This is a genomic window from Methylocystis bryophila, from assembly GCF_027925445.1.
Taxonomy (GTDB): domain Bacteria; phylum Pseudomonadota; class Alphaproteobacteria; order Rhizobiales; family Beijerinckiaceae; genus Methylocystis; species Methylocystis bryophila.
The window spans coordinates 2,492,501-2,720,061 of record NZ_AP027149.1; the positions used below are offsets into that span (position 1 = coordinate 2,492,501).

200 protein-coding genes, 2 tRNA genes, 1 other RNA gene and 3 riboswitches (1 of these 206 cut by a window edge) are annotated in these 227,561 nt (G+C 63.6%); of the genes, 103 read left to right on the forward strand and 100 right to left on the reverse strand.

Going from position 1 to position 227,561, the window contains the following annotated elements; translation table 11 throughout:
• Positions 1 to 963: the 3' portion of a bifunctional metallophosphatase/5'-nucleotidase gene (locus tag QMG80_RS11645; RefSeq protein ID WP_085772965.1), read on the forward strand. Its footprint begins 711 nt before the window's first position; 963 of the gene's 1,674 nt are visible here — the last part of the coding sequence; the start codon falls outside the window, past its left edge; it ends in the stop codon at positions 961 to 963.
• A 69-nt stretch (positions 964 to 1,032) separates the two neighbouring features.
• On the opposite strand, the gene QMG80_RS11650 is transcribed toward QMG80_RS11645, so the two are convergent.
• The 15 genes from QMG80_RS11650 to QMG80_RS11715 all read right to left on the reverse strand — a co-directional run bounded on the left by QMG80_RS11650 (position 1,033) and on the right by QMG80_RS11715 (position 17,990).
• Positions 1,033 to 1,719 carry a response regulator gene (locus QMG80_RS11650; protein WP_085772966.1) on the reverse strand — a complete coding sequence of 229 codons (687 nt, stop codon included), beginning with the start codon at positions 1,717 to 1,719 and terminating at the stop codon, positions 1,033 to 1,035.
• Entirely contained in the window at positions 1,716 to 4,412 is a 2,697-nt protein-coding gene (locus tag QMG80_RS11655) for a sensor histidine kinase (protein ID WP_085772967.1), read from the reverse strand. Before QMG80_RS11655 ends, QMG80_RS11650 begins: the two co-directional genes overlap by 4 nt.
• 24 nt (positions 4,413 to 4,436) lie before the next feature.
• Positions 4,437 to 5,039 carry a potassium-transporting ATPase subunit KdpC gene (kdpC, locus tag QMG80_RS11660; protein WP_085772968.1) on the reverse strand — a complete coding sequence of 201 codons (603 nt, stop codon included), beginning with the start codon at positions 5,037 to 5,039 and terminating at the stop codon, positions 4,437 to 4,439.
• A gap of 10 nt (positions 5,040 to 5,049) precedes the next feature.
• On the reverse strand, positions 5,050 to 7,191 hold the full coding sequence (gene kdpB / locus QMG80_RS11665; RefSeq protein ID WP_085772969.1) for a potassium-transporting ATPase subunit KdpB: 2,142 nt from the start codon (positions 7,189 to 7,191) through the stop codon (positions 5,050 to 5,052).
• A gap of 14 nt (positions 7,192 to 7,205) precedes the next feature.
• Complete coding sequence (gene kdpA / locus QMG80_RS11670) at positions 7,206 to 8,918, reverse strand: potassium-transporting ATPase subunit KdpA (RefSeq protein ID WP_085773838.1); 1,713 nt, start codon at positions 8,916 to 8,918, stop codon at positions 7,206 to 7,208.
• A gap of 32 nt (positions 8,919 to 8,950) precedes the next feature.
• On the reverse strand, positions 8,951 to 9,037 hold the full coding sequence (locus tag QMG80_RS21725; RefSeq protein ID WP_085772970.1) for a potassium-transporting ATPase subunit F: 87 nt from the start codon (positions 9,035 to 9,037) through the stop codon (positions 8,951 to 8,953).
• A gap of 233 nt (positions 9,038 to 9,270) precedes the next feature.
• Positions 9,271 to 9,747 carry a peroxiredoxin gene (locus QMG80_RS11675; RefSeq protein WP_085772971.1) on the reverse strand — a complete coding sequence of 159 codons (477 nt, stop codon included), beginning with the start codon at positions 9,745 to 9,747 and terminating at the stop codon, positions 9,271 to 9,273.
• Positions 9,748 to 9,961: 214 nt separating this feature from the next.
• Positions 9,962 to 11,533, reverse strand: a complete 1,572-nt coding sequence (locus QMG80_RS11680; RefSeq protein ID WP_085773839.1) for a phosphoenolpyruvate carboxykinase — start codon at positions 11,531 to 11,533, stop codon at positions 9,962 to 9,964.
• A 296-nt stretch (positions 11,534 to 11,829) separates the two neighbouring features.
• Positions 11,830 to 13,440 carry a sulfate adenylyltransferase subunit CysN gene (gene cysN / locus QMG80_RS11685; RefSeq protein WP_085772972.1) on the reverse strand — a complete coding sequence of 537 codons (1,611 nt, stop codon included), beginning with the start codon at positions 13,438 to 13,440 and terminating at the stop codon, positions 11,830 to 11,832.
• Position 13,441: 1 nt separating this feature from the next.
• Positions 13,442 to 14,359 carry a sulfate adenylyltransferase subunit CysD gene (gene cysD / locus QMG80_RS11690; protein ID WP_085772973.1) on the reverse strand — a complete coding sequence of 306 codons (918 nt, stop codon included), beginning with the start codon at positions 14,357 to 14,359 and terminating at the stop codon, positions 13,442 to 13,444.
• Entirely contained in the window at positions 14,356 to 15,108 is a 753-nt protein-coding gene (locus QMG80_RS11695) for a phosphoadenylyl-sulfate reductase (protein WP_085772974.1), read from the reverse strand. The genes cysD and QMG80_RS11695 overlap by 4 nt, the downstream gene beginning before the upstream one ends.
• On the reverse strand, positions 15,105 to 15,608 hold the full coding sequence (locus tag QMG80_RS11700) for a DUF934 domain-containing protein (protein ID WP_085772975.1): 504 nt from the start codon (positions 15,606 to 15,608) through the stop codon (positions 15,105 to 15,107). Before QMG80_RS11700 ends, QMG80_RS11695 begins: the two co-directional genes overlap by 4 nt.
• Positions 15,592 to 17,316, reverse strand: coding sequence for a nitrite/sulfite reductase (locus tag QMG80_RS11705; protein WP_085772976.1), 1,725 nt, complete (start codon positions 17,314 to 17,316; stop codon positions 15,592 to 15,594). Before QMG80_RS11705 ends, QMG80_RS11700 begins: the two co-directional genes overlap by 17 nt.
• A 3-nt stretch (positions 17,317 to 17,319) precedes the next feature.
• Positions 17,320 to 17,643 carry a DUF2849 domain-containing protein gene (locus tag QMG80_RS11710; RefSeq protein ID WP_085772977.1) on the reverse strand — a complete coding sequence of 108 codons (324 nt, stop codon included), beginning with the start codon at positions 17,641 to 17,643 and terminating at the stop codon, positions 17,320 to 17,322.
• Positions 17,643 to 17,990, reverse strand: coding sequence for a 2Fe-2S iron-sulfur cluster-binding family protein (locus tag QMG80_RS11715; RefSeq protein WP_085772978.1), 348 nt, complete (start codon positions 17,988 to 17,990; stop codon positions 17,643 to 17,645). The genes QMG80_RS11710 and QMG80_RS11715 overlap by 1 nt, the downstream gene beginning before the upstream one ends.
• 374 nt (positions 17,991 to 18,364) lie before the next feature.
• On the opposite strand from QMG80_RS11715, the gene QMG80_RS11720 reads away from it, so the two are divergent.
• Complete coding sequence (locus QMG80_RS11720) at positions 18,365 to 19,117, forward strand: P-loop NTPase family protein (protein WP_085773840.1); 753 nt, start codon at positions 18,365 to 18,367, stop codon at positions 19,115 to 19,117.
• Positions 19,118 to 19,284: 167 nt separating this feature from the next.
• Here QMG80_RS11720 and QMG80_RS11725 read toward each other — a convergent pair whose 3' ends face one another.
• Positions 19,285 to 20,043, reverse strand: coding sequence for a YqgE/AlgH family protein (locus tag QMG80_RS11725; protein ID WP_085772979.1), 759 nt, complete (start codon positions 20,041 to 20,043; stop codon positions 19,285 to 19,287).
• A gap of 176 nt (positions 20,044 to 20,219) precedes the next feature.
• On the opposite strand from QMG80_RS11725, the gene QMG80_RS11730 reads away from it, so the two are divergent.
• The 9 genes from QMG80_RS11730 to QMG80_RS11770 all read left to right on the forward strand — a co-directional run bounded on the left by QMG80_RS11730 (position 20,220) and on the right by QMG80_RS11770 (position 25,165).
• Positions 20,220 to 21,029, forward strand: coding sequence for a protein-disulfide reductase DsbD domain-containing protein (locus QMG80_RS11730; RefSeq protein WP_245299982.1), 810 nt, complete (start codon positions 20,220 to 20,222; stop codon positions 21,027 to 21,029).
• An 84-nt stretch (positions 21,030 to 21,113) separates the two neighbouring features.
• Complete coding sequence (locus QMG80_RS11735; protein ID WP_085772980.1) at positions 21,114 to 22,046, forward strand: metallophosphoesterase family protein; 933 nt, start codon at positions 21,114 to 21,116, stop codon at positions 22,044 to 22,046.
• Positions 22,047 to 22,061: 15 nt separating this feature from the next.
• A complete protein-coding gene (locus QMG80_RS11740; RefSeq protein ID WP_085772981.1) occupies positions 22,062 to 22,388 on the forward strand; it encodes a cupredoxin domain-containing protein in 327 nt (108 codons plus the stop codon).
• Between the two features lie 19 nt (positions 22,389 to 22,407).
• Positions 22,408 to 22,941: a sigma-70 family RNA polymerase sigma factor gene (locus QMG80_RS11745; protein WP_085772982.1), complete on the forward strand. Its 534-nt coding sequence runs from the start codon at positions 22,408 to 22,410 to the stop codon at positions 22,939 to 22,941.
• The gene (locus QMG80_RS11750; RefSeq protein WP_085772983.1) at positions 22,938 to 23,720 is read left to right on the forward strand and encodes an anti-sigma factor family protein; all 783 of its coding nucleotides are present in this window, start codon (positions 22,938 to 22,940) and stop codon (positions 23,718 to 23,720) included. The genes QMG80_RS11745 and QMG80_RS11750 overlap by 4 nt, the downstream gene beginning before the upstream one ends.
• Before the next feature lie 49 nt (positions 23,721 to 23,769).
• Positions 23,770 to 24,054 (forward strand): type II toxin-antitoxin system RelE/ParE family toxin, encoded by a 285-nt coding sequence (locus tag QMG80_RS11755; RefSeq protein WP_085772984.1) that lies wholly within the window; start codon positions 23,770 to 23,772, stop codon positions 24,052 to 24,054.
• A complete protein-coding gene (locus QMG80_RS11760) occupies positions 24,026 to 24,340 on the forward strand; it encodes a HigA family addiction module antitoxin (protein ID WP_085772985.1) in 315 nt (104 codons plus the stop codon). Before QMG80_RS11755 ends, QMG80_RS11760 begins: the two co-directional genes overlap by 29 nt.
• Before the next feature lie 179 nt (positions 24,341 to 24,519).
• Positions 24,520 to 24,765, forward strand: coding sequence for a type II toxin-antitoxin system Phd/YefM family antitoxin (locus tag QMG80_RS11765; protein WP_085772986.1), 246 nt, complete (start codon positions 24,520 to 24,522; stop codon positions 24,763 to 24,765).
• Entirely contained in the window at positions 24,758 to 25,165 is a 408-nt protein-coding gene (locus tag QMG80_RS11770; protein ID WP_085772987.1) for a hypothetical protein, read from the forward strand. The genes QMG80_RS11765 and QMG80_RS11770 overlap by 8 nt, the downstream gene beginning before the upstream one ends.
• A 4-nt stretch (positions 25,166 to 25,169) precedes the next feature.
• Here the strand turns inward: QMG80_RS11770 and polA are convergent, their stop codons facing one another.
• From polA to QMG80_RS11795, 5 genes are all read right to left on the reverse strand, one after another.
• Positions 25,170 to 28,160 carry a DNA polymerase I gene (gene polA / locus QMG80_RS11775; RefSeq protein WP_085772988.1) on the reverse strand — a complete coding sequence of 997 codons (2,991 nt, stop codon included), beginning with the start codon at positions 28,158 to 28,160 and terminating at the stop codon, positions 25,170 to 25,172.
• Entirely contained in the window at positions 28,161 to 29,303 is a 1,143-nt protein-coding gene (gene zapE / locus QMG80_RS11780) for a cell division protein ZapE (protein WP_245299983.1), read from the reverse strand.
• Positions 29,304 to 29,328: 25 nt separating this feature from the next.
• The gene (locus QMG80_RS11785; RefSeq protein WP_085773842.1) at positions 29,329 to 29,823 is read right to left on the reverse strand and encodes a GNAT family N-acetyltransferase; all 495 of its coding nucleotides are present in this window, start codon (positions 29,821 to 29,823) and stop codon (positions 29,329 to 29,331) included.
• A gap of 175 nt (positions 29,824 to 29,998) precedes the next feature.
• On the reverse strand, positions 29,999 to 30,667 hold the full coding sequence (locus tag QMG80_RS11790) for a hypothetical protein (protein ID WP_158658862.1): 669 nt from the start codon (positions 30,665 to 30,667) through the stop codon (positions 29,999 to 30,001).
• 300 nt (positions 30,668 to 30,967) lie between these two features.
• Positions 30,968 to 31,444 (reverse strand): NUDIX domain-containing protein, encoded by a 477-nt coding sequence (locus QMG80_RS11795; protein WP_199768991.1) that lies wholly within the window; start codon positions 31,442 to 31,444, stop codon positions 30,968 to 30,970.
• A 435-nt stretch (positions 31,445 to 31,879) separates the two neighbouring features.
• Between QMG80_RS11795 and mbfA the strand changes: the two genes are divergently transcribed.
• Both mbfA and QMG80_RS11805 read left to right on the forward strand, forming a co-directional pair.
• Positions 31,880 to 32,851 carry an iron exporter MbfA gene (mbfA, locus tag QMG80_RS11800; protein ID WP_085772990.1) on the forward strand — a complete coding sequence of 324 codons (972 nt, stop codon included), beginning with the start codon at positions 31,880 to 31,882 and terminating at the stop codon, positions 32,849 to 32,851.
• Between the two features lie 13 nt (positions 32,852 to 32,864).
• Positions 32,865 to 33,761, forward strand: a complete 897-nt coding sequence (locus tag QMG80_RS11805; RefSeq protein WP_085772991.1) for a metallophosphoesterase family protein — start codon at positions 32,865 to 32,867, stop codon at positions 33,759 to 33,761.
• A gap of 23 nt (positions 33,762 to 33,784) precedes the next feature.
• Here the strand turns inward: QMG80_RS11805 and QMG80_RS11810 are convergent, their stop codons facing one another.
• A complete protein-coding gene (locus tag QMG80_RS11810; RefSeq protein ID WP_085772992.1) occupies positions 33,785 to 34,480 on the reverse strand; it encodes a hypothetical protein in 696 nt (231 codons plus the stop codon).
• Positions 34,481 to 34,797: 317 nt separating this feature from the next.
• Here QMG80_RS11810 and QMG80_RS11815 point away from each other — a divergent pair, with 317 nt between their 5' ends.
• Positions 34,798 to 40,281: a GH36-type glycosyl hydrolase domain-containing protein gene (locus QMG80_RS11815; RefSeq protein WP_085773845.1), complete on the forward strand. Its 5,484-nt coding sequence runs from the start codon at positions 34,798 to 34,800 to the stop codon at positions 40,279 to 40,281.
• A 301-nt stretch (positions 40,282 to 40,582) separates the two neighbouring features.
• On the opposite strand, the gene QMG80_RS11820 is transcribed toward QMG80_RS11815, so the two are convergent.
• Together QMG80_RS11820 and QMG80_RS11825 are read right to left on the reverse strand one after the other, a co-directional pair.
• Positions 40,583 to 42,460, reverse strand: coding sequence for a potassium transporter Kup (locus QMG80_RS11820; protein WP_085772993.1), 1,878 nt, complete (start codon positions 42,458 to 42,460; stop codon positions 40,583 to 40,585).
• Positions 42,461 to 42,512: 52 nt separating this feature from the next.
• Positions 42,513 to 42,659 carry a hypothetical protein gene (locus tag QMG80_RS11825; protein WP_158658863.1) on the reverse strand — a complete coding sequence of 49 codons (147 nt, stop codon included), beginning with the start codon at positions 42,657 to 42,659 and terminating at the stop codon, positions 42,513 to 42,515.
• Between the two features lie 319 nt (positions 42,660 to 42,978).
• Between QMG80_RS11825 and QMG80_RS11830 the strand changes: the two genes are divergently transcribed.
• Positions 42,979 to 43,332: a copper resistance CopC family protein gene (locus QMG80_RS11830; RefSeq protein ID WP_085772995.1), complete on the forward strand. Its 354-nt coding sequence runs from the start codon at positions 42,979 to 42,981 to the stop codon at positions 43,330 to 43,332.
• A 3-nt stretch (positions 43,333 to 43,335) separates the two neighbouring features.
• Complete coding sequence (locus tag QMG80_RS11835; protein ID WP_085772996.1) at positions 43,336 to 44,937, forward strand: copper resistance D family protein; 1,602 nt, start codon at positions 43,336 to 43,338, stop codon at positions 44,935 to 44,937.
• 667 nt (positions 44,938 to 45,604) lie between these two features.
• On the opposite strand, the gene QMG80_RS11840 is transcribed toward QMG80_RS11835, so the two are convergent.
• From QMG80_RS11840 to QMG80_RS11855, 4 genes are all read right to left on the reverse strand, one after another.
• The gene (locus QMG80_RS11840; RefSeq protein WP_158658864.1) at positions 45,605 to 46,366 is read right to left on the reverse strand and encodes a CDP-alcohol phosphatidyltransferase family protein; all 762 of its coding nucleotides are present in this window, start codon (positions 46,364 to 46,366) and stop codon (positions 45,605 to 45,607) included.
• A gap of 302 nt (positions 46,367 to 46,668) precedes the next feature.
• Positions 46,669 to 47,841, reverse strand: coding sequence for a polysaccharide biosynthesis/export family protein (locus QMG80_RS11845; protein WP_102938130.1), 1,173 nt, complete (start codon positions 47,839 to 47,841; stop codon positions 46,669 to 46,671).
• A gap of 267 nt (positions 47,842 to 48,108) precedes the next feature.
• A complete protein-coding gene (locus QMG80_RS11850; protein WP_085772999.1) occupies positions 48,109 to 48,789 on the reverse strand; it encodes a hypothetical protein in 681 nt (226 codons plus the stop codon).
• A gap of 320 nt (positions 48,790 to 49,109) precedes the next feature.
• Positions 49,110 to 49,186 (reverse strand) — tRNA-Arg (locus QMG80_RS11855).
• A gap of 311 nt (positions 49,187 to 49,497) precedes the next feature.
• Between QMG80_RS11855 and QMG80_RS11860 the strand changes: the two genes are divergently transcribed.
• Positions 49,498 to 50,292 (forward strand): hypothetical protein, encoded by a 795-nt coding sequence (locus QMG80_RS11860; RefSeq protein ID WP_102938131.1) that lies wholly within the window; start codon positions 49,498 to 49,500, stop codon positions 50,290 to 50,292.
• Between the two features lie 52 nt (positions 50,293 to 50,344).
• Here the strand turns inward: QMG80_RS11860 and QMG80_RS11865 are convergent, their stop codons facing one another.
• Positions 50,345 to 51,307 carry an alpha/beta fold hydrolase gene (locus tag QMG80_RS11865; protein WP_085773000.1) on the reverse strand — a complete coding sequence of 321 codons (963 nt, stop codon included), beginning with the start codon at positions 51,305 to 51,307 and terminating at the stop codon, positions 50,345 to 50,347.
• A gap of 220 nt (positions 51,308 to 51,527) precedes the next feature.
• On the opposite strand from QMG80_RS11865, the gene QMG80_RS11870 reads away from it, so the two are divergent.
• Complete coding sequence (locus QMG80_RS11870) at positions 51,528 to 51,998, forward strand: Hsp20 family protein (protein ID WP_085773001.1); 471 nt, start codon at positions 51,528 to 51,530, stop codon at positions 51,996 to 51,998.
• Between the two features lie 198 nt (positions 51,999 to 52,196).
• Here QMG80_RS11870 and QMG80_RS11875 read toward each other — a convergent pair whose 3' ends face one another.
• Both QMG80_RS11875 and QMG80_RS11880 read right to left on the reverse strand, forming a co-directional pair.
• Positions 52,197 to 53,555 (reverse strand): TAXI family TRAP transporter solute-binding subunit, encoded by a 1,359-nt coding sequence (locus tag QMG80_RS11875; RefSeq protein WP_085773002.1) that lies wholly within the window; start codon positions 53,553 to 53,555, stop codon positions 52,197 to 52,199.
• Between the two features lie 146 nt (positions 53,556 to 53,701).
• Positions 53,702 to 54,961 carry an argininosuccinate synthase gene (locus QMG80_RS11880; protein ID WP_085773848.1) on the reverse strand — a complete coding sequence of 420 codons (1,260 nt, stop codon included), beginning with the start codon at positions 54,959 to 54,961 and terminating at the stop codon, positions 53,702 to 53,704.
• A gap of 95 nt (positions 54,962 to 55,056) precedes the next feature.
• On the opposite strand from QMG80_RS11880, the gene QMG80_RS11885 reads away from it, so the two are divergent.
• The 3 genes from QMG80_RS11885 (at position 55,057) to QMG80_RS11895 (ending at position 57,341) form a co-directional block, all read left to right on the forward strand.
• A complete protein-coding gene (locus QMG80_RS11885; RefSeq protein ID WP_210190833.1) occupies positions 55,057 to 55,440 on the forward strand; it encodes a hypothetical protein in 384 nt (127 codons plus the stop codon).
• Between the two features lie 429 nt (positions 55,441 to 55,869).
• The gene (locus QMG80_RS11890) at positions 55,870 to 56,898 is read left to right on the forward strand and encodes an ANTAR domain-containing protein (protein ID WP_085773003.1); all 1,029 of its coding nucleotides are present in this window, start codon (positions 55,870 to 55,872) and stop codon (positions 56,896 to 56,898) included.
• A 296-nt stretch (positions 56,899 to 57,194) separates the two neighbouring features.
• Complete coding sequence (locus QMG80_RS11895; protein WP_158658865.1) at positions 57,195 to 57,341, forward strand: hypothetical protein; 147 nt, start codon at positions 57,195 to 57,197, stop codon at positions 57,339 to 57,341.
• A gap of 32 nt (positions 57,342 to 57,373) precedes the next feature.
• On the opposite strand, the gene QMG80_RS11900 is transcribed toward QMG80_RS11895, so the two are convergent.
• Positions 57,374 to 57,459: transfer RNA gene (locus QMG80_RS11900), tRNA-Leu, on the reverse strand.
• A gap of 413 nt (positions 57,460 to 57,872) precedes the next feature.
• On the opposite strand from QMG80_RS11900, the gene glmM reads away from it, so the two are divergent.
• From glmM to QMG80_RS11920, 4 genes are all read left to right on the forward strand, one after another.
• Entirely contained in the window at positions 57,873 to 59,225 is a 1,353-nt protein-coding gene (gene glmM / locus QMG80_RS11905) for a phosphoglucosamine mutase (RefSeq protein WP_199768993.1), read from the forward strand.
• 119 nt (positions 59,226 to 59,344) lie between these two features.
• Entirely contained in the window at positions 59,345 to 60,910 is a 1,566-nt protein-coding gene (xseA, locus tag QMG80_RS11910; protein WP_085773004.1) for an exodeoxyribonuclease VII large subunit, read from the forward strand.
• A 166-nt stretch (positions 60,911 to 61,076) separates the two neighbouring features.
• Positions 61,077 to 61,658 (forward strand): hypothetical protein, encoded by a 582-nt coding sequence (locus QMG80_RS11915; protein ID WP_085773005.1) that lies wholly within the window; start codon positions 61,077 to 61,079, stop codon positions 61,656 to 61,658.
• A 251-nt stretch (positions 61,659 to 61,909) separates the two neighbouring features.
• The gene (locus QMG80_RS11920) at positions 61,910 to 62,644 is read left to right on the forward strand and encodes a methyltransferase domain-containing protein (protein WP_085773006.1); all 735 of its coding nucleotides are present in this window, start codon (positions 61,910 to 61,912) and stop codon (positions 62,642 to 62,644) included.
• A gap of 128 nt (positions 62,645 to 62,772) precedes the next feature.
• On the opposite strand, the gene QMG80_RS11925 is transcribed toward QMG80_RS11920, so the two are convergent.
• The 3 genes from QMG80_RS11925 to QMG80_RS11935 all read right to left on the reverse strand — a co-directional run bounded on the left by QMG80_RS11925 (position 62,773) and on the right by QMG80_RS11935 (position 65,342).
• On the reverse strand, positions 62,773 to 63,480 hold the full coding sequence (locus QMG80_RS11925) for an alpha/beta hydrolase (protein WP_085773007.1): 708 nt from the start codon (positions 63,478 to 63,480) through the stop codon (positions 62,773 to 62,775).
• 140 nt (positions 63,481 to 63,620) lie between these two features.
• Positions 63,621 to 64,091, reverse strand: a complete 471-nt coding sequence (locus tag QMG80_RS11930) for a DUF2269 family protein (protein WP_085773008.1) — start codon at positions 64,089 to 64,091, stop codon at positions 63,621 to 63,623.
• Positions 64,092 to 65,342, reverse strand: a complete 1,251-nt coding sequence (locus QMG80_RS11935; RefSeq protein ID WP_085773009.1) for an SDR family oxidoreductase — start codon at positions 65,340 to 65,342, stop codon at positions 64,092 to 64,094.
• A gap of 168 nt (positions 65,343 to 65,510) precedes the next feature.
• Between QMG80_RS11935 and QMG80_RS11940 the strand changes: the two genes are divergently transcribed.
• The 3 genes from QMG80_RS11940 to QMG80_RS11950 all read left to right on the forward strand — a co-directional run bounded on the left by QMG80_RS11940 (position 65,511) and on the right by QMG80_RS11950 (position 69,789).
• Positions 65,511 to 67,235 (forward strand): sensor histidine kinase, encoded by a 1,725-nt coding sequence (locus QMG80_RS11940; RefSeq protein ID WP_085773010.1) that lies wholly within the window; start codon positions 65,511 to 65,513, stop codon positions 67,233 to 67,235.
• Entirely contained in the window at positions 67,208 to 68,572 is a 1,365-nt protein-coding gene (locus QMG80_RS11945) for a sigma-54-dependent transcriptional regulator (RefSeq protein WP_245299984.1), read from the forward strand. The genes QMG80_RS11940 and QMG80_RS11945 overlap by 28 nt, the downstream gene beginning before the upstream one ends.
• A 209-nt stretch (positions 68,573 to 68,781) precedes the next feature.
• Positions 68,782 to 69,789, forward strand: a complete 1,008-nt coding sequence (locus QMG80_RS11950) for a hypothetical protein (RefSeq protein ID WP_158658866.1) — start codon at positions 68,782 to 68,784, stop codon at positions 69,787 to 69,789.
• 121 nt (positions 69,790 to 69,910) lie between these two features.
• Here QMG80_RS11950 and QMG80_RS11955 read toward each other — a convergent pair whose 3' ends face one another.
• The 3 genes from QMG80_RS11955 to QMG80_RS11965 are packed head-to-tail and all read right to left on the reverse strand — an operon-like array spanning position 69,911 to position 75,759.
• Positions 69,911 to 71,317 carry a TolC family outer membrane protein gene (locus QMG80_RS11955; protein ID WP_085773012.1) on the reverse strand — a complete coding sequence of 469 codons (1,407 nt, stop codon included), beginning with the start codon at positions 71,315 to 71,317 and terminating at the stop codon, positions 69,911 to 69,913.
• Positions 71,314 to 74,547: an efflux RND transporter permease subunit gene (locus tag QMG80_RS11960; RefSeq protein ID WP_085773013.1), complete on the reverse strand. Its 3,234-nt coding sequence runs from the start codon at positions 74,545 to 74,547 to the stop codon at positions 71,314 to 71,316. Before QMG80_RS11960 ends, QMG80_RS11955 begins: the two co-directional genes overlap by 4 nt.
• 9 nt (positions 74,548 to 74,556) lie before the next feature.
• Entirely contained in the window at positions 74,557 to 75,759 is a 1,203-nt protein-coding gene (locus tag QMG80_RS11965) for an efflux RND transporter periplasmic adaptor subunit (protein WP_085773014.1), read from the reverse strand.
• A gap of 228 nt (positions 75,760 to 75,987) precedes the next feature.
• Here QMG80_RS11965 and QMG80_RS11970 point away from each other — a divergent pair, with 228 nt between their 5' ends.
• Together QMG80_RS11970 and QMG80_RS11975 are read left to right on the forward strand one after the other, a co-directional pair.
• Positions 75,988 to 76,608: a cyclic nucleotide-binding domain-containing protein gene (locus tag QMG80_RS11970; RefSeq protein WP_085773015.1), complete on the forward strand. Its 621-nt coding sequence runs from the start codon at positions 75,988 to 75,990 to the stop codon at positions 76,606 to 76,608.
• Between the two features lie 485 nt (positions 76,609 to 77,093).
• On the forward strand, positions 77,094 to 77,261 hold the full coding sequence (locus QMG80_RS11975; RefSeq protein ID WP_199768994.1) for a hypothetical protein: 168 nt from the start codon (positions 77,094 to 77,096) through the stop codon (positions 77,259 to 77,261).
• A 105-nt stretch (positions 77,262 to 77,366) separates the two neighbouring features.
• Here QMG80_RS11975 and QMG80_RS11980 read toward each other — a convergent pair whose 3' ends face one another.
• The 4 genes from QMG80_RS11980 to QMG80_RS11995 all read right to left on the reverse strand — a co-directional run bounded on the left by QMG80_RS11980 (position 77,367) and on the right by QMG80_RS11995 (position 82,029).
• On the reverse strand, positions 77,367 to 78,995 hold the full coding sequence (locus tag QMG80_RS11980) for an acyl-CoA synthetase (protein WP_085773850.1): 1,629 nt from the start codon (positions 78,993 to 78,995) through the stop codon (positions 77,367 to 77,369).
• 178 nt (positions 78,996 to 79,173) lie between these two features.
• Positions 79,174 to 79,896 (reverse strand): DUF1013 domain-containing protein, encoded by a 723-nt coding sequence (locus QMG80_RS11985; RefSeq protein ID WP_085773016.1) that lies wholly within the window; start codon positions 79,894 to 79,896, stop codon positions 79,174 to 79,176.
• A 311-nt stretch (positions 79,897 to 80,207) separates the two neighbouring features.
• Positions 80,208 to 81,047 (reverse strand): outer membrane protein, encoded by an 840-nt coding sequence (locus tag QMG80_RS11990; protein ID WP_085773017.1) that lies wholly within the window; start codon positions 81,045 to 81,047, stop codon positions 80,208 to 80,210.
• Between the two features lie 196 nt (positions 81,048 to 81,243).
• Positions 81,244 to 82,029 (reverse strand): SGNH/GDSL hydrolase family protein, encoded by a 786-nt coding sequence (locus QMG80_RS11995; protein WP_085773018.1) that lies wholly within the window; start codon positions 82,027 to 82,029, stop codon positions 81,244 to 81,246.
• Positions 82,030 to 82,298: 269 nt separating this feature from the next.
• On the opposite strand from QMG80_RS11995, the gene purM reads away from it, so the two are divergent.
• Together purM and purN are read left to right on the forward strand one after the other, a co-directional pair.
• Positions 82,299 to 83,363 carry a phosphoribosylformylglycinamidine cyclo-ligase gene (gene purM / locus QMG80_RS12000; RefSeq protein ID WP_085773019.1) on the forward strand — a complete coding sequence of 355 codons (1,065 nt, stop codon included), beginning with the start codon at positions 82,299 to 82,301 and terminating at the stop codon, positions 83,361 to 83,363.
• 40 nt (positions 83,364 to 83,403) lie between these two features.
• Positions 83,404 to 84,057, forward strand: a complete 654-nt coding sequence (gene purN / locus QMG80_RS12005) for a phosphoribosylglycinamide formyltransferase (protein ID WP_085773020.1) — start codon at positions 83,404 to 83,406, stop codon at positions 84,055 to 84,057.
• 136 nt (positions 84,058 to 84,193) lie between these two features.
• Here purN and QMG80_RS12010 read toward each other — a convergent pair whose 3' ends face one another.
• Together QMG80_RS12010 and QMG80_RS12015 are read right to left on the reverse strand one after the other, a co-directional pair.
• Positions 84,194 to 85,327: a tetratricopeptide repeat protein gene (locus QMG80_RS12010; protein WP_085773021.1), complete on the reverse strand. Its 1,134-nt coding sequence runs from the start codon at positions 85,325 to 85,327 to the stop codon at positions 84,194 to 84,196.
• 191 nt (positions 85,328 to 85,518) lie between these two features.
• Positions 85,519 to 86,865, reverse strand: a complete 1,347-nt coding sequence (locus QMG80_RS12015) for an MFS transporter (RefSeq protein ID WP_085773851.1) — start codon at positions 86,863 to 86,865, stop codon at positions 85,519 to 85,521.
• Positions 86,866 to 87,332: 467 nt separating this feature from the next.
• Between QMG80_RS12015 and QMG80_RS12020 the strand changes: the two genes are divergently transcribed.
• Together QMG80_RS12020 and QMG80_RS12025 are read left to right on the forward strand one after the other, a co-directional pair.
• On the forward strand, positions 87,333 to 87,707 hold the full coding sequence (locus QMG80_RS12020) for a c-type cytochrome (protein WP_085773022.1): 375 nt from the start codon (positions 87,333 to 87,335) through the stop codon (positions 87,705 to 87,707).
• A 41-nt stretch (positions 87,708 to 87,748) separates the two neighbouring features.
• Positions 87,749 to 88,483, forward strand: coding sequence for a hypothetical protein (locus QMG80_RS12025; RefSeq protein ID WP_158658867.1), 735 nt, complete (start codon positions 87,749 to 87,751; stop codon positions 88,481 to 88,483).
• A gap of 42 nt (positions 88,484 to 88,525) precedes the next feature.
• Here QMG80_RS12025 and QMG80_RS12030 read toward each other — a convergent pair whose 3' ends face one another.
• The gene (locus QMG80_RS12030) at positions 88,526 to 89,305 is read right to left on the reverse strand and encodes a DUF4339 domain-containing protein (protein ID WP_085773023.1); all 780 of its coding nucleotides are present in this window, start codon (positions 89,303 to 89,305) and stop codon (positions 88,526 to 88,528) included.
• Between the two features lie 287 nt (positions 89,306 to 89,592).
• Between QMG80_RS12030 and QMG80_RS12035 the strand changes: the two genes are divergently transcribed.
• From QMG80_RS12035 to QMG80_RS12055, 5 genes are all read left to right on the forward strand, one after another.
• A complete protein-coding gene (locus tag QMG80_RS12035) occupies positions 89,593 to 91,437 on the forward strand; it encodes an NADH-ubiquinone oxidoreductase-F iron-sulfur binding region domain-containing protein (RefSeq protein WP_085773024.1) in 1,845 nt (614 codons plus the stop codon).
• Positions 91,434 to 92,147: a 2Fe-2S iron-sulfur cluster-binding protein gene (locus QMG80_RS12040; protein WP_085773025.1), complete on the forward strand. Its 714-nt coding sequence runs from the start codon at positions 91,434 to 91,436 to the stop codon at positions 92,145 to 92,147. The genes QMG80_RS12035 and QMG80_RS12040 overlap by 4 nt, the downstream gene beginning before the upstream one ends.
• Positions 92,147 to 92,698 (forward strand): NADH-quinone oxidoreductase subunit B family protein, encoded by a 552-nt coding sequence (locus tag QMG80_RS12045; protein WP_085773026.1) that lies wholly within the window; start codon positions 92,147 to 92,149, stop codon positions 92,696 to 92,698. Before QMG80_RS12040 ends, QMG80_RS12045 begins: the two co-directional genes overlap by 1 nt.
• 9 nt (positions 92,699 to 92,707) lie before the next feature.
• Positions 92,708 to 94,171 carry a Ni/Fe hydrogenase subunit alpha gene (locus QMG80_RS12050; RefSeq protein WP_085773027.1) on the forward strand — a complete coding sequence of 488 codons (1,464 nt, stop codon included), beginning with the start codon at positions 92,708 to 92,710 and terminating at the stop codon, positions 94,169 to 94,171.
• A gap of 117 nt (positions 94,172 to 94,288) precedes the next feature.
• The gene (locus tag QMG80_RS12055; protein WP_085773028.1) at positions 94,289 to 95,152 is read left to right on the forward strand and encodes a 3-hydroxybutyryl-CoA dehydrogenase; all 864 of its coding nucleotides are present in this window, start codon (positions 94,289 to 94,291) and stop codon (positions 95,150 to 95,152) included.
• Between the two features lie 35 nt (positions 95,153 to 95,187).
• Here QMG80_RS12055 and QMG80_RS12060 read toward each other — a convergent pair whose 3' ends face one another.
• Together QMG80_RS12060 and QMG80_RS12065 are read right to left on the reverse strand one after the other, a co-directional pair.
• Positions 95,188 to 95,679, reverse strand: coding sequence for a hydrogenase maturation protease (locus tag QMG80_RS12060; protein ID WP_199768995.1), 492 nt, complete (start codon positions 95,677 to 95,679; stop codon positions 95,188 to 95,190).
• Between the two features lie 104 nt (positions 95,680 to 95,783).
• Positions 95,784 to 97,250, reverse strand: coding sequence for a glycoside hydrolase family 15 protein (locus QMG80_RS12065; RefSeq protein WP_085773029.1), 1,467 nt, complete (start codon positions 97,248 to 97,250; stop codon positions 95,784 to 95,786).
• Positions 97,251 to 97,358: 108 nt separating this feature from the next.
• Here QMG80_RS12065 and QMG80_RS12070 point away from each other — a divergent pair, with 108 nt between their 5' ends.
• On the forward strand, positions 97,359 to 98,045 hold the full coding sequence (locus QMG80_RS12070) for an invasion associated locus B family protein (protein ID WP_158658868.1): 687 nt from the start codon (positions 97,359 to 97,361) through the stop codon (positions 98,043 to 98,045).
• A 19-nt stretch (positions 98,046 to 98,064) separates the two neighbouring features.
• Here the strand turns inward: QMG80_RS12070 and QMG80_RS12075 are convergent, their stop codons facing one another.
• Positions 98,065 to 98,613 (reverse strand): sigma-70 family RNA polymerase sigma factor, encoded by a 549-nt coding sequence (locus QMG80_RS12075; protein WP_085773030.1) that lies wholly within the window; start codon positions 98,611 to 98,613, stop codon positions 98,065 to 98,067.
• A 41-nt stretch (positions 98,614 to 98,654) separates the two neighbouring features.
• Entirely contained in the window at positions 98,655 to 98,807 is a 153-nt protein-coding gene (locus QMG80_RS12080; RefSeq protein ID WP_245299985.1) for a NepR family anti-sigma factor, read from the reverse strand.
• A gap of 398 nt (positions 98,808 to 99,205) precedes the next feature.
• On the opposite strand from QMG80_RS12080, the gene QMG80_RS12085 reads away from it, so the two are divergent.
• Together QMG80_RS12085 and QMG80_RS12090 are read left to right on the forward strand one after the other, a co-directional pair.
• Positions 99,206 to 100,027: a response regulator gene (locus QMG80_RS12085; protein ID WP_085773031.1), complete on the forward strand. Its 822-nt coding sequence runs from the start codon at positions 99,206 to 99,208 to the stop codon at positions 100,025 to 100,027.
• 378 nt (positions 100,028 to 100,405) lie between these two features.
• Positions 100,406 to 100,693, forward strand: a complete 288-nt coding sequence (locus QMG80_RS12090) for a con-10 family general stress protein (protein ID WP_085773032.1) — start codon at positions 100,406 to 100,408, stop codon at positions 100,691 to 100,693.
• A 217-nt stretch (positions 100,694 to 100,910) separates the two neighbouring features.
• Here the strand turns inward: QMG80_RS12090 and QMG80_RS12095 are convergent, their stop codons facing one another.
• The 3 genes from QMG80_RS12095 to rpoN form a co-directional block, all read right to left on the reverse strand.
• Positions 100,911 to 101,375 (reverse strand): PTS sugar transporter subunit IIA, encoded by a 465-nt coding sequence (locus QMG80_RS12095; RefSeq protein ID WP_085773033.1) that lies wholly within the window; start codon positions 101,373 to 101,375, stop codon positions 100,911 to 100,913.
• A 156-nt stretch (positions 101,376 to 101,531) separates the two neighbouring features.
• Positions 101,532 to 102,098 (reverse strand): ribosome hibernation-promoting factor, HPF/YfiA family, encoded by a 567-nt coding sequence (hpf, locus tag QMG80_RS12100; RefSeq protein ID WP_085773034.1) that lies wholly within the window; start codon positions 102,096 to 102,098, stop codon positions 101,532 to 101,534.
• Between the two features lie 239 nt (positions 102,099 to 102,337).
• The gene (gene rpoN, locus QMG80_RS12105; protein WP_085773035.1) at positions 102,338 to 103,900 is read right to left on the reverse strand and encodes an RNA polymerase factor sigma-54; all 1,563 of its coding nucleotides are present in this window, start codon (positions 103,898 to 103,900) and stop codon (positions 102,338 to 102,340) included.
• 987 nt (positions 103,901 to 104,887) lie between these two features.
• Positions 104,888 to 105,082: riboswitch (cobalamin riboswitch) on the forward strand.
• 106 nt (positions 105,083 to 105,188) lie between these two features.
• Between rpoN and cobW the strand changes: the two genes are divergently transcribed.
• From cobW to cobM, 9 genes are read left to right on the forward strand one after another with little or no spacing between them, the layout of a single operon-like run.
• Positions 105,189 to 106,217, forward strand: a complete 1,029-nt coding sequence (gene cobW / locus QMG80_RS12110; protein WP_085773037.1) for a cobalamin biosynthesis protein CobW — start codon at positions 105,189 to 105,191, stop codon at positions 106,215 to 106,217.
• A gap of 4 nt (positions 106,218 to 106,221) precedes the next feature.
• A complete protein-coding gene (cobN, locus tag QMG80_RS12115; RefSeq protein WP_085773038.1) occupies positions 106,222 to 109,515 on the forward strand; it encodes a cobaltochelatase subunit CobN in 3,294 nt (1,097 codons plus the stop codon).
• Positions 109,499 to 110,785, forward strand: coding sequence for a precorrin-3B synthase (gene cobG / locus QMG80_RS12120; RefSeq protein WP_158658870.1), 1,287 nt, complete (start codon positions 109,499 to 109,501; stop codon positions 110,783 to 110,785). Before cobN ends, cobG begins: the two co-directional genes overlap by 17 nt.
• Positions 110,782 to 111,414 (forward strand): precorrin-8X methylmutase, encoded by a 633-nt coding sequence (locus tag QMG80_RS12125; RefSeq protein WP_085773040.1) that lies wholly within the window; start codon positions 110,782 to 110,784, stop codon positions 111,412 to 111,414. Before cobG ends, QMG80_RS12125 begins: the two co-directional genes overlap by 4 nt.
• The gene (locus QMG80_RS12130; protein WP_085773041.1) at positions 111,411 to 112,142 is read left to right on the forward strand and encodes a precorrin-2 C(20)-methyltransferase; all 732 of its coding nucleotides are present in this window, start codon (positions 111,411 to 111,413) and stop codon (positions 112,140 to 112,142) included. The genes QMG80_RS12125 and QMG80_RS12130 overlap by 4 nt, the downstream gene beginning before the upstream one ends.
• Positions 112,139 to 112,900: a precorrin-3B C(17)-methyltransferase gene (gene cobJ, locus QMG80_RS12135; protein ID WP_085773042.1), complete on the forward strand. Its 762-nt coding sequence runs from the start codon at positions 112,139 to 112,141 to the stop codon at positions 112,898 to 112,900. Before QMG80_RS12130 ends, cobJ begins: the two co-directional genes overlap by 4 nt.
• On the forward strand, positions 112,897 to 114,093 hold the full coding sequence (gene cbiE, locus QMG80_RS12140) for a precorrin-6y C5,15-methyltransferase (decarboxylating) subunit CbiE (RefSeq protein WP_085773043.1): 1,197 nt from the start codon (positions 112,897 to 112,899) through the stop codon (positions 114,091 to 114,093). The genes cobJ and cbiE overlap by 4 nt, the downstream gene beginning before the upstream one ends.
• On the forward strand, positions 114,090 to 114,476 hold the full coding sequence (locus QMG80_RS12145) for a cobalamin biosynthesis protein (protein ID WP_245299986.1): 387 nt from the start codon (positions 114,090 to 114,092) through the stop codon (positions 114,474 to 114,476). The genes cbiE and QMG80_RS12145 overlap by 4 nt, the downstream gene beginning before the upstream one ends.
• Positions 114,473 to 115,237, forward strand: a complete 765-nt coding sequence (cobM, locus tag QMG80_RS12150; RefSeq protein WP_085773045.1) for a precorrin-4 C(11)-methyltransferase — start codon at positions 114,473 to 114,475, stop codon at positions 115,235 to 115,237. Before QMG80_RS12145 ends, cobM begins: the two co-directional genes overlap by 4 nt.
• Positions 115,238 to 115,262: 25 nt before the next feature.
• On the opposite strand, the gene QMG80_RS12155 is transcribed toward cobM, so the two are convergent.
• From QMG80_RS12155 to QMG80_RS12165, 3 genes are all read right to left on the reverse strand, one after another.
• Positions 115,263 to 116,609, reverse strand: a complete 1,347-nt coding sequence (locus QMG80_RS12155) for a tetratricopeptide repeat-containing protein (RefSeq protein ID WP_085773046.1) — start codon at positions 116,607 to 116,609, stop codon at positions 115,263 to 115,265.
• Between the two features lie 79 nt (positions 116,610 to 116,688).
• Entirely contained in the window at positions 116,689 to 117,306 is a 618-nt protein-coding gene (locus tag QMG80_RS12160; RefSeq protein WP_085773855.1) for a hypothetical protein, read from the reverse strand.
• 26 nt (positions 117,307 to 117,332) lie between these two features.
• Positions 117,333 to 118,508: a patatin-like phospholipase family protein gene (locus QMG80_RS12165; RefSeq protein ID WP_085773047.1), complete on the reverse strand. Its 1,176-nt coding sequence runs from the start codon at positions 118,506 to 118,508 to the stop codon at positions 117,333 to 117,335.
• 243 nt (positions 118,509 to 118,751) lie between these two features.
• Between QMG80_RS12165 and QMG80_RS12170 the strand changes: the two genes are divergently transcribed.
• Together QMG80_RS12170 and QMG80_RS12175 are read left to right on the forward strand one after the other, a co-directional pair.
• Complete coding sequence (locus tag QMG80_RS12170; RefSeq protein ID WP_085773856.1) at positions 118,752 to 119,894, forward strand: pyridoxal phosphate-dependent aminotransferase; 1,143 nt, start codon at positions 118,752 to 118,754, stop codon at positions 119,892 to 119,894.
• A 140-nt stretch (positions 119,895 to 120,034) separates the two neighbouring features.
• The gene (locus QMG80_RS12175; RefSeq protein WP_085773048.1) at positions 120,035 to 121,642 is read left to right on the forward strand and encodes an adenylate/guanylate cyclase domain-containing protein; all 1,608 of its coding nucleotides are present in this window, start codon (positions 120,035 to 120,037) and stop codon (positions 121,640 to 121,642) included.
• 63 nt (positions 121,643 to 121,705) lie between these two features.
• On the opposite strand, the gene QMG80_RS12180 is transcribed toward QMG80_RS12175, so the two are convergent.
• Positions 121,706 to 124,711: an Rne/Rng family ribonuclease gene (locus QMG80_RS12180; protein WP_085773049.1), complete on the reverse strand. Its 3,006-nt coding sequence runs from the start codon at positions 124,709 to 124,711 to the stop codon at positions 121,706 to 121,708.
• A gap of 736 nt (positions 124,712 to 125,447) precedes the next feature.
• On the opposite strand from QMG80_RS12180, the gene QMG80_RS12185 reads away from it, so the two are divergent.
• From QMG80_RS12185 to QMG80_RS12210, 6 genes are all read left to right on the forward strand, one after another.
• Positions 125,448 to 126,770, forward strand: a complete 1,323-nt coding sequence (locus tag QMG80_RS12185) for an N-acetylmuramoyl-L-alanine amidase (RefSeq protein WP_245299987.1) — start codon at positions 125,448 to 125,450, stop codon at positions 126,768 to 126,770.
• 143 nt (positions 126,771 to 126,913) lie between these two features.
• Positions 126,914 to 129,301 (forward strand): penicillin-binding protein 1A, encoded by a 2,388-nt coding sequence (locus QMG80_RS12190; RefSeq protein ID WP_085773050.1) that lies wholly within the window; start codon positions 126,914 to 126,916, stop codon positions 129,299 to 129,301.
• A 130-nt stretch (positions 129,302 to 129,431) separates the two neighbouring features.
• Positions 129,432 to 130,331, forward strand: coding sequence for a KPN_02809 family neutral zinc metallopeptidase (gene ypfJ, locus QMG80_RS12195; RefSeq protein ID WP_085773051.1), 900 nt, complete (start codon positions 129,432 to 129,434; stop codon positions 130,329 to 130,331).
• A 126-nt stretch (positions 130,332 to 130,457) separates the two neighbouring features.
• The gene (locus QMG80_RS12200; protein ID WP_085773052.1) at positions 130,458 to 132,653 is read left to right on the forward strand and encodes a multicopper oxidase family protein; all 2,196 of its coding nucleotides are present in this window, start codon (positions 130,458 to 130,460) and stop codon (positions 132,651 to 132,653) included.
• 183 nt (positions 132,654 to 132,836) lie between these two features.
• Positions 132,837 to 134,921, forward strand: coding sequence for a hypothetical protein (locus QMG80_RS12205; protein ID WP_085773858.1), 2,085 nt, complete (start codon positions 132,837 to 132,839; stop codon positions 134,919 to 134,921).
• Between the two features lie 234 nt (positions 134,922 to 135,155).
• The gene (locus QMG80_RS12210; protein ID WP_085773859.1) at positions 135,156 to 136,655 is read left to right on the forward strand and encodes a replicative DNA helicase; all 1,500 of its coding nucleotides are present in this window, start codon (positions 135,156 to 135,158) and stop codon (positions 136,653 to 136,655) included.
• A gap of 85 nt (positions 136,656 to 136,740) precedes the next feature.
• Here the strand turns inward: QMG80_RS12210 and QMG80_RS12215 are convergent, their stop codons facing one another.
• The 4 genes from QMG80_RS12215 to crcB all read right to left on the reverse strand — a co-directional run bounded on the left by QMG80_RS12215 (position 136,741) and on the right by crcB (position 138,921).
• The gene (locus QMG80_RS12215) at positions 136,741 to 137,136 is read right to left on the reverse strand and encodes a hypothetical protein (RefSeq protein WP_085773053.1); all 396 of its coding nucleotides are present in this window, start codon (positions 137,134 to 137,136) and stop codon (positions 136,741 to 136,743) included.
• Positions 137,137 to 137,552: 416 nt separating this feature from the next.
• Entirely contained in the window at positions 137,553 to 137,999 is a 447-nt protein-coding gene (locus QMG80_RS12220; RefSeq protein WP_085773054.1) for a hypothetical protein, read from the reverse strand.
• Positions 138,000 to 138,036: 37 nt separating this feature from the next.
• A riboswitch (Fluoride riboswitch) is annotated at positions 138,037 to 138,098 on the reverse strand.
• Positions 138,099 to 138,157: 59 nt separating this feature from the next.
• Positions 138,158 to 138,508: a DUF190 domain-containing protein gene (locus QMG80_RS12225; protein WP_085773055.1), complete on the reverse strand. Its 351-nt coding sequence runs from the start codon at positions 138,506 to 138,508 to the stop codon at positions 138,158 to 138,160.
• Between the two features lie 2 nt (positions 138,509 to 138,510).
• Complete coding sequence (crcB, locus tag QMG80_RS12230; protein ID WP_085773056.1) at positions 138,511 to 138,921, reverse strand: fluoride efflux transporter CrcB; 411 nt, start codon at positions 138,919 to 138,921, stop codon at positions 138,511 to 138,513.
• Between the two features lie 75 nt (positions 138,922 to 138,996).
• A riboswitch (Fluoride riboswitch) is annotated at positions 138,997 to 139,057 on the reverse strand.
• A gap of 137 nt (positions 139,058 to 139,194) precedes the next feature.
• On the opposite strand from crcB, the gene QMG80_RS12235 reads away from it, so the two are divergent.
• Positions 139,195 to 140,619: a DUF1254 domain-containing protein gene (locus QMG80_RS12235; protein ID WP_085773057.1), complete on the forward strand. Its 1,425-nt coding sequence runs from the start codon at positions 139,195 to 139,197 to the stop codon at positions 140,617 to 140,619.
• 109 nt (positions 140,620 to 140,728) lie between these two features.
• Here the strand turns inward: QMG80_RS12235 and QMG80_RS12240 are convergent, their stop codons facing one another.
• Both QMG80_RS12240 and QMG80_RS12245 read right to left on the reverse strand, forming a co-directional pair.
• The gene (locus tag QMG80_RS12240) at positions 140,729 to 141,592 is read right to left on the reverse strand and encodes an outer membrane protein (protein WP_085773058.1); all 864 of its coding nucleotides are present in this window, start codon (positions 141,590 to 141,592) and stop codon (positions 140,729 to 140,731) included.
• Positions 141,593 to 141,812: 220 nt separating this feature from the next.
• Positions 141,813 to 143,108, reverse strand: a complete 1,296-nt coding sequence (locus QMG80_RS12245; RefSeq protein WP_085773059.1) for an RsmB/NOP family class I SAM-dependent RNA methyltransferase — start codon at positions 143,106 to 143,108, stop codon at positions 141,813 to 141,815.
• 210 nt (positions 143,109 to 143,318) lie between these two features.
• Between QMG80_RS12245 and QMG80_RS12250 the strand changes: the two genes are divergently transcribed.
• From QMG80_RS12250 to rpoH, 4 genes are all read left to right on the forward strand, one after another.
• Positions 143,319 to 143,954 (forward strand): hypothetical protein, encoded by a 636-nt coding sequence (locus tag QMG80_RS12250; RefSeq protein ID WP_245299988.1) that lies wholly within the window; start codon positions 143,319 to 143,321, stop codon positions 143,952 to 143,954.
• A complete protein-coding gene (locus QMG80_RS12255; RefSeq protein WP_102938133.1) occupies positions 143,954 to 144,646 on the forward strand; it encodes an ATP-binding protein in 693 nt (230 codons plus the stop codon). The genes QMG80_RS12250 and QMG80_RS12255 overlap by 1 nt, the downstream gene beginning before the upstream one ends.
• Positions 144,647 to 144,709: 63 nt before the next feature.
• Positions 144,710 to 145,156, forward strand: a complete 447-nt coding sequence (locus QMG80_RS12260; RefSeq protein WP_281926446.1) for a response regulator — start codon at positions 144,710 to 144,712, stop codon at positions 145,154 to 145,156.
• Positions 145,157 to 145,420: 264 nt separating this feature from the next.
• The gene (gene rpoH, locus QMG80_RS12265) at positions 145,421 to 146,320 is read left to right on the forward strand and encodes an RNA polymerase sigma factor RpoH (protein ID WP_085773061.1); all 900 of its coding nucleotides are present in this window, start codon (positions 145,421 to 145,423) and stop codon (positions 146,318 to 146,320) included.
• A gap of 149 nt (positions 146,321 to 146,469) precedes the next feature.
• Here rpoH and QMG80_RS12270 read toward each other — a convergent pair whose 3' ends face one another.
• Positions 146,470 to 147,651, reverse strand: coding sequence for a deoxyguanosinetriphosphate triphosphohydrolase (locus QMG80_RS12270; protein ID WP_085773062.1), 1,182 nt, complete (start codon positions 147,649 to 147,651; stop codon positions 146,470 to 146,472).
• A 130-nt stretch (positions 147,652 to 147,781) separates the two neighbouring features.
• On the opposite strand from QMG80_RS12270, the gene QMG80_RS12275 reads away from it, so the two are divergent.
• Positions 147,782 to 148,120 carry a HesB/IscA family protein gene (locus tag QMG80_RS12275; RefSeq protein ID WP_199768997.1) on the forward strand — a complete coding sequence of 113 codons (339 nt, stop codon included), beginning with the start codon at positions 147,782 to 147,784 and terminating at the stop codon, positions 148,118 to 148,120.
• A gap of 245 nt (positions 148,121 to 148,365) precedes the next feature.
• The gene (locus QMG80_RS12280) at positions 148,366 to 151,032 is read left to right on the forward strand and encodes an ATP-binding protein (protein ID WP_085773063.1); all 2,667 of its coding nucleotides are present in this window, start codon (positions 148,366 to 148,368) and stop codon (positions 151,030 to 151,032) included.
• A gap of 165 nt (positions 151,033 to 151,197) precedes the next feature.
• On the opposite strand, the gene QMG80_RS12285 is transcribed toward QMG80_RS12280, so the two are convergent.
• Entirely contained in the window at positions 151,198 to 152,208 is a 1,011-nt protein-coding gene (locus QMG80_RS12285; protein ID WP_085773064.1) for a DUF4331 family protein, read from the reverse strand.
• Positions 152,209 to 152,394: 186 nt separating this feature from the next.
• Positions 152,395 to 152,889, reverse strand: coding sequence for a type II toxin-antitoxin system RatA family toxin (locus tag QMG80_RS12290; protein ID WP_085773065.1), 495 nt, complete (start codon positions 152,887 to 152,889; stop codon positions 152,395 to 152,397).
• Between the two features lie 274 nt (positions 152,890 to 153,163).
• Between QMG80_RS12290 and QMG80_RS21730 the strand changes: the two genes are divergently transcribed.
• From QMG80_RS21730 to QMG80_RS12310, 4 genes are all read left to right on the forward strand, one after another.
• Positions 153,164 to 153,799, forward strand: coding sequence for a DUF2778 domain-containing protein (locus QMG80_RS21730; RefSeq protein ID WP_085773066.1), 636 nt, complete (start codon positions 153,164 to 153,166; stop codon positions 153,797 to 153,799).
• A gap of 116 nt (positions 153,800 to 153,915) precedes the next feature.
• A complete protein-coding gene (locus tag QMG80_RS12300) occupies positions 153,916 to 154,245 on the forward strand; it encodes an SMR family transporter (protein ID WP_085773862.1) in 330 nt (109 codons plus the stop codon).
• 150 nt (positions 154,246 to 154,395) lie between these two features.
• Positions 154,396 to 156,111: a thiamine pyrophosphate-binding protein gene (locus tag QMG80_RS12305; RefSeq protein ID WP_085773067.1), complete on the forward strand. Its 1,716-nt coding sequence runs from the start codon at positions 154,396 to 154,398 to the stop codon at positions 156,109 to 156,111.
• A gap of 11 nt (positions 156,112 to 156,122) precedes the next feature.
• Positions 156,123 to 156,680: a carboxymuconolactone decarboxylase family protein gene (locus QMG80_RS12310; RefSeq protein WP_085773068.1), complete on the forward strand. Its 558-nt coding sequence runs from the start codon at positions 156,123 to 156,125 to the stop codon at positions 156,678 to 156,680.
• Positions 156,681 to 157,345: 665 nt separating this feature from the next.
• Here QMG80_RS12310 and QMG80_RS12315 read toward each other — a convergent pair.
• Together QMG80_RS12315 and efp are read right to left on the reverse strand one after the other, a co-directional pair.
• Positions 157,346 to 157,999 carry a glutathione S-transferase family protein gene (locus QMG80_RS12315; RefSeq protein ID WP_085773070.1) on the reverse strand — a complete coding sequence of 218 codons (654 nt, stop codon included), beginning with the start codon at positions 157,997 to 157,999 and terminating at the stop codon, positions 157,346 to 157,348.
• Positions 158,000 to 158,080: 81 nt separating this feature from the next.
• A complete protein-coding gene (gene efp / locus QMG80_RS12320; protein WP_085773071.1) occupies positions 158,081 to 158,650 on the reverse strand; it encodes an elongation factor P in 570 nt (189 codons plus the stop codon).
• A 253-nt stretch (positions 158,651 to 158,903) separates the two neighbouring features.
• Between efp and epmA the strand changes: the two genes are divergently transcribed.
• Positions 158,904 to 159,944 carry an EF-P lysine aminoacylase EpmA gene (gene epmA, locus QMG80_RS12325; RefSeq protein ID WP_085773072.1) on the forward strand — a complete coding sequence of 347 codons (1,041 nt, stop codon included), beginning with the start codon at positions 158,904 to 158,906 and terminating at the stop codon, positions 159,942 to 159,944.
• A 549-nt stretch (positions 159,945 to 160,493) separates the two neighbouring features.
• Positions 160,494 to 162,758: a VCBS repeat-containing protein gene (locus QMG80_RS12330; RefSeq protein WP_085773073.1), complete on the forward strand. Its 2,265-nt coding sequence runs from the start codon at positions 160,494 to 160,496 to the stop codon at positions 162,756 to 162,758.
• Between the two features lie 97 nt (positions 162,759 to 162,855).
• Here QMG80_RS12330 and QMG80_RS12335 read toward each other — a convergent pair whose 3' ends face one another.
• The gene (locus tag QMG80_RS12335) at positions 162,856 to 163,893 is read right to left on the reverse strand and encodes a helix-turn-helix transcriptional regulator (RefSeq protein ID WP_245299989.1); all 1,038 of its coding nucleotides are present in this window, start codon (positions 163,891 to 163,893) and stop codon (positions 162,856 to 162,858) included.
• Positions 163,894 to 164,625: 732 nt separating this feature from the next.
• Between QMG80_RS12335 and QMG80_RS12340 the strand changes: the two genes are divergently transcribed.
• Positions 164,626 to 165,552 carry a hypothetical protein gene (locus QMG80_RS12340; RefSeq protein ID WP_158658872.1) on the forward strand — a complete coding sequence of 309 codons (927 nt, stop codon included), beginning with the start codon at positions 164,626 to 164,628 and terminating at the stop codon, positions 165,550 to 165,552.
• Positions 165,553 to 165,730: 178 nt separating this feature from the next.
• On the opposite strand, the gene QMG80_RS12345 is transcribed toward QMG80_RS12340, so the two are convergent.
• On the reverse strand, positions 165,731 to 166,819 hold the full coding sequence (locus tag QMG80_RS12345; RefSeq protein WP_085773075.1) for a YeiH family protein: 1,089 nt from the start codon (positions 166,817 to 166,819) through the stop codon (positions 165,731 to 165,733).
• A 149-nt stretch (positions 166,820 to 166,968) separates the two neighbouring features.
• Between QMG80_RS12345 and QMG80_RS12350 the strand changes: the two genes are divergently transcribed.
• Positions 166,969 to 168,036, forward strand: coding sequence for a lysine-2,3-aminomutase-like protein (locus tag QMG80_RS12350; protein ID WP_085773076.1), 1,068 nt, complete (start codon positions 166,969 to 166,971; stop codon positions 168,034 to 168,036).
• Between the two features lie 81 nt (positions 168,037 to 168,117).
• On the opposite strand, the gene QMG80_RS12355 is transcribed toward QMG80_RS12350, so the two are convergent.
• On the reverse strand, positions 168,118 to 168,936 hold the full coding sequence (locus QMG80_RS12355; RefSeq protein WP_085773077.1) for a hypothetical protein: 819 nt from the start codon (positions 168,934 to 168,936) through the stop codon (positions 168,118 to 168,120).
• A gap of 504 nt (positions 168,937 to 169,440) precedes the next feature.
• Between QMG80_RS12355 and QMG80_RS12360 the strand changes: the two genes are divergently transcribed.
• Positions 169,441 to 169,650, forward strand: a complete 210-nt coding sequence (locus QMG80_RS12360) for a cold-shock protein (RefSeq protein WP_085773078.1) — start codon at positions 169,441 to 169,443, stop codon at positions 169,648 to 169,650.
• Positions 169,651 to 169,890: 240 nt separating this feature from the next.
• Positions 169,891 to 170,280: a hypothetical protein gene (locus QMG80_RS12365; RefSeq protein ID WP_085773079.1), complete on the forward strand. Its 390-nt coding sequence runs from the start codon at positions 169,891 to 169,893 to the stop codon at positions 170,278 to 170,280.
• Between the two features lie 119 nt (positions 170,281 to 170,399).
• Here QMG80_RS12365 and QMG80_RS12370 read toward each other — a convergent pair whose 3' ends face one another.
• The 3 genes from QMG80_RS12370 to QMG80_RS12380 are packed head-to-tail and all read right to left on the reverse strand — an operon-like array spanning position 170,400 to position 172,627.
• Positions 170,400 to 171,002 carry a riboflavin synthase gene (locus tag QMG80_RS12370; protein WP_085773080.1) on the reverse strand — a complete coding sequence of 201 codons (603 nt, stop codon included), beginning with the start codon at positions 171,000 to 171,002 and terminating at the stop codon, positions 170,400 to 170,402.
• The gene (ribD, locus tag QMG80_RS12375; protein ID WP_085773081.1) at positions 171,003 to 172,118 is read right to left on the reverse strand and encodes a bifunctional diaminohydroxyphosphoribosylaminopyrimidine deaminase/5-amino-6-(5-phosphoribosylamino)uracil reductase RibD; all 1,116 of its coding nucleotides are present in this window, start codon (positions 172,116 to 172,118) and stop codon (positions 171,003 to 171,005) included.
• A complete protein-coding gene (locus QMG80_RS12380) occupies positions 172,115 to 172,627 on the reverse strand; it encodes a CinA family protein (protein ID WP_085773082.1) in 513 nt (170 codons plus the stop codon). Before QMG80_RS12380 ends, ribD begins: the two co-directional genes overlap by 4 nt.
• Positions 172,628 to 172,898: 271 nt before the next feature.
• Between QMG80_RS12380 and QMG80_RS12385 the strand changes: the two genes are divergently transcribed.
• Positions 172,899 to 173,630 carry a TetR family transcriptional regulator gene (locus QMG80_RS12385; protein ID WP_085773083.1) on the forward strand — a complete coding sequence of 244 codons (732 nt, stop codon included), beginning with the start codon at positions 172,899 to 172,901 and terminating at the stop codon, positions 173,628 to 173,630.
• A 232-nt stretch (positions 173,631 to 173,862) separates the two neighbouring features.
• Positions 173,863 to 174,471, forward strand: a complete 609-nt coding sequence (locus QMG80_RS12390) for a hypothetical protein (RefSeq protein ID WP_158658873.1) — start codon at positions 173,863 to 173,865, stop codon at positions 174,469 to 174,471.
• Positions 174,472 to 174,575: 104 nt separating this feature from the next.
• Here QMG80_RS12390 and QMG80_RS12395 read toward each other — a convergent pair whose 3' ends face one another.
• Entirely contained in the window at positions 174,576 to 175,940 is a 1,365-nt protein-coding gene (locus tag QMG80_RS12395) for an ATP-binding protein (RefSeq protein ID WP_085773085.1), read from the reverse strand.
• Complete coding sequence (locus tag QMG80_RS12400) at positions 175,937 to 176,686, reverse strand: response regulator (protein ID WP_245299990.1); 750 nt, start codon at positions 176,684 to 176,686, stop codon at positions 175,937 to 175,939. Before QMG80_RS12400 ends, QMG80_RS12395 begins: the two co-directional genes overlap by 4 nt.
• 180 nt (positions 176,687 to 176,866) lie before the next feature.
• On the opposite strand from QMG80_RS12400, the gene QMG80_RS12405 reads away from it, so the two are divergent.
• Positions 176,867 to 177,751, forward strand: coding sequence for a branched-chain amino acid aminotransferase (locus tag QMG80_RS12405; RefSeq protein ID WP_085773086.1), 885 nt, complete (start codon positions 176,867 to 176,869; stop codon positions 177,749 to 177,751).
• Positions 177,752 to 178,103: 352 nt separating this feature from the next.
• Here the strand turns inward: QMG80_RS12405 and QMG80_RS12410 are convergent, their stop codons facing one another.
• Positions 178,104 to 179,546, reverse strand: coding sequence for an aspartate aminotransferase family protein (locus QMG80_RS12410; RefSeq protein ID WP_085773088.1), 1,443 nt, complete (start codon positions 179,544 to 179,546; stop codon positions 178,104 to 178,106).
• Positions 179,547 to 179,864: 318 nt separating this feature from the next.
• On the opposite strand from QMG80_RS12410, the gene QMG80_RS12415 reads away from it, so the two are divergent.
• Complete coding sequence (locus QMG80_RS12415; protein WP_085773089.1) at positions 179,865 to 180,452, forward strand: cold-shock protein; 588 nt, start codon at positions 179,865 to 179,867, stop codon at positions 180,450 to 180,452.
• 65 nt (positions 180,453 to 180,517) lie between these two features.
• Complete coding sequence (locus QMG80_RS12420; protein WP_085773090.1) at positions 180,518 to 181,015, forward strand: DUF192 domain-containing protein; 498 nt, start codon at positions 180,518 to 180,520, stop codon at positions 181,013 to 181,015.
• Between the two features lie 171 nt (positions 181,016 to 181,186).
• Here QMG80_RS12420 and metC read toward each other — a convergent pair whose 3' ends face one another.
• Positions 181,187 to 182,383: a cystathionine beta-lyase gene (gene metC / locus QMG80_RS12425; RefSeq protein WP_085773091.1), complete on the reverse strand. Its 1,197-nt coding sequence runs from the start codon at positions 182,381 to 182,383 to the stop codon at positions 181,187 to 181,189.
• A gap of 67 nt (positions 182,384 to 182,450) precedes the next feature.
• Between metC and QMG80_RS12430 the strand changes: the two genes are divergently transcribed.
• The 3 genes from QMG80_RS12430 to QMG80_RS12440 all read left to right on the forward strand — a co-directional run bounded on the left by QMG80_RS12430 (position 182,451) and on the right by QMG80_RS12440 (position 185,077).
• Positions 182,451 to 183,503: an amino acid ABC transporter substrate-binding protein gene (locus QMG80_RS12430; RefSeq protein WP_245299991.1), complete on the forward strand. Its 1,053-nt coding sequence runs from the start codon at positions 182,451 to 182,453 to the stop codon at positions 183,501 to 183,503.
• 412 nt (positions 183,504 to 183,915) lie between these two features.
• On the forward strand, positions 183,916 to 184,293 hold the full coding sequence (locus QMG80_RS12435; protein ID WP_085773092.1) for a hypothetical protein: 378 nt from the start codon (positions 183,916 to 183,918) through the stop codon (positions 184,291 to 184,293).
• Between the two features lie 388 nt (positions 184,294 to 184,681).
• Complete coding sequence (locus tag QMG80_RS12440; protein ID WP_158658874.1) at positions 184,682 to 185,077, forward strand: helix-turn-helix domain-containing protein; 396 nt, start codon at positions 184,682 to 184,684, stop codon at positions 185,075 to 185,077.
• Between the two features lie 12 nt (positions 185,078 to 185,089).
• Here the strand turns inward: QMG80_RS12440 and QMG80_RS12445 are convergent, their stop codons facing one another.
• Positions 185,090 to 185,674 (reverse strand): DUF2478 domain-containing protein, encoded by a 585-nt coding sequence (locus QMG80_RS12445; protein WP_085773094.1) that lies wholly within the window; start codon positions 185,672 to 185,674, stop codon positions 185,090 to 185,092.
• Between the two features lie 257 nt (positions 185,675 to 185,931).
• Here QMG80_RS12445 and QMG80_RS12450 point away from each other — a divergent pair, with 257 nt between their 5' ends.
• Positions 185,932 to 186,639 carry a DnaJ domain-containing protein gene (locus tag QMG80_RS12450; protein ID WP_085773096.1) on the forward strand — a complete coding sequence of 236 codons (708 nt, stop codon included), beginning with the start codon at positions 185,932 to 185,934 and terminating at the stop codon, positions 186,637 to 186,639.
• Between the two features lie 89 nt (positions 186,640 to 186,728).
• On the opposite strand, the gene QMG80_RS12455 is transcribed toward QMG80_RS12450, so the two are convergent.
• Entirely contained in the window at positions 186,729 to 188,366 is a 1,638-nt protein-coding gene (locus tag QMG80_RS12455) for a D-alanyl-D-alanine carboxypeptidase (protein ID WP_245299992.1), read from the reverse strand.
• Between the two features lie 300 nt (positions 188,367 to 188,666).
• Between QMG80_RS12455 and QMG80_RS12460 the strand changes: the two genes are divergently transcribed.
• Both QMG80_RS12460 and dnaE read left to right on the forward strand, forming a co-directional pair.
• Positions 188,667 to 189,038 (forward strand): phasin family protein, encoded by a 372-nt coding sequence (locus QMG80_RS12460; RefSeq protein WP_085773097.1) that lies wholly within the window; start codon positions 188,667 to 188,669, stop codon positions 189,036 to 189,038.
• Positions 189,039 to 189,228: 190 nt separating this feature from the next.
• Positions 189,229 to 192,702: a DNA polymerase III subunit alpha gene (dnaE, locus tag QMG80_RS12465; protein ID WP_085773098.1), complete on the forward strand. Its 3,474-nt coding sequence runs from the start codon at positions 189,229 to 189,231 to the stop codon at positions 192,700 to 192,702.
• A gap of 123 nt (positions 192,703 to 192,825) precedes the next feature.
• Here dnaE and QMG80_RS12470 read toward each other — a convergent pair whose 3' ends face one another.
• Genes QMG80_RS12470 through QMG80_RS12485 form a run of 4 tightly spaced genes read right to left on the reverse strand, consistent with a single transcriptional unit; the run spans position 192,826 to position 195,447 of the window.
• Positions 192,826 to 194,199: an ATP-binding protein gene (locus tag QMG80_RS12470; RefSeq protein WP_085773099.1), complete on the reverse strand. Its 1,374-nt coding sequence runs from the start codon at positions 194,197 to 194,199 to the stop codon at positions 192,826 to 192,828.
• A complete protein-coding gene (locus QMG80_RS12475) occupies positions 194,196 to 194,630 on the reverse strand; it encodes a hypothetical protein (RefSeq protein WP_085773100.1) in 435 nt (144 codons plus the stop codon). The genes QMG80_RS12470 and QMG80_RS12475 overlap by 4 nt, the downstream gene beginning before the upstream one ends.
• A complete protein-coding gene (locus QMG80_RS12480) occupies positions 194,627 to 195,289 on the reverse strand; it encodes a response regulator transcription factor (protein ID WP_085773101.1) in 663 nt (220 codons plus the stop codon). Before QMG80_RS12480 ends, QMG80_RS12475 begins: the two co-directional genes overlap by 4 nt.
• Entirely contained in the window at positions 195,289 to 195,447 is a 159-nt protein-coding gene (locus QMG80_RS12485; protein ID WP_281926136.1) for a hypothetical protein, read from the reverse strand. Before QMG80_RS12485 ends, QMG80_RS12480 begins: the two co-directional genes overlap by 1 nt.
• 297 nt (positions 195,448 to 195,744) lie before the next feature.
• On the opposite strand from QMG80_RS12485, the gene QMG80_RS12490 reads away from it, so the two are divergent.
• The 4 genes from QMG80_RS12490 (at position 195,745) to lipA (ending at position 202,589) form a co-directional block, all read left to right on the forward strand.
• Positions 195,745 to 196,866: an efflux RND transporter periplasmic adaptor subunit gene (locus tag QMG80_RS12490; RefSeq protein ID WP_085773102.1), complete on the forward strand. Its 1,122-nt coding sequence runs from the start codon at positions 195,745 to 195,747 to the stop codon at positions 196,864 to 196,866.
• A gap of 9 nt (positions 196,867 to 196,875) precedes the next feature.
• Positions 196,876 to 200,010, forward strand: a complete 3,135-nt coding sequence (locus tag QMG80_RS12495) for an efflux RND transporter permease subunit (protein ID WP_085773103.1) — start codon at positions 196,876 to 196,878, stop codon at positions 200,008 to 200,010.
• Positions 200,007 to 201,275, forward strand: a complete 1,269-nt coding sequence (locus QMG80_RS12500) for a TolC family protein (protein WP_085773104.1) — start codon at positions 200,007 to 200,009, stop codon at positions 201,273 to 201,275. The genes QMG80_RS12495 and QMG80_RS12500 overlap by 4 nt, the downstream gene beginning before the upstream one ends.
• 333 nt (positions 201,276 to 201,608) lie before the next feature.
• The gene (lipA, locus tag QMG80_RS12505; protein WP_085773105.1) at positions 201,609 to 202,589 is read left to right on the forward strand and encodes a lipoyl synthase; all 981 of its coding nucleotides are present in this window, start codon (positions 201,609 to 201,611) and stop codon (positions 202,587 to 202,589) included.
• Positions 202,590 to 202,647: 58 nt separating this feature from the next.
• On the opposite strand, the gene aqpZ is transcribed toward lipA, so the two are convergent.
• From aqpZ to QMG80_RS12535, 6 genes are all read right to left on the reverse strand, one after another.
• Positions 202,648 to 203,385 carry an aquaporin Z gene (gene aqpZ / locus QMG80_RS12510; protein WP_085773106.1) on the reverse strand — a complete coding sequence of 246 codons (738 nt, stop codon included), beginning with the start codon at positions 203,383 to 203,385 and terminating at the stop codon, positions 202,648 to 202,650.
• Positions 203,386 to 203,523: 138 nt separating this feature from the next.
• A complete protein-coding gene (locus QMG80_RS12515; protein ID WP_342586555.1) occupies positions 203,524 to 203,793 on the reverse strand; it encodes a ribbon-helix-helix domain-containing protein in 270 nt (89 codons plus the stop codon).
• The gene (locus QMG80_RS21580; RefSeq protein ID WP_085773107.1) at positions 203,790 to 204,125 is read right to left on the reverse strand and encodes a DUF4169 family protein; all 336 of its coding nucleotides are present in this window, start codon (positions 204,123 to 204,125) and stop codon (positions 203,790 to 203,792) included. The genes QMG80_RS12515 and QMG80_RS21580 overlap by 4 nt, the downstream gene beginning before the upstream one ends.
• Positions 204,126 to 204,137: 12 nt before the next feature.
• On the reverse strand, positions 204,138 to 204,680 hold the full coding sequence (locus QMG80_RS12525; protein WP_085773108.1) for an SspB family protein: 543 nt from the start codon (positions 204,678 to 204,680) through the stop codon (positions 204,138 to 204,140).
• Between the two features lie 49 nt (positions 204,681 to 204,729).
• Positions 204,730 to 205,089: a transfer-messenger RNA gene (ssrA, locus tag QMG80_RS12530) on the reverse strand.
• A gap of 22 nt (positions 205,090 to 205,111) precedes the next feature.
• The gene (locus tag QMG80_RS12535; protein ID WP_102938134.1) at positions 205,112 to 206,185 is read right to left on the reverse strand and encodes a LysR family transcriptional regulator; all 1,074 of its coding nucleotides are present in this window, start codon (positions 206,183 to 206,185) and stop codon (positions 205,112 to 205,114) included.
• A gap of 69 nt (positions 206,186 to 206,254) precedes the next feature.
• Between QMG80_RS12535 and QMG80_RS12540 the strand changes: the two genes are divergently transcribed.
• Genes QMG80_RS12540 through QMG80_RS12550 form a run of 3 tightly spaced genes read left to right on the forward strand, consistent with a single transcriptional unit; the run spans position 206,255 to position 208,051 of the window.
• Positions 206,255 to 206,839 (forward strand): hypothetical protein, encoded by a 585-nt coding sequence (locus QMG80_RS12540; protein ID WP_158658876.1) that lies wholly within the window; start codon positions 206,255 to 206,257, stop codon positions 206,837 to 206,839.
• Positions 206,840 to 206,867: 28 nt separating this feature from the next.
• Positions 206,868 to 207,533 (forward strand): GNAT family N-acetyltransferase, encoded by a 666-nt coding sequence (locus QMG80_RS12545; protein ID WP_085773109.1) that lies wholly within the window; start codon positions 206,868 to 206,870, stop codon positions 207,531 to 207,533.
• Positions 207,530 to 208,051 carry a hypothetical protein gene (locus QMG80_RS12550; RefSeq protein ID WP_158658877.1) on the forward strand — a complete coding sequence of 174 codons (522 nt, stop codon included), beginning with the start codon at positions 207,530 to 207,532 and terminating at the stop codon, positions 208,049 to 208,051. Before QMG80_RS12545 ends, QMG80_RS12550 begins: the two co-directional genes overlap by 4 nt.
• Before the next feature lie 209 nt (positions 208,052 to 208,260).
• Here the strand turns inward: QMG80_RS12550 and QMG80_RS12555 are convergent, their stop codons facing one another.
• The 4 genes from QMG80_RS12555 to rlmN form a co-directional block, all read right to left on the reverse strand.
• Entirely contained in the window at positions 208,261 to 210,780 is a 2,520-nt protein-coding gene (locus QMG80_RS12555; RefSeq protein ID WP_158658878.1) for a TonB-dependent siderophore receptor, read from the reverse strand.
• Positions 210,781 to 210,893: 113 nt separating this feature from the next.
• Positions 210,894 to 211,499, reverse strand: a complete 606-nt coding sequence (pth, locus tag QMG80_RS12560) for an aminoacyl-tRNA hydrolase (protein WP_085773112.1) — start codon at positions 211,497 to 211,499, stop codon at positions 210,894 to 210,896.
• Positions 211,500 to 211,605: 106 nt separating this feature from the next.
• Positions 211,606 to 212,991: a tetratricopeptide repeat protein gene (locus tag QMG80_RS12565; RefSeq protein WP_085773113.1), complete on the reverse strand. Its 1,386-nt coding sequence runs from the start codon at positions 212,989 to 212,991 to the stop codon at positions 211,606 to 211,608.
• Positions 212,992 to 213,071: 80 nt separating this feature from the next.
• Complete coding sequence (gene rlmN / locus QMG80_RS12570) at positions 213,072 to 214,256, reverse strand: dual-specificity RNA methyltransferase RlmN (protein ID WP_085773114.1); 1,185 nt, start codon at positions 214,254 to 214,256, stop codon at positions 213,072 to 213,074.
• 350 nt (positions 214,257 to 214,606) lie between these two features.
• On the opposite strand from rlmN, the gene QMG80_RS12575 reads away from it, so the two are divergent.
• Positions 214,607 to 215,923, forward strand: coding sequence for a glycosyltransferase (locus tag QMG80_RS12575; protein ID WP_085773115.1), 1,317 nt, complete (start codon positions 214,607 to 214,609; stop codon positions 215,921 to 215,923).
• Between the two features lie 240 nt (positions 215,924 to 216,163).
• Here QMG80_RS12575 and mamC read toward each other — a convergent pair whose 3' ends face one another.
• Both mamC and QMG80_RS12585 read right to left on the reverse strand, forming a co-directional pair.
• Positions 216,164 to 216,562 (reverse strand): magnetosome protein MamC, encoded by a 399-nt coding sequence (mamC, locus tag QMG80_RS12580; protein ID WP_158658879.1) that lies wholly within the window; start codon positions 216,560 to 216,562, stop codon positions 216,164 to 216,166.
• A gap of 279 nt (positions 216,563 to 216,841) precedes the next feature.
• Positions 216,842 to 217,075: a hypothetical protein gene (locus QMG80_RS12585; RefSeq protein ID WP_158658880.1), complete on the reverse strand. Its 234-nt coding sequence runs from the start codon at positions 217,073 to 217,075 to the stop codon at positions 216,842 to 216,844.
• Positions 217,076 to 217,357: 282 nt separating this feature from the next.
• Between QMG80_RS12585 and QMG80_RS12590 the strand changes: the two genes are divergently transcribed.
• On the forward strand, positions 217,358 to 218,185 hold the full coding sequence (locus QMG80_RS12590) for a TIGR00282 family metallophosphoesterase (protein WP_085773868.1): 828 nt from the start codon (positions 217,358 to 217,360) through the stop codon (positions 218,183 to 218,185).
• 106 nt (positions 218,186 to 218,291) lie between these two features.
• Here the strand turns inward: QMG80_RS12590 and QMG80_RS12595 are convergent, their stop codons facing one another.
• The gene (locus QMG80_RS12595) at positions 218,292 to 218,480 is read right to left on the reverse strand and encodes a hypothetical protein (protein WP_085773869.1); all 189 of its coding nucleotides are present in this window, start codon (positions 218,478 to 218,480) and stop codon (positions 218,292 to 218,294) included.
• Positions 218,481 to 218,691: 211 nt separating this feature from the next.
• Complete coding sequence (locus tag QMG80_RS12600; protein WP_085773119.1) at positions 218,692 to 218,946, reverse strand: hypothetical protein; 255 nt, start codon at positions 218,944 to 218,946, stop codon at positions 218,692 to 218,694.
• A gap of 429 nt (positions 218,947 to 219,375) precedes the next feature.
• On the opposite strand from QMG80_RS12600, the gene QMG80_RS12605 reads away from it, so the two are divergent.
• The 7 genes from QMG80_RS12605 (at position 219,376) to QMG80_RS12635 (ending at position 225,281) form a co-directional block, all read left to right on the forward strand.
• Entirely contained in the window at positions 219,376 to 221,148 is a 1,773-nt protein-coding gene (locus tag QMG80_RS12605; RefSeq protein WP_085773120.1) for an acetolactate synthase 3 large subunit, read from the forward strand.
• Complete coding sequence (locus tag QMG80_RS12610; RefSeq protein WP_199768998.1) at positions 221,141 to 221,539, forward strand: nuclear transport factor 2 family protein; 399 nt, start codon at positions 221,141 to 221,143, stop codon at positions 221,537 to 221,539. Before QMG80_RS12605 ends, QMG80_RS12610 begins: the two co-directional genes overlap by 8 nt.
• 1 nt (position 221,540) lies before the next feature.
• Positions 221,541 to 222,092 (forward strand): acetolactate synthase small subunit, encoded by a 552-nt coding sequence (gene ilvN, locus QMG80_RS12615; RefSeq protein WP_085773122.1) that lies wholly within the window; start codon positions 221,541 to 221,543, stop codon positions 222,090 to 222,092.
• Between the two features lie 205 nt (positions 222,093 to 222,297).
• Positions 222,298 to 222,684: a hypothetical protein gene (locus QMG80_RS12620; RefSeq protein ID WP_085773123.1), complete on the forward strand. Its 387-nt coding sequence runs from the start codon at positions 222,298 to 222,300 to the stop codon at positions 222,682 to 222,684.
• 131 nt (positions 222,685 to 222,815) lie between these two features.
• A complete protein-coding gene (locus QMG80_RS12625; RefSeq protein ID WP_158658881.1) occupies positions 222,816 to 223,202 on the forward strand; it encodes a hypothetical protein in 387 nt (128 codons plus the stop codon).
• A 322-nt stretch (positions 223,203 to 223,524) separates the two neighbouring features.
• Positions 223,525 to 223,914: a response regulator gene (locus QMG80_RS12630; RefSeq protein WP_085773125.1), complete on the forward strand. Its 390-nt coding sequence runs from the start codon at positions 223,525 to 223,527 to the stop codon at positions 223,912 to 223,914.
• On the forward strand, positions 223,911 to 225,281 hold the full coding sequence (locus QMG80_RS12635) for a PleD family two-component system response regulator (protein ID WP_085773126.1): 1,371 nt from the start codon (positions 223,911 to 223,913) through the stop codon (positions 225,279 to 225,281). The genes QMG80_RS12630 and QMG80_RS12635 overlap by 4 nt, the downstream gene beginning before the upstream one ends.
• Positions 225,282 to 225,417: 136 nt before the next feature.
• On the opposite strand, the gene QMG80_RS12640 is transcribed toward QMG80_RS12635, so the two are convergent.
• The 3 genes from QMG80_RS12640 to QMG80_RS12650 all read right to left on the reverse strand — a co-directional run bounded on the left by QMG80_RS12640 (position 225,418) and on the right by QMG80_RS12650 (position 227,407).
• Positions 225,418 to 225,801: an SH3 domain-containing protein gene (locus QMG80_RS12640; RefSeq protein ID WP_085773127.1), complete on the reverse strand. Its 384-nt coding sequence runs from the start codon at positions 225,799 to 225,801 to the stop codon at positions 225,418 to 225,420.
• Positions 225,802 to 226,105: 304 nt separating this feature from the next.
• Positions 226,106 to 226,906: a TOBE domain-containing protein gene (locus QMG80_RS12645; protein WP_085773128.1), complete on the reverse strand. Its 801-nt coding sequence runs from the start codon at positions 226,904 to 226,906 to the stop codon at positions 226,106 to 226,108.
• A 297-nt stretch (positions 226,907 to 227,203) separates the two neighbouring features.
• Positions 227,204 to 227,407, reverse strand: coding sequence for a hypothetical protein (locus tag QMG80_RS12650; RefSeq protein ID WP_085773129.1), 204 nt, complete (start codon positions 227,405 to 227,407; stop codon positions 227,204 to 227,206).
• Positions 227,408 to 227,561: the final 154 nt, after the last annotated feature.

The following is a 227,561-nucleotide window of genomic DNA, read 5'->3' on the forward strand; positions in this document are numbered from 1 at the left end:
TCCCTTTCACGCCAGATCGCGCGCGAGACGCCCGAATTCGACGTCATCCTCTCGGGTCACACGCATGAGCGCACGGCGCGGCCTATTCTCGAAGGCAAGGTCATGATTGTCGAACCGGGCTGCTTCGCATCCTTTCTCGGGAGTTTGGACGTCTATATCGGCGACAACGGCGTCGCCCATCATGAATTTCGCCTCATTCCAATTCTGGAAGAGCGTTACGAGGAAGACCAGCATGTGAAAGCCTTGGTCGACAAGTCGCTGGCGCCGTACCGGGATCGAATGACCAAAAGGATCGCGGTCACTGAAACCCTCCTGATGCGCTATGATGTGCTCGAAACCACGGCCGATGATTTCATCACCGAGGCCATACGCAGCGCTGCAAAAGCCGACATTGGATTTTCCAACGGCTTCCGCTTTGGTCCCCCCGTGCCGCCAAAGACGATGACCGAGGGGGACTTGTGGAATTTCCTACCGATGGACGCGCGGATGAAGACGGGCTGGATCACAGGGAAAGAACTGCGCGCTTATCTGGAAAACGAACTAGAGCTGGTGTTTTCGAAGGACCCCTGGAAACTGAGCGGCGGCTGGGGTCCGCGGGCGTCGGGCATGGATGTCACTTTCAGAGCGCTCGCCGAGCGCGGCCACCGGCTTGTTTCCGTCAGGGTGGACGGGCGTGAAATCGAAGACGAACGCCGGTACGCAATCGCAGGCTGCGTGCGTGGCGGCGAGCCCGTCGACGTGATTTGCCGGCATTCCGGCACCCATGACGCGCACGAGCTTCCTCTGACGGTTCACGAGGCGATAAAAGATTATTTGCGGGCGGTTCCCATCATCGCTCCGCAGCGAAGCGGCCGAGAAAAAGCCCTGGACCTGCCGCCCGTTCTGTTCAGTCAGGACGCCGTTTTCTCGCCTGGCGGGATCGCGAGCGCGCCGACGACACCTGCAGGGCTCCCGCCGGGATAACCCCCGGCAGCAGCTCCGGGGATCGTTGCCTTTTGGTCGCCGGGGTGGGCTGCTGAAGTCATGCCCTCCTCACTCCTCCCCAATCAATCGGTATCCGATCCCCGGTTCCGTCTGGATCAGCTTCGGGGCTGAGGGATCCTCCTCGATCTTCCCGCGCAGCTGGCCCACGAAGACGCGCAGATATTGCATGTCCTCTTGATGCGCCGGCCCCCAGACCGTGCGCAGAATCTGGCGGTGGGTCACGACCCGGCCCGCGTGGCGAGCGAGAATGGCGAGCAGGTCATATTCCTTGGGCGTCAGGCGCACTGGCTCGCCATTGCGGGTGACGAGGCGCTTGTCGAGATCGATGACGACGAGCCCGCAGCGAACCGTCGCCGCATTGCCGCCGCCCGCCGCGTGGCGCATTGCGACGCGCAGTCTGGCCATAAGCTCGCCGATGCTGAAAGGCTTCTCGACATAGTCATTGGCGCCGGCGTCGAGCGCCAGGATCTTCTCTGCCTCGCGGTCGCGCGCCGAAAGGACGATGATCGGCGCGCGTGAGAAAGCCCGCGCTTCGCGCAGCACGTCCTTGCCGTCCATATCGGGAAGGCCGAGGTCGAGCACGACCACGTCGGGCGCGGCGGTGGCCAGCAGCCGTAGCGCTTCCATTCCGGTCTCGGCCGTGAGGACCTCATAGCCAGCGGCTGCCAATGCGGGCTTGAGAAAGCGCCTGATCTGAGGCTCGTCATCGACGATGAGGACTCGTCCAAGGGTCATTTCTGAGGCGCCGCGGCTGCTTGGCGTTCACAAGGGAAACGCAGGATCATGCGCGTGCCGCGCTTCTTGATCGCCGGGCTCTGCGCCTCAATCGTCCCGCCCATCGCCTCGACAAGGCCCTTGCAGATGGAAAGTCCGAGCCCGGTTCCGGCCTTGCGTCCGTCGGGGCGTCCCCCGCGATAAAACTTCTCGAAGACGCGCGTCAGATCCGTGGGCTTTATGCCCGGGCCCTCGTCTGTGACCGTGAGGACGAGCGTGCCGCCGTCACGTCGCGCATGGACAATCACATTGCCTTCCGCGCCGTATTTGTGCGCGTTGTCGAGCAGATTGAAAAGCACTTGGCCCAGAAGGTTGGCGTCGCCACGGATCGGGGGAAGGTCCGGTGAAAGGCTGGTCGTCGGGCGCCAGTTGGGGAAGACCTTCTTGCATCTCGCGATCGTGGCGCGGACCACTTCCGCAACGTCGACGAGATCCTTGCGCGGATGCAGCGCGCCCGATTCGATGCGGGACATTTCGAGGAGATTGCCGACGAAGCGCGCGAGCCTGCCAGCCTCTTCCTCAATCGATATCAAGAGATCCGCGCGATCCGCCTCCGCCATCTTGTCGCCGAGCTGCCTCAGACTCGTGACCGCGCCGGTGATCGCGGCGAGCGGCGTGCGCAGATCATGCGAAAGGGAAGCGAGAAGCGTCGTGCGTAATCTCTCGCTCTCCTCGAGCGCAGCGGTCCGCACCGATTCCTTGACGAGCAACGAGCGATCGATGGCGATGGCGGCCTGCTCGAGGATCGCTGTCAGCATGCGCTCCTGCTGTGCGTCGAAAGGTTCGTCCGTCAACTTCGGCTCGACGCCCGCGACCGCGACCACGCCGCGGCTCGTCGCGAGCGGCCGAAATTGAAAGCGCACATTGGGGAGTGTTCCCGTTCGCCATCCCGCCACCTCGTTTTTATCAAGGGCCCATCGCGCGGCGACGCTCTCGCCGGGGTCGAGCCGATCGATCGGGGGCCAGGCCGCGCGGATGGCGAGCTCGCGCTCCTCGGGAATGAGAAAGGCCACGCTCTTAATCCCCAAGGTCTTCTGGGCGTGGGTGGCCGCGCTCCACAGCACCTCGTCAAGCTCGCTCGCGCCCGCAACCTTTCGCGAGAATTCGAAAAGCGACTGAGCGGCCTCGGCGCGCTGGCGCATCGCGCTCGAATGATCTCGCAGCCGGCTCGCCAGCATGCCCGTGACGACCGCGACGACGAGCGAGACGATGAGCGTGATGAATTCATACGGTTCCGAGATCGTAAAAGTATAACGCGGGTCGATGAAGAAATAGTCCTCTGCAAGGAAGGAGAGGAGCGCGGCGACGATCGCCGGCCACAGGCCGAAGCGCGCCGCACAGATCAGCACCGGTAGTAGAAAGATCGTCACGAAATTGAGGGGCGGAAGCCAGCGCTCGAGCAGAACGCCGGCGCCAACCGTCACGGCGACGAGCAAAACGGCGGCGGCGACGCCGAAACGAAGGCTGGCCCCATCGATTTTTTTTCGTTGCGGGCGAGGCGGCTCGATTTCCTCGGCAATCTCCACGAGGACAGGGATGTTCGCTGAACGGCGCACCAATTCGCTGGCGAGTGAGGGTCGCCATAGACGCGCAGGGAAATTCGCGCGCGAGCGGCCAACAAGGATCTGCGTGATGTTTCCCTGGCGCGCGATCTTGAGCGCCTCGCCCACCATGTCCTCGGATATTCGCCTCTCGACCTCCGCGCCCAACATCTCGGCAAGGCGCAAGGTCTGGTCCACGTTTTTCACGTCTTCCGCGGATTGGCTTTCACCGATCGCCCGCTCGATGTAGAGCGCGATCCAGGAGGCGTTGAGGCCGCTCGCCAGCCGTGCGGCCGTGCGCACAAGGCGCTCGCCTGAGCTTCCAGGACCGACCAGCACCAAGAGTCGCTCCGAGGTGGCCCAGGGTCCTTCAATCGCGCTCTGGCGGAGCAGGTCGACCATTTCATCGTCGACGCGCTCGGCGGTGCGGCGAAGCGCGAGCTCGCGCAGCGCGATGAGATTTCTCGGGATGAAGAAGTTCTGTCGGGCGCGCGCCGCCATGTCGGTGACATAGACTTTGCCTTGCGAGAGTCGCTCCAGCAGCTCGTCGGGCGTGATGTCGACAAGAATTACGTCATGCGCATCCGCCAGCAGCCGGTCAGGAACAGTCTCGCGGACGGCGACGCCGGTGATCCGCGTGACCACGTCGGCCAGGCTTTCGAGATGCTGGATATTGAGCGTCGTCCAAACGTCGACGCCGGCGCTGAGCAGCTCGTTCACGTCGAGCCAGCGCTTTGGGTGGCGGCTGTCAGGAGCGTTGGTGTGGGCGAGCTCGTCGACGAGAATAGTCTGCGGCTTGCGGGCGAGGGCGGCGTCGATGTCGAACTCTTCGAGCGTGCGGCCGCGATAGTCGATGCTCCGTCGAGGCAAGACTTCCAGCCCCTCGACGAGCGCTTCAGTCTCGCTTCGCCCGTGCGTCTCGACGAGGCCGATCACGACGTCGCAGCCGCTGGCTTTGGCCGCGCGCGCGCGGGAGAGCATCGCGTAAGTCTTGCCGACCCCGGGCGCAGCGCCCAGAAAGACGCGCAGCCGACCTTTCCCTTCCTGGCCAACAAGCGCGAGCAGCGCGTCGGGATCCGGCCGACGTTCCAAATCCGTCTCGTGTCGCGCCACGCTGCTGCTCCCGTCAAAGGGGCGTCATTTTAGACCATCTAGCGCGAGATTGAGGAGCAAAACATTGACGCGCGGCTCGCCGATGACCCCGAACAGCCGCGGCTCGATCTGCTCTTCGACGAGGGCGCGCAGCTGCGACTCGTTCAGCCCGCGCGCCTTGGCGACGGCGGAAACCTGGATGAGCGCGTAGGCCGGGGAGATGTGCGGATCCAGGCCCGAGGCCGAGCTCGTGACGGAGTCTGCCGGAACGTCCCAAAGCCGCCCCGTGGCGACGCCGGCTTCGATTGCGGCCTCGACCCGATCGACGAGCTTCTTCGAGGTCGGGCCGAGGTTAGAGCCGGCGGAGTTCGCCGCGTTATAGGGCGCGTCCACGGTTTTCGTCGCGTCCGACGGATCGGGCGCGGTCGTCGCGGATGGGCGGGGGTGGAAATAACGCTCCGAGACGAAATTCTGGCCGATCAGCTCGGAGCCGAGAACCTTGCCGTCCGGCTCGACGATGAGCGAGCCATTCGCTTTGGCGGGGAGGGCCAGTTGCGCGAGCCCGGTGATCGCGAGCGGATAGAGGAGCCCGGTCAGGAGCGTAAACAGGATCACCATGACCAGGGATGCGCGGAGTTGAGAGAGCATGGCGGAGTCCTCAGGCGAGATGCAGCGCGGAGACGAGAAGGTCGATGAGCTTGATGCCGATGAAGGGGACGATGATTCCGCCGAGCCCGTAGATCAGCAGATTTCTGCGCAGCAGCGCTGCCGCGCCGACCGGCTTGTATTCCACGCCCGTCAGCGCCAAAGGAATGAGCGCGACGATGATCAAGGCGTTGAAGATCACGGCCGACAGGATCGCCGACTGTGGCGACGCCAGCTTCATGACGTTGATCGCTCCGAGCTCGGGGTAGGTCACGATGAACAGCGCCGGGATGATCGCGAAATATTTCGCGACGTCATTGGCGATGGAGAAGGTCGTGAGCGAGCCGCGCGTCATCAGCAGCTGCTTGCCGATGGCGACGATTTCTATGAGCTTCGTGGGATCGCTGTCGAGGTCGACCATGTTGCCGGCCTCGCGCGCGGCTTGGGTTCCCGTTTGCATCGCGACGCCGACATCGGCCTGCGCCAGCGCGGGCGCGTCATTGGTGCCGTCGCCGCACATGGCGATGAGGCGTCCGCCCTGCTGCTCCTTGCGGATGTAGGCGAGCTTGTCCTCGGGCTTCGCCTGAGCGATGAAGTCGTCGACGCCCGCCTCGCCGGCGATTGCAGCGGCGGTGGTGGGATTGTCGCCCGTCACCATGACCGTCTTGATGCCCATGGCGCGCAGCTCGGCGAAGCGCGCCTTGATGTCGGGCTTGATAATATCCTTGAGGTGAACGACGCCGAGCAGGCGCCCGTTTTCCGAGACCGCCAGCGGCGTGCCGCCGGCGCGTGAGATACGTTCGACGGCGCGCGTGAAGTCATCTGGGATGAGACTCTTGGCGACCGCCGCGCGCTCGAGAACGTCGGCGTCGAAAGCGGTCGCAGCCTGCTCGCGGTTGTTTTCGCGAGACGTGCGAAAATCCGCCTCGAGCTGCGCCAGAATGGCGTCCACGGCGCCCTTTCGCACAGAACGACCCGGGAGGTCGACGCCTGAGATCCGCGTATGGGCGGAGAAGGGGACGATCCTAGCTTCTGCCCCCAGAAGCGGCGCCGCCAATCCGTATCGGCTCATCGCCAGCGCGACGATCGAACGGCCTTCGGGCGTCTCATCGGCGAGGGAAGACAGCAGAACCGCTTCCGCCAACGCGTGTTCCGAGACGGCGCCGACCGCGACGAACTCATCAGCCATACGGTTGCCGAAGGTGATCGTCCCGGTCTTGTCGAGCAGCAGCGTGTCGACGTCGCCCGCCGCCTCAACGGCGCGGCCTGAGGTCGCGATCACATTGAAGCGGATCAGCCGATCCATGCCGGCGATGCCAATCGCCGACAAGAGACCGCCGATCGTCGTCGGGATCAGGCAGACGAGCAGCGCGATGAGCACGCTCAGCGAGAGCGTCGTTCCGGAATAATTGGCGAGCGGCCACAGCGTCACGCAGACAATGAGGAAGATGATCGTCAGGCCCGACAGCAGGATTGACAACGCCAATTCGTTCGGCGTCTTTTGACGTTGGGCTCCCTCGACGAGCGCGATCATGCGGTCGATGAAGGTCGAGCCCGCCGCCGCGGTGATACGCACTTTGATCCAGTCGGACAGGACGGTCGTGCCGCCGGTCACGGCAGAACGGTCGCCGCCCGCCTCGCGAATGACGGGGGCGGACTCGCCGGTGATGGCGGACTCGTTCACGGACGCGACGCCCTCGATGACCTCGCCGTCGCCGGGGATCAGATCACCGGCCTCAACGAGCACCACGTCGCCGATCCTAAGATCGAGCGCGGAGACGCCTTCGACGACGTCTTTCATGCCGCTCTTGTTCTCGGGATCGATGAGCCGCTTGGCGCGCGTGTCGCTGCGGGTCTTGCGCAGCGCGTCGGCCTGCGCCTTGCCTCGTCCTTCTGCGACGGCCTCGGCGAAATTGGCGAAGAGCACGGTGAACCAGAGCCAGGCCGCGATCTGCCCCGTGAACAAAGCCGCGCCGTTGTGGACGATGAGGTCACGCAGGAAGAGCAGCGTCACCAACGCCGAAACAACCTCGGTGACGAAGATCACGGGATTGCGGGCAAGGTGGCGCGGATCGAGCTTGCGGAAAGCGTCCACCGAAGCGCCTTTGATGATGGCCGGATCGAAAAGTCCGGGCGAAGCGACTTTCGAAGTCATGAGATGCTACTCCGTTAGAAGGTCTTTCCAGCCTGCAGCAGGAAGTGTTCGACCACGGGTCCGAGCGCGAGCGCCGGGAAATATTGCAGGAGGTAGAGGATCACGATCACGCCGATCAGCAGGCCGATGAAGAGCGGTCCATGCGTCGGGAACGTGCCCACCGAGGCGGGGGACTTCTTTTTGGCGGCGAAGGATCCCGCCAGCGCCAGCACCGGGATCACATAGGCGAAACGGCCTACGAACATCGCGATACCCAGCGTTGTGTTGAACCACAGCGTATTGCCGGAGAGACCGGCAAAGGCCGACCCATTGTTGGCGTTGGTGGAGGCGAAAGCGTAAAGGACTTCTGACAGCCCGTGGGGTCCCGAGTTGCCGAGGCTGTCGAGACCGGTCTTCAGCATGACCGACGCCGCGGAAAAGCCGAGCACGCTCAGCGGATAGATCAGCACCGCCAACATGGCGAGCTTCATCTCCCGCGATTCGATCTTCTTGCCGAGATATTCGGGCGTGCGTCCGACCATCAAACCTGCGACGAAGACGGCGATCACCGCGAGCACGAGGAAGCCGTAAAGACCGGCGCCCACGCCTCCCGGCGAGATGCAGCCGAGCAGGATATTGAAGAGCGGCACGAGCCCGCCGATCGGCGTGAAGGAATCATGCATCGAGTTGACGGACCCCGTGCTTGTTCCCGTAGTGGCTGTCGCATAGAGCGCGCTCATCGCGGTTCCGAAGCGCACTTCCTTGCCTTCCATGTTGCCGGGGGCCGCCTCTACGCCCAGCCTGTCGGTCAGGAGGGGATTGCCCGCAGCCTCAGCCCAGTAAGCGACCGAAATCCCCACCAGAAGCACGATGCCCATGGTGATGACGATGGCGCGACCCTGCCGAAAATCCAGCACGGTCCGGCCGAAGGCGAAGACGGTCGCGAAGGGAGTGACGAGCAGCGCCCAGATCTCCAACATGTTGGCGAGGGCGTTGGGGTTCTCGAACGGATGCGCGGCGTTGGCGTTGAAGAAGCCGCCGCCGTTGGTGCCGAGCTCCTTGATCGCCTCCTGGCTCGCCACTGGGCCGATGGAGATGAGCTGCTTCGCCCCTTCCAGAGTCGTTGCTTCGACGGAGCCGGCGAGCGTCTGCGGAACGCCGAGCGCGACGAGCGCGAGCGCGATCGGGACGGAGATCGGCAGGAGCACGTAAAGGGCGCCGCGCGTGAGATCGACCCAGAAGTTTCCAACCGTCGGCGATTCCGCGCGGGCGAAGCCGCGCACGAGCGCAAAGGCCATGGCGAGACCCGTCGCGGCCGACACGAAATTATGCACGGTGAGACCGAGCATCTGCGTGAGATGGCTCATCGTCGTCTCGCCAGAATAGTTCTGCCAGTTGGTGTTGGTGATGAAGGAGAGCGAGGTGTTGAAGGCGAGATCGGCCGGAACCGGATCGAAGCCTTGCGGATTGAGCGGAAGCACATTCTGCAGCCGCTGCAGAGCATAGAGCGATGCAAACCCCACCACGCTGAAGGCCAGCATCGCCATGGTGTAGACGAGCCAGCTTTGCTCGCGCGCTGGATCGACGCCCGAGAGCTTGTAGAAGATGCGTTCGACGGGCGCCAGGATCGGCGTCAGGAGGGTTCGCTCTCCCGCGAGCACTTTGGCGATGTAGCCGCCAAGAGGCAACGCCGCAGCGATCACCGCCGCGAGAATGAGCGCGATTTGCGCCCAGCCGATAATTGTCATGATGATCCTCTCGCGAAAGCCCGAGGCTCTCTTCAAAATTTCTCGGGATGAAGAAGCGTGTAGACGAGGTAAAGGCCGAGAAGCACGGCGGCGCTCAGGCCAATGATGGGCTCGATCATGGCGCCCCTCCCTCAGAGCTTGGCGCAGAAGCGCGCATAGGCCGCGGTGAGCGCGAAAAGGAGGAGGGCCGAGCCGATGAAGATGAAATCCAGCATGCGCTGTGCTCCGTCGTTAGGTCGAGCGCCCTGCTACGACCGACGGAGCAAAAATAGAGCTTGACGCATAAGGGCGCCATGCCGAAACCGCGGCCGGCGCATAAGGAGAACATAAAGGGCGCCAGGCCCCCCTTTGTTCACAAGGCCTTGGCGGCCGCGAGCACCTCCTCCGCGTGGCCGGGGACCTTCACTTTGCGCCAGACCTTGGCGATGCGACCATCCGGCCCGATCAGGAAGGTGGTGCGTTCGACGCCCATATATTTTCGTCCATACATGCTCTTCTCGACCCAAACGCCGTAGGCTGAGAGCATCGCCTTCGTCTCGTCGGAGGCCAGGGGAATTTTGAGCTCATGCTTGGCGCGGAACTTGTCGTGGCTCTTTGCGGAATCGGGCGAGACGCCAAGGATCGCAGTGCCCGCCTTGGCGAATTTGTCGCGCAGACCGTTGAAGTCGATTGCCTCCTTCGTGCAGCCGGAGGTGTCGTCTTTGGGGTAGAAATAGAGCGCGAGCTTCTTGCCCTTGTAGGAGGCTAGCCCCTGTGTTTCGCCCTCGGTCCCTGGCAGGGAGAAAGCTGGAGCCTCGTCTCCTTCTGCGGGTCGCTTCGCTTCGCTCATCTCATTCTCCTCTTCGGGCTGCGCGGATCCATCACGCCCTCGTCGGCTTCGATAAGCAAGAAGTTTTCCAGGCGAGGTCGACCGGCCTAGAGCCCTGTCCCGGAAAAGTGCGAAGCGGACTTCCGGTCAGGACATGCTCTAAGTTTCTGACTTGCGTTAGGGTCGGGTGGGGGGAGGGGGCCCGGATCTGCGCAGTGCGCAAAAATCGCGCGCTCTAGCTGGCGGCGCGTAGACCCCGGTTCCGCTCGAGCGCCAAAGTCTCGAAATTCTCGTTGAACATGCGAACGAGCTTTTTCGCCGTCGCTTCGTAATCTGCTGCCGACGACCAGCTCTTGACGGGATTCAAGAGACCCGTATCCACGCCTGCGACGGCAAGCGGGACCGACAGGCCAAAGTAAGGCTCGGTCTCAAAGCGCGCCTTTTCCAGCTCGCCCCCGAGCGCTGCGCCCAGCAGGCGTCGGGTCGCCGCAATCGGCATCCGCGCGCCGACGCCATAGCCGCCGCCGCTCCAGCCCGTGTTGACGAGCCAGCAATTCACGTCGTGACGCAGGATCAGATCGCGCAGAAGATCGCCATAGACCTGCGGTGGGCGCGGCATGAAAGGCGCGCCGAAACAGGTCGAGAAGGTCGCCTCGGGTTCTTTGACGCCCTTTTCCGTGCCGGCCACCTTCGCCGTATATCCGGAAAGAAAGTGATACATCGCTTGCTCTGCGCTGAGCCGCGCGATCGGCGGGAGCACGCCGAAGGCGTCGCAGGTCAGCATCACGATGTTCCGGGGATGTCCGCCCCGGCCTTCTTCCACCGCGCCTTGCATGAAGCGGAGCGGGTAGGCGATGCGCGTGTTCTCCGTCCGCGAGCTGTCGTCGAAATCGCAGACGCGCGAATGCGGATGGAACACGACGTTCTCCATCACGGCGCCGAAACGCTCGGTCATCGAGAAAATCTGCGGCTCGGCCTCGCGCGAGAGCTTGATCGCCTTGGCGTAGCAGCCACCCTCGAAATTGAAGACGCCCTCGGAGCTCCAACCGTGCTCGTCGTCGCCGATCAACCGGCGCTCTGGATCCGCCGAGAGAGTCGTCTTGCCGGTGCCGGAAAGCCCGAAGAAAACGGCCGCGTCGCCTTCGGCGCCGACATTGGCCGAGCAATGCATCGGCATGACGTCTTGCGCCGGCAGCATGAAGTTCAAGAAGGTGAAGACCGATTTCTTGATTTCGCCGGCGTAGCTCGTGCCGCCGATGAGCACGATCCTGCGCGACAAATCCATGGCGATGACGGTTTCGCTGCGGCAGCCGTGACGCTGCGGGTCAGCCTTGAAAGAGGGCAGGTCGATGATCGTCAGCTCTGGTGTGAACGAGGAAAGCTCGTCTGGCCCGGGGCGAATGAGAAGGTTCTGGATGAAGAGCGAATGCCAGGCGAACTCGGTGAAGACGCGAACCTTGACTCGATATGCGGGGTCGGCGCCCCCGTAAAGATCCTGCGCGAACAGCTCCTTTCCGTCGACATGGGCCAGAAAATCCGCAAGCAGGAGCTCAAACTTCGCCTTCTCCAGACGCTGGTTGTTCTCCCACCAGACTGAGCTTTGCGTCAGCGGGTCGGCGACAATGAACTTGTCCTTGGGAGAGCGGCCGGTGTGTGCGCCGGTCTCGGCGACGAGCGCGCCGCCGCGGACGATTGTGGCCTCTCCGCGCCGCAGGGCTTGCTCATAGAGATGCGGGACGTCGAGATTGTGGAGGAGACGCCCGCATTGCGGAGGCCCGAACGCCTCGACGAATCCCATGGTCCTCATCGCCTCGTCGGCGATTACCTGTCCTTGGGCGTTCATAGTCGGTTCCTCTTTGAGAGGCCTCGAGCGCTACAATAAACTCAGTGCGCGCCTGACGCTGCGCGTCCAAAAAGAGACAGGCCCTCTCGTCTTTGACGCAATGTCCGCCCCTTACCCTCTGTTCAGATAGGCGGCCCATTTCACCACATCAAGGAAGCCTTTGGCGACAACGATGAATTCTGCGTCAAAAAACCGTTAAACGACTGTTTTCGATCCCGAGAGCCAGCGTCACATTTGGGCTCGCTGGCCTTACGACGCCGTCACAAACCAGCATCATCGGGCGGCGGCGCGCCGTTTTCGGCCGCGGTCGCCCCCTTACGCGTCCAGGCGCGCTCATGCAGATAATAGAGGCCGACCTTCGCAACCGCCTCGGTCGCGGTGATGGCGAGCGAGAGCGCCAAGTCGCGGGTGAAGCCAAACACGATCGCGAAGGTCAGCAAGCTCCCGAGCGGTCGCCAGGAGAGCGACTTCAGGAAGCTCGTGCGTCGCGTTGGGACGGGCTCGACGGATGGCGGCGGCAGGCCCTCCATCGACGAATAGCTCGCCTCCAGGTAGGAGGCGCTCTTCGCCGCTTCCTCCGCCTCGGTCACGAGGCCGACCGCGACCGTCTCGTTCGTGACGCGGTCGATCAGAATGAAGCCGCCCGTCTCGCGGTTTTCGATGTAGCGGTCGCAGACGATCGGCTGGTCGAGCTCTATCTCCGCCTCGCCGATCGCGTTGAAAGCGAGCGTTTCGCCTTCTTCCGTGAGCGGCGCGGCAAGTCCCGTCTCGATTTCGACGCGCGCGGTCACCGACTTCACCGCGGCCGGGACAGTGCGCGCGGCGAGCTTCAAAAGATAGCTCTTGTTGCAGACGAGCGGTTCGCGCACGAGCCACAACAGCCGCGCTTTGAGCCTGTCGCCGACCTTGGCGGGCGAGGCCGGGGAGGCCAACATGTCGCCGCGCGAGACGTCGATCTCTTCGGCAAGCGTCAGTGTCACCGATTGGCCCGCAACGGCGCAGTCGAGATCACCCCCGCCGCCGACGACGCGCGCGATCGTCGTGTCGCGGCCGATGGGAAGAATGCGGACGATATCGCCCCGCCTAACGTTGCCGCCGCAAACGAAGCCGGAGAAGCCCCGAAAATCGTGGCTCGGTCGATTGACCCATTGCACCGGAAAACGGAAGGGCTGAACGAGCGCGCCCCGATCCACCTCGACGCTCTCCAGATAGGCGAGCAGCGGCAGGCCCTCCCGCCACGGCATATGCGCGCTTTGATGAACGAGATTGTCGCCGTCCTTGGCGACGAGAGGGAACGCCTCGATCGAGAGGAAGCGCAGGTGACGCGCGAAGTCGCGGAATTCAGCCTCGATGCGCCGGAAGGTCGCCTCGTCGTAGTCCACGAGATCCATCTTGTTGATCGCGAGCGCGACATGGCGCACCCCGAGCATCGAGACGATGACCGCATGGCGACGCGTCTGACTCAGCACGCCGCGGCGCGCGTCGATCAAGAGCACGGCAAGCTCGGCGGTGGAGGCGCCGGTGGCCATATTGCGCGTGTATTGCTCATGACCGGGCGTGTCGGCGACGATGAACTTCCGCTTCTCGGTCGCAAAATAGCGATAGGCGACGTCGATCGTGATGCCTTGCTCGCGCTCGGCGGCGAGCCCGTCGACGAGCAGCGCGAAATCGAGCGCCTCGCCCTGCGTGCCGTGCTTCTTGGAGTCTTTCTCGAGCGCCTCGATCAGATCGTCCGGGGCCAAGCCTGCGTCATAAAGCAGGCGGCCGATCAGCGTCGACTTGCCGTCGTCGACCGAGCCGCAAGTGATGAACCGCAAAAGCGGCTTCTCGGCGGCCCGGCCAACGGGCGCCTGCGCAGGAACGCCGTGCATCTTAGAAATAGCCTTCCTGCTTCTTCTGCTCCATGGACGCCGCGCCGTCATGGTCGATCAGACGCCCCTGCCGCTCCGAGGACCGGCTCGAGCGCATCTCGTCGATAATCGCCTCGAGCGTCTCGGCTTCGCTCTCGATCGCGCCGGTGAGGGGATAACAGCCGAGCGTGCGGAAGCGCACCTTCCTTCGCTCGATCACTTCGTCAGGAAGCAGTCTCATGCGATCGTCATCGACCATGATCAATGCGCCGTCGCGCCGCACGACGGGCCGTTCCTTGGCGAAGTAAAGCGGGACGACCGGGATGTCCTCGCGCGCGATGTAGTCCCAGACATCGGCTTCCGTCCAATTGGACAGCGGAAAGACGCGCAGGCTCTCGCCCTGCGCCTTGCGCGTGTTGTAGAGGCGCCAGAACTCAGGGCGCTGATTCTTGGGGTCCCAGCGATGCTGGGCGCTCCGGAAAGAGAGCACCCGCTCCTTGGCTCGCGACTTCTCCTCGTCGCGCCGCGCTCCGCCGAAAGCCGCGTCGAAGCGCCATTTGTCGAGCGCTTGCTTCAGCGCTTCGGTCTTCATGAGGTCGGTGTGGAGCTTCGAGCCGTGCACGAAGGGATTGACGCCCATCTCGATCCCTTTGGGATTGGTGTGGATGAGCAGCTCTACGCCGAGCTCCCTCGCGCGCCGGTCGCGAAATTCGATCATCTCGCGGAACTTCCAAGTCGTGTCGACATGGAGCAGGGGGAAGGGCGGCTTGCCAGGATAAAAGGCCTTCATCGCGACATGCAGCATCGCGGCCGAGTCCTTGCCGATCGAATACAGCATGACCGGCCGCTCGCATTCGGCGACGACCTCGCGCATGATGTGAATGCTTTCCGCCTCGAGCTTATCGAGATGGCCGAGACGATTAGGGCCGAGCGAGCTCATGGCGTCGTCGCCTGCGTCGTCGGCCGGCGCCGTGGCACACCGTCCTCGCCCACGTGCAGCCCGCACTCCTTCTTTTGGTCTTCCTCCCACCACCAGCGGCCCGCGCGCTCGTTTTCGCCGGGCTTCACCGCGCGGGTGCAGGGGGCGCAGCCAATCGACAAATAGCCTTTGGCGTGCAGCTCATTGACTGGAACGTCGAATTCCTCGGTCAAGGCGACGATGGCGTCACGGTTGTAATCGAGCAGGGGATTGAGCTTCACGAGTCGGTGCGTCTCATCATATTCGACCATCGCGACTTCACCGCGGGCCTGCGATTGATCGGCGCGCAGTCCGGTGACCCACCCCGACGCGCCTGCAAGCAAGCGAGAGAGCGGTTCGACCTTGCGGATGTGGCAACAGGCTTTTCGGTTCTCCACCGATCGATAAAAGCCGTTGACGCCATGCTCCTGCACGAAGGCTTCGAGCGGCGCCGGGTTCGGATAGACGGCGGCGATCCGTCTGGCGTAGCGCGCCTCGGTCTGCTCCCAGAGATCGTAAGTCTCCGGGAACATACGCCCGGTGTCGAGAGTCGCGATCTCGATATCGAGGCCGAGCGTGAGGATCGTATGGGCGATCCATTGATCCTCGATCCCAAAGCTCGTGGTGAAGACAAGCCTTCCGGGAATAAGCTCGCGCGCAAGCTTCAGACGATGCGCGAGATCGAGCGGGGCGAGACGCGGCTCGAGAAGGTCAACCAGCGAAGGCTTCATGCGCGCGCCTTTCGTCTCTGTTCAAGGATCGCCTCGCGATTCCCGTAGCCCTGCTGGTAGAAGGCGCCATAGGTTGAAGCCGCGACCGACCATTGCGCGGCGTCCTGCCGCGCGGCGATGTCGGATGCAATCTCGATCGTGTCGAAGCCGCAGCGAAGCGCATGCGTCGCCTGATCGGCGATAAGTCGCCCGCTCGCGCGCAACTCCCCCGCAAATCCCGCGCGGCGAATGAGCTGCGCCAGCGAAAAACCGCGACCGTCGCCGGTTGCCGGAAAGGCGATCGCAATGAGGGCCAAGCGCGAAAGATAGGGCGCGAGCTTTGCCGGGTCGGCCGTGTTGGCGAGGAACACGCCGAGCGGCGCGTCCGGGGGAAGCGCGCTCGCGGCTTCCGCGAGTCGCCCTTCGGAGACGATGCACTTTCCGCCCTGGGGCACGTTTTCCTCGTCGGCGAGGCGGCGCCAGGAATCCTCCACGAAACGCCCCTCAGATATCAGCGCCATCTTCGCCCTCCCGCGTCAGCGCCTCCTTGAAGCGCTCTCGTCCAAGGCGCCGCCAGGCGTCCAGAAACTGCTCGCCGTCGTGACGTTCGTGCAGATAGATTTCGATGAGGCTTTCGATGACGGTCGGGACGTTCTCGGCGGCGACGCCCGGGCCCAGAAGCTCGCCGATCGCGGCGGTAAGCGTCGGGTCGCCGCCGAGCGTGATCTGGTAGGACTCCTGGCCTCGCTTCTCGAGTCCGAGCACCCCGATCGCGCCGATGTGGTGATGGCCGCAGGCGTTGATGCAGCCGGAGATTTTTATCCCGAGCTCGCCGATGAGCCGCTGGCGCTCAAGATCTTTGAAGCGACTCGAGATTGCCTGCGCAATCGGGATCGACCGCGCTGTTGCGAGCGCGCAATAATCGAGGCCTGGGCAGCAGATGATGTCGGAGATGAGCCCGGCGTTGGGCGTTGCGAGCTCGGCGTCGTCGAGAAGCCGCCAGAGCGCGTGAAGCTCTTCCTGCTTCACATGCGGCAACACGATGTTCTGCGCGTGGGTCACGCGCAATTCCCCAAAGCCGAAACGCTCTGCGGCCTCCGCCAGCACCCGCATCTGCTCCGAGGTCGCGTCGCCGGGAATGCCGCCGATGGGCTTGAGCGAAATCGTCACGATCGCATAGCCGGGGCTCTTGTGCGCGGAGACGTTGGTCTTCGCAAAGGCGTCGAAAGCCGCGTCCTTGCGTCGCGCTTCCTCATAATCCTTCGACTGCTCTGGAAGCGTCTCATAGGGCGGTGTCGAAAAGAAGCCGCGGATGCGCTCGAATTCTTCCATGTCGAATGCGAAGGGCGCCCGATCCATGGCCGCAAATTCGGCTTCGATCTCGCGCGTCAATTGCTCGAGGCCGGTTTCATGCACGAGGATCTTGATGCGCGCTTTGTATTTGTTGTCGCGCCGGCCGAAGCGATTATAGACGCGCAAGATCGCCTCGAGATAGGCGAGAAGATCCGCGCGCGGAAGCCAGGCGCGGACGGTCTTGCCGATAAAGGGCGAACGGCCGAGCCCGCCGCCGACGATGACCTCGTAGCCCGCTTCTCCCTGCTCATTGGCGTGAAGCCGCAGGCCGATGTCGTGGAATTTAATCGCCGCGCGATCCGCCTCGGCGCCGCTCACCGCGATCTTGAACTTCCGCGGCAGGAAGCTGAACTCCGGGTGCAGGCTCGACCATTGCCGCAGGAACTCGGCGGTTGGCCTGGGGTCCTCGAACTCGTCCGTCGCCACGCCCGCGAACTGATCCGCCGTCACGTTGCGGATGCAGTTCCCGGAGGTCTGGATCGCATGCATCTCGACGTCGGCGAGCGCCTCGAGAATGTCCGGAACGTCGACGAGCCTCGGCCAGTTGTATTGCAGGTTCTGGCGCGTCGTGAAATGGCCGTAGCCTTTGTCCCATTTGTCGGCGATGTCGGCGAGCCGTCGCATTTGCCGCGAGGTCAGCGTCCCATAGGGAATCGCGACGCGCAGCATATAAGCGTGGAGCTGCAAGTAGAGGCCGTTCATCAGCCGTAGCGGCCGGAACTCGTCCTCCGTCAGCGCTCCGGAAAGGCGGCGGCGAACTTGCTCTCGGAACTCGGCGACGCGCGCCTGCACGAAAGCCTTGTCATAGGCGTCATACAAATAGCTCGTGGTCGGCGCGTTGGCGCGCGCCGCGTGCCGCTGGTCGTGCGCGTTCATTGGTTAGCTCCCGACTTTTCCCGCACGCGCCTGCTTGCCGAGGTCGCGCCGCACGCTGGGTCCGGCAAGTCGCGCCCGTTCGCGAAAATGCAACGGTCGCGGGCCGAGCGCAGCGTCAGGCTCGACCTCAGCGAGATAGACGTCGACAACTTTGTTGGCGACGACGTCGGCCTTGCCGCGCGCCTCGAGCGCGGCGGCCTCCGTAGCGTCTCGCGCGATCAATGCGTCGCGCGCGTCGCGCACCCAGCTCTCGGCGCCAAGAAACATGACCTCGCCGTCGAGGAGGTTGCTCGCCAGCAGAATCTGTGGATGCGTCGGCTTGGCCATCATGTCGCCTGAGCGACGGTCACTTTCATGCCGTCGTAGTCGTCTGTCCAGAGAATTTGGCAGGAGAGGCGGGAATTCTCGTGGATCAGAGGCAGTTCGTCGAGCTTATCCAGCTCCTCTTGCGAGGGCGCCGGCAGCCGACCCATCCACGCGGGATCGATCAGCACATGGCACTCCGCGCAGGCTAGAGACCCGCCGCAATTCGTGTCCATGCCGACGCCGTGATCCCTTAGAATTTCCATCAACCGCCAGCCCTCGAGCGTCTCGAGCTCATGGAGCTTGCCTTCCCGATCCTCGACGAGGACGACCGCATGCTGCTGAGGCGCCCGCGCTGCCGCATCCTGCATTCTCTGGCCTTCCTCCTCCGCTACGGACGCGCCGAAGCGCCCTCGTTCTCACTGTCTTAAATACCCATCCCCGAGCCAAGTCAATTCACCCACGCAGCGTGGCAAATAATATATTTTACATTATTTTTCTGTTGTTACTCCCCGCCGCGTGTCGCCAAACATTCGCTCTAAGGGTCTAGGCTGCTCCTGTTCCGTTTTGAAGTTTTCCACGAACCAACGGCGACTGCGCGGAGACGGCAAAGAGGGCGCCAATGCCACGAAATCCTTCTCGAACGAAAAGATCCGCCGCCCCGTCCAGCGCCCGAAACCCGAAGAGCCGAGGCTCTACCCAGACCGTTCCCGTGGCTCGGAGCGTCCCGCAAAAGGAGGAGAAGGTGAAACCTTCAGTCGTTCTCATCGGCGCAGACAAAGGAGGCGTGGGCAAAACAACAGTCGCCCGCGCGATGCTCGACTATCTTCTCGCCCGCAACACGCTCACCCGAGCCTTCGACACAGAGTTCCCCCGGGGCGCGCTTCAACGCTTCCATCCGAGAGAAACCGCCCTCGTCGATCTGACCGCGACGGCGGACCAGATGAAGATCGTCGACACGTTGGAGACCGCGGAGGTTAAAGTCTCGATCATCGATCTGCGCGCCGGCGGCTTCACCACAGCGCTGCAGGCGTTGAAGAACATGGGGTTCCTCGACGCGGTGACGAGCGGCGAGTTCAACTTCCTCGTCTTCCACGTGCTCGGCCCGTCTCTCTCCTCGCTCGACGAGATCGAGCAGATCGCGCCCTATGTGCAGAACGCCCATTATTATCTCGTCAAGAACCACGTGAACGACACGACCTTCTTCGAATGGGATCCGCAGGTGCATCGCAAATATTTCGAGAAGGTCAACACCGCCGGAGAGATCACGATCCCCAAGCTAGATGAAATGGCGTACGAGCAGGTCGAGCTCGCGGGCGAGCCTTTCTCCTCTTATGTCGCCAATCTGGACGCCGAGGGCGAGCCCGCCAACCACTCTTTCGTGTTGCGCGGCTATGTCCGCACCTGGATGAACAAGATCGCCGTGGAGTTCGATCGAGCGGAGCTTCTCGGCGCCGTGGCGCCGCGCCCGGTCAAAGCGGCGAGGTTCGGAAGGTAGGAGAGGGCGGACCGAGCAACAATCAGCTCCCGCTCATCCTGCGCGTGCGGAAGACGTCCGGCCCGACGCTGTGCGGCTTGCGATCGCGCTTGCCGCTTGCGCAGCTTCGTCGCCTCGGCGATCAGCGGCGCGTCAATAATTCACCCGGATCGACGGTTCGAGGGTCGTCATGCGTGTCCGGCGATCGGCGAGAGCTTCCCGAGATCGACGCCGATCAAGCGCAGCGCACGCACATATTTTGTGTCGAGGTCGTGATCGAAGAGGATTGCCGGGTCGGCCGGGCAATGCAGCCAGCCGTTGAGCTGAATCTCGTTTTCGAGCTGGCCAGCGTCCCAGCCGGCGCAGCCGAGCGCCAGAAGCGCTTGATCCGGCCCTTGCCCAGTGGCGATCGCGCGCAAAATGTCGATCGTCGCCGTCAGCGACACGGCGTCGTTGATTTTGAGCGTCGAATTGTCGATGAAGAAATCGCCTGTATGCAGCACGAAGCCGCGGTCGGTCTGCACGGGTCCGCCCGAGAGCACCTGCACGTCGCGCGCGGCCCGGGGCAGGCTGATCCGCTCGGCGGAGTCGATCACCCGCAATTGCTCGAGCAGCTCCGGAAAATTGCGCACGCTCGAAGGACGGTTCAACATGATGCCCATTGCGCCTTCCGCAGAATGCGCGCACATGTAGATCACCGCTCGCGCGAAGCGCTCATCCGACATGCCGGGCATGGCGACCAGCAATTGTCCGTCGAGGAAAGATCTCTGCGCGGTTTGGGAAAAGCGCCCCGAGGCAGCGCGGGCTTTTCTGGCGCCGCCCTTTTTGCGCGGGGGCGGGGCAGCCGCCTCCGGATCGACGCCGCTGTCGCGGTCTTCGTCGCTCTGCCGAGCCTCTTCTCGGCCATTGTCCCTTGACGCGGGTTGCTTGTCACGAGTCGGTTTCATAGACTAATGCTACGCCCGCCGCGCCCCGTCGACAAGGCGCGAAGTTGGCCCCTCGCCAAACAAGCGGAATTTTTGAGAGAACCGCCGACGGTTTTCACAGAGAGCGCCGCATGACGACGACCTGCCTTCGAGCAAGAGGCTCGACCGTCGCTACAACACCTCCGGAGCAAAGAAGAATGCACAAATTGCGGGCGACGCCGTTCCTCCTGCTTGCGGTCGTCTTTTCTTGCCTGCCGGCCGCCGCCGAGCCTTTCGCTTCCGACCCTTCGGTCGGACGATTGTCATCGGCGCGCCTTCTCGCCGGAGCCGCCGAGCCCGACGGCGTGCGGCTTGCCGCGGTGGAGATCGCTCTTGCTCCGAAGGCGGTGACCTATTGGCGAGCGCCCGGTCAAGCTGGCGTCGCGCCCACGCTCGATTTTTCGGCTTCCGAAAATCTGGCGAGCGTCGAGACGCTTTTTCCCGTCCCAAAACACATAAAGGAGGCCAGCGGCGTCGTCGCCGGCTATGAGTCCAGGGCGGTCTTCCCGCTGCGCGTGACCCCGCGCGACCCCAAGGCTCCAGTGAAGCTCGATTTGAAGCTCGATTACGCGGCCTGCGAGAAAATATGCTTGCCCGTCCGCGCGCATTTGAACCTGCTGCTCAGCCCCGGCGCGACCTCTCCTCATGCGGCGGAAATCGCCCGCGCGCTCGCGGAAAGCGTGCCCAAACGCCTCGAGGCGGCCGCAGCGCGCGACTTGCTGGCGCTGCGCCGCGAGGGCGAGCCGGGCGGCTGGCGTCTCGATTATCGCGGCAAGGGCGCGGTGCTGGACGTTTTTTGCGAGGTCGCAGACACTTTCACGCTCGAATCCGAGCGTTCGGGCGAGGGCTTTGCGCTGACGCTCTATTCGGCGACCGGCGCCCGGACCGCCCCAAAGGAGTCTTTGACCGCGACGCTGACAATCGTCACCGATCAAGGCGCATGGGAAGCGCCAATCGTGCTGCAATGATCGAAAGCTCATTTCTCGGGGAATAAAGCCGACCTCTCCCGAGTCTCCTCTCTGCCGGTCTCGATCCGGCGACAGGAGGAGATGATGAGCAGCAATCAGAAGGGCAATGGCGTCGACCGCCGGCACGCGCTTGAATGCATGGCCTGGGGCGGGACGGGGCTTGTGTGGACGCTCTCGGGCGGCGTTCCCGGAGCAAAGCTTGTCGGCGGCGCGCAAGCCGCCGCGGCCGGCTTTTCCTTCGTGCAGATTTCCGACAGCCATGTCGGCTTCGACAAGCCGGCCAACCCCAATGCGCTCGGCACGCTGGAGGAAGCCATCGCCAAGATCGGCGCGCTTCCGACGAAGCCAGCCTTCATGATCCATACGGGCGACATCACGCATCTTTCCAAGCCGCAGCAATTCGACGACGCGGAGCAGCGCATCGCGCGCGCCAAGCTCGACGTGCATTATGTGCCAGGCGAGCACGACATCATCGACGAGAACAACGGACAGGCCTTCCTCGACCGCTACGGCAAGGGCTCGAAGGGCAAAGGCTGGTTCTCGTTCGATCACGGCGGCGCGCATTTCGTCGGCCTCAACAACGTCTTCGACCTGAAGGCGGGCGGGATGGGGAATCTCGGAGCCGAGCAGCTCGCCTGGCTCGCCGACGATCTTCGCGGCAAACTCGCGTCGACGCCCGTCGTCGTCTTTGCACATGTTCCCCTGTGGACGATCGCGCCCGAGTGGGGCTGGGGAACGCAAGACGCGGCGGAAGCGCTGAAGCTCTTGGCGCGATTTGGGTCGGTCACGGTCCTCAACGGCCATATTCACCAGCTCATGCAGAAGGTTGAGGGCAATGTGACGTTTCACACGGCGCGTTCGACAGCCTTTCCGCAGCCTGCGCCAGGAACCGCGCCGTCGCCCGGCCCGAAGCTCGTCCCCGCCGGCGAGCTGCATAGCCTGCTCGGCGTCACCAATGTGGCGTTGAAGCGCGGGCAAGCGTCCCTCGCCATCGTCGATTCCTCGCTCGCCGGCTGAAGGGAGAACACCGTCATGACCCGCTTCGCGTTACAGCTCCTTTACCTCGTGAGCGCTCTGACCTTGCTTGCCGCGGGCGCGGCCAAGGCGGAAGAGACGACGATCGCCATCGACAATTTCGCTTTCACGCCCGCCGTGACGACGGTGAAGGCCGGGACGTCCGTGCGTTTCGTCAATCACGACGACATTCCGCACAATGTCGTGCTCGCAGACGGCAACGCTCGGTCGAGAGCGCTCGATACGGACGACAGCTACGTTCACCTCTTCGACAAGCCAGGCAAGTTCGTCTATTTTTGCGGCCTGCATCCACAGATGAAGGGCGAGATCCAGGTGACGCCCTGACCAGCCGTGATGGTGACACGTGACCAGCGAGGCGGCGCGGCGGCGCTTTACCCAGAACGTGCTGCCGCATCTCGACGACGCCTATTCGCTGGCGCGTTGGCTGACCGGCAGCGCGACTGACGCCGAAGACGTTGTGCAGGAAGCCTGCCTCCGCGCGCTGAAGGCTCTCGATGGCGCGCTGATCGAGAACCCGCGCGCCTGGGTGCTCGCGATCATTCGCAACACAGCCTTCACTTGGCTCGCCAAGAACCGGCCGCATGTTCTCGTTTTGTCAGGCGGCGAGGAGGAGGTGCGCGCGCAGCAGATTGACCTGCAGGAGCTGGGGGCGCCGACGCCAGAGGAAGCGCTCATCGCCAAAGCGGATCGCGAGGGCGTCGCGGCTGCGATCGACGCCTTGCCGCTCCTCTTCAAGGAGACCCTGGTCATGCGCGAGATTAACGGCCTCTCTTATCGCGAGATCGCGGAGGCGACCGGCGCGCCCATCGGCACGGTGATGTCGCGTCTGGCGCGGGCGCGTGCATTGCTGCTCGCGACATTGGGACCAAGGTCATGACCGAGGAACAGGACGCGCTGCTCATCAATGCGCTGGCCGACGGCGAGCTCGACGCGGCCAGCGCGCTCGCGCTGGAGAAGAGGCTCGCATGCGAGCCCGAGTTCGCGGCGCGCTATGCGGCGATCGTGGCGCTGCGTCGGACGCTGCGCGAGACGGTGGAGCTCGAGAGCGCGCCCGCTAGCCTTCGCGAGCGCATGGCGGCCTTGGCGGCGGACGTCCCTCGCGCGCCGGCGCCGCGGCGACGGGAAGCCGCCTGGTCGCGCCTTTTTGTCCCGGCGCTCGCTGCGGCGCTTGCGCTGGGCGTCGGACTCGATCGCCTGTGGATGTCTTCCAGCGAAACCAACCCTAGGCTCGAGTCGCTCGTCGCCGCCTATCGGCGCGGACAGATCGCCGATCAGCCGGTCGATGTGGCCGCCAGCGACAGGCACGTCGTGAAGCCCTGGCTCGCGCGCAAGCTTCCCGTTTCAACTGCCGTCGTCGACCTTGCGAGCGAGGGCTTTCCGCTTGTCGGCGCACGCGTCGACATCGTCGCCGGCGCTCCGGCGCCGACGCTCGTCTACAGCCGCCGCCAGCATGTTATCGCTTTGACCGAGCTTCCATTAGAGAGGCTTCCCAGTGGGCGGGAAGGGTTGCACGGCTATTCGTCGCAAGCCTGGAGCGACGCCGATCGCAGCTATGTCGCCGTCTCGGATCTCTCGCCCTCCGAGCTCGCGCTCTTCGCCGAGCTCTTCCGCAAGGCGACGGCGTCGGAGAAGAGCGGGGGGAAGGATTCGCGCTGAGGTTGCGCTGCCCACTTGATCCTCATAACGTTAGGCGTTATATCGACTCATGATCAGGAGCTTTGCCGACGCTGAGACGGAGTTGATCTGGTCGGGCCGCCGAAGTCGCCGGCTTCCGTCTGACATTCAATCTGGCGCGTTGCGCAAGCTTCGTCTTCTCAATCAGGCGCGCGTGCTCGATGATCTTCGCGTTCCACCCGGCAATCGGCTCGAACCGCTCAAAGGCGATCGTGCGGGAGAACATTCAATCAGGATCAACGCCCAGTGGCGTATCTGTTTCGTTTGGAGCGAGGGAGGAGCGTCTCGTGTCGCAATCGTCGACTACCATGACTGATCTTCTGGAGAACCCGACGCCCGGAGAAATCCTCGCCGAGGAATTTCTGAAGCCGATGGGGCTGAGCCAGAGCGCGCTCGCTCGGGCCTTGCATGTGCCCCCGCGCCGCATCAACGAGATCGTGCTCGGCAAGCGCGCGGTCACCGCCGACACGGATTTGCGCCTCGCCCGCTATTTCGGCCTTTCCGAGGGGTTCTTTCTCGGCCTACAGGCCGATTATGATCTGATGGAGCGACGCCGGCAGATCGGGCGCGAGCTCGAGGCGATCGAGCCGCGGGCCGCGTGACTCGGGCCAGAGCGTTTGGCGAACAAGGCGGACGGGGAAGTGGTGCATTGTCCCCTTCGCCCGCGACCTGCTCCATCGCCGCGACCGGCGCTTCGACATCGACCCAGCCCGCGCATTAGGCTTCCCTTGCTACGATTAGCTAAATTAGCTAAATACCCAAAAAACAGTGAGTCTACCGCATGCCCACTTACTCTCTGACCGATCTCAGCAACAAATCCGGCGAGGTCACCGAAGCCGCGTTCCGTGGTCCCGTTGACATCACCAGTCGCGGGAAGCGGAAATTCGTACTGCTTACCGCCGAGGACTACGACAGGATAAAAGGGCGAAGCGCACACCGTGTCGTGCATGTCGACGATCTATCGCCTGACGAAGCCAATCATTACATAGCAGCGCTCTCGGCCCCGATCGACGAAGTGAATGATTAAGCCCGTCTCCGGACTTGTCATTCGTTATAACTATCTTTGGGCGCGTGAGAGCGGTCGCGGTGAAGAGTCAGGACGCAAAAGCCGCCCTGTCTGCGTCCAAATCATTGTTGGGACAGGCGGAAAACAGCGGAAGTGCCTGCTGTTTCCGATTACAAGTCAGCCGCCTCGCCCTGAGACTTGCGCGCTGGAGATTCCGCAGACGGAAGCCCGGCGCGTAGGGTTGGCGTTGCCGGCGTGGATCGTCGTTGACGAATGGAATGAGGATGATCTCGAGACGACGGACTGCCTTGCGTCGGCCGAGCCTCTGGGCGCATTCGGCAGGACATTCGTGCAACGCATCCGCGAAGCGGCCGTCGAAGCCATAAAAGCGAGGCGGCATCGTGCAGTAAACCGGCGTTGATCCCTCAATGCGCCTCGTCCCAGTTGCGCGCCGCGCGCGCGTCGACCTTCAGCGGCGCGGCGAGAGCGACGGCGGGTAGAGGCGCCTCGACCATCACGCGCTTGACGACTTCGATCGTCTTCTCCGCTTCCGCTTCCGGCGCCTCGAACACCAATTCGTCATGCACCTGCAGCAGCATCTGCGCCGAAAGCCCTTCTGACAGCAGCGCCGCGTCCATGCGAACCATCGCGCGACGGATGATGTCGGCCGCAGCGCCCTGAATCGGCGCGTTGATCGCCTGGCGTTCGAAGAAGGCGCGCTCAGAGGCGTTGGCGGAGCCGATGCGCGGGAAATGGCATTTGCGCCCAAAAATCGTCGTGACCACGCCCTTCTCGCGCACGGTCTTCTTCATCGCGTCCATGTAGTCGCGAATACCGGGGAAACGTTCGAAATAGGTCCTGATGTAGAGCGCCGCCTCCTCGCGCGGAATGCCGAGCTGATTGGCGAGGCCAAAGGCGGAGATGCCGTAGATAATGCCGAAATTGATCGCCTTGGCGCGGCGCCGCACCTCGGACGGCATGCCTTCGATCGGCACGCCGAACATCTCAGAGGCCGTCATCGCGTGAATGTCGAGGCCATCCGCGAAGGCCTTTTTCAACTGCGGAATGTCGGCGACATGCGCGAGCAACCGCAGCTCGATCTGCGAGTAATCGGCGGAGATCAGCACGCGCTCCGGCGGCGCCACGAAGGCGGCGCGGATTTTCCGGCCGATCTCGTTTCTGACGGGGATGTTTTGCAAATTCGGGTCGGAGGAGGAGAGCCGCCCCGTGCTCGTGGCGGCGAGCGCGAAAGAGGTGTGCACGCGCCCCGTTGTCGCATTGACGAAACCCGGCAGCGAGTCGGCGTAAGTGGATTTGAGCTTGGCGAGCTGGCGCCACTCCAGGATCAATCGCGCAAAGCTGTTTCCGTCTTCGGCGAGATCTTCCAGCACCGAGGCCGAGGTCGACCATTGCCCGGTCGCGGTCTTTTTCGCGCCGGGCAGGCCCATCTTGCCAAATAAGATGTCCCCGAGCTGCTTGGGCGAGCCGAGATTGAAACGCTCGCCGGCGGCTTCATAAATTTCATCCTCGAGCCGCGCCATGGTCTGCGCGAACTCGCTCGACAGCCTTGCGAGAATCACGCGGTCGATCGAAACGCCGCGCGTTTCCATCGCGTGCAGCGTCGCGACCATCGGCCGTTCCAATGTCTCATAGACCGTCGTCGCGCCCTCGGCCGCAAGTCGAGGCTTTAAGACGCGCCACAATCTCAAACATACGTCGGCGTCCTCGGCCGCGTATTCTGTCGCCTTGTCGATCGCCACGCGCGCGAAGCCGACGAAACTCTTTCCTGTCCCGGCGACCTCGCCGAAAGCGATGTTCTTGTGCCCAAGATGCTTTTGCGCAAGCTCGTCGAGGCCGTGATTGTTGCGGCCGGAGTCCAGCGCATAGGAGATCAGCATCGTGTCTTCGATCGGCGCGACGGCGACGCCGCAGCCGCCGAGCACAGTGAGATCATATTTCATGTTTTGGGCGATCTTGAGCACGCCCGGGGCTTCGAGCAAGGGCTTCAGACGCGCGATCGCGTCATGCATGGAGATCTGGCCTGCGATGAGCTCGGCGCCGCCGAAGAGATCATCCGGCCCGGCGCGATGCCCGAGCGGAATGTAGCAGGCGCGTCCGCCCGGCAGCGCGAGCGAGACGCCGACGAGATGGCAGGTCATCGGATCGAGCGAGGTCGTCTCGGTGTCGAACGCGACGAGGCCGGCGTCATAGGCGTCGGCGATCCATTGGTCGAGCCGCTCGAGGCTTTGCACGGTCTCATAGCGGCTGCGGTCGATGGGCGCCGCCAGCGCGAGTTTCGCGCGCGCAGCCGCGAATGCCTGCGGCGTCAGCTCCGATGCCTCTCGCGGGCCGGGTAGGGGTGTCGGGGCAGGGGGCGGCGGCGCCAAGAGGGCGACCTCGCCGTTGCGTCCCCGCCAGCCGCTCGCGCCCAGGAACGCCGGGTCCGGATCAATCTTCGACGGGTCGACGCCGTAAAGCTCGCCGACGCGCCGCGTGATCGTCGTGAACTCCATCGCAAGCAGAAAGGCCACGAGTTTTTGCGGATCGGGATCGTGAACGCCAAGATCCTCGAGCGGGATTTCGATATCCACGTCGCGCACGAGCTCGACGAGCTTTTTCGAGATGCGGATCAACTCGACGTTGCGCGGCTCGGTCAGCGCCTCACGGCGCTTCGGCTGCTTGATCTCGCCCGCGCGCGCGAGCAGCGTGTCGAGATCGCCATATTCGCCGATGAGCTGCGCGGCGGTCTTCACGCCGATGCCCTTGGCGCCCGGGACATTATCCGTCGAGTCGCCGGCGAGCGCTTGCACGTCGACGACCTTATCCGGCGCGACGCCGAAATAGTCGCGCACCTCGCCCTCGCCGATGAATCGCTCCTCGCGCCCGCCGAACTTGCCGGCGACGCCAGAGGCCGGATCATACATGGAGACGCCTTCGCCGATGAGCTGCATCAGATCCTTGTCGGCGGAGACGATCAGCACTTGCGCGCCTTTCTCGCGCGCGAGTCGCGCATAAGTGGCGATGAGATCGTCAGCCTCGTAACGGTCCTGCTCGATGGGCTTGAGACCAAAGGCGCGCACGGCGTCGCGCATCAGCGGAAATTGCGGCACGAGATCCTCGGGCGGATCGGGCCGGTGCGCCTTGTATTCGGGATAGATTTCCTTGCGGAAGGAGTTTTCGGATTTGTCGAAGATGATGGCGAGATGCGTGGGGGTCTCGCCCGCCGCCCCGTCGCGCAGGAACTGCAGGATCTTGGCGCAGAAGAGCCGCACGGCGCCGGTCGGCAATCTATCGGAACGATAGTTGTATTTGGCGTCCTGCCGGATCGATTGAAAATAGGCGCGAAAGACGAAGGACGAGCCGTCGACGAGAAAGACGCGGGAATTCGGTCCGAGTTCTGCGTGGGAGAAGCTCATTTATGGCTCGCGATCGATTGTTGTCTCGGGCTCGTGACGGCGAGCCTCCCAGGCGTCGAGATAATCCTGGGAGCGCATCTCTGAGAGGCGGGACGCCGCGCGGCGAATGTCCCAGACCTCCGAGCCGTCTTCGGCGTCATAGAGCTTGGCGGGTTCGGCCTCGGCGCTCAGGAGGAGCTTCGCCTTGGCGTCGTAAAGAATGTCGACAAGCGTGATGAAGCGGCGCGCTTCGTTGCGGCGCTCATAGTTCATGCGCGGGACGTCGCTGACGATCACCGTGTCGAAGGCCGCGGCGATCGCGAGATAGTCCGCGGCGCCGAGCGGCCGTCCGCAAATTTCCCCGAAGTCGAATCGCGCCGTCTTGCCGTTGGCGCGCGCGATCTTCAGGCGCCTTGCGCCGACGGCGATCGCGGTCTTCTCATAGGGCGCGGCGTCGAAGGCCGCACGGGCTCGGGAGGCCTCTTCCGCGTCGTGAATGAGAAAGAAGACTTGCTCCGCTCGGAGCTTGCCGAGCCGAAAATCTTCCTGCGCATCGAGACGCACAATCTCCATGCGCCTTTCCACGAGGTCGATGAAGGGCAGGAAGAGATCGCGATTGCGTCCGCCCTCATAGAGCCGCTGCGGCTCCGCATTCGACGTCGCGACGATGACAACTCCGGCGGCGATGAGCGCCGCGAAGAGCCTCGCCAGGATCGTGGCGTCGGCGATGTCGAAGACCGCGAGTTCGTCGAAGCAAAGAAGCCTCGTCTCGCGGGCGAGCGCCGCGGCGACTCGCGACAAGGGATCGGGGCCGCTGTTTCCGGCCCGGCGGCTCGCATGGAGCCTCGCGTGGACTTCGGTCATGAAGGCGTGAAAATGCGTGCGGCGCTTGTGGTGTGTCGGCGCCGCTTCGAAGAAGAGGTCCATCAGCGTCGTCTTGCCGCGGCCGATGTCTCCCCAGAGGTAAAGGCCCCGTGGCGGATCATTGCGGGCAAGCCCCCAGGGCAGGCGAGGGCGGCGCTGCGCCTCGAGTTCGCCGAGCAGCCGGTCGAGCGCGCCGATCGCCTCGCACTGCGCTTCGTCGCGCACGATCCTGCCCTCGGCGACGAGCGCCTCGTAGCGCGCCGAGAGCAGCGGCGGGGCTTTCCGAAACAGGGAGGTCAAAGGCCCCTCTCACTCAAACGACACTTCACAGCCGGCGCATCCGTCCGCTTGTCGCAGCCAGAGCGCCCTCGCGCAATTCAAAATACAGAAGCCGTTTGGGGTCGACCGGGCCGGGCATTGTGATCTTCCCCAGGGGCGCCCGGGCGAAGCCGACGCGGGCGTAATATTCCTCGTCGCCGACGAGCAGCACGAGGCCTTGGCCCGAGGCGCGCGCAGCGTCGAGCGAGAGCTTCATCAGCGCCTCGCCGACCCCTTGCGAGCGGAAGGCGGGCTCGACGGTGAGCGGCCCGAGCAGCAGCGCCGGCGTCGAGCCGACGAGAATCGGCGTCATGCGGTTGGCGCCGACGAGCAGCGTGCCGACGCGAGCGACGAAGGAGAGCGCGTAGTCGGGGGCGACGTCCTCGCGCAGCCGATAGGCGGTGCGGGCGAAGCGCCCCGGTCCGAAGGCGCGCTCGTCGAGCTTTTCGACGGCGGCTTCGTCCTCGGGAACGAGCGGCGAGAAACGCAGGGCGAGGTCCATGCGGGCGAGGTAGCATGGGCGCGGCGGCGCCGAAAGCGGGCTCGAGATCGCCTGCGGGTCCGGACGGGGGGCTCCCTGGCCGAACAGGAGAGGGGGCAGGTGAGCGCGCCCTCCAGGCAACGCCGTGAAGAAAAACCGCAGCCCGGATGGGCGGCGGCTGTTAGTTTTTGGCCCGTTAGCCGCGAAGGGCGCGAGCGCGAGCATAGAGGAGAAGAGTCGCGAGACCGAGCAGGCCCGCTCCAGGCGCGGGGCCGGGGGCCGTCGCCGCTTCCGCTATGAACGCAAAATCGCCCGAGCCCTGATTGCCGGCCTCGAGCCACGTGCCGGTGATGACGTTGACGCCCGGTTGCAGGGCGAAGGCGCCCGAGCTCATGTTCGGGTCGCCCAGCGATACATTGATGTCCCCACCGTCGAAATTAACGTTCGGAGTCGGAATGGACGTGAAACCGCCTGGCAGGGCCGTCTGTCCCGGGTTCTGGCCGGCCGCGGTGAACGGGCTCGCCGCGACGTTCATCGCGACGCCATTGTCGAAGAGCTGGAACTGGTCGCCGGTCCGCTCGACGTCGGTCACGGTGAGAGTTCCGCCGCTGGTCGTGGTGATGGTCCAGCTGGTCCCCGCCGGCGCTGTGATCGCGTCGGCGAAGCCGCCAGGCAGCACCGGCCCGTTGATGAGCGAGCCGAAAGCCGGCCCGGGGCTCGTGAGAGCCGACGGCGCGGGGTCAAAGAACCCGGCAGCGTACCACTGATTGAAGACGATGTTGTCGGCGCGCGCTGGCCCCGCGCCAAAGGCGAGGCTAACCGCTCCGATTGCAGCGGCGATAGCCGCCAACTTACTAAGTCTCATGTTGTTTCTCCCGACTCGAAAGAGAGCTGCCCCTTGGACAAGCGACGGCCGCCACCGCCTGGATCGGCTAGAGCATCGCCGGGAAATAATCTTCCGCAGTACAAAGTATGTAAACCTGGCTATCGCCCGAGAGTAAAATATTGGCCATCTGTGGATTTGGCGCAACCGTACGCGCATATGCGTACGTAACTCAGAAACGTACGTATCTATTCTTAGAGACTCTACTCAGCTGGTCTGAGAAGCGTGCAAGCAAGAGGTTTCAGCTCATCGCGCCGAAGCCGCCGCTTGGGGTCGCTGCGCTTACCAATAGGCAGACATCGCGGCTCCCGTCAGCACCTCGGCGATGCGCGCCCGCGTCCCGAGCGTCGTCGTCGCTGGCAAGGCGTCGATGGAGAAGAAGCCGGCTTCGGCGATCTCGCGGTCCGGGACGTGCGGCCCGATCTGTCGGAAGTCGCGCGTCACATAGAGCGCGACATGGTCGCGCTTCGAGGCCGCACGGTTTAGGTAGATTCCATGCAGCGTCAGTGGCCCTTCGGCCTCGACGTTCGTCTCCTCGACGAGCTCGCGCCGCATGGCCGCCTCCATCGTCTCGCCGCCTTCGACGCCGCCCCCAGGCAGGAAGTAGCCTGGCACATAGGTGTGACGCACCAGCAGCACGCGCGTCTGATCGTCGACGACGAGCGCGCGCACGCCGAGCGTCATCGGCCGCGTCACGAGCGCGAGGCGGGTGAGAATTTGCGTGCTGAGATGCGCGCGTGGTCGGGGCGGTTTCGGCATGGCGTCTCTCGTCGCTTCGGGCGACCGTCAGCCTAGAGCGCGATGCGAAAAAGTGGAAACCGGTTTTTCACACAAATCGCGCTCTAAACTTTTAGAATCGATCACGTCCTCTGCGTTCAGGCGTTTCCGCCTGAACGCAGCGTGATCTAGAGCATGTTCCGGAAAAGCGCGAAGCGGTTTTCCAGTCAGGGTAGGCTCCAAGTTTTTGATTTGGAGCAGGGCGATCGCCGAAAACGTCCTGTCGACCCGCCGCGCTCGGCCACGTTCGAGTCTATGGCAAAAGCCGCCGCGAGGCTCTAGAACAGCCGTCACAGGCTCTTCCCTCGAACCGTCGCGTTCGGAATGCTCTGAAGTCGCATCAGACCCGGAGGTGGGAGCGAATTTCGATCGCGAAAGTCTGCCGGGCGCAAAAACGTTCTAGCGCGGAGAACCCTCTTGAAAGCTTTCTCGGAACTGACCGAACGCGAAATTCTGGCGCTCGCCATCACCTCCGAGGAGGAAGACGGGCGGATCTATATGAGCTTCGCCGAGGATCTGGCCGAACGCTACCCCGCCTCGGCCCGGGTATTCGAGCGCATGTCGGGCGAGGAAAGCAAGCATCGGCATCTTCTGCTCGAGCAATATGAAAAGCGCTTCGGTCCGCATCTGCCGCCGATCCGGCGCGAGGACGTAAAAGGTTTTTTGCGTCGCCGCCCTGTGTGGCTGACGAAGAATCTGCCGCTCGACACGATCCGAAAGCAGGCGGAGATCATGGAATATGAGAGCCGCCGCTTCTACGAGAAGGCGCGCGACCGCACGACCGACGTGGGAGCGAGAAAGCTCCTCGGCGATCTTGCGGCGATGGAGCAAGGCCATGAGGTCGTCGCCGAGCGAATCGCCGCCGCGACGCTGACCGAAGGCGCGCTCTCCGAGGAGGAGAGGACACGCAGCCGCGTCTTCGTGCTGCAATATGTTCAGCCGGGCCTGGCCGGCTTGATGGACGGCTCGGTCTCGACGCTCGCGCCGCTTTTCGCCGCGGCCTTCGCGACGCAGAACAATGAGAAGACCTTCCTCGTCGGCCTCGCCGCCGCGATCGGGGCGGGAATCAGCATGGGCTTCGCCGAGGCCCTTTCCGACGATGGGTCGCTTACCGGCCGGGGCTCGCCCTATCTGCGCGGCGCCGTCTGTGGCCTGATGACGGCGCTGGGCGGGCTTGGACACACCTTGCCCTATCTTGTCCCGGACACCGTCGAGGACCACTTCCGCATTGCGACGGGCATCTCGGCTTTCGTCGTGCTTCTCGAGCTCTGGGCGATCGCTTATGTACGAGCGCGCTACATGGACACGCCCTTCCTGCAGGCCGTCTTCCAGATCGTCTTCGGCGGGCTCATCGTGCTAGCCGCCGGCGTGCTGATCGGCGCCGCCTGAGGAGGAAAGCGCCTTGCTTCTCGCCCACCTCTCCGACGCCCACATCGGGCCGATTCCCCGGCCGAAGCTTCGCGAGCTCATGGGCAAACGCGCGACGGGCTACGCCAATTGGCTGCACAAGCGCTCGCGCCTTCACGACATGGGCCTGCTCGCGCGGCTCGTCGAAGACCTTCTCGCGCAGAGGCCGGACCACGTCGCAATGACGGGCGACGTCGTCAACATCGGCCTGCCCGCCGAGATTGCGGCGGCGCGCCAATGGCTCGCCGGACTCGGGAGCCCCAGCCACGTGAGCTTTTCGCCGGGCAATCACGACGCCTATGTCCCGGGCGCGATGCCCTTGCTCGAGGAGACCTTCGCGCCCTGGACGACCGGCGACGATGGCGTCTCGGGCTTTCCCTATCTGCGGCGCAGGTCCGGCGTGGCTTTGATCGGGCTGACCTCCGGCGTGCCGACGGCCCCCTTCGTCGCCTCCGGCCGGCTCGGCGCCGAGCAATGCGCGCGGCTCGAATCCCTCCTTGAGATGACGAAGCGCGAAGGCCTCGCGCGCGTCGTGATGATTCATCATCCGCCCCATTGCGGCGGCGCCCGGCCGTTGCGAGGGCTCGAGGACGCGGAAAGCTTCGAGGCGGCGATCGCCCGCCAGGGCGCGGAGCTTGTTCTGCATGGCCATAACCATGCCCAGAGCCTGCACTTCCTGCCGGGACCGCAAGGCCGGGCTCCCGTGGTCGGCGTCGCTTCCGCCTCGGCGCGTCAGGGCTCGCATTACCCTGCAGCCGCCTATCACCTCTATGAAATTGCGCGGGACGGCGATCGGATAAGCATCCAGGTCCGGACGAGGGGCATAAGCGAAACGGGCGAGGAGATCGTGGAGCTTGGCGGGCTGCAGGATTCCGCGCTCGTTTCGGCCTAGACGCTTAAGCGAAGCCCAAGTTCTCAGCCGTGCAATAAAAACCATCGGCCGAGCATTGCCAGCAGGCCGAAGGCGACGATCGCGCCGATCGCCTCCCAGAGGAAGAGATAGGTCCTCATGGCGCGGCCGCCCTGGGCCGCCTGGCCTTCGGCGTTCGGGGCTGGGGCTTCGGCCTCGGCGCCCATCGCTGCGGCGCGCGCGGCCTCCGCGGCGGTCGCGCCGCTCGCGAAATCACAGGCCAGCGCCTTTTCGCGCTCGATCAGGCGGTGCGCGATATAGGCGGTGACGGCTTCGACCATCACCTCCGCCTTCTCGCTCTCGCAGACCTGTATGCGGCCGTGACGCGTGTCCTGCAGAAAGCGGTAGACGCGCCGGTCGAGCCCAATCTCGACGAAGCCGAGCTGGTCGATGAAGAGGCGGGGACGTTCGGAAGGCGCGATCGCGACGTCGAAGAGATCGCAGTCGTCGGGGAGCTGATCCAACACGGGGCCGATCGCGTCGCGAAGGACCTCGAGCCTGACGATCTCGGCGCCCCTTATGTCCGAGAGCGCCTCCGAGCGGCTCGCGTTGTCGAGCCGCGCGCGGCGCAGCGCGGCCGAGAGGTTGGCGACACGCGGCTCCGCCGCGGGGCCTGCAGCCGATGTCGTGTTCGATGCTTCGCACCGCTTGGCTTCGGCTTGCGGCAGCGCGGTGTCGCCTGCGGCGTTCATGGGCGCCATGCTATGACGACTCCTCAAGCGGGCATTCGGTTCATCGCGACTATAAACCGTTCCACGGCTTGTGCGAAGGGGCGCCCGGGCGGCCGCATGAGCGCGCGCGCCCATCGCGCGGAATCGCGCGATCGAAAGGACTAAGCTCCATATCAAGAAGTTAGCGCATGTCCTGGTGGGAGGACGGCTTCGCATTTTTCCGTGAAAAGCCCTAAGCGACACGCCTCGACTTTTGCTCGGACATGCGGCAAGGAGGCCAATGGCCCGGCGGCGGGACTTCGGCGAAGATTCTTTCGCTGGGAGAACATCTGAGACAAAGGAAAGCGATGTCGGTATCGTCCGTCGAAACGAGAGCCAGACTTCGCAATTTCGAACGCGCCGCCATCGGCGCCGCCCTCGCGGCGACGGCGGCCTTCGAGGCTGCCCGGGGCGGCGGCCACGCTGCCCTCGCGGGCCTCGCGGCGGCCCTCGCCCTGCTGTTGCTTCGAGGCCGAGACCGCCCCATTTCCGTGAGGCTCGCCTATGCGGCGGTCGACTTCCTTGCCGTCGTCATCTTCTCGTCACTGATCGATCCCGCTCTCGCGCTGTGGAGCGCGCCGCAAAATCTCCCGAGCCTCTTCCATATGACGGCCGTGGGGGCGGGCGCATCGACATTTCTCTACGGCGCCGCGGTAGGAATTCTCGCGGGACGCGCGCCCTGGGCGATTCGCCTGGCGCTTTTCGCTTTGCCTTTCCTGTTCTGCCTGATTGTCGCGATCGGGTCGCCCGCGGAAGCGCAGATCGGATCGCTTTTCCTGCTGAAGCTCGACGTTCCGACGCCGTTCGCCGCTTTCGTCGGGCGAGTCTATATTCTCTTCCTTTTGAATGAGGCTGTGGTCGTGGGCGCGCCGCTGGCGCTCGGACGTTTCCTGCCGCGCGAATGGCGTCCTCATCTCGTCCTGTTCTTCTCGGCCGCGCTCGCAGCGCTCACGCCTTATGTGGCGAGCTCGGTGTCGCTCTTCATTGCCCCCAACCTGCCTTCGCCCCTCTCCGACGTCGGCGCGACGCTCGCCGCCGCGCTCGCGCAGGCGGGCCTTTGGGGCGAGACCTATCTCGTCACCCAGTCGCTCGCGGGACTCCTCGGCGGCACCCCGTCGCTCGCCGTGATCGTCTTCGGCGACTGGAAGAACGGCGCGATGAAGGGCTTCGTCTACGGCCTCGTTTTCATGGGGCTAGTGCTTGCGGCGCATCTCCTTCTGAGCCTGAAGCCGTTGGTTGCGCTCATTGTCGCCGCGCCGCCCATTTTTGGGGCTCTTCTTGGCGCGGCGCTTTTTCCGCTCGCGCGCGCAATCCTCGAAAGCACGGACTCGACGCCCCCATTTTTCGGCCGGCTGCTGCAGGCCTACCAGCGCCGCACCAATTTCGCGCGCGGCCTTGTTGCGGGCGCAGGGGCCGGCGTCGCGCTCGCCGTCGCGCTCCCGCAGGCGGCGGGCTCCGATCGTTTCGTCTTCGGTTGCGTCGTCGGCGCGCTGGCCTTCGCAGGAGTCGACGCCGCCTTCGACGCGCATGAGCTGTGGCGCGAGCGCCGTCAGCATTTGCGCAGCTGGCGAGTCTACACACTGGGCGCATTGCTCGGCGGGCTCGTTGCGGGGGCGATCGCCTGGTACCTCGATCAAGGTCAGATCGAGGTGATCCTCAACAAGTTCTACGCCTATGTCTCGCTCGACTACCCGGGCGACGGGCGTCCGGTGAATCCTTACATCATCCGGCCGCTCTTCTCGAAATGGGGCGCGACGGATCTGGGGCTTGCCGACGGGGGCGTGCGGGTCTTCTACGACGAGTCGCTTTCCGGCGTGATCCAATGGGTCTTCGCAGCGCCGCTTTTCTCGATCAATCTCTTCTTCCTGACCGCGCTGCTGCAGCGAAGCCTGCGGCCTCTGCGCCAGCTCGCCAGCCTCGAGGGGCTCGATCTGCTCGTCGAGAACGCCGTGCGCGTGCTGCGCTGGGGACTGTGGATGGCGCCGGTCATCTACTCCTTCCTGAAGGCTTCGGGCGATCCAACTTGGTACAATCAGGACGGGCTCGTGCGCACCTTCGTCGCGAGCTGGATGTCGGACTCCTTGCAGCCGAACGATTTCCGGCAATGGAGTCTCGACGTCTTCACGGCCCTCCTCGCCTTCGACGCGCTACGCGTGCTGATCTGGTTCGATCACATGGGGCTGCGCGTCGCGACGCTCGTCAATCTTTCCTTCGTCGGCGGCGACATCGCCGACGAGCAGGCGGCGCGTTTCCTCGGCAAAGCGCAGATCAGCCGCGCCATTCCGGAGGGCATCCGCCGCTTCGGCACCTGGGCGCCCTTGCTCCTGCCCTTCTACATCCCGCGCGGCGCCGAGTGGGACAAGGCCTGGAGCGCCGCGGAGCAGATGACCAATCTGCGTCCGCCGTCTTACCTCTATCTGCTGAGCGGCTATCTCATCTATGTCGGCGTTCTGGCGCTCGCATTGATCATCTTTCTGCTCGCGCAGCTCTCGCGCGCGGGAAAATTCGTCATCCCCGGCGTGACGGGTCCGGGCGGCGCGCCCGGATCGAGCCCGCTGCAGCTCACCAATGGGCTGATCACGAGCGAGTGGTTCGAGGACGGGCAGGGCTGCGCGCGCATCGAGGGCATAACGCGTGGCGGACCGCCCATCGACCTGACCCGTCGCCCTGACGACCACGCGCATCCACGCGGGCGCTTCCTCTTCCTCCGCGAGGAGAATTGCGTGCTCTGGTCCTTGGGCTCGGCGCCCACCTGTCGCGACGGCTCGACGGGCCCCGCCAAGGCCAATGTCACGCTCGAGCGCGAGGGCGAGAACGGCCTCGTGTTCAGGACGTTGCAGGAGGGGCTTGAAATCGAGGCGCGCGTATCGCTGTTCGCCAACGAGCCCGTCGAGTCGACGCGGCTGCGCATCGTCAACTGCGAGGCGCGGCCCCGCAAAATCTTGCTCTCCTCACTGCGCGAATGGGTGCTGAACGAGACGGGCGTCGAAATGCGCGACGCCGCCTATAATGCGCTCCATGTCGGCACCTGGTTCGTCAAATCGCTCAACGCCGTCTTCGCGCAGAACAGGCTGCTGAAGGGCGGCGCGCGCCGTCATGCCGATCGGCGCCTGTCGCCTGAGATCGGCTTTCACGCGATCAGCCCGGCGCCGGGCGCGCGCGTGAGGCTTCTCGGCTACGAGGACGTGAAGTCGCGCTTTTATGGATTTGGACCGACCGGCGCGCCCGACAGCCTCGTGGGACTTGGCCCGTCGCCGCGAGCCCCCGAGGACGAAGGCCTGCTCTATGGCTTCGAGCCGATCGCGAGCTTGAGCTTCGAGATCGAGCTGCCGGCGTCTGGCGCCGTCGAGTTCGTCATCCTCGACGGCTGGGCGAGGAACATGGGCGTGGCCACCGAGACAGTGGCGCGCCTTCTGGGCGTCGCCCCCGCCACGCCGGAACTCCTCGATCGCGCGCTGTCGCGCCGGCGCAATCTGTTGCCGCCGGAACCGCCCAAGGAGCCGCGTTTCGCCTTCGCAGCGGACGGCCGCAGCCTCACGGTTGCGCAAGACACGCCGCGGCCCTTCTCGCATGTGATCGCCAATGCGCTCGGCGTCGGCGCCGTGCTGACGAACGACGGCGAGATCTTCTCCTTCTGCGGCAACTCGCGCTTGAACAGCCTCACGCCCTATAGGATGGGCGAGGGGCGCATGGCGCCGGCGGGGCAGGCGATCTACGTCTTCGACCTGGCGCGCAAGGATCTTTTCACGCCGACCTTCACGCCGCTGCGCCGGCGCGACGCGCGCTACGAAGTGCGTTACGAACCGGGCGTCGCCATTTTTCGCTCGGAACGCGACGAATTGAGCCTGGAGCTGACGGTCTTCTGCGCGAAGTCGGCGCCAATCGAGTTCAAGCTCCTGCGCATCAAAAACGGCGCGGACCACGAGCGGCTCCTGCAGATCGCGCCGATGCTCGAGATCGTGCTTGGCGAAACGCCGAGCGAGACGCTGGGCAAGGTGGAGGCGTCGAGGGACGAGGATCTCAAAGCCCTTTACTTCCGCAATCCCCGAAACGATTTCGTGCAGGGGTGGGCCTTCGTCTCGACCTCACTCGACGCCGAATTCGCTGAGACCTCGCGGCGACGCTTCCTGGGCCATGAGGCCCGCAACCCAGCCTTGCCGTACATGGTCGAGCACGGCCATCCGGACGCCGGCGCGCCGGAGCATGAGCGCAAGGTCGCCTCCTTCGTCGGCACGATCGACCTCGCGGGAGGCGCGGAAGCGCTCATCGTCCTCGCTCACGGTCAGACCGGCTCTCGCGAGCAGGCCGCCGCGATCGCCAAGCTCGCGCGCGACCCGGAATTCGCGCGAAAATGTCTCGCCGAGACCCGGGCAGGCTGGCTCGAGACGACTTCGGTGCTGCGGGTCGAAACCAACCGACCCGAGTTCGATCGCCTCATCAACGATTGGCTGCCTTACCAATTGCTGGCGGCGCGTCTCTGGGGACGCACGGGGCCCGCGCAGCGCTCCGGCGCGACGGGCTACCGCGACCAGCTACAGGATGTGATCCCGCTGATCCTGCTCGCTCCCGAGCGCGCCAGGGAGCAGATCCTGCTGCATGCGCGCCATCAATATCTCGAGGGCGACGCGGCAAAATGGTGGCATCGGGCGCCGAACGGGGGCACCGGGCTCGCCGATCGCACCCACGCCTGCGACCCGCATTTGTGGCTGCCCTACGTCACGGCGCGCTACGTCAAGGGAAGCGGGGACTGGGCGATCCTCGACAGCGTCGAGCCTTTCCTCGAGGCGCCGCCCGTGCCGCCGACACAGGAAGGGGAGGCGACGGTCCCGCTCGCCTCGCGCGACAAGGATTCTCTTCTCAGCCATTGCGCTCGGGCCATCGATTACACATTGGACCGGTTCGGCGCCCATGGCCTTCCCCTCATGGGAACCGGCGACTGGGACGACGGCATGGACCGCGTCGGCGCCGGGGGGCGCGGCGAAAGCGTGTGGATGGGCTTCTTCCTGCACGGCATTCTCCTGGAGACGGGGCCCTTTTTCGAGGCGCGCGGCGATGCGAAGCGCGCCGCCCGTTATCGCGAGCGCGCCGAGAAGCTGCGCGAGGCGTTGGAAAACTGCTGGCGCGGCGACCGCTATGTGCGCGCTTTCGCCGACGATGGGCGGGAAATCACGCCGATGAGCGCGATGACCGCCTCCTGGCCAGTCCTTTCGGGCGCGGTGGAGACGGCGCGCGGCCGCGAATGCCTCGAACGCGCGCTCGAGGTTCTCGCGCGGCCCGATCGGATCCTACTCGTCAGCCCGGCCTATAGCGAGCACTCCAATCCCTATCCCGGGCGCAGCGCCGATTATCCCCCCGGCGTGCGCGAAAATGGCGGCCAGTATTCCCACGGGGTCTCCTGGTTTGTCGACGCCTTGGCGAAACTTGGCGCGCAAGCCAAGGAGCAGGGCGACGCGGCCGCCGCGCGCGCGCTCTTCGCTAAGGCCGCGCAAAGCTGGGTGGCGATCTCGCCGCTCTCGAAATTCGAGACGCTCGCCGCCGCGGACGTCTTCGGCCTCACGCCGCACCAGCAGCCTGCCGATGTCTATGAGGGCGAAGGCTATAACGGGCGCGGCGGTTGGTCCTGGTATACGGGCTCGGCTGCACGCATGATCTCGGCGGCTTGGGCGCTGCTCGGGATCGAGTTTACGAACGGCGAACTTACGCTGCGGCCCGACGCCTTTGAGTTAAAAGGCGATCTTCAGCTGAAAAGCGTGGTTTGGAACGGAAAGACCTTCGGCCCCGAGGGAGGGTGATAGAAAAAATTCGCGCGGCGACGCGCTGTCGCTGGATCGTCACGTGACAGGTCAAGACGTTGTTTTTGCGGATGAAGCCTGCGCGGCGCCTGAACGGGCGTCGACGCAGGCTCGAGTCTGGAGGCCATTTTTCTCGCAGCTGTTGCGCCTGGGCCACAGTCTTGCCTGCCTTCGCATGCTACCGTGATGACGTCGATTGATTCACTCTCGACATCCTCCCTCGACTCGGGCCGCCAATTGGCGGCCCCTTTTTCCTCGGCCGACGGGCCGGCGCTGAACGGGGTCCTTCTCGCGGGCTGCCCTAAATTTCGACCTGTCCTCCCAGCTCGACGACGCGCCCAGGCGGAATTTTGAAGAATTCAGTCGCGGGGAGCGCATTGCGGTGCAGAAGGCGAAAGACTTCGAATCTGAAGCGGCGCCATCGTGAGGTCGTCTTCGTGACGAGCGTGAAGCGGCCCGAAAAGAACGACGTGTCCTCCTCGTTGAATTCGATCGGGCAGCCGTAACACTCCCAAAGAAGAGCTCGCGGCACGTCGGGGCCCTCCATGAAGCCGTAATGGACGAGGAGGGTGTAGAATCCGTCGTCAAGGACCTCGGACTGGATGCGGCGCTCTGGCTCGACTCGCGGGACGTGTTCGGTGGCGACCTGCAGGAAGACGACCCGCTCATGCAGAACCTTGTTGTGCTTCAGATTGTGTAGCAAGGGCACGGGCGCGACGTCGCGCCTGCCGCAAAGATAGACGGCCGTCCCCGGAACCCTCTCCCTGTCTCGGAACTGCCTGATGCAGTCGGTCAGCGGAATGGTGCCGCGCTCCAAAGCGGCGCGGATGGCGGCATAGCCTTCGTTCCAGCAGCTCATGAGGAAGAAGAGAATGGTCGCGACGACGAGCGGAATCCATCCGCCTTCGAAAAACTTGACCATGTTGGCGGCAACATAGGCGCCGTCGACAGTCACGAACAATCCCGCGACGATCAGGCTGATGGGGAGGCTCCAGCGCCACACTTCTCTCATGGCGACGAACATCAGCGCGCTCGTCAAAAGCATCGTCAGCGAGACGGCGATGCCGAAGGCGGCGGCGAGCTTGTCCGACGATTGAAAGGCGACGGTGAGAATAAGGGTCAGCGTCATCAAGGCCCAATTGACGAAGCCGACGTAAATCTGGCCGTAGCTTTCCGCGGAAGTCTGCGAAATGCGGATTCGGGGCAGCAGCCCAAGCTGAATGGCCTGGCGCGTCATCGAGAAGGCGCCCGTGATGATCGACTGACTGGCGATGATGGTCGCCAGCGTCGCCAAGCCCACGAGCGCAAGCTGCAACTGTTCCGGGCAAAGGTCGAAGAAAGGGTTGGCGCCGAAAGCAAGGGGCGCGTCGACGATCAGGGCCGTTTGCCCGGCGTAATTGAGCAGCAGCGCAGGAAAGACCAGGCTGAACCAGGCCGCGCGGATCGGGTTGCGGCCGAAGTGCCCCATGTCGGCGTAAAGCGCTTCTGCCCCGGTGGCGCAGAGAAATACGGCGCCGAGCACCAGGAAGCCGGAAAGCCCCTTGCCCGTGAGATAAGCAAGCCCGACGCCGGGATCGAGCGCCCAAAGCACGCTCGGATGCTTGATCACGCCAAGGACGCCAAGGCCGCCGATCACGACGAACCAGAGCGTCATGACGGGGCCGAAGAGGCGAGAAATTGTCGCCGTCCCCTTTGATTGCAAGGTGAAGAGCCCGACGAGCACGACGACCGACAGCGGGACGATATAGGCGGCGATCGCCGGCGCCGGCGTCTTGAGGCCCTCCAATGCGCTCAGCACTGAAATTGCCGGGGTGATGGCGCCGTCTCCAAACAACAATGCGGCGCCGAGCATTCCGATGGCGATGATCAGCGGGCGGCGTCCATGCTTGACGCCGAGCAGGGACATGAGCGCGAGAATGCCGCCCTCGCCGTCGTTGTCGGCGCGCATGATGATCGCGACGTATTTGATCGAGGTAATGATCACGAGGGTCCAGACGATGAGCGAGAGGATGCCGAGCGCGTCCTCCGGCGACACCTCGCCTCCCGCCCAATCGATCGCGGTCTTGATCGTGTAGAGGGGACTTGTTCCGATGTCGCCAAAGACGACCCCGAGCGCGCCGAGCGCAAGCGCCCCGAGCCCTTTGCGCGGATATGCGCCGGCGTCCCGTGTGTCCGTCATCTTATTGGCCTCTCCGCAGATTGAACCGCGCCGGCGAATGCGAGAGCCGCAGTCAAGCCTGGCGGGTCTCCGGGGTGAACTCGTCGCCGAGGAATTTCCACAGCCTATTCAGCAGCCTGCGGGCAAGCTCGTCGCAATCCAGGCGTGCGGTGACATCCTCGACGGCGACGCCGCTGTCCGCACAATCGACCTTGTGCAATGCCTGCTCCCCGACGCCGCTTTCCGTAGGGAAAGCATAGCTCAAGCGTCGAGAGGATTGACCCCCCAAACTTTTCCGTCAAACCCTTCCGCCCAGCGCCAGTGCGACAGCAAGTAATTGATTTCAGGAGATTATATCCTCGTTAACAAATGATGCGAGGTTCGGCCGAATTCCCGGGGAAATGATAAGTCCCAAAAAGCTTCTCGAACGCTTTGCGAAATTTCTCAAAGACGATCCGATCATCACCGTGAAGCTTGCCACGCATTTTGAACGCCCGATCTAGTTTCTGGTGGAGCTGCGTTTGGGAGACTGGTCGGTGATGTGGAGACGTCTCGCCTATTCGATGATCTTGCTGATGTGCTTGAATTCACATGCACTCGCACATGCTTCTCTGCTCGAAGCCGTTCCCGCGCCCGGCGCCGTCGTCGCAGGCGACAACCTTTCGATCGAACTGCGTTTCGACAGCCGTCTCGATTCTCGGTTTTCCAGGTTGGAGCTCTTCAAAGCCGATGGCGGCGCAGCCGCGTTGACGCTGCTCGCGGCGGACACGCCGACCATCCTGAAAGCAAGAGCGACTGCGCTTGAGGAGGGAGCCTACGTTCTTCGTTGGCGCGTTCTGAGCGTCGATGGGCACGCCAATCAAGGCGAGATCAAATTCTACATCGGACGGTGAACCATGCAGGCGTTTCTTTCCATCTACACGATGATCGACTGGATTCTGCGCGGCGTTTCGGTGGCTGCGCAGACGCTAGCCGTCGGCGGGATCGCCTATTTCCTGTTCGCTTTGGCGCCAATGAAGTTGGGGGACGAGCGCGCGGTTCTCGAGAGGTTCTGCGCGCGGATGATATTCTGGGCGGCCTTGGCGGCCTGTGCGTCCCAACTGCTGGCGGCGGCTGCATTGATCGCGTTTCTTGTCGGTTCGACCGGAGCGGAGCTCAAGACCGCAATCAGCGCCGAGGCTGCGTCTTTTCACTTCCTCTCGGCCGGCGCAGCCTGCGCGCTCGCCCTTGCCGCCCGCAGGCGCGGCTTGTCGGCGGCTGTGGCTCCGATGCTCGTCGCATTGTCCTTGCTTCTTGTCGGGGCGCATCTGGGCGTATCCCACGCCGCGAGCAGGTCGGAGCCGTCCCCATTGCTGCTCACGGCCGAGACGCTTCATCTCTTGGCTCTGGCGACGTGGATTGGCGGCATCCCTTTCTTTATCGCCTCATTGCGCATGATCGGCGACGGCACGGAGCGCCGGGTCGTCTCTCGACGCTTTTCCGTGACATCGCTGATTTCGGTTGCGGTCCTGGCCGCAACGGGCGTCCTCATGGCGGTACCTTATACGGGGTCGCTCGCGGGGCTCTACCAAACGCAATACGGGCTCCTGCTCAGCTCCAAGGTCGTGCTGCTGATCATGCTGCTTTGTCTCGGCGCCAGCAATTTTTTGATCATTCGCACCCGACGCCGCGACGGTCTGAAGGACGTGCGCGTGTTCGCGGAAATCGAAGCCGGCGTCGGCCTCATCGCGATCTTGTGCGCCGTCGCGCTCGCATCGTCGCCTTTGGCCGCCACAACGGAAGCCGCGCGCCCTGGGACGGCCGAAATCGCAGCGCGTCTGCAGCCCGCGTGGCCGCGCCTGGAAAGCCCGGCGCTGGCTCAACTCTCGTCAGCGCAGGCCGATACGGCCATCGGGACGGATCTCGAATCCAATCGCAACGAAGCTGACGTCGCCTGGTCCGAATCGCATCATCACTATGCGGCGCTCGTCATCATCCTGGTGGGGCTCGTCGCGCTTCTGGCGCAAAGCCGTCGGTTCAAAATTGCTCGACACTGGCCGCTGCTCGTTCTTGGTCTTGCGGGCTATCTCGTCGTCACGGCCGACGAAGAAGTTTGGCCGCTCGGCAAGATCGGCTTTCTCGAAAGCCTGGCGACGCCTCAAATCGCGCAGCACAAGCTGATGATCGCGCTGATCGCGGGCTTCGCGGCCTGCGAGTGGGGCGTGCAGTCGAAGCGATTCCGCGCCGCCTGGCCCTCATACGTGTTTCCGGTGACGATCGCCGCGGCGGCGGCGTTTCTATTGACTCATTACGGCCATACCGGCCGCAAGGAGGAGGTGCTGATCGAAATCAGCCACACGCCCATTGCGCTGATCGGCGTGATCGTGGCCGGCGCGCGCTGGATGGAATTGCGCCTCGAGCCGACGCCCGTAAGCCGGATCGCGGGATTGGCGTGGCCGATCGCCATGATCAGCGCAGGAGCGTTCCTGCTGATGTATCGTGAGGCTGTGCCGACGTGAGGCGGCGGGAGCGCCGGCGAGCCAGCCAGAGCGGATTCTCGAATGCATATGTAGTTGAAATCTCTCACCGGAAAGGCGTGGGTCAGCTGCTGACCTTGCGGAGCTGGTCTCGCTGTTGACGTCCCTCACGGCAAAACGCTTGGGTTGAATTGAGTGGGTGCGGTCAGCTGGCGAGGAAGGAACAGGTCGCGAAAAGGCGCTGCCTATTGACGCTCCATGGGCTGCTTGCGTTTCAGCTTATCCAAAGTGTCGTTGGCTCTGCGGACTTGGCGCTCCGTCTCGACCTCGAGGCATTCGCGATAGCGGAACACGTTGGCAAGGTAAGCCCTGACACGGCGCTCGCAGTTCTCGTAATCCGATTTTGCGGGCGCGTCCACGCAGTCGGGCGGTTGGGCGGCCACACAAAGATTGAAGCCAGACGAAGGCTCGTTTGCGCCAGGCGGGGCGAATAGGTTCACAGCAACAAGAAGACCGGCGCCGAGCGCGCCCCGAGAGCATGTCCCGGAAAAGTGCAAAGCGGTTTTCCGGTCAGGACATGCTCTAAGTTTTTGATTTGGAGCGAGTCCTTTTCGATCGCGTGATTCCACGCGATCGGGACGCGCTCTAGAGCGCGATGCGAAGAACCCTCGTTGGTTTCCGTAGGGCGAACAAAACGGCGCGGACGGCGTCAGCGGGAAAGCCCTAAGCCAACTTTCAAGGCGTCGTTACTCGTTTTAGCTTCCTCGTGGGAAGACTCGATCAATATCGTTTTCGTCTCAGGGCCGTCGCCGGCCTGATTCAACTCGTCGTCGAACTTCGACAGGTCCTTGGCGACGATCCACAGGAAGCCGAAGAAGCTCATGAGCCAAAGGACGCCGATGACCGCGTCGAGCGCCCGATAGCCATGGAAAGGCGCACGGATGAACCCCGGACCGGCCCAGAGAGCGAACAGCGCCCAGCAAATGATCATCAGCCTCATTTCCGTGGCGCCCATGCCGCCGTAGGAGAGGTTGTGCCGGCGCAGGATGAAGACCTTCAGATAGGTGTAAGAACTCATGAGAAGATACATGGAGAGCACGAAGAGCGCCGAAGGCAGCGTGAAATAGGGGGACAGGCCCAGGCCGAGGAATGTCAAGGTCTGCGCGATGAGATCGCAAGAATGATCGACGAAATAGCCAAACCGCGGCCGCTCAATGTTACGATAGCGAGCGAGAGTGCCGTCGAGCGAGTCGCCGAACCAATTGAGCAACACGCCCAACAGGGCGGGAACAAGAAACCAGGGCGACCAGCGACAGGCGACAAATCCGACTAATGTCAACACACCGCCGATCAATCCGAGGATGGTCAGGTGATCGGGAGAAACGAAAGAAGGCGTTCTCGCCGCGAGCCAAAGCAAAACTTGGCGCTCTTTCTCGGCAAGAACACCACGATTTAATCGCTTATGTCCCATCATTCGATCCCGCGCGCAGTATGAACGCCTAATTTTCTACTAGAACAATCCGTAAGATTTTTGTCAATTCTAAGCCCGTTTGGGGCAATTTGCGGGGAGCCCATTGGCCGCTGCGGAGGATGATGCAGCCGACGCAGGGAATCACGCGACGGACTAAGCTCCCAATCAGAAGTTTGGAGAAGGTCGTGACCGGAAAACCGCTTCGCACTTTTCCGTGGCACGCTCTCGTCGCCGACGCGCCCGGCGCTCAGAAACTGCGCTTGGTGAGCCATTCTTGCGATGCGCGCCTCCACGCCCCTGCCTCACTTTACGGTGGCCGCGATGACGCCGGCCTGCATGCCGGGCTGCGCGACCATGAGGAACATCTGGAAGAACTTGCTGATCTCCGTCAGCGGCGCGTTGGAAACGAACAGAATGTCCTTGTCGCGCATCGCGAATCGCCGCGCCAGGAAGAGCGCTTTCGGATCGCGCATGTTCAGGTGATAGGCGATCGGCACACTGCCTCCATCGAGCAGTCGGGGCGACACCGACGGGTATTCCCGCGCGACGGCAACCGGTTCATAGCGCAGCACGAACACGCCGTCCGGATCCGCGCGCATGTCTTGGAGGCCGCCCGCCCTTGCGACAGCCTCCTCGAGAGTGACCCTGCGTTGCTGGAACGGAATCACGGCGTTGGCGCCGGTGGCTCCGACGACGGTGAAGGTGAGCGGAGCGCGCTCGACGGTCACCATGTCGCCCGGACGCGCAAAGATGTTCTCGCCTGGATTGTCGAGCAGGCTCTGAATGGGCGCACGGGCGGTGCGCCCGTCGCGAGTGAGGCTCACGAAGGTTTCGGGGAGGGGCGAATGAAAGCCGCCGGCCAAGGCGATCACGTCCATGATCCGCTCGCCGCGCTGGGTCAGCGGCACGAGCGCTCCGTTCGCCCCGTCGCCGGAAACTGTAACGGTGTTGCTGACGTTGCGCGTGACGTTGACCAAAACCTGAGGCTCGATCGCCTTGCCTCTGAGGCGATCGACGATCGTAGATTCGACCTCTTGCTGCGTTCGTCCCGCCACCTCGATGCGGCCCGCGTAGGGCACGCTCACTGAGCCGTCGCGACCGACGACTTGATCGGGAATCGCCGCGGAGCGCGATCCGGGGCTCAGACGGTCGACGACCGGGGTCGAGAAGAGTCCCCCCGCCGCCGCTTCCCAGATCGTAATCTGAAGCGTATCGCCGACGCCTATGGGTTGGCGCGCAGGAGGACGCCGATCCCCAAAATAGCCCCGAAGTCCGGGGGCAGGGCGGCGGGCCAGAATGTTGAGCGTGAAAGCGTCGACCTCGATGAAAGCGAAGGGCCTTTCGGTGTCCTCCGACTCCCAAGTTCCTGTCTGGGTGATGATCTCCCGAGAGGGGCCGCTCCCCGGGAGGACGGAACAGGCCTCAAGGCTTAAAGCCGCTATGAAGAACGAGGCTTTGCATATCCGCTTCAACATAAGCCATGTTTCCATTGCAGACGCTACGCGTCGTTTCACTCGAATCGACAGCAGGCTTTCGACCTTGCTCTTCGCGGCAAGGATAATATAGCCGATCGGGGCATTCAATTCGGTCGGAGTTAAAAAAAGCGGCCGTTGCAAATTTGCCACAGTCCAAGTTAAGGTTATTGCATTATTTCTCTCAGGGCTCGGAGGGCGAGGAGCTGCGCCACATTCGCGAAAGCCCTGATATTACTGGAGTTTATCGAAGAGCGCCTATGGGCGCGTTCAAATCTGTGACGAGGAAATCTTTCGTCCATCCAGAATTATATTAATGACGAGACTAATAATAGCGACGATCGAAAGCATGAGGATGGCGAAATCCATCCTTTCGAAGCCAGTCGCGCTGGAATGTTTCAAACCGAGCGCCACGGCGAGGAACGGCCAAGCTCCCGCGACAATGCGGAATTCCATGGCCCCTATGCCCAGCAAGGCCGTTTGCACCGCGCGCCCCGCCGCGGCCCGAAGGAAGCTATATGCCGAGAACAGCAGGAAGCACGCCATGATGAGGAGCGACGAGACTAAAGACAAGAAAGGGGAAAAGCCGTAGGCGACGATGACGATGAGCAGCGATACGAGGTCTGCGAGGTGCTCCATCCAACGCCGCTTGCTTCCTTGCTCGCCGCGATGGGCGCTGAGCGGTCCATCCACGGCTGCGCCAAACCAGTTCAGGGCGACGCCCAGCGGAACGAGCGCCACCGTCCAGGCGGAGAAGCGGCATCCCACGAGGCCCGAGGCGGCGAGCAAAGCCCCCGCCAGGCTCAGCTTGGTCAGGAGCTCGGCGGAAACGCGCTGAGGAAGGAGCGTGACGATCCGCTGCACCGCGCGAGCCTCCCAGCTCGCCAAAAAGCTTCCGCTCGGCGGGTCCTCGGGATCGAAGAGCCCAGTCAGGAGCTTGGCGAATTTCATTGAGACCCTATCCTACGCCGCGAAAAGAGAATTAACACGAAGATCGCAGCGGGCGCCAGCCTCCGCCCCGTTTCGATAGGCCCGACCCAAGAGCGCAGAGAGGCGCTTGACTGACGCTTCGGTGTTAAGCGCGAAGACCGCCAACGCCAAAGGCTGCAGCGGGGGGCCGACGTGCGCGTGGTGACTGTCTCGTTTTCAGACGCCAACTCGATCCTCGAGTCGCACTGCCTCAGCATGCAGGTTTGGAGGCGGCCTCCCAAGTTCGGAAACTCTTACCAAACAAAAAAGACTCACCCAATAATTCGTAATTCATTGATTTTTGGCGACCCCGGCAGGATTCGAACCTGCGACCTACTGCTTCGAAGGCAGTTGCTCTATCCAGCTGAGCTACGGAGTCGTTTTATTTTCAGTCAGTTGCGAAGGCGCGCGTTCGACGCTCGGCGCACGTTCGGCGCGCCACTATCGCTTCGGGCATGCCGGAAAACAAGTCCGCTCGCGTAACCTTCTTTGCGCGCTTTTCATATCGCATTGGCGCCGACGGCGCGAGAGAGGCGCCCTCCCGCGAGGTTGCGAGCAATCACGATCCGGAACACATCCGGGGTAGAAATAGAACAAAAATGAAAACTTAGCGAAACTGACATTGTTGCCGAAATGTAAACAAATTTGTCGCGCCCCGTGCCTCGGTCAAGCTTGCGCGTGAGTTTAGTCGTGGCCCGAGGCGCCATCCCATTATTCGGCATCGTTGCGGGGTTGTGCGTGGAGCCCGCCGCCGCCGGCGCTCTGCTGATGGACGAAGGCGCGGGCCAGATCATCGTCACGTCGACCTTCGCCGAAGCGAACAAAGCCTATGACCGGCGCGGCCACCTGATCCGAACCCCGTCCTACGGCAAGTTCGAGGCGGCCGGCTATGTCGAATATGGCGTCACGAATTGGCTCACCGTCATCGGGGAGGGCAGCGCCTTCGATTTCAACGGCTCCGCCTCCGCTTATTCTCTCGAGCCGGCTCCGCATTACGCCGGGGCGGGGCTCGGCGCGATCGGGGGTCGGATCCCCTTGGGCGAGCTTGCCGGCGTGCATTTTAGCGCGCAAGCGAGCCTTCGCGTGGCCTCACAGGCGGCGGGGCAGTTCCTCGACTTCAAAGTCCCGACCCAGGCCGACTTTCGCGTGCAAGCCCTGCGCGGTTTCGAGATTCTCGGTTGGCCTGGTTTCGTCGAGGCGCAACTCGGCTATCGGACGCGCGGGCAGGGCGGTGACGAGATCCGCGCCGATCTCACGCTCGGCTTGCGCCCGGAGCCCGAGCTGTTGCTCATGGCGCAGAGCTTCTCGGCCTTCACGCCGGGCGCGAGCGCCTTTGGCGGCTACGCCGCGCAGAAGTTCGAGCTCTCCGGCGTCTATGACTTCAACCCGGATTGGTCCTTGCAACTCGGCGCTTTGGCGGCGCCGACCGGGGTGAACTCACCGGCCGAGAAAGGCCTCCTCACCGCAGTGTGGCGGCGGTTCTAGGTCACGCTGAGCTCAAGCTGAGTCCCCGGGAGCAGAACATGCTCCCCCCAAGTCACTCGGCGGCGCGCGCGCCGCCAACTTGCGCTCCGCCAGGAATGAAAGCGTCAAAGGCGGCGAAGAACTGCTCCCGCTGCGGATCGCGCTCCATGAGGATCTCGTGTCGCGCGCCGGGGATGGAGATGAGCTGGGCGAGGTCCAGCCTCTGCGCGAAGCGCTCGGCCGCTCGGCTCGACACCAGGCGGTCGTCGCCGGAGACGACGATCAGCAGCGGCAAGCGCCAGCCATGGACGTAGTCGCGCTGAGTGAAACGCTGCATCTGTCTAAAGGCGCTATTGACCCAGCCGATCGTCGGGTCGCCGACGGCGAGCCCCGGCGCCTTGGCGATCACCGACAGATTGCGCGCGAGCCGGTGGCGGTCGGTGGTCAGGAGATTGCCCTCGAACTCCATCACCGAGGCGGGCTTGCCGCCGGGAATGAACATGGCGCCAAGGCCCAGCATGTCGAGACCATCGGCGAGCCACCGCGCGCCGCGCGGAAAGCGCAGGCCATAGACGTCGACGAGCGGAGCCGTCGCGACGAGCCGCTGGAAAGCGTCGCCGCCATTATGCGCATATTCGAAAAGAATCGACGCGCCTGTCGAATGAGCGAGCGCGAACCAGGGCTGCGGGCACTGGAGCTGAGTCATGCGAGCAATGAGCGCGGCGAGGTCGCGCTGATATTGCGCGAAGTCGTCGACGTGGCTCTTGCGCGGATCGGCGAGCTCGCGCGCCGACCCGCCCTGGCCGCGCCAGTCGAGCGTCGCGACCTCGAAGCCGCGCTCGAGGAGATCGCTGATCGTCTCGAAATATTTCTCGATGAACTCGGCCCGGCCCTGAAAAAGCGCGATCGTGCCGCGCGCCGGCTTTTCGGGCTTGAACACGGCCATGCGGAGCATCGCGCCGTCCGAGGCGCTGATCGCGTAAGTTTGGGCGTTCGGGGGTATTCGATTTTGCGGCGTATCGACGAGTTCGAGCATGACGTTCTTCAGGCTTTGACAGGGCGCTCGGCGCCGACAGGAACGCCTCCCCTTAGCACAATTTTTTGCACGCGACCGCGTTGCGCTACGCCCTTGCGAGCCTGGCGAGCCCTTCCCACATCAACGTCAGCGCGGGCCCCTGGACGCGCGCGCGGATCGCGCCGGATGACCCGGGCGTTCTGCGGTCCCCAATCATGTCGCTTCGACAGGAGGATGTGCAATGCGTGCTTTCGACTTTTCCCCCCTGTTCCGCCAGACCGTCGGTTTCGACCGGCTGTTCGACCATCTCGCCCAGAGCGGCGGGCTCGAGCCTGCGCCGAACTATCCCCCCTACAACATTGAGCGCACCGGCGAGAACGCCTATCGCGTGACGCTGGCCGTCGCCGGCTTCTCGAGGGATGACATCACGATCGAGACACGTGAGAACGCGCTCACGATCCGCGGCGCGCAGCAGAGCGCGCCCGAGGCTCAGAACCGTGAGTTCCTGCATCAAGGCATTGCCGCGCGGGCCTTTGAGCGTCGCTTCCAGCTCGCCGAGCATGTGGTCGCTACCGGCGCGAGCCTCGAGAACGGCTTGCTCTACATCGACCTCGTGCGCGAGATCCCCGAGGCGCAAAAGGCGCGCAGGATCGAAATCGGCGCTGCGCCGCGGCCGGTAGAGACGAAGCCGGTCGAAGTCAAGGCTGCGTAACAACGAGTCAGGCGGAGCGCCCGTGAAAGCGGGCGCCTCCCGCCGCTTAGAGCATGTCACGGAAAAGTGCGAAGCGGTTTTCCGGTCATGGCATGCTCCACCCTTTTGATTTGGCGCGATTCCTTATCGCTCGAACGATTCCGTTCGAGCGGGAAACGCGCGAGTGGCGTCCATCGTCCGCCGACGCGCTTATTTCAGTCAGCTGCCCGGCGACGCGTTCCTGGTAAGCGGGAACTCCACGATTTTTTCCACTCTTCCGTCCCGTTCCTCGCGCGCCAGCGCTTGCCGGCGTTCCTCTATGGTGCGGCGGGTTTGCGTCATGGCGAGCTCCACGAGATGGATGGCCGGCGCGTCGAGCCGTCGCAGATTGGGATCACCCAGCATCTGCGCCACCACGTTGTCGAGTTCTCGCTCGTTTGCGTTCAGGTCCTCGTGCGTTTGCGAATCGCGCGCGCCCTGGAGAATCGTCAGCAGCTTCTCCGTCAGCTTTTCGGCGTCTTCACGCGGGTCCTTGGCGAAGCGGCCCGCGAGCGTCGCGGCGGCGGAGCCCAGGAGCGACAGCAGCATCGCGCCGATGTAGAAGCCGTCGCTATATTTCTCAAAGAAGCTCTTTTCGTTGCCGTCGAGATAATCCACCGCCCCTTGATGTACGGGGATCGTTCCGCTCCGATCGGTCGAGGGCGCCTCGATCGAATTGGCGAGCGGCGCGACGCCCGCGATCGCCCCGCGCGAGGTGAGGAAGACCCGCGTCACCTCCGCTGCGGTGTCGTCTCGCATCGCCGGGCTCGCCATCAGCAGCACATCCACGCCGACCGTCTCGACGGTCTCGGGCGGGCGCGGCGGATCGCCGCCGAAAGCGCCGTGGGGGATCTCCGAGGTCTCGAGCGCGGGATCTCGCTTGGCGATCGGCCCGGCCTCATCGATCGGAATGAAGATCGGCGGCTTGCGCGCTGGACCCATGACGGCGGCGACGATGTCGGCGCCACCCTCATCAAGGGGGCCCGTCGCCGAAAAGATCGCATCGACCTTTTTCGCGGCGATGGCGGCGCCGACTTCTTCGGGCTGCAAAGAAACGAAAGTCACCGCCTCGTGCGGGATATCGTAATGCCGGAGCACCGCTTCCACCAGATGCGCGATCGCATGGGACTGCGGCAGCTGATGCACGACGCCAAGTTTCTTGCCGCGCAGATCGGCGATGCGGCGAAGCTTCGACCCCGCAGGAGCAAGGACGAGCATCGGGTTGCGGTGCAGTATCAGGAGCGTCTGCGCGGTCGCCTGCACGGCGGCGTCGCCGCGCAGCACGGCGAGATCGGCGTCGCCGGAATCGAGTTGCGCCGCGGCGGCGGCCCAGTCCGGTACGGGGAGAAGATGCAAGCGGATCGGCTTGTGTTGCCGCGTGAACACATGCGCGGCCGCCTGCATGACTCGCGTGTCGTCCCCAACCTGCGGAACAGCGACTGTAAGCTCAATGGGACGGTTAAAAAAATGCACGACGGCCACTGTGCCGCCGACTGCGAGCAGGGTCGCGGTGATCAGGGCAGGCAGCAGCTTGCGCATGGCGTCTGGTTTTCCATAACGCCTAGAAAAATTGCACTAGCTTACGGCGACTTCAAGGCGAAAGCCGGAATAATCCCGGCTTAGGCTGCGCCCCAAGCTGTCCGGAGTGAACCGGCGACAGGCGAAGGGGTGCGCGATGCGCACCCTCACCCGACCGCTCCGCCCGAGCGGGCCTTGCGCTTCGCCAGCGTGCGCAGACGGAGCGCGTTGAGCTTGATGAAGCCTTCCGCGTCGCGGTGGTCGTAAGCGACGGCGCCCTCTTCGAAGGTCACGAGCTCCTGATCGTAGAGAGAGTAGGGGCTCTCGCGCCCGACGAGGATCGCGGAGCCCTTATAGAGCTTCAGCCGCACGCGCCCGGTCACGAGCTCCTGGCTCTTGTCGATTGCGGCCTGCAGCATCTCGCGCTCGGGCGCGAACCAGAAGCCGTTGTATATGAGCTCCGCATAGCGCGGCATCAGCTCATCCTTCAGATGCGCGGCGCCGCGGTCGAGAGTGAGGCTCTCGATTCCGCGATGCGCAACGATCAGGATGGCGCCGCCCGGCGTCTCATACATGCCGCGCGATTTCATGCCGACGAAGCGATTCTCGACGAGATCGAGGCGGCCGATCCCATGCAGGCGGCCAAGCGCGTTGAGCTTCGTCAAAAGCGCCGCCGGCGTGAGCTTCTCGCCGTCCACGGCCACCGCGTCTCCGCGCTCGAAGTCGATCGTCACATATTGCGGCTGGTCTGGCGCCTGCTCCGGGTCGTTGGTGCGCGAGTAAACATAGTCGGGAACCTCCTGAGACGGGTCCTCGAGGACCTTTCCTTCGGAGGAGACGTGCAGCAGATTGGCGTCGGTCGAGAAGGGCGCGTCGCCGCGCTTGTCCTTGGCGATCGGGATCTGGTTTTTCTCGGCGAAGTCGATCAGGGCCGTGCGCGAGGCGAGATCCCACTCGCGCCAGGGAGCGATAACCGTAATATCGGGCTCGAGCGCGTAATAGCCGAGCTCAAAGCGCACCTGATCATTGCCTTTTCCAGTGGCGCCGTGACAGACGGCGTCGGCGCCGACCTTGCGCGCGATCTCGATTTGCTTCTTGGCGATGAGCGGGCGCGCGATGGAGGTGCCGAGCAGATAGAGCCCCTCATATTGGGCGTTGGCGCGAAACATCGGGAAGACGTAATCGCGCACGAATTCCTCGCGCAGGTCCTCGATGAAAATATGCTCGGGCTTGACGCCGAGAAGCGCCGCCTTGGCGCGCGCGGGCTCCAGCTCCTCACCCTGTCCGAGGTCCGCGGTGAAGGTGACGACTTCCGCGCCATATGCGGTCTGCAACCATTTCAGGATGATCGACGTGTCGAGTCCCCCCGAATAGGCGAGGACGACGCGCTTGATGTCTTTCTTGTGCTTTCCCGAACGCGACTGAATCTGCGACACGATTTCCCCCAGCTATGCCCATGCCATCGGCACGCGGCGCTCTAGATCACGCCGCGTTCAAGCGGAATCGCCTGAACGCGGAAAGCGTGATCGCTTCTAAAAGCTTAGAGCGCGATTTGTGCGAAAAACCGGTTTCCACTTTTTCGCATCGCACTCTAGATCACGCCGCGTTCAGGCGGGATCGCCTGAATGCGGAAAACGTGATCGTTTCTAAAAGCTTAGAGCGCGATTTGTGCGAAAAACCGGTTTCCACTTTTTCGCATCGCGCTCTAGATCACGCCGCGTTCAGGCGGGATCGCCTGAATGCGGAAAACGTGATCGTTTCTAAAAGCTTAGAGCGCGATTTGTGCGAAAAACCGGTTTCCACTTTTTCGCATCGCGCTCTAGAGCATGTCCCGGAAAGGCGCCAAGCGGTTTTCCGGTCAGGACAGGCTCCAAGTTTTGAGTTGGAGCTTAGCCCTTTTCGATAGCCTGATCGAAAAGGTCTCGCTCTAGTGCGATCTCTGCTCAAACGGATTCATTCGAGCGAAGAGAAACCGCGCCAAGTTAGACGCGGAACGAATGCGGGTCGTAAAGTCTCTGTCGCTTGCGGGCTCGCTCTAAGTTCCAGGCGGCGAAGATGGCGACCGCTCGACCTTTGTCAAGGACGGCTTAGTGGTCTGGGGCTGAGGAGTGATCTTGGGCGCGGCTATTTGCCCTGCGGGCCCTGAGTTATCCCCGCAAAAAACGAGAAGGGCAGTAGTGAATATAAAGGTATGAATTTAAAACATAAATCAAGTATTGCTGACTATGGCTGTTTCCTAGGGGACCGTTTCGGCAGGGCGGCGGGTTGACTTGATTCGGGCTGATGGGGTCATGTGATTCGTGAGCGTGGCGAAGCACAGCCCTGGGAGGCGGCGATGCAGGTTCGTTATGTTCAGGATGCGCAGGAGCGCGCCGCCGACCTGAAGAAAAAGCTTGGTCGCGACGCGGGCTTCAATCTGGGCGTCTGCAAGCGCTTTGAAGAACTGGAGACGGCGTCCGGCGCGCCGCTCGATGTGCTTCTGATCGACGCGTCCCGCGCCGACCGGATCGCGCTTGAAGACGACATTCGGACCGCCCGCAAATATACCGACGCGCCCATCGTCTTCGTAACGGGGGGTGAGAACGGCCAGATTCGGGCGCGCGCTCTCAAGGCCGGCGCCGAGGCTGTGCTGCCGCGCGAGTCGATCACTTCCTCTCTGATTCGAGAGGTTGTCGAGCGGGCCGCGACGCGCCGCCGAGCCGGCAAGACGAAGCGGCGCAGCGTTGCGAAGACGAAAGCTGGGTCTTCGGGATCGGGGGCCTGTGTCGACGCGCCGAACACCGCGCTGAAAGCTTCGCTGGCTTATGTAGAGCAGGGCCTGGCGCGGCTCGATCTCAACGGCGGGACGCCCCTGCCTTTGTCCTCGGATCCGCCCGCCGCGGATCTGTTGACGATCATCGGCTACGCTCGCAAACTCATAGGCCGCGAGCCTGGCTCTTCTCTCGAATGCGACGGCGCCGCGCTTCTTTCCGCCCTTCAAGACGATCTCATCGACGCTGCCGCCGAGGCGGGCGTGGCCCTGCTCATTGAAGCGCCGGCGCCTGCGAGGTTTTTCGTTGTGGGCGCGCCGGACAACGCGCGTCTCGGCCTCGAAGCGATCGTGATCGGCTTGCTGCGAGCCTGCGACAAGGGAAGCCGGTTGCGCATCGAACTGCGCACTGAGGGCGAGGAGACGCGCCTTCGCGCCAGGGCTGACGCGCCACTTGTGGGAAATCTTTGCGCTTTCTTCGCGCCCGAGGGCGAGGAGTCGGCATTCGATTATTCGACGAGCTCGCTTCGCTGTGGCGCGGCGCTTTTGGGCCTGCGCCCAGAGCAGATTGATCTTTCGGAGGAAGGTCGGGGCGTTATCCAGATCTATCTTTAGAGCGAATTCTCATCGCAAAAGTCCGGCGGCTTTTGCGATGAGAATTCGCTCCACGCTTTCGATTTGGCGCGATCCCCTATCGCTCGAGCGATAACCTTGATCCAGACCGCGAGCCTCAAGGCTTGCGCAAACGCTGAACCCGTTGAGCCGGGAGGCTCGCGCCGCGCAAGCCGGCGTTAGGCTTAACGGTGACATTTACGACGGCGCCCGTGAATAAGGTCGCTCGGGGGTGGGGCTTTTTCGCAATTCTTTACCGCCGAGGCCGTCTCATGCGCAAAAGCAGGAAGGCGGCGCGCATGACGGCCCGATCGGCACGGATAATCTTATGGCTCGAGCTGAAAGAGGTCTTTCGCCTCGTCACGCCTTTGGAGCTTTCGCTCGTTCTCTCGACGCTCGCTCTGGTCTTCCTTGTGGCCGCGGGGAACAACGGCGAGCTGATGTGAGCCGGCTCGGAGCGCGCTTTTTCTTCGGAGATTGGTGCGGGTGGAGGGACTCGAACCCCCATGCCTTGTGGGCAACGCATTTTGAGTGCGCCGCGTCTACCGGTTCCGCCACACCCGCATGAGCGACAGCAGATAGCCTTTGCGGCCGCCCTGTTCAATGCCCTTGTCGCGTCGCGTGATCCCCGGCGCGCTTGTCTGGCGCTCGACGGCCTATGCGGCGCGCTGAGTTTTCCTGAGGACCCGGCCGGTGCAGGACTCTCGGATCGCGAGGCGCGGCGGGTCGAACGGCGTGGTCCCACCTCTTGAGCAAAGAAGAGCAGCGGTGATTATGCGCGGCCGGGATCGGAAACTCTTTGGATCGGGCGATTCTCGATGTGATTTTCAAAGAGCTTTAACAATATTTCGAACGCAGCGCAGCGAACTTCTCGCGTGACGGCGCCGCAGAGCCCTAGCCGCTCGACAGCTCAGCGGAAAAATGCTTAAATTCCGCCGTTAGGACGGCGAACATAAAGTCGCTTCCAGGAGGATTAGATGGCGGTGGCTCGATCCTATTTCGGCACGGATGGCATTCGCGGCAAGGCTAATGAAAAGATCACGCCCGAACTCGCGCTAAAGGTCGGCCAGTCGGCAGGCTTGATTTTTCAGCGGGGCGAAGGGCGTCATCGCGTCGTGATCGGCAAGGACACCCGTCTTTCCGGCTATATGATTGAAAACGCCTTGGTCGCCGGATTCACCTCTGTCGGCATGGACACGCTGCTCCTAGGCCCGATGCCGACGCCGGCCGTGGCCATGCTGACGCGGTCGATGCGCGCCGACGTCGGCGTGATGATCTCGGCCTCGCACAACGCCTATGAGGATAACGGCATCAAGCTCTTCGGTCCGGACGGACATAAATTGTCCGACGAGATCGAGGCCGAGATCGAGAGCCTGATCGAGAGCGACCTGACCCGCCGACTCTCGCAACCGCAGGATCTCGGCCGCGCGCGGCGCATCGAGGACGTGCGCGCGCGCTACATCGAATTCGCCAAGCGCACGCTGCCGAGAAACATGAGCTTCGAAGGCCTGCGCATCGTGCTGGACTGCGCGAATGGCGCCGCCTATCGCGTCGCGCCGGAAGCGCTTTGGGAGCTTGGCGCGGAAGTCATCGCCATCGGCGTCGATCCGGACGGCTTCAATATCAACCGCGAGTGCGGCTCCACGTCGCCTCAAGCGTTGCGCCAGAAGGTGCGCGAGCTGCGCGCCGACGTGGGCATCGCGCTCGACGGCGACGCCGACCGGGTGATCATGATCGACGAGAACGGCCAGATCATCGATGGCGATCAGCTCATGGCGGTCGTCGCCGAGAGCTGGCGCGCGCAGAACCTCCTGACGCGGCCGGGCATCGTCGCGACCGTCATGTCCAACATCGGGCTCGAGCGCTATCTCGCCTCGCTCAATCTCACGCTGGAGCGCACCGCCGTCGGCGACCGCTATGTGCTGGAGCGGATGCGTGAGGGCGGCTTCAACGTGGGCGGCGAGCAGTCCGGCCATGTGATCTTGTCGGACTATTCGACGACGGGCGACGGTCTTGTCACCGCCATGCAGGTGCTCGCCGAGGTGCAGCGCAAGAATCAGCGCGTCAGCGAGGTCTGCCGGCGTTTCGAGCCCGCGCCGCAAGTGCTGCAAAATGTGCGCGCCGCGCGCGCGCAGCTTGAGAAGGACACTGTCGCGCGCATTATCGCGGCGGCCCATGAGCGTCTCGGCGCGACGGGCCGGCTGGTGATCCGTCCCTCCGGCACCGAGCCCGTCATCCGCGTCATGGGTGAAGGCGACAATCGCGAGCTCGTGGAGGAGATCGTCGCCGAGGTTTGCCACGCGCTGAAGGACGCGGCCATCGCCGCCTAGATCGCGCTGCGTTCGGGTGAACAAAGACTCAAGCTTGCGCAAGTCGGCAGGCTTCGTCAGATGATCGAAGCCGGGTCGTCTCGCTCGCCCGGGCGCGAGATTTCCTCCATAATGCGCCGATGCCTTCGGAGCGCGCGCCTCAGCTCGAGTCAAAGCCCAATCTGACCGGGAACATGCCCGAGCTCACCGTCTCGGAACTCGCCGGCGCGCTGAAGCGCACGGTGGAGGAACGATTCGGCCTCGTCCGAGTGCGCGGCGAAATCGGCTCCTGGCGCGGGCCGGCGGCTTCCGGCCACGCCTACTTCTCGCTGAAGGACGAGGGCGCCCGGCTCGACGCGGTCATCTGGAAAAGCGCGTTGGCGCGGCTGAAGACGAAGCCGGAGGAGGGGCTGCAGGTCATCGCGACCGGAAGGCTAACGACTTTCCCGGGCAAATCCTCCTATCAAATCATCATCGAGGCGCTGGAGCCCGCCGGGGTCGGCGCGCTGATGGCGCTGCTCGACGAGCGCCGCAGACGGCTCGCGGCGGAGGGGCTTTTCGATTCAGCGAGAAAGCGCGCGCCGCCCTTTCTGCCGCGCGTGATTGGCGTCGTGACCTCGCCGACGGGCGCGGTCATTCGCGATATCTTGCATCGTCTGCGCGAGCGCTTTCCACGGCGCGTGCTGGTTTGGCCTGCGCGCGTACAGGGCGAGAGCTGCGCGGCCGAGGTCGCCGCGGGGATCGAGGGCTTCAACGCGCTCGCGCCCGAAGGCGCCATCCCGCGGCCGGACGTCCTCATCGTGGCGCGCGGCGGCGGCTCCTTCGAGGATCTCTGGGGCTTCAACGAGGAGATCGTGGCGCGCGCCGCCGCTGCGAGCGCCATTCCGCTCATCAGCGCCATCGGACATGAGACCGACACGACGCTGATCGACCTCGCGGCGGATTTGCGCGCCCCGACGCCGACCGCAGCGGCAGAGAAGGCGGCGCCCGTCCGCGCCGAACTCGTCGAGCAGATTGCGGTGCTGGCGCGCCGGCTCCAAGCCGCCCAACGCCGGCTCCTGGACGACCGGCGTGCGCGGCTCACGGCGCTCGAGCGCCATCTCGCCTCGCCCGATCGCGCATTGGCCACGCCGCGGCAGCGGCGCGATCTCGTCCAGCAGAAGCTTGCCGCGGCCATGCGCGCCGGGCTCGACGCGCGCAGGCTGCGTCTCGCGCGGGCCTCGGGGCTTTTGGCGCGCCACTCGCCGCAAGCGGAATTCGCGCGCGCTTGCGAGCGGCTGCGCGGCCTCTCGGCGCGGCTCGCTCAAGCGATGCGGGCGCGTCTAGCGCTGGAGGCGGAGCGGGTCGCCTTCTCCCGCAGGAGGGCGGCGCAAGCGGGCGAACGGCTCCTGCGCGCCTTCCGGCATGGTCTGGAGGCGAGGCGAGGCGCTTTGGCGCGCATCGACGCGCTTTCGCGTTCGCTCGGGCCTGAGGCGGCGCTCCAGCGAGGCTTCGTGCTCGCGCGCGACAAATCGGGTCAGATCGTTCGAAGCGCCCATGCGCTCACCTTGGGCGATCAGCTCTCGCTCACCTTCTCGGATGGCGTGGCTCTGGTCCGGGTGCTCGGGGGCGAGGTCTCGGAGTCGACGAGAAAAGAAGAGGCGGCGCCGGCGAGACGGCGTCCCTCCGGCCGCGTCGCGAATAAGGATCAGGGCCAGCTTTTCTGAGAAGAAGCGCGCCCGGCGGCCTGTTTACCGATTGTTCGCCGTAATTTCGCCCGATAAACAGCGTGGAAAGGCGTTCGAGACGCGGGTCCGGCGCTTTCTGGCGATGGGATGCGACGCGCTCGGCCGGCGCCGGAGGCGGCGCTAGGACTCTTAAGGAGAGATCCCGATGCTTCGATTCATATTCAAGCTGTTCACGACGGCCTTTGTCGCCGCGGTCGGCTTCGGACTGGGCGTTCACTACGGCACCAATGAAAAGGTTGCGAAACTCGAGGGAGCCGTCGAGGAGCGCCTTGCTTCCGCGGTGTCGGCCCTCGAGACGAAAATGAAGTCCAGCAAGGCGGCGCCGTCGGATCAGGCCGCCGCGGAATCGGCGTCGCAGGCCGCCGCTGAGCCCGCTCAGGCTGCCGACGTTGCGGTCGCCGCCCCGGAACAGGACCAGAGGCCTGCCGAGCAGACCGCCTCAGCGGCTGAGCTTGCTGCCCCGGCCGCCGAGCAGACCGTGAGCGACGCTTCGCCCGCTCCCGCGGCCTCCGGCCAGCAGATCGCCGCGAACCAGACCGATTCCGTTGCGGCTCCGGTCGCCGACGACCACGCCGGCATGATGAAGACCGCGCAAGCCGCCGAGCCGGCTGCGCCTCCGGCCGAAGAGGCCAAGGCCAAGGGCGGCGAGAAGAAGAAGAAGAAGAAGGCCAAGGCCAAGGCTGCTAAGGCCGACGCCGGCGCCGACAAGCCCGCCGATCCGCAGTAAACTTCGCGCGACGCTTCGCCGCGCTCCTTACCGCCGCTCCCGAAAGCCGCGTCGCTTTCGGGAGCGTTTTCGTTGCGCAAGCGAAATTTTTTCTCCGCCAGATCACGCTGCGCTCAGCTGAAATCGCCTGAGCGCAGCGTGATCGATTCTTTTCGATCGACTCCACGCGATCGGGACGCGCTCTAACCGAAATTTTTCTGGCGCCGGGCGAAGCGGCTTGCCTCGACGCGGCGTTCGGCCAATGATCGGGCATGTCGCTCGATGTCGTGGATCTCAGAGCCTTTTATGATTCGCCGCTCGGCTTCGTCGCGCAGCGGCTCGTTTCTCGCGTGCTGCGCCTCCGCTGGGACTCTCGCTTCACCGGCTTGAGCCTGATGGGGCTCGGCTATGCGACGCCCTATCTGCCCGATTTCGCCAAGGAGGCGCAGCGCACGCTCGCCTTCATGCCGGCCGAGCAAGGCGTCGTGCATTGGCCGACGGATGGCCGTCCCGCCGCCGCGCTCGTCGATTTGACGATGATGCCGCTACCCGATGCGGCGATCGACCGAATTCTCGTCGTCCATGCGCTGGAGACCAGCGAGCATCCGCGCGATCTGATGGAGGAGATTTGGCGCGTGATGGCGCCGGGCGGTCGCGCCATCTTCGTCGTTCCGAGCCGCTCGGGCCTTTGGGCGCGGCTCGACACGACTCCTTTTGGCCAGGGCCATCCTTATTCGCGGCTGCAGCTGCGCCACCTGCTGCAAGAAACCCTGTTTCTGCCGATCTTCTGGGGCGAGGCGCTCTATGTGCCGCCCTTCGAGAGTCCCTGGCTCTTGCGCTCGGCTCCGGCCTTCGAGCGCATTGCGGGACGCTGGTCGCTGCCCGGCGGCGGCGTGCTCGTCGTCGAGGCGACGAAGCAGCTCTACAAGCCGATCAGCCTGCGCCGGGCGGTTCGGCGCGCGATCCCGCAGCTCGAACCGGCGCTGGAGCCCGTCGGCGCGGCTTGAACGCCCGAGACCCGCTAGCGCGTCTCCCGCTCGAACGGAATCGTTCGAGCGATAAGGAATCGCGCCAAATCAAAAGGTTGGAGCATGTCTTGACCGGAAAACCGCTTCGCACTTTTCCGTGACATGCTCTACCGCGCCGGCGCGGGGGGGCGCGTCTTGAACTCGACCGCGACGCCAAAGCTCTGGGCGAGAAATAGTCCGCCGTGCAAGAGGCCGGCGTTGTCGATGCCGTGACCGAGCCCCGGCGACATGTGCCACTGCGCCGAAAGACCCGCCTCGGCCAGGAGGTCGGTGGAAAGCAGCAGGGCGTCGATCGGAATCAGCTGATCTTCCTCGCCGTGGACGAGCAGGATCGCGGGCGGGGGCCGCTGGCCCGCCATATCGCCCGGAGGGGTTCCGTCCGGCGGCGTCACCAGCAGGCCCGAATAGCCGAGAATGGCGCGCGGAGCCTTTTTGCGCCGAAGCCCGACGTGAAGCGCGAGCATGGTGCCCTGGCTGAAGCCGACGAGCGCCAAGGCGCTCTCGTCGAGGCCAAGGTTCGCGAGCTCCGCGTCGAGAAAGGCGTCGATCGTGGGGCGCGCCGCCAGAACCCCGTCCCAGCGCTCATTGGGGTCGCGCATCGTCAAGGGGAACCACTGCCGCCCGCCCGGCGACATGGCGCAGCGCTCGGGCGCGTTGGGCGCGACGAACTCCGCGTCGGGCAGGATCTGCCGCCATTGCCGACCGATCTCGATCAAGTCGGCGCCGTCGGCGCCATAGCCGTGAAGGAAGACGACGAGCTGCTTGGCTACGCCGGATTTGGCTTTCACCCTGGGACCGTCGATGAGCGCCGTCATGAGCCTCGCCTTTGAAGTTCCGCCTTTCGGTTCGGTTTCGAGCCTTTGGCGCCAAAGGTCAAGCGCTTGGGAGGGCGATCCGGCGGCCGCAGAAGTTGACCCCATCAATCAAAGACGGGTCACCGCGGCGTCGAATCCGGCTAGAACTGCGGCTTCGCCACCATCAGCCAGAAGATCGCGATCATAGCGGTGAAGGCCGGCCAGCCGAGGGCGAACCACCAGCGAAAATACGTGCTGTAAACGGGCGGCAGCGGCGCGCCGCTCGCAAGACATTTTTCGGCGATGCGCGCCATTTTAATCTGCAGCCAGACGACGGGCAGCCAACATGCGCCGACGAAGAGATAGAGGCCGATCGAGGCGACGAGCCAAGGCGAGTCGAGCGGCCAGCCTTCGTCCTGCGCGAGCAGCACTCCGGTCACAGGCTGAATCAGCACGGCGGGAGTCGTGAACAGCCAATCGGCGAGCACGACGTTCTTGTCGCCGACGACGATCGCCTTGAGATCGCCGCGCAGATTGGCGGCGAGCCCGTGAAAGGCGGTGCCGAGGCCTGTGCCGAAGAGAACGGTCGATGAGAGGACATGCGCGGTTTTGAGAATCAGCGGATCAATCATTTAAGGCTCCATGGCGATCATGACGAGGAGCGCCGCGGCGAGCGGCAGATTCTTGAGCAGCGGCGCGAAAGGATGAAGCCAGTAGTCGGCGGGCAGGAACGCGGCGAAGCCGGAGAAGGCGACCATGGAGGCAAGCATCAGCCAACCCGTGAGTCGGCGTCGTGGAGCAAGGAGCAGCGCCAAGCCGAGCAACAGGTCCAGCGCCGCCCCGCCAAAAAGCGCGACTAGAGCCGGGAGCCCGCGGAGGCCGATCTCGCTGAGCAGCGCTTCGCTCTTCGCTTGCGAATAGAGGCCGAAGGAGAGGACGCCGGTTGCAATCCACAAGAGCCCAAGGCTCCATCGCAACGCCGGTCGCCATAGGAAGAGCCGCGCCGCCAGCCGGTCCGGCTCGCAGGCGGGCTCGAGCGCCAGCGCTGTCTCGAGAGCGCGTGGCGCGCGCCCGAGCGCCGCGGCCATCGGGCCGGGATCGGAAACATTGCCGCGCTCGAGAAGCGTCACGATCTCACGATTGAGCGGCCCGCTGGCGACGCGTCCCATGATCGAGGCCGCAAGAAGCAGCAGGCGATCTGGCACGTGGAAAAATTGCGTGGGCGCCAGACCCAACCATTCGCGCAAGCAGAGCAGCAACCCATCCATGTCCATCGGCGCGGGGCCAACGACGTCGAGTCGGCGCTGCGACGGCGCGCCTTCGGCAAGACGCGAGATAAGCTCGGCGACATCCGCGACGTGCACGGGTTGAAAACGCCAGCGGCCGTCGCCGAGGCGCGGTAGCATCGGCAGCGCGGCGGCGGCGCAAAGCCAGTTCGAGCTCGCCCCGCCGCGGCCGACGACGAGCGAAGGTCGCAGAATGCGCCAGTCGAGACGCTTACTAGTGGGATCGAGAGCAGCCAGAGCCTCCTCGGCGACGGCCTTCGTCTGCTGGTAGGCCGTCTCGCCGCAAGCTTCCACGCCGAGCGCCGACACGTGAATGAGTCGCTTCACATCCGCCGTCATCGCGGCGCGAAACAGCCGGCTCGCGCCCGCTGCGTGCACCTCGGCCATGCTGGATTCTCCGGCGTCGCGCACGAGGCCGGCACAATTGACGACGATCTCGAAGGTCTCGAGCTTGTCGCGCAGCAGCGCTTCGCCGTCGCGCGCAAGATCAATGGCTAGGCGCGACGACGCGACGACGTAATGGCCGCGCGCGCGCAAGGCCGCCGCCGCATGCCGGCCAATGAAGCCGGTCCCGCCGATAACGAGAATGCGCGCCATGCGTTCGTCTCCCGTGGAAGCGGCGAGAAGCCCTCGCCACGCCCACCGAAGCGCAACGACCATGCCGGAGACCATGTGATTGTTTTATAAAGATCGCTTTTCTCTTGCTGATAACGAAGGATACGAATCTGGCTGGCGTCTCTATAAACTTTGGATATACTCGCGCTCATGTCGGCGAGTCATCTCTTCCTCGCCTCGGCGATCCTCACCGCCTCGAGCAGCGTCGCGCTTGCGGCCTTTCTGCTGACGCGCGCCGGGGTGGCGCCGGGCGCGCGCTCGCTCGCGGCCTTCGTCCTCATCGTCGGGCTCTATGCGTTGGGGATCTCGGCGCCGGCGCCTTTGGGCCAAGGCTTGTTGGCGCTGGCGCCGCTCGGCTCGGCCGTCTCCGTCGATTTCATCATCGCGCTCACAGGCCGCGCCAAAGTGGCGCGCCCCTTCGTTTATATGATCGGCGTGGCTGCGACGCTCCTTGCGCTCTTCATGGGGGCTGGAGAATTTTTTGAAACGAGCGAGGGGTTGCGCGGCTTTCGTTACGAGGGGGCGGGGCTTCTCGCCGTCGCCGCGGCCATCGCGCTCGCGGCTTTCGGAAACGGGCTCCTCGTCGATGCGCTACGCGACGCTAAGGGCAAGCGGCGCCGCGAAATCGCGATCGTGCTCGCCTCCTCGCTCATCGGCCTTTCGACTGTCGTCTCCTTCGCCCCGCCGATCTTCGGACATTTCGTCGCGCCCTGGTCGATCCTCGCGCTGCCGATCTATCCGGCGATCCTCGTCTACGCGATCCTGCGCTATGAGCTGATGGCTGCGAATGTCTGGGCGCGACGCGCGGCGGGCTATGCGCTGCTCCTTCTCGCCGCTGCCGTCCTCGCGGGTCTGCTTGCGGCGGCGCCGCTGAGCCTTATTGCGCCGGCGACGGGGTTCTTCTCGTTGTGGCTCGTCGTCGCTAGCGCGATGACCTGCGCCTTTGCGTTAGGCTCGCCGATTCGGCGCCTCGCCGACCGGATCGTCTTTGCCGAAGCCGAGATTTCGGCCGAGACAATGGCCAATTGGCGGGCTGCCCTGCTGCAGGTCGATTCGCCGCAGGAAGCGATGAGCGTCGCGAGCCGCCATTTACGGAATGCGATGCGGCTTCCGGTCGAGGCGCGGCTCGGTACGAGCGGCCCGGAGCCGGCGCTTTGCTGCGAGAAGACCGCGCGAGGATGGGTTGCGCGAATTCAGGGCTTCGACGACGCTCCGCCGGGCGCGCGCCGCATCGCGATCGTCTATGGCGACCTCCTGGCGCAAGCGCTCGAAGAAGCGCAGCGTCGCCGTCGGCGCGCAGAGCAGGAGCGGCTCGCGGAGCTCGGCCTCCTCGCCTCGACCATCGCGCATGATCTGCGCAATCCGCTCAACATCGTCAATATGGCGGCGGCCGGCGCGCCGAAGGCCGTGCGGACCGAGATCTTAGAGCAGACGCGACGCATGAACCGGCTCGTCGCCGAGCTTCTCGACTACGCCAAGCCTTGGACGCTCGAGCCCGTCGCGATCGACCTCGCGCAGGCGCTCTCAGGCGTTGAGGCGCATATGGAAGCGGGAGCGACTCTAAATGCGGACCCGCTGCGCCTCGCCCAGGCGCTCGAAAATCTTCTCGCAAATGCGCGCGCGGCGGGCGCGCGGACGCAGGTCTTCGTCGAGCGTGCTGACGGCGCGACGCTGATCCATGTCTGCGACGACGGGCCGGGCGTTCCGGAGGATCTCAAGGATCGCCTCTTTCAGCCTTTCATCTCACGCTCCAACGAGGGCACTGGCCTGGGACTGGCTATCGTCGCGAAGATCATGACCGCGCATGGCGGAACGGCTGCGCTCGGCCGGCGGCCAGGCTTCTCGACATGCATTACGCTGAGGTTTCCGCCATGAGCGGCGAGACGATCCTCATCGTCGATGACGAGGCGGCGTTCCTGCGTGTTGCGGGCGCCTTTCTTTCTGGCGAGGGCTATCGCGTGGTCACGGCGATGGACGACGCCTCAGCACGCAGGGCCTTCGCTGAGGCGAAGCCCGATCTCGTGCTGCTCGATCTGGTCATGCCGCCGGCGCGCACGCCTGAGGCCGGCCTTTCGCTCGTCGCGCCCTTCGCCTCGGCGATCGTGATCGTGCTCACCGCGCATGGCGATCATGAGTTCGCATTGCGCGCCATCAGCGCCGGCGCCTGGGATTTTCTGGCGAAGCCCGTCGAGCCGGAGCTCCTGCGATTTGCTCTCTCGCGCGCGCTGGCGAAGCGTTCCTTGGAGCACGAGGTCGCGCGCCTCAAATCCGAGCGCAACCAGACAGGGGACGCGCTCATCGGCGCCTCGCCGGCGATGACGCGGCTGAAGGAAATGATCCGCCGCATTGGCGCGGCCGAAATCCCGGTGATCGTGCTGGGGCCGACGGGCTCCGGCAAGGAGCGCGTCGCCCAGGCGCTACATCGGGCGAGCGCAAGGCGCGACCGCCCGCTTGTGCCCATCCATTGCGGCGCCATTCCCGCCGAGCTCCTCGAGAGCGAGCTCTTTGGCCATTTGAGGGGGAGCTTCACCGGCGCTCACACGGATCGCGCCGGGCTCGTCGCGAGCGCGAACGGCGGAACGCTATTTCTCGACGAAATCGGCGAGATGCCGGTCGCGATGCAGGTGAAGCTTCTGCGCTTTCTCCAGGAAGGGATCTACATGCCCGTCGGCGCCCGCGAGCCGCGCCATGCCGACGCGCGCATCATCTGTGCGACGCATCGCGAGCTCGAGGCGATGATTGCCGCCGGAACCTTCCGTGAAGACCTCTATTATCGCCTGCGCGGCGTGATCCTGCGCGCGCCTCCCTTGGAGGCGCGGCGCGAGGACATTCCTGTCCTTGCCGCGCATTTCCTCGCGACGGCAGTGAAGAAGCGAAAACTTAAATTCTCGCCCGAGGCGCTCGCCTGGCTTTCGGCGCAGCCCTGGCCCGGCAATGTGCGTGAGCTGAAGGCGACGGTGGAATGCGCCGCGGCGCTCACCGATCCGTCGCATCCGGCGATCTCGATCGAGGACCTAAGCTTCGCTGGCCGCGGAAGGGCTTCGCCCGAGGCAAGCGACGAAACGCTCCCGGAGGCCACAGCGAAGCTCGAGCGGCGTATGATCGGCGCGGCGCTCGTCGCGACCGACAACAATCACAGCGCCGCCGCGCGGCGGCTTGGCGTTTCGCGCGTCGGACTGTTGAAGATGATGACGCGGCTCGGATTGCGATGAGACCGGCGCCCCGAAAAAAACGTCATGAGATTCAGCGAGCTTGGGGCTGGGATTTCGGAGCACATTAGAGCCGCAGCGAAACGCGGACCGCCTTCGGCTTGTCAAAGGCGGAGAATCCGGGGAAAACGGCTTACGATTGAGGGGAACCATCTGCCGATTCTGTGTCGCTAGAAACTCTCAACGGCGGCTCCATAACTGGAGAAAAAGTCATGGTCTATCGTAATAAGCTAACGTATCGTAATATGCGTTCGTTGTTCTTCCTATTTGCTGTAATATCTTTAGGTATTTGCTGCGAGAGAGAAGCTTACGCCTATCAGCAGACTTTCATTATCACAAACGCTTTTTCGAGGGAACCCATAATTGTCGCGCTAGAGTCAAATTCTGGCGGAGAAGGCCAAATACAAAAAATGACTCTTAGCGCCGGTCAAGCAAATTGCCGCCAACAGCCGGATGGGAGCTGGCTGATCACAGCTCAAGGCGGCTCCTGCACTCTACAATCCGTGAACAATATTAACGGCATGTGGCGCATGTGCGCCGACTATATACCAAGTTTTTATCAATGGGTACGGTTATCCCAACAGCAAACGAGCATAAACTGTTTTGACGGCAAACACACCCGAATAGAGGTTTCAGCATCTAGCCCGGGCACAAATCTCGATATCAGTGTTATTCCCGCCGGGGGCAATGCGGGGGTTTTCTGTAACGACCCACAATGGGGAAATTGTTCATACAACAACGCTGACAAGACTGTTTATGTAGCGAGCATGGGCGGAAATGTATGGTGTAGCCAATTGAATCCGAGTCAGCCAGAAGCATCCCAATGCACGGGCGGCGCCACGGTGAGTCAACAATATTGTGGTGGTTCTGGGTTGAAAGCGGCCTATAACATCGGTGTCACCGCATCATGCAATACTGTCACCAATGCCTACAACAGGACCATCACCTTAACGTGCAAAGGAACTCCTACGTTAGGGACGGCCGGATATCCTTCGAATTGCGGTTTCACGAGCCTGTCTAGCCCGCCGAGCGCAACTTGTATCGGCAATGGTGGGGTAAACTGCTATCAGGCGTTTTTTTCGCCAATGTCGGCCGGCGGGACCTACACTCAAAACGGGAAATATTACTGTGGCTTTACCGGCGCATTTGAGCAGCCAGACATAACCTGCTCAAGCCCGACGACACCGATAAGCATAACTTTTTCTGACCCAAGAAGCTGAGCATCGTCCAGTAAATCAAGAGACGAGCCTCCGCATGCGTGGGGGCTCGAGGGTGCAATTGTCTCTGGCTGGCGGCGAGGCCCTCGTGGCGCCGCATGACGCTTCGCTGTTTCTCCGCCCCTCAATTCCCCGTCGGCGTGCTCGGGAAGATCGGGCCGTCCTTCACCTGCTCGAAGTGCAGCGAGGGGTCGTAGATGTCGACGGCGAGCGCAAGGCGCTCGGCTGAAAGCGCCCCGACCGCGCCGAGCACGGCGTAAGAAGCGACAACCCGGTCTCGTTGTGCGGAAAGCAGCGCGAGCCTGGCGTTCAAAAGCTCGAGCTGCGCGTTGAGGATCTCGATCGTCGTGCGCTGGCCGGCCTTAGCCTCCTCGCGCACGCCATTGAGCGCTTTCTCGGCGGCCTTGATCTGCGTCTCCGCCGCGGACGCTTGCGTTTTGGCCGCCACCCACGCGCCCCAGTTGGCGCGGACCAGAGCCCGAACCTCGGCGCGCGCGGCGTCGGCGTCCCGTTGCTTCTGTCCGGCGACCTCCTTGGCCTGGCGCACGCGCGACGGCGTCAAGCCGCCATCGTAGAAGGGCACGGAGAGCTTGCCGACTACCGAAGCACCGAGGAGACGGTTGCCGCGAGCGATGAGATCTGTTTGTGTGAACAGATTGCCTACAACCGACAGCTTCGGCATGAAGTCGCCCTCGGCGACGTGGATGTTGAGATCGGCGGCGTCGGCGTCGTGCAGCGCCGCGACGACGACCGGATTCTCGACGAGCGCGATTTCTTCAGCTTCCTCGCGCGTCCTGGGCAAGAGCCCGTCGATGGATCGCGCCGGCACGAGCCGCTTGGGCTCGTCGCCGATCGTCTTACGGTATTGTCCAAGGCTTGCCTCCAGCACCGCACGAGCGGCGCTTTCCTGCGCGCGGCCGGCGGCGAGCCGCGACTCGGCCTGCGCGATGTCCGTCGGGGTGATTTGTCCATATTGGAAGCGTTCTCGGGTCTGCCGCAACTGCTCCGTCAGGATCTGGACGTTGTTTTGCTGCAATCGCACAGCGGCGCTCTCGCGCAGGACGTCCATGTAAGCCGTGACGGCCTCGAGCAACACGCGCTGCTCGAGAAGGCGCAACCTTTGACGTGCTGCGAGGACGCCGCTTTGCGCCGAGCGGGTCGCATTCTGTGTCTTGAACCCGTCAAACACCGGCTGCTCGACCGAGAGCAAGCCCGCGCGCGGATAGGCGCGGCCCGACTGCACCGAATGCTGCGTGCCAAGAGTCGTCGGATCGTTGTTTGTGGTCTCCATTGTGTCGGAGACGCTGCGGCTGTCGAGCACGCCGAGCTGCGCGTCGCCGCCCACCCGCGGGCGGAGCCCAGCGAGCGCCTGCGGCACGCTTTCGTCGATGGCGCGCACGCCGGCCCGTCCGGCCGCGAGGTTGGGATTGGCGGCATAGGCGCGCGCCAGCGCGCCATCGAGCGTTTCGGCGCGCGCGAAGGGCGCCGTCACGAGGCAGGCGAGAAGAACGGTGGCGCGCCAGGCGCTCACGCCCGGATCTCCTCGGCTTCCGCCAGTTCCGCCTCCGTCGCGTGAGGCTCGCCTCCACTCACCAGCGTGTAGAGGGCTGGGAGCACGAGGAGCGTGAGCAGCGTCGCGCTGATCAGCCCGCCGATGACGACGGTGGCGATGGGTCTTTGCACCTCGGCGCCGGTGCCCGTCGCGAGCGCCATCGGCAGGAAGCCGAGAGAGGCGACGAGCGCTGTCATCGCGACGGGGCGCAAGCGCGTCATGGCGCCCTTGAAGATCGCCACGCGGGGCGACAGGCCCCGGTCGATCAATTGCCGAATATAGGTGCGCATCACGAGGCCGTTGAGCACGGCGACGCCGGAGAGCGCGATGAACCCCACCGCTCCCGAGACCGACATTGGCATGCCGCGCAGCCAAAGCGCCGCGACGCCGCCCGAAAGCGCCAGCGGCACGGCGCTGAAGACGAGGACTGCGTCGAGCGCGCTGCCCAGCGCCGAATAGAGGAGCAGGAAGATCAAGGCGAAGCACGCCGGCACGACCACCGCGAGCCGTGCGCGCGCCGCCGCGAGATTCTCGAATTGTCCGCCCCAGGCCACCCAATAGCCGGAAGGCAGGGCGACCTTAGCAGCGACCTTCGCTTGCGCATCGGTGACGACGGAGGCGATATCGCGTCCGCGCACATTGGCGGTGACGACGACGCGGCGCCTGCCGTTCTCGCGCGAGATTTGGTTCTGCCCCTCGGCGACCGAGATCTTGGCGATCTGCTTGAGCAGGATCGACGACGGCGCGCCGCCGCCAGACGCGGGCAGGGGCACGGGTATGTTCTCGAGCGACTGGATTTCGGAGCGCTGCTGGTCGCCGAGGCGGATGGTGATTGGAAAGCGCCGGTCGCCCTCGAAGATGAGGCCGGCCACCTGTCCGCCGATCGCGGCGCCGATGACGTCTTGCACGGCCGCGAGGCTCAGTCCCAATCGCGAGACCGCGTCCTTGTCGATCTTGATGTCGAGGATGGGAAGGCCCGCGATCTGCTCGACCTTGACATCGGTCGCGCCGGGCACCCGTTGCAAGATCGCAGCGATTTGATTGGCGGCCTTCAACATCACGTCGAAATTCTCGCCGAAGACTTTCACGGCGATGTCGCCGCGCACGCCCGCGAGCAGCTCGTTGAAGCGCAATTGGATCGGCTGCGTGAACTCATAAAGATTGCCCGGAAGCTGACTGACGCGCGCGCGCAATTCGGCGATCAGCTCGTCCTTGGACATATGCGGGTCGGGCCACTGGTCTTGCGGCTTGAGCAAGATGAAGGTGTCGGTCAGGTTTGGCGGCATCGGGTCGGTCGCGACCTCCGCCGTGCCCGTCTTCGAGAACACATAAGCGACCTGCGGCGCGCCTTTGAGCATCCTCTCGACGTCCTTCTGCATGGCCTGCGACTGGGTCAAGGACGTGCTGGGAATGCGATTCGCCTGCATCGCAAGGTTTTTTTCGTCGAGCGTCGGGATGAATTCCTGGCCGAGCCGCGTGTAGAGCAGGGCGGCGAGAACGAAGACCGCGAAGCCGACGGCTACGGTGCGCAGCGGCGCATCCATGGCGCGCCGCAGCGCCGGCCCGTAAAGCTGCTTAAGCTTGCGGATGATCGCGTTTTCTTTCTCTTCGACGCGGCCGGTGATCAGCAGCGCGATCATCGCCGGGACGAAGGTCAGCGACAGCACGAATGCCGAAAGCAGCGCGATGATGACCGTCATCGACATCGGCTGGAACATCTTGCCTTCGACGCCGGTGAAGGTGAGCATCGGAACATAGACCAGCATGATGATTGCCTGCCCGTAGACGGTCGGCTTGATCATCTCGTCAGCCGAGACAATGATCGTCTCGATGCGCTCATCCTGTAGAAGCGGTCGGCCGAGCGCATGCTGGCGCTCGGCCAGGTGACGCAGGCAGTTTTCCGCGATGATGACGGCGCCGTCGGCGATGAGGCCGAAATCGAGAGCGCCGAGGCTCATCAGATTGGCGCTGATGTGCGCTTCGGTCATGCCGATCCCGAGGAACAACATCGTGATGGGAATGACGAGCGCGGTGATCAGCGCGGCGCGAACGTTCCCCAAAAGGGCAAAGAGCACGAAAACGACAAGCGCCGCGCCCTCTGTCAAATTCTTTGCGACAGTCTTGATCGTCGCATCGACGAGCACCGTGCGGTTGAGGATGCTCTTGATCTCGACGTCGGGCGGCAGTCTTTTGGCGATCTCGCCAATCTTCTCGTCGACCGCCGCCGAGACGGTTCGGCTGTTGCCGCCAATTAGCATCAGCGAGGTGCCGATGACGATCTCCTCGCCATTCATGCTGGCGCTGCCCGTGCGCAGCTCGCGGCCGATGCCGACCTTGGCGATGTCGCCGATGCGCACCGGCACGCCGTTCTTGGAGATGAGCACCACCTTACGGATGTCGTCGACGGTCTCCAGCCGGCCGCCGCTGCGAACGACCAGGCCGTCGCCATAGCGCTCGATATAGCCGGCGCCGCGCGACACATTGTTGCGTTCGATGGCGCTCGCGACATCGCCGAAGGATAGGCCCAGAGCAAGGAGCTTCGCCGGATCGGGCTCGACTTGGAACTGCTTGACGTAGCCGCCGAGCGAGTCGACGCTCGCCACTCCCGGCACGGTCCGGACCTGCGGGCGGACGACCCAATCCTGCAGCGTGCGCAGATAAGCGGCTTTCTCGATATCGTTGCGTAAAAGCTCGCCTTCGGGCGTGAGATAATCGCCGTTGCTCTGGAAGCCGGGCTCGCCGTCGGTTCGACGCGCGTCGGCGCCGGGCTTGTAGCGCAGCGACCACATGTAGATCTCGGAAAGACCCGTGGCGACCGGCCCCATTCGCACCTCGACGCCGGGCGGAAAATCCGCCTTTGCGTCATTGAGGCGTTCCGTCACCTGCTGGCGCGCGAAGTAGAGATCGACCTTGTCGCTGAAGATCGCCGTGACCTGCGCGAAGCCGCTGCGCGAAAGCGACCGCGTCGATTCGAGTCCCGGTATCCCCGCGAGCGCGTTTTCTATGGGAAAAGTGATCTGCTTCTCGATCTCCGTCGCCGAAAGGGCCGGCGCTCGCGCATTGATCTGAACCTGATTATTCGTGATATCGGGGACAGCGTCGATCGGCACGCTCATGAGCGAGAAGACGCCGACCGCGCCGGCGACGACGACGAGCAGCAGGACCAGCCATCGCCGATGGACGGAAAAGGCGATTATTTTCTGGATCATCTCGCGTCGTCACTCTTCGGGAATGTCGTTCTTGCCGAGCTCCGCCTTGAGCACGAAACTATTGTCCACCGCCACGATCTCTCCCGGCTTGACGCCGGCCTCGATCTGAATGTTCTCGTCGTCTCTCGCGCCGGTCTTCACGATGCGCTTGTCGAAGCCCTCCGGATTGCGCACGAAGAGGACGGGTTCATTGGCGACCGTCTGGATCGCCGCGCGCGGCGCCATCGCCCGGACCTTTTGCTCCTCGAGGACCACGCGCGCGGTCAGGAGACTCCCCGGGCGCAAGGCCTGATTTTGATTGGGGAAGGAGGCGATGACATGGCCGGTCCGCGTCTCGGGGGTCAGCATCGCATTGACGAAGATCACGCTTCCCGCAACCTCCCGACCTTCGGGCGTGAGGATCGTGACGCGCTGCTTTTCCTTGATGAATGGCATGTCGGCGACCGGGACCGCGAGGTCGGCCTCGACGGTTGAGACGTCGGTGACGATGTAGATTTCCTTGGACTGTCCTTCGCCGCCGACGGGTTGTCCGATGGCCACCAGTCGCTCAGACACCCGTCCGGCGACCGGCGAGCGGATCTCTTTCTCGCGCAGCGCGGATATCGGCTGATTCGGCAGCGCCGCGATCTCTGCGTCGGATAGATCGAGCGCGGCGAGCTTTTGTCGTGCGAGATCGAGACGAAGTTTGGCTTCGGTAAAGGCCGCGCGCGATTTCAAGAAGAGCTGCTCGGCGATGATCTGCTTGGCGTATAAGCCCTTGTCCCGCTGGAACAGCGTGTTTTGCAGATCGTAGTTTGTCGTCGCGGCGAGATATTCGCTTTTGGCGTCAGCCACCTCCCGCGAATCGAGAACAGCCACGACCTCGCCTTTGGCGATGGGGTCGCCGAGCCTCTTGCGCAATTGGGCGACTGTGCCCGCGACTTTTGCGGCGACATGCCCAACGAGCTCCGGATCGGGAGTGACGGAGGCCGGAATCGAAATTCGGCGCCGAATGACGCCAGGCTGGATCTCCGCGGTCGTGATTTTGGTGGCTTGGATTTGCGCCTCGCTGAGACGGATGAGATTGTCGTTCGTTCTGGCGGCGTTGCTCGTTGCGTCCTGCTGCTTCGAGTCCGGCTGAACGGGCTTGAGGGCGGTCATCAGGCGTGGGAGCTGGGCGCCGACGAGCGCCGCAAGCAGCAGCGCCAGAACGAGCTGAAGCCTTTTGGACATGGGGTCTCGGCAGAAACGTAGCCGGACGTCCGGCTTCTTCGTGCGGTATAGGATTTAAGAGTCTCGGCGCCAAGGGTCGCTCCGGTTCTCCCCGCCCGCTTTCTTTATAAGTCGACAGGAAAACGACAGCCTTCTCGACATGTAAACCCGCGGTCGTCTATGCTGTGGCTCGCGCCCTCTCGTTCGTGCGAGCGGAGCGGAGCTGCGCGGCAGTCGGAATCAACCGAGATGCATTGGACTCACGACTTCATTGAAGCGCTGGGCTATCTGGCGGCGGCGGCGAACGCTTACGCTTATGTCTCGAACACGATGATCCCGTTGCGCATCGCGGCGATTCTCGCCAATGCTCTGTTCGCCGGTTATTTCTTCCTCAAGGGCGTTTATCCGCTCTTCGCCTTCAACGCTTTGCTCCTGCCCTTGAACGTTTGGCGGCTCTTGCAGATGAAGCGCCTCATCACCGCCGTGCGGCTCGCCACGGAGGATGAGTTTCACTCCGATTGGCTGCGTCCCTACATGCGTCCAAAGAAGGTGCCGGAAGGCGTCACGCTCTATCGCAAGGACGCCGCCGCAGACGCCGCCTATGTGATCGTCAAGGGCAGGATCCGCGTTCCCGAGAAAGATGTGTCGCTTGGGCCGGGCGCGATGTTTGGCGAGCTTGGACTTTTTGCTGACGGTCAGAAGCGCACCGCCAGCGCCGTCGCCGAGACCGACGTCGAGCTGTTGTCGCTGCGATACTCGGACCTGATGCAGCTCGTGACGCAAAATCCGCAGTTCGGCTTCTACCTCATGCGCTTGATGGTGCGTCGCATGCAGCACAATGTTGCGCTCGCGGCCCTCGGCCGCGGCTAGAGCGCAATGCAAAAGCGAAATCCGATTTTCGCATAAATCGCGCTCCAAACTTCAAGAATCGCTCACGTTTTCTACATTCAGGGGATTGCGCCTGAAGGCAGCGTGATCTTGCCGGCGTCGAATCGCCCCTGGAAGATCGACGTCATCGGCCCCCCCCCGGCTCAAACGCCGCTCGGCGACCAATTTTGCTCGATAAATTGAGACGAAAAGGATTTCAGGACCGATATTGCAAAAAAAATTGGCAGTCGAGCTGCCCGCGAGAAGTGGTCTTTGCGCTGGGTTTGCTGCGGATATTGCAGGAACTTCCTGGATGGAGAGCGGGGTAGGGCTGCTCGCGCCACGCTTGGGCGCGCCCCTGGACAGCGCTCGCGTTTGTGCTAACCTGACGACGGTCGTCTCACGACCCACAAGGGGAAAGAGCTAACGCGTCGGCAAAGCACGATAACAAGGCGCGAAGCTCAGCCAAAGAAAGAAGGAGAGGAATAATGGCTTCCAAAGAACTCGAACTCACGCCGAACGTTTACATCTTCGCTGGCGTCGGCGCCCTCATTCTCGGCGGCCTCGCTTCTTTTGCCCTGGGCGGCCTCACGAACACCGTCGCTGCCGGCGTTGTCGGCGGTTTGGCGGGCGGCGCTCTCGGCCTGTTTATCTAATACGCGTCCTTATCGGACTGACACTGGCCGCGCCGGCAGCCGTCCTACGGTTGCTGGCGTAGCTTTTTGCGCCTTACTACTTCCTTCTATTCCTGACTACTTTGCTCAGAGTTTGCGCGCGCGATCTCTGAGTTCAAATTTCTTAATCTTGCCGGTCGACGTCCGCGGTAGTTCTCCAAAAACCACACGGCGGGGGCATTTGAAATGCGCCAAATTGTCGCGGGCGAAAGCGATGAGCTCCTCTGCAGTCGCGCTTGCTCCCTCCTTGAGCTCGACGAAGGCGCAAGGCGTCTCGCCCCACTTGTCGTCGGGCGCTGCGACGACCGCTGCCGCCCGAACCTTGGGATGCTTGAACAGCGCGTCCTCGACCTCGATCGATGAAATGTTTTCTCCGCCGGAGATGATGATGTCCTTCGAGCGGTCCTTGAGCTGAATGTAGCCGTCCGGGTGCATGACTCCGAGATCGCCGGAGTGGAACCAACCGCCTGCGAAGGCCGCCTCGGTCGCCCGCTTGTTCTTTAGATAGCCCTTCATGACGATGTTGCCGCGGAACATCACCTCGCCCATCGTCTCGCCGTCGCGCGGGGTCGGCTGCATGGAGTCGGGGTCGATGACCTCGAGCGCGTCGAGCACAACGTAGGACGCTCCTTGTCGCGCCATCTTCGCGGCGCGCGCCTCGGGCTCGAGCGCGTCCCACTCGCCCTTCCACTCATTGACGGCGGCGGGACCGTAGGTTTCCGTCAGGCCGTAAAGGTGAGTCACGTCGAAGCCTGCAGTCTTCATCGCCGCCAGCACGGCTTGCGGCGGCGGCGCGGCCGCTGTGAAGAAGCGGACCGTCGTCTTCAGCGGGCGCTTTTCCTTCTCCGACGCCCCGAGCAGAGTCGACATGACGATCGGCGCCCCGCAAAGATGCGTGACGCCATGCTCGGCCATGAGCTCGTACATGTGCTCGGCGCGCACCTGACGCAAGCAGACATGCACGCCAGCGACAACGGAGAGCGCCCAGGTGAAGCACCAGCCGTTGCAATGGAACATCGGCAGCGTCCAGAGATAAACCGGATGGCGGCCCATATCGCCCGTCAGCACATTGCCGAGCGCGAGAAGATAGGCGCCGCGATGGTGGTAGACGACGCCTTTGGGATCGCCGGTCGTTCCCGAAGTGTAGTTGAGCGATATCGCGTCCCATTCGTCGGCGGGGCCGGCGTAGGCGAACTCAGGGTCGCCGCTCGCGAGGAGCGCTTCGTAATCGATCTCCCCTAGCGCCTCGCCCTCACCCTCGAAGACCGGGTCGTCATAGTCGATGATGAGAGGCTTCGTCTGCGCGAGGCTCAGCGCGCGGCGGATCGCTCCCGAGAACTCGCGATCGACGATCAGCACCTTGGCTTCGGCGTGATCGAGCATGAAGGCGAGCACGGGCGGGTCGAGACGCGTGTTGAGCGTGTTCAACACCGCGCCGATCATCGGCACGCCATAATGGCATTCGAGCATGGCCGGCGTGTTGGCGAGCATCACCGAGACAGTGTCGCCGGGCTCCACGCCATGGCGTGCGAGCGCGCTCGCGAGCCTTCGGCTGCGCGCGTAAAATTCAGCGTAGCTTCGGCGCAGAGGCCCATGGATGATGGCTGTCTTCTCAGGGAAGACGGCCGCGGCGCGCGCGAGCAAAGTGATTGGCGTCAGCGGCTGGAAATTGGCCGCATTGCGGTCGAGATCGCAGTCATAAGCCGATGTTGTCAAAGCCAAAGCGGCGCCCCCAAAATTTGCCGGTCACGCGGCGCTTGTTCGGACGGAACAGCTTGAACGCATAGAACACGATCGCATGAATGCGTCAGAGCGCGCTCCTCAGGGATGCTTCCCTCGAGCGCGCCGCGTTTTCGTCTTGCGCAAGCCGGCCGCGGTAGCGGAAAGCCGGTCCTCAGTGATCCAGATCGATGTCCTTCAGGCGGCCGAAGACGCGTTCGGCGTCGAAATGATCCTCATCCTCCGCCGGCGCGGCGGGGACCACACGCTTGCCGAAGACTTCCTCCTCCGTGTGGTCGGGCTCGTAATAAGGTTGCACGGTCTCCTCCGGCGGGGCCAGCATCGGGCCGTGGTCCACGACCTGCTGAGGCCTTTCTTTGGCCGCGCGCTGAACCTCGAAATCGAGATCGATCTGCGAGCACAGGCCGAGCGTCACCGGATCCATCGGCGCCAGCGCCGCGGAATTCCAATGGGTGCGGTCGCGGATGGCCTTGACCGTCGTCTTGGTCGTGCCGACGAGTCTCATGATTTGCGCATCCTTGAGCTCGGGGTGGTTGCGCAAGAGCCAGAGGATCGCGTTTGGGCGATCCTGGCGGCGCGACAGCGGCGTGTAGCGCGGCCCGCGCTGGCGTTTGACCTCGGGGACCTTGATCTTCGAGACGAAGAGGTTGAGCCGATGATTCGCGTCGGCCTCGCCCTTCGCGATCTCCTCGCGCGAGAGCTGCCCGGAGGTGACGGGGTCCTGCCCGCGGATCCCGGCTGCGACCTCGCCATCGGCTATGCCCTTGACCTCGAGCGGATGCAATTTGCAAAAATCAGCGATCTGATCGAAGGTGAGGGACGTGTTCTCGACGAGCCACACGGCCGTGGCCTTCGGCATCAGCGGTGCGTTGCTCATAGCAAAACTCCTTAGCCTCCATGGCCCCCGGTTGGGGCCTGCGCCGCACGGAAGTGAAAAGCTACGCGCCGTCCGAGACGGGCGGAAGCGAACTGCGACCATGCGGGGATCGCCCCCTATATCTTGGTCCTTCGGCGAGCGCAATGATTTTGGAGCCGGAATTCGGGCATCAAAAGTCGCCTCGGCGCGCTGCGGCAAGAGGCGGGTGGAGCAAACTGACTCGATAAATTCTCCGCCTCGAAAAGAGGAGGACCCGGCGGCGCGCCCGGCCCTTTCTCATCGTGGCGTTCGGGGTCTTGTTTCGTCCTTGATCAATATTTAGCGATGACAGCCGGCGGAGCGCTCCAGCTTAGGCGGTAGTTCAAGCCGACGCGGACGAGATTGAGCGTCGCGTGCTGGCTAACGCCGCCGCCCCACGCCCAATTCCCATTCGCTGAACTGCTTCCGAAGTCGGTGAACAAATATTCGATTTTGGCGGTCCACCGCGAATCCGGGAGGAACGACCATTCCGCGCCGCCGCCGGCGGTCCAGCCGGTGCGCGTGCGGCTAACGTTGAACGCCGTCACGTCGCCGTAGGCGAAGCCGGCGGTTCCATAGAGAAGGAGCGTCGGCGCGAGGATGTAGCCGAGCCGCCCGCGGACAGAGCCGAACCAATTCAAGCCGACGTTGTAGCCGCTGCTCGCAACCAGCGGGGTCAGGATTCCACCGCTCGGGGCGAAGGGGCTCGGATAGAAGGTCGCGAGATTTCCCTGATTGCTGCCGCCGATAATCCCGCCTTGAAAATCGGTCTCGGCGCCGACCAGATACTTCGACGCAACCACAAAATTATAGCCGATCTGTCCGCCGCCGAGCGCGCCGCCTTGGTTGCCGCTCGGCGATGATTGGCTGGCGGGCAGGAGGAGAAAGTTTGCTAGAGAACCGCCACCGGGATTGGAGAAAAGTCCATATCTTGGATCGGAATAGGGGATGTAGGAGACGCTCCCCACCCCGTTGATCCACCCGCCGCTCACATTTACGCCGGCGTAGAACCCGTTCCATGCAGGTGGAGGGGGCGGCGCGACAGCGGGCGCTTTTGCTGAGGGAAGATCGGCGGCGACAGCGGTCGTCGTCGCGATCGTCAGCAGGGTGGCGGAAATGAAAACCTTTCTCATGGCGACTGCCCTTCACGCTGCGTGCGGCATAACAACATACCGCATTAGTATGATTTAAACATAGGCATAGGGGATCGCCTCCGACAAGCGATTCGTCGCGAATCGACGCGGGATCGCGTCGATTCTTCTGAGGTGTTGCAATTGGATCACACCCCGCTGACGCGAAATTTTCGACCGCGGCGTTCGAACGTCTGCGTTATTGCGCGCCGGGCGAGGGTCGCGCGCCCGGCGTCTCTTCGGTGAGCGCCAGCGCCTTGCCGACGAAAACGCCGTATTTATGCAGGCACGGGTCGGTGAGGTGCACACCGTCCGCCGTATAGCAGCTCTCATGACTTCTATAGCGTGGAATGAAATCGTCGAAGTCGATCACGCGCAGCTCGGGATGGTCACGGTATAAGGCGATTCGATAGACGTCATTGGCCTGCATCTCGCAGTTGTCCCAAAAGCACATCAGAATCTTACGCTTGATCCGGCTGAACAGGTTAGGCGATTTGTAGCTGCGCTCGTTGACGCGCGGCACCGAGATAAGCTCTACATCCTCCACTCGCGTAAAATACTCCATGAGCTTCTTCGTGTATTCGACATAAGCGGCGGGGCCGATGTGCTGGATTTCATCATTGACGCCGGTCATCAGCACGACGGAGTCGGGCTTTTTCTCATCCCAAAGGCCGTAGAGCTTTTCGAGCGGAAACTTTTCGAGGAGCTCGTAGTAGAGAAGCTTCGAGTTCCGGCCCGAAAAGCCGATCGCGCAGGCTTCGACGCCACGCCCCCCGAGCCGGCGCGAGACGGTCTCCGGCAACTCGGGGAAGAATTTCCCTCCGGTCGCCCAGGATTCGCCGACGACAAGAACCCTGTAATTGTTGCGTCCGCCGTTGACGGTCTCGCAGGTGACGACGGGCTCGTCCGGCCGCTTCAGGAAGAAAGCGACCAGAGAAAAAAGCATCGCGGCCGTGAAGGCCAGACGGAGCGCCGATCGCAGCATTAAGGACTCGTTTTTTCGCCGGCGCCGCGCATCGCGGCGCGTCCCTGTCACGCGCCGGGCGCAGCCTTAGCAGATTGCGGCTCGCGCCGCACGGGCCGTGCGCCGGCTGGCTCGAGGTTGCGAAGCGTCGCTTATCTTCTCTCTTATATCTTCTCTCTTGTTCGCTCTTGGCGGCGCGTTTTTACACGTCGCGGCATTTGACAGCGCCCTGCCCATTCCCCATGAACGCTGAGAGGGCGGGACCCTCGTTCTCCAGCTCGGGCCGAAGAATGCAAGGCAAAGGAAACGGCCTCACTTACGCAGAGGCAGGCGTCGACATTGACGCCGGCAATCGCCTCGTCGAGCTGATCCGCCCCGCCGTGCGCGCGACGCGAAGAAGCGGCGCCGACGGCGAGATCGGCGGCTTCGGCGGCGTCTTCGACCTCAAGGCCGCGGGCTTCGCCGATCCGCTGCTGGTGGCCGCCAACGACGGGGTCGGCACCAAGGTCAAGATCGCCATCGATTCGGGGCGTCATTCGACGATCGGAATCGATCTCGTGGCCATGTGCGTCAACGATCTCGTCGTGCAGGGGGCGGAGCCCCTGTTCTTCCTGGACTATTACGCGACCGGCAAGCTTACCCCCGAGGAGGCGGCGAGCGTCGTCAAGGGGATCGCCGCGGGCTGCGTCGAGGCGGGCTGCGCGCTGCTCGGCGGTGAAACGGCGGAAATGCCGGGGCTTTACGCCGAAGGCGATTATGATCTCGCGGGCTTCGCGGTCGGCGCGGTCGAGCGCGGCGCGCTGCTGCCGAAGCCCATTGCCGCGGGCGACGTGCTGCTCGGCCTGAAATCCTCAGGCGTCCACTCCAATGGCTTCTCGCTCGTGCGCCGCATCCTTGCGCGCGCGGGGCTCGCTTATGACGCGCCCGCGCCCTTCGGCGCGAATGTGACGCTCGCCGAAGCGCTGCTCGAGCCAACGCGCATCTATGTGAAGCCGCTGCTTGCGGCGTTGAGACGCGCGCCGCAAATCCTCGCCCTGGCGCATATCACGGGCGGCGGCTTTCCCGACAATATTCCACGCGCGCTGCCGAAAGGTCTCGGCGCGGCGCTCGACCTGTCCGTGATCGACGTGCCCGAGGTTTTCCGTTGGCTCGCGCGAGAGGGCGGCGTTACAGAGCCCGAGATGCTGCGCACGTTCAATTGCGGGATCGGCATGGTCGTCGCCGTTGCGAGGGATGGCGCGGACGACGCGATCGGCGCGCTGCGGGATGCGGGAGAGGCGCCCGTCATCATCGGCGAGGTCGTCGCGATCGAGAGCGGGTCCCGCGTCGCCTATCGCGGAAAGCTCGCGCTGTGACGCGCGACAGCGACGAGTCTCTCGGCAGGCGAATAGTCGCATGAGCCGCCTGCGCACCGCCATTCTCATTTCCGGGCGTGGCTCCAACATGGACGCGTTGATCGCGGCGGCGCGCGCGCCGGATTATCCCGCCGAGGTCGCGCTCGTGCTGTCGAACCGCCCGGACGCGCCCGGACTCTCGCGCGCCAAGGCGATGGGGATGGCGACGGCCGCTGTGGATCACAAGATCTACGCCGGCCGCGAAGAGTTCGAGCGCTCGCTGCAGCTGCTGCTCGAGGCGCATCGTATCGAGTTTCTGTGCCTCGCGGGCTTCATGCGGATGCTCACGCCTTGGTTCGTCTCGCGCTGGTCGGGGCGCATGTTGAACATCCATCCCTCGCTCTTGCCCGCCTATCGCGGCCTCGACACGCACGAGCGCGCGCTGAAGGACGGCGTGAAGATTCACGGCTGCACTGCGCATTTCGTCGTCCCGCAACTGGATGAGGGACCGATCGTCGCGCAGGCCGCCGTGCGTGTCGCGGACGACGACACGCCGGAGAGCCTTGCCGCCCGCGTGCTGCAGGAAGAGCACAGAATCTATCCGCTCGCGCTGCGGCTCGTGGCCTCGGGCAGGGTGCGGGTGGAGGGCAATCGCGTGCTCGGCGCATTGCGCGATGCGGGGCAGGGGATGCGGGCGCCGGAGGAACAGGTTTAGAGGCCATTGTCACCTCCCGCCAGGCTAGACTGGCGGGAGGTGTCGAATATGCCTTAGGAACAGACTGTAACCCATGTCTCGAGACGCACCATGTAAGATGCTGAATTTGCTTGAACGGGGGTGGAAGCCGCAGCCGTCACCTTCCCGCGCCCAGCGCGCGCAGCTCCTTTGCCGCCTGGGCGTCGCCCGCGTCCGCTGCTGCCTTGAACCAGCGCAGCGCTTGGTAAAGGTCCCGCGCCACGCCATATCGGCCGTCCCTGTATATCACGGCGAGAGAAAGCATCGCCGTCTTCTGGCCTCGTTCGGCCGATCTTTTCAAAAGTTCAAGCCCGCGGTCCACCTCTTGCCGAACGCCGTCGCCCATAATCTTCATCACACCGAGATTGGCCTCCGCGACGCGATAGCCGACCTCCGCAGCGCGTTTATAGAGATCCGCTGCTTTGGCTTTGTTCTGCGCGACACCGTCTCCTTTCCTGTAAAGATCGCCGAGTTGCTCCATCGCCACCGGGGAGCCGAGACTCGCCGCCCTCTCATAATAGCGGATTGCCAGGCTCATGTCCTTTGGCCTGAGTTCTCCAAGTTCGTAGATGCGCCCCAAACGAAAGGTCGCGACGGCGTCGTTCATGTCCGCCGCCGATTCGTAGAAGCGTAGCGCCTCCTCCTGATCCTTCGGAAGGCACACGCCACTGTCGTAATTCTCCCCCATCACCTCGCGCGCCCAGCTCCCGCCGACCTCGATCGCCTTCTCGAAGAGCTGTCGGGAACGACGTTCGTCCTTTTCGACCCCCGCGCCCAATACATATTTGCAGCCGAGCGCGAACATCGCCAAACCATCGCCGCTCTCTGCGGCTTCGGTTAATAGGCGCCAGCTTGTCTCGGCGTCGGCCTCCACGCCGCGCCCTTGTGTATACAGCTGCGCCAGCAGGAGTTTGTAGCGCGCTTCGCCCGCGCCGTCGCCCTTGCGAATGATCGGCAGGGCTTCTTCATATTTCTTGCCTGCGACGAGCGCGCGCGCGAGCTGATATTCGAATCTCTTGGTATTAGGCGATGCGGAAAATGCGCGTCGGCATGCGGGGACGGCGAGCGCGCTATCGATATCTGCCTCTGAATAGGCCCAGCCTCCGACCGACTGCGAGGAAGCGCCATAGGCGGGATTGCCGGCCAGTAGGTCGCATTGCCGCGCCGCGATGGTCTCGCCGAGCGAGGGCGACACGCTTTCCGCGACGAATGCGCAAACCGCTGCAACAAGGCGGATCCGCAATGGACGCATCGAGACCCCCACAAGAAATTATCGACCAGCGTTCCGATCGAGGCCGGAAAGAAAGGCAGGATCGCCTCGCTACTTTTTTGACCAGCGTCAGCGAGAGCGAATCTTTGCAAGAGTCGACAGATCTTTGCAAACAGAACTCACTCCAGCAGTTTGATTTTAGATCATGTGAGCCTGGAGACTCGCAATCCGCATCACTCCTCCATCAGGCGGCCGGCGAGCTCGTCGCCCGCATCTTGAGCGAGGGGGGTGAAGAACAGCACGCTGGCTGCCGAGACGGCCGCCACCGCCAGGAAGGCCACAGCGAAATCCTCGGTCCGCAGCGCCCCGCCACCATGCGCCGCGCGTGACAGCTCCAATCCCACCGCCCCGATCGCGACCCCGAAGGATTGCGACAATTGCTGGCCCACGGCCGAAAAGCTCGTCGCACGGCTCATGTCACGCTGGTCGATATCGGCGAAACCGATCGCATTGAGCGAGGTGAATTCGAGCGAGCGGAAGAATCCCCCGACGAGCAGCACCGTCATCATGATCCAATGCGGCGTCGACGCTTTGAAGAAGATATTGGCGATCAGAAACAGAGAACAGAGCAGGGCGTTGAGGATCAGCACGCGACGAAAGCCAAAAGCGCGCAGGATCGGCTTCGCCGTCGTTTTCATGGCCATCGCGCCGGCCGCGGCGACGAAGGTCAGCGAACCGGACTGAAAGGCGCTAAGGTCGAAGCCGAGCTGCAAGAGAAGCGGCAACAGAAAGGGAATCGCGCCGACCCCGATGCGAAAAAGAAAGCCGCCGATGAGCGCGGCGCGAAACGTCGGGATGTTCAAGAGACCGAGATCGAGGATCGGCGTCGCCGTGCGTCGCGCATGTCCCCAATAGAGCAGGAGAGCGACGGCCCCGACCGCGAGCAGAGGGACGACGACGACGAAGGAAGACTCGACCTCGCCCCCCACGAGGCTGAAGCCGAGGACGGTCGCCGAGAGGCCGACGCCGCTGAGCAAGGCGCCGCGAACATCGAGCGGCCAGACCTCTTCCTCTTTGAGATCGGGGATGAAGAGCGCCGCGAGGATCACGCCGAGCAGCCCGATGGGCGCATTGATCCAGAAGATATAGCGCCAATGGTAATAGGTCGCGATGAAGCCGCCGACCGGCGGTCCGATCAGGGGGCCGATCAGCGCCGGGATCGTCAGCCAGGCCATCGCGGTGACAAGCTCCGCCTTTGGGGCGGTGCGCAGGATCACCAGGCGTCCGACCGGCACCATCATCGCGCCGCCCGCGCCCTGCACGACGCGCGACAACACCACGGAGAGAAGCGTCGTCGAGAGTCCGCAGAGGACCGAGCCCAGCGTGAAGACGATAATCGCGGCCGAAAACACCTTGCGCGCGCCGAATTTGTCGGCCGCCCAGCCTGAGAGCGGAATGAACACGGCGAGCGCCAGAAGATAGGAGGTGAGCGCTAGTTTCAGCGCCACCGGGTCTTCATGCAGATCCGCCGCCATCGCGGGCAGGGCGGTCGAGAGCACCGTGCCGTCGAGATTCTCCATGAAGAGCGCCGTGGCGACGATGAGCGGCGTGAGCACCGTGAAGGAAGTCAAGGGCGCGAGGCTTTCGGGGCACGATGGGAGCTACAGGTAAAGCTTTGCTCTCCCGAGTCCTCACCCTGAGGAGCCCGCGAAGCGGACGTCTCGAAGGGTGGTCACGCCGGGAAGCTTGCAAGATTTTGCGAGCCCGCGTCCTACGAGACGGCTCCTGCGGAGCCTCATCAGGACGAGGGCATGGAAGACGCCGCTTCACCCGATAGCCTTAGGAATGGAGCCACTCGCTTGCACAGATTTGCGAGGCGATGCAAGCGCGCTCCGCAGACATCGAACGCGTGCTGGACCTCGGGTCGGGGGCGTCTGCGCCGGCCCCCGCTGGCGCCCAGGCTCTCGATGAATTAGGTTCTTGCCACGCTTCGACCGGAGCGCGTGGGAGCGCGCCGCTCGAGCGCGCCTAGCAGCAGGAGGAGCGCGTGAAGAACCTGGGCCGCTACATTCTCGCGCCGGCTCTTTTCGCCACGGCGATCGGCGCGGCGCACGCGCAGCCGACGCAAGCGGATCCCATCGCCGCAGGGCGCGACATCGCGCTCAAGATCTGCGCCAATTGCCATGTGGTCGCCAGCGATCAAGAGACTCCTCCCTTGTTGAAGCCCCCGGCGCCGAGCTTCGCGGAGATCGCGGCAAAACCTGAAACAACCGAGGCTTCGCTGCGCGACTTTCTGGCTAACGCGCACGGCGGCGCGCGCCGGAGCAGCAAGATGCCGGCCTTCATGCTGGGTGAATTCCAGATCGCGCCGCTCGTCGCCTATCTGCAGAGCCTGCGGCCCGCCTCGACCCCTCCGCGCTGAAGAGGAGCGAGCGTTCGGCTGGCATAAGCTTGGAGAAATGCGTGACGCAGGGCGAGAGCGCGCCGGTAAGGCGGAGAATCGAGGAGGCGCCCGGCGCCCCAGCCGACATCTGGTTCGCGCGCGGCGCCGTGCTCGTCATCGTCGCGTTGCAGTTTCTGTTCGTGAATGAGGTCACCATTCTCCCGCGCTGGGTGATGCCGACATTGGAGCTCGCTCTTCTTCTGCCTTTGTCGGTCGCGACCGTCTGGACGCTCGGCGTCGAAAGAAAGCGAGCCGCCGGCGAGATCGAGGGCGATTTGTGGATCCGCCTCGCCCGGCGCCGAAGAATGATCCACACCGCTTTCTTCTTGCTGACGGCGCTGGTGAGCGTCGCCAATCTGTTCGCGCTCGCGGGACTGGTTCATGAGATCATGCACGGACACGCGAATAGCGGCAAGTCGCTGCTCGCCGACGCGCTGAACATCTGGGCGACGAACGTCATCATTTTTTCGCTCTGGTACTGGAACCTCGACAAGAAGTTGCCGGGCGCGCCGTCGGAAGCCGGCCCCCACTTCATCTTCACGCAGCAGACGGTTCCCGTGAGCTTCACGCGCCGCATCCGAGCGCCGGGCTACATTGATTATCTGTTCCTGGCCTTTACCAATGCGACCGCCTTCTCGCCCTCAGACACCTTTCCGCTCACGCCGCGCGCGAAGCTGCTGATGATGACGGAGGCGATCATCTCGCTCGTGACGATCGTGCTCGTCGCTGCAAGGGCCGTGGGAATGCTGGCGTGAGGGCAGGCGGCTTTCCAAGCGTTGCAAGAGCGATCGGCGAACTCAGTCGCTCTCGTGTGGCGCTTCTGCCTTGCGCTTTTCCGGCGAGCGATGCGTGAAGAGAAGCTCCGGCAGGTCTCCAAACACCAGCGCGAGGCGCCGGAAGGCGAGGTAGGGAAGCAAGACGAGAAAAACCAGGATCGCCGCGGCAAGCGACTGCAACGCCCGGTTTCCGCCAAACTCGCTCAAAACTTCCGCAACCTTTCGTCCATGGATGTAGCCCACGACAACTTCCTCGACGATCGTGAGCGCGAACAGGGCGAGTGTAAACAGCAAAGCCTTCTTGAGAATGCCGACGATCAGGAGATCGCTTCTTTGGTCCTTCTCGCCAATTTTGAAGGCTTCCAGAACGAGGATGAATTTGCCCAGTATCAGCGCTTTCACCGCAGCGAGGGCGAAGGGCGCAAACTCGATCCCGACGCTGCGCAAGACTGTCGACTTGTAGAATAGGACGGCGCTGAACCACACCATGAGATAGGCAGACACCGAGAGATAGGCGATGAGCTCGTGCCGCGCGCGTTGCGCCAGCTTTTGCTCCGTGATGGTCTGACGCCCTTTCGCAACGGCCCGCTGCGCCGCTGGCAGAAGCGTCGCGGGCGGCCATTTCGACCGAAGCCTCGCAGAAAATTCCGGCGCTTCCTGCGCGAGCGTCCATTCGGCCATGCCCTCTCTCCAGATATAGAGGGCCTCGTCGCCGCTTCGTCCGATGCGCTCGCGCATTTCATCGCCTGAGAGCGGACCAAAGCTTTCGCCGTTTTTGGCGTAGTACCATTCATTCGCCATCGCTTGCGGCTCCGCGTGATTTGCTCTCAGGCTAGCAGAAGCGGCGCTTCCGAGCACGGCTCAGGAATCTTAGCTGTTGGCGGCCCGCGGAATAGGGGCCGCGTCGGCAGAGTTGAAGAACCGGCCTGCCTTGACGGACGTTGCGCCGCGAATTTCTTTTATTTCAAGCGCGCTCGTCATATTTGCTATAATCTCCTTCCATAGGCTTAAGCTCGTTGATTGCATGATAAACGTGAGAATTATTTGAGAAAGCCATTCGCGCAAGGAACCATGAAAGCGGAGGGAACATGCCGACTGCGCCAACTGTTGCGTCCTTGGGCTCCATCGAGGAATCCGTCCCTGTGGACGAGGCGGTAGACGCCGTGCTGGCGCGGCGTGGGAGCGATCCGACCCTTCTTTTACAGATACTGATCGAGACCCAAGAGCGGCTGGCGTGGCTGCCGCCGCTAGCCTTGTCGCGCATCGCCGCGGCTCTGGGTTTGTCGCACGCTCATGTCGAAGGGGTCGCAAGCTTTTACAGCTTCCTCTCCTTGCGCCCGGTCGGTCGCTACCGCCTGCTTTTCGCCGACAATATCATCGAGGAGATGCAGCGCGGCCGGACGCTGATGCTCGATCTGTGCCGGAAGCTGTGGATTGAGCCCGGCAAGCTCTCCGAAGATCATCTCGTTAGCGTCGACGTCACCTCCTGTATCGGCATGAGCGACCAGGGGCCGTCGCTGCTCGTCAACGGCATGCCGATCACGAGCCTCACGCCGGAGCGCATCGGCGAAATCGCAACCCTGGTCCGCGACCAGATTCCTCTGGATCGTTGGCCGCAAGAGTTTTTCGTCGTGGCCGACAATGTGCGACGACGCGACATCCTGCTTTCGAGTAATCTCGAGCCGGGCGAGGCGCTGCGCAGGGCCCTTGCGCAAGGGCCGGATGCCTTGCTTGCCGAGGTCGCGCGGTCGGGTCTTCGCGGGCGCGGCGGCGCCGGCTTCTCCACGGCGCGCAAATGGGAGTTCTGCCGAAACGCGCCCGTTCGGGAGTCTGGCGGAAGGGTCGTCGTCTGCAACGCCGATGAGGGAGAGCCCGGAACCTTCAAGGATCGCGTGCTGCTGACGCTCATGCCGGACCATGTGTTCGAAGGCATGACGCTTGCGGCCTTCACCCTCGGCGCAAAACATGGTTTTCTCTACCTGCGTGGCGAATATCGCTATCTACGCGACGATCTCGAAGCGGTGCTCGCGCGGCGGCGGCGGGAAGGTCTGCTGGGGCGCTCGATCCTCGGGGTCGAGGGCTTCGACTTCGACATCGATATTCATCTCGGCGCCGGCGCCTATGTCTGCGGCGAGGAGACGGCGCTGATCGAGTCGCTTGAAGGCAAGCGCGGCGTGCCGCGCATACGCCCGCCCTTCCCAGTGACGCAGGGCTATCTGGGCCGGCCCACGAGCGTGAACAACGTCGAGACGCTGGCGCTCGCGACTCTCGTCGCAGCCCATGGCGGCGAAGCCTTCGCAAAAGTCGGGACGGCGCAATCGACGGGAACCAAGCTCCTCTCCGTGTCGGGCGATTGCGCGGCGCCCGGCGTCTATGAATTTCCCTTCGGCGTCACCTTCAGCGAAGTGCTGGCCGCCTGCGGCGCCGAACGTCCCAAGGCTGTGCAGCACGGCGGCGCGGCAGGGATCACGATCGCCGAGCGCGAATTCGAACGCCGCGTGGCGTTCGAGGACGCGCCGACGGCCGGCGCCTTCATGGTCTTCGGTCCGAGCCGCGACATGTTCGAGGCCGCGCGTAATTTCGTGCGTTTCTTCGCGCATGAAAGCTGCGGCTTCTGCACGCCCTGCCGCATCGGCACCACGCTGCTGCGCGATCTCATGCAGAAGCTCGAAGCCGGTCACGGCTCTCCGCTCGATCTGGCGGAGATCGAGCGTCTCAACCATCTTCTCCACGCCACGAGTCATTGCGGCCTCGGCCAAGCCGCCGCCAATCCCATTCTCGACGGCATGCGCAAGTTCCGCCCGGCCTTCGACGCCCGCATGATGCATGAGGACTTCCAGCCGGCCTTCGACCTGGACGCGTCGCTTGCGCTCGCGCGCCAGATGACCGGGCGCGACGACGCGCTGGCGCATTTGACCGAGGAAACACCATGAGCAAGGCTTTTCTCCTTGACGGCGCGTCCGTGCCCTTCGAGGACGGCGAGACCGTGCTCGCAGCGGCGCGCAGGGCCGGGCATTTCATCCCGCATCTTTGCTGGGACGAGCGCTTCCCTCCGCACGGCAGCTGCAAGCTCTGCGTCGTCGAGATCGACGGCCGGCAGGTTTCCGCCTGCGCGACGCCTGCGCGAGAGGGTCTCGTCGTCCGAAGCGCGACTGAGGAGATCTCGGACGAGCGTCGCGAGCTCATCACCATGCTGTTCTCGGAGGGCAATCACTTCTGCCCTTGTTGCGAGAAGAGCGGGAATTGCCAGCTTCAGGCGCTCGCCTATGAGCTCGAGATTCTTGCGCCGCGTCACAACCGTTTCTTTCCGGACCGGCCCGTGGACGCGTCTCATCCCGACATTCTCCTCGACTTCAACCGCTGCATCTTCTGCGAGCTGTGCATCCGCGCGAGCCGTGATGTGGACAAAAAGAACGTCTTCGCCCTCGGCGGGCGCGGCATCAACAAGCATCTCGTCGTCAACGCGCCCTCAGCGCGGCTCGTCGACACCAATCTCGACAAGGACGATCTTGCCGCCAACATCTGTCCCGTGGGCGTGATCCTGCACAAAGGCCGGGGCTTTGCCGTTCCAATTGGCGAACGGCTCTATGATCAGGAGTCGATCAGCGCGCGCGATCTCGCGGCGGCCGAGGAGGAGCATTGATGAGCGCGAAGCCCAAACTGCGCGTCGCGACAGTCTCGCTCGCTGGCTGCTTTGGCTGTCACACCTCTTTTCTCGACATTGACGAACGTTTTTTCGAGCTGCTCGAACATGTCGAGTTCGATCGCTCCCCTCTGACTGACGTGAAGGAGGTTGGACCCTGCGACATCGGTCTCGTCGAGGGCGGAGTCTGCAACGCCGAGAACGTCCATGTGCTGCGCGCGTTCCGCAAGCACTGCAAGGTGCTCGTCGCCATCGGGGCCTGCGCGATCAACGGGGGTCTGCCGGCGCAGCGCAACCATCTCGATCTCGACCACATTCTGCTCGAGGTCTATCAGACGGGCTACGCGCTCGATCGCGAGCGCGCCTTCGTCCCGAACGACCCGGAGCTGCCTCTTCTGCTCGATAAGGTTCGTCCGATCCGCGAGATCGTGCACGTCGACCATTATCTTTGCGGCTGTCCGCCATCCGCCGACGCGATCTGGAAATTTCTGACCGATCTCATCGGCGGCGCGACGCCTTATCTTCCCTATCCGCTCCGTCACTTCGACTAAAGGCGAATCATGGCCTTCGAACTCGAAACCGCCGCCGATCCGAAAAAGCTGCGCCGCATCGCCATCGATCCGATCTCCCGCGTCGAAGGGCACGGCAAGATCACGCTGCTTTTGGACGATGAGGGACACGTCCAACAGGCGCGGTTGCATATCGTGGAATTTCGCGGCTTCGAGAAATTCGTGCAGGGGCGGCCCTACTGGGAGGCCCCGGTGATGGTGCAGCGCCTCTGCGGCATCTGCCCGGTCTCGCACCAGATCGCCGCGGCCAAGGCGCTCGATCATGTCGTCGGCGCGACGCCGCCGCCGCCGAGCGCGGAGAAAATGCGCCGGCTCATGCATTACGGGCAGATCGTGCAGTCGCACGCGCTGCATTTTTACATGCTCGGTTCCCCGGACCTGCTTTTTGGTTTCGACGCCGACCTTCATCGGCGCAACATCGTCGCGGTGGCCGAGAAATATCCGGAGGTGGCGCGTCAGGGCGTGGCGATGCGCCGCTGGGGGCAGGAGGTCATTCGTCACACCTCCGGCAAGCGCGTGCACGGAACCGGCGCGGTCCCGGGCGGTATCAACAAGTTGCTCACGGAAACGGAGCGCGACGCGCTTCTTGCCGAAGCCGACCAAATGGTCGCGTGGTCCAAGGCGGCGGTCGATCTCGTCAAGGAGCTCGCCGCCGCCAATGAACGGGAATTTGCGGAATTCGGCCTGTTCCGCTCGTGCCTGATGTCGCTGGTCCGCCCCGACGGCGGTTTCGAGTTCTACGACGGCGTATTGCGCGTGCGCGACGAGGACGGCGCGATCCTCTTCGACCAGATCCCCGACCGGGATTACGACAAGCTCATCCGGGAAGAGGTCAAGTCCTGGAGCTATCTGAAATTTCCCTATCTGCAGACGCGAGGACGCGAGGACGGCAGCTACAAGGTTGGGCCGCTCGCGCGCGTGCAGAATTGCGATTTCATGCCGACGCCGCTCGCTGAAGCCGAACGCCGCGCTTTCGTCGCGGCGAGCGGAGGCAAGGTCAATCATGCGCCGCTCGCCTATCACTGGACCCGCATGATCGAAATGCTGCATGGGGCCGAGCTCATTCGCGAGCTGCTCGTCGATCCCGATCTCCTTTCCGGCGAGCGCATGGCTTCCGGGCCTCGCGCCCGCAGCGGGGTCGGGATCATCGAGGCGCCGCGCGGCACGCTGATCCATCACTATGAGGTCGGCGAGGACGATCTCATCGTGATGTGCAATCTGATCGTCAGCACGACGCATAATAATCAGGCGATGAACGAAGGCGTGCGCGCCGTGGCGCGACGCGATCTCGACGGCAAGCACATCACCGAGGGCCTGCTCAACCATCTGGAGGTGGTGGTCCGCGCCTTCGACCCCTGTCTTTCCTGCGCGACTCACGCGCTCGGCAAGATGCCGCTCGTCGTCGAGCTTTGCGAAGCCGACGGAAGGCTAATCGATCGTCGCGTGCGCAACTGACGAGGTCGCAGCGGCTCGTCGAGCTTGAGAGATTTGCGCAGCGTGCGGCTCAGCGGGTTCACAAGGTCAAGCGCGCCGTCATTGGCGGGCTGGGAACATGAGATCGGGGAGAGGGTGATGGTAGAGACGCGCAAGATCGGCGTTGTAGGCGCTGGGACGATGGGAAATGGTGTCGCGCAGACCTTTGCGGTGGCGGGGTTTCCAGTCGTGATGCGCGATCTGACCCAGGCCGCCCTGGACCGCGGAATGAAGACGATCAAGAAGAGTCTCGACCGCATGGTCTCGAAAGAAAAAATCTCGGCGCAGGACGCGGAGCAGGCGCTGGCGCGGATTCATACGACGACCAGCACGAGCGATCTCAAAGACAGCGATGTGGTCGTGGAAGCCATCCTCGAGGATCCCGAGATCAAAGCCAAGCTGATCCAAGAGCTCGATGGAATTTGTCGCCCCGATGCGATTTTTGCGACCAATACGTCGTCCATATCCGTCACGCGCATCGCCGCCTCCTCCTCCTCGCCCCAGCGCGTCATCGGCATGCATTTCTTCAATCCTGTTCCGCTGATGCAGCTGGTGGAGATCATCCGCGCGCTGCAAACCAGCGACGAGGTTTGCGAGACCATCGTGAAATTGACGGAGACGATCGGCAAGAAAGCGCGCGTCTCGAAGGACAGCTACGGCTTCGTGGTCAACCGGGTTCTCGTCCCGATGATCAACGAGGGCATCAATTGCGTCTACGAGGGCCTCGCCACGCCTGAGGACGTGGACGCGATGATGAAGCTCGGGGCCAATCATCCGATGGGTCCTCTGTCTCTCGCCGATTTGATCGGCCTCGACATCGTCCTCGACATCATGCAGACGCTCTACAATGGTTTCGACGATCCCAAATATCGTCCGAGCCCTCTCCTGAAGCAGATGTGCGATGCGGGTTATCTCGGCCGCAAGAGCGGCAGGGGCTTCTTCTCCTACGAGGCGCACGCCTGAGGTCAGGCCAGGGCTGTAAGCCGCCGTCAGCAGGCTTAGGGGCGGATCGCTTCGAGCCGCCCCGTCTCAAGGCTTGCGCAAAGATAGGCGAAAGCGTCATCCAGCGTCGATCGGGCTTCGGCGCTCAGGGGCGCCCCGAGCTCGAAGTCCCGGCCCGGCATGGACAAGAGCCAAGCCTGCGGCAAGTTTTGCCCGAGCTGCGCCGCGACGGCGAGCACGCAGGCGGGCGACAGGGCGTGCGTGCTATGGCTGGCGTCGAATTGGGGCGCCAACGGCGCCGTCTCGAAGGACGCGTCGCCGCGCACGCTTGCGTCGGCGAAGATGGCGACGTCGATGTTTTTCAGATCGAGCGCATTGTCGATTTGCCATTGGAAGTCCGTCAGCAAGACAAGATCCATAGGCAAGGCGCCCGCCGTAGCAAGCCACTGCTCGAGCTGGTCGATGAGCATAGGGCCCAAGGCGTCGTCGCCGCGGCTGGGATTGCCGACGGCGAAGATGAGCCAGCGCGGGCGCGCGTCATCGTTCAAATTCATCCTCTTCGGCATGGTCACGCGGGATCTAGACGGGGAGGGGCTCCTTTACAAGACGGGCTGTCGGGCGTCTGTCTTGTGGAGGCTCGAAGAAAATCGGGTCAGCTCACCCGCGCGTCCCCCATGGCTTTCGCCGCTCGTTGGCGCGCGGCGAGCGCCGTGACGAAGCAGGCGTAGCTCCATGTGAGATTGTCGGCGGAGGTCGGGGCGCCGTCCAGTTGGCTGAATTGTTCCGAGAGTTCTCGTGAGGCCGGCGTGAAGCGGCGCACTGTGGCGAGATACATGTCGCCGCGCCGAAGCGCCGCCTCGGCCAAAGCCTCACCGATTTTTCCAGCCTGCGGGAGCGCGGCGGCGGGCGTCTGCAATATCGCTGCGAGCGGCGCGCGACTTTCCTTGGTGACTGCGATCTCCTCGCCTTCCGCTGCGGCCTGCGCGAGGAGAAAGCAAAATTGCGCGGCGCCCAGGGTTGAGAAATAATAGGCGCCGCCGCTGAAATAGCTGTCGCCGGCATAGCGCCCGAGCGCCGGCGCGCGGTCCGCAGGCCGCCCCTGATTGATCGGATATTCCTCCTCGAACAGCCGCTCCAGCGCAAAAAAGGTCGCCAGCATTTTGGGATCCGTGACGCTGTGGGGCCCCGCCCGCCGGCCTGCATGGATCGCCGCGAGAACGACGGCGATGTCGAGTCGCCGCAGCGCCGATGCGTTCAGCCCGTCTTCGGGGAGGCGCGGGCGATAGACGCCGTCTTCCGCATCGAAGTGAGAATCGAGCGCGGCGAGCAAAGCACTGGCCGCCTTGGCGCAGGCGCTCGCTCGCTTCGCGTCGCCCGCTGCGGCCAAAAACGCCGCGCCTTCGGCGAGCGCCGCCTGCTGAACGAGGCGCGTGTGGTAATGGAAGCCGATGTTTTCTTCCCAGAGGTCGCAGCAAGGCAGACGCCAATGCGAGAGCGTATAGTCGAGATCGTAGCGCAAGAGCGTCAGCGCCGCCTCCGCCGCCCGGGCGCGAAAGGCGTCGAGCGCGAAGAAACGCATAACGGCGAGCGCGCGCAGCGCCGGGCCGTCGTTTTGGGGGCGACCCCATTTCATCACATCGAGTCCGCCATCGGCGTTGTGGCGGGCTTCGCCGAGTATCTTGTCGCCGACGATTGCGCCAATTTCCGCGCGTGGGCGCAAATGCTGTTGGAAAGATTGCTCGACGGCCTCGGGATAGCCGCCCTGTCGCAGGAAGGTAGGGCCGTCCAGGCGACAGAGTTTCAGGCTGAAAGCGACGAAATCGACGAGATGCTCGACACCAGAAGGCTCCAGCGTTTCATCCTCGATCGCCTCCCGAAGCGCGTCGGCGACAAGGGCGGAGTCGCGCAGCCAGTGGAAGAAATAATCCGGCTTGGGGTCGTAGGACGCCATTTCGGGCGAGGCGAGTATCGAGCCGCGCACGGGGCGAATGGTCTGCCCGAGTCCGGGCCGATGCTTCACGAGGGTCGTCGCAGAGACGGCGCGCAGCATCGCGCTCACGCAAAAGCGTTTCTGCTCGCTGGCCCAGTCGAGCTGTTCCTGAGGCTGCACCTTCTTCATCCTGCGGCTCCAAGTGCGAATTGCGCAAAAATTGCCAGACTTTGGACTAGAATGCGCTTCCGATTTCGTAGCCCCCAGGCTACGCGCTATCCGAAGGGCGCCGCGTCCATGCCGTCAATGCGAAAACATTTGGCCGCCCTCGCGCTTTTTGTCGCGATCTGGGCGTCGTCCTTCGCCCATGGTTGGGCGAAGGAAAGAGGCCCTGCTGTTGTGGCGCGAGGGCCGGCAAGAAGCGAACTGACAGCCGCCGGCCCAGGCTGGGTGAAGGTCTGTTTCGAGGATCCTCGCACGCGCCGTCAGACCTGCTACACGACCCGCGACTTCGCCGAAGAAGGGGGAACGCCGATACTCTCTCTCGAGGTCTTTGAGACCAAGGGAGAAGAGTCGATGCTGCTCCGCGCTTTTCTGCCGCTCGGCCTTGCGCTGAAGCCTGGCGTCAGGATCGGCCTCGAACGGGGCGAGCAGGAGAATGGCGCTTTCGACGCTTGCTTTCCTGCTGGCTGTTACGCCTCGAGCAATGTTGCCCCCGCCCTGGTCGATGCGATGAAGCGGGGCGGCCGGATCAGGCTCTCCGTCAAGAAGCTCTCGGGAGAGGAATTGGACTTTTTTCTTCCGCTGGAGGGCTTTGGCAAGGCCTTCGACGGTCCGGGCGCAGCGGCGGAGGAGATCGGTCCCGAGCCGCGCAAACGCCTACAGGACGAGCTTGTGGGGAGGGCCGCCGCGGAACGGCGAAGACTCGAAGGCGAGGGCGGGCCAAAGCCCCCGACGCCTCCGGCTGAAGCGTCGGGGGGGTAACGCGTTCAGCGCCGGTAATTCACCGTCGCGGGGCGGCGCTCTCGCTCGCTCGGCGGGCCTTGGGCTTCGCCGCCGCTTCGCTTTCGAGGCGCTGGCTCTCCTCCAGCCCCAAAAGCTCCGTGAGGCGGTTGCGGGCGCGGTTGACCCGGCTCTTCATCGTGCCTGGCGCGCAACCGCAGATTTCAGCCGCCTCGTCATAGGAGAGACCCGACGCGCCGATCAGGATCAACGCTTCGCGCTGATCGGCCGGCAGCTTCTGCAACGCCTCGCGGAAGTCCAGAAGATCCATATGGCCTGGCTGCGCGGCAGGAGCTTCGAGCCGAGCCGCCAGCGCGCCATCGGGGTCTGCGGTCTCGCGCCGGCGCTTCCGATAATCGCTGTAGTAGGCGTTGCGCAGGATCGTAAACAACCATGCGGTTAGGTTGGTCCCCTCGGTGAAGGAGTCCATGCTGCCTAAGGCCTTCAGCAAAGTATCGTGGACGAGATCGTCGGCGCGATCCGGATTGCCGCTCAAGGACACCGCAAAAGCGCGCAAAGAGGGGATGGCGGCGACGATGTCCGCCTTCATGCCCTCTGAACCGGCGCCTAACGAAGAGCCTTCCGCTATTGTCAATCCATCTCCCCGGGCCTACCCGCCGTCTGAGCGGCCGATATTGCGCCGGCGTCCAATTTATTCAAGAGCGCAAGGAACCGATCGGGGACCGGCTGCGCCAGCACGTCATCATAAATTTCCCGCAGTTCGCGGCCGATATATTCGCTCACGCCCGATTTCCCATTTGCAGGGGGGCGGCAGCTTGGCGCGCCCGGCTCCCGGTGAAGGGGGCTCATCGATCGGCCCCCGTGGTGCGGCTTGAAAGAAGTCTCTTCTCTACGTGCAGTGAGCTTAGCTCTGGGCTCGTCTTGTGTGGTAGGCGTATCGGAAGGGCTTACGGACGCGGATCGGATTCCATTGGTCCGGTTGGCTTTTACCATGGAGACCTCTAAGCTGTGGAGACATCTTTTTGTTTCGACGCCAGACAGTGGCTATGCTAAACAGTCACAGTGGTCAGACAACGCGTGGAAGGGGAATTGGTTCCATGGATTAACCTTGGGCATTTTCCGTAATCTCCATATTGGCTTAGGAAATGGCAGGCATTAGGCAAAGGGCGTCGCAGTCTAAAATGACCCTCTCACAGCAAATAGCGCGCCATATACCGTTCTTGAGGCGATTCTCTCGCGCGCTCACCGGCAGCCAGGAAGGCGGGGACGCTTACGCACTGGCGACGCTCGAAACCCTGGTCGCGGAACAGGGAGAAAAATCAGGCGGAAGCCGCCTTCGCCCCGGGGAAGACCCCAAGATCGCACTCTTTCGTTTGCTGCTCGATATTTGGTCTGCGGCTCCGATCAACGCGCATACGGAAGTCGCAAGCGAGCTCGAGCTCGGCGCGAGACGCAATCTCGAGGCGATTTCGCTGCGACCGCGCATCGCCTTCCTGCTCAGCGCGCTCGAAGGCTTCGCGCTTGAGGAGGTCGCCTCCACCCTCGACGTCTCCGTTGAGGAGGCGGGTGATCTCGTTGCGGCGGCGAATGCGGAAATCGCTGGCCAGATCGCCACCGAGGTGCTGATCATCGAGGACGAGCCATTGATTGCGCTCGATCTTCGGGAAGTGGTGGAGGAGCTCGGCCACAGCGTCGTCGGTGTGGCGCGCACGCATACGGAAGCGCTGGTTGAGATCGCCAAGGCGAGACCTGGCCTCATCCTCGCGGACATCCAGCTCGCCGACGGCAGCTCGGGCCTCGAGGCGGTCAACGAAATCCTATCAGACTTTTCGATTCCCGTGATTTTTATCACGGCTTATCCTGAGCGGTTCCTCCTTGGAGAGGCGCCGGAGCCAGCCTTTTTGATCGCCAAGCCCTTCGCCGTCGACGCGCTCAAAGCGGTCATCAGTCAGGCGCTGTTCTTCGATCGTCGCTCGCGGCCGGGCGTTTCCGGAACGGCCTGAACCGAATGGGTTCGGAAGGGACGCGCCCGGGCTTGGAGCGCGTTCGGATCGCGTGGAAACACGCGATCAAAAAGGATTAAGCTCCAAAACCGCTCTCGGCATGCTCTAGATCACGCTGCCTTCAGGGGGAATCGCCTGAAGGCAAAAAACGTGATTGATTCTTGAAGTCTAGAGCGAGAATTATGCGAAATGCGGATTTCCGCCTTTTCGCATCGCGCGCAAGGCCGGGACGAACGCCGAGCGCGTCTTTCCACGCTCAATTTTTGAAAACCAAGCCCGTACGTGGCTGAATGTCGCATGCCGAGGGAAACTTTGTCTCGGCGCGGGCGTTAGTTCTTTTAGTCGAGGAGGAGCGACGGGTCGAGAGAGGTGACAAGCATGAACACACTGCAGCAACCCCGCAAGTCGAACCGTGGATTCGCGTCGATGGACCCCGAAAAGCAGAGGCTCATCGCGCGAAAGGGCGGGCAAAGCGTTCCGGACGAGAAGCGCAGCTTTTCGCAAAATCCGGAATTGGCCGCCAAGGCCGGCCGAAAAGGCGGGCAGTCGGTTAATCCGGACAAGCGCAGCTTTTCGCGCGATCACGCGCTGGCGTCCGAGGCCGGACGTAAGGGCGGTCACGCCGCCCACGTGGGCGTGGTCAAGCAAACATCGACGAGGCACTAGAGCGCGACCCGATCGCGTGGAGTCACGCGATCGAAAAAGAATCGCGCTAAATCAACAGCTTGGAGCGAATGCTCATCGCAAAAGTCTTTGCGGAATTCGCTCTAACGCCATCCGTGTCGACCAGCGCGGGGCTCCCGTCGGCGCCGGCGTCGCAGCCTTTGTCCGCCGCAGGGACGCCGGGTCGACGCGGAAAAACGTCGACTTGGCGGCGGGAGGATTAAGCTGCTTCGTTCTGCGAACGGCCGGCGATCAGCTCGTAGATCGCAATGGGGTCGCGCGTTTTGCGCAGCGCCGCGACGGTGACTGGATCGCGGAGCATGCGCGCCGCGCAGGCCAACGACTTGAGGTGGTCGGCGCCGGCGCTCTCAGGCGTGATCAGCATGAAGATCAAATCGACGGGCGCGCCGTCGAGCGCGTCGAAGTCGATGGGCCGCTCTGAGCGCGCGAAAACCCCGTAGATGGTCGAGAGCTTCGACAGCTTTCCATGGGGGATGGCGACGCCGTCCCCGATGCCGGTCGATCCCAAGCGCTCGCGCTGCAGCACCGAATCGTAAATCTCGCGCGCCGACTGGCCAGAAAGCTCGGAGGCCCTTTGCGCGAGCTCAAGCAGGGCGTCCTTCTTTGTCGTTGCGACGAGAGGGGACACAATGGCGTGCGGGCCGAGCAGATCGGTAAGTCGCATGGGTTGACGTTCCTTCGCTCGGCTGATGGGGGTGACGGCCGGGTCACTGAAAGGTCGGCGCATTCACTTGGTTTCCTGCACAAGCGCAAAACGATCGCGGCGCGTCTTAGGGCGTAGATGCAAGCGTCGCGCCGCCGCCGCCGCGCGACGCACGCCTTACACGCTCTCCGGCGCGTCGATCCATCCGATATGGTGATCGTTGCGGCGATAAACCACGTTTATTCGTCCCGTCGAGGCGTGCCGAAAGACGACGACGGGAGCGCCCGAAAGGTCGAGATCGAGCACGGCCTGTGAGACGGAGCGGCGGCGCAGCTGCGTCGTGGTCTCGGCGATAACTGCCGCATTGAACTCATTGGGCGCCTCGGACTCCTGGTCGGGCGCCTCCAACAGATAGCTCGGCACGAGCTCGACCTTGGCGGCGTCGTGATCGTGGTGGCTCTTCAAGCGGCTCTTGTAACGTCGCAGACGCTTTTCGATCCGCGCGGCGGATTGGTCGAAGGCTGCGTAAGGATCCTGCGCGCGCCCGTCCGCCTGCAGCAAGATTCCGGAGGTCAGGTGCAGGCTGCAATCCGTGCGATATCCCGCGCCTTCGGGCTCGATCGTCACGTGACCCGACACCCCGCCGTCAAAATATTTTCCGGTGAGCGCTTGAATGCGGTCAGTCACATGAGCGCGCAAAGCTTCGCCAATGTTGATGTTCTTTCCGGAAACCCGCAATGCCATCTCGCGTCAAACCTCGCCCATCATGTGTCGTCCGAACTCTTGCTCAACCATGAATCGCGTCGTCCTCGTGGGTGAGGCGCTCCTAATTCATGCTCCAGGATTTTGGCGAAGTCGGGTCGAATGGCCAAGACGACGCTGTTGCGAGGCGATCGAGCCGGACGCCCTCGATCCGCCGAGCGGCGGGAAGCGATAGAAGCCTGCGTGAGCGAAGTCAATGGGCGGGCGCGCTGAGGCGAGCCTCACGCATGCTGGCGCGCCGAGAGCTTCTGACGGCGCCGATCGACCGAGGAGGGGATACGCAGGCTGTCTCGATATTTGGCCACGGTGCGGCGCGCGATGTCGATGTCGAGCTCCTTGAGGCGCGCGACGATAGCATCGTCCGACAGCACGTCATTCGGGCTTTCCTTGTCGATCATTTGCTTGATCTTGAAGCGCACGGCTTCCGCCGAATGCGCTTCGGCGCCGCTCGCCGCGGCAATCGAGGCGGAGAAGAAATATTTCAGCTCGAATAGCCCCCGCGGCGTCATCATATATTTATTGGACGTGACGCGTGACACCGTCGATTCGTGCATGGAGATCGCATCAGCGACGGCGCGGAGATTGAGCGGGCGGAGATGCTCGACGCCCTTTTCGAAGAATGCGTCCTGCAGCCGCACGATCTCGGAGGCGACCTTGAGGATCGTGCGCTGCCGCTGCTCCAGGCTCTTGACGAGCCAATTGGCGTTCTGAAGACAGTTGGAGACGAAGCTCTTGTCGGCGTCGCCCTTCGCTGAGGCGTTCACGCGCGCCACGTACGAATTGTTGATGAGAACGCGCGGCAGCGCATCGGTGTTGAGCTCGACGCGCCAGCTTCCGTCGCCGGCCGCCGTGACGATCACATCGGCGATGATCGCGGGCGCGTCGCCGCCGCTAAAGGCGCGGCCGGGCTTGGGGTCGAGGCCGCGAAGCTCTGCCGCCATGTCTCTCACATCTTCTTCGTCGACGCCGCATAGTCGCGACAGCTGTGCGAAGTCGGCCTTGGCGACGAGCGGAAGATTGGCGACGAAGATCTGCATGGCCGGATCGAATCGATCGCGCTCGCGAAGCTGGATAGCGAGGCATTCGGCCAGGTCTCTGGCCCCGACGCCCGATGGCTCGAAGCGCTGCACGACGTCGAGCACGGCCTGCGTCTCTTCGAGGCTCGCGCCAAGCCGTTCCGCGATCGCTTCGATCGTTTCGCGGAGGTAGCCGTTTTCGTCGATCGCGTCGATTATCGAGAGCCCGATCAGGCGCTGGCGCGGGTCCGCGCAGGCTAGAGAGAGCTGTTCCTCGAGTGTGTCGCGCAGGCTCTTGGCGGTGGCGACATAGGCCTCGAGATTTGGCGTCTCGCCGTCCGCAGATCCGCCGCCGCCGAGCGTTCCGCTCCAGGATGACGCCGAAAGCCCCATAGCCTCCGCGGCGCCCAGCGCTTCGGTCCGGGACTGGGACGGCTCCTCGGAGTCGTAAAGGTTCGATACGTCCGCGCCGAGATTGGCGGCGTATTCGCCAGCGTCTGTTGACAGGGACTCCTTGGCCCAGTCGCCCTCAACGCGCTCGCTCGCACCCTCCTGCGGGCTTTCCTCCGAGGGCCGCTCGGCCCCGGCCGGCTCGCCGACCTCGCTCGGGCCCTCCGACTCGAGGAGCGGATTGCGCTCCATCTCATCTTGGAGAAAGGCGGTAAGCTCGATGCTCGAAAATTGCAGAAGCTTGATGGCTTGTAGCAGCTGAGGCGTCATCACCAGGGATTGGCCCTGCCGCATCATCAGCTTTTGAGAGATCGCCATGGAGATTTTGCCTTATGGGCGCTCGGCCCGTTTTTTGCTTACCGAAGCTTATCGCACGAGGGCGGCCTATGCAACGTTAACGGCAATTCTCTCCTGGCGGGCGCGATCCTAGAGCGCGATGCGAAAAAGTGGAAACCGGATTTTTCGTAAAAATCGCGCTTCAAACTTTTAGAATCGATCATGCTTTCTGCGTTCAAGCGATGGTGCCTGAACGCAGCGTGACCTTGAGCATGTTTCGGAAAAGCGCGAAGCGGTTTTCCGGTCAAGACATGCTCTAAGTTTTTGATTTGGAGCTTAGTCCTTTTCGAACCGAACTCATCGCGCCGGGGCGTCGACGAAGCGACGCGTGATTCTCCAGCTGATGCGCCGGCGAGACGTGCGCCGCATTCAACTCCGTCGGCTTCGCGGATCGGCGCTTCTGCAACACTCTCGTCAAGCTCTCGCTTAATGCGGCGTAATTCCGCGGCGCCTTCACTTTGAACTGCGTGACCGTTTCATCGACAAGGACGAAGGCTCGTCACCCCCAAAGACCCTGCGGCGCTGCAGCTCCAACAAGATCATGTCCTGCGCCTCGACGAGGCTGGAACATGGAAGGGCAGGGCGTAGTCTCGATGCAGGATCTCGCCAAAACAGTCTTCGCATGCGGCCCGAGCGCAGCCTGTCGGCTAGGCGCCGGAAGCGCGGCCGTCAATCTGCTGCAAGCCGCGATCCGGCTTCAAGCAACTCGTGACTGCATTCGTGCAGACTGATTTGCGCGCCAGTGAGGCGCGCCTTGCCTATGTCGGCGCAGGAATTCCGTATTCTATGCATGACGGAAGCGGAATGAATGGCGGCGGGCGGCGGCGCCGAAGCTCACCGCGCGCATGATCGTGTTCTTACATCCAGTTCTGCTTGTCGTGGCGATCGCGCCGGCGATCATCCGGATGATCGCTTTTGGCGTCCAAGGCGAGAGGCCGGATTGCGCCGTTTGACGCCCCGAGGCGCCGGGCCTAAGAAGAGCGTGACGGTTCTTCGTAAGAAGTGAATAGGGAACGCGGTGAGGAGTCTTCCGATTCCGCGGCTGCCCCCGCAACTGTGACCGGCGAGGCCGCGCCAAGCGCCACTGCGGATATAACGCCGCGGGAAGGCGGCGTGAGCCTTTGACCCGTAAGCCAGGAGACCTGCCGTCACTAGCCTGTTAGACGCCGCCGGCGGGGCGGCAAGGAGACGATCATGAAGCCTTTTCTACCTCCTCCCGCTTGGACTGCGCGCCTCGCGCGCGAGTTGGCTTGCAGCTTGCGCCGTTAATATGAGCGAGAGAATCGCGGCCACAATCGTCACGGGCTTTTTGGGCGCCGGAAAGACCACGCTCATTCGCCATCTCGTCGAGGCGACGCGGGATCGGCGCCTTGCGCTCCTCATCAACGAATTCGGCGACGTCGGGGTCGACGGCGAGATTCTGCGCGCCTGCGGCGACGAGGATTGCGAAAGACCGCATATCGTCGAGCTTGCCAATGGATGTCTATGCTGCACGGTCGCCGAGGACTTCGCCCCAGCGATCGAAGCCTTGCTCGCGCTCGACTCGCCCCCAGAGCATGTCATCATCGAAACCTCGGGCCTCGCTCTCCCGAAGCCCTTGGTCAAGGCCTTCGACTGGCCGCGGATTCGCTCGCGCCTCTTCGTCGACGGCGTTGTCGCGGTGGTGGACGGTCCGGCGGTGGCCGAGGGGCGGTTCGCCGATGATCTCGAGGCGCTGGCGCGTGAGCGCGCCGACGACGCAAGCCTCGATCACGACAATCCCCTTGAAGAAGTCTTCGAGGACCAGATCGCTTGCGCCGACATCATCGTCTTGAACAAGACCGACCTGCTCGATCCGCAAGAGGAAGCGCGGGTGATGGAGATCCTGCGCGCCGGCGTCGGACGGGCCAGCATTCTGCGCGCGCGCCACGGCGTCGTCGATCCTCGCGTCGCGCTGGGCCTCGGCGCGACCATTCAAGCGGATCTCGCCAATCGTCCGACGCATCACGATGCGGAGGAGGAACACGACCACGACGATTTCGAGAGCTTCGTCCTCGATCTTGCGCCCGCCGACGATCCCGAGCGGCTCGTGGCGCTCCTGTCGGAAGTCGCGGCGGCGCATGATGTCCTGCGGATGAAGGGCTTCGTCGAGGTCACGGGAAAGCCGATGCGGCTGCTCGTCCAGGGAGTGGGCGCGCGCTTCCTGCACCACTACGACCGCCCTTGGAAGATCGGTGAACCGCGCGCCAGTCGTCTCGTCGTGATCGGACGCAAGGGCCTCGATCGCGCCAAGGTCGCGCAACGTCTGTCCGGGCGCTAACTCCATGCATTTGGCCCCGCGTGATCTGCATCGACTAGAGGAAGGCGAGGCCGCGATCGACCTCGAGCAGACGCCTGCGGAGGTCGTGTTTCTCTCGCTTTCGGATTCCGAGCTGCGTCTCCTCGCGGCGCTCCGCGAGGAGCGGGGCGAGGGCGGCGCGAGCCTGCGCTGCGCCTCGATCGCGCAGCTGAAGCATCCTTTTTCCGTCGATCTCTATCTCGAGAAGGTGGTGGGCCACGCGCGTCTCGTCGTCGCGCGACTGCTCGGCGGCAAGGACTACTGGCCTTACGGCGTCGACGAGCTGGCCCGCTTGGCGCGCATGAAAAACATCGCGCTCGCGCTTGTGCCCGGCGACTCCGTCGACGATCCGAGGCTCAGGCGAGCGTCGACGCTCGACGCGGGAAGCTGCGACCGAATCTGGGCTTATTTCGATCGCGGCGGACCGGAAAACCTCACGCGCTTCCTGGACTACGCAGACACCATCGTTGCAGGCGGGACCTGCGGGCGCGAGCCCGTCGCTGTGCCCGCCGCGGGCCGTTATGAAGCCGCGCGGCGCGACGGCGGCGAGGCGCGGGCGCTCATCGTCTTTTATCGCTCCGCCTATCTTTCCGGCGACGCGGCGCCGATCCTCGCGCTTGCCGATGCGCTCGCAAGCGAAGGCCTCTCGGTCGAAGCGATCTATGTGACGAGCCTCAAGGAAAGCGAGAGCGAGGCATTCGTGCGCGCGACGCTGAAAACCGTCGCGCCCGACGTCATCTTGAACACGACGGCTTTCTCTGCTCGGGGCTCAGAGGGCGGCGTCCTCGATCTCGCCGACGCGCCAGTGTTGCAAGCGGCGCTGGCGATCTCGACGAAGGAGGCCTGGGAGCGATCGCCACGCGGCGCCAGCGGCGCGGATCTCGCGATGAATATTGTGCTTCCCGAGGTCGACGGCCGCATTTTCACGCGCGCGATATCCTTCAAGGAGATGGCGCAAGCCTTTGGGAGAAGCGAATTCGACGCGCCACGCCATGCGCCGGAAGCTTCGCGCGTCTCTTTCGTCGCCGCGCTCGCCGCGAACTGGGCGCGACTGCGCCGTAAGCCCAACGTCGAAAAATCCATCGCGCTGATCCTTTCCGACTACCCCGCCCGGCGCGGTCGCGGCGGCTATGCGATTGGCCTCGACGCCGAGGCGAGCGCCTATGCGATCGTCGAAGCGCTCGCGGGCGAGGGCTATGACGTCGGCGGCGCCGAGCCGCTGCGCGAGGGACAGGGATTGGTCAGAAGGCTCGAGGAGAGCCAGAGTTTCGTCGAGCTGACGCTCGACGACTATCGCGCGCGCTTTGCGGCGCTTCCCGAAAATTTCAGGCGTCGCGTCGAGGCGCGATGGGGCGCGCCACAAGACGATTCGGCCTGCGCTCATGAGGCGTTCCGCTTTTCCTGCATCGAGAGCGGCAAGCTCGTCGTGGCCTTCCAGCCCGATCGCGGCGCACGCGCCGAGCGGCGCGAAAGCTATCATGACGGCGAATCTGCGCCGCGGCACGCCTATGTCGCGTTCTATCTTTGGTTGCGCAGCGTGCGCCGCATCGATGCGATGATCCATCTTGGCGCGCATGGCACGCTCGAGTTCCTCCCCGGAAAATCCGTGATGCTTGCGCCGGACTGCGCTCCGGAAGCGCTGCTTGGGCCGACGCCGATGGTCTATCCCTTCATCGTCAATAATCCTGGCGAGGCGGCGCAGGCGAAGCGTCGCCTTGCAGCCGTCACGATCGGTCATATGACGCCGCCGCTTGAAGAGGCCCAGCTCTATGACGACGCCGCCCGGCTGGAGCAGATGCTCGACGAATACGCCCAAGCCGCGGCGCTCGATCCCCGTCGCGCCCGGCGCATCGCCGGCGCCGTCCTGGACGAGGCGCAGCGCAGCGGCCTCGCCCAGGAATGCGGGCTCAAGCGCGACGCGGACGAGCTCGAAGCGCTGGCGCGTCTCGACGCCTGGCTCTGCGATGTGAAGGAGTTGCGCATCGGCGTCGGGCTGCATGTCTTCGGCCGCGCCGAGAACGAGGATCCGATGCGGGCGGCTTGCGCGCGGGCGGAAAGGGCCGCGTTGCTCGGAGCGCTCGCAGGACGTTTTATCGAACCCGGTCCGGCCGGCGCGCCGTCGCGCGGCCGACGCGACGTGTTGCCCACCGGCCGCAATCTCTTTTGCATCGATCCGCGACATGCACCGACGCGCAGCGCCTATGACATCGGGCGCCGCGCCGCAGAGGAGGTCATGACGCGCCATGCGCGCGAGCATGGCGATTGGCCGCGCGCCCTGGTGCTCGATCTCTGGGGCAGCGCGACGATCCGCACCGGCGGCGAGGATTTCGCGCAGGCGCTGGCGCTTTTGGGAGTCGAGCCGCTCTGGGACGACGCCACGGGGCGAGTTTCCGGCTTCGAGATCATTTCCGCGGCGCGGCGCGAGTTTCCGCGCGTCGACGTGACGCTGCATGTCTCTGGCGTGTTCCGCGACATGTTCCCCGCGCTCGTCGCGCTTTTTCATGACGCCGTCCACGCTGTCGCGGCTCTCGACGAGGACGAGGCTTTCAATCCGCTGACGGGCGTTCGGGGAAGCGCGCTGGAGCGGGTCTTCGGCGCGGCGCAGGGAGTCTATGGCCTCGGCCTGAGCGAAACGCTGCAGCGCGGCGCCTGGGAAAAGCGGGAAGAACTTGGCGCAGCCTTCCTCGACGCCGCAGGTTTCGCTTACGACAGAGCTGGCGAAAGCCGTCCGGCGCGCGAGAGCTTCGCGGCGCGGGTCGCTGGGGCCGACGCGTTGGTGCATGTTCAGGATATGGCTGAAACCGATGTTCTCGCCGGCTCCGCCTTTGCCGAGTTCGAAGGCGGCTTTTGCGCCGCCAACCGCGCGCTGGGCGGCGCGGCGTCGCTCACCCATCTCGATCTCACGGATCCCACGCGGCCGCGTCCCCGCAGCTTGAAGAGCGAGGTCGCCCGCGTCACGCGTGGCCGGCTCGCCAATCCGCGCTGGCTGTCTGGACAGATGCGGCACGGCCATCGCGGCGCTGCGGAGATCGCCGAGGCGATCGACAATCTTTACGCCTTCGCGGCGTTCGGCGATCTCGTGAGCGACGAACAATTCGATCTGGCGCATCGGGCGACGCTGGGCGACGAGGAGGTTTCGGCCTTCCTCGCGCGTGAGAATCCGCGCGCGCTCGAAGCGATCGCACGCGTCTTCGCTGAAGCGCTGGCGCGCGGTTTGTGGCGCAGCCGACGCAATAGCGCGCATTTTTTCAATGAGGCGGCAGATGACACATATCGCTGAATTTGGCGCGCGCGATTGCAGCGCGCCACAAATCAAGGGCTGGTGCCCCGGGGCTCTGCAGCCCATGCTAAGCGGCGACGGCCTGCTGATGCGCCCGAAAATTCTGGGATCGCGGCTGTCGCTTTCGCAAGCGAGCGAGGTTGCGGGCGTCGCGCGGGATTGCGGCAATGGCCTGATTGATCTCTCGCAGCGCGCGCAACTGCAATTGCGCGGGTTAAGTGAAAAATGCTTCGCGCAGGCTATCATGCGCCTCGCATGCGCAGGACTGACCGCACGGGACATGCGCCTCGAGGCCGCGCTGAATATTCTGTCCTCACCTCTGCCAGGAAACGCCGACGCCGTGGTCGAGTCTTTGGCGCAGGCCTTCCCCAGCGACCAGGCGCTCGGCTCCTTGCCGGGGAAATTCCTCTTCCTCGTCGATGATGGCTCGCCGGGGCTAGACGACGTTTTGGCCGACGTTCGTATCGAGATCAGCGGCGACGCCGTCTGTGTCGTCGCCGAAGGAGCGCGAGACGTCGCCGCGCGCGTGAGCCCCACGGAAGCCGCTGAAGCGGCGATGGCCTTGGCGCGCGCCTTCGTTCGTCTGCGAACCGCTGCGCCCTTTGAGCGCCGCCGCATGCGCGCTCTCACAGCTGAGCTCGGCGTCGAGGCGGTGTTCCGGGAGGCGGGATTGCGGGCAGAGCCACATCGCGATGCTTGGCCTCGGGCGAATCCCGGCGGCCTTATCGGCGCCGGGACGATCGGCGAAACGCATTTTGCGTGCCTTGGGGTCGGCTATGCCCGGCTCGACGCCGCCCAACTTTCTCGCCTCGTCCTTGAGGCGGAAGATTGCGGCGCGACCGAGCTGCGGCTCTCCCCCTGGCGCATGATCCTCGTGCCGCTGCCCTCGCGCGCCGACGCCGAGCATCTCGTGAACGCAGCCGGCGCTTTGGGATTTGTCGTCGATGAAACGGATCCTCGTCTGACGGTGCTCGCCTGCTCGGGCGCGCCGGATTGTCCCCAGGCGCTCAGCGCCACGCGCGTCGCGCTCGATGAGCTCGCGCCCCTCGCCGCGCGACTGGGCGCTGGTGGGGTCGGCCTGCATGTCTCGGGCTGCGTCAAAGGCTGCGCGCGACCGGCCCCTGCGCCCGCGACTCTCGTCGCGCGAGGCGATAATCTTTTCGACCTCATCTTCGACGGCGACGTCAATGGCGAGCCCTTCGCACGGGGCGTCAATCCCGTGACGGCGGCCCGACTGATGGCGCAACGCGCCGAGGAGACGGGTCGGTGAGTCGTCCTTACGAATACATCCATGACGGCGCCGGGATTTATGCGCGCTCCTTCGCGATCATTCGGTCAGAGGCGAAGCTCGGGCGTTTCTCGCCGCAAGAAGAGCGCGTCGCGGTGCGCATCATCCATGCCTGCGGCATGGTGGAGGTCGCCGACGACATCATCTTTTCGCCGGGCGCCGTCGCCGCGGCGGAAGGGGCGCTTCGCGAGGGCGCGCCGGTTCTCTGCGACGCCAATATGGTCGCGCATGGCGTGACGCGCGCGCGGCTCCCCGCGGGGAACGCCGTCGTCTGCGCGCTGAGCGACCCTGGCGTCGGAGAGCTCGCGCAAAAGCTCGGCACGACGCGAAGCGCCGCGGCGCTGGAGCTGTGGGGCGAACGGCTCGGCGGCGCCGTCGTCGCGATCGGCAATGCGCCAACGGCGCTTTTTCATCTGCTCGAAATGCTGGACAATGGCGCGCCGAAACCGGCCGCAATTCTCGGCATGCCGGTCGGCTTCGTCGGCGCGGCGGAATCGAAGGAGGCGCTGTGCGCGCAAGAGGCCGTCCCCTTCATCGTGGTCAGGGGCCGCAAAGGCGGTAGCGCCATGGCGGCGGCGGCGGTGAACGCGCTGGCGAGCGAGCACGAATGACGGGCGCGGGCGTACTGCACGGCGTCGGCCTTGGGCCGGGCGATCCGGAGCTCATCACGGTGAAGGCCGCGCGTCTCGTGGGCTCCGCCCGCTTCGTCGCCTATTTCGCAAAGGCGGGGCGCAACAGCCACGCGCGCACCATCGCGCGCCCCTATCTTCGACCGGATTGCCAGGAAATCGCGCTCGCCTACCCAATGACGACGGAGCGGCCATTCTATTCGGTTGATTACGTCGAGGCGCTGCGCCGCTTCTACGAGGAGAGCGCCGAGCGCCTTGCCAATCTTCTCGCTCAGGGACGCGACGTGGCGTTGCTATGCGAGGGCGATCCGATGTTTTACGGCTCGTTTATGCATATTTTCGTGCGACTCGAGCAGCGGTTCCGCATCGAGATATGCGCTGGCGTCTCGGGCATGTCCGGCTGCTTCGCCGCCGCGCGCGCGCCGATGACCTGGGGCGACGACACGCTGACGGTGGTGCCCGCGACGCTCGACGAAGCGGGCCTCGAACGCCGCCTCGCCGAGGCGGACGCCGCCGTCGTGATGAAGCTCGGCGGAAATTTTGCAAAGCTCAGGCGCGTGCTGACAAGACTCGGACTCGTTCACCGCGCCATCTATGTCGAACGCGGCACAATGGCGGGCGAGAGGATCATTCCTTTTTGCGAGAAGCTCGACGACACGGCGCCTTATTTCGCGATGGTGCTCGCGCCCGGGAAGGGGCGACGCCCATGAGCGGGCGCAGCGGTCGTCTCGTTGTCGTGGGGCTTGGTCCTGGCGGCCCCGGCTATCTGACGGAAGACTCGCGCGCGGCGCTCGAGTCGGCGCAGGATCTGATCGGCTATGCTCCTTATCTTGCGCGCCTGCCCGAGCGCGAAGGACAGACGCGGCTCGCGAGCGACAACCGCGTGGAGCTGGAGCGCGCGCGCGAGGCGTTGCGGCGCGCGGCGGAGGGTCGCCGCGTTGCGCTCGTCTCGGGAGGCGATCCCGGCGTGTTCGCGATGGCGGCGGCCGTGTTCGAAGCCATGGAGACGGGAGAGCCCGCTTGGCGCGGGCTCGACGTCGAAGTGCTGCCGGGCGTTTCGGCGATGCTCGCTGCGGCCGCGCGTCTCGGCGCTCCTCTCGGAGGCGATTTTTGCGCGATCTCGCTCTCCGACAATCTGAAGCCATGGGACACGATCACGAGGCGTCTCGAATGCGCCGCGCGCGGCGATTTCGTCATCGCGCTTTACAACCCCGCGTCGCGCGCGCGGCCCAGCCGCATCCTCGACGCTTTCGCCATTCTGAGCGCTGCGCTTCCCCCTGAGACGCTCGTCGTCTTCGCCAAATCGGTCGGGCGCGCCGAGGAGCAGATCATCATCGCCGATCTCGCAAACGCCGATCTCTCGCAGGTCGACATGGCGACGCTCGTCATCATCGGCGCCAAAGGCACAAGGCTGATCGAGCGGCCCGGCGCGCGACCCTTCGTCTACACCTTGCGACGCGTCTCATGACCGGGCGCTGGCTCACGATCCTCGGGGTCGGGGAGGATGGCGCATTGTCATCGGCCGCGCGCGCCTCGATCGACGCGGCGACGGCGATCTTCGGCGGCGCGCGGCATCTCGCGCTCCTCGGTCCGACAAAGGCCGCGCAGCGCCCATGGCCCTCACCCTTTGCGCTGGGCGTCGCAGAAGTGATGGAGCGTCGCGGCGCGCCGACCGTCGTGCTGGCCTCCGGCGATCCCTTCTTTTACGGCGTCGGCTCGACGCTCGCCGAAAAAATCGCCCGCGACGAAATCTTCTGCCTGCCGGCGCCCTCTACCTTCGCGCTCGTTGCCGCGCGGCTCGCCTGGAGCCAGCAAGACTGCGTGCTCCTGTCGCTGCATGGCCGCGCCTTCGAGCGTGTGACGCCGCATTTGCAGCCGGGAAGGCGGCTCATCGCGCTCTCCTGGGACGAGACGACGCCGGCGCGCCTCGCAGAGCATCTCATTGCGAGAGGGTTTGGGCGCTCCGTCCTGCATGTGCTCGAAAATCTCGGCGGGCCGCGCGAACGCATCCGCTCGGCGGCGGCGGCGGAGTTCGCGTTTCAGGACATCTCGCCGCTCAACGCCGTCGCGGTGGAGCTGATCGCTGACGCGGACGCGCGCGTCATTCCGTTGACGCCGGGGCTTCCCGACGAATGGTTCGAGCATGACGGACAGCTCACCAAGCGCGAGGTGCGCGCCGTGACGCTCTCGGGGCTCGCGCCGAAGAAAGGCGAGCGGTTGTGGGACATTGGCGCGGGCGCGGGCTCCATCGCAATCGAATGGATGCTGGCCGATCCCGCCAATCGCGCGGTCGCGATCGAGCGCGACGAGACGCGCGCCTCGCGCATCGCGAGAAACGCCGCCGCGCTCGGAGTCCCCGATCTCGAAATTCTACGCGGCGCGGCGCCGGCGGCGCTCGCCGGGCTCGAGCCTCCCGACGCGATCTTCATCGGCGGGGGAGGGCGCGATGCAATCGAGGCCGCCTGGGCGGCGTTGCCAGGAGGCGGACGCATCGTCGTCAATGCGGTGACGCTCGAGACGCAGGCGCTGCTCTCCGACCTATTCGCCGCTCGGGGCGGCGATCTCGTCGAGGTGCGGATCGCCAAGGCGCGCGCGGTCGGAGGTTTCCATGCGCTCGATCCGGCCATGGCCGTGTTGCAATGGCGGGGGCAAAAGCCGTGACCGCGCGATTGGCAATCGGCGTCGGCGGCCGAAGAGGGGTCGACCCAATCGCGCTCGCTGCGCTTGCGCGCGAGGCCGCTGCGCGTTGCGGCGTGGTCGTCGAGGGCGCCGTCTGCGCCGCGCTTGCCGGGCGCGAGGACGAAGCCGAGTTCCGTGCGGCGTCGGGGCTGCTGAGCGCAAGCTTCGTGCTTCTGCCGCTCGAAGCGTTGCGCAAGCGCGACGCCGAGCTGCTCACGCGCTCCCCGCTCGTTGCGGCGATGTTTGGCGTCGGCAGCCTCGTCGAGGCTTTGGCGCTCGCGGGGGCGGGCGAGGGAAGCCGGCTGCTCGCCCCGCGCTTTTCAACCGACCGCCTCGCTTGCGCGATTGCCGAGGGGGCCGCATGACCGTGCATTTCATCGGCGCGGGTCCCGGCGCCGCCGATCTCTTGACGTTGCGCGGCCGCGATCTCATCGCGCGCTCGCCGGTCTGTCTCTATGCCGGCTCGCTCGTCCCGCAGGGCGTGCTCGCATTTTGTCCGCAGGGCGCGCGCATCGTCGACACGGCGCCTCTGTCGCTCGACGCGATCCTCGCCGAGATGGAGAACGCGCACGCCCAAGGGATGGACGTGGCGCGGCTGCACTCTGGCGATCTCTCGATCTGGAGCGCTGCGGGAGAGCAAATGCGTCGTCTCGATCGCCTCGGCATTCCCTATACGATGACGCCGGGGGTTCCGGCCTTCGCCGCCGCCGCTGCAGCTCTGAAGCGCGAATTGACGCTGCCGGAGGTTGCGCAATCCTTGGTGCTGACTCGCACGAGTGGGCGCGCCTCGGCGATGCCGCCGACCGAAACCTTGGAGGTCTTCGCAAGATCCCGCGCGACGCTCGCGATCCATCTCTCGATCCATGCGCTCGCGCGCGTGGTCGCTGAGCTTACGCCACACTACGGCGCTGATTGTCCGGTCGCGATCGTTTTCCGCGCGTCGTGGCCCGATGAGCGCATCTTGCGCGCGACGTTGGGAAGGATAGAGGCGCTTGTCGCCGCGGAGCCGATGGAGCGCACCGCGCTCATTCTCGTCGGCGCCGCGCTTGCCGCTGAGGAATTCCGCGAAAGCGCATTGTATGACGCGGGCTACGACCGGCGCTTTCGGCCGCGGGGAGGGGATTAGGCGCGGCGCCTTCGAACGGCTATCCCTATTGGCGAAGCTGTTCCAGCTTTGCATAAATTTCGGCTAGCCTGGTCCTGGCGTCAATGTCCTGGAGCTGTTCGAGGGTCGTCTTCAAATCCCACAAAATTGCGTCGAGCTTCCATCGGGCGGCGCCTTCTCTTGCGACCTCTCTCGCCAGCTCAGCGGCTTTCCGCCAATCGCCGTCGTCGAAAGCGATCGTTAGCAGCGTGGCGCGGAGCCATTCGTCGGCGACCCCGAGACTCTTCGCGCGCTCGCAGGCGGCAATGACGATGTTCGAAACCGCATGCGCACGAGCGGCGTCCCCTTCGCCATTTCGCAGACGATAGAGCCGCGGCAAATTGCAGGAACAGTAATATTCGTTGAGATTGAGCTGCATGCCACGCTCATAGCTGTCAATGCATCTGTCGAGGTAAAATGATTTGTCGGCAGCTTTGGCGCCAGCGAAGAGCCGCTTGTACCTTCCACCCAATATTCCGAGCCTTTCAGGCGTGGGGCCGGACGCTGCGATCAGCGCTTCGAGCTTGGCGATCGCCTCGATAGGCTTCCCCGCGTTGGAGAGCGCAAAGGCCTCGAGCTCGCGCGCTTCTTCTTGTTCCCTGAATTCGTCGGGCAATTTCTCGATGAAGTTGCTTACCCATGTCCAATCGCCGGCGGTGTCGGCGCAGTCCTTCAGCATGCGCAACAGCGCCAGCGCGGTTGGCGACGTGACCGGCGGCGTCCAATATTTTGCGACGATTTGTTTCGCGGCCTCCATGCGGCCCGATGGAGGAAGGCTCCGGACCACGCGGATTTCTCCCTCGAAGGACGCGAAATCTCGCATCTGGTCCTTCATGGTCGAGGCGGCCGCAGGGTCGACATGCGTTGGATAGCCTCTGATCGAAGCATGCACGGGCGAGGAGCCTCCCGCGAGCGTCACGATCTTGCTCTTGATCGCCGCGACGATCGTTTCCACCGTTGACTCGATGATTTCGCCTTCGGGGAGGGGATAACGCAGAGCACGCATCTGGGCGACGTCGAAAAGCGGTTTGGACCAATCGGCGGCGAGCAGCACGCAGCCTGTTCCCCGCGACGCCTGGCGCACGCCCACCTCGTAATAAACATTCCCATTGGGGATCGTCATGTCCGCGAGCACCAGATCGGCGAAATACAGCCGCTCGATCATCTGATTGATGATGAGGGCGCCGGTGTCTTGATCCGCGCGCACCGGCTCGTAGCCGAGCTCATTGATGATCGGCGCGAAAGCGCGATCCCAGAGCGCGTTGAAGTTGATCTCGGCCGGACCCTTGCCCGCCTCGGCCCCGGTGGGCTTGCGGCCATAGGGCATGATCATGAAGCAGAGCGGTCTCGGCATGCCAAATTTCCTTCGTCAGATTTCAGGAGATTCAAAAAAGGCGAAAGGCCACAAATTTTTCTTGCCGCGCGTTCAGGCTTCAACCCCACAAGTCTCGCGTATCCAACCAGATCACGCGGCCGCCCTTTCGGCCCAGCTCTTCCATCATATGTTTCGTGCCTCCGGGGCCGTCGCCGGCCTGTCCGTCCCAAAGACAGATGAATTCGATCTCTCGTGCGCCGTAGGCTTCAGCGATCTCCAGCATCCAAATGTTGTTCTGTTCATAGGGATCACTCCCTGGGAGAGTCTCGCGCTCCCGCGGCAGGATATGCAGGGCGGCGCGCGCCTTGGCTGATAGGAAGCGCTCGCGCCAATTGTCACCGGCGAAGGCGACCGACTTCTCCAAAAACTGCGGCTCCTCAAAGGGGAGATACAACGAGAGCCGCGCCCCACGCGCCAGCGCCGCGTCGGCGAAGAGAAGATCCCCGCCGCAGGCGCCGCCGCAAATGGCGAGATCGCCCGCGCCGACCCCGACATCGTCCAGCGCCTGTCCGATCGCCTGTGCGGCGACGGCTTCCTTGTCGGGCGGAAAGCGCGGGACCTCCCGACCGGGCGCGTCGATCATATGTCCGCTGAACAGCGCCACCTTTCGCGGTGTTTGCGACGCTGTCTGCTCCAAGGCCAGGCTCCCGATCTTCGAGATAGTTTGCTTCGGCATATAACGCAGTCCGGCGCCGGCGCGATTCACACCGTGGGAATATCGAAGGCGCTTGGAAAGTGGCCATCCGACACTTGCCTTTGCGCCGCCTTGCGCCCAATCGCCGCGAGCTCGTCCATGTTCGCGGGATTGTCCATCTGCGATATCTGCGCGAGCTTCTCGGGCGCCGCGTCTATGTCCAGCTCGCTCTTGAGCCATTTCGTGTCGAGCAGGGCGTCATAACGCGCATAGGTCGCAAGCTGCGGTCCCGACTGGCTGTCGAGCTTCATGTCGCCGACGGCGCGATCGATGGTCCAGGGCGTGACACAATGCGTCAGCCATTGCAGCAGCCCGTGGTTCTCGCGGGCGGAATCGTCCATGAGGGACTTCAGCGCCGACAGGCCTTGTCCTGCCGCAAATTTCTGTGGGCTGAATGGCTCCTTATACGTCCCGGTTCCAATGGAGATGAGCAGCAATTCGTCCTTGCCCGTTCGCCATTTGAAGCCGTGGCCTTGCAGGGCGGCGAGCATGAGCAATTGCAAGGCCGGATCATTGAAGGGGCTGACCCCGCCGTCGACGAAAACGCCCTCGACCACGGAGCCGTCGTGAGAGGAAATCTTGATCTCCTCGGGCTCGAAATAGGTGGGGGCCGCCGTGCTCGCGCGAACCACTTGCGTCAGCTTCAAGGCCCCGTCTTGCGCCGCATAGCGGGCGCCCGGGCAATTCGTCAGCGGCCAAGGACTGCCGGTGTCGATCCGCTTGGTCATGATCATGAGGCCCGTTTTGACCCGGTCGCTCGAAAGCGTCGTGTCCGCGCCGAGCTGGGCGTTGAGCGCCTCTTGCAGAGGCTCGGCTGGAAATTTGGGCGAAAATATTCCTTCCAGCTTGGACTTCGTGAATCGGTTGAACAATCGGCTCACGAAACTGCCGCTCGGTTTGAAAACGCCTGCGCCGATCCCGTGATAGAGCGTCTTCAATTCCGCGACCGTCATGCCGCAGGCTAAGCCGGCGGCGATGATCGATCCGGTCGACGTGCCGCCGATGAGATCGAAATAATCGCAAAGCAGCAGGCCGTCGTTCTTGTAGCGGGCGCGAAGCTTCGCCTCGATCGCTTCGAGAAACTCGAGCGTGAGCACGCCGCGGATGCCGCCGCCATCAAGCGACAGAATGCGTTTCGGCCCTCGGGCCGGGTCAAAGTGGTGCTCTCTCGTTGGCGAAGCCATCCCTTGTCTCCTCAAATTTCTTCCAGTTGCGCGATGGGGTTCAAAAGGGCGATCGGGCCGGGTTTTCCACGGCGGAAGAAGAAGGATCGTCGAGTTTCGCGTCTCAGGCAAGACGGGGCTCCCGAGCGGCAGCGCTTCGTTCTGGTCGAGAGAGGCGCTATAGCCTCGAGCCGCCCTCGAAGCAGAAGGTCGAAACCCTTGCCGCCGCCCGTTCCTTCGCAAAGAGCCGCCGTCGCGCCCTTCATGGCGATGGATGTGTTGCGCGAGGCGCGCCGGCTCGAGCGCGAAGGGCGGCGCATCGTCCACATGGAGCTCGGCGAGCCGGGGGCGCCGACGCCACGCCGCATCCTCGACGCGGCCCAACGCGCTCTGGCTGCTGGCGCGCCCGGTTATGGCGAGGCCGCCGGCGATCCGGCGCTGCGGACGCGCATCGCACGGCATTATCAGGAGTATTATGGCGTCGCGCTTTCGCCCGAGCGCGTGATGATCACGACGGGCTCGTCTGGCGCCTTCCTCCTCGCCTTTCTCTCGGCCTTTGACATAGGCGCGCGCATCGGCGTCACGGCGCCCGGTTATCCGGCCTATCTCAACATTCTCGAAGCTTTGGGGCTCGTTCCGGCGCCAATCGAGATCGGCGAGGAGACGCGCTTTGCGCCGACCGCTGCGTTGATCGAAGCGGCGCATCGCAAGGAGCGTCTCGACGGGCTCTTGCTGATGAGTCCCGCCAATCCCACGGGCACGATGATCGCTAGCGGGGAACTGGCCAGGATCGCGGCCTTCTGCGAGGAGGCGGGGGTCACCCTCGTAGCCGACGAAATCTATCACGGGCTCGAATATGAGGAGCGCGCCCCCACCGCCTTGCGCTTCTGGCGAGACGCGATCATCGTGAACTCCTTTTCCAAATATTACGCGATGACAGGTTGGCGGCTGGGCTGGATCGTCGCGCCCGAGAATCTCGCGCGGCCGATCGAACGGCTGCAGCAGTCGCTGGCAATTTGCGCGCCGACGCTCGCGCAACGCGTTGCGCTGGAGGCTTTTGAGGCGCGCGAGGAGCTGGAGGCGATTAAGGCGGGCTATGCGAAGAGCCGCGCGCTGCTGATCGAGCGCTTGCCGAAGATCGGCCTGCCGCGTTTCGCGCCCCCGGACGGGGCCTTCTACATCTATGCGGACGTGACGCATCTGACGCGGGATTCGGCGGCTCTCTGTGCCCGCATGCTGGCGGAGGCGGGTGTGGCCGCGACGCCCGGCGTCGATTTCGACCGTGCTCGGGGCGGGAGGACGCTACGGTTGTCTTACGCCGGCGGCGAGGCGGAGGTCGCGCAGGGGCTCGACCGCCTCGCCGACTGGCTGCGCAAAGACGCCCAAGCCGCGATCGCGGAGCGATGAGCGCGAGCTTGTCAAGAACCCCTCTTTCGAGGATGCTCGCATCCGCTTTGAGGCTGCCCATTCTCTTCGGCCCGACCCGTCAGGGTGCTCGGGCCAGCAAGCTTCGCCCCTGGGAAGGACGCCGCCCTCGATGAAAAGCCATGAAGCTTAAGACCCTCTTCGCCCTGTTTTTCTTGACGCTGCTGCTGTTTGCCGGCGCGAACCTGGTTCTCGCTTTCTTTCTGGGGGAGGCGGACAAGCAAAGAATTGAATCGGAGGCTCGCTCGGCGCAAATAACGACTCTTTCAGATGATCTAACGATTTCCTCCCAATGGGGGACGCGATTTGCGCGAGGATTCGTCGCGACCAAGGACCCCGTCAAGTGGCGCAATTACAATGAGCTCATGGATATTTTCGACGGAAAGATCGCGAGACCGGCGGAATATGGCTGGGAATATTGGGATCTCGTGGGAGCTAATATTTTGGCGGAACCGGCAAGTGACAAGCAAGGAGCTGTTTCACTCGATAGTAAATTCTTGCAGCTGGACTTGACGATTGAAGAGTTCAATATTCTGAAGAAAGCCGAGGATCTCATATTAAAAATGACGATGGCGGAGCGACGCGCCATGCACGCCGCCATCGGCGAGTTCGACGATGGAACCGGCGTCTACATAAAAAAAGGAAAGCCGGATATGGCTCTGGCGGACAAGTTGCTGTACGGAGAGGGTTATTTGAAAGACAATGGCGAGCTAAGCAAGCTCGTTTATGATCTCAAAACGAGGGTGCGGGAGAGATTTAGGAACATTCTTAATCAAAATGAGCAATTCGCGTCTCAGCTCATCAAAACAAACATTTACCTTGGTGGGGCGCTATTTTTGATTGTTGTTGCATATATGATTGTCTTGCAAAAATATTTTTTTCAGCGGACAGGGCGATTGTTGCGCGCCGTCAAGGAGATCAGCAAGGGCAATCTGGACGTAGAAATGTCTGTCGCTGGAAGCGACGAGATTGGCGAGTTGGCTGCGGCCATTGGCTCCATGACCAAGAATTTGAAATGCGCGTTTGAGTCGCTGAAGGAGAAGATATCAATTTCGGAAAAAACCGCTCTTGAATTGGACAATGAGAGAATGCGCTCGGAGAAGCTTTTACATAATATTCTTCCCGCCACGATCGCGCAGAGGCTCCAAGGCGGAGAAGAGGTCATCGCGGAGGTTTTTCCAGAGGTTACCGTGTTTTTCTCTGATATCGTTGGATTCACGGAGCTATCCGCAAGGTTGGGTCCCCATGAAACAGTCAATTTATTGAACGTGCTTTTCGGCAAGTTCGACGATTTGAGCGAAAAGCACGGCGTCGAGAAAATAAAAACCATCGGCGACAGCTATATGGTCGTCGGCGGCATTCCCAATCGCGATGCGCTACACTGCCAGCATGTTGCGGAGTTTGCGCTGGAGGCGATCGCCTTCGTCAAGAATTTCTCTTCCATCTATCCCTGCGCAATAGAGATGAGGATGGGCATTCACACCGGCACGGTGGCGGCAGGCGTCCTCGGCAAGAAGAAGTTCTCGTACGATCTATGGGGTGACGTCGTAAATCTCGCCAGCCGCTATGAAAATTCCTCTACTCCCAATGAAATACAGGTCTCTGAGTCGGTAAAAATTCGCCTGGCCGATGACTTTCTTTTCTCGGAAGGATTCAACGTCGAGTTGAAGGGAAAAGGGATTGTTCCCTGCTTTTATCTGTTGGGCAAGAAGACGACAGGCCACGCATAAAGCGAAGCTGACGCCCGCGGTCCCAACCTGGCGGGACCGCGAGCTGAGTTCTTCTACAGCGGTCTAACCCCCGAATGTCGCCCGGGCGCGCTGCCACCAGCCGCCCTTTTTGGGCGCGGACGGGTCCGCTTCGGTGATGACCACCTCCGAGCGCGCGGCGTGGCTCTGCGCGGGCTGCTCGTCCACCTCTGCGGCGGCGTCGATCTCGATGGGCGCCGACTCTCGGGCTGTCTCGGGCTCGGGCAGGGGCGTCTCGATCGTCTTGACTTCCTGCGGAGCCTCGGGAGCCGACTCTACCGCTATAGCCTCCTGCGCCGGCTCCGCCGCTGCGGCCACCTGCGCAGGCGACTCCAAAGGCTCCTCGCCGCGCGGCTCTTCGGTCACGGCTTCTGCGGCGACGGGCTCACCCTCAGGGAGAGCCTGCGGATTGCGGTACTCGGGGGCTAGCGGCGTGGAGCGGGTCCAGCGCCCGGGGCCGCGGCCGCGCCCGCGCGTGGGCCGGCGGGTCTCGCCGTCTGCGGTGGGCTGACCCGCGAGCTGAGCCATAAAGGCCAGCCCCTCATCGGAAGGTTGCGCCTGTTCATCCCGCTGAAGCTGCTCCGGATAGGCTTCGGGAGCTTCGCCAAGGTTCGCAGCAAAGTCGTCTCGACCGCTGCCGCGTCCCCGTCGTCGGCGTCTCCGGCGCGAGCGGGGCTGAGCGTCGGCGTCCTCTTCGTCGCCCTCGGCGCCGCCCGCCGCGAGCTCGGCCTCCTCGGGCTCTTCAGACGCTCTCGGACGCCCTTCGGCCATGGGGGATCTCGCTTCGGCAAAGTCCACCGTGGTTTCCGCTTCCTCGGCTTCCTCCTGAGCGAGCTCGGGCGGCAGGGAATCGACGCGCAAATGCTGCGGCGAAGGCCTCGCCCGCAAACCGCTGGCCGGTTCGCCGCGCTCCAGCGCATGGTAATTCGCGCCCGTGAGCGAGTCGTCAGCGGCGACCATGATGTGCACGCCGAAGCGGTGCTCCATGGCCTGCAGATGCGCGCGCTTCTGGTTCAAGATGTAGAGTGCGACAGGCGAGCGTGTGCGCAGCACGACGTCATGCGCAGCGCTGCGGACGAGCGCCTCCTCGAGCACGCGCAGCACATGCAGCGCGATCGAGGCCGTCGAGCGAATCGTGCCGGCGCCCGCACAATGCGGGCAGGGCGCGGTGGAACCCTCGACGACACCCGCCCGGATACGCTGGCGCGACATCTCCAGCAGGCCGAAATGCGAGATGCGCCCAACCTGAATGCGCGCGCGATCGTTCTTCAGCGCCTCCTTGATTCTGCGCTCGACCGAACGATTGTTGCGGCTCTCCTCCATGTCGATGAAGTCGACGACGATGAGGCCCGCGAGGTCACGTAAGCGCAGCTGGCGCGCGACCTCGTCGGCGGCCTCGAGATTGGTGCGTAGCGCCGTGTCCTCGATGTTGTGCTCGCGCGTGGAGCGTCCCGAGTTCACGTCGATCGCGACGAGCGCCTCGGTCTGGTTGATGACGAGATAGCCGCCCGACTTCAGCGTGACCTGATTGGAGAACATCGCGTCGAGCTGGGCTTCCACGCCGGCCTCCGCGAAGATCGGCGTCGGCTCGCGGTAGAGCTTGACGTTGCGGGCATGGCTCGGCATCAGCATGCGCATGAAGGCCTGGGCCTCGCGGTGCGCCTCCGCTCCCGCGACGAGAACCTCGTCGATGTCCTGTCCGTAGAGATCGCGCATAGCGCGCTTGATGAGCGAGCCTTCCTCATAGACGAGGTTCGGGGCGCTCGAGCGCAGCGTCAGCTCCCGCACGCTTTCCCACATGCGCAGCAGATATTCGAAGTCGCGCTTGACCTCGGGCTTCGTGCGGGTTGCGCCGGCTGTGCGCAGGATCACGCCCATGCCTTCCGGCACTTCGAGTTCCTGGACGATCTCTTTGAGGCGTCTGCGGTCGGCGCCGTCGGTGATCTTGCGCGAGATGCCGCCGCCGCGCGCCGTGTTGGGCATCAGCACGCAGAAGCGACCGGCGAGCGAAAGATAGGTTGTCAGCGCCGCGCCTTTGTTCCCGCGCTCTTCCTTGACTACCTGCACGAGCAGCACCTGACGCCGCTTGATTACCTCCTGGATCTTGTATTGGCGGCGCATGCGCGGGGCTCGGTAAGGAACCTCCTCCATGGCGTCGCCGCCGATGTGCTCGACGTGCTGCTCCTCGTCTTCCGCCTCTTCCTCTTCCTCTTCCTCTTCACTTTCCGGCTCGTGTCGCGCCTCGCGCAGCCGCTGCGCGGCTTCGTCGCGTTCGTCCTGGCGGCGAGCCTTGGCTTCGTGATCCTGCTCAACCGCTTGAGGCTCGCCCTCGTCGACCGTGCCGAGCTCGATGACGCCGAAGCCCGACGGATCGACCGACAAGGTCTCGTGCTCGGCGGCGGCGGGCTCGGCCTCGGTCAGGGGCCTGTCCTCGGTCGCTTCGACCTGGGCTTCCGGGATCTGCTCGATCTCTGGCGCCGCGGCGATTTCGGCGTCGATGACCGGTTCGGGCGCCGCCGTCTCGAAAGAGGGTATCTCTATGGCCTCTGGCGCCGCTTGGGTTGCGAACTCTTCCGAAAAGGTTGCGAGCGCTTCCGAAGACTCCGTCTCCCGCGCCTCGTTCAAACTCTCGTCTGGCGCCGCCTCGCTCAGCGTCTCGTCCGTGCGCTGGCGCTTCTCGGCTGATTCGAAACGACGGCGCCGAGAGCGCCGGCCGCGGGTCTGCTGTTGCGGCCGCGGCTCCTCGTCTTCGGCCTGAAGATGGGCGCGGTTTTCTTCTTCGAGCAGTGCGAGCCGGTCCGCGACTGGGATCTGGTAATAATCGGGATGGATCTCGGCGAAAGCCAGAAATCCGTGGCGGTTACCGCCGTAATCGACGAAGGCCGCCTGCAAGGACGGCTCGACGCGAGTCACTTTCGCGAGGTAGATATTGCCGCGGAGCGGTTTTTTATCGGCGGCTTCGAAATCGAATTCCTGGACTTTATTCCCACGCAGCACCACGACCCGGGTCTCTTCCGGGTGGGAGGCGTCGATCAGCATTTTGTTGGCCATGGGGGACTCGTTCTCGCCTCGCGCGCGATGGGTCGGGGCAGGGCTGGGCGAGCCTTCGTTTTGGACTCGCGGCCGCTGCCGACCGACGGCGTATCGCGCCGAAGCTGGATAGGAAGGATGGGGAGAGCCTGTCGGGGCCCATCGAGACGCCTCGCGCGCTCGTCCCCGAAACGGCATCGTTCAAGGGATGAGGAACCGCGCTAGAATCACAGACTCGAAGCGAGATTTGACCACAAGAGCTTCTCAACTCTTGCACAATTCGCTCCAGAGCGTTCGGGCCCGAAGGCAGATTGATCAGCGACGACGGGGCGAAGCTATGTGCGTCGTCCGTCGAAGCCGGCGGGAGATGACCGGAGCGAGCTTGCGCCCCCGGTCCGGCGACCTGCTCCGCGCCAGCGAAGCCGATCGACCGCATCGGGCGCGTCGCGGTCCAATCCGCGCGAGCTCGCCGGTAACGCGTCACGAAAGACCTTTCGGGGCGCACAAAACCCCTTCGAAGCGACGATGCCCTCCTAGGGAGTGGCGGTCGTCGGGTGAGCGGCTCGCCGCGCGGCTCCGGGTCTCGCGGGGCGAGGGGCCGGCGCGGCGTCCTTCCCTTTTAATAGCGTCGCCGGTTCCGCGCCGCAAGCGGGCAAGCCCCTCTAACCCCCTAGAATCTGTCGAGAACTGCCAAAAGTCCTGGCGGAGCGCTAATTTTGCCGTTAAGCCTCCCTAAACCTCGGACGGGAAAAGAGCCTTGATTCCAATTCTCGCCCTGGCCCGGCGCCGGGCCGCAGCCGTTCCGGCGATTCTTTTGTCGTTCCTCATCTTCTGCGGCGGCCAGAGCCTCGCCGAAACCGCGGTGCCCGCCGCTCCAGCGGCCGTGGCGGCGGCGGACGCCAAAGTCTCGGCGATCGCCGCCAGGATCGACCGCGACGGCGCAACCACGCGCCTGATCTTCGAGCTGACGGCGCCGACGACCGCTTCAGCCTTCGCCGCGACGGGGCCGCGGATCGTCGTGGACCTTCCGGAAGTCGCCTTTCTGATCGATCCGGCGGTCGGCGCTCCCGCATCCGCTTCGCCACGGCAGCGCGGCGCGACGGCTGATTCTGAGGCCTCGCTGATTCGCTCCTTCCGCTTCGGCCGCTTCGCGCCCGGCCGCTCGCGCATCGTCATCGACCTGACGCGACCGGCGAAGGCGGGGCGCGTCGAAAGCGTCGTGCGGCCGGAGGGCGCGCGGCTGGAAATCGATCTCGTCGCCGAAAATCCCGCTGCTTTCGCTGCCGCGGTCGCCCAACGCGTCAAGGCGGAGGCTGCCGAGGCCGGCGCAGGCCCGGCCCCGGCCGTGCGCGAGCCCGCCGCCGCCGAAATGGGCCAGCTTCCCCTCGTCGTGCTTGATCCGGGGCACGGCGGCGTCGACATGGGCGCGCAGAGCCGGCACGGCGATATGGAGAAAATGGTCGTTTTCGAATTTGCGCGGGCTTTGAAGGCGAAAATCGAGGCGCGCGGGAGGCAGCGGGTCGCGCTCACGCGGGAGGAGGACATCTTTATTCCCTTGAACGACCGCGTGCGCTTCGCGAGGGAACATAGCGCCTCGCTATTCCTCTCCATTCACGCAGACACATTAGGCGAGGCGAGCGTGCGCGGCGCAACCATCTACACGGTCGCGGCCCGCGCTTCGGACGCCGAATCCGCGCGCATCGCCGAGAAGGAGAATCTCGCCGACCAGGCGGCGGGAGTCGAAGTGAACGCCAAAGCCGAGGAGGTCGGCGACATCCTTTTCGATCTCGCACGGCGCGAAACCCGGGCGCTGGGCCGCGAGTTCGGGCAGACGTTGCTCTCGAAATGGCGGGAAACGGCGAGCCTCAATAAGAATCCGAGCCGCTCGGCGAGCTTCGTGGTGTTGAAGGCGCATGACGTGCCTTCGGCGCTGCTGGAGCTCGGCTATCTGTCGAGCGAGGCGGACCTTTCGAATCTGACTTCCCCCGCCTGGCGCGACCGCGCCGCCGAGGGCGTGGCCGAGGCGATAGACGCTTATTTCCGAGCCCATCCCGCAACTTCGCGCGCGTCGTTGAAATAGCTTCGAACTTCGCCGCTAATTAACCACAAAATTCACGCAAGCCCTTCAGCGTGAGGCGCTCGGCGCCCCGCGTCAACAATCCGCGCGATTGGACAGGGTCCGGCGACGGGCCTAGTCTTCCGAGCGCGACGAGGAAGCTCTCAATGCGACTGCTTTTCCGGTTCATCGGCTTTCTGTTTGCGACCGGCGCGATCCTGTTCATGGTCGGGGCCGTCATAGCCTATGGGCTCGTCCAGGTTTATCAGCGCGATCTGCCGGACACGGCGCAGCTCCAAAACTACGAGCCGCCCATCACGACGCGCGTGCACGCCGGCGACGGTTCGATCCTCGCCGAATATTCCCATGAGCGCCGCCTGTATCTTCCGAGCTCCGCCATTCCTCAGATGGTCAAGCAGGCCTTCATTTCGGCGGAGGACAAGAATTTTTACACGCATAAGGGCATCGATCCCGAAGGCGTGGTGCGCGCCCTCGCGGTCATCGCCCAGGGCGGCCGGCACATGCAGGGCGCCTCGACGATCACCCAGCAGGTCGCCAAAAACTTCCTCGTCGGCAATGAGCGCTCCTTTGACCGCAAGATCCGCGAAGCGCTCGTCGCCTTCCGGATCGAGTCGACCTATTCGAAGGACCGCATCCTCGAGCTTTATCTCAACGAGATCTTCCTCGGTCTCGGCAATTATGGGGTCGCGGCCGCGGCGCTCAACTATTTCAACAAGTCGGTCAACGAGCTGACGATCGCCGAGGCGGCCTATCTCGCGGCGCTGCCCAAGGGGCCCAACAACTATCATCCCTTTCAGCATCGCGACCGCGCGGTCGAACGGCGCAATTATGTGATCGACCGCATGGTGGCCGACGGCGCGATCACGCCCGAAGAAGGCGCTAAAGCGAAGGCGGAGCCGCTGAACGTCAATCCGCGCGTGCTCTCGCCCAACACCTATGTCGCCGGCTATTTCGCCGAGGAGGTGCGTCGCAAGCTCCTCGAGATGTATGGCGAGAAGAAGCTTTACGAGGGCGGGCTTTCGGTGCGCGCGACGCTCGATCCCAAGATGCAGGCGCTGACGCGAAAAGTGCTCGCCGACGGCCTGGTGCGCTTCGACGAGGCCCATGGCTTCCGCGGCGCGATGAACCATATCGACATATCGAGCGATTGGGGCGTGGCGCTCGCGGCGATCCCGGAACTCGGCGATGTGAAGCCCTGGCGGCTCGCTGTCGTGCTCGAGGCGAACGACGCTCAGGCGCGCATCGGCCTGCAGCCGGGCCGCGAAAAATCGGGCGAGGTCGCGCGCGAGCGCGAGACCGGCGTGTTGCCGGCCGAGGGCGTGCGCTGGACGGGCCGTTCGATCCGCACGGCGCTCACTCCTGGCGACGTGGTCTATGTCGATCCGCTCCCCAATCGAGCCGGGCAATATCGGCTTCGCCAGATCCCCGAAATTTCCGGCGCCATTGTCGCGATGGACCCTTACACGGGTCGCGTGCTGGCGATGGTCGGCGGCTTCTCCTTCGATCAGTCGGAGTTCAACCGCGCGACGCAGGCGCTGCGCCAACCGGGTTCTTCCTTCAAGCCCTTCGTTTATGCGGCGGCGCTCAACGAGGGCTACACGCCCGGGTCGCAAATTCTCGACGAGCCGATCGCGATCGTGCAGCCCGACGGCTCGGTCTGGAGCCCGGAAAATTTCGAGGGCGGGCAGGGCACCGGCGCGCACCCGCTGCGCTATGGGGTCGAGCACTCCAAGAACATGATGACGGTTCGCCTCGCCAAGGATCTCGGCATGCCGCTCATCGCCGAATATGCGCGCCGGTTCGGCATCTATGACGATCTCGCGCCCTATCTCTCCATGTCGCTCGGCGCCGGCGAGACGACGCTGATGCGCATGGTGACGGCCTATTCCATGCTCGCGAATGGCGGCAAGCGCATCAAGGAGACGCTGATCGACCGCATCCAGGATCGCTCGGGCCATACTGTCTACCGTCATGACGAGCGGCAGTGCCTCGGCTGTGATGCGCCCAAGTGGGATAATCAGAACGAGCCTAAGCTCGTCGACAAGCGCGAGGAGCCGGTCATCGACGAATTGACCGCCTATCAGATCACCTCGATCATGGAGGGCGTGATCCAGCGCGGCACCGGCGTCTCGATCAAGGCGGTCGGCAAGCATCTCGCCGGCAAGACCGGCACGACGAACGAGGCCAAGGATCTGTGGTTCATCGGCTTCTCGCCCGATCTCTGCGTCGGCGTGTTCCTGGGCTACGACAGGCCCCGCTCGATGGGCGACCATGCGCAGGCGGCGCTCTACGCCGCGCCGATCTTTCGTGACTTCATGACGGTGGAGCTCAAGGATAAGCCGGACACGCCCTTCCGCGTGCCGCCCGGCATCAAGCTCATCTCCGTCAACCCGTCGAGCGGCATGCGCGCTTCAGGCCCCGGCTCCATCCTCGAGGCCTATCGCCCTGGCACGGCGCCGCCTGAATATGCCGGCGACCCGGCCACCGCGGCGCAGACTGACATCGATCAGAAAGTTCCGGGCGGGCTTTATTAGCGGCTCGCGCCTGGACGCCCCTACTCAACAGCATTTTCGACTGCTAGTCTAAGGCCTTCAAGGAAACCCGGCGCCGCTCTCTAAGGAGGCGGCGCCGACGTTCGTTGACGGCGCCGAGGAGCAGCAGGCGATGAAGTGGGAAGATTTCCAAAGCTCGGAAAACATCGAGGATCGCCGCGGGCAGCAGCAAGTCGCCAGCGGCGGCCGGCGTGTCGGCGCGGGCGGTCTCGGATTCGGCACGATCATCATCCTCGGCCTCATCGGCTATTTCACCGGCATCAATCCGGCGGTGCTGATCGGCGGCGCCGAGATGGTGAACAACATGCGGCGCGGGAGCCAGGAGGCGAACGAGCAAAGCGCGCCGGCCTCCAAGCCTGGCGCGCCGAACGATCAACTCGGCCAATTCGTCTCGAAGGTCTTGGGCGAGAACGAAGCGGTTTGGAGCCAAGTTCTACCGGCGCAAAAGAACATCCGCTTTCAGGCGCCGACGCTCGTCATGTTTGACGGTCAGACCTATTCGGAGTGCGGCGCGGCGCGCGCGGCGATGGGACCCTTCTATTGTCCGATCGATCGCAAGATCTATCTCGACACGGCGTTCTTTCGCGATCTGAAGACGAAATTCGGCGGCGGCGGCGATTTCGCCTACGCCTATGTGATCTCGCATGAGATGGGACATCACATCGAAAACCTGCTGGGCATTCTGCCGCAGGTGCAACGCGCGCAGGCGCGCGCCTCGAGCCGCTCCGAAGCCAATGCGCTTTCCGTGGGCGTCGAGCTGATGGCCGACTGCCTCGCGGGAGTTTGGGCCGCCAATGGCAACGCCAGGCGCCAGTTCCTGGAGAAGGGCGACGTCGAGAGGGCGATCGCGACGGCGCAGGCGATTGGAGACGATCGTCTGCAGCGCGCCTCGCAAGGCGTCGTCGTCCCCGATTCCTTCACGCATGGCTCTTCGGCGCAGCGCGTCGAATGGCTCGAGCGCGGACTGCAATCGGGCAAGATCGACAGCTGCAACGCCTTTTCCGCGCGGTAGCAGACCGCTCCATGAGTCGTCGGCGCCGCGCTTTTCGCGCGCCGACGCCTTTTTCCTTTTTCGCGCAGTTTTCCCGGATAATCTCGAGCGGTTCCTTCGCCGCAGCCCTTTTGAGGAGAAACGCCCATGTTCGAAGATTCCTTGCCGCTTGCCGCTTTTGACGCTCCGCAGACATTCACGGCCCACGCCGAAGTCCGGATCAGAATCGAGCCGCGTCGCGTGAAGTTCAGCGACGCGAGGCCCGCGCCGGCGCAGGACCCCAACGCTTGGCGCTATGTCCGTGTCGGCTCCAAAGAGGACAACCATCACCATCCTCTCGACGTCGCGCTCGGACCTGTCTTCAACATCCGTCGGGGCGTGACGCTCGATGTCTGCTGGGAGAACGCCATAGGTTCGATGCCGCCGATGGAGCCGAACCATGAGGCGACACTCGAGCCGCCCCCGATCAATCCGATCCCGATGCAGTACGGGGCGCCGGTGTGGAAGGGGATGAACCCGTCAGTCGGCGTCGTCACGCATCTTCACGGCGCGCGCGTGCAGGGAAGCTCGGACGGCTGGCCGCTGCATCCTGCGAGCTTTCCAGGAAATCCCTATGAGTTCCCGTCGGCGCGGCCTTATCGCTACACGAACGATCAGCGCTCCTGCATGCTCTGGTTCCACGACCACGCCATGGACAATACGGCGGTCCAGGTGCATGCGGGACTCGCGGGCATCTATTTCATACGCGACAAGGCCGACGACGAGATTCTCTCGCTTATCGGCGGGGCGGGGCAGGAGATCCCGCTTGTTCTCCAGGACCGCAAGTTTGCTTGCGGCTTCGAGAAGCTCGACTACTGGGCGGGGGTTCCCACCTTCCCAGACGACTTCGATCGCCCTGAATATCTCGGCGACACGATTTTCGTGAATGGCCGGCCTTCGCCTTTTCACGAGGTCGAGCGTAAGATTTATCGCCTGCGCGTGCTCAATGGATCGCATGCGCGGACTTTCGCGCTGGCGCTGATCGACCCGGCGCCTTGGAACTATCTCGCGGCGCCCGAGCCGTCCCGCGTCGGCTACTCGGACCTCATCACCGTCATCGGCAATGACGGGGGCCTGTTTCCCGAGCCGCAGCGACTCGGCCAAACGGATCACATCTTGCTGGCGCCGGGCGAACGGCTCGATCTTCTCCTCGATCTGACGTCGATCGAGGCGCGCAAGGACGACATGGGCGCGGTCGTTCCGACGCGCTCCTTGCGGCTCGTCAATCTCGCTGTGGCTTCGGCGCAGGCCGGAGACTGGCCGGAAGCGATCTTCCGGACGACGGAACCCCTCGCGGGCTTTCCGAAGCCCGCGGGCGCGGGCCCGAATGATCCAGCGCCGAGCGTGGCGAGTTCTGTGCTCACCTTCGACGCGGGCGCGCAGCGACAGCTTCTGGCGTCGATCGCGGCGATCCGCGTCGCCAATGCGATGGAATTCTGCATCGATGTGACGAAGACGCGCGCGGGCGCGTTGGATGAGGCGCAGCTTTCGAACATCCTGGCTAGCGCCGCGAGCGAGGACGGTTTCGAATGGCGCGAGGGCGCTCTGCAAGCGCCCCAGGGAGCCGCCATTGCGAGGAATCGCTTCGTCGTGCTCATGAACGACGCTTTGGGGATCGGCTTCAATAAGGATGCGCAGCCTGGCGACCCTCAGTGGAATCCCTATGCGCTCGGCCCTTGGCGGGACACGCAGATCTGGGAGCTATCGCCGGCCGACCCGAAGGACGGCCGGACCGCTTTCGCCATTCCCTTCTCGGTGGACCTCAACGGCTCCAACCCCCCAGCGGGGTCAGCGGATGCGACGAAGAACTATTTTGTTGCGCGCGCGAGCTGGTTTGACAACTATCCGCCGGAACGGCTCATCGACGACGCAGCCGCGAAAGGCGAGAAACCGGGCTACGCCAAGCTCCATGCGCCGGCGGCGACCCCGAAGGCCGGGACCTATGAGCGCTGGTACGTCGCCAACATCGGCAATGCTCAGCCCTTGCTCGCCGGCGTCGTTGATGACAAGGGCAATGTCGGCGTGCCCGATATGCACCCCTACCATATGCATCTCGTCAATTTCGTCGTGACGGGCAGATGGCGGTTACAGGCGGACACGAATAGCTTCGCGCCCACGGCCAACCAGCGTAAGAACGAGTTCGACAAGCTCTGCCGGCACGACACCGTGCGCGTGCAGTCGAATGAGCTGCTTGAGCTGCTCGTTTTCTTCCCACCGGGCTACACGGGCTGCTATCCTTTCCATTGCCACGTGCTCGAGCATGAGGACATGGGAATGATGTCCCATTTCGAGGTGGTTCCGTGAAGGAAAAGGCGTCTATTTCTTTCGGCTGGGAAGGGTGCGCTTGTCCTACGCCATTCCCACAACCAGTTAGCCCTCTATGATGACTTTCTCAGCTGTGGGATGCGGCCACGAGGGCGCAGCGTGGCGTCACATGAGTGATCATTTCGTTTCCACTTGCCGCAAAAGGGAAGACAGAGCGCTATCGTGACCGATCTCTCGCTCGTCTTCTCGCCGCTCGTCCCCTGGCCGGCCTTGGCGCTGCTGAGCCTCGTCGCGTTGGCGCTTCTTGCGTTCTCTCTCTACAAGGGACAGCGGCGGGCGCTCTGGCGCGCGCTGGCGCTCGCGCTCTTTTTCCTCGCGCTCGCCAATCCGATGTTGCTCGAGGCGGAGCGAGAGAAGGAAAAGAGCGTCGTCGCCGTTGTGCTCGACGAGAGCGAAAGCCAGACGCTTGGCGGCCGCGCGCGGCAGGTCGACATGGCTCGCCGCGAGCTCGAGGCGGCGCTTTCTCGCTTTCCCGATCTCGAGCCGCGCTTCGTCACGGTTGGGACCGAGGCCGAAGGCACCAAGCTGTTCGCGGGCCTAGCCAAGGCGCTCGCGGACACGCCGCCCGAACGCGTCGGCGCCGCAATTCTCGTGACCGACGGCCTCGTCCACGATATCCCGGCAAAGCCCGAGGCGCTGGGCTTCAAGGCGCCGCTGCACGCGCTGATCACGGGACGCGCGGGAGAGCGCGACCGCAGGCTCGATCTCGTCGAGACGCCGCATTTTGGCGTCGTCGGCAAGGAGGTCGTCATGCGCTTGCGCGTCGTCGACAGCCCTGCGCAGACGGGCGTCGCCCAAGGCGGCGGGGCTGAGATCGTGGCCAAGCGCGACGGCGCGGTGATTGCGCGACGCCACGCGCGGCTTGGCGAAATCGTCGAAATACCCGTCGCGATCGAGCATGGCGGCCCCAATGTCGTCGAGCTCGAGACGCCTGCCGTCGACGGCGAGATCACTGACGTCGACAACCGCGGCGTCGTCGTCGTCGAAGGCGTGCGCGACCGGCTCAAGGTTTTGCTCGTCTCTGGCGAGCCGCATCAGGGCGAGCGCAGCTGGCGCAATCTTCTGCGCGCCGACGCCAATGTCGAGCTCGTGCACTTCACCATTCTGCGCCCGCCGGACAAGCTGACTGGCGCGCCGCCCTCGGAGCTGTCGCTGATCGCCTTTCCGACCGCCGATCTTTTCGGGCGGCGGATCAAGGATTTCGATCTCATCATCTTCGATCGCTATTCGAGCCAGACGCTGCTGCCGAGCCTCTATTTCGAGAACATCGCCAATTACGTCGAGGGCGGCGGCGCCTTCCTCGCGATGGTCGACGCCGATTACGCGACGCTGCGGGGCCTTTATTACTCGCCGCTTACGTCTATTCTGCCGGCGCGGCCCGACGGGGAGGTCTATGAGCAGGCCTTTCGCCCTCATGTGGCGAAGGACGGCGAGCGGCATCCCGTCACGCGCGGGCTCGAAGGCGCGAAATCGACGCCGCCGGCCTGGGGAGAATGGTTTCGTCAGGTCGACGCGACGCTCGTCAAGGGCCAGACGCTGCTTTCCGGCGCGAACGACAAGCCGCTGCTCGTGCTTTCGCGCGAGGGCAAGGGCCGCGTCGCCATGCTGCTCACCGACCAGCTATGGCTCTGGGCGCGCGGCTATGACGGCGGCGGTCCGCATGTCGACCTCACGCGCCGGCTCGCGCATTGGCTCTTGAAAGAGCCGGAGCTGGAAGAAGAGTCGCTGCGCGCGACGACCTCTGGGCGCGACATTATCGTCGAGCGCCAGAGCCTCAAGGACGCCCCGGAGCCGCTCATTGTCACCGCGCCCTCCGGCGAAAAAAGCGAGATCGCCTGGGCGCCCAAGGAACCCGGACTCTACCGCGCCGATATTTCCGGCGCGCAAATGGGGCTTTATCACTTCGACAGCGGCGGCCTGACGGCGCTCGCCAATGTGGGTCCGCAGAACCCCCGCGAATTCCGCGAGGTCGCCTCGACGGAAGAGAAGCTGCGCCCCCTCGCGGAGGCGACGGGCGGCACGGTGCGCCGCTTAGCGCCGGGCGGGGACGAGAGGATCGTGCTGCCAAGGCTCGTCGAGATGCGCGAATCGAGTCTTTACGGCGGCGCCGATTGGATCGGGGTCAAGCATGGCGCCGCGACCGCCCTGAAGGGGGTGAGAACCACGCCGCTCGCGCTCGGGCTGCCGGCGCTCTGCGCGCTCCTTGGCGCGGCGATCCTCGTCTGGACGCTCGAAGGACGAAAGTGATTCGCGCGACCGGCGCTCGCGGCGATCGATTCGCTCAAACGCAAACCCTGTTTTGCAAAGGCGCGAGAAAAATATTTCGGCCCTGTTGATAGCCTGCATAGCTAGGGCAAGACGCTTCGCAGCCGACTCTTCGGTTGCGGGACGCGGCGCTTTCCGCCAATCTCGCCTCAGTCTCCGACAGCCTCCGCGTCGCGTATGCAGGCCGGGGAATTCAGCTCCAACCGCAGCGCCGCCATGCCCGCTATCGAAGCCCTGTCGCCTCGGCGCCTTTATACGGTCGCCGAGCCCTCCGCGCGCATCCCACCGCACAATATCGAGGCCGAGCAGGCGCTGCTCGGCGCGCTGCTGATCAACAACGACGCCTTCGACCGCGTCTCGGATTTCTTGAAGCCGGAGCATTTTTGCGAGGAGCTGCATCGGCGCATTTTTGAAACCTGCGCGCAACTCATAAGGCTGGGAAAGCTCGCCACGGTCACGACGCTGAAAACCCATCTCGGCGGCATCGAGCTCCCTGAGGGCGTGACGATTCAAGCCTATCTCGCGCGGCTTGCCGCAGAAGCCACGACGATCATCAACGCTGAGGATTATGGGCGGATGATCCACGATCTCGCGGTTCGGCGCGAGCTGATCACGATCGGCGAGGATGTCGTCAATCTCGCCTATGACTCGCCGGTCGATTCTTCGCCCCGCCAGCAGATCGAAGAGGCCGAACGCAAGCTCTATCAGATCGCCGAGACGGGCCGTTACGACGGCGGCTTCCAGCGATTTTCCGAGGCGCTGACGCTCGCGATCGACATGGCGAACGCCGCCTTCCAGCGCGATGGCCATCTCTCCGGCCTGTCGACGGGTCTCGTCGACCTCGACGAGAAGATGGGCGGGCTGCAAAAGTCGGACCTCATCATCATCGCGGGGCGTCCCGGCATGGGCAAGACGGCGCTCGCGACGAACATCGCCTTCAATGTCGCGCGCGCCTATGAGTGCGAGACCGAGCCCGACGGCTCGCGCCGCACGATCAACGGCGGCATCGTCGGCTTCTTCTCGCTCGAAATGTCGTCCGAGCAGCTCGCGACGCGCGTCATCGCCGAGCAGTCGGGCGTGCCGAGCTACAAGGTGCGGCGCGGCGACATCGGCGAGCACGAGTTTCGCCGCCTGACCGAAGCCGCGCGCGAGATGCAGAGCATTCCCTTCTACATCGATCAGAGCGGCGGCATATCGATCGCGCAGCTTACCGCGCGGGCGCGTCGCTTGAAGCGCCAGAGAGGGCTCGATCTCCTTGTCGTCGACTATCTGCAACTGCTCGCCGGCTCCAAGGCGCGCAACGATAATCGCGTGCAGGAATTGACCGAGATCACCACGGGACTCAAGGCGCTGGCCAAGGAGCTGAACGTGCCGATCCTCGCGCTCTCGCAGCTCTCGCGCCAGGTCGAGTCGCGCGAGGACAAGCGGCCGCAGCTCTCGGACCTGCGCGAATCCGGCTCGATCGAGCAGGACGCCGACGTCGTGCTCTTTGTCTATCGCGAGGAATATTACTTGCGAAACCGCGAGCCGCGCGAGGGCACGGAAGAGCACATTAAATGGATGTCCGAAATGGAGCAGGCGCATGGCCGCGCCGAAGCGATCCTCGGCAAGCAGCGCCATGGACCGACCGGAACCGTGCAGCTCGCCTTCGAGGCCGAGATTACGCGCTTCTCGAATCTCGCGCAGGAAGACAGGCTTCCGGAGCGGATGGAGTGAGGTCGAGCCGGCACTCGCGACCTCTCAGCCGAGTTGTTGGCGAGACTCCCTCCCCGTTACGGGGAGGGTAATTGCGCCAGATCGGCTACTTGCCGAAGATGCTCGCGCGCAGGATCATTTTCGTGCCTTCGCATTCGGCGTAGCCGACGAGCCCCTGCTGCTGCGACCCGGCGCCCGACGGCGGATGTCCGTTCCAGACGCAGCCCTTCTTGCCGTCCGAGCGATCGCTCATCGTGATCGTGTAATTGCTGCCGGCCACCTCGCCGTCGACCTTATAGGTCAGCATCGAGCCGTTGTCGGACTGGATGTCCGCGGTTCCCTTGATCTTATTGCCTTCCCGCGTGACGCTCCAATTGCCCTGGCCGCCCTTGACGCCGCCCAGGTTCTCTTCGGTCACGAGCCATTGTTCCGCGGCGAAGGCGAGGGTAGGGCCGCAGCAGATCAGCGCCGCGGTCGTTGCGGCGAAGGCGAGCTTTTTCATTATCATTCCTCCCAGTGGAAGCGTTGGATTGATGTAGGATTTAGTTTCGCTAGATCACGCTGCGTTCAGGAGGAACCGCCTGAACGCAGCGTGATCGGTTCTAAAAGTTTAGAGCGCGATTTATGCGAAAAACCGGTTTCCACTTTTTCGCATCGCGCTCTAGAGCCTGTCACGGAAAAGTGCGAAGCGGTTTTTCCGGTCAGGACATGCTCTAAGCTTTGGTCCGGAGCTTGGTTCCTTTCGATCGCATGATTTCACGCCATCCGAACGCGCTCTAAAGCTTGCCGTGGCGAGCGCGTCATGGGTCGTACCAAGGCATGCGGCGACCTGCGTTCGAGAGAGAGCAAGGGCTGCGCAAGCCTCGCGCGGGAGCACAGACTGCCCGCGCGGGTCGAGAGCAAGCGGAGGCTCTTTCCTTACTGCAGGCTCAGCTGGAGCGAGGTGATCGCGCGGTCGAAACCGTCCGTGGGGAGATAGCAATAGGGATTGGTCGCGACCGGCGCGTCCTTGCACTGCCTGTGCTGGCCGACCCACTCGTAGCCGGCCTCCTTCATGCAAGCCGTGATGGCCTTGTGCAGCACGGTCGGATCGGCGCCCAGCCGCGCCTCAGGATGCGACGACTCGCCCTGGAGCTCGCAGTCCGACGTCTGGAGCTGTTGCGCATTATAGAAGGCCGTGGCGCTGCCATAGAGCAGGATTTGGAGAACGGCGAAGATGAAGATTCCGCCGGCGAGCGACGCGCCGGCCTGGCGCGCATTGGCGAGGAACTTAATGCCGAAAAAATAGAGCCCGCCGCCCGTCGTCAAAACAGCGCCCGCGGCGAGCAGCAGCGGCACAAGAAAAACAGCCATTTCCTGGTTCATGGGTACACCCTCCCGTTAGCGGCGCAGGCGCGCCGCGGAACAAGCAGGAGTCATCAGCCTTTGCGGCGGTTTAGGGGGCACCCCATCCCCTGGACGCGGCTAGAACCCGCAGTCCTTTAGCGTTGCCACTAAAGACAAGACGACGCCCCGTCAAGCCGTCATCTGGGCTCGTGCTTCACGTCCTTGCCGTAGAGCAGCACCTGCACCTTCTCCAGCGTGACGAGGCCGTGGTCCATCATCGGCTCGAGCGACGGCAGAAAGGCCCTGATCTTCTCCTCGTTGTCGACGATTTCGATAATAAGCGGCAGGTCCTCCGAGAGCCGAAGAATCTTCGTCGAGCGCAGCTTGCTCGAATGACCGTAGCCAATCGGCCCACGCAAGACGGTCGCCCCGGCGAGATGGAGCTCGCGCGCCTTCATCACGATCGCTTCGTAGAGGGGTCGGCCCTTGAACTTCGAGTCCTCGCCGATGAAGATGCGCAGCAATAGCGCGTCGCGCTCGATTGTCATGCTCACGATCCCGGAAGTTGGTTGAGTTGTGCTGCGGCCAGGTGGCCGATCCAGACGGCGAGAAGACAAAAGCAAACGGAAATCCCGACATTGGCGAGCGCCAGCCCCATTTCGCCGTCGCGCGCGAGATTCAGCGTTTGCAGGCTGAATGAGGAGAAGGTGGTGAAGCCGCCGCACAGGCCCATCATCACGAATTGTCGAATTTCCGTGCCCACGAACATGCGGCCGTCCGGCCCCGTGAGCGTCGCGAAGAAGCCGATGACCAGGGAGCCGGAAACGTTGATCACGATCGTGCCCCAGGGAAAGGTTTCGCCAATGTGCGTGGCGACGAGGCCCGAGAGCGCATAGCGCGCGATCGTGCCGAGCGCGCCGCCAAACGCGACCATCAGATATTTAGAGACTTCGCTGGTCATTGAAGGGTGAAGCTACGCAAGAGCCCAAACAGATGAAAGCGACTGCGCATCGACGATCTCCCACGCGCCCGCCAGGGGGTTGTAGGAGTCATCAGCCATCGCGGCGCTTTCGGGGGACTCCATCCCCATTTCGGTGTCCGGACATTAGAAGAAGGCAGAGCGCGCGGTCAATTTGCGGAGAATTCATATTTTCAGGAAAAGCTGCTATTTGTCTCGCGATATTTGATCCAGGTCTGCGGTCGTCGCCATAGCAAGGGCCACGGGGAGGCGTTCATGCGCGTAAAATGGATTCAATGGCTTCTGGTCCTAGCCTTCGCGGCGCTCGGGGGATGCGGCGACCGCAAAGCGCAGGAAGAAGCGGAAGCCGCCGCCAGAGAAAAGGCGGCGCTCGAGATTGGCGTCGACGCTGTCATCTACGGCTTGCCGCTGGTGATCATGGACATCACGAAGGCCAAGTTAACCAATGTCGCGAAGCCACAAGGCTTCGCGGCGCCGGTCAATCAATTCGTCAACGCGCGAAGCTTCCCAGACGCCTCCTTCAAGGACGTCGTGCGTCCGAACGTCGACACGCTCTATTCCGCGGCCTTCCTCGATCTCTCCGCCGAGCCGATCGTGCTCTCGGCGCCCGACACGCATGGCCGCTACTATCTGATGCCGATTCTCGACGCCTGGACCAATATCTTCGCCTCGCCCGGCAAGCGCACGACGGGGACGAAGGCCGGCCATTTCGCGATCACCGGCCCGGGCTGGCAGGGAACGCTGCCCAACGGCGTCACCGAGCTGAAATCCCCGACGAACATGGCCTGGATCATCGGCCGCACGCAGACGAACGGACCGGCTGACTACCCAGCCGTCCGCGCGATCCAGGACGGCTACAAGCTCACGCCGCTTTCGGCTTTCGGCAAGCGCTATGTCGCGCCGCAGGGCAAGGTCGATCCGAACGTCGACATGAAGACGCCGCCAGTCGAGCAACTGCAGAACATGAGCGCAGAGGCGTTTTTCGACCGGCTCGCGATGTTGCTGCAAAGCAATCCGCCGCCCGCCTCCGAAGCGACGATCCTCACACAGCTGAAGGCGATCGGGATCACACCGGGCGAAAAATTCGAGCTTCCCAAGCTCGACCCGGCAAAGGCGAGGGGCTTGGAAAAATCCGTGGCCGCCGCGCTCGAGAAGCTGCGGGCGGAGACGCGGAAGATTGGGGCGGGAGACAATGGCTGGCGCATCCCGCCGATGACTCTCGGCAACTTCGGCGATAACTATGCGCTGCGCGCCCAGGTGGCGCTGATTGGCCTCGGCGCTAATCTGCCGCAGGACGCAGTCTATCCGTCTGCCTTCGTCGACGCTGACGGCAAGCCATTCGACGGCGCCAATCGCTACGTGATCCACTTTGACAAAAGCGCGACGCCGCCAGTCGACGCCTTTTGGTCGATCACGCTTTATGGCGAGGACGGTTTCTTCGTCGCCAATCCGATCAACCGCTTTGCAATCAGCAGTTGGATGCCGCTCAAGAAAAACGCCGACGGGTCGGTCGATGTCTATGTGCAGCGCGCGTCGCCCGGCAAGGACAAGGAATCGAACTGGCTGCCCGCCGGGGAGAAGGCGTTCAACCTGACGCTGCGCATGTATTGGCCCAAGGAAAAGCCGCCGTCGATCCTCGATGGCAGCTGGAAACCGCCGGCGGTCAGGCAGGCGCCTTGATCCGCGCCAGACCGCGGGATGCCCCAATCAAAAAGCCCGGCTTCTCGCTCGAGAAGGCCGGGCTTTTTATCTTCTTGAAGGCGCGGCTGCGAGCCGCGCCTGCGCGCGATCAATAAGCGGCGATCACCGGGCTCTTGAAGAGAGCGGTCCAATCGAAGTGGTAGTTGACGCCGACGCGGGCGATGTTGAGGCTCGCGGTGCGATTGTAGCCCCAGCCCCAGTTCCAGCCGCCATTGTTGTTGTGGTTGCTGGTGAGCTCGACGTGCAGAACCTCGCCCTTCACCGACCAGTTCGGCATGACCTTCCACTCGAGGCCGCCGCCCACGGTCCAGCCAGTGGCGGTTCCGCTGAAGCTGAAGGGGCTCGTTTCGCCATAGGCGAAACCGCCCGTGCCATAGGCGAGGATCGTCGGCGTGAGGAGCCAGCCGACGCGGCCGCGCACCGTGCCGAGCCAGCTCAGGCTAAGCTGCTTGTTGCCGTACTGAGAAACGGGAACCAGAAGCCCGCCCGCCGGAGCGAAAGGCGAGGCATAGAGCGTGTAGTTCGAGCTGTTGGCGTTGCGGGTGCTGAGGCTCGTGCCCCCGAAGTCGCTCTCGTAACCGACGACGAGCGAGCGCGTGAGCTGCAGATTATAACCGTCGTGGAAGCCGCCGATCACGCCGCCCCCGCTGCGTCCGCTCTGGACGCCCGTGGGAAGGAAGAAGAGATTCGGGGAGCCGCCGCCATTTCCGAGGAAGGCGAACCTCGGATCCCAATAGGCCACCACCGGGCTGCCGCTGAAGGCGCCGCCATTGTTGTTGCCGTTGTCGAGCCAAATCCCGCCGATGTCGAGACCCAGATAGGCTCCCGTCCAAGTCGCCGGCGCCGGGGGCGGCTCGACGATAGGCGCCTTACGGCTGGGCAAGTCGGCGGCGAAGGCCGAGCCGGTGGCGAGACCGAGCGCGAGCGCGCTGGCGAAAAGACCCTTTTTCATGCCGACACTCCTCATGTCCTCGCACCCTGAAACCCGACAAGGCGCCGAGGGCGAGATTCTCCGTTGCAAAGTGGCGACAGAATAAATGCGTCTATGCGTGGCAGATACGTCTATTTTGAACTGCAATGACGATTTTCGAATCCTGTGGCCTTTTTGCAACATTTAATAGCGGCGGCGTTATTCATGAACAACGCGGGCGAGCGGAGGAAGCAGGGGGAGTCTAAACCGCTCTCTGCATGAGCGAGACGAAAAATCCGTCCGTTCCCGCGGTGAAAGGCGAAAATCGCAACCCGAAGCCGTGGCGCGACGCAAAACGCGCGAGCTCCGGGAGATTGGCGCGCGTCGCGGTCTCTTCGGCGGACAGCGCTTTGAAATTCGGGTGCGCCGTGAGGAAGGCGTCGATCTGATTTTCATTCTCTTCGAGCAGCACCGAGCAGGTCACGTAAGCGATGCGCCCGCCAGTTTTCACGTAGCGCGTAGCCTCCTTGAGCAACTCGCTCTGCTCCTCGAGGCGGAGCGCGATCGCGCCGGCCGCAAGCCGCCATTTCGCGTCGGGATGACGACGCCACGTGCCGGCGCCGGTGCAGGGCGCGTCGATGAGAACGAGGTCGCAACGTCCCTCCAGATCGGCGAGAACGTCGGCGCCGCCCCTCGGCGCGCGAACCTGCACATTGCGCGCGCCGGCGCGCTCGAGCCGCGCAAAGATGGGCGCGAGCCGTCTGCCGTCAGAGTCATGGGCGTAGATCTGGCCGCGATTATGCGTCTGCGCGGCGAGCGCCAAGGTCTTTCCTCCGCCGCCGGCGCAAAGATCGAGAATCTGCTCGCCGGGCGCGGCGGCGCAAACAAGCGCCGCGAGCTGCGATCCTTCGTCCTGTGTTTCGACGAGGCCTTTGACGAAGGCGGGCTCGGCCGAAAGCGCGGGGCCGCGCCCGTCGGCGCCCGGCTTTATGCGTAGTCCGAGCGGCGACAGCAGCGTCGGCTCCGGATGCAGATGCGCGAGCTTCTTTTGCGCCTCGTCACGCGTGGCCTTGAGAATATTGACGCGTAGATCGACGGGCGCGCGCTGCGCGAGCGCCGCGCCCTCGGCCGCCGCCTGGTCGCCGAGCGCGGCCTCGAGGCGGCTTGCGATCCATTCCGGATAGTCGCCCTGCACATGCGCCGGAGCATTGGAGAGCGTCGCGCCCTCGTAGCGCGCCCGTTCCTCTTCGGAGAGAGGCGCGGGCGCATGGCCTTCGCCGGAAAAGAGAGACGCGACCGAGGCGAGGCTCAGGCCCCGCGCCTCGCGCAAGGCGCCGATGAGAATGGCGCGCGGCGACTCGTCGCCCATGACAAAGGCCGCGGAGGCGCGCTTGCGCAGCGAGTCGAAGACGAGCGAGGCGATCTGAGCGCGGTCCTTGGAGCCTGCGAAGCGGTGCGCAACGCCCCATTCCTTCAGCACGTCCTGCGCGGGTCGGCGCCGCTCGCCGATCAGTTGCAAAACCTCGATGGCGGCGGAAAGATGTGCGGCGGGGGTCATGGGGGCTTTCGCGGGAGAGAGGCCACGTCTCGCGTTTTCATCCTGCGGAAGCCGACGAAGGGGCCTCCCAAAGGATGGCGAGAGCGACTGTGGAGGCATTTCATCCTTCGAGACGGCTCTGGAGAGCCGCCTCATGGTGAGGACGCGGGGAACTCCTCTCACGGCCCGCCCTGAATCGCAACCGGGACAAGAACCCCCTGGAGCTTGGTCATGATGTCGTTTTTGGCTTGGCTGAGGAAAGGGTCTCGCGTCGAGAGCGCAGAGCCGCCGCCATTCGACGCGGCGGACTTCACCAGAAAAGCCGAACATCTCGCCGCGATGACGGCAAGCTTCGGCTATGATCCGAGGAAGGCGCGGCTTGCAGCTGAGGAGTTTTTTTTCGAGCTCGGCGGCGTGCGTTGCAAAGCGGAGGGAAGAGCGACGCCCGACGGCGCGATCATCGTCTTTTACGATCCGCAAATGTCGCTTGCGCGACTCGCCTGCTGTGTCGCGCATGAAGTGCAGCACCAAAAATACGCGCGCGTGCGGCGCGCCGTCGAGGGCGAGAGCGAGAATGGCCCGCTGCACGCGGTTTTCGCCGCCTTCACGCCGGATCGTCTGGCCGAGCGGGGAGGGGTCTCGGACTACTCCAACGAGCATTGGGCCGGCTGGCGCGCCCCAGAGCCGCCGCGCCTCTTCGAGGACGAGATGGCGCGCGGCGGCGCTGAGCCCATCAACGAAACCTTGGCCGAAGTCGCCAAGGCGCTTCACAATTTCGGGCGCGAAGCGCGCATCGACCCCCTGTGGCGCGAGCTTTACGAGTTGGTGGGGCGCGAATGGGCGCGGCTCGAGGCTCGGGTCGACTGATGCGGACGCCGCTGAAATGGCTCGGCGATCCCGCCGTCGCCGCAACGGCCGAAGCGGTCGCGCAAAATCTCCGCGCGCTGGGGCTTCATGTCGAGGCGAAGCGCTATGGGCCGCATTTCGTCGAGATTGTCGCGTCGACCTCGCCAAAGCTCATCACGACGCCCCACAACGCCGAGGCGTCGGGGATCGCCTTGCTGCTTGCCTGGAAATATGACCCGCCAACGCTGGTTTTCGAGGAGATCAACTCTCTCTCGCCCGGCCTCGGGCGGGCGATGGTCGAGGCTGCGCTGCAGGGGGTCGCGGGGCCTGAAAGCTGCATTCGAAAGGTTCGCGTCGACGACGCTTCGCCGCACGGCGCCGACGGCCTGAGTTTTTGGCGTCGAGCCGCCTTGGCGCACGCTTGGCTGGAATGGGAGATCACCGAGAGTGAGCGCACTCAAGCCCAAGGGCGACAAATGGTTCCCGCTCCGCTCCAGAGTTCGGCCTCGACGAAACTCTCCGTCTCCAACGGTTCCGTCCGCCAAGCTCGGGACATTGCGGATAACGGCGAGGCCCTGCGCGCCGAATTGACGCAACGCCTATTCGATCTGTTCCTACGGGCGAAGGGCCGATCCGCGCTATGTAAAACGCGAATGGGACTCGGCCTCGCGCTCATGCGCTTCTTGCGACGCTGCAAGGATGAGGTCACATAAAGGCGAACAGCGGGGGCTTTGGAAAAGGCGGCGCGTTCGTCGGTCGGGCTGTCTTTGGATCGGGTGCCCGTGATCATGGTCGGCATGAGCGACAAGGAGGCGAGGGGCGACGTCAACGTGGCGCGCGTTCTCGTGATCGACGACGAGCATGACGTCGCTGACACCTTCGCCATGTTGCTGCAGACTTTCGGCGTCAAGGTCTGCAAAGCCTATGACGGTCTCAGCGGCGTCGCTGCGATCGACGTCTTTGGTCCGGATCTGATCTTCCTCGACATCGGGATGCCGGGCCTCGACGGCTATGAGACGGCGCGCCGCATTCGAAGCGATCGTCATCGGCGTCCGTTCACGCTCGTCGCGCTGACCGGCTGGGGGCGGAAAGAGGATTGCCGCCGCGCCCAAGAAGCCGGTTTCGATCTGCAGCTGACGAAGCCGGTTTCTCTCGAGGTGTTGGAAGACCTCTTGGAACGTGTCCGGTCGGACGGTGCGGCTGCCCCTCCTCGCGCCGGATGAGAGTGGATTCCTGTTTAAAAAACCTTCATCTAAGGGAGCGGAGCCGCGGCGGTAGACCCGAGTCAAATGTGAATAAATATTTGAAAATACTAATGTTTCTATTCATGAGGCGCTTGTTGCGAAACATTAACTTCACGTTTGCGGCGAAGCAGATCAAAATCCCCCTTACATCGGCGGGGATCGCACCCCACATAGAGCCGGACGTCCGGCTTCATAGCGGTCGTCGCCTGGACTCGCCCAAGGGGAGTCCGCAAGGAGGAAATAATGGCGAACGCTCTGCCCGCGCTTTCGCAGGAAAGCGGTTTGGCGCGTTACTTGGCCGAAATTCGTAAGTTTCCGATGCTGGAGCCGCAGGAGGAATATATGCTCGCCAAGCGGTGGCGCGAGCATGATGATCCCGAGGCGGCGCAAAAGCTCATCACCTCGCATCTGCGCCTCGTTGCTCGGGTGGCTATGGGTTATCGCGGCTATGGCCTGCCGATCGGCGAAATCGTCTCGGAGGGCAATGTCGGGCTGATGCAGGCGGTCAAGCGCTTCGAGCCCGAACGCGGCTTTCGCCTCGCCACCTATGCGCTGTGGTGGATCCGCGCCTCGATCCAGGAATACATCCTGCGCTCCTGGTCGCTGGTCAAGATCGGCACGACCGCTAGCCAGAAGAAGCTGTTCTTCAATCTTCGTAAGGCCAAGAGCCGCATCTCGGCCTATGAGGAGGGCGACCTCAAGCCCGAGAATGTCGCGGCCATCGCGACGAGGCTCGGCGTCTCTGAGCAGGATGTGATCGACATGAACCGCCGCATGGGCGGCGACGCCTCGCTGAACGCGCCCCTGCGCGAGGAGGGCGAGGGCGAATGGCAGGACTGGCTCGTCGACGACTCCGTCGACCAGGAATATAAGCTCGCCGATCGCGAGCAGGCCGATAATCGGCTGCTGGCGCTCTCCAGGGCGCTCAGTGTGCTCAACCCGCGCGAGCGCCGCATCTTCGAAGCGCGGCGGTTGTCGGACGACCCGATAACGCTCGAGGCTCTGTCGGAAGAGTTTGGCGTCTCGCGCGAGCGCGTTCGCCAAATCGAGGTCCGCGCCTTCGAGAAGGTGCAGGCGGCGGTGCAGGCCGGCGTCGCCCAGATCGAGCGTCCACATCCGACGGCGCTGCTCTCGGCGCATTGAACGGGCAGCGGGCGGCGTGTTCGCCGCCCCTAGCGCGTTTCCCGCTCGAACGGAAGCGTTCGAGCGATAGGGAGTCGCGCCAAATCAAAAGGGGGGAGCATGTCACGGAAAACCGCTTCGCACTTTTCCGTGATATGCTCTAGCCCCCGCTAGAACGCTTTCGCCTGCGCGCCGCCTGCAAGCCTGCGATATTCGTTAAGCGCATAGCGGTCTGTCATGCCGGCGATATAGTCGGCCACGACCTGCGCGCGGGGCTCTTTGCCTTGCGCTGCGAGCCGCTCCCATTCCGGCGGCATCAGAGAAGGATCGGCGTTGAGCGCCGGAAAGAGGAAGCTGATGGCCGAGCGCGCCTCCTCCCAGACGCCGATGACGCGTGGATGCCGATACATGTTCTTGAAGAGGAAGCGCTTCAATTCGATGAGCGCCTGCGCCGAGGATTGAGAAAAGCCGATGAGCGGGGTCTGGGCGCGCCGCGCCTCTTCGGCGCTTTTTGGAGCCGCCGCTGCAAGCCGCCTTGTCGACTCGTCGATCACATCCTCGACGAAGCGCGTGATCACGCGCCGCGTCAGCTCATGGAAGACGCGTTGCCGCTCGAGGCCGGGATGCAGGGCCTCGATCTCCGCGAGGAGCGCCCCGATGAAGGGGACGCTCGCGATCTCGTCCAGGCCGAAGAGTCCGGCGCGCAGGCCATCGTCCGTATCATGCGAGCTATAGGCGATGTCGTCGGCGAGCGTCGCGCACTGGGCCTCGAGACCAGGGAAGCTTTCGAGCTCAAGGGGAAAGACGCGGTCGAAGGCTTCGATATAGGGGTGAAGGCGATGCGCGACGTGCGGCCCCCTGAGCGGCCCGTTGTGCTTGACGAGCCCTTCGAGCGTCTCCCAGGTCAGATCGAGCCCGTCATAGCGCGCATAGCGGCGCTCGAGCCGCGTCACAACCCGCAGCGCCTGGGCGTTGTGGTCGAAGCCGCCGTGGTCGGCCATGCAAGCGGTCAGCGCGCTCTCGCCCGCGTGGCCGAAAGGGGTATGGCCGAGATCATGGGCGAGCGCGATGGTTTCGGCGAGATCCTCGTCGAGCGCCAGAGTTCTGGCGAGGGCGCGGGCGATCTGTCCGACCTCGATGGTATGCGTAAGGCGCGTGCGGAAATGATCCCCGTCCAGCGGGACGAAAACCTGGCATTTATGCGCGAGGCGCCGAAAGGCCGTCGAATGGAGCACGCGGTCCCGGTCGCGCTGGAATTCGCTGCGGGTTCTCGACGGCGGCTCCGGGTGGATCCGTCCGCGCGAGCGCGTCGCGTCGCTTGCGTAGGGCGCGAGAGTGAGCCTGAGCGCCAGGAGGGACCTCCGGTCATTGCAAGGGCGCCAAGGCTCCCTTATGTTCTTGAGGCATAGCGCGCTTTTCGCTTCGATCTAGCGCGCAGGCGCGCGGGCCGGCAAGGGGTCTTGCTAAAGAGGCGGGGACATCATGAGCGGCGATTTGGGCGAGGTCGAAATCAGCATGGCGGCGACGGACCGCATCAAGGCGATCCTCGCCGAGGAGCCAGTAAGCTCAGCCTTCCGCATCGGCGTCGAAGGAGGAGGATGCTCGGGGTTCAAATATGCCTTCTCCGTCGTCGCCCGCCCGGATGACAGCGATCATTTCCTTGAAAAGGACGGCGCGCGGCTGGTTGTCGACGACACTTCGCTGCCCTTTCTGCTCGGCGCCAAGATCGACTTTGTCGACGATCTGATGGGCCAGTCTTTTCGAATTGAAAATCCGAACGCCGCCTCCTCCTGCGGCTGCGGCGTCAGCTTTTCAGTGTGAGGGCGCTCCCCCTGAGGGCGCTCCCCCTTCGAACTTAATCATTTGAGAGGAAAAGAATCGCGAAGATCGTGGAGAATTGCGATCGAATACATTTACGGCTTATGCGGAACGCACGCCAAGCGGTTCCGCGGGTCCCATAGAGGCTTAGACGCGATGCGCGGTCGCACGTCATTAAACCCCCGCTTGATCGGGCGTCGCCGTGAGTTCGACCAAGGGTGGCCCTCCTCTTCGATGGGAGAGCCTTTGTGAGGACCTTCCTCGGCGAGCGCGAAGGGCGCCCGAAGCTCTTTCGTACGGCGATAAGCGTCTGCGCCGCGACGCTCGTGGCGCTCGGACTTCTCGCCAGTGCCAAGGGACTCTACGAGCGTCGGATACAGGAATTACAAAAGTCGATTGAAGCGCAGCTTCAGAGCATCGCCAAGCTGAAGGCAAGGCAGATTTCCGTCTGGCGCAGGGAGCGTCTGGCTGACGCAAGGGTTCTGCAGGCGAACAGACCGTTGATCGCGGCGGCCAGGCGATGGCTGGAGGCAGTCGCCTCGCTGCGCGAAATGCAAGAAACTCACGGTTACTTGAAGGAAGTTAGTCGAAACTATAAATTTTCGGGCTTCGTTCTGTTGGATCCGGACGGTCAGCGCATCGACTGGTCGAAGCACAAGGGCAACGGACGGCGGAACGTTGACGATACGGCCCTCGTAAAAGATTCGCTGCTGCGCCATGAGCCCGAGCTGAGCGACATTCACGCGGTTCCTGGAGCGCGCGACCCTTTCTTGTCCCTGGCGATCCCGATTTTTCACAAGAATACGCCCGTTGGGGCGATCGTTTTTTTGATCGACGCGCGCGATGATTTGTTGCCGATGGCGGAGGCTTGGCCTCTTCCGACCGAAGGCGCCGAAACCTTGATCGTTCGGCGGGAGAACGATGCGGTGCTGTTCCTCAGCGACTCGAAATTTCGCGCCGACGCCGCGATGCATTTGCGAATTCCTTTGACCGAGATCAACGCGCCGGCAGTTCAGGCCGCGCTCGGGCGTCAGGGCGAAATCGACGGTCGCGATGATGATCGGGGCGTTCCCGTTCTTGCTGCAGGCGAGCGGGTGCCCGACACGCCCTGGGTTTTGATCACGAAGATTGACGCTGAACAGGCGCTGGGCCAAGCGCGCCAACAGGCGCGGCTGGAGCTGGCGGGGCTGTTGATCATGCTCTCGGCTTCGGCGCTCGTGTTCAGCGGCGTAGCCGACGCAAAGAAAAGACGGCACGAAAAAGAGCTGGCGCAGCGGGAAGCGTTTGAGCGCTCCATTCTCGATAACGCAGGCGCAGCGATCGTCGCGGCTACCGAAGATGGAATCATTCGGCTCTTCAATCCCGAAGCCGAGCGGCTGACCGGTTACGCCGCAGCGGAGATGATCGATAAGCAAACGCCCGAACGCTACCACGACGTCGACGAAATCGCGGCCCGGGCGAAGGCGCTGTCGACGCAAATTGGCGAGATTGTCGAGCCGGGCTTCCCCGTGTTTGTCGCGATGGCGCGTCACGCAAAATCGGAGCCCGGCGAGTGGACCTTTGTGCAAAAGAACGGCCGGCGGGTGCCGGTCGTCATGACCATCACCGCTTCTCGCGACGGGACTGGCGCCGTAACGGGCTTCTTGGCCTTGGCGCGAGACATTTCGGAGCGCAGGGCGATGGAGCTGGCGCTGCAGGCGGAGCATGCGCGCCTGCAGGAGTCTTTCCGCTTGCTCGCGGTCGCGAAGAAAGCGGCGGAGGCGGCGAATAGCGCGAAGGGCGAATTTTTGGCGAATATGAGCCACGAGATTCGAACGCCCATGAACAGCGTTCTCGGCGCCGCCCAGTTGCTGCGCGCCGAGTCCCTGTCGGTCGAGCAGACCGAATTGGTGACTCAAATCCTCGAGGCTGGGCGCACGCTGCTGGGCGTCATCAACGACATCCTCGACTTTTCGAAAGTCGAGGCCGGCCAACTGCGGATCGACCGGCAACCCTTCGCTCTGGAGGAGACTCTGGCGCGGGTCGGCAGCCTCTTGGGAAACGCCGCCCACGCCAAAGATTTGAGCCTGCATATCGAGTGCGCGCCTGAGCTGCACAGCGCGGTCCTTATGGGCGACGCTCTTCGGCTGGAGCAGATTCTGATCAATTTGGTGGGCAACGCGGTCAAGTTCACAGCTCGAGGCGATGTTTGGCTGCGCGTCACGGCGCTGACGCTGACCTCCTCGGCCGCGCGCCTGCGGTTCGAGGTTCAAGACACCGGCGTCGGGATCGATGCGGAAAAGGCGTCTCGCCTCTTCGAGCCCTTCATCCAGGCCGATAGCGCGATCACCCGCCGTTTTGGCGGCACGGGGTTGGGGCTATCCATCAGCAAACGTCTGGTCGAGCTCATGGGCGGCGCCATAGGCGCGGAGGGCGCCGTCGGAAAAGGCAGCACCTTTTGGTTTGAGCTTCCTTTCGATCTGCAACCGGAAGGAAGCCTCGCCGCGCAGGCCAGCCCTCAGCACGCCAATGTGGGGCCGCGGTTGTCAGGATTGCGCTGCCTGGTGGCGGACGACATCCCCATGAATCGCGTGGTCATCAAGCAGATGTTGGCACGGGAAGGCGCACAGGCCACGCTGGCCGTGGATGGACAGCAAGCCTTGCAGTATCTGCAAGCCGAGCCAAAGGCCTTCGACGCGGTTCTCATGGACGTTCAAATGCCGGTGATGGATGGCCTCTCTGCAACGCGCGCGATCAGGGGCGAGCTCGGATTGACGGAACTTCCCGTCATCGCCTTGACAGCCGGCGTGTTGCCCGAGCAGCGCCAACAAACCGATGAGGCCGGCTGTACCGATTTTCTCAGAAAGCCCGTCGATCTCGAAGAGTTGGTGGCGATGCTGCTTCGCATCGCTGCGCCTCGCTGCCGAGAGAAATAGAACAAGCAACAAATAGACCTTCGCTCGAGGGTCCCGGTCAATCAGGCCATTTCACGCCGCTACGCTCTTGGCCCAAGGGCGGGAACGAAAGGAACGGCGCCCGGCGCGGAAGCTCCACCACGCTCAAGCGCCGTCCGCGCCTCGATCTCGCTCGCTTCGCGCTTGCTACTTCCTCGGATGCGGGGCGCCGAGATAGGGAAACTCGTTGAGCGTGTCGGCGTGCGGCTTCAGCCCGCTCGCGGGACATTCGCCCTTGGTCAGAAAGGCGAGGCGATAATCGATCACATCGTCGGTGAAGATGCGGCCGTTGGGATATTTAGCCGGCTTCGAGGGATCGAAGCTCAGCACGTCGGGGAGCGTCCGCTCCTTATCGATCGCGGCGATAGCCTCTTCGCGCGAATAGTTCCCCGTGTGCCCCATCAGATGCACGAATTGCTCAAGCCAGCGGCTTCGATCGTTAACCGGCTCGCTGGCGTTGTATTCAAGCTTGGTGTCGTCGGTGTTGAAGAAGCTGCTGACGCTCGGGTGGCCGGCGCGGTCGACATGGTTCAAGGCGCCGTTTTCCCGCAAGCTGCAGCGCCCCCAGATGCGAATTTCGGGCTTGGGGTCGAGCTCGCGCGTCGGCAGCTCGACGGCGATCGAAAACACATTGGCTTGCGTGTTCGAATCGACCCCCGTCCACGGCGACTTGCCGGTGAGGTGCGGCTCGGTGAAATTGCGTTTTCCCCGGATGTCGAACAGATTTTTGATGCCGTCGAAATCAAAGAAGAAGGCGTCGCTGCGACTGCCGGCGAAGAATGTGTAATCGCCGGCCGTCACGATGTTGGGCGTCTCGCCGAATGAAACTTTCGCGTCCGTGACAATCTTTTCTCCGACCGCTTCAGCCTCACGGGCCTGCGCGCCCCTCGCCAGAAACACGCTGAACGTCTGCAGGCCGTCCTGTGGCTTCGAGAAGACGAAGCTCAGCGCGACATCGGTCTGCAAGTCGCCGTCCGTGTCGATGTTGATCCGGTAAATGGCCTCGGGGTGGAGGGCGTCGGCGTTGGGATTGGCGTTGAGGATGATTACGGTTCGAGACGTGTCGCTCGGCGACTGGAAAGCATAGAGATCGCAAAGATCCAGCCTCTGATCGCCGAGGGGTGGACCCAGGCTCAGACCGGTGAAATGATTCGACATTTTTCTCCCCCTTTTTCGCGGGAATATCCCCGTAGAAGAGCGAGACGATCTATACAAGAATGGGCTCGGCCAAGCGAGAGGAGCTTCAGCCCTGCTTCATGAGGATGTCGGACGGACGGGGAAGGGCGGAGGCGCGGTCATCCGGCCGCAGCCCAAGCGCGCCTGTCTCAACCGCGGGCCACGCGCTCAAGATAGCGATCGGAGGCTACCTGCGGCGCGGCCGTAAACCTTCCCGGCGCGCTCGACGAAGGCGTCGGCGTATTTGTGAAACGCCTTGTCAAAGACCGCCCCCATCAAGAGCCCCAGCGCCGCGCTCTTGAATTCATAGGCGATGGAGAAGTCCACGCAGGAGCGCTTGCTCCCCGAAGCGTTCGGCTCCTCGTCGCGGAAGGTCCAGCGGCTCTCGAGCCGCTTGAATGGGCCGTCGATATATTCGACCCGCACCTCGAGCTTAGGCGAGTCGCAAGTGACCCGGCTCGTGTAGCGCTCGCAAATCGCCTTGAAGCCCACCTGCATCTCGGCGACGATGATCTCGATTCCGTGCTCGAGCGGCGTCCGCCGGCGCACGCGCATGCCCTCACAAAGCGGGACGAACTTCGGATAGGACTCGACGTCGCTGACGAGTCTGAACATTTCCGCCGCAGCATAGGGCACGTGGCGGCGATCTCTGAATCTTTTCATCGTTGCGCCCGTAGGGGCTCCTTAAGGCGGCTCCGGCGCGCCATCCTGCTGCTGACGGCTCGGGCTTGGCTCCTGGCCCCAGATAGACCGGAAAAGCGACGCGGCGTCAATTGAGCGCGCGCGATCCTGTCAAAGCCTCCAAATGAGAGGGCGATAGACCGGACGCCAGGGCTCGTCGGCGACGCCGGCGGCAATTCTTCTGCAAGGCCTTTGCCCGGGACACGCGCTACACTACGTATTAATACTGTGCGCAGTTGATAGCGTGGAGAGTCCCATGGAAGAGTTCGACCTCACCCTGTGGGTCTGCGGGGGAGTCCTACTCTCCGGAGCTGCTTGGATTTGGTTTCGCAATGACGCCTCCAAATATCACAAAGCAGAAGTAACGTTTGTTCTCAGTGTATCCGTGCTCTGGATCGCGATGGTGGTCGAGTTTTACCCGCCGATCCTCTTTCCGCCTCCTTCCTCGCAGCAGCCTGACGCCGGGCGCTCTCTGACCGACGAGGCCGCTCGGGGCCCGACCTCTCGCTATGGCCGCCTGACCGCGGTTTACGACATTGCCGCCCATACCGTTTATCTGCCGAGCGGGAGGCGGCTAGAAGCCCACTCGGGGCTTGGCGGCATGCGAGACGACCCACGCCACGTGAACCAGCGGATGCGAGGCTCGACCCCGCCGAATGTCTATGAGCTTGCGCCGCTGGGGGCGCTTTTCTTTGGCGTTCGGGCTCTGCGGCTGATCCCCGTCGGCGATGCGCCCGTCTTTGGAAGGGACGGCTTCCTTGCGCACACCTACTTGGCCGGGCCGAAGGGCGACTCGCACGGATGCGTCGTTTTTCGGGACTATAACAGCTTCCTGCGCGCGTTCCTGAACGGCGAGATCAAACGCCTCGTCGTCGTCGCGCATCTGGATTGACGAAGGGTTGGCTGTTCCGCCGCCTTCAGCCCCTCGCCGCGACGCCGAGCTTGTCAAAGCCTGTCTCCCTGGAGCAAGCTCCATCTATGCGCCAAAGCGCGCGAGGAGGAATCGCCATGCCATGGCTCTATCTGCTGATCGCAGTCTGCGCGGAGGTTATCGGAACATCCGCCTTGAAAGCCTCGGCGGGGATGACCAAGCTTGCGCCTTCGTCGATCGTCGTCGTCGGCTATGGGGCCGCGTTCTATTTCTTGTCGCTGACGCTCGACCAGATCCCTGTCGGCGTGGCTTATGCGATCTGGTCCGGCGTCGGCATCGTCCTCATCTCGGCCATCGGCTGGCGTTTCTTCGATCAGACCCTCGATTTGCCGGCGCTCATGGGGATGGGCCTCATCATGGCAGGCGTTGCGGTGATCAATATCTTCTCGAAGTCAGCAGCGCATTAGATCACGCTGCGTTCAGGCAGAGTCGCCTCAACGCAGAAAAAGTCATCGATTCTAAGAGTTTAGGGCGCGATTTGTGCGAAGAATCGGATTTTCCACTTTCTCGCATCGCGCTCTAAGCCGCGACGCCATCAGCTGACGGAGAGCGAGCCAATGCGGCAAGGCGTGGATTTCATTCTGGAGGCCTTGTCCGAAGAGGGGCTGGATCATTTGTTTATGGTTCCTGGCGGCTTGGTCGATCCCTTTCTGCCGGCGCTCGGGAGACAGACGGCGCTGACGCCAATCGTCGCGGCGCAGGAGGGCGGGGCGGCCTATATGGCCGACGGCTACGCGCGCGCCAGCGGAAACCTGGGCGTCGCTCTTTGCATCGGTGGGCCGGGCCTCGCCAATGCGGTGACCGCGATCGCCACGGCGCGGACGGACGGCTCTCCGCTCCTGCTGTTGAGCGGCGAGGTAAGCACGTCGCTCGAGGGCAGGGGCATGTTTCAGGACGCCAGTCCGCAGACGCTCGACGATGTCTCCATGCTGAAGCCCATCGCCCGCTACTCTTCCTCGATCGACAACCCGAAGAACCTGCCGCATCTCTTCAAGCGCGCGATGTTGCAGCTTCGCACGCAACCCTCGGCGCCGGTGCATCTGTCTCTCCCGGGTGATTGCCTGACCGGCCAGCTCGCGGCTGAATATGCGGCGATTGATCCGGCGTTGAGGCGTCCCGGGACTCTCGCGCTCACGGCGGCGGAAGCGTCGCTTCGCCACTTCGACGGCCCCACGCCGCCCATCAAGATCGCCATTCTTGCCGGCGCGGGCGTCGAGCACGCCGAGTCGGCGCGAGCGCTTAGAGAATTCGCCGAGCTCTGGCGAATTCCTGTCGCGACGACGCTCCGAGGCAAAGGGGTGTTTCCTGAGGATCATCCGCTGTCGCTGGGCGTGTTCGGCTATGCCGGCACGCATCACGCCCGTTCGGCGCTGCTCGGCGCGCCGCTCGATCTCCTGATCGTGCTGGGAACGGGGCTGAATGAACGCGACACCATGCATTGGGCGCTGCAAATCGAGCCGAGCGTGGCCATCAACGTCAATCTTTCGGCGGTGAGCCTTGGCATGCACGCCCAGGCCGGCGCCGTGGTCGGCGATTGCGGCGCCTATCTCAAATTTTTGCTCGATCGAGGGGAAGCGCTGCACGGCTCGCTCGCTCCCACGCTCGAGGCGCGCGCTCAGTGGCTGTCGGAAATCCGCTCGACGCCCAGACTGCAAGACGCGGCCAATTGCGCGAGCGACGCGACGCCGCTGCATCCTGCGCGCGTGATCAGCGAATTGCGAAAGCTCTTCCCCCGCGACGGCGTGTTGCTCGTCGATTCCGGCGCCCATCGCGCCTTCGCCGGCCATTATTGGGAGTCTTACGAGCCGCGCACCTATATTTCCGCGACCAATCTCGGCCCGATGGGCTGGGCCATCGCCGCGGCGACAGGCGTACAATGCGCGTCGCCGACGCGCCGGGTCGCCGTGATCACCGGCGACGGCTGCATGCGCATGAGCGGGATGGAGGTCGCGACCGCGGCGCGCTACCGTCTGCCCATCGTTTTCGTCGTGATCAACAACGCCGCGCTCGGCAATGTCTGGCTGCGCGCGCACAAGTTCGGCGCGACTCCCGATGAATTGACGAGCCTGCCCGATCACGATTGGGCGGCATTCGGCCAAGCGCTCGGCTGTCGCGGCGAAACGGTCCGCAGGCCCGCCGAGCTCGCCTCCGCCTTCGCGCGGGCGCTCGAGAGCGCGGAGCCGAGCGTCATCGACGTCAAGGCCGACAAGGCCTTCACGACCCCCGTGCAAGACTGGGCGGCGGCGATCGCCTCTCAATCCTACCACGAGTGAACGGAGCCCCCATGGCGCAGTTGCCTTTCGATCCGACAAAGCTTTCGCCGTCCGAACTCGCGCTTTACGAACGGATGGCGGAGCGTCGCAAAGCCCAAGGCGCGGGTTTTGGCGGTCCCTACGCCACGCTGATGAATCATCCCGAACTCTGCGAAAGGATAGAGGAACTCGGTTTCTATCTGAAGTTTCGGGGGCATCTACCCCGCGACGTCTATCAGTTCGTGGTTCTCAGCGTCGCCAGGAGCACGGGCGCGGCGTTCGAATGGATCGATCACGAAGCGCACGCCAGAGCCGCGGGCGTTCCGTCATCGGTCATCGACGCGCTTCGCCAGGCGGGGGCCGCGGGCGGCGCCTTTCCGCCCCCTTACGACCTTGTCGCGAAGGCGCTCAGCTCGACGCTCGCCTGGAAAGACGTTCCGCAGTCGGTTCAAGACGAATGCGTCGCAGCCTTCGGCGTCAAAGGCTATGTGGAGATGGTCGTGCTTTCCGGCTTCTATCAGATGTTCGCCGCGATCAATGAGGGCTTCGCCGTGGCGCCGCCGGCTGGGTCGGCGCGGCCGTTTGTTTGAAGCGATAGGTGGTGGCGTAGATCGCGCTGCGTTAGCGTGTCACGGAAAAGCGCGAAGCGATTTTCCGGTCAGGACATGGTCTAAGTTTGATTTGGTGCGAGTACTTTTCGATCGCATGGCCCCACGCGATCGGGATGCGCTCGACCGCGCTTGCGGCGCGCAATTCGATGCTTCAACCCCTTGTGGCGCTTTGACGCCACAAATTCAGAGAGCGACGACCCATGCTTGTTCGCCTGATCCTTCTCGTAGCCGCCACGCTTGCGCTCGGCGCGCCGGCTTGGGCCGCGCCCTTGGGCGCCGACGGCTTGGTCCCTCGAAGCCCGCTCCAGCGTGTTGCGGAGTGCGTCAAACAAACGGACTGCGGCTATCGCTGGCTTCGTTGCGGCAAAGGCTGGTGTCGCGGGCCTTTCGACTCTCCTTTTGGCGGGGGCGTCCCGAAGGTCGAAATGCAATGCGTGACGACCTGCGCGCCTGAACAGCAGGAATCGCTGTGGGACGCGCTGTTTGGGCGAAATCCCGCGCCGTAGCGCGCTTCCCGCTCGAACGGAATCGTTCGAGCGATAAGGAATCGCGCCAAATCAAAAAGTTAGAGCATGTCATGATCGGAAAACCGCTTCGCACTTTTCCGTGACATGCTCTAGGATCATGCGCGGGCGCGGCGTCCCTCAGTCCGGCTTCGCCGCCGCGAACGCGGCCTCTTGCGCCTCGGCGATCTCGTGATCGCTTTTACCGATGCGATGCACGGAATCGCGCCCTGCGATGCGCTCGACATAGGCCGCGATCTCCGGCGTCGATTCGATGAGACCGAAGACGACCATCCAGCGCAGCGCCGTTCCCCATAGGAGGTCAGCGGCGGTAAAACGCTCGCCGAAGAGGTAGGGCCCCTCCGCCAACTGTCCGCGCACGAGGCCGACGATCTCTTCATAGGAGCCGTAGGGGCTCATCGCTCTGGGCTCGCTGACGCGCTTTTGCGCATGGTCGATCATCGCGGGCTCGAAAGCCGCGCCGTAGATCGCGATCCAGCGCAGATAAGGCCCTCGCAGGGCGTCGCCGATCGCCGGCGCCAGGCCCTTTTGCGGAAAAGCGTCGGCGAGATAGGGATAGATCGCCGTCTGCTCGGTGACGACCGCGCCCTTATGGACGATCGTCGGCACCTTGCCGAGCGGGTTGAGCGCGAGATAGTCGGGCGAAAACTGCTCTCTGAGCTTGAGATTGAGGATCTTCAGCTCATGCGGCGCGTTGAGCTCGTCGAGGAGGATCCGCACCCCCGACGAGCGTGTGCGCGGGGCGTGATAGAGCGTGACGGCGTCGTTGGTCATGGGGCGGCCTCCTTCAAGAGGGCAGTCGGCAGTCGGTGGCTGCATATTGTGCGACTGCCGGATTGCCTACTACCGACTGCCTCAATCCTTCGCGCGCTCGACGTAGCTGCCGTCCTCCGTCTGGATCACGACGCGTGTTCCGGTCTGGATATGCGGCGGCACCATCACGCGCGCGCCATTCGAGAGCTTCGCCGGCTTGTAGGATGAAGAGGCCGTCTGGCCTTTCATCGCGGGTTCGGTCTCGACGATCTCGAGGGTCACGCGCTGCGGCAGCTGGATGGCGACAGGCGTTCCGTTGAAGAGCGAGAGGATGCAGACCATGTTTTCCTGCAGCCATTGCGCCTGGTCGCCGACGACGTCTTTCGGCACCATCACCTGCTCGAAGTTTTCCTGGTTCATGAAAGTGTGGCCGTCATCGTCGCCATAGAGATAGGTGTAATCCTGATCCTCGACATAGGCGCGCTCGACTTGCTCCGTCGTCTTATAGCGATCCGTCGTCTTGACCCCGTCGGAGATGCGGCGCATGTCGATCTGCGTCGTTGGCGTGCCCTTTCCCGGAAAAAAGCTTTCGGCGCTCAAGACGACATAAAGCTGGCCATCCTCGCGCTCGATGATATTGCCTTTGCGGATGGAGCTGGCGATGACTTTCACGGGTTGATTTCCTCTAAGATTGCGGGGGCCTTGGCGCCGATGCGCGTTCCGCAAAAGTTGACAGACTTTTGCGATCAGAACGCGCTCCAGCTTTGCGAGCTGGCGCGATTTCTTATCGCTTGAACGATTCCGTTCCAGCGGAAAGCGCGCTATGAACGGCCGGGAAGGATCGCGAGCGGCTTCAAACCATACTTCGCCCCGGGGAGCAAATGGCCCGGGGCCGCCGCCCGCATAAATTTCGGACCTCGCTGGAATGACCCAGGCTTCGCCTTTCTGGAGCAAGGAAGCTTACGCGGAGCGCAAGCCCATTCTGCAAAAGCGCAGGGCCATCGCAGACGCGGTTCGCCGTTTCTTCGCGGCTGAAGGATTCGCCGAGGTTGAAACGGCCGCGCTGCAGGCTTCAGGCGGCAATGAGCCGCATATCTCGACCTTCGAGGTCGAGCTCCTGGGCGCGGGAGGCGAGACGAGCCGGCGCTTTTTGCATTCTTCGCCCGAATTCGCCTGCAAGAAGCTGCTTGCGGCCGGCGAAAGACGCATTTTCACTTTGGCCAAGGTCTTTCGCAACCGCGAGCGCGGCCCGCTGCACCATCCTGAGTTCACGATGCTCGAATGGTATCGGGCGGATGAGCCCTTGTCGCGGGTCATTGAGGATTGCGCCGGCCTCCTCGCGGTCGCCGCCGAGGCCGCGGGGACGGACAGCTTCCTTTGGGGCGACCGGATGGCCGACGCCTTCGAGGAGCCCGAGGTCTTGACGATTTGCGAGGCCTTCGACCGCCATGCGGGTCTCGATCTCGCAGCGCTGCTCGACGATCGCGACGGGCTGGCCAAGGCCGCCGCTTCGCTGGGAGTCCGCGTCGTGACGGATGACGGCTGGTCCGATCTCTTCAGCAAGATCCTATGCGAGAAGATCGAGAAGCATCTCGGTCGCGGCCGGGCGACGATCCTCATCGACTACCCTGCGAGCGAAGCGGCGCTGTCGCGAGAAAAGCCCGAGGACCCGCGCTTTTGCGAGCGCTTCGAGCTCTATCTGTGCGGCGTCGAGATCGCTAACGGCTTCGGCGAGCTGACGGACGCTGCGGAGCAGCGACGCCGTTTTGAAGCGGCGGAGGCGAAAAGAGCCGCGCTCTACGGCGAAACTCGGCCGATCGACGAGGATTTTCTCGCCGCGCTCGCACTCATGCCGGAAGCGAGCGGCGTCGCGCTCGGCTTCGATCGGCTCGTCATGCTCGCCGCCGGCGCGGCGCGCATCGAGCAGGTTCTGTGGACGCCCGTCGCCGAATCTGGCGCCGTTTAACGCGCTTCTTGCAATGGGTCAGTTTGAACGACGGCTTTGTGACCGACAGTTTTGGGAAGGGCTGCAATTTGACCCAGAGCGCTCTTTCCCTTGCGCGCGCTCACGCGTGCGCTACTTCCGGCAAGTAGTCATCGGGCCATATACTCTTGGCGAGGGCCGTGTCGCCCAAAAAGCCGATATGCCGCGTAGACAGCAATGGTGTGGCGGCGAAGATTTGTTCGACGCCCGACGGAACGAGCGTCGGTTGGCCCACTCCAGACCAGTGATGCGATGTCCGAAGTGCAACAGAGTCAAGGCTCGGCCACCGGGGTCGCTCGACCGGCCCAACACATCGACGCGCCCGGGGCGCCGAACTCGGAAGCGAGACAGAAACTAGGTTTCGCCAGAGGGATCGCGCGACCGGCCCAGCACCTAGACGTTCCCCGAGCGCCCAACCTCGAAGCGAGACAGAAGCAAGGCTCCGCCAAGGGGGTCGCTCGACCAGCCCAATAAGCAGACGCGTCACGGCCAGCGAGGTTGAACGGGCCTAGTTTTTATGGGGAGATCGTCATGATCATTACGCCCACTTTTACGCCTAACTTCGACACAAATTTCGGCGCGAACGCAGCAGCGGCAAGGGCCGCCTGGACAGCTGCTGCTGAGATCTTTACCGACCGCTTCTCAGACGACATACACGTCAACATCACGGTGGATGCGCTACCAGGAACAAATGTTTTCGGAGAGAGCTTCGTACATCTCCTGTCCATTTCCTATGCCGATTTGTTCAATAGGATCGGCGGGAACGCAACGTCGCCGGACGATCTCGTCGCCGTCGACCCAGGTGGATCAATGAGCGCCGCTGATCCCACCAACGGAGCCGGAACCTGGTGGTTGACGCGCCCTCAAGCCAAAGCGCTTGGCGTTATCCCTGATGATATGTCCGATGATGGAAGCACCACTTTCGGCGCAGGGCACCCTTTCACTTTTGCCGGTGGAATCGCTGCAGGGACGTTTGATTTTCGAGGCATCGCCGCACATGAAATTTCTGAGGTTCTGGGCCGCCTCGGACTTTCCGGGGGAACGGTCGACGGCACAGCCAATTCGTTTAGTTTGATCGACAATTTCTCCTATACGGGTGCGGGAACGAAGGGGCTTCGCGGTGGCCCAGGAAATAACTTCTCAATAGATAACGGGATTACCTTACTTAAGTTGTGGAACGACCCCACTTCAAATGGTTTGGATTCTCGGGATTGGGCGGCAGGCGCCAACGACGCATTCAATCAGTTTAGTTCAGGGGGCGTAGTAAACTCGGTCTCGGCTGTTGATTTGAAGCTAATGGATGTGATCGGCTACGCTCCAGTCTGGCAGCACTTGTCACCCATCCCAGGACATCCACTGCAGGCGGACTTCGACTGTTCCGGCCTGCCAAACGGCGGTCGCTCGGTCAGCGTCGGCGATGTCGATGGTGACGGTCACGCCGAGCTGATCGTTCAGATCGATGCGACGCACTCGGGCGGCAACGACTTCTGGGTGATGAAATTCGACCCCGCGGCGGGAAACTGGCGGCACCTATCACCGATCCCAAATCATGCGCTGGAGGCGGACTTCGATTGTTCCGGCCTTCCGAACGCCGGTCGGTCGGTCAGGATCGGCGATGTCGATGGCGACGGCCGCGCCGAGGTGATCGTTCAGATCGATGCGGCGCACTCGGGCGGCAACGACTTCTGGGTGATGAAATTCGACCCGGTGGCGGGAAACTGGCGGCACCTATCAGCCATCCCCGGTCATGCGCTGCAGGCGGACTTTGACTGTTCCGGCTTGCCGAACGCCGGTCGCTCCGTCAGCGTCGGCGACGTCGATGGCGACGGCCGCGCCGAGGTGATCGTTCAGATCGATGCGGCGCACTCGGGCGGCAATGATTTCTGGGTGATGAAATTCGACCCCGCTGAGTTTACCCCCGCGCATTGGCGGCACCTGTCACCAATCCCTGGGCATCCACTGGAGGCGGACTTCGATTGTTCCGGCTTGCCGAACGCCGGTCGCTTCGTCGGCGTCGGCGACGTCGATGGCGACGGCCGCGCTGAGGTGATCGTTGAGATCGATGCGGCGCACTCGGGCGGCAACGACTTCTGGGTGATGAAATTCGACCCGGTGGCGGGAAACTGGCGGCACCTTTCACCGATCCCGGGTCATCCGCTGGAGGCGGATTTTGATTGTTCCGGGCTGCCGAACGTCGGGCGCTCGGTCAGCATCGGCGACGTCGATGGCGACGGCCGCGCCGAGGTGATCGTCCAAATCGATGCGGCGCATTCGGGCGGCAACGACTTCTGGGTGATGAAATTCGACCCCGTGGCAGGAAACTGGCGGCACCTATCACCGATCCCGGGTCATGCGCTGCAAGCGGACTTCGATTGTTCCGGCCTGCCGAACGCCGGGCGCTCGGTCAGCGTCGGCGACGTCGATGGCGACGGCCGCGCCGAGGTGATCGTTCAGATCGACGCCTCGCACTCGGGCGGCAACGACTTCTGGGTGATGAAATTCGACCCGGTGGCAGGAAACTGGCGGCACCTGACACCGTTCCCAGATCATCCACTTCAGGCGGACTTCGACTGTTCCGGCCTGCCGAACGCCGGTCGATCGGTCAGGGTCGGCGATGTCGACGGTGACGGAAGCGCAGAAGTGATCGTTCAGATCGATGCGGCGCGCTCGGGCAGGAATGATTTTTGGGCCATGAAATGGCGCCGAGCGCCTCGTCGGCGCTTCCATCAGAACGTAGCCTTTAGCGGGCGTCTTGCCACGGTTACGGCGCACGTAGCCCCCAGGCCGAATATTTGATGCGATCGCGTCCGCCGCCTCTGACAGGCAGGTCGGGTTATTGAGGAATGGCGGATGCGGCTCGCGCCTACGCCGGCGGGAATGGCAAGCCTTAGCCTTAGCGCAGAACCAATTTCGTCAACAGCGCCGTCAGTTCGCTCTGGCGGGAAACGCCCGCCTTAGCGAACACGCGCTTCAGAACCACGCGCGCCGTTTCCTCCCCAATGCAGAGCTTTTCCGCCGCCGCCCTTGGCGTAAGTCCGAAGCCGACGAGCGCCGCCACGCGCGCTTCACCGAGCGTCAGGCCCAGGACGTCGCGCACGAGGGCGGGATCGGCGGGCGCATCCGCTTGCGGGTCGATGACGAGAACGATCGCGCGGGCATGGGTGAGGAATTGCGCCGCGGCATGATCGAGGCCGCGCGCCAGAATTGGAAGCACGTAAAGAGTGAGCGGCCGCTCGAGCCTTTCGCGATGAATCAGGATCGGCTTTGGCGCGCCGCCGGCGTCGTCGGGCGCAGCGCGGATCATCCGCTCCATCGCAGAGTCGAGCGCCTTCCGCTCTTGTGACGCGCTTACAAAGAGGCGCTCATTCACGATCTTGAGGCCGTCGCCGAGGAGGCGTTCGCCCGCCAGATTTGAGAACAAGACGCGCGTTAGGGAGTCGAGCGCGAACACGCCGATGCCGACGCGCGCCAAGGCGTCCGCCAGGCCCAGTTTGGAAACTTCAGCGTCGAAAAGCCGCACGCTCAGGCGCAGCGACTGCTCGGCATGGCGGCCAAGGCGCGCGAGCGTGGCAAGCTCCTCGTCGGAAAAGGGGTCTTTCGCCTTGGCGCGTTGAATGCTGATCCAGACCTCCATGCCCGGATCCGGAGAAACCGCCGCCGAGGCGAGCCAGCCAAAGCCGTTGGGAACCAGAAACTGCGTGTAAAAGGGGTGCTCCTCGACCTCTTGAGCCGTCACAAGATGCCGGTCTGTCACCACGTCAAATCGCGCGGAGACCTCGTTCACGCGCTGTGCGCGAATGTCGGCGTGCTGCCATTTGTTCCACTCTTCTGCAAACGGCAGCAGCGAGGGAGAAACGATGGCCCCAAAACTGCCGTCGTCACGCCGCCAGATGAGATTCGCGCCAACGTCTCCAAAGACGCCAGCGACCATCTCCAACGCTCGCGCCCAATGGGAGGGCTGGGTGGCGGAGTCATATATGGCTTCTACCGCTGCAACGAATGAGTCGCTTGCTACGCCATCCCCTACCGACATTTGCTCCCACTCTACCCCGGGTCGCCAAAGGCGGCGGCCGTCACGGCTCTGCCCCCTTTATGGGGAGAGCGGGAGGCAAGGACACGCTGCCTCTCCCGTCGATAAGCCCATTCCATATCGGGGCTTTCGGCGCAGAGCAAACCGCGCGCCGTCGCATGCTCCGAACGAAGATGCGGAGGAGATGGCGTGAGCGCGGGGTCGGCGCGCGCATCCGCCTGTCGCTCGATCAGCGGACACAACGCCGCGACGGGTAAGCCCCTTGCAGCGCGAGCTTCCGCCCTCATTTTGACGCCGGCCTATTCTCGTTTGGCGTCCGCAATGCAGGGATGAAGGGAAGAGCGAGGGCTTTGTCCGCTGGGAAATGGACAAGAGCGAGTCAGTCTCGGCAATGAAAACAGCCGCCTACCGCTCCGCCCTGTGAAATGGGCGAAGCCCCCAGGAGAAAGCTCTCCCGGCAAGAATCCATATAGGCATGCCGGCAGCTTGGCATATCCCGAATGGGAGATGCGGCGTTGAATCCAACCACCTATTCCTGGAAGTCCAAGTTGCCCTCGATCTTGGCGCAGAGATCCCCGGGCAAAGTTTTGGAGAAGGCGTTTGCGCCTGCCCAGCCAGAAAAGGTGGAGAACAATGTCGCAGAATGAGCTATCCGAAACCCTGATGGAGAATAAGGTGATGTTGAGGAAACTTGCTTCACTCCCTCCATTGGCGCTTTTGATGTCCGCCGCGATATCAAATGCGTCCGCCGGGACGCTTTTGCCGTCGGCACAGTGGACTGGCTCGCGAACATGGGCGCAGGGATCGGACGGTTCCCCAGCCGATAATCAATCGGTGTCCCACTCCATTAGCGGCCCGGGTTCAAGCGATTCCCACGTCGTCGGGCCAATGGGCAGCGGTACATCGACCCTCACTCAATCCGGATTTCCGGGGCCATCTATTCAGGCAAGCGTTTCGGGATCTGCTATTACTGTAGATAATGGCCACGAGAATACACAAATCCTTTTAGGTGCTTATTCTGAGCTCACCTATTGGATAGAAATATTGGGTCCCGCAAGCGTGTCAAGCACTCAGATTAAGGTTTCTGGATCTGGCTACGCAAATATGACAGGAAACAACGGCGCTGCCGAATCTCAGTTGCGTATCCTCTTTGGCTACAACCCGAACGGAATAAACTCTACTTTTCAAAACTATACGTTTGAAGCATATGTCGTAAACAGCGCTTCGAGCAAATCATTTGCCGTCAATGGGTTGTATACCGCGCCGGTTAATGTGCCATTCGAAGTTGTTCTAGATGCGAACGCGGAGGTGAACGCTAGCGTGATTCGATATACGTGTTGTGGTTGGCAATCAAATACGCCTGTTTATGCTAATTCTTTTGTAGATCCCTATTTCAGTCTTCCAACTGACTTGGCAAATAGCGGCCTCTATTCAATCATAACGAGTTCTGGTATCGGAAATTCTCCACTAGGTGCCCCCGGACCCACCCCTGGCGCGGGCCTCGCGGGTCTCGCCGCGCTGACGCTTGCTGCCCGTTATGCGAGAACCCGTCGAGCCTGAACGCATAGGCGCGCGCTTCAACTACCGCTTCACGACTGCCGCCCCTCTCGGGCGGCAGTTTCGTTTTTCGGGCTTCTGGTCAGTCTGCTTCAACCTATTCGGCCCATCGCTTGAGGCCTTGGCCAAGATGGAGACGCCCTAGAGCGTTCCATTACGGAGGGAAGCCTTCGTGTCCCCTTCACGCAAATTTGACGACTGCGATCGTGACGCCAGCGATCCACACCGTCTCGGCGATCATGAGCGCGATTGGCTTCCAGCCCACGGCCGCGAGGTCCTTGAAGGAGGTCTTCATGCCGAGCGCCGCGATCGCCGTGACGAGGCACCAGCGCGAAACGTCGTTGATCGCGTCGAGCGCCAGCTTTGGCATGAGTCCGAAGCTGTTGATCGCGACAAGGGCGGCGAAGCCGAGCAGGAAATAGGGGATGGGCGCCTTTGTGCCGCCCGCGGCGCCGCTTCGCCCCACCACGAAGGCGATGGTGAACACGACCGGGACCAGCATCGCGACGCGCAGGAGCTTCACGTAAGTCGCAATGTCGCCCGTGCGCTGGGAGATCGAATAGCCCGCGCCGACGACTTGCGCGACGTCATGGATCGTGCCGCCGAGAAACACGCCGGCCTTCACATCGTCGAACCCCAAGGCTGTAGCGAGGAGGGGATAGAGAATCATCGCAAGCGTCGACAGGAGCGTGACCGTCACGACCGTCAAAATCGTGTCTCGCTCGCTTTCGGGCGCACGCGGCAGAACGGAGGCGATGGCGAGCGCGGCGGAAGCGCCGCAAATGCCCACCGCGCCGCCGGAAAGCACGCCGAAAGCGCGCGACTGGCCGAGCAGGCGCGAGAGCAAGGCCCCGAGCGCGATCGTGGTGAGGAGACCGCCGATCACTGTGGCGATGGGCGTCGCGCCGAGCTCCAGGATTTGGCCCAGGGTGATGCGCGCCCCGAGCAGCGCCACGCCCAACCGAAGAACGGTCTTGGAGCTGAACTCGACGCCCGCGACGCAGCGCCCTTCCTCATGCAGAAAGTGAAAGGTCATGCCGAAGAGCAGCGCGAATAGCATGACCGGCGAGCCATAATGCTGCGCGAGCCAGGTGGCCGCGAGCGCGATCGTCGCGGCGGTCAAGAGCCCTGGGTAGACGCGCCAAGCGAAACTGCGCCATGTAGCGGGCGCGGCGGGCGCCGGCGGGACGTGATGGACGCCTTCCATGGCGTCGTATGATTGGAATAGGGCGTGAGCGGTCTCGGAGTCGGTGTCGAGGTCTGAGGTCATTCTGTGCCGCCGCTAAGTTGGAGTTGCTGCGTTTTTATCATCCGCGCCGCCCTTCTCAATGGGACTTGCGCACAGATGGACGCCTTTGAATGCGGCGCCTATAAACAGGTCGTCATGAAACTCCGCTCTAGCCGGCCAAGCTTCCGGGCATGATTAAGCGTCCCCTGAACTCGGTCGACGATCTCGCGACGGCGGGCCTGCTTTCGCCCTCGGACCCGCTTCGCGCGGTCGAGGCGCGCTACAGCATCGCCGTCACGCCGCAGATCGCGGCGCTCATCGATCCCGCCGATCCAAACGACCCCATCGCGCGGCAGTTCCTGCCGGACGCGCGCGAGCTTGCAACGAGCGCCGCCGAGCTCGCCGACCCCATCGGCGACGAGGCGCACAGCCCCGTGCCGGGAATCGTGCATCGCTATCGCGACCGCGTGCTCTTGAAGCTCGTATCCGTCTGTCCAGTTTACTGCCGTTTCTGCTTCCGCCGCGAGACGGTCGGAAAGAGCGGCGCGCTCAGCCCGGAGACGCTCGCGCGCGCGCTCGACTATGTCGCGGCCCACGAGGAAATAGGGGAGGTGATCCTCACCGGCGGCGATCCGCTGGCGGCCTCGGCGCGACGGCTGCTGGCCGTCAGCGAGCGCTTGGCGACGATCCCCCATGTGACGCGGCTGCGCGTGCATACGCGCGTTCCCCTCGCCGCGCCCGATCTCGTCACGACAGAGCGCCTCGAGGCGCTGCGCTTGGCTGAAAAAACGCTGATTGTCGCGCTGCACGCCAATCACGCGCGGGAGTTGTCGCAGGGCGCCAAAGCCGCGATCGCGCGCCTCAAGGAGGCCGGCGCGAAGCTTCTCTCGCAGAGCGTGCTTCTCAACGGCGTGAACGACGACGCGGCGATTCTCGACTCGCTGCTCGACGCGCTCACGGGGCAGGGCGTTGTGCCCTATTATCTGCATCATCCCGACCTCGCGAAGGGCACGGCGCATTTCCGCCTGTCGCTCCTTCGCGGGCAAAAGATTTACGCAGAGCTGGCGCGCCGCAGGAAAGGCCGGCCACTCCCGCGCTATGTGCTCGATCTCCCCGGCGGTTTCGGCAAGGTCCCGATCGAAGCGCCTTATCTCCTTCGCGTGGCGGATGGAAGCTGGCGCGCGCGCGACCGTTTTGGGGTCGAGCATCGCTATGAAGACGAGGCCGAAGGGCCGCTCGAGCGCGCCTCAGGCTTCTGACCGGCGATCGTTGGGAAGTCGTGCATGTGTCCTGACCGGAAAACCGCTTCGCGCTTTTCCGGGACATGCTGTCGAGGCCGCTTATTGGCCGCTGGCCGGGAAGGTGACAACCATTCGCGCCAATGCGTAGACCCCGCGCAGCGCCAGCAGCGTGAAACCCGAATAGACATTCCCACCGACCAATTGTCCGAGCGGAGACGCGGCGCTCGTATAGAGCGCTACGTTCGAGGCGCCGAAGGAGATGGTCGGAAAGGTCGTCTGCTGACGAATGGCCGCATTGGCGCCGAACCACCAGTTCGCGATATAATTCTGGCCGCTGTTGGCTGGCGGATTCGTCTCCGTCCCATAGAGGAAAAAGGGCCCGAACTCACGGGGCGAGACGGCGCCATAGAGCGTGCCGCTCGCGGAGTCGTGCGGCGCATATTCATAAGCGATCTGCGGATCGAGGCTCGCGGGAACGCCGGCGCCCTGGAAAGACGCGACGAGCTGCGGATTGTTGCTCACATAAAGCGCCATATAATTGTTGATGTCGCCCGTGCCGTCCGGCGAGACGATGTTGATCCCGATCTGCGCGATCGTCGTCGGCTGAGAACGGCTGCCGTTCACCTGCACGCTGTCGCAGTTCGTCATGCGCACGACCATCGGCGCCTGCCCGGCGGACGCGTTTGTGATCGTATAGCCCGCCGGCACCAGCTTTTGCGCGATGGCGAGCGGCACATAGCCTTCGCCGGCGAATTCGGTGCAATTCATGAAGCTGACTTTGAAGCTCTTCTGGCTGGCCTCAGCTGCTGGCGCCGCCAGAACGAGCGCCGGCGCAAGCGCGAAAGCAAAACGAAAGATCCCCATTGGCCCCCACTTATGATCCGGAGCCGTCACGGCGTCCGAAACCGCGTCTTTCACAATGTCAGCCGCTACGAGCCGGATGCCTCCAGCTTGGCGCGACCGTTATCCGAATCGCCGCCAATGACAAGCCGAGGCTCTATCGGAAACCGAAATGCAGGAATAGGAAAGAGGCGCGTGAATAAGGCTGCCACAAGGATATGACAGCCCCGTGCCGTCGATGGCCCTCCGTCCTCCTTCAGGGAGCCGAAGCGCTACACGGCATACGTAGCGATCTTGGCGCGATTCTTGTTTTCAAGACGCTCAATCGTTCAACCCGGATGAGCCCCGGCTCTCGCTAGAGGGTGCGAGGAGCGGCGTTGAAGAGGAAGTTTTTACAAAATTATTGGATCCCGTCTTGCAACAGTCGCAATCGCCCTTTATGAAAATAAGAGATCTTGGATGGCTAAGTCTTCCCTCCTGTGCCTCAGGCGCATCGACGACACTTCCCTTCAACATCGACACTCCCTCCGCCCACATAGCATATGTGGGCGAAAACTATCGTACGGTTGAAAGGAAATCGTCGTGAGCATCGGAACAGTGAAATGGTTCAACGCAACCAAAGGCTTTGGCTTCATCCAGCCTGACGATGGCGGCGCGGACGTCTTCGTGCATATTTCCGCCGTCGAGCGCGCGGGGATGCAGGGCCTTGCCGAAGGGCAGAAGGTGCAATTCGAACTCGTCCGCGACAGCAGGACAGGGAAATCGTCAGCCGGCAATCTCCAGGCGGCCTGATCTCTTCCAAGGAATTTAGCGAAAGGCTCCGCGGCCGTCTTCGGTGGCGGCGGCCTTTTGTTGGTAATCCAGAATGCACGGTCCGCCGCGCGAGGACCGCTTGCGCACGCCGCGCAGGCGCGGGTTCACCCGCTCAAGCATTCAGGCGTTTCGCTCGCCTCCTATAGAGGCTCGTCGAAACGATGCGGCGCGCGCGCGAGCCAAAACCACATCATGCGAATAAAAAACCAAGGAGAAAACATGCGTAAGCTTGCTCTTATGACCGCCGTCGCAATCGCCGCCTTCGCCGCGCCCGCCATGGCCGCCTCGGAAAGCTGGAACGTCACCGAGGAAAGCGCTGTTGGCATCAAGTCGGCTCAGGGCAAATGGCTCCTGAAGACGGAGGGCGACAATCTGAGCGGCTCGGCCACCCTGCAGCGCGACAACGGCACGGAAATCACCTACAGCGTGGAAGGCTCTCTCAAGGACGGCGTTTACACCGTGAAGCTCGACAAGCGCTCCGATGACAAGAAGGGCTGCGTCTGGACCGGACACGCCCAGAGCGCGACTGCCTTGGGCAAGTCGACCGGTTACATCGGGGATGTGGTCTGTGAAGGCTCCAAGTTCGTCATTCGCGCGCAGGGCCAGTAAGCCTTGACGCGACCTCCGCGCAGCCTTCAGGGTTTGCCGCGGAGAGAGAGAGAAATCTAGCTTCGCGGGAGCCGACGAGACCGAAGTTTCGCCGTCTCCCAAACATTATGCAGCGAGGCCTACAGCGCCTCCGCCAGCCGCGCTGCGTAGCGGGCCATCAGATCCACCTCGATGTTCACCTCGTCGCCGATCTTGCGATCGCCGAGCGTCGTGACCTTCAATGTGTGCGGGATGATGAGCACGCTGAAGCGGTCGCCCTCGACCTCGTTGACGGTGAGCGAGACGCCGTCCAGCGCGACGGAGCCTTTCTGCGCAATGAAGCGCGAGAGCGCGCGCGGCGCTTCGAATACGAGCCGCGCCATGCCGTCGAAATCCTCGCGCGAGACGAGCCGCGCGATCCCGTCCACATGGCCGGTTACGATATGGCCGCCGAGCTCGTCGCCGATCTTCATCGCGCGTTCGAGATTGATCCGTGTTCCAAGGCTCCAGGACCCGACCGTCGTGCGCGCGAGCGTCTCCGCCGCTGCGTCCACCTCGAAGATCGCGCGCTCCCCGTCGCGCTCCATCGCCACGACGGTGAGACAGGTCCCTGAGCAGGCGATCGACGCGCCGAGCGCGATCGTTTCCAGTGGATAGGCGCAACGAACGGCGAGGCGGCGCAGCGCGCCGCGCTCGTCGACGCGCGCGACTTCGCCGATGTCGGTGACGATGCCGGTGAACATTTAGCAGACTTTCTCGTAATGCGTGATCTTGTCGGGGCCGAGCTCGAAGGCGTCGGTCAGGCGGTAGAGCTGCGTATCTTCGAGCACGGCGCGCGCCGCCGGGCGCAGCGCGAGGCGTCCCGCGCCCCCAAAGGCTTTCGGGCCCGTGTGCAGCATCACGATGTCGACCAGCCCCGCCGCAAGGAGCGATTCCGCGAGGCGCGGTCCACCCTCGCAAAAGACGCGCGTGACGCCTCTCTTCGCGAGCGCCGCGAGCGCCGCCGGCGGCAAGACCCGCCCGAGCGGATCGGCGCCGACGCGCGCGACCTCGGCGCCGGTCGCCTCGCAGAAGCGCTCGACCGCGTCGTCCGGGGTCGTGGCGAGCGCGATGACGAGGGTCGGGACCGTGCGGGCGAGCGCCGCAAAGCGCGAGCCCGGCGAAAGCGTCAAATTGCCGTCGATGACGACGCGCAACCGCAGCTGGTCCTCCATGCCGGGCAGGCGCACGGTTAGGAGGGGATCGTCCTCGCGCGCCGTGCCGGCGCCGATCATGATCGCGTCATGCGCGGCGCGCTCCAAATGGGTCTGCGCATCGGCGAGCGGCCCCGTGACGCTGAGGCGCGGGTCGTGCGGGGCGCCGGCGGCGAAGCCGTCGCGCGTCTGCGCGAGTTTTAGCGTGACCATGGGCCGGCCTTGCGTCACGCGCAGCATATGGCCGAGGTGATCGCGCCGCGCCGCCGCCTCGCGCACACCGGTCACGACCTCGATCCCGCCGGCTCGCAAGATGTCGTGGCCCTTCCCCGAGACGCGCGGATCGGGATCCTGCATCGCCGTCACGACTCGGGCGACGCCAGCCGCGACGATGGCTTCGGCGCAAGGGGGCGTTTCGCCGCGGTGGGCGCAGGGCTCGAGCGTCGCATAGAGGGTTGCGCCGCGCGCCGCGGCGCCCGCGGCCTGCAGCGCCTGCGTTTCGGCGTGCGGCCGTCCGCCCGAACCGGTCACGCCGCGCGCGACGAGCGTTCCGTCCTTGACGAGCAGCGCGCCGACAGCGGGGTTGGGCGCGCAGCGGCCCAGCGCGCGCCGCCCAAAGCTAAGCGCCGCGTCCATCCAGGCTTCGTCGCTGATTGTCTCTGTCATGCTTCCCCCGCGGGCGCCGAGGCGGACTCGAGCAGCAGCGCGAGCGCCTGTTCGACCGCGGCCGCGCGGATTTCAGCGCGGGAGAGCGGGCCGAAGCGGCGCTCGACGTGACGCACGCCTCCGGCGCGCCTGACGCAGCCGAAATGCACCAGACCCACGGGCTTCTCGTCGCTGCCGCCCCCTGGCCCGGCGACGCCGGTGACCGCGACCGAGACATCGGCCCTGGAGCGCGCCAGGGCGCCTTGCGCCATCTCTAAGGCTACGGAGCGGCTTACCGCGCCATAGGCGTCCAAACTGTTTTCGCTCACACCGAGCATTTCGACCTTCGCCAGGTTGGAATAGGTCACGAAGCCGCGCTCGAAGATGTCCGAGGACCCCGGAATCTCGGTGATCGCCGCCGCAACGAGGCCGCCCGTGCATGATTCGGCGCAGGCGACCCAGAGTCCCGCGGCGCGGCACGCTGCGAGCAAGTCTCTAGCCTGCGCCGAAATCCGTTCGGAATGAAGCATCGCCTCTAGCGTCCTTCTCCTGTCAAGAAAAACCGGTTTACCGCTCGTGGGGCGCCGACTCATAGGCGCGGCTTGCGAAAAAGCACAAAGCGGTTTTTCACGCAAAGCGCGCTATAATTCAGCGAGTCGATCCCGTTTCCCGTCTGCGGCCGCCGACGCGGCGCGGCCGGGCGCGTCAGGCTTGGACCTGGGAATTTCGCGACTAATTAACCCGTTTCGAGCAAGGCCGCAGGAGTCTCCGGGAAACCTGGGCCAGTCGAGGAGAGAAAAAATGAGCGGCGAAGAGAAGACAACGAATGAGACGTCGGCTCCGAAGCCGGCTCCAAAAGGCGGGCGCGACGCCATTGTCGACGCGCTGCTGCGGCTCGCGGCGCGCCGCGACTTCGGTGAGATCACGATTTCCGACATTGCCCGGGAAGCGGGCGTGGGACTGGCCGATTTCCGTGACCTCTTCCCGTCCAAAGGCGCGGTTCTGGGGGCTTTTTCGCGTCGGATCGACCGCCAAGTGCTGTCGAGCGCGACCGGCGAGGTCGACACGCATTCCGCGCGGGACCGCCTGCATGCGGTCCTGACCCGGCGGCTCGAGGCGCTCGAGCCCCATCGCGACGCGATCTTCGCCATCTCCGAGTGGGCGAGCAGGGAGCCGCTTTCGGCTGCGGCGTTCAACCGCGAGATGGTCAATTCGATGCGCTTCATGCTGGAGGCGGCTGACCTCGACAGCGAGGGCGCCGTCGGCGCGCTGAAGCTTCAGGGCTTGGCGATCGCCTGGAAGCGGGTGATCGACGCCTGGCGCAAGGATCGTCCCGGCGAAAATTTCCACGCGCTGGCCGCTCTCGACGACGCGCTGGACAATGGCGAGAAGATCGTCGATCGCGTCGAGGACCTTGCCCGCACCACAGAGCCGCTGCGCCGCCTCGCGAACCGGCTGTTCGAAGGCTTCAACAAGGGTCGAGGGCGCGCCCGTCACGACTTCGACGACGAGCATCCGCACGCGGGGATGTGAGGCCGAGCAGGCCAACGGCAAAGGCCCTGGGGCGCCCGCAAAGCGGGCGTCTCGGGGGGGGGGGGCGGGTCTCATTCGGGGGGAACCTCATCCTTCGAGACGGGTCCTGCGGAGCCTCCTCAAAATGAGGGCTCGGGATGAGAGTTTGGACAAAGAGCGCATTCCTCGTTCCTGAAGCCCTGGAGCCTCCATCGGCGCCGGGTATAATCACGAAAATCTTAGGAAAAGAGAGTTGACAGCATTTCGTTGTTACGTCGTGCAAAAAGGCAAGAAGCTGTTCTTGAGTTTTCGTCAAGAAATGGTGTCATCTATTTCAAGAATCATTGTGATTGTCACGATTGCCTTCCTATTTACTCACTCTTTTCTGTCAAATGCTCCCAATTCGGTCTGGATGCAATATGAAGTGAGGTACAGCTACGCGCGTTTTGTGTTTGTTTTGTTGTGTTGTTTGGTCCTGCTTATTTTCATAGTGAGAAGAAAGCTTAAAAATGCTATTATCATAGTGGTAATGGTAGCCCTTGAGATTCAACTATTGCCTACTGTCATGCCTTATCTGTCGATGGCCGGGTGGGCGCTAACCTTATACGTCCGTGGAGACGCATACCCCGTAACAGCACTACCGGATTCGAACATGGTTTTTTCCAATCATTTCCTCGATGACGGTTTTTTTGTTGTGTTTGATCCGGGAAAAGCTCTTGAGAGTGGGGCGGGCGACGACGCGAAATTGAAGTGGATTATCGGAAAATACTATGAGAATGACGGCGCCCGCGACGAAATAATAATGTGCAAAAGGATATTTCGCAGCTATTACTACGTAAAAGTAAAAGAATTTAGGGGTTAGATCAAGCTGTCTACGATAAGGCGAGGCCGCGAGTCGGATCGGTTGGCATAACTTCGAATGGCAGGTTATTCGGTCTTCGAGACGCCAAGCCTTCAGCCCCTGCCTCACACCGGCAGCGTCACGGTCGCGCGCAGGCCTCCGAGCGGGCTGCGCGTGAGCGCGACCTCGCCGCCGTGGCTGCGCGCAATGTCGCGCGCGATCGCAAGACCGAGTCCGGAATTGCCATTGTCCTGGTTGCGCGATTCGTCCAGCCGATAGAAAGGTCGGAAGGCGTCCTCGAGCCGGTCGACCGGAATCCCGGGTCCATCGTCGTCCACATGAATCGTCAGCATCTCGCCGTCGTTTAGCGCGGTGAGGTCGATGCGCTTGCCGTAGCGCTGGGCGTTCCCGACGAGATTGGCGAGAAGCCTACGCAGCGCCGCCGGCCGGACGATCACCTCCGGAACGCCTCTGACCAGGAGCCGGGCCTCGATCCCCATCTTCTGCGTGTCAGCCTGCAGGTCCCTCAGAAAGGCTCCCACGTCGGTTTTGGCCGGCGCCTCGCCGCCGTCGCCACGGGCGAAGGCGAGGTAGGACTCCAGCATGTTCTCCATCTCCTCGACGTCCTTGCGCAACTCGCCCGTTTCGACGGTTTTGTCGAGAAGCGAGAGCGAGAGCTTGAAGCGCGTGAGAATCGTGCGCAGATCGTGCGACACGCCGTTCAGCATCGTCGTGCGCTGCTCGATGGCGCGCTCGACGCGGCGCTTCATCTCCAGGAAGGCCGCGCCGGCCTGACGCACCTCGCGGGCGCCGCTCGGCCGGAAGGGCGCGTCGCGCCCCTTGCCGAATTCTTCCGCCGCCCTGGCGAGGCGCTGGATGGGGCGAACCTGATTGCGCAGAAACGTCATGGCGATGGCGAGGATCACCACCGAGGCGAGCGTGGTCCAAATGAAGAAGATATGCGAGTTCGACGCGTAGGCCTGCGTTCGCGTCGTCACCACCTCGAGAACGGCGTCGTCGAGCAGCACGTCGATCGTGACGAAATGGCTGTTCGAGGTGTCGATCGAGAAGGGATATTTGAGACGGCGCTCAAGCTCGCGCGGCAGCACGCGGTCGAGCAGCGAGAAGAAGGTTCTCGGGGTTGACGGCGGCAGCGGCGCCTTGGGTTTGATCGTGAGCTTGATCGCCAGATCCACGCCGGCGACGCGCGTCAGGATTTGGTGATCCGCGTCCTGCGGGAAGCTTCGGTAGAGCTCGACGATCGCCGCCGTGTCGCGCGCCACCGCGGCGGAAAGCCGGTCGGTAATCGCCTCCCAGTGCCGCTGCATGTAGACATAAGCCACGGCGGACTGCAGCAGCACGATCGGCAGAATGAGGATCAGCAAGGCGCGCGCGTACAGCCCCTTGGGCATGCGCTTGTGCAGCCAGGCGCCCAAGCGGCGCCACAGGCGGCGGGGGGCGTCGATCGTATCGAGGATCACCATGGTCATGAGTGGGCTCTCGTTTCGCTGGCGTCTGCAAGCGGGGCGTCGAGGATCAAGCGATAGCCCTGTCCGCGCACGGTTTGGATGAGATGCGCCGCGTCCTCGATCTTGCGCCGCAGCCGCGCAATCTCCACGTCGACGCTTCTTTCGTTTGATTCGGCGTCGCCCGGACGCGTGGCCAAAGCGCGACGCGACACGACGTCGCCGCCGGCGAGCGCCCCGAGCAGCTCGCGCTCGCGCGTCGTGAGCGGCACGGGCTTTTCACCGCGAAGCAGCAGGCCGCTGTCTGGGCTGAAGCTAAGCCCGCCGAAATTCGCGACGCGCGCCCGTCCGAGCTCGCGGGCCGGCGCGCGCGTGCGCCGCAGTATGCTCGCGATCCGCAAGACCAGCTCGCGCGGCTCGAACGGCTTTCCGAGATAATCGTCGACGCCGGCTTCGAATCCCGCGACGCGGCTCTTCAACTCGGATCGCGCGGTGAGCATCAGGATCGGCGCGTCGGAGAGGGGGGAGTTTTCCGCGCGCAACCGAGCGACGAAGGCGAGTCCGTCCTCGCCCGGCATCATCACGTCGAGCACGATCAGATCGACGATGAGCTCGCTCAATCGCGCCGTCGCCTCGGCTGCGCTCGCGGCGGAGCTGACGCGATAGCCTTCGCTGACGAGGAAACGCGAAAGCAGGCCGCGGATGCGCCGATCGTCGTCGACGACGAGGATAAGCGCCGGCTCGGCGTTTCCAAGTCTCCTTTTCGACAAGTGCTCTTCTCCTGCGCGCGCTTCGCATCGCTTCGCGCGGGCGGCGCCGGGCGAGGGCGCGAAAGCCAAATCGCGCGCGGCTGGCGGACATCGTATATTGACATATTTTAGAGCGGTGGCTAGCCCTAGGCCGGCCGCGCCCAAATTCGGGCCCAGGCAACTTTCTGGAGAGTTAAAGGAATGGCGACGCCGCCTTTCGATCAGCGGGATGGCGTGATCTGGTTCAATGGCGCTCTCACGCCCTGGCGCGAGGCCAAGCTCCATGTCCTGTCACACGGGCTGCATTACGCCTCCGCGGTATTTGAGGGCGAGCGCGCCTATGGCGGCAAGATCTTCAAATCGCGAGAGCATTCTGAACGCTTCCGCCGCTCGGCGCAGCTCCTCGATTTCGAGATTCCCTATAGCGTCGCCGAGCTCGAGGCCGCCAAGGACGCGGTGGTCAAGGCGAACGGCATGCAGGACTGCTATGTGCGGCCTATCGCCTGGCGCGGCAGCGAGATGATGGCGGTGGCGGCGCAGAATTCCACGATCCATACGGCGATCGCCGTGTGGGACTGGCCGAGCATGTTCGACGTCGAGACCAAGATGAAAGGCATTCGCCTCGACATCGCGGAATATCGCCGTCCCGATCCGCGGACGGAGCCCTCGCTCGCCAAGGCCGCCGGACTCTACATGATTTGCACCATCTCGAAGCATCGCGCGGAGCGGCGCGGCTACGCCGACGCCCTGATGTACGACTGGCTCGGCCGCGTCGCCGAATGCACGGGCGCGAATGTGTTCTTCGTCAAGGACGGCGCGCTGCACACGCCGATCGCCGACTGTTTCCTCGACGGAATCACCCGGCAGACCGTGATCGAGCTCGCGAAGCGGCGCGGCGTCGCGGTGTTCGAGCGGCGCATCATGCCCGAGGAGCTGACCGGCTTCTCCGAATGCTTCATTTGCGGCACCGGTGCGGAGGTCACGCCGGTTTCCGAGGCGGGACCGTACCGCTTCGAGCCAGGGGCGCTGTCCCGCCAGCTCATCGAGGATTATACGCGCGAAACGCATCGCCACAGCGAGGGGTGACGCGGGGCGAGGATGTCGCGTCGCGTGACGTCAAAGGGCAAGCCAGCGGCTATGGCTTTGCTCGTCGTGAACGAACGCGCGAGGCCGCGGCGACGCCCGAGCAATGGTCGCGCGGTTCCGAATCGATTCAAGACGCCTCGGGACGGCTCGAGGAGCCGGGCAGGGGACGGATCCAGAGGTCGCTCAAAATTGAGCGATCGCAACCCTCTCGGCGGAGGATCAGGATGAAAGCGCGTTAGATCACGTTTTCTGCGCTTCGGCGGAATGGCCCCAATGCAGAAAATTTGATCGCGCTCGAAGTTTAGAGCGCGAATTGTGCGAAAAGCCGGTTTCCCCTTTTTCGCATCCCGCTCTAGCTGTTCACCCGCGCCTTGATCGCGTGCTCGGCGAGAGTCTTGCCGAGCGAGAGGACCGCGGGCGCGTGGTGGGCGTCGGCGATGACCTGGTCGAAGGACCGCTCGATCCAAGCGCAATCCTCGTCGCTCAGAGTCAATGACGGCAAGAGCTTGATGGTCGGATTGCCGTGGCCGGCGACCTGCGTGAGGATCTTTTGGTCCCTGAAAAGAGGGATGCAAATGAGCTGACCGAAGAGACCGGCGCTTGCGGTCTCAAGCAGGTTCCATGTGGCTCTCAGCACGAGCGATTTTGGCGGACCGAACTCGACGCCGATCATCAAGCCCTTGCCGCGCACTGCGGAGACGAGCTCGTAACGCTCCGCCATCTTGTTGAAAGACGCGAGGAGCCTGTCGCCTTTTGCGGCCGCGTTTTCGATGAGCTTTTCGTCTTCCAGCACGTCGAGCGTCGCGAGCGCCGCGGCCATCGCCAAGTCGTTCTTGGAAAAAGTCGATCCGTGCACGACGGAGCGATCCATGCGGTCGAAGACCTTGTCGAAGATCCACTTGCGCGTGAGCGTGACGCCGATGGGCGCATGGCCGCCCGAGAGCGCCTTCGCCAGCAGCACCATGTCGGGCTCGACGCCAAAATGCTCAATGGCCAGGAACTTGCCGGTGCGGCCGACGCCTGTCTGAATCTCGTCCGCGACGAAGAGGGTCCCGTATTTCTTGCAAAGCGCCGCCGCGCTCGAGAGATAATCTGCGTGAGGAATATTGACGCCCTTGCCCTGAATGGGCTCGACGACGAAGGCTGCGACGTCATGCCCGCTCAAGGCTTCTTCGAGCGCGCCGAGATCGTCGAACGGAATCTCGCGCACGCCGGAGAGCAGGGGGCCGAAGCCCTTTTTGAAGATCTCGTCGCCGTTCAGCGAGAGCGCGCCGCAAGTGAGTCCGTGGAAGGAATGCGCGCAATGCACGATGCCGCTGCGGCCGGTGGCGTAGCGCGCGAATTTGATCGCAGCCTCGACCGCCTCGGCCCCGGAATTGGCGAAGAAGGCTTTGTCGAGCCAAGGCGTGCGGGCGAGCAGACGCTCGGCGAGGACGCCAGCGAGCACGGAAACGTCGAACTGCGCCAGATTCGCCGACTGAGAGTTGAGGACCTCGATCAGCGCGTCGCGCACCCTTGGATGATTGCGGCCGAGCGCGAACACGCCATAGCCGCTCATCAGGTCCAGATATTGCGCCCCTGCGCGGTCATAAAGATAGGCGCCGTCGCCGCGCGTGAATCCCACGTCCCAGCCGATCGTCTTCAGGACGCGCACCCACATTTCATTGAGGTGCTTCGAATGAAGGGCGTAGCGCTCTCCCTCGCGCCGCTGCGCAAGCTCAACGAGGCTCTCTCTTTTCGCTTCGCCGTTCTGCGCTTGCTCTTGCGAATTGCCTGCGATCGGCGCGTTTGTCATCTCGAGGCTCCGGAGGGGCGTCGGCGCTGCGTAAAGGGCCGCGTCGCGAGCCGCCGCCTGGCCGCTTTAGCCCATGTTTCGCCGCGGGTCGAGCGCAAAACGCGCGGCTCAGCTTGCGTGTCTCGATATGCTTGTGCGGATTTATTCTGGCGTCGTATCCACAACAAAACTTCAAAACGGAAGAATTCCAACGTTGGACAAAGCGACGCAGATGCTATCCTGGCTCTGTTGATTCTTTAGTGTGAGGACGGTTCGCAGCATCCGGCGGAGGCCGCCGTCGAGGCGCAGGATCGTTGCGCAGGGCAGGGGAGTCGTCAGTTGGGCGCAAAATCCGAATTCATTGAAGGGCTGAATTTGCTCTCGACTGTCGCTGAAGGCGAGGAGAGCGCCGTCGAGCTCTTCGAGATCGCGGGCGCGATCAAATGGTTCGACGTGTCAAAGGGCTATGGCTTCATTGTGCCCGACGGCGGCGCAGGCGACGTGCTGCTGCATGTGACGACCCTGCGGCGCAGCGGCTTCCAGTCGGCGCAGGAGGGCGCTCGGGTCGTCTGCGAGGCGCAAAGAGGTCCCAAGGGATTGCAAGTCTTTCGGGTCATCTCGATGGACGAATCCACCGCGGTCCATCCGTCGCAGTCCTCCGCCGGACGGACGCATGTGCAGGTGACGCCGATCGGCGGCTACGAGATCGCCATCGTCAAATGGTTCAATCGCGTGAAGGGTTTCGGATTTCTCACGCGTGGCGAGGGCACCGACGACATCTTCTTGCACATGGAGACTGTCCGGCGCTTTGGCCTTGCGGAGTTGAAGCCGGGCGACAGCGTGCTCGTGCGTTACGGCGATGGCCCGAAAGGCCTCATGGCCGCTGAAGTGCGCGCATTGGACGCAAAGGGGCCGGTGTCGCACTAGCGGGCCGTGGCGGATCGTCCGGCGACGCCGGTCTTGAGTCCTGAGAGTCGCAGCCGGGCGTGTTTATGATGAAGATTTCTGCAAGGCTCGCGATGGGCATGGCGGCGGCTCTTGTCGCCGGCGGACTGATACTGAGCCCAATTTCGTCCCTTCCCGCGACCGCCGAAGAACAGGCCGAGCAAGCCCAGCTCGAAAGGCTTGAAATTGTCACCGCGACGGGCGCGCACATATTCGAGGTCGAGGTGGCGCGCAGCGAGAGAGACCGCGCGCGCGGCTTGATGTTTCGCCGGTCCCTGCCGCAGAATCATGGGATGCTCTTTGTATTCGAGTCCGAGCGGCCCATCGCGATGTGGATGAAGAACACTTATATCCCGCTGGACATGGTCTTCGTTTCGCGCAGCGGTCGGGTGACGTCGATTACTCGCGGCGCGACGCCCATGTCGGAGACAATCATTCCCTCCCGCGGCCCGGTCTATGCAGTGATCGAGCTTGCGGCCGGCGCGGCCGACGAGATCGGCCTCGCGGTGGGGGATCAAGTGCGCCGTCCTGAATTCGTGAAGTGAGCGGCTTGCTCAATCCGCGCGACGCCGGGGATTAAAGCTCCGCCGGAGTTTTGGAGCCCGCCTTAGAGCATGTCACGGAAAAGTGCGAAGCGGTTTTCCGGTCATGACATGCTCTAACTTTTTGACTTGGCGCGATTCCTTATCGTTTGAGCGCGAAACGCGCTAGCCGCCTCAAAGAGACGCCGCCGCCGCGCCCATTCTCTCGAAAGCCGCCGCAAGATCCGCTTTCAGATCCTCGACGTCCTCGAGCCCGATCGAAAAGCGCAGGCAAGGGCCTTCCGGCGCAAAGCAAGTCGCGGTGCGGGACCTGGCGCAGTCGAAGGGGATGACGAGGCTTTCGTAGCCGCCCCAGGAATAGCCGATGCCAAAGAGCGTCAACGCGTTCAGGAAGGCGTCGACGCAAGGCTTGGGCGCGGGATTGAGAACCACTGAGAAGACGCCCGCCGCGCCGGAAAAATCGCGTTTCCACAACGCGTGATCGGGATGCGCGGGCAGCGCCGGATGCAGCAGGCGCAGCACCTCCGACCGGCCCTCGAGCCATTGAGCGATCTCCAGTCCGGCGCGTTGCTGCTCTCGTAGGCGCAGCTCCATCGTGCGTAGACCGCGGAGCGCGAGGAAAGCGTCGTCGCCTCCCGGAACCATCGCGAAGGCGTCGAAACTATTGCGCAGGCGCGTCGCCCATTTCGCATTGGCGGAAACGAGGCCGAGCAGCAGATCGGCGTGACCCGAAAGATATTTGGTGCCGGCTTCGACATTGATGTCGACGCCGCGCTCGAACGGAGGAAAGAAGAGGGGAGTAGCCCAAGTGTTGTCGAGAATGACGCAGGCGCCACGCGCCGCCGCGGCGGCGGCGATCGCCGGCACGTCCTGCACCTCCATCGTGAGCGATCCGGGCGACTCGGCGAGGATGGCGCTGGTGTTCTCGCGCATGAGCGCCCCGACTCCCGCGCCGAGGCGAGGATCGTAATATTGGGTCTCGACGCCGAAGCGCTTGAGCACGCCGTCGCAAAAAATTCGCGTCGGGCCGTAGGCGGAGTCGGTGACGAGCAGGTGATCTCCGGCCTTCGTCGCCGTCATCAGCGCGAGAGCGATGGCTGCAAGCCCGGATGGCGCAAGCACGGTGGTCGTCGCGCCGGAAAGCTCGCTCCAGGCCTCCTCAAGCCCGCGCGTCGTCGGCGTGCCCTTGGTCGCGTAGGTGTAGGGTTGGCGGTGGCGTTCAAAGTCCTCCGCCGTCGGAAAGAGCACCGTCGAGCCGCGATAGACGGGCGTGTTGACGAAGCCCTCCTGCGCGAAGGGATGGCGGCCCGCATGCGCCAGGAGCGTTCGGCGGGACTTTTTTCGCCCTGATTCTCCGCTAGCCTCCGTCATCGCTTCCTCCCGCTTGCTAGCCCGGCCTTGGCGCGTCCGGGGTGACCCCTCTTATGCCGAGTCGACGATGAAATTCGCAATCCTGCTGTTCTTGCTCATGGCCTTCGGGCTCGTCGCCGGGGCGCCGCGCCTAGCGGCTCAGCCCGAATCAAAGGCGTCGTCGACCCTGCAAGAGATTCGCCGACGGGGCGTGGTCGTCTGTGGCGCAACCGCTCCGGCGCCGGGCTTCGCCGTCATGGACGAAGCGGGGAGTTGGAGCGGTTTCGACATCGACTTCTGCCGAGCCCTCGCGGTCGCGGCGCTCGACGATCCCCAGAAAATCCGCATAGAAACGCTGCAGCAAAAGCAGCGGCTGCCTGCTCTGCATTCGGGCGATGTGGATGTGCTGCTTTCCGGCGCGCCGTGGACAGAGGCGCGCGAGGCCGGCCATCAGCTGCTTTATGGCGCGATAAGCTTTTATGGCGGACAGGGCTTCCTGGGCCGCCGCGCTTGGGGGCCGACGGGTGAGCCTTGGCGCGGCGCCGGCGGAACGCCGCCCCGCGTCTGCGTCCAGCAAGGCGGATCCTCCGAGCTCAATCTCGCCCAATTCTATCGAGAGCATGGAGTCGCCTATCGTCCGGTGGCCTTCGGCTCCCTTGAAGAAGCCGCGCGCGCCTATGACGCGGGGGACTGCGATCTGTTCTCGGCGGACCTCGTCGAATTGCATCAATGGCGCTCGCGCCTGCAAAAGCCGGACGACCATGTCGTCGCGCCTGCGCTCATCTCGAAATCTCCGCTCGGGCCGATTGTGCGCCAGGGCGACGATCAATGGTTCAATGTCGTGCGCTGGACGCTCTTTGCGATGGTGGACGCGGAGGAGCTCGGGGTCGACGCCAAGACCGTGGACGCGGCGCTGAGCTCGGACATTCCCGACTTGCGCCGCCTCGTCGGTAGCGACGGCGATTTTGGCGAGGGTCTGGGGCTGCGCCCGGACTGGGCCTATCGCGTCATTCACGAAGTCGGCAATTACGCGGAAGTGTTCGATCGGAACCTCGGCAAATCTTCGCCTTTCGCAATGGAGCGCCGCCAGAACGCCTTATGGTCGAAAGGCGGGCTCATGTACGCGCCTCCCGTGCGTTGACTCTCTTTGGAATCTGTCGTTATCGTTGATCCAACGGGCTATCCGCTTCGAGCGCTGCTTTGGATAATCCTTTCTTGATAGCGGAGCCATGATTCTGGCGCATTTTCTTGCCCTGTTGCGGGCATCTCGTTCTTCAGACGGAATTGCCAAAACGCAGAAAGCGTGATCGATTCTAGAGGTTTAGAGAGCAATTTGTGCGAGAAACAGATTCCACATTCGCGTATGGCGCTCAAGAGAACGTCTTGATCTCATGGAATTGCGCGATCGAAAAGGACTAAGCTCCAGATCAAAACTTTGGAAAACCGCCCCGCACCTTTCCGCGGCCGGCTCTAAGTATCTATCCGAATGGCGGGCGTGTCTTGATCCTTGTAATCATTTGTAAAAATGCCGCGATGGCTTGCATTGGAGGGAAATGGCGGTGGCCAGTGTCGAAGACTCAGCAAAAAGTTTTTTCATCAGGACAAGGCAAAGAGGCCTGGCCCTCAAACTGGGTGGCTTCCACCAGGCTTTGCTTTCGTCCTATCTGCTTAATCTCTGGAGAGGTCCTGAGGCCGTTCGAAAACTCATTGTGGCCGACATTCGTCTTTGGATTGAATTGGGCGCGCCCGAGCGGGCCGCCGACCTCTTCCTCGTGTTGAGACAGTACCTCACTGATTTTCCAGAGGCAATGATTGGAAGCAAGTCTCCGAAAGCCGACAATCCCGCATTCCTGCCGTTTCCTTATGAAAGACGCCCGCGCGGCAAGATGCGCACGCGTTTCCGCGCTATCAAATCTGTATGCCCGCCTTGAGCCCATCGGCCCGAAAAAACAGTGTAAGTTTTTGTTTCGGTTTCGAACTGCATAGAGACGAATAGAATCGGAAAGAATTGTTTTTCTGGCGCCTGCGTCCATATTTACGCGTCATTGTCCGAATTATGGCCTCCTGGCCAAGGGGTTTCCAGATGCGCCAGCATCGAGGAGTTTTGCTGACGCGCAACACGAATGATATTTTAGATACTTTAATAGAATAATCTATGTTAAAAATGGTTCGGCTTCTCATTTGTATTATAATTCCCTCAATCGCAATCCTCACTCCCTTCCACCGCTATCTCCCCTCCGCTCGCTTTGTGCGCTAGCAAACGGCGCTCTCCAGATCGGAAGCTTAACGTCACCGCAGGCTGGTGATGGGAGGGCGATGATGGACGATGCGTCGGGAGATGGGGAGCCGCAGGCGATTACGCCGGCGCAAGCGCCTTTTAAGCTGCGCACGGTGCTCGCGGAGATCGCCGAGCACGCCTGCGAGCCCGGCTTCAGCGCGATGGCCATCGCGGAAAAATATGGCGTTACGGAAAGGGAAGTCCGAAGGCTGCTCAAGAAGACGGGAAAGAGCTTCTCCGATCACAAGCTGAGGCGCAGATTGGAGCGCGCGCGTGCGCTGCTTGGCGATCCGGCCCAGGCGCATCTGGCGGTGCCGGAAATCGCGTTGCGCGTCGGATTCAGCGACACGGAGAGTTTCGACGCGAATTACCGCCGAAGATTTGGCGTGGCGCCCGAGGCTGCGCGCCGCGCGGAGAATGGGCGGAAGCCGGTCTGAGCGCAGCGCGAGCTAGCGTGGCTCCTGTTGAAGCTTGTCCCACCAGCTTTCCAGCGCGCCGAGTTCGGGCCTGACAAAAGTCGCGACAGCCCCAGCGAATTCGGCCCATTCGGTCAGATAATGGGGGGAGACGCCGGTCACGACGGGCGTCCTCGTCGCCATGGCGATCTTAAAGGCGTCGCATAAGCCGCCGCGCTCCGCCTCTTGCTTGGAAAACTTGCTGATCGCGACGATGTCCACGCCTCGACGAGTCGCGCGCTCGACCGCGCCGCAGGCGAGGGCCAACTCGCCCGCATCGAGGTTGCAGGCCGAGGAGCCTGGCCCCAGATCCTGAGAAATCGGGTAGATGGCGCCGCTCTCGAGGTCGCGCAATACGATTCGGGGCTTGGTCGCGGTCCCTTCCTTCAGGCGCGTCTGCACGACGCCGGCGATCGAAAATCCTCTGTCCCGCAGCGACTTCGCAAAGGCCTCGATCAAAGTCTGCGTCGCGGCGCTGTCCTCATACTGCAGCGCAGCGATGAGGGGTGGTTTTCGGAGAAGCGCAAATTCTGCCAACCGGTCCTCGCATAAGCGTTCGTTCGTGCTGCGTTTGAGCATCGCTCATTGGTGCAGGAAAAGTGATCGACTCCAAGAATAAGCCTGAACGCCTCCAGCGAAAATCCGGTTTCCACTTTTTCGCGCGCTCAAGGCGGCTCTTGCATTGGCGCGCTTCCCGCCCGATTTGCTATGGGAAGCAGGACGCAGCCATCCGGCGGACAGGCGGCTTTCGAGCGGCGCCTCCGAAAGGGGAGACGGCGGCGACCTTGCCGCTGTCACAGATTTAGGAAAGGCCGACGGAAGAAGGAAGCCTTGGAATGTCGATTATCCTAGGAGTTCTTGTTGCGACGCTCGCCTATCTTCTGCTGCGCGCCTACGCGCAGGCGTCGCCGCGCGCCTTGGCGAAAACGATTCGTTTCGGCGGCGGAACGCTCTGCGCTCTTGTTGGAGGCCTTCTCGTGCTGCGCGGGGTCATCGCTCCCGGTCTCGCGATACTCGGCCTCGGCCTATGGCTTATCGATTTTTCGGCCCTGACGGCGAAAGGGTTCCGCTCCGCGAGGCGCGGCGGCGGCGTTTCGCGAGTCCGCACGGCCATTGTCGAAATGGAGCTCGACCGAACCAACGGCGCGATCCGCGGCACCGTGCTCGCCGGCCCGCAGGAGGGCATGCCCTTCGATCAGCTCACGCGCAGCCAGCTCCTGTCCCTTTACCATTTCTGCCTTAGCAACGATCCTCAGGGCGCGCGGCTGCTAGAGGCGTATTTCGACCGCCGGTTTGCCGGATGGCGTCAGGCAGAGGAGCGAGGCGGAGACTCTCGGAGCGCCGGCGCCCGCCGTCGGCAGTCGATTTCCGAGGAGGAGGCTTACCAGATACTGGGACTTAAGAAGGGCGCGCCGGCGAGCGAGATCGCGCGGGCGCACCGCGATCTGATGAAGAAACTTCATCCAGATCATGGCGGGGCGACCGACCTCGCCGCCCGGGTCAACGAAGCCAAGGATGTCCTGATGCGCGGGCGTCAGGTTTAGCCGAGCCAGCCGCTCGAGATTCTTGGGGCTGAGCGAGGCCCGTCGGCTTCTGAGGCCTCGCTGCGGAGCGAATGACATCGGGCGGCTCCCTAATTCTTCGTCGCGAAGCAGGAAAAGCCCGAACGCTTCAATTCGCGGCAAGCCTGCGCGGCGCTGTCCTCCCCAAGCCCGGCGAAGCGGGCTCGGTAGAGGGTTTCCGAGCCCTTGCGCACTTTTTCCGTGAAGGCCTTGGCGGATGCCGGAACGCTGTGCGCCTCGCTTCTCGCCCGCGCCAGCAATTCCCGCGCTTTCTCGAGTTCGTCTGTCGCGCCGAGCTGGATCATCCAGCCGGGATGGGCGGGACGCGAGGATTCCGCCTTGGGGCCATGCGGCTTATCGCTTTCGGATTGCTTTATGGCCGATGGCGTCGTCGGCGCGGCGGCCACGCGCAGTGCGCTCTTCGCTCCGGCGCTCGCCGTCGTCGAGCCGCCAGTCGTCGAGCCGCCAAGGGCGTGCGTCTGGCCTCCGGTTTCCGCAACCGGGCGTTTCTGTCCGCCCGAGACGAAGGCCGGGCGCACTTTCGGCGGGGCCGCGTCCTCCGTTGCGGCTGGCGGAACCTTTTGCGCGACGCTGCGGACTGCTCCTGGAGCGCTCTCCTCGCCTTCGCCCGCTGAAGCTTTCGCATAGGCCATGCTTGCATCATGTGCGGGCTGGGGCGGGATCGAGGCTGTGGCGGCGGGAGCGTCGACGCCGTCCTCGGAATCCTCCGGAATGGGTTGGGCGGTCTTGTGAGTCTCGCCGTCCCCAATGTGACGATGGATGAGGGAGGCCATATAGGCGTCGCGCGCGCCGGCCGACCTCCCGCCAAGAACCACCGCGACGATGTGTCGGCCGCCGCGCCGCACCGAAGTCAGGAGATTGAATCCGGAGGCGTTGGTGTAGCCGGTCTTGATGCCGTCCATTCCCTCGACGCGATCGAGAAGATGGTTGTGGTTGCGCATGACTTCGCCGTTGTAGGCGAAGGCGTGCGTTGAGAAATAGCGGTAATATTTGGGAAAATGCTCTTGGACGGCTCGGCCCAGCACGGCGAGGTCATGCGCTGTGGTGATCTGCGCAGGATTGGGAAGTCCGGAAGCGTTGGCGAAATGCGTGTCGCGCATGCCAAGCGAATGCGCCTTCGCAGTCATCATCTCGGCAAAGCGCTCCTCGTCGCCGCCGATCGCCTCGGCGATGGCGACTGCGATGTCGTTTGCGGATTTCGTTACGACCGCTTTGATCGCGTCCTCGACCTCGATCGTCTCGCCGGGATCCAGATTGAGCTTGCACGGCGCCTGCGCGGCGGCGTGCTGCGAGATTCTCAGTGGCGAATGCAGGCTCAGCCGGCCCTTCTCGAGCTGCTCGAACAGCAGGTAAAGCGTCATCACCTTGGTGATCGAGGCAGGATGCCGCTGCTGATCTTCCTTTTGCGAAAAAAGCGTTTGGCCACTGTTGGCGTCGACGACGATCGCCGCGAAGCCGGGCGGGGAGAGAAAGCGCTCTCCGGAGCCTCCATGCGACGAGGCGTGAAAGACCCGTCCGCCATGGCCGTAGAAAGCCGGGCGCAAGGGACGCCCATGCGCGACGCGCAGGGCTAGACGCTGACGGCCATAGGCGGCGTGACCGTAATGATGGCGCCAGCCGCGGGCCTGCGCGGCATCAGAGAAAATAGTTAGCGTCAATGCGCTAAAGATGAGGATAAACCGCAGCATTATACTCGGTTTAACGCTCCGAAGGACGCCAAACGTCATCATTTTGCTGGCCCGCTCCCCTGTATCTCGTGTCTCGACGTCCGCGCTGCCGGACCGGACGTGGCCAAGACATCACAGCGGACAAGAATAATTCGGCGCGGTTACTCGGAGGTTAAGCCGCGTTACGTGAGCTTGGCCATGCTGCGCCACAACATGGCTCTTGACTGGTTATTGTGCAGTGCAGTATAAAATCTTTCGTTAAGGCCGTCTCGCGCCCTTCCGGGTTCGAAAGAGGCGGACCACAACGGCAAGGATGACACCATGGTCGCCAACTTCGATAACGTTCAGCAACTGGGCAAGGACCAGTTCGAGGCCGCTTCGGCTTCGGCTTCCGCCATCGCCAAGGGCTGGCAGGGCATCGCCGCCGAGACGCAGGAATATTCCAAGAAGTCCTTTGAGAAGGGACGCGCTTTCGCCGAGAAGCTCCTTGGCGTCAAGAAGTTCGACGAGGCTATCGCACTGCAGCAGGAATATGCCAAGGGCGCCTATGAGGACTTCGTCGCGCAGGCCACGAAGATCGGCGAGCTTTACACCGACTTGGCTAAGGAAGCCTTTAAGCCGATCGAAACCGCTGCCAAGACGTTCAACCCGGCTGCCAAGTCCTTCGGCTCGACGTTCGGCTCGGCTGAATAAATCTTATTGTGAATACTTGAGGTTGGCTGTTTCGGCGCCCCGATCTCGTGAAGGATCGGGGTCGCCGACGTCGGCGAGTGCGTGAATTGAGTTGTTTCTTCGCGGCGCGGGAGGCTTCGTCTCCGCGCCCCCGGACGCCCTCGCTGCGAGCGATGCGACAAGGCCTTTGACCCTTTGACGCGCCTGCGGCATGAATGCGCGCGTGAGCTCTGATCCTGGATTCGTGCATCTCCATGTGCACACGGCCTTCTCGCTGCGCGAAGGGGCGCTCGGCCTGACGCGCCTTGTCGAGCTTGCCGAAAAGAACGCGCAGCCGGCCATCGGCGTCGCCGACACGAACAATCTCTTCGCCGCTCTCGAATTTTCCGAGAAGGCCGCGAAAGCGGGGCTCCAGAGCCTTCCCGGCGCGCAGATCGCCGTCGCCTTCGAGGCTCCGGAGCGCGGCGCCGTCAGAAGAGAGCACGCCTTCGGCAATCTCGTGCTGATCGCCAAATCACGCGCGGGCTATCTCAATCTGATGCGGCTTTGCTCGCGCGCGCATCTCGAGGCCAGCCCCGGCGAGCCGCCGGCGCTGACGCTCGCCGATCTCGAAAGCGATGGCGCGGAGATCATCGCATTGACGGGCGGACCTCTGGGCGCGCTCGATCCCCTCATCGCGCAGGGACGCGCCGAGGCGGCGGAAGCGCGGCTCAAGGCGCTTGCCGCGCTTTTTCCCGAGCGGCTCTATATCGAGATCCAGCGGCATGGATCGCCGGCGGAGAAGGCGGCGGAGGCGCCGCTCCTCGACATGGCCTACAGGCACGGCCTTCCGCTCGTTGCGACGAACGAACCCTTCTTCGCGACGCGCGACGATTTCGAAGCCCATGACGCGCTGCTTTGCATTGCGGAAGGGAGCGTCGCGAGCCAGGCCGAGCGCCGCCGCCTGACGCCGGAACATTATTTCAAAAGCCGCGAGGAAATGCGCGCGCTTTTCGCCGACCTGCCGGAGGCGCTATCGAGCAGCGTCGAGATCGCTCGGCGATGCGCCTACCGCCCGACGACCAGCAACCCGATCATGCCGCGTTTCATGCGCGCCGATCCGCAAGCCGGCAAGGACGCGCTTGATGCAATGGAGGCCGCGGAACTGCGTCGCCAGGCGCGCGAAGGCCTCGAGGCGCGCCTCGCCGCGACGGGGCCGGCGGGGGGGCTCACTTCCGCCGACTATGACGCGCGGCTTGAGTTCGAGCTCGGCGTCATCGAGAAGATGCGCTTTCCCGGCTATTTTCTCATCGTCTCGGACTTCATCAAATTCGCAAAGTCGCAAGGGATACCGGTGGGGCCCGGCCGCGGCTCCGGCGCCGGCTCGCTCGTCGCTTATGCGCTGACGATCACCGATCTCGATCCCATGCGTTTCGGTCTCTTCTTCGAGCGCTTCCTCAATCCGGAACGCGTCTCGATGCCGGACTTCGACATCGATTTCTGCCAGACGCGGCGCGGCGAGGTCATCGATTATGTGCGCCAGCGCTACGGCGCCGATCGGGTCGCGCAGATCATCACTTTCGGATCGTTCTTGGCGCGCGGCGTGCTGCGTAGCGTCGGGCGCGTGCTCGAAATGCCGCTTGGGCAGGTCGACAAGCTCGCGAAGCTCGTCCCGCAAAATCCGGCCAAGCCCGTGACGCTGAAGGAGGCGCTGGCGAGCGAGCAGAAGCTTCGCGAAGCGGTCGAGGAAGATCCGCGGGTCGCGCGGCTCTTCGAGATCGCAAGCGTGCTCGAGGGGCTCTATTCCAACGCCTCGACGCATGCGGCGGGCATCGTCATCGCCGATCAGCCGCTCGACGAAGTGACGCCGCTTTATCGCGACCCGAAGTCCGACATGCCGGTGACCCAGTTCAACATGAAATGGGTCGAGCCGGCGGGGCTTGTGAAGTTTGACTTCCTGGGCCTGAAGACGCTGACCGTGCTCGCGACGGCGACTGCGCTGGTGCGCGCCCGCGTCCCGGATTTCGACCTCGGCAACATCCCGCTCGACGACGCGCAGACATATGCGATGCTCGGGCGGGGCGAGACCGTCGGCGTGTTCCAGCTCGAAAGCGCCGGCATGCGCAAGGCGCTCGTCGAGATGCGCGCCGACCGTTTCGAGGACATCATCGCGCTCGTCGCGCTCTACCGCCCCGGCCCGATGGCGAATATTCCGACCTATTGCGCCGTGAAGCATGGCGAGGAAGAGCCGGATTACCTGCACCCCAAGATCGAGCCCGTTCTCAAGGAAACCTTCGGAGTCATCATCTACCAAGAGCAGGTGATGCAGATCGCGCAGATTCTGTCGGGCTACTCGCTCGGCGAGGCCGACAATCTGCGCCGCGCCATGGGCAAGAAGATCAAGGCGGAGATGGACAAGCAGCGCGACCGCTTCGTCGACGGGGCGGTGGAGCGCGGCATCGTCAAGGGCAAAGCCGAAGAGATCTTCGAGCTGCTCGCCAAATTCGCCGATTATGGCTTCAACAAGAGCCATGCGGCGGCCTATGCGCTGATCGCCTATCAGACCGCCTGGTTCAAGGCGCATTATGCGACCGAGTTCCTTGCGGCGTCGATGACCTTCGACATGGCCGACACCGACAAGCTCGCTGAATTTCGGCAGGAAGCCATGCGGCTTGCAATCGTGGTCGAGCCGCCTTCCGTTCTGCGCTCCGGCGCCGATTTCGACGTCGCGGCGGGGCCGGACGGCAAGCTGGCCATCCGCTATGCGCTCAGCGCGATCAAGGGCGTCGGCGACGGCCAGGCGCGCGCGATCGTCGCCGCGAGGGGAGACGCGCCTTTTGCGAGCCTTTCGGATTTCTCCAGGCGCATCAATCCGCGCGAGGTGAACAAAAAAGTTTTGGAAAATCTCGCCGCCTGCGGCGCCTTCGACGCGCTCAATGCCGATCGCGCCCGCGTCTTCGGGGCGGTGGAAACGATACTCGCTTCCGCGAACCGACATCAGGACGATCGCGCCCAGGGCCAGAACGCGCTTTTTGGCCTGGACGCGCGCGAGGAGCTTCCGCTGCCCAAATGCGCGCCCTGGAGCGCCGCCGAAACGTTGCAGCGCGAGTTCGACGCGGTGGGCTTTTTCCTTTCCGGCCATCCGCTCGAAGCCTATGCGAGCGTGGCCAAACGTCTGCGTCTGCAGCGCTGGAGCGAGTTCTCGGCGTCGGTGCGGCGCGGCGCGAGCGCGGGACGTCTCGCCGCCGTCGTGCTGGAGCGCGCCGAGCGGCGCACCAAATCGGGCTCCAAGATGGGCGTCGTGCAACTCTCCGACGAGAGCGGGCAATATGAGGCGATCCTCTTTGCGGAGGGGCTCGCGCAATATCGCGATTCTCTCGAAAAGGGCGCTGCTGTGCTGCTCACGCTCTCGGCCGCGCTCGAAGGCGACGAGGTGCGCGCGCGAATCGTGACCGTCGAGAGCCTTTCGGTCGCGGCGGCGAAGCAGCAGAAGGGCCTGCGCATCTTCCTGCGCGACGCCGCGCCGCTCGAAGGGATCAGGACTCGGCTCGCGACGAAAGGGGAGGGCGAGGTGACGCTCGTCGTGATGCGCGAGGCGGAGGGCGAGGAAATCGAGATCCGGCTGCCGGGCGGCTATTCGGCGAGCGCCGCGGTCGCCGACGCGCTGAAAATCATCCCCGGCGTCATCGCCGTGGAGCATGTGTAGAGAGTTTCTCTAGAGCATGTCACGGAGAAGCGCGAAGCGGTTTTCCGGTCATGACATGCTCTAACGTTTTGACTTGGCGCGATTCCTTATCGCTCGAACGATTCCGTTCGAGCGGCAAACGCGCTAAGCGATCCCCTCCGCGCGATCCGGCGACAGATTGACCGAGACGCGCAACCCTCCCAGATCGGAGCGCGAAAATTCGATGGTCGCTCCATAGGCGTCAAGAACGTCTTGGACGATCGCCAAGCCGAGTCCGGCGTTGCCGCTTTCGTCGAGCCGACCGCCGCGCTGGCGAACGAATTGCTCGGCTCCTTCGGGCAGACCCGGTCCATCGTCTTCGATGACGAGCCGGGTCGAAGCGCCCTCCCTGCTCGCCGTCACCCGCACGAGGGAGCTCGCATAACGAGAGGCGTTTTCGAGCAGATTGCCGACGACCTCCATGAGGTCGTTGCGGTCGAAGGGAGCCGTCAGGGTCGACGGCGCGCGCACATCGAACTCGACCTCGGTTCCGGTTCGCGTCAAGGTGCGGATGAGCGTGTCCACGACCTCGGGCACAGACGCCTCGGCGATTCTTCGGCCGCGCAGTCCTTCCTTCGCGCGCGCTCGGACAAGCTCGCGCGTGACGGTTCGCTGCATGACCTCGGCGATTCTTTCGAGGGATCCGGCGATTTCTTTTTCCCCTTTCTCTCTCAACAATCTCGAATCCGCGACAAGCGCGGTGAGAGGGGTCTTCAGGCCGTGAGCCAGGTCAGCGGCCCGATTTTGCGCACGCTCAGTTTGCGCGGCGCGTTCTTGTAGGAGCGTGTTCATCTCCTCGATCAGCGGTTGAATCTCCTTGGGGGCGCCCATGCCGAGCCTCGTCCGCTCCCCGCGGGCGATTTCGGAAACTTCCGCTCGGAGCCGAGCGAGCGGGGCTATCCCGAGATCGACGTGGAGCCAAAGCGCAATCGCCAGAACGGAGGCTAGGATCAGCAGGCCGACGATCATCTCGCTCGTGAACGCGTTTCGCGTTATCGCGAGGCTGTCGGTTTCGATGGCGACGACAATGAGAACTTGTGTCTCCCCGCGAGCTCCTCGCCACTTGACGCATAACTGTCCGGCGAGAAGCGGCTCATGCTTTGGCCCCGTCATGTAAAAGTGACGCGTCCGCCCATCGGCGATGCATGCGGCGCGCGGCATGAGCGTAAAATCTTGCAAGGATCTGGAACGTATCATTCCGTATCCGGCCTCTCCCAGGATCTGCCAGTAATATCCGGATTGGGGCTTCTCAAAGCGCGGATCGCTCGCATAGTCTGAGAGCCGCAGCTTGCCGGTGCTCGAGTCGCTTTCCAGTCGTCCGCGAATTTGATCGACGAATGCGTCGAGGTCGTCGTCCAAAGTGCGCTCGACGTGGCGCTCGAAAAGAAGCACGATGCCGCCCCCCGCGAGCAGCAAAGCAAAGGTGATGGTCACGAGGCCTATGAGGAATAAGCGTCCGCGCAGGGAGTGCTGGGTCATTGCGTCGTGTTCGGGACGATATAGCCGAGGCCCCGGCGCGTCTCGATTACGTCGCTGCCGATTTTCTTGCGAACGCGCGCAATGCGCTCGTCGTCTTCGACAAAAAGGATTCGCATCAAGCATCCTCGATGGCCCACTGCAGCCATATCGCTTCGCTCATCAACGAGGCTGCGCTCGCCTCTCCAACCGCCGTCTTGCGCGCGTTGCGAGGACAAAGCCGCCTTGTCGGAGAGCCCCGGCTTGCCGGCGCTCGAGTCGCTTCCCAGTCGTCCGCGAATTTGATCGACGAATGCGTCGAGGTCGTCGTCCAAAGCGCGCTCGACGTGGCGCTCGAAGAGCAGCACGATGCCGGCCCCCGCGAGCAGCAAAGCAAAAGCGATGGTCACGAGGCCTATGAGGAACGAGCGTCGACGCAGGGAGTGCTGGGTCATTGCGTCGTGTTCGGGACGATATAGCCGAGGCCCCGGCGCGTCTCGATGACGTCGCTGCCGATTTTCTTGCGAACGCGCGCGACGAGAACTTCAATGGCGTTGGAGGATTGATGATCCGAACCATAGACATGCTCGACGAGCTCGGACTGTGCAACGACTTCGCCGTGTCGATGCATCAAATAGGCGAGCAGACGATATTCGAGCGCCGAGAGCTCGATCGGTCCGTCGCCGGTCTTTATTGTCATGTCGCGTTCGTCGAGCATGACGCGGCCGGCCGTGATGATGGAAGAACCGCGGCCCGCGGCGCGCCGCAGGATGGCCCGCAGCCGCGCAAGCAATTCTTCGATCTGGAACGGCTTGGCGAGATAATCGTCAGCGCCGGCGTCGATGCCCTCGACCTTTTCGGTCCAGGACCCGCGCGCCGTCAGAATCAAGACGGGAAAGTGCAGGCTTTGCGCTCGCCAGCGCTTCAGCACCGCCAGCCCATCGAGCTTGGGCAAGCCAAGATCCAGAATGACGGCGGCGAACATCTCGGTTTCTCCTAGAAAGGAGGCGTCTTCACCCGTCGCGGCCCGTTCGACCACATAGCCGGCCTCTTTGAGCGCCTTCGACACGTCGCTCGCAATGCGCTCGTCATCTTCGACTAGGAGGATCCGCATCAAGCTTCCTCGATGGCCCATTGCAGCCGCATCGCCTCGACCATCAACGAGGCCGTGCTCGCCTCTCCATCCGCCGTCTTGCGCGCGTTGCGAGGCCAAAGCCGCCTTTGAGGACGCGGTCCAGAATGGCGTAGTTCGGTTCGATGTTTCAACTGCATTTCCTGCTCGCTTGGGGCGATATGCTCCCGACCAACCGAGGGCTTCACAGTTTTCCGCTCCGTCAGCTGGTTAGAGATTGTGGTATGCTCAGCCTAAAGAAGGGAGCCTTTCAACAAGCTGACATCGGTCTCGACGTCGTTTTCTCGCTTCGCCCGTCGAGGGTTGTTTTCGCCTGAACAAGAGGCTCTCTGCTTTTTTCTCTTCACGTCACCAACTCTCCCGCCGTCTACGTCAGCGGGATGTCAGCTCACATTTGAGAAATTGCCGCCTCTCTAGGTCACGTCGAGAAGGTCAGGATGGCGTTCAGGACGCTCCTCGTTTTGCTGGTTGCGCATCTTTGGCTGGGCTTGGCCCGCGCCGAGACCCCCCCGCACGCGCCGGCTGGCGAGATAGAGCTCCCGCTGAGCGAAGAGCAAATTCGGGCGGCGGGGATCGAGATCTCGCCCATCGAGAGCGAACGGGCGACGGGGGAACTGGTCGTTCCCGGCGTCGTCGTGGCGCCTCCGACACAAATCCGCGTCGTGGCCGCTCCCGCCGCGGGATTGGTCGAAACGCTGCTCGTCGCCCCCGACGAGGAGATCAAGGAAGGGGCGCCCGTGGCCCAGCTCAAGTCTTCAGAGCTGGTCGAGGCGCAACGCGCCTTTCTCCACGCTGTGTCCGACGCGGATCTCGCCCGTGAAAAGCTGCGGCGAGACGAGCAGCTCTTCAAGGAACGCATCATTGCTGAACGCCGTCTCCTCGTAACGCGCGCGGAAACGGTCCAAGCCGAGTCGGCGCTCGATGAGCGCCGGCAATTGCTGGCCTTGGACGGCATGGACAGTGACGAAATTGAAGCGCTGCGCCGCAGCCGGAAGCTCGCGAGCGCGCTCCTGGTGCGCGCGCCCGTATCGGGGATCGTTCTCCAACGCCACGGCTCGGCCGGCGAGCGGGTGCCGGCCTCAGCGCCGCTCGTCACGATCGCGCGCCTAGATCCGATCTGGGTCAATCTGCAAATTCCCGTGGGACGCGAAACGCCCTTGCAAATCGGCCAGAGCGTCATTCTTCCCTCTCTGGGCGTACGGGGCCGGCTGATCCGCGTGGGCCGTACGGTGGATGCCGCCACTCAGTCCATCGCCGCCGTTGCGGAGTTTCAAGCGACGAAGAATCTGTTGCGGCCAGGGCAAGCGGTGCAGGCCATTCTGGTTGTGGGAGGAGCAGGCGAACCGCAGTGGCGCATCCAAGCCGATTCCGTCGTCACGCACCACGATCAGCATTTCGTTTTTGCGCGCGACGCCTCCGGGTTTCGCGCGGTTCCGGTCGTTCTCGTCGCGGAAACGCCGCAATATGCTTCGATCCGCGGCGCGCTCAAAAGCGGCGACCGCATCGCGACGCGTGGTATTCTCACCCTGCTCGCCGAGCTCGCTGCGAAAGAGAAGTGACGAGAGGCGATGCTCGACCAAATCATCAAGCTGGCGCTCGGCCGAAGGCTTCTCGTGTTCCTCGGCGCTCTCGCCCTCGCGGCTTGGGGCGCGCATGCCTACACGAAACTGCCGATCGACGCCTTCCCCGACGTCGCGCCAGTGCAGGTGCTCGTGGCCATGCGTGCGCCCGGATTGACTCCGGAAGAGCTGGAGAGTCGCGTCACCGCTCCCATTGAGATCGCCATGCGCGGCATCCCGCGCCTCGTGCGCATGCGTTCGACGACACGCTATTCGGTCGCGCTGCTCACCTTCGAATTCGCGGAGGGCGTGGACATCTATTGGGCGCGTGCGCAGGTCAATGAACGCCTCGCGCAGGTGGCGGATCAATTGCCACAGGACGCGAGCGGCGGACTCGCGCCGATCGTCACGCCGCTTGGCGAAATGCTGATGTTCACCATCGTCGGGGGCGATCTGACGCCAACAGAGCAAAGAACCCTCGTCGATTGGACCCTAAGACCGGCGCTGCGGGGACTGTCGGGCGTGGCCGACGTCAATGTCCTGGGCGGCTTCGTGCGCACTTTCGAAGTTGCGCCGTCTCCCGCCGCCATGGCCGCGCGCGGCGTCACCGTCTCCATGCTGCAGCAGGCGCTTTCCGGCAACAACCGAAACGACGGCGCCGGCCGCGTGAAGGATGGGGAAGAAGCCTTGCTCGTGCGCGCGGAAGGCCGCCTGCATAATCTCGATGAGATCAAGAGCGTCGTCATCGTCAGCCGAAGCACCGGCGTTGTCCGAGTCGGCGACGTTGCAGAGGTTCGATTTGGCGCGCTGCCTCGCAACGGCGTCGTCAGCCGCAATGGCGAGGCCGAGGCGGTCTGGGGGCTGGTTCTCGGCTTGCGTGGCGCCGATGCGCGCAGCGTCGTGACGGCGGTAAAAGACAAGCTCGCGGAGCTAGAGCCGAACCTGCCCAAAGGCGCGCATATCGAAATCTTCTACGACCGCAGCGAGCTGATCGGCAAAGCCATATGGACCGTTCAGAAAGTGTTGTTGGAAGCCGTCGCGCTCGTGGTTCTCTTGCTCTTCCTGTTCCTCGGCAATTTGCGCGCGGCGATCGTCGTGTCGTTGATCTTGCCGCTCGCGGCGCTCTCGACCTTTGGGATCATGCAGCTTTGGGGGCTATCCGCCAACATCATGTCGCTCGGCGGCTTGGCGATCGCGATCGGGCTTCTGGTGGATTGCGCCGTCGTCGTCGTCGAGAACGTCGAGCACGGGATGGCTTCGCTGCGTAGCGTCAGCGGGGCGGATCGTCTGCGCGTGACGCTGGAGGCGACCCGCGAGGTCGCGGTTCCGCTGACCTCCGGCGTCTTCATCATCATCATCGTGTTTCTGCCGCTGCTGTCGCTCGAAGGCTTAGAGGGGCGTCTCTTCGCCCCCGTCGCGCTCACCATCGCCTTCGCGCTGGCTTCCGCGCTGGTCTTGTCGCTGACCGTCGTGCCGGCGCTCAGCGCGACATTGCTGCGGCCGGGGGCGGAGGACGAGCCCTGGCTCGTGCGCAGAATCGCGCATGTTTACGAGCGCCTGCTGGCGCGCGCGCTGGCGCATCCGCTCATGGTCGGCGCGATCGCTCTTGTCGCGCTTGGCGCCACAGGGGTTGCGGCGACCCACATCGGTCAGACCTTCATGCCGGTGATGGACGAGGGCACGCCGGTCATAACGGTGCGCAAGCACCCGACCATCAGCGTCGAGATCGCCGCTGAAACAGATCGGCGCATCCAGCGCGAGATCATGTCGCAGGTCCCCGAGGTCAAAGGCATGATGGCGCGAGCCGGCGCCGATGAGCTCGGAATCGACCCCGTGGGACTCAATGAGACGGACAATTTCCTGACTCTGGCGCCGCAGTCGGAGTGGCGCGGGCATGGGATGGATTGGCTAGTGGGCCAGCTTCGCGCGGTTCTCGACAAGATTCCCGGTATTACCTATGCCTTTTCCCAACCGATCGACATGCGCGTTCAGGAGATGATCATCGGCGCGCGCGGCGACGTGGTCGTGAAGATTTTCGGCGACGACATCAACGAATTGAATCGTCTCGCGCGCGATGTGGCCGCCTCTTTGCGCAAGCTCAACGGCGCGCGCGACGTGTTCGCCTTGCAAAATGACGGCATGCGCTACCTCACAGTGAGCATCGATCGTTTCGCGGCTGGGCGGTTTGGAATCAACGCCAGCGAGATTCAGGACGCCATGCGCGTCTGGGTGGACGGCAAGCCAGTTGGGTTGATCTTAGAGGGGCCTATCCGCACGCCTCTCGTCGTCCGCGGGACCGAGACCGCGCGTCGCTCCGCAGTCGATTTCGCCCGCGTGCCGGTCGTTTCCGGCGAGGGAAACGTGGTGGAGCTTTCGCAGCTGGCCGAGATCCACGACGAGAACGGCCCCTTACAAGTCATTCGCGAGGAGGGCCAACGCTTCGCCACAGTGCTCGCCAATGTGGAGGGCCGCGATCTGGTTAGCTTCGTCGACGAGGCGAAGAAGGCGGTAGCGAAGGAGGTGCACACGCCCAGAGGCTACCGCTACGAATGGGGCGGACAATTCGAAAATCAGCAGCGGGCTTCGGCGCGACTGGCTATCGTGGTGCCGCTGGCCTTGGCGCTGATCTTCCTGATGCTTTATCTGACCTTCAATTCCGTCACGCAGGCGACGCTCGTCTTCTGCAACGTGCCCTTCGCAGCGATTGGCGGCGTCGTCGGCCTTTGGCTCTCCGGAGAGTTTCTCTCGGTGCCGGCCTCTGTCGGCTTCATCGCGCTCATCGGCATCGCCGTGCTCAACGGCGTCGTGCTTATTTCCTATTTCAACAAGCTCGCCGCCGAGGGAGGGCGCACGATGCGCGCAATCGTGGTGGACGGCGCGCGGCGCCGCATGCGGCCCGTGATGCTGACGGCGACCATCGCCGCTTTCGGTCTCGCCCCTTTCATTTTTGCGACGGGGCCGGGGGCCGAAATTCAACGTCCCTTGGCTGTCGTCGTCATCGGGGGGCTGATCTCCGCGACGACGCTCACACTGATCCTCTTGCCCATACTTTACGAACGCTTCGGCGCGCACAGTTCCCCGGCGGGCGAGCGTCCAGCCGGGTCATCCGACCGGGCGCCGCCCGCACACGAGCCGGCTCCATGAGATCGGCGCGCTTCATCCGCTTCTTCCTCATGGTCGCCGTGGTCATCGGGAGCGACGACGCCTCGGCCAAAATCAAGGCCAAACCGTCTAACGCGCGGGGACTCGTTATCGCGCGCCATATGGACATGGCGGTCGACGCCGATGCGCAAAGCCGGGCGCTTGCGGCGCAAGTCGGCGCGGTTTCGGCAAATTACGCGAAGGCGGCCTCGGTGACGCCCGGCTCGCCCTATGTCGGGGGCGCGCAGCGGAACAACGTCGCGGGCAATCTGCGCGGGCTTTACGAGAGCGAGGTCGAGGTCGGCATGCCGCTCTGGCTTCCCGGCCAGCGCGACGCTTTTGAGGCGACGGTTTCAGCCAGTGTGCATGAGACTGAAGAAATGCTCATTCGCCGCCGTCTGGAAGTCGCCGGTCTGTTGCGTGAGGCTTGGTGGACGGCCCAGCGCGCCGCGCGACTGACGGAGGTGGCGCGACAGCGGGTTGCGACAGCGCAGGAGATCGGCGCGAACATGAAACGGCGTGTCGAGCTTGGAGACGCCGCAAAGACTGACGCGCTTCTCGCCGATAACGAGACCCTTGCGGCCGAGACCGAGCTTGCTCAGGCCATCGGCTCGGAAAAGGTTGCGTACCTGAACTATGCGGCGCTAACCAACGGCGGGACGCCGACCGGATCACTGGAGGTCCTGGAGCCTACGCGAGACATGGAGCTGCATCCGGAGCTGCGGGCGCTGCGCGCCGCGGTTTCGCGCGCGGAAACCGAGGCCAAGCTCGTCGAGCGCTCGCCGATCGACAATCCGGAAGTCGGCGTGTTCATGCGGCAGGATCACAATTATCAATATGTGACCGGCGCGGATCAGCCGTTTCAGGATCAGCGAACGGACTCGACGACGGTCGGCGTGCACTTCCGCGTGCCGCTGCCGACCGACGCGCGCAACGAGCCGAAGCGAGCGGCAGCCGAGGCGGAACTCGTAAAGACGCAGGCGGAATACGAGCGCGCAAGCCGCGTGATCCTCGCTCAAGTCCAGGCTGCGCGGGAGAGCCTCGCGGCCGCGCAAAAAGCCGCCGTGGTCGCGAAGAAGCGGCTCGTGCTCGCAAGCGAGCAATTCGCGCTCTCGCAAAAATCCTTTGCGCTCGGCGAGACGAGCGCGTTCGATCTCTACCGCGTTCGCCAGCTTCAGCTCGAGGCGCAGAAAATGGAAGCGAACGCGCGCATCGATGTTGGCGTCGCCATCTCGCGCGTCAATCAAGCGCTCGGTTACGCACCCTGAAGGCCGACCCGCCGCCGGGGCGCGTCTGCGGCCTCTTGAATAACATACTGAAAATAAAAGTTTATAGACGTTAACTATAATTCGGTGGGCGACCCGCTCTTCGGAAATTCTGCCGGTTTCGTGATTCTGTGGTATTTAAACTGAGTGCGCTCCGACGACGCCCTGACTTGCGATTTAAAAATTCCGAGAACTGTGATTTATTAACCATGTTATTGTGAGTGTTGCGGCTTACAGCCCACGCCGCGCAGCTCCGGCGGGGGGTTGCGCGATCTGACGTGTTGTCGTCTTGCTCCGTGGATTCCGTCCGAGCTCGAAGGGCGCTAAATCTAAGTCATGCCTCACACCCTCGATCTCCTCGGCAATGATCCCCGACCTCGCCTTCGCCATCCCGAAAAGGCGCATAGGCCAGACAACCCCGTTGCGAAGAAGCCCGCTTGGATCCGCGTGAAGGCGCCGGGCTCGGCGGGGTTCCGCGAGACCGGCGCGCTGCTCGCACAAAAAGGCCTGGTCACCGTCTGCCAGGAGGCTTCCTGTCCCAACATCGGCGAATGCTGGGAGAAGAAGCAGGCGACCTTCATGATCCTCGGCGCGGTCTGCACGCGCGCCTGCGCCTTCTGCAATGTTGCGACCGGGCTACCCGGACCTCTCGACCCCGATGAGCCGCGGCGCGTGGCGGAAGCCGCGCGCGATCTTGCGCTCGCGCATGTCGTCGTGACCTCTGTCGATCGCGACGATCTGGTAGACGGCGGCGCTGCGCATTTCGCCGAGACAATCCGCGCGATTCGGCAGCTTGCCCCGCAGGCGACGATCGAGGTGCTGACCCCGGATTTCTTGCGGAAGGCCGGTGCGCTCGAGATTGTCGTCGAGGCAAAGCCGGACGTCTTCAACCACAATCTGGAAACCGTGCCGCGTCTCTACCCGCCCATCCGGCCGGGCGCACGCTATTTTCATTCCCTGCGGCTGTTACAGCGCGCGAAGGAGCTCGACCCCACGCTCTTCACCAAATCCGGGATGATGCTCGGCCTTGGCGAGAGCAAGGTGGAAGTCACGCAGGTGATGGATGATCTGCGCACGGCGGAGGTGGATTTCCTGACGCTCGGCCAATATCTGCAGCCGACGAAGAAGCACGCTGAGGTCGCGGCCTTCGTCACGCCGGAGGAATTCGCGTCTTACGAAGCGCTCGCCTACGCCAAGGGCTTTGCCCTCGTCTCGGCGTCGCCGTTGACGCGCTCCTCCCACCACGCCGGCGCCGACTTCGCGCGCCTCAAGGCGGCGCGCGAGGCGCGAAGCCGTGCAGACGGAAGACGTTCTTGAGAGACGAGCGCGGCGAGCGCGCTTGGAGGCGTCCCGGAGGACGCCCTCGGAGCCGCGATCAACGACCGCTAATTTCCGGCTCGGGTGTTTTGTCAGCGAGCGTGAAGCGGTGAATGAGCCCGCCGATTGCGCCGCCGAGAAGAGGCGCGAGCCAGAAGAGCCATAGCTGCTGGAGCGCCCAGCCGCCGACAAAGACGGCCTGGCTCGTGGAGCGCGCCGGATTCACCGAGGCGTTGGTGACCGGGATGTCGACGAGGTGGATCAGCGTCAGCGCCAGGCCGATCGCAAGGGGCGCGAAGCCGACGGGGGCGCGGCCCTCGGTCACGCCGAGGATGACCAGCAGGAAGAAGGCCGTCAGCACGATTTCCGCCAGCAGCGCCGCCTGCCAAGTATAGCCGCCCGGAGAATGCTCGTCATAACCATTGGCGCCAAATCCGCCGGCGAGCGAGAAATCGATGTTGCCGCGCGCGATCAGCAAGAGAACGAAAGCGGCGAAGGTCGCCCCGACGAGCTGGACGACCCAGTAGGGGATCAGCTCCTTCCATGAGAAGCGGCCGGCGACCGCGAGACCGAGCGAGACGGCCGGATTGAAGTGGCCGCCGGAGACGGGGCCGAATGCGTAGGCGCCCGTGAGCACCGTGAGGCCGAAGGCGAGCGCGACGCCACTGAAGCCGATGCCGAGCTGAGGAAAGCCGGCCGAAATCACCGCGCTGCCGACGCCGCCGAACACAAGCCAGAAAGTGCCGAGAAACTCCGCGAGCAGCTTGCGGCTGAAGGCTCCAAATCCATCGCGCATCTCATCCTCCAATTCAAATCAAGTTGGCCGGGCGGACCGGCCCCAACCAACCTAGCCGGGGGGGCCGGCCTCGGTATAGCTTCTCCCTTAGTCTTGTGTTTGACAAGACGGCGCGGCCAAGAGACGCGCTGTCAGGAATTATTCGGCGCGGGCGGTTCGCTCGAGCGCGTAAACGCGCAAGGCCGAGGAGAGATTCGCCTTTCCCCGGCCGGCGTCGACCTTGGCGACGAGCGCGGCGAGCGAGGAGCCCTCGTCAAGGGCGAGCTGGCGCAGCACGTTCCAAAAGGCGGCTTCCAGGGAAACGCTGGTCTTGTGGCCGGCAATAGTGATCGAGCGTTTCTGTGGAGGGCCGGGATCGAGATTCTTCTCGATGCCGAGGTCGGTCGTCGCCCGGCGCTCGCTCGTCACGGGTCTCGCGCCGGCTCCGGCTGACCCTCGGGCTTTTCGGAGGAGGGGGCAGGGGCGCGATGCGAAAAGGTGGAAACCGGTTTTTCGCGCGAATCACGCTCTAAAACTTTGGTGTCGATCACCTTGTCTGCGTTTACGGGATCCCGTTCAAACGCAGCCTGATCTAGCCGATGCCCCTCGAGGCGAGCCCGTTCGAGGAAGGCCTGCGCGTCGCTCAGCCGGCGCTCCGCTTTGGTTCGGCCGAACGCGACGCGGTTGGCCTCGGCCTCGCGCGCCTTTTCCGCTCTTTCGCGCGCCTTACGCGCGCCGCGCAGATTAACGACCTCGCCCACCTGCCGCAGCCCCTAACTCTTTTTGCGGAAGGCGTCGATCGATACGATCTTGTCGCCTTTCGACGGGGCGGACGGCGGCGCATCCTTTGCGGGCGTGTCCCGTGGCGACGGGGAGGGCGGCGACGGCTGCTCGGGCTTTGCCGGCGAGGAGCCGGCGGGGCGGGGCGCCGAATCCAGCTCCTCGTTCTCCTCCCCCTCGACGTTGAACTGGAAGCTAAACCCTGCCGCCGGGTCGGCGAAGGCGCGCAAGGCCGTGAAGGGCACGTGAAGGGTTTCGGGAACGGAGCGGAAAAACAGTGTGACGGAGAAGCCTTCCTCGCCGACCACGAGGTTGGAGAATTGATGCTGGAGAATGATCGTGATCTCCTGCGGCCATTCCCTTTGCAGCCGGGGCGAGATTTTCACGCCCCGCGCGTCGGTGCGGAAGGCGATCACGAAATGATGCTCGCCCGGCAGCTCGCCGGTGGCGGCGACTTGGGAAAGCACGCTGCGGACGACGCCCAGATAGGCGTTCTGCACCAGGAGGTCGTAACGAAAGAAGAGATCCGCGGCCATGACGCTTCGAGCGGCTTGAGTGCAAGGCGTCTCGCCGGCGCCCGTGGGAAGTGGAGGCTTCTGTTGCCAGGCGCCTCCGAGCCCCGCCTGAAGGCGCTAACCTTCAGGACTTGATTCCCAGTGTAGGCGCCGCATTACGCGGCGACGGCCACCGGAGCATAGTTGTCGTTGGCAACTATAGGTTTGACCCGATAACGGCGGTATCATGCCGAGCGAAAAAACCCCCTTTACGCCCTCGTCAATCCTATTTCGCCCCCACCCCAGCCCAGCCTTTGCGCTGGCCTCGGGTGGAGGCGCCGGGTACCGCCCCCGGGTCCGATAGGTTTATTGCGAAGCTCGTTTATCGCCATAGACGCCGCAAGCGACGACAGAAGCCTATATAGGCTGTTGCGCGGAAATGTAAAAGGTCCGCTTGGCGGGTGAGGTGGCTTTCAGAGCGCCCCTTCTTCCAATTCGGCGCCCACAGGGCTGTCCGGGTTCGCCGCGGCGAAGCCGTCGATGGAATTGATGGCGGCGGCGTCGGACAACAGGCGTGGAAGCTCCGTGGGGTGGATGAACTTCTCCCCAAAGCAGGGAAAACGCACGGGGTCGAAGATCCTCCGGAGCCACTCCACGACGACCATATGGCGGGACGAATTGCGGAGATCGGGGTGGTAGGTGAGCCAGATTTCCAGACGATGCGAAAATCCGACGTCCACGGGGATGAGTTTTGCTCCAAGGGTCAGCGCGTAAGTCGGGAGGAAGCCGATCCCGGCATCCCTCTCGACGGCGTAGAGTACGGCGGCGCTGGAGTTCGTGGCTACCCCAACGATGCCTTCGAGGCTGTCGACGCCGAGCACCTTCTCGTAGACTCCAGGCTGCAGGAGAGGACCGGCTTGTTGGATGAGGCGATGCCTTCCGGCCTCCTCCATCGAGGAAGGCAGGCCGTAGAGCTCGCGGTAGCCGTGTGAGGCGAAGGGGTAGACATGCAAATATCCCAGGCGGACGCTGATGAGATCGGGCCGTTCGGGACGCACAAACTGAACGGACATATCTGCTTCCAGCCGGCCGATGTCGGTGTGCTCCATCGTGGCTTGCAGATCAAAGGTGAGCTTGCGGTTTGCTTTCTGGAAGTCGAGCAAGCGCGGCAACACCCAATAGACGCCGAGACCCTCGGTGATGGCGACGCGCACGCGCCCACGTACCCCGGCGGAAGAAATCTTTGAGTGACGCTCGATGCTCGAGGCCGCACGCTGCATGGCCCGCGCATGCTGCGATACAGAGCGACCTTCGTCGGTCAGCGTCACCCCATCCGTTAACCGATTGAATAGTCTAAGGCCGATGGCGGCTTCCAATCGGGTTATTCTTCTGACGATCGTCGCCGAATCGACTCTGAGGAGCTTCCCGGCCTTTCTGAAACTCCCGGATTCTGCACAAATTAGAAAAAACTTCAGATCGTCCCAGGCGAGCTGGCCCAAAGGAGACCCGGTTTCGCGGTGCTGCATTTTTGCGGCGCCTCTTTGCATAATTGTCTGCGCGGTTTTGCTCCCGCTTGGATTAATGTCCAGAAATAGGCCGATTCACTGGAGGGTGCAATGAGTTCAAGCTTGGCTTGCGAATATGACGTCGGGCGAGCGCGTGCACCTGCGCAGCGCCGCCTCGACGAGCTTCCGGTCAGCCCCACGCTTGAAGTTCGGCCGGCGCTTGGCGAGGAGTTGCCGCAACTCTCCAATCTATTGATGGAACTGGTGCCGGGGATCATTGCGCCCTTTTCATCATTCCGCAGCGTGCACTCACATTCGCAGAGTATCTATGTGGTAAAAAATGGATGCTCGCTCGTAGGGTGTTTTGCTTGTCTGCATCTAAACGCAGAAGGCGTCAGGAGATTGTTGGACGGTTCTTTGTCCATGGTCGAACCTCAGTCATCCTGTCTAGCGGAAACCGGAACTCGCGTCGAAGCAATTTACGCCTGGGCTTGGGCGATCCGTCCTCCGACCAACGGGATAAGGGCAATGGGCAATTTGATGTCCTGGCTGCGCCGTCCCGAGTTCGAAATGGCGGAAATCTATGGCAGGCCCTTGACCGAGAAAGGATTGGGCTTTGGGCACAACCTTGGTTCGCGTCTGGTCGAGAGTGGGCTGAAAGGTTCTGGCCTCTGGGTGTCCACGCGCTTCTCATGAGGGCGCGGCGTAGCGTGAGGAGAGTGTAATGTCATTGGTTGAGTCCCAGAATGAGCGTTACTCGACGAGAGATGCGGGCCACACGCTTAGAAATTCCAGATACGACGTCCGCGTCGCGAGAACCATGGACGATCTGTTGATGGTCTATTCGATACGCTCTGCGGTCTACATAGCCGAGCAGGATTGCCCTTTCTCGGAGGAATTCGACGGCAACGATCATTGCGCGACGCATTTCATCGCTTTCGCGGCCGACGAGCCGGCGGGCTGCCTGCGCGCCCGATTCTTCGCCGACTTCGTCAAGCTGGAGCGTCTCGCGGTCCGCAAGCCCTTTCGCCGCTCCACCCTCGCCTTTGAGCTGGTTCGCTGCGGAATCAATCATGCGCGGCGCAAGGGTTTCCGACGCATTTACGGACATGCCCGCCAGGGACTTGAATCTTTCTGGGCGCGCTTCGGCGCCAAGGCGATTCCCGGACGAGAAGAATTTTTGTTTTCCGACCATCTATACACAGAGATGACCATCGATCTTGAGCCTGCGGACGACGAAATTACGCTTTCTGAAGATCCGATGAAGATATTGCGACCCGAAGGAGACTGGGACAGAGAGGGCGTTTTAGAGTTCTCGAGAACGCGAGCAGCGCGTAGCGTATCCAGTAACAGCGTTAGAGCCACCCCTAAACCAAAGAATGCAGCATGAGCATTAACTTTCGCGCCGTACGGGGATTGAGACAGCAACCTCTTCTGGTCTGCGTCTCAACTCCCGCCTTCGATTACAGCACTGTCGGGGGCTATCCTCTGAGGGCTGCCGCAAATGTTGGCAGGCTCATCAAGCTTTGGGAGACGAGGGAGGCGCCGTATACGGCGGTTCGCTCCGGCGGCGCGCGCGGCCAGAATGACCTGCGGCCCGGCGGCGCGCTTTTTGAAGCCGGCGAGCTCGTCTTCGACAGCGTTCGTTGCTCCCTGCTGCGCAACCATAAGTTCCGCAGCTTTCACGACGACATTGGCGCGCCTCCGATCATGATGATCGGCGGCGGCCTCGAGTCGACGATCGTCGCCACGGCGATCGACGCTTATTGGTTCAACATACAGCTCACCGTCATCGGCGACGCCGTCTACCCTGCCCGGAACTTGACCGTGGGGGAGTGCGGGACTGTCTTGAAAATATTGAGTAATTTCGTTGATGTGGTCAATTTGGAGTTTGTCGAGAACGATTGATCTCTTATCCCCTAGCGCGTTTCCCGCTCGAACGGAATCGTTCGAGCGATAAGGAATCGCGCCAAGTCAAAAAGTTGGAGCCTGTCATGATCGGAAAACCGCTTCGCACTTTTCCGTGACATGCTCTAAGACGCCGGCTTGCGAGCCGGCGCTTCCGTTCGAGTAGCGCTTGAGGGGAAGACGCGCGAGAGGCGGGCGCCGTCAGACGGTCAGTATTCGACCTTGATCGAGCCGATGGCCTGGAAGCGGTCGCCGGGGTAAATGGCGAGCCGCGGGTTTCCTGCGCCGCTTTGATCGGCGGCCACGAAATATTGGGTGTCGGTCAAATTCTTCAAATTGAGCTGCGCGTTCCAGAGCAACCCCTCGTACTCCCAGCGATAGCCGATAAGCGCGTCGATGACCGCATAGGCCGGGAGCTGAAAGCTGTTGAGCCTGTCGCCCCAGCGTATGTCCTCGTAGCGCAGGCCAAGTCCGAAGCTCGCGCCTTCCTTCGCGAGATAGCCGTTCCAATCGCACTTCGCCCAGATCGAGCCGGAGTTGCGCGGCACATTCGGCCACCAATTTCCCCTCTCGCTCACCACGATGGCGTTGAGGTTCGGGTAGACGATGGGGATCAGGTCCGGGTTTCTATCCGCAAAATCGAGTATTTTGGCTTGCGTGTGAGCGTAGTTGCCGATGACGCTGACATTGTCGTTGACGCGTCCCGAGACGTCGAGCTCGATCCCGCGGCTGCGCACATCGCCCACAATCGAGGTGCTCAGGCTGCCAGGGAGCGCCGCCGCGATGTTGTTCTTAGTCAGTTGATAGAAGGCGAGCGTCGCGTTCAGCCTCTTGTCGAGGAACTGACCTTTCAGTCCGGTCTCCCATTGTTGCGAGAATTGCGGTGGAAGCTGCCGCTTATTCGGGTCGAGGCCATTATTGACGCCGAACCCACGCGACCAATCGGCAAATGGACTAAGCCAAGGCGTCATCTCGAACAGCACGCCGACCCTCGGGCTGAAGGCATGCTCCCCCGCTTTCGGCACGCTGACCTGATCGGGAAAGCGCGTGGCATCGCCGAATATGTCGCTATTCGAAAATCCGTGCACGGCGTAATCCCAACGGCCGCCACCAATGATATGGAGCCGTTCGAGCAGGGTCAGGTGATCCTGAACATAAAGGCCGGAGTCCCACTGTTTCCATCTTTCCGCTGAGGTAGGGCTTTTCGCGTACCAGTAATCGAGCGCCGCCGGACTGAACCGCCACGAAGGAATCCCATACCACGGAGCCCAGACGTTGATGGCGAGGGCGGGATCGGGAACGCCGAAGGCGCCATTCTCCAAAAGGTCGCCAGTCATCTTGCTGTAGGCGTAGCCAATGAGAACGTCGTGCTTAACTCCGTAAGTGTCGAACTTGCCATGCAGATCGGCATTGCCAACCCAAGAACGTTCTGAATAGTCTAGGCCGAAGATATTCCGCTGGAGAACTCCAGTTCTGGGATCGAAGGCGCCTCTGTTGACACCACCAAAAATGGGAAGGATCGCCGTCTCGAAGGAGGGCATAGCCGGAACGATTTCCGTGTCGCTTGTCTTATAGTTTCGCGCCAAAAAACGTCCATCGAAGGTCCACTGGCTATTCGCGTCCTCATATAGTTTTTGCTTCGCGTTGAGCCCGTTATAGAGGTTCAACAGATTGTCGTAGGGTTCGTTGGGGTCTTGAAAGGAACGGCCGATCGGAACGGGAATGGGACGATCGCCCCAGGCGATGAGGCCGGTGTCCGGTTTGAAGCGCTGTTTCGACCCCTCGATATCGTAAGTGATCTCCGTCCGATCGCTGGGCCGCCAGGTGAAAGCGCTTGCCAGGTTCCACCGGTCGGCGGACACGAAGTCGCGCACGGTCGAGTCATTGGTTTGGAAGGCTCCCGTAAATCGATAAAGCAGCGTCTTTTCCTTGTCGATCGGGCCCGTTGCATCCACGATCGTGCGGTAATATTCCGAGGAGCCGAACTGCTGCTCCACCGAGTAATGGGGCGTATCCAGCGGTTTCTTCGTGACCATGGCGACGATCCCGCCCGGCTCGCCGGCTCCGTAGAGCATCGCGGCCGGCCCCTTGAGCACCTCGACGCTCTGAAGGTTGGCTGTGTCGAAGGCGTTCGGCACCCAGAGGTTCGCAGGACCAATCTGCAACTCATTGCGGTAAACCGTCGTGGTGTTGAAACCGCGGATCGTGAAGGAGCCGTATCCGCCCAAATTCGGCACGAACCAGACGCCGCTGACGTTCTCGACCACTTCGGCGAGATCGCTCTCCTTACGGTCGTCGATCACGGCGCGCGGGACGACGACGATTGACGCCGGCGTCTCGGCGATAGGCGTTTCGGTCTTGGTCGCCGCGGTCGCGTCCGGGACGCTGTAGCTGGGGTTGTCGAACGCGCTCGCGGCTTCTCTCGCAACGACGGTTGCAGGCTCTGGCGGCGGCATTGGGGAGGCGGGCTGAGTCGGCGCCGCTGGCGGCCTCGAGACGGCGGGCGCTCTTTGGGCGCTTCGAACGGCTGTCGGGGCGCCATGGGCGACAGCGGTCGGCGCGCGCGGCGATATGGTCGGCGCCCGCGGCGGCGAGGGCGCGCTCGCGCGTCTCTGCGAGCGGAGGCCGACATATATGGTCGGCAATTCCTGCTGCGCGGACGCGTCCGACAGCAGAAACGCCGTGAGCCCGGCGGCGCAAGCGCTACGCATCAGTGTCGAGCGGAACATATGGGGCCCGTCGTCAAATGCGCCGGGATTTGACGTAAACACCCGACTGGCGACGACTTTCCGCCAGCTTGCCGACATTTACAAGGCGGCTCCCGCCGGCGCCAGCGGCGAGCTCATCGCGCCTCGGCCTGGCCCGCGCTCCCGAAGCCCGCGGCCTGCATCGCCAAATGGATCCTGTTTTGGAAGCCCGCATCGTCGCCGTGAATCAGGAGCGCGGCGTTGGCGGCGACGGCGTCGAGCGCTGTCTCGACCCATGGCCCCTCGGCTTTGGCGAAATCGGAGAGAACGAAGCCGTGTACGAGCGCCTTGTCGCCCGGATGGCCGATGCCGAGCCGCACGCGCCGATAGCCCGCGCCCAAATGGGCCGTGATAGAGCGCAGACCATTATGGCCCGCGTCGCCCCCGCCGACTTTCACCCGCAGCTTGCCGGGCGCGAGATCGAGCTCGTCGTGAAAAACGGCGATGTCGGCAAGCGCGATCTTGTGGAAGCGGGCCGCTTCGCCGACCGCGCGGCCGGATTCGTTCATGTAGGTCTGAGGACAGAGCAGCATCACGCGCTCTCCCCCAATCACGCCCTCCGTGACGAGCCCGTGGAATTTCGCGCGCGGGGACGGGAAGCCATGCCGCCGCGCGATCGCTTCGATCGCCATGAAACCGATGTTGTGGCGGTTCCCTGCATAGGCGCGTCCGGGGTTGCCGAGGCCGGTCCAAAGCTGCATCTATTCTCGCGGGGTTGGGGCGTTCCCGCTCTCCCTAGAACATGTCACGGAAAAGTGCGAAGCGGTTTTGGCCGGGCAGAACGGCGCGAGCTTGCCGATCCCGCCGTTACTTCTTGCCGTTGCGCTCCTCAATCATCGCCTGCGTCTTGGCGCGGTTCTCCTCCGCCGTCCTGCGCAGCTGCGGCGCCTTGTCCTCGGTCCAGACGCTGAGCGCGTCGTCGAAGGCGGCGACTGCGTCTGAGAGCGCTTGGGTTCCCGCCTCGCGCTTGCCCAAAGCTTTGAGCGCGACGCCGAGATTGTTGCGTGTCGAGGCCCAGAGCTGCGGATTGCGCGCGCGCGGGGAGGCTTCGAGCGCTTGGGCGTAGGCCGCGATGGCCTCCTTAAGGTCCTCGATCCGATCGAACTTCTCGCCGCGCGCCTCCAAAACATGGGCGAGGCTCGACTGGGCGACGGCCCATTGAAACGGCGCGCGGTCGCGCGGCAGCGCTTCGAGCGTCTCGCGCCACACGCCAATGGCCGTGTCGAGCGGCGCGCTCTCCGGCGCGCGCTGCCCCGCGAGCTCGAGGGCGAGCGCCAGGTTCTGGATCGTCGAGAACCACTGCAGAGGCGTGTGCTTGCGCGAGAACACCCGGAGCGCCTCGCGAAAATGAGTCTGGGCCTCGGCAAGGCGCTCGGTCGAATTCTCCTCTTCGCCGAGCTTCAACAGGACGTGGCCGAGATTATCCTCGGATTGCGCCCAGGCGCCCGGGTTCTTGTCCGGCGAATAGCCTTTCAGCGCTTGCGCATAGGCTTCGGCGGCCTTGCGCAGCGCCTCCTTGGAGCCGTCGCGCTCGAAGATGCGGCCATAGAGGAGGCCGAGGCTCTCCTGGGAGGATGCCCATTCGGCGGGATCGCGCTCGAATGCGCGCGCCGCGAGCGCCGCCTCCGTGGCCGCTACGGCCTCCTTGTAGCGGACCGTCCCGCCCTCACGGTCGCCGAGCCGCATCAGCGCCACACCGAGGTTGTGCTCGGCGCGCGCCCGATCGTCCGCATCGGTCTCTAAGGGCAGGGCGGCGATCGCATCCTTGTAGAGCGTCGCCGCCTCCTCGAGCTTTCCCGTGTCGCGCTCGTCTTGAACGAGATCCAGCAGGGCGTTGCCGAGCGCCGTCTGGGCCAGGGCGCGCGCGCGCGAGGCGCTCTCCAAGGGCAGCACGGTCAGCGCTTCGCGGAGCGTCCCCGCAGCCTCCTGCAGTCGCGCCGAGGAACGCTCCCGCTGTCCCAAGGCGATCAGCGCGTCGCCAATCTCGAACTGGAGCTTGCCCCATTCTGTGGGCGAAGCTTCGCGCGAGACACTTTGGAGTCGCGCGCGGAGCTGGGCGATCTTCGCGTCGAGCGGAGAGGGAGGGACCGGAGCCGCAGCGGGCGGGGCCGCGGGCGTCGGTTGCGCCTCCTGCGCCCGGGCGGGCAGGCCAAAGGCGATGAATGAGGAGAGCAGGGCGACGCGAAAAAGCATGGGGCCGATTTCTTCCTATGCGATGGAGCGAGGCGCCGGGCGCATCCTTAACGAGGAAAGAGACTCTCAGGGCGCGCCGCTTATTCCGCCACGAGCCGCGCTCTCGCTCGCAGCTTCTCGGTCTCGCTCTTGAGCTGGCCGCAGGCGGCGAGAATGTCGCGGCCGCGCGGGGTGCGCACCGGGCTCGCATAGCCCGCCGAGAAGACGATGTCCGAAAAGCGCTCGATCGTCTCCCAATCCGAGCACTCGTAAGGCGCGCCGGGCCACGGATTGAACGGGATCAGATTGATCTTGGCCGGCAGGCCCTTGAGGAGCCTCACGAGCTCGCGCGCCTCGGCGGGGGAGTCGTTGACGCCCTTGAGCATCACATATTCGAAGGTGATGCGTCGCGCGTTGGAGGCCCCGGGATAGGCCTTGCAGCCCGCGAGCAGCTCGGCGATCGGATATTTCTTGTTGAGCGGCACGAGCTTCGTGCGCAGCTCATCTTTCACCGCATGCAGCGAAATTGCCAGCATCGGCGAGCATTCCGCGCCGAGCCGCTCAATCTGAGGGACGACGCCCGACGTCGAGACTGTGATCCGGCGTTTGGAGATCCCGAGACCGTCGCCATCGGCCATGATCTCGATCGCCGCTATGACATTGTCGATATTATAAAGAGGCTCGCCCATGCCCATGAAGACGATGTTCGATATGGCGCGGACGTCCTCCCCCGAAGGGACGAGCCCATCGGTAGGGCGCTCGAGCCCCGGAAAATCCCCGAGCCTCCTGCGCGCCGCCATGACTTGTCCCACGATCTCGGCCGTCGTGAGGTTCCGCACGAGCCGCTGCGTGCCCGTGTGGCAGAAGCTGCAGTTGAGCGTGCAGCCGACTTGGGAGGAGACGCAGAGCGTGCCCCGGTCGCTCTCCGGGATATAAACGCATTCGATCTCGGCGGGCGCGTCGCCCTCATTCGCGGGCTTGAGCCGCAGCAACCATTTGCGCGTGCCGTCCTGCGACACTTGCTCCTCGACCACCTCGGGGAGCGAGAGCGTGAAGGCCTGGCGGAGCTGCGCGCGCATCGCCTTCGAAACATTGTGCATTGCACAAAAATCATCGGCGCCACGGAAATAAATCCAGTGCCAGAGCTGCGTGACGCGCATGCGGATCTCGCGCTCGGCCACGCCTTGCGCGCGCAGGCGATCGGCGATCTCGCCGCGGGTCAGGCCGGCGAGCGAGGGCAGGGTTGGCGCTTCGAGGGGCGCGAGGGTTTCTGACAGGGGCTGCATCCGGAACGCTATAGCACACCTGATTTAGGGAGACTCGCTGGATCGTCTGGAGAATTCGGCTTGGAGGATGCATTTCCAGGGGGCCGAGGCGTCGCCTCGTCTATGGGGTGTTTACAGGCAAAGGCAAGCAGCTTGCTATCCGTCTGAAGGCAGCGCGGATATTAACCGGAAGATGAAAGATCGCGCCTGCATCCGATTGCCATTTTTCATAGAGATAATGTAATAGATATGGCTATTAATTTTGGCAGGAGTTTCGGCTCTTTACCAGCAATGCTGTTCTGACGACAGGCGCCAACGCTGGCGCCAAACCCAATACAGGAAAAAGACCTGACGCCTCCTCGGACTCGATCATGACGCCAGCCTCTCCCAAAATCCTCCTCGTCACCTTCGGCTCGCGTGGGGACCTGCATCCCTTCGTCGCCGTCGGCCAGGCGCTCTTGCGCGAGGGCTGCCGCACCGTTGTCGCGACGACCGCGGATCATCGCGATCTGGTCCTCTCAGCCGGGCTCGAATATGCCGAGATCGGTCCCGGCGCAGACGGATTCTTAGACTCGCTCGGGCTCGACCACAGCGGCTTGGCGCGAAGTCTGGCCGAGAACGACCGCTTTCTCTTCGAGAAGATCCTCTTTCCGCACTTAAAGCAAGGCTTTAACTCTGTTGATCCATTTTGTGAGAAGTGCGATGCTATCATCGTGCATCCACTAGCTTTTTCTGCTCAAGCTGCGGCGCAAAAGCGAGGCGTTCCGCTCGTGCTTCTCACCCTGTCCCCGATCCTCCTTCCTTCCGCCGCCGATCCGCCGAACGCGCCGGGCTCGCCTTTCATCTCCGAGCCCGTCGGCCGGTTCGCTCTCGCCTACAACCGGCTTGCGCTACGCGTCGCCGCCGAGCTCGCTTGGCTTTGGGCGGCGCCGCTCCGCCGCTTCCGGCGTGATCTCGGCATGCCTCCCCGTGGCGGCTTCGGCTTCTTCGCGCCGACAGAGGCGGGGGTCGAGACCATCGCGCTGTTCTCATCCTTGCTGACGAAGACGCCTCCCGGAGGGGGCGATCGGGTTCTCGTCGCCGGCCACAGTTTTTTTGACGATGCGCGCGCCGAAGATGAGGGCGAGCGGGAGAGGCTCGAGCGTTTCCTGTCGGAGGGGCCGGCGCCGATCGTTTTCACGCTGGGGAGCTTCTTCGTGCACGATGGGCTCTCATACTTCAGGGCCGGACTCGCGGCTGCCCGGGGGCTGAGAGAGCGCGCCGTGCTGCTCGCGCGTCGGGAGGACGTTGCTGCGCTGCAGCATGAGGCGGCGCCCGAAGTCTTCGTGGGCGCCTATCTGCGCCATTCGCATCTCTTCCCGAGAGCGAAAATCATCGTCCATCACGGCGGGGTCGGAACCTCGGGCCAGGCGATGAAGGCCGGCCGACCGCAGCTCGTGACGCCTTATCTGGGGGAGCAGCACGACAATGCGGCGCGTCTCGAAAGGCTCGGAGTCGCCCGTGTGTTGCCGGGGAAACGGGTAACGGCGGCGGCGCTCGAGCAAGAACTGGCCGCGCTCGGAAAGGATCTCTCTTATGGGGCGAACGCCGGAGCCGTCGCGGCGAAGGTTGCGGGGGAGGATGGGGCGACCGTCGCCGCGCGCCGGATCAAAGAGGTCGCGCGCGGCTGGAAGGGAACAGGGCGGTAGGCTAGAGCGCGATGCGAAAATGTGGAAAACGGATTTTCGCGCAAATCGCGCTCTAAACTTTTAGAATCGATCACGTTTTCTGCATTCAGGCGTTTCCGCCTGAACGCAGCGTGAGCTGGAGCCTGTCCCGGAACAGTGCGAAGCGGTTTTCCGGTCAGGACATGCTCCAACTTTTTGATTTGGCGCGATTCCTTATCGCTCGAACGATTCCGTTCGAGCGGGAGACGCGCTAATGCGTCGTCACGCCGCGAGTGAGGCGGCGGCCCGAGCCGGCGAAACTTTGGCGACGCGCGCGGAGCTTTTGACGGGCCGATTCTTCCTATTTCCAAGGTCTTTTTCAACCGCGTCGCGTCCGCGGTCCCAGGCGTATTTTAGCGTCGTGCCGACGATGAGCGTGACGCCGACCGCGGCGACGATTTCGACGCCCAGGCTGGCGACCACAGCGAAGGTCGCGGCCGTCGCCACACCATTCTTCACCACCTCATTGCCGACGTCGATAAGGGCTCCCTTCTCGGAAGCTGAGCCCGTGCGCACACGCTCGATATTCTTTGCCGCTGCATTTGTGCCACTGATGATGGCGCCCATGACGCCCATGCCCACGGCTGTCTCGGCGAGATAGGGACCAAGTAGAATTGGCAAGGACATCTCCTCCTGTGCTCAATGAGCCGCATCGTTGCGCCATCGGGACGCCTCGGGCGGCGTCCGGCCGATCTATCACCGGAAAATCCTCAATTTTCAACACCCGGCGCGATCTGAAGCTTCTGGGCGTCGGCGATTGCGCTCGCACGGATCGCGCGCCAAGGCTCGCTGCGCTCGTGTCCGTTCCTGAAACGCAATTGATGTCAAGGATGTGAAAGCGCCATGAGGCTGAAATCCGGTTTCGGCCTTTTTTTGTCTCGCTTTGGTCGCGTGACCGCTTCAAGACGAAGCACGCAGGACATCGGAGAGAGCCTCAGCCATACAGCGCATGACTGAGAAGGCAAGCGCCTCCTTGTCTCTGGATTTGTTATGTAACGCCGCAAAACTCGCGGTGGTGACGATCAATGTTGAAAGCAGTCCGCTCTGCATCAGTTCCAGATCGAGACCGAACTTTAGTGCGGAATTATTTGCATTTTCGATCTCAGTCTCAATTTTCTTCGCTGCATCCTCCAAGAACGCTCTCTCAGCTCCTCCGAGGCCACGTAATTCGTCCAGGTTGAGGCACGTCATCGCATTTGACCCACAGCTGGTTTTCGTACCTCAGCCTATTACAAGAATAAATGGTTACGGTCCATACGTATACAGGGAGTTTTCCTTGTCCATAGGTTTAATCTTGTGGGTGATGACGGATGTCATTTACGCGATCGGGCTTGGGCGCCTTCCCTTGTTTTGGGCTTTTCAACCTCGCCAAACAATGCCATGCCGTGACGAATGAGCGATCTCACTTCGAACGCCTTGCGTCTGCTGTTTCTCGGCGACGTGGTCGGCCGCAGCGGCCGCGAGGCGTTAACCTCCCGTCTGCCAGGCCTGCGCGAGGTCTGGCGGCTGGATTTCGTTGTCGTCAACGCGGAGAACGCAGCGGGCGGTTTCGGAATCACCGAGGCGATTTGCGAGGAGCTTCTCGAAGCCGGCGCGGATTGCATCACGCTCGGCAATCACGCCTTCGATCAGCGTGAGGCGCTCTCTTATATCAACCGGCAGCCGCGACTCCTTCGCCCGCTCAACTATCCCAGCGGGACGCCGGGGCGGGGGGCAGGGATTTTCGACGCCGCCAGCGGCGCGCGTATTTATGTCGCCAATGTGCAGGGGCGCGTCTTCATGGAACAACTCGACGATCCCTTTGCGGCGATTGATCGCGAGCTCAAACGGATCGGCGACGCGCACGAGGCGGATGCGATCCTGATCGACATGCATGCCGAGACGACGGCCGAGAAGATGGCGCTCGCGCATTTTGTCGACGGGCGCGCCTCGCTCGTCGCGGGGTCGCATACCCATGCGCCGACCGCTGACGCCCAGATCCTCGTCAAGGGCACGGGCTATATCTCGGACGCGGGGATGTGCGGCGATTATGATTCGGTGATTGGCATGCGCAAGGAGGAGCCTATTCGTCGCTTCCTGGAGAAGACGCCGGGCGCTCGCTATGAGCCGGCGACAGGGGAGGGGACGCTTTGCGGTGTCGGTGTCGACGTCGAGCGCGGGACAGGGCTGGCGGTCCGCATCGCGCCGCTTCGGCTCGGCGGGAGGCTTTCTCAGTGTTGGCCGGAATTTTGGGGAGCGCCCTGACGGCAAGGAAGAGGAACCGACGGTTTCGAAAGGACTAAAAAACTTGCGCTTCTGAAATGAGGGTCGCGCCGGGGCGAAAGCCCCGGACGCGACAAGCAAGGTGTGATCAGTTGATCATGCGCGCGGTCGAGCCGACGCCCGCGCCAGTAACGCCTTCGCGGTTGCCCGTCCCGTTGGTGCCTTCCGGCGAAATCCAATCCGGAACCCACGTCAGAGCAACGACGACGAAAATCACGATCCCCGCGAGATAAGCGAGGATTTTGCCGAGCTCGCTCGCGCTGTGGACGTTTGCCATTTGATTCCCCCTGTTGTTTGTTTTGAGCATGGCGTGCTTTCCGCACCGCTGGTGAGCGTAGCTTTTTTTTTGGGCGTTGGCAATGCGGCATAGCGCGCATTTTTGTGCAGCTAAAAATGATAGTGAATGCAGTAAGTTACGGTGTGCGTGGCGCGCGCTTTGAAAGTCTCAGCGACAGTTGCAAGCGCGCAGAGGGATGGGCCGCGAGTCGTCAATTCGCCGGCGTTGGGATCACGATTGTCTTGACCTTGCGCTCCTGGCCATCGAGGGCGAGCGGCTCGAATTCGGTGCGGGCGGCGGGCGCGCCGCGGGCGGAAGCCGGGCAATTGCCGGTGGCGTCGAGAAGCGCGGAGCTCTGAGGCTGAGCGCCGACGACATAGCCCGCGAGGAAGAGCAACAGCCCGGCGGCGATCCCCGCTAGGCCTAAGGCTTCTGGGCTATGCACGGCGACTTGTGCTAGGCGCATGGTTCATCCTTCCCTGCGGCGCTTCCGCCGCCCGCTCATTTCACGCGCGGCCCTTATCATTTCAATCGCGCCGGGTCTCCAGAGCGCCACCGCGGACTTAGCGGAAGCCCCGGATTTTGCAGTTTCTTAGCGCGACGACGCGTCATCGTCGAGACCGGCCTCGAGCGAAGCGATCACGTTTTTCAATGAGCGCGGCGGATTGCGCGCGCCTTGACCCCGGCGCCGGGGTCGCTTAGTCTTCCGGAAGGCTTCGCTCGCCGGGGGTCCAGAGCATGGGTAGAACTCTCCTCGTATCCGCAGCGCCGAGGGACCGGGTTTAAAAGCCCGCCGTCCTCGTCGGCGCTTGACCAAGGCCCCCCGCGGGCCTTTTTTGTTGCCCAAATCGACGCGCCGCGCGCGAAAACACAAGCCAAGGAAAGCTCAGGAACGATGTCCAAGGAGATGACCGGCGCCGAGATGGTCGTCGAGGCCCTCAAGGACCATGGGGTCGACACGCTGTTCGGCTATCCGGGCGGCGCCGTGCTGCCGATCTACGACGTGCTGTTCCAGCAAGAGACCGTGCGCCACATTTTGGTGCGTCATGAGCAGGGCGCCGCGCATGCGGCGGAGGGTTACGCGCGCTCTTCGGGCAAGGTCGGCGTCCTTCTGGTGACCTCGGGCCCCGGCGCGACGAATACCGTGACGGGCCTGACCGACGCGCTCATGGACAGCATTCCGGTCGTCTGCATCACGGGCCAGGTGCCGACGCATCTCATCGGATCGGACGCTTTCCAGGAATGCGACACAGTCGGCATCACCCGTCATTGCACGAAGCATAATTACCTCGTGCGTAGCGTCGACGACCTCTGCCGAGTGCTGCACGAGGCCTTCTACGTCGCCTCGAGCGGGCGTCCAGGGCCGGTGGTCATCGACATTCCCAAGGACGTGCAGTTCGCCCGGGGTCGCTATTCGCCGCCGCACAATGTCCACCACAAGACCTATCAGCCGCAGCTCGACGCCGACATGGCGCTCATCCGCGAGGCGGTCGCGATGATGGCCGCGGCAAAACGCCCGGTCTTCTATACCGGCGGCGGCGTGATCAACTCAGGCCCGGCGGCCTCGACGCTGCTGCGCGAGCTGGTCCGGCTCACGGGTTTTCCGATCACCTCCACCCTGATGGGCCTTGGCGCTTATCCCGCCTCGGGCGAGCACTGGCTCGGGATGCTCGGGATGCACGGGACCTTCGAGGCGAACAACGCCATGCATGATTGCGATCTGATGATCGCGATCGGCGCGCGCTTCGACGACCGCATCACCGGCCGGCTCGACGCCTTTTCGCCGGGATCCAAGAAGATACACGTCGACATCGATCGCTCCTCGATCAACAAAAACGTCAAGGTCGACCTCGCCATCGTCGGCGACTGCGGCCACGTGCTCGAGGCCATGGTGCGTCTGTGGCGTTCCGAAGCGATGCATGCGGAGCAGCCGCCGCTCGAAGAGTGGCGCAATCAGATCGACGTCTGGCGCGCTAAGAAATCGCTCGCCTTCCGCAGCTCGACGACGACGATCAAGCCGCAATATGCGGTGCAACGACTGTATGAGCTGACCAAGGGCCGAGACGCCTATGTGACGACCGAGGTCGGCCAGCATCAGATGTGGGCCGCGCAGCATTATCATTTCGAGGAGCCGAACCGCTGGATGACCTCTGGCGGGCTCGGCACGATGGGCTACGGCCTGCCGGCGGCGATCGGCGTCCAGCTCGCGCATCCTAAGTCGCTCGTCATCGACATCGCCGGCGAGGCTTCGATCCTGATGTGCATTCAGGAGCTGTCGACGGCGATCCAATACCGGCTGCCGGTGAAAGTGTTCATACTGAACAACGAATATATGGGCATGGTGCGCCAGTGGCAGGAGCTGTTGCATGGCGGGCGCTACTCGCACAGCTACTCGGAGGCTCTGCCCGATTTCGTCAAGCTCGCCGAAGCCTTCGGCGCGAAGGGCATCCGCTGCTACGAGCCCAAGGATCTCGACGCGGCGATTTTGGAGATGATCGACCATGACGGGCCGGTCCTCTTCGATTGCGTCGTCGAAAAGTCCGAGAACTGCTTTCCGATGATTCCTTCCGGGAAGGCGCATAACGACATGCTGCTCGCCGATCTTTCCGATGACGCCGGCGTGGATCTCGGCGCGATCATCGACGAGAGAGGGAAGATGCTTGTCTAACCTCGTCAGCGGCGCCGATCGAGGGTTGGAGACGGAGGCGTTCGCGGCGGAATGGATCGCCGCATTCAACGCCCTAGACCTCGAGCGCGTTTTGTCTCACTACGCCGAGGACATCGTCCTCGTCTCGCCTGTCGCGATCGAGCGGCTCGGCCGCGACGACGGAGAGGTGCGGGGGAAGACCGCGCTGCGCGCATATTTTGCGACGGGCGTCTATCCGGGGTCGCCGCTGAAATTCTCGCTGCGCAATTGTTATCGCGGCGTCGCGAGCGTCGTGCTCGAATACGACCGCCACGATGGGCGTCGCGGGGCGGAGTTTATGGAATTGGACGAAGATGGGCTTATAAAGCGCGTCGTCGCCCATTACGTCAGTACCGGCTCGAAGGACCGATAGCATGAACGCCCCCGCTTCTCCGCCATCTCCTTACTCTGCCGCGACCAAGCTCTCGAACGTCGAGGCGCACACGCTCTCCGTCCTCGTTGACAACGAGCCGGGGGTGCTCGCCCGCGTCGTTGGGCTGTTCTCGGGTCGCGCCTACAATATCGATAGCTTGACGGTCGCAGAGGTGGCGCATGCGGAGCATCTCTCCCGCATCACCATCCGGACCCTCGGCGCGCCTGAGACGATCGAGCAAATCCGCCATCAGCTCGAGCGCCTCGTGCCGGTGCGCAAGGTCACCGATCTGACCCTCGGCGGCCGTTCGCTCGAACGTGAGCTCTCTATGGTCAAGGTCAAGGGCAGGGGAGACGATCGGACTGACGCGCTCCAGCTTGCCGAGGCGTTTCGCGCCAGGGTTGTGGACGCAACGACCGAAAGCTTCATATTTGAGCTGACGGGAAAGCCGGAAAAGATCGACGAGTTTGTCGATTTGATGCGGCCCATTGGGCTCGTCGAGGTCTCGCGGACGGGAGTCGCGGCCATCTCGCGTGGGCCCGACCCCATTTGAGCGACCGTCGGCCCGGGTCGCGAGCGGCCTAACCCCACCCTCGGTTTAGGATTTATTGTGCAACGCAAAAAATTTCTTGCTGCATTGCAAAATATGAGATAGGAAGAATGCGCGGAACGGCGTAGGCGGCGCTCGGACGCAATCCCTCCCCAACCAGTCCCTGCGCCGCCGGCTCGCTCCGCTCAAGTCAAGAAAGGAGCGGATCATGACGAACGGTCGACGGACTCTGGGCCTTGCGCTTTGCGCGAGCCTTATGCTCGCCGGTCTCGCGGTCCCGACGGTCGCGGACCCTTGGAACACGCAAGAGCTGCGCCCCTTGCGGGCGACGAGCTTCGAGCTGGGTTCGCAGAGAGTCCTAGCCTTCTTCGTTCCGGCCGAAGGTCAGTGCAAGGTGACGCTGATGATTGCGGACGCGCGCGACGACGCGGCGCCGAAACCTGGCTCGCGTCTCTCTTTGCGCATCGAGCCCGGGCGTAGCGCCACCTTTGACGGCCGCGACGGGCAGTCGCTGCGTCTCGCTTGCCGAGCGGAGGCTTCGGGGCTGCTGACCTCCAGGATCAAAACCCTTGCGGCCAGCGCCAACGACGAATGAGGAGAGATCCTCGACCGTCACGCGCACGCCATACTGCAGTGCAGCAGACCGCGCGTGGCGGCCTCTTGAAGATCGTGGGGCGGCAGCAGACCGCAGAATTCTTTGACATCGGTCAAGAGAAAGGAACCGAGATGAGCAAGGCTTCGCGAATGGTTGCGGCGGCGCTGGCGCTCGCCGTCTCGCTCGGCGGGAGCGCAAGCTTCGCCGCCGACGGGAACTGGGAAAGCACGATGATGAAGCCGACGCGGGCGAAGAGTCTCGATGTCGGAACGAAGCATGTCATCAGCTACTTCGTCAGCGCTGACGGCGCTTGCCGGCTGACGGCGATGATCGCAGACCGAAGCGACGATGAAGCCGCGGCCGGGGCGGCGCAGCTTCAACTCACGGTTGAGCCGGGCAAGACGGCCCGGATCGCCACGGCTGACGGCAATTCGCTGCGCTTCATTTGCCTCGGCCGCGCCGAGTGGATGACGGCGACGGTCGTCAATCGGGTCGCGCTGGGGGCGCCGGCGCAATAACTGAGGATCGGGCGGCGCGATTGGAAATCGCGCCGCGGTCTAATTCGTGCGGCGCGCCCTTGTTTGCGCGCCGCTTTTTCTTTTTTGCGAGCTTTGTCCAGACGCTTTGGCCGCTAGCGCGTTTCCCGCTCGAACGGAATCGTTCGAGCGATAGGGAATCGCGCCAAGTCAAAAAGTTAGAGCATGTCATGACCGGAAAACCGCTTCGCACTTTTCCGTGACATGCTCCAGAATTCTCATTTCATAAATCTTCATAGGCTAGCTATCTTGCACCTGTTCATCGCCGCGCGGCGCGTCGAGCGCGGGCAGAAGCGATCTCGCCATGGCCAAGACCATCCTCATCGTCGAGGACAATGAGCTCAATATGAAGCTCTTCAGCGATCTGCTGGAGCGGAGCGGCCATGTGACGCTGCGCGCCAAGACCGGCGTGGAGGCGGTGGCGCTGGCGCGAGAACACAACCCCGATCTGATTCTGATGGACATCCAGCTTCCCGAGGTCTCCGGCTTGCAGGTGACGCGCTGGATCAAGGACGACCCGGCGCTGAAATCCATCCCCGTCATCGCGGTTACGGCTTTCGCCATGAAGGGGGACGAGGAGAAGATCCTGCAGGGGGGCTGCGAAGCCTACCTTTCGAAGCCCATTTCCGTGGCGAAGTTCCTCGACACCGTCGAGAGCTTTCTCAGCAAGGGACGTGAGGACCAAATCCGATGACCGCGCGCGTGCTCGTGGTGGACGACATACTCCCCAACGTCAAATTGCTGGAGGCGCGCCTCACCGCCGAATATTTCGACGTCGTGTCGGCGACGAGCGGGCGCGAGGCGATCGAGATCGCCCGCGAGGGCCGCTGCGACGTCGTTTTGCTCGATGTGATGATGCCGGGCATGGACGGTTTCGAGGTCTGCCGGAGGCTCAAGGCCGATCCGCTGACCTTGCATGTTCCCGTCGTCATGGTGACGGCGCTGGACGAGCCGGCCGATCGCGTGCGCGGGTTGATGGCCGGGGCCGACGACTTTCTCACCAAACCCGTCGACGAGATCGCAGTGATCGCGCGCGTGCGTTCGCTTTCCCGCCTCAAGGTGATGCTCGACGAGCTGCGCGAGCGGGTGACGACCTCGGCGACGCTCGGGCTGAAGGAGGCCGCAGAGGCGATGGGGGCAGAGACCGGCGCGCCGGGACGAATCCTCCTCGTCGAAGACCGGCCGGGCCTCGCAGAAACGCTCGTCGGGGCGCTGAAGGAGCTGCATCAGGTCGACGTCGAAACAGACGCGCAGGCGGCGCTGATCCGACTGGCCGAAGGGGATTACGATCTCGCCATCATCGGGCTCGATCTCTCGGGCTTCGATGCGTTACGCTTATGCAGCCAGTTGCGGTCGCTCGAGCGCACCCGCGCGCTGCCGGTTCTCATCGCCGCCCAGCCGGAGGGACGCGCGCGGATTCTTCGCGGGCTCGACCTCGGGGTGAACGACTACATCTTGCGGCCGATCGATCGCAATGAGCTCGTCGCCCGCGTGCGCACGCAGCTTCGGCGCAAGCGCTACGCCGACGCGCTGCGCGAGAACATGCAGCAGGCGCTCGAGCTCGCGGTCGTCGACGCGCTGACGGGACTGAACAACCGGCGCTTCCTCGAATCGCACCTCGCCTCGGCGATCGACCGCGCAGCGCATGCCGGCCGCCCACTTTCGCTAATGCTCGTAGACGTCGATCACTTCAAGTCCGTCAACGACGGCCACGGGCACGACGCCGGCGACGAGGTGCTGCGGACGCTCGCGCAGCGGATCCGCCGCGTCGTGCGCAACGCCGATCTCGTCTGCCGTCTCGGCGGCGAGGAATTCGTGATCGTAATGCCGGACACGCCGCTCCCGGTCGCCGCCAGAATCGCCGAGCGCGTGCGCGACGCGGTGCAGTCCACGCCGTTCAAGATCGACGCCCCCGTCGGGCTCCTGCCGGTCACCGTCTCGATCGGCCTCGCCGAACGCGCCGCCGACGCCAACGCCGACGCGCTGATGCGCCGCGCCGACAAGGCGCTCTATGACTCCAAGGCTGCGGGGCGCAATCGCGTGACCCTCGCAGCGGCGTGAGCGGCGGTTGTTAGAGCGCGTCCCGATCGCGTGGAATCACGCGATCGAAAAGGACTCGCTCCAAATCATAAACTTAGAGCATGTCCTGACCGGAAAACCGCTTCGCACTTTTTCGTGACATGCTCTAGGAGCCGCCTCAACAAGGCCGCGAGACGTGATAGCCGAACAGGAAGCCGAGCGGGACGGTGCGGACGGGGGTAAGGCCGTCCTGGAAATAGCGCTCACTGCCGGAGTAGGGGTAGCCCTCGGTGCACCACGGGTTGAAGGGCGCGATCTGACCGCTTCGCACATAGCCCTCGAACCCGCCTCCCGCGACAAGCGTCCAGCCGTCGCGGCGCGCGTCTAGCACCGTGACGGGCATTCCCGCGCCGAGCACGGCGAGCGCATCGGATTTCAGGCTCGGCCGGCTATGCAGCTCCGCGTCTTGCGCTAGCGTTTCGGCCTGCGCGGGGGCAAGGAAGAGGGAGGCGCAAGAGAGCGCCGCGGAGACCGCAAGTTTCATCCGAGTCGAAGACCGCATCGCAGGCGTACCTCTCAACGTTCGCCGAGCGCCTATGCGTCGCGCCCAACTCCGTCCCCGCTCAACCCGTTCTGGACTGAGTTGAGAACAAATTTGTCACGGAATTGCATGGCGGAGCGTCGCGTGAGGATGTTTTGAAGTCAAGCACCGCCTTCGGGCCGCCGCCGAAGGCGGTGCGAGCGTTGCTCGCATCCTTGAGTTCAAAACGTCCTCACGCAAAATCGCCTCCATGCGATCAATGACGAGCCGCCGCCGAGTGCGGCGGGCGTCTCGCATCGCAATAGACGCCCGGCTCAGCGGCCCGTCACGCGACGGCCAGAATCACGTCTTCGGGCGCGAAATGCGCCGCGGCCTCATCGCCTGCACGAAGCTCCAGCGCTTCCGCGCGGGTGTTCGGGATCACCGCGGTCAGGCTCTTGCCGCCGCCAATGTCGAGCAGGAATTCGGTTCGCCGCGGGCCGTCGATGCGACGTGTGATGCGGCCCTGCAGGCGGTTGCGCTCGTAGAGGGGCGGCGCTTCGGCGCGCGACAGCTCCACGAATGAGGATTTCACCAAGGCGATCGCGCGCCGCCCGGGCTTCAGATCGAGCTCCTTCAGCGCCTCGTTGGTCACGACCGCATGCAGCGGGATCGCGTCGGAGAGCCGCAGCGCGACTTCGACGTCGACGGGGCCGGCTTCGATCTTGACGACCTCAGCGTGGAAGACGTTGCGGGCGGAAATCCGAAAACCTACGCTCCAGAGAAGAAAGTCGTCCACGCCCTCGAGGCCCTCGAGCGCGATCGCCGAGGAGATGCGCGTGAGACGCTCCTCGAGACGGTGGAAGGTCTCAATGAGCTTCAAGCCCTCCGCCGTAACCTCGGCGCCGCCTCCCGAGCGGCCGCCCGCCTTGAGCACGAAGGCTGGGGAGGGGAGCAGATTGTTGATGGCGGTGACGGCGTCCCAGGCGCCTTTGTAGGAGAAGCCCGTGACCTTGGCGGCTTGGGAGATGCTGCCGTGCTCGGCGACGGCCTCCAGCACTTTGATGCGATCGCGGCCGACGAGCAGACGCCCTTCGCTGCGCAGCGCCAGCGTGGCGTCGATCTTTTTATCCTGCGACGACGTCAAAGCAGGCTCGCTTGAGAGCGCGAGGCGAACAAGTGGGAAACGGTTTTTCGCATGAAGCGCGCTCTACCTTTTTGGAATCGATCACATTTCCTGCGTTCAGGCAACTCCGTCCGAAGGCAGCGTGATCCAATGAGCGTCGCTGAAGCGGCGCGGCGTCGACCTATCTAGCACGCGGGCGCGAATTGGCGAATGTCCAGCATGAGCGCGCCGCCGCCGCGGCTGCAGTCTTCCCCTTTTGAAAAAAGGGCGAGCTCCGAACAAGCGCGCCGGGGCGCGCTTGCAGGATGCGCCGCGGAGTTACCAGCGGCGATAGACGCGAACCGGACGACGATAGACGGGCCGGCCGACAGCCACCGCGCCGCGAGGCCCGACGCAGGCCGCGCCGCGCCATCCGCGCGCGCAGACCGCCGCCTCCGCCGGCTCGGCGGTTATGATGGAGATCGTGGTGAATTCGGCGAAGACGAGCGCTGCGAGTCCCGCAGCGGCGAGCAGTTTTTTCATGGATCCTCCTCTTCGGCGGCTAGAATTTCGCCGGCTTCAATCTTGTGGCGCGCCTCGTGGCGCCGTTGCCATAACTAGTGCAAGCATCTGAATGGCGCGTGAACGCCCAACTGGCGCGAATGACGCTCGGGGCGCGCGCTACGCAACAACAGCC

Coding starts and splice junctions, on each gene's coding strand:
- QMG80_RS11650 (WP_085772966.1), bottom strand. CDS start 1,719: ATGACCCTTGGACGAGTCCTCATCGTCGATGACGAGCCTCAGATCAGG.
- kdpC (WP_085772968.1), bottom strand. CDS start 5,039: ATGCTCTCTCAACTCCGCGCATCCCTGGTCATGGTGATCCTGTTTACG.
- kdpB (WP_085772969.1), bottom strand. CDS start 7,191: ATGACTTCGAAAGTCGCTTCGCCCGGACTTTTCGATCCGGCCATCATC.
- kdpA (WP_085773838.1), bottom strand. CDS start 8,918: ATGACAATTATCGGCTGGGCGCAAATCGCGCTCATTCTCGCGGCGGTG.
- QMG80_RS21725 (WP_085772970.1), bottom strand. CDS start 9,037: ATGATCGAGCCCATCATTGGCCTGAGCGCCGCCGTGCTTCTCGGCCTT.
- QMG80_RS11675 (WP_085772971.1), bottom strand. CDS start 9,747: ATGAGCGAAGCGAAGCGACCCGCAGAAGGAGACGAGGCTCCAGCTTTC.
- QMG80_RS11680 (WP_085773839.1), bottom strand. CDS start 11,533: ATGAGGACCATGGGATTCGTCGAGGCGTTCGGGCCTCCGCAATGCGGG.
- cysN (WP_085772972.1), bottom strand. CDS start 13,440: ATGCACGGCGTTCCTGCGCAGGCGCCCGTTGGCCGGGCCGCCGAGAAG.
- cysD (WP_085772973.1), bottom strand. CDS start 14,359: ATGAGCTCGCTCGGCCCTAATCGTCTCGGCCATCTCGATAAGCTCGAG.
- QMG80_RS11695 (WP_085772974.1), bottom strand. CDS start 15,108: ATGAAGCCTTCGCTGGTTGACCTTCTCGAGCCGCGTCTCGCCCCGCTC.
- QMG80_RS11700 (WP_085772975.1), bottom strand. CDS start 15,608: ATGGCGCTGATATCTGAGGGGCGTTTCGTGGAGGATTCCTGGCGCCGC.
- QMG80_RS11705 (WP_085772976.1), bottom strand. CDS start 17,316: ATGAACGCGCACGACCAGCGGCACGCGGCGCGCGCCAACGCGCCGACC.
- QMG80_RS11710 (WP_085772977.1), bottom strand. CDS start 17,643: ATGGCCAAGCCGACGCATCCACAGATTCTGCTGGCGAGCAACCTCCTC.
- QMG80_RS11715 (WP_085772978.1), bottom strand. CDS start 17,990: ATGCAGGATGCGGCAGCGCGGGCGCCTCAGCAGCATGCGGTCGTCCTC.
- QMG80_RS11725 (WP_085772979.1), bottom strand. CDS start 20,043: ATGAAACCGACTCGTGACAAGCAACCCGCGTCAAGGGACAATGGCCGA.
- QMG80_RS11730 (WP_245299982.1), top strand. CDS start 20,220: ATGCACAAATTGCGGGCGACGCCGTTCCTCCTGCTTGCGGTCGTCTTT.
- QMG80_RS11735 (WP_085772980.1), top strand. CDS start 21,114: ATGAGCAGCAATCAGAAGGGCAATGGCGTCGACCGCCGGCACGCGCTT.
- QMG80_RS11740 (WP_085772981.1), top strand. CDS start 22,062: ATGACCCGCTTCGCGTTACAGCTCCTTTACCTCGTGAGCGCTCTGACC.
- QMG80_RS11750 (WP_085772983.1), top strand. CDS start 22,938: ATGACCGAGGAACAGGACGCGCTGCTCATCAATGCGCTGGCCGACGGC.
- QMG80_RS11755 (WP_085772984.1), top strand. CDS start 23,770: ATGATCAGGAGCTTTGCCGACGCTGAGACGGAGTTGATCTGGTCGGGC.
- QMG80_RS11765 (WP_085772986.1), top strand. CDS start 24,520: ATGCCCACTTACTCTCTGACCGATCTCAGCAACAAATCCGGCGAGGTC.
- QMG80_RS11770 (WP_085772987.1), top strand. CDS start 24,758: ATGATTAAGCCCGTCTCCGGACTTGTCATTCGTTATAACTATCTTTGG.
- polA (WP_085772988.1), bottom strand. CDS start 28,160: ATGAGCTTCTCCCACGCAGAACTCGGACCGAATTCCCGCGTCTTTCTC.
- QMG80_RS11785 (WP_085773842.1), bottom strand. CDS start 29,823: ATGGACCTCGCCCTGCGTTTCTCGCCGCTCGTTCCCGAGGACGAAGCC.
- QMG80_RS11790 (WP_158658862.1), bottom strand. CDS start 30,667: ATGAGACTTAGTAAGTTGGCGGCTATCGCCGCTGCAATCGGAGCGGTT.
- QMG80_RS11795 (WP_199768991.1), bottom strand. CDS start 31,444: ATGCCGAAACCGCCCCGACCACGCGCGCATCTCAGCACGCAAATTCTC.
- QMG80_RS11810 (WP_085772992.1), bottom strand. CDS start 34,480: ATGGCGCCCATGAACGCCGCAGGCGACACCGCGCTGCCGCAAGCCGAA.
- QMG80_RS11815 (WP_085773845.1), top strand. CDS start 34,798: ATGTCGGTATCGTCCGTCGAAACGAGAGCCAGACTTCGCAATTTCGAA.
- QMG80_RS11820 (WP_085772993.1), bottom strand. CDS start 42,460: ATGACGGACACACGGGACGCCGGCGCATATCCGCGCAAAGGGCTCGGG.
- QMG80_RS11830 (WP_085772995.1), top strand. CDS start 42,979: ATGTGGAGACGTCTCGCCTATTCGATGATCTTGCTGATGTGCTTGAAT.
- QMG80_RS11835 (WP_085772996.1), top strand. CDS start 43,336: ATGCAGGCGTTTCTTTCCATCTACACGATGATCGACTGGATTCTGCGC.
- QMG80_RS11840 (WP_158658864.1), bottom strand. CDS start 46,366: ATGGGACATAAGCGATTAAATCGTGGTGTTCTTGCCGAGAAAGAGCGC.
- QMG80_RS11845 (WP_102938130.1), bottom strand. CDS start 47,841: ATGTTGAAGCGGATATGCAAAGCCTCGTTCTTCATAGCGGCTTTAAGC.
- QMG80_RS11850 (WP_085772999.1), bottom strand. CDS start 48,789: ATGAAATTCGCCAAGCTCCTGACTGGGCTCTTCGATCCCGAGGACCCG.
- QMG80_RS11865 (WP_085773000.1), bottom strand. CDS start 51,307: ATGCTCGAACTCGTCGATACGCCGCAAAATCGAATACCCCCGAACGCC.
- QMG80_RS11870 (WP_085773001.1), top strand. CDS start 51,528: ATGCGTGCTTTCGACTTTTCCCCCCTGTTCCGCCAGACCGTCGGTTTC.
- QMG80_RS11875 (WP_085773002.1), bottom strand. CDS start 53,555: ATGCGCAAGCTGCTGCCTGCCCTGATCACCGCGACCCTGCTCGCAGTC.
- QMG80_RS11890 (WP_085773003.1), top strand. CDS start 55,870: ATGCAGGTTCGTTATGTTCAGGATGCGCAGGAGCGCGCCGCCGACCTG.
- QMG80_RS11895 (WP_158658865.1), top strand. CDS start 57,195: ATGACGGCCCGATCGGCACGGATAATCTTATGGCTCGAGCTGAAAGAG.
- glmM (WP_199768993.1), top strand. CDS start 57,873: ATGGCGGTGGCTCGATCCTATTTCGGCACGGATGGCATTCGCGGCAAG.
- xseA (WP_085773004.1), top strand. CDS start 59,345: ATGCCTTCGGAGCGCGCGCCTCAGCTCGAGTCAAAGCCCAATCTGACC.
- QMG80_RS11915 (WP_085773005.1), top strand. CDS start 61,077: ATGCTTCGATTCATATTCAAGCTGTTCACGACGGCCTTTGTCGCCGCG.
- QMG80_RS11920 (WP_085773006.1), top strand. CDS start 61,910: ATGTCGCTCGATGTCGTGGATCTCAGAGCCTTTTATGATTCGCCGCTC.
- QMG80_RS11925 (WP_085773007.1), bottom strand. CDS start 63,480: ATGACGGCGCTCATCGACGGTCCCAGGGTGAAAGCCAAATCCGGCGTA.
- QMG80_RS11930 (WP_085773008.1), bottom strand. CDS start 64,091: ATGATTGATCCGCTGATTCTCAAAACCGCGCATGTCCTCTCATCGACC.
- QMG80_RS11935 (WP_085773009.1), bottom strand. CDS start 65,342: ATGGCGCGCATTCTCGTTATCGGCGGGACCGGCTTCATTGGCCGGCAT.
- QMG80_RS11940 (WP_085773010.1), top strand. CDS start 65,511: ATGTCGGCGAGTCATCTCTTCCTCGCCTCGGCGATCCTCACCGCCTCG.
- QMG80_RS11945 (WP_245299984.1), top strand. CDS start 67,208: ATGCATTACGCTGAGGTTTCCGCCATGAGCGGCGAGACGATCCTCATC.
- QMG80_RS11950 (WP_158658866.1), top strand. CDS start 68,782: ATGGTCTATCGTAATAAGCTAACGTATCGTAATATGCGTTCGTTGTTC.
- QMG80_RS11960 (WP_085773013.1), bottom strand. CDS start 74,547: ATGATCCAGAAAATAATCGCCTTTTCCGTCCATCGGCGATGGCTGGTC.
- QMG80_RS11965 (WP_085773014.1), bottom strand. CDS start 75,759: ATGTCCAAAAGGCTTCAGCTCGTTCTGGCGCTGCTGCTTGCGGCGCTC.
- QMG80_RS11970 (WP_085773015.1), top strand. CDS start 75,988: ATGCATTGGACTCACGACTTCATTGAAGCGCTGGGCTATCTGGCGGCG.
- QMG80_RS11975 (WP_199768994.1), top strand. CDS start 77,094: ATGGCTTCCAAAGAACTCGAACTCACGCCGAACGTTTACATCTTCGCT.
- QMG80_RS11985 (WP_085773016.1), bottom strand. CDS start 79,896: ATGAGCAACGCACCGCTGATGCCGAAGGCCACGGCCGTGTGGCTCGTC.
- QMG80_RS11990 (WP_085773017.1), bottom strand. CDS start 81,047: ATGAGAAAGGTTTTCATTTCCGCCACCCTGCTGACGATCGCGACGACG.
- QMG80_RS11995 (WP_085773018.1), bottom strand. CDS start 82,029: ATGCTGCGATCGGCGCTCCGTCTGGCCTTCACGGCCGCGATGCTTTTT.
- purM (WP_085773019.1), top strand. CDS start 82,299: ATGCAAGGCAAAGGAAACGGCCTCACTTACGCAGAGGCAGGCGTCGAC.
- purN (WP_085773020.1), top strand. CDS start 83,404: ATGAGCCGCCTGCGCACCGCCATTCTCATTTCCGGGCGTGGCTCCAAC.
- QMG80_RS12010 (WP_085773021.1), bottom strand. CDS start 85,327: ATGCGTCCATTGCGGATCCGCCTTGTTGCAGCGGTTTGCGCATTCGTC.
- QMG80_RS12015 (WP_085773851.1), bottom strand. CDS start 86,865: ATGGAGAATCTCGACGGCACGGTGCTCTCGACCGCCCTGCCCGCGATG.
- QMG80_RS12030 (WP_085773023.1), bottom strand. CDS start 89,305: ATGGCGAATGAATGGTACTACGCCAAAAACGGCGAAAGCTTTGGTCCG.
- QMG80_RS12035 (WP_085773024.1), top strand. CDS start 89,593: ATGCCGACTGCGCCAACTGTTGCGTCCTTGGGCTCCATCGAGGAATCC.
- QMG80_RS12040 (WP_085773025.1), top strand. CDS start 91,434: ATGAGCAAGGCTTTTCTCCTTGACGGCGCGTCCGTGCCCTTCGAGGAC.
- QMG80_RS12045 (WP_085773026.1), top strand. CDS start 92,147: ATGAGCGCGAAGCCCAAACTGCGCGTCGCGACAGTCTCGCTCGCTGGC.
- QMG80_RS12050 (WP_085773027.1), top strand. CDS start 92,708: ATGGCCTTCGAACTCGAAACCGCCGCCGATCCGAAAAAGCTGCGCCGC.
- QMG80_RS12055 (WP_085773028.1), top strand. CDS start 94,289: ATGGTAGAGACGCGCAAGATCGGCGTTGTAGGCGCTGGGACGATGGGA.
- QMG80_RS12065 (WP_085773029.1), bottom strand. CDS start 97,250: ATGAAGAAGGTGCAGCCTCAGGAACAGCTCGACTGGGCCAGCGAGCAG.
- QMG80_RS12070 (WP_158658868.1), top strand. CDS start 97,359: ATGCCGTCAATGCGAAAACATTTGGCCGCCCTCGCGCTTTTTGTCGCG.
- QMG80_RS12075 (WP_085773030.1), bottom strand. CDS start 98,613: ATGAAGGCGGACATCGTCGCCGCCATCCCCTCTTTGCGCGCTTTTGCG.
- QMG80_RS12085 (WP_085773031.1), top strand. CDS start 99,206: ATGACCCTCTCACAGCAAATAGCGCGCCATATACCGTTCTTGAGGCGA.
- QMG80_RS12090 (WP_085773032.1), top strand. CDS start 100,406: ATGAACACACTGCAGCAACCCCGCAAGTCGAACCGTGGATTCGCGTCG.
- QMG80_RS12095 (WP_085773033.1), bottom strand. CDS start 101,375: ATGCGACTTACCGATCTGCTCGGCCCGCACGCCATTGTGTCCCCTCTC.
- hpf (WP_085773034.1), bottom strand. CDS start 102,098: ATGGCATTGCGGGTTTCCGGAAAGAACATCAACATTGGCGAAGCTTTG.
- rpoN (WP_085773035.1), bottom strand. CDS start 103,900: ATGGCGATCTCTCAAAAGCTGATGATGCGGCAGGGCCAATCCCTGGTG.
- cobW (WP_085773037.1), top strand. CDS start 105,189: ATGAGCGAGAGAATCGCGGCCACAATCGTCACGGGCTTTTTGGGCGCC.
- cobN (WP_085773038.1), top strand. CDS start 106,222: ATGCATTTGGCCCCGCGTGATCTGCATCGACTAGAGGAAGGCGAGGCC.
- cobG (WP_158658870.1), top strand. CDS start 109,499: ATGACACATATCGCTGAATTTGGCGCGCGCGATTGCAGCGCGCCACAA.
- QMG80_RS12130 (WP_085773041.1), top strand. CDS start 111,411: ATGACGGGCGCGGGCGTACTGCACGGCGTCGGCCTTGGGCCGGGCGAT.
- cobJ (WP_085773042.1), top strand. CDS start 112,139: ATGAGCGGGCGCAGCGGTCGTCTCGTTGTCGTGGGGCTTGGTCCTGGC.
- cbiE (WP_085773043.1), top strand. CDS start 112,897: ATGACCGGGCGCTGGCTCACGATCCTCGGGGTCGGGGAGGATGGCGCA.
- cobM (WP_085773045.1), top strand. CDS start 114,473: ATGACCGTGCATTTCATCGGCGCGGGTCCCGGCGCCGCCGATCTCTTG.
- QMG80_RS12155 (WP_085773046.1), bottom strand. CDS start 116,609: ATGCCGAGACCGCTCTGCTTCATGATCATGCCCTATGGCCGCAAGCCC.
- QMG80_RS12160 (WP_085773855.1), bottom strand. CDS start 117,306: ATGCCGAAGCAAACTATCTCGAAGATCGGGAGCCTGGCCTTGGAGCAG.
- QMG80_RS12165 (WP_085773047.1), bottom strand. CDS start 118,508: ATGGCTTCGCCAACGAGAGAGCACCACTTTGACCCGGCCCGAGGGCCG.
- QMG80_RS12170 (WP_085773856.1), top strand. CDS start 118,752: ATGGCGATGGATGTGTTGCGCGAGGCGCGCCGGCTCGAGCGCGAAGGG.
- QMG80_RS12175 (WP_085773048.1), top strand. CDS start 120,035: ATGAAGCTTAAGACCCTCTTCGCCCTGTTTTTCTTGACGCTGCTGCTG.
- QMG80_RS12180 (WP_085773049.1), bottom strand. CDS start 124,711: ATGGCCAACAAAATGCTGATCGACGCCTCCCACCCGGAAGAGACCCGG.
- QMG80_RS12190 (WP_085773050.1), top strand. CDS start 126,914: ATGCGACTGCTTTTCCGGTTCATCGGCTTTCTGTTTGCGACCGGCGCG.
- ypfJ (WP_085773051.1), top strand. CDS start 129,432: ATGAAGTGGGAAGATTTCCAAAGCTCGGAAAACATCGAGGATCGCCGC.
- QMG80_RS12200 (WP_085773052.1), top strand. CDS start 130,458: ATGTTCGAAGATTCCTTGCCGCTTGCCGCTTTTGACGCTCCGCAGACA.
- QMG80_RS12210 (WP_085773859.1), top strand. CDS start 135,156: ATGCCCGCTATCGAAGCCCTGTCGCCTCGGCGCCTTTATACGGTCGCC.
- QMG80_RS12215 (WP_085773053.1), bottom strand. CDS start 137,136: ATGAAAAAGCTCGCCTTCGCCGCAACGACCGCGGCGCTGATCTGCTGC.
- QMG80_RS12220 (WP_085773054.1), bottom strand. CDS start 137,999: ATGAACCAGGAAATGGCTGTTTTTCTTGTGCCGCTGCTGCTCGCCGCG.
- QMG80_RS12225 (WP_085773055.1), bottom strand. CDS start 138,508: ATGACAATCGAGCGCGACGCGCTATTGCTGCGCATCTTCATCGGCGAG.
- crcB (WP_085773056.1), bottom strand. CDS start 138,921: ATGACCAGCGAAGTCTCTAAATATCTGATGGTCGCGTTTGGCGGCGCG.
- QMG80_RS12235 (WP_085773057.1), top strand. CDS start 139,195: ATGCGCGTAAAATGGATTCAATGGCTTCTGGTCCTAGCCTTCGCGGCG.
- QMG80_RS12240 (WP_085773058.1), bottom strand. CDS start 141,592: ATGAAAAAGGGTCTTTTCGCCAGCGCGCTCGCGCTCGGTCTCGCCACC.
- QMG80_RS12245 (WP_085773059.1), bottom strand. CDS start 143,108: ATGACCCCCGCCGCACATCTTTCCGCCGCCATCGAGGTTTTGCAACTG.
- QMG80_RS12250 (WP_245299988.1), top strand. CDS start 143,319: ATGATGTCGTTTTTGGCTTGGCTGAGGAAAGGGTCTCGCGTCGAGAGC.
- QMG80_RS12255 (WP_102938133.1), top strand. CDS start 143,954: ATGCGGACGCCGCTGAAATGGCTCGGCGATCCCGCCGTCGCCGCAACG.
- rpoH (WP_085773061.1), top strand. CDS start 145,421: ATGGCGAACGCTCTGCCCGCGCTTTCGCAGGAAAGCGGTTTGGCGCGT.
- QMG80_RS12275 (WP_199768997.1), top strand. CDS start 147,782: ATGAGCGGCGATTTGGGCGAGGTCGAAATCAGCATGGCGGCGACGGAC.
- QMG80_RS12285 (WP_085773064.1), bottom strand. CDS start 152,208: ATGTCGAATCATTTCACCGGTCTGAGCCTGGGTCCACCCCTCGGCGAT.
- QMG80_RS12290 (WP_085773065.1), bottom strand. CDS start 152,889: ATGAAAAGATTCAGAGATCGCCGCCACGTGCCCTATGCTGCGGCGGAA.
- QMG80_RS21730 (WP_085773066.1), top strand. CDS start 153,164: ATGGAAGAGTTCGACCTCACCCTGTGGGTCTGCGGGGGAGTCCTACTC.
- QMG80_RS12300 (WP_085773862.1), top strand. CDS start 153,916: ATGCCATGGCTCTATCTGCTGATCGCAGTCTGCGCGGAGGTTATCGGA.
- QMG80_RS12305 (WP_085773067.1), top strand. CDS start 154,396: ATGCGGCAAGGCGTGGATTTCATTCTGGAGGCCTTGTCCGAAGAGGGG.
- QMG80_RS12310 (WP_085773068.1), top strand. CDS start 156,123: ATGGCGCAGTTGCCTTTCGATCCGACAAAGCTTTCGCCGTCCGAACTC.
- QMG80_RS12315 (WP_085773070.1), bottom strand. CDS start 157,999: ATGACCAACGACGCCGTCACGCTCTATCACGCCCCGCGCACACGCTCG.
- epmA (WP_085773072.1), top strand. CDS start 158,904: ATGACCCAGGCTTCGCCTTTCTGGAGCAAGGAAGCTTACGCGGAGCGC.
- QMG80_RS12330 (WP_085773073.1), top strand. CDS start 160,494: ATGATCATTACGCCCACTTTTACGCCTAACTTCGACACAAATTTCGGC.
- QMG80_RS12335 (WP_245299989.1), bottom strand. CDS start 163,893: ATGGTCGCTGGCGTCTTTGGAGACGTTGGCGCGAATCTCATCTGGCGG.
- QMG80_RS12340 (WP_158658872.1), top strand. CDS start 164,626: ATGTCGCAGAATGAGCTATCCGAAACCCTGATGGAGAATAAGGTGATG.
- QMG80_RS12345 (WP_085773075.1), bottom strand. CDS start 166,819: ATGACCTCAGACCTCGACACCGACTCCGAGACCGCTCACGCCCTATTC.
- QMG80_RS12350 (WP_085773076.1), top strand. CDS start 166,969: ATGATTAAGCGTCCCCTGAACTCGGTCGACGATCTCGCGACGGCGGGC.
- QMG80_RS12365 (WP_085773079.1), top strand. CDS start 169,891: ATGCGTAAGCTTGCTCTTATGACCGCCGTCGCAATCGCCGCCTTCGCC.
- QMG80_RS12370 (WP_085773080.1), bottom strand. CDS start 171,002: ATGTTCACCGGCATCGTCACCGACATCGGCGAAGTCGCGCGCGTCGAC.
- ribD (WP_085773081.1), bottom strand. CDS start 172,118: ATGACAGAGACAATCAGCGACGAAGCCTGGATGGACGCGGCGCTTAGC.
- QMG80_RS12380 (WP_085773082.1), bottom strand. CDS start 172,627: ATGCTTCATTCCGAACGGATTTCGGCGCAGGCTAGAGACTTGCTCGCA.
- QMG80_RS12385 (WP_085773083.1), top strand. CDS start 172,899: ATGAGCGGCGAAGAGAAGACAACGAATGAGACGTCGGCTCCGAAGCCG.
- QMG80_RS12395 (WP_085773085.1), bottom strand. CDS start 175,940: ATGACCATGGTGATCCTCGATACGATCGACGCCCCCCGCCGCCTGTGG.
- QMG80_RS12405 (WP_085773086.1), top strand. CDS start 176,867: ATGGCGACGCCGCCTTTCGATCAGCGGGATGGCGTGATCTGGTTCAAT.
- QMG80_RS12410 (WP_085773088.1), bottom strand. CDS start 179,546: ATGACAAACGCGCCGATCGCAGGCAATTCGCAAGAGCAAGCGCAGAAC.
- QMG80_RS12420 (WP_085773090.1), top strand. CDS start 180,518: ATGATGAAGATTTCTGCAAGGCTCGCGATGGGCATGGCGGCGGCTCTT.
- metC (WP_085773091.1), bottom strand. CDS start 182,383: ATGACGGAGGCTAGCGGAGAATCAGGGCGAAAAAAGTCCCGCCGAACG.
- QMG80_RS12430 (WP_245299991.1), top strand. CDS start 182,451: ATGAAATTCGCAATCCTGCTGTTCTTGCTCATGGCCTTCGGGCTCGTC.
- QMG80_RS12435 (WP_085773092.1), top strand. CDS start 183,916: ATGGCGGTGGCCAGTGTCGAAGACTCAGCAAAAAGTTTTTTCATCAGG.
- QMG80_RS12440 (WP_158658874.1), top strand. CDS start 184,682: ATGGACGATGCGTCGGGAGATGGGGAGCCGCAGGCGATTACGCCGGCG.
- QMG80_RS12445 (WP_085773094.1), bottom strand. CDS start 185,674: ATGCTCAAACGCAGCACGAACGAACGCTTATGCGAGGACCGGTTGGCA.
- QMG80_RS12450 (WP_085773096.1), top strand. CDS start 185,932: ATGTCGATTATCCTAGGAGTTCTTGTTGCGACGCTCGCCTATCTTCTG.
- QMG80_RS12455 (WP_245299992.1), bottom strand. CDS start 188,366: ATGCTGCGGTTTATCCTCATCTTTAGCGCATTGACGCTAACTATTTTC.
- QMG80_RS12460 (WP_085773097.1), top strand. CDS start 188,667: ATGGTCGCCAACTTCGATAACGTTCAGCAACTGGGCAAGGACCAGTTC.
- dnaE (WP_085773098.1), top strand. CDS start 189,229: ATGAATGCGCGCGTGAGCTCTGATCCTGGATTCGTGCATCTCCATGTG.
- QMG80_RS12470 (WP_085773099.1), bottom strand. CDS start 194,199: ATGACCCAGCACTCCCTGCGCGGACGCTTATTCCTCATAGGCCTCGTG.
- QMG80_RS12475 (WP_085773100.1), bottom strand. CDS start 194,630: ATGACCCAGCACTCCCTGCGTCGACGCTCGTTCCTCATAGGCCTCGTG.
- QMG80_RS12480 (WP_085773101.1), bottom strand. CDS start 195,289: ATGCGGATCCTCCTAGTCGAAGATGACGAGCGCATTGCGAGCGACGTG.
- QMG80_RS12485 (WP_281926136.1), bottom strand. CDS start 195,447: ATGCAGTTGAAACATCGAACCGAACTACGCCATTCTGGACCGCGTCCT.
- QMG80_RS12490 (WP_085773102.1), top strand. CDS start 195,745: ATGGCGTTCAGGACGCTCCTCGTTTTGCTGGTTGCGCATCTTTGGCTG.
- QMG80_RS12495 (WP_085773103.1), top strand. CDS start 196,876: ATGCTCGACCAAATCATCAAGCTGGCGCTCGGCCGAAGGCTTCTCGTG.
- QMG80_RS12500 (WP_085773104.1), top strand. CDS start 200,007: ATGAGATCGGCGCGCTTCATCCGCTTCTTCCTCATGGTCGCCGTGGTC.
- lipA (WP_085773105.1), top strand. CDS start 201,609: ATGCCTCACACCCTCGATCTCCTCGGCAATGATCCCCGACCTCGCCTT.
- aqpZ (WP_085773106.1), bottom strand. CDS start 203,385: ATGCGCGATGGATTTGGAGCCTTCAGCCGCAAGCTGCTCGCGGAGTTT.
- QMG80_RS12525 (WP_085773108.1), bottom strand. CDS start 204,680: ATGGCCGCGGATCTCTTCTTTCGTTACGACCTCCTGGTGCAGAACGCC.
- QMG80_RS12535 (WP_102938134.1), bottom strand. CDS start 206,185: ATGCAAAGAGGCGCCGCAAAAATGCAGCACCGCGAAACCGGGTCTCCT.
- QMG80_RS12540 (WP_158658876.1), top strand. CDS start 206,255: ATGAGTTCAAGCTTGGCTTGCGAATATGACGTCGGGCGAGCGCGTGCA.
- QMG80_RS12545 (WP_085773109.1), top strand. CDS start 206,868: ATGTCATTGGTTGAGTCCCAGAATGAGCGTTACTCGACGAGAGATGCG.
- QMG80_RS12550 (WP_158658877.1), top strand. CDS start 207,530: ATGAGCATTAACTTTCGCGCCGTACGGGGATTGAGACAGCAACCTCTT.
- QMG80_RS12555 (WP_158658878.1), bottom strand. CDS start 210,780: ATGTTCCGCTCGACACTGATGCGTAGCGCTTGCGCCGCCGGGCTCACG.
- pth (WP_085773112.1), bottom strand. CDS start 211,499: ATGCAGCTTTGGACCGGCCTCGGCAACCCCGGACGCGCCTATGCAGGG.
- QMG80_RS12565 (WP_085773113.1), bottom strand. CDS start 212,991: ATGCTTTTTCGCGTCGCCCTGCTCTCCTCATTCATCGCCTTTGGCCTG.
- rlmN (WP_085773114.1), bottom strand. CDS start 214,256: ATGCAGCCCCTGTCAGAAACCCTCGCGCCCCTCGAAGCGCCAACCCTG.
- QMG80_RS12575 (WP_085773115.1), top strand. CDS start 214,607: ATGACGCCAGCCTCTCCCAAAATCCTCCTCGTCACCTTCGGCTCGCGT.
- QMG80_RS12595 (WP_085773869.1), bottom strand. CDS start 218,480: ATGGCAAACGTCCACAGCGCGAGCGAGCTCGGCAAAATCCTCGCTTAT.
- QMG80_RS12600 (WP_085773119.1), bottom strand. CDS start 218,946: ATGCGCCTAGCACAAGTCGCCGTGCATAGCCCAGAAGCCTTAGGCCTA.
- QMG80_RS12605 (WP_085773120.1), top strand. CDS start 219,376: ATGTCCAAGGAGATGACCGGCGCCGAGATGGTCGTCGAGGCCCTCAAG.
- ilvN (WP_085773122.1), top strand. CDS start 221,541: ATGAACGCCCCCGCTTCTCCGCCATCTCCTTACTCTGCCGCGACCAAG.
- QMG80_RS12620 (WP_085773123.1), top strand. CDS start 222,298: ATGACGAACGGTCGACGGACTCTGGGCCTTGCGCTTTGCGCGAGCCTT.
- QMG80_RS12625 (WP_158658881.1), top strand. CDS start 222,816: ATGAGCAAGGCTTCGCGAATGGTTGCGGCGGCGCTGGCGCTCGCCGTC.
- QMG80_RS12630 (WP_085773125.1), top strand. CDS start 223,525: ATGGCCAAGACCATCCTCATCGTCGAGGACAATGAGCTCAATATGAAG.
- QMG80_RS12635 (WP_085773126.1), top strand. CDS start 223,911: ATGACCGCGCGCGTGCTCGTGGTGGACGACATACTCCCCAACGTCAAA.
- QMG80_RS12640 (WP_085773127.1), bottom strand. CDS start 225,801: ATGCGGTCTTCGACTCGGATGAAACTTGCGGTCTCCGCGGCGCTCTCT.
- QMG80_RS12650 (WP_085773129.1), bottom strand. CDS start 227,407: ATGAAAAAACTGCTCGCCGCTGCGGGACTCGCAGCGCTCGTCTTCGCC.